Source organism: Paraburkholderia sp., assembly GCF_050742655.1.
GTDB lineage: Bacteria > Pseudomonadota > Gammaproteobacteria > Burkholderiales > Burkholderiaceae > Paraburkholderia.
On sequence record NZ_JBOIGG010000003.1, the window covers coordinates 228659 to 459344 of the forward strand.

The window sequence follows — 230686 nt, forward strand, 5'->3', positions numbered from 1 at the left end:
GCACCGTCGACGATGCGCGCACGTGCGTCGCCGACCGAACGGCTCGCGGCCACACGACAGCCGGCGCGCTCGAGCGATTTGCGCGCGAGCCGCAGGATGCCCTCGTCGTCGTCGACGACCAGCACGTAGGCAGCGGGATGCGTGAAGACTTCTTCGGTCATGCGGGCTCTTCCCGGAGTCGGCCGGTGTCGATTGGAATGGCGGCGCGGCGGGCCTCGCGCCGCGCATCGGGCAGACCGCCACGCCCCCGTTCAACCCGTAGCGTAGCGGAATGCGCCTGGCCTGCGCTTACGGTTTCGAAAGCGGATGACCGGGCGGCAGCTTCACCACCTGGAGGAAAAAGCCGAGCCGGCGCACGGCTTCGATGAACGCGTCATACTCGACGGGCTTCGTGATGTAGACGTTGCATCCCAGTTCGTAGCAGCGTGCAATCTCGCGCGGATCGTCGGTCGTGGTCAGCACGATGACCGGCACCGCGGCGGTCGACGGCGACGTTTTCAGCCGGCGCAGCACCTCGAAGCCATCGACGCGTGGCATCTTCAGATCGAGCAGCACGACGAAATTGGTCAGTTCGGCCGGCGGCGGGCGCGTGTCCGTGTCGCCGTTGGCGGCACCACCGAAAAAATAATCGAGTGCTTCCTGGCCGTCTGAAAAACGCATGAATCCGTTCGATATGCCCGCGCGCCGCAGGTTGCGCTCGACCAGGGTCGCGTGTCCGTCGTCGTCCTCAATCAGGATGATGCCCACTGTTTCCCCGTGTGTCGTTGTCATGTTGTTGCCTCCGTGGCTTTGATCCGTCCGCGCCGCGATAGTAATCGACCAGGTCATGAGAACCGCACTGGTTGTTCGGGCAGCACGACGAAAAACGTCGAGCCCGCCCCTTCCGCCGATTCCACCCAGACCCGCCCGCCGTGCCGTTCGACGATCCGCCGCACCAGCGCGAGGCCGATGCCGTCGCCCTTCGCGATATCGCCGTGCAGCCGCTGGAACGCGCGGAACGTCTTCGACAGATAGGCGGCTGGAATGCCGAGCCCATTATCGCGTACGTAATAGGTGCGCATGCGCGTCACGGCCGGGATGAGCGAGCCTGGTGAGCCGTGCAGGCCCGGCGACGGCGAACCCACAGGCTGTGCGTCGACCGTTTCCGGCTCGAGCGCGCCGACCTCGATCCTACCCGGCCGGCCGGGATCGAGAAAATTCACCGCATTGTCGATCAGCTGGCTGAACACCTGCTCGATCGCCGACGGGTCGCCCCACGCGGGCGGCAGATCGCGCACCGTGACGAGGGCTGAGCGCTCGTGGATCGCGGTCTGCAGCGCATCGACGACCCGCGCGACCGCGCGACCGACGCTCACACGCTGCCACTGATATTCGAGCCGCCCCGCCCGCGAGATGCGCAGCAGCGCATCGATGATCGACGCCGCCCGCGTGACCGCCGTGCGCAAGAACTGCAGCGATTCGCGGATATCGCCGTCGAGCACCCGCGCGAGACGCTTGTGCTCGGGCTCCGGCAGATGCGCCGCTTCGACCACCGTGTTCAGCTCGTCGCACGAGACCTGCAGTTCCTTCGAAAACCCTTGCAGGTTCACGAGCGGCGAGCGCAGATCGTGCGACACGCTATAGATGAACATCTCGTTATCCTGGGTTTCCTGGCGCAGTTCCTCGTTGACGCCGGCCAGCTCGGCGGCCCGCGCTTCGAGCCGGGCCTTGAGCACCGTCTGGTCACGCTCGGCGACCCGCAGCCGCGCGCTGGTCCGGTGCAGCACCGTGTCGAGCGCGGCGATTTCGTCGTTGCCGGACAGCGGCGCGGTCATCGGCTGGCCGCTGCCGAGCCGCTCCGCGTTGTCGGTCAGCACGTCGAGCCGGCGCCCGATATTGCGCGCGAACGCGGCCGCGGTCGCCGCCCAGATCAGCATCGAGCCGACCACTGCGGCGATCAGTGCGTATTGCTGGCGCTCGCGCGTATGCGCCAGCGACGCGCTGCGCTCGGCATCGAGCCGCGATTCCTCGACGATTAGCGCGTTCAGTTCGTCGCTGAACGCCGCGATCTGCGTCGGCATGTCGCGACCCTCGTCGATGGCGAACGGGCCGATGCTGCGGCCTTCGCGCAGCGCCTGGGCGATTTCGGTCGCCTGCTTGCGGTAAGCCTCGATCTCCGCGCGCATCCGCTGCACGCGGGCGACCTGTTGCGGCGTGTCCGCGACCAGTTGCTCCAGATGCGTGAGCCGGTCCGACAGATCGACCCACACCGCATGGCGGTCGATGAACGACGCATCGCCGACGACGATCCCCGTGCGCACGCGCGCCGCCTGGCGCAACAGCGGATCGATCACCGACGATGCCTGATAGAGAATCTGCTTGCTGTTCGTCGACCACTGCGCGGCCTGCGTCGTGCGCTCCTGCGCGTCGAACACGACGCCGAGCAGTGCCAGCTCGACGGCGCTCGGCACCGCGATCAGCAGCAGACCTTTAGTGAAAAGTTTCATGTTCGCCAGGCAGATTTTTGAGCCGCGGCGACGCGCCGAAGGCAAGTCTCAATGCGGGTTGCGTGACGGATTCGTGCGGCTGAATCATCGGATCGAGAGCCATTATCGACGTGATTTTGGGATATTTCAACGTAGACCGGACAAGCGACGACGAACATAAAACAGCGCTTTTTTTACGGTGACGGAAGGCAAGGCGCGATGTGTGAGTCTATTATGAAGACAATGGACTGGGAGCGCGAAGGTACGGTAGGGCCGCTTCGGCATGCTTCGTGCGACCCGCGATTCACGTTGGGTCGCAGCGAAACGTCGAATGACCGTGAATCCGGCATTTTCATATGCTATAAAAGATCGACGTGCGGCGCGCGAAGCCGGGAGTGGTCGCATGAGAACGCTGCGGTTTTTGCAATTCTTTTTCAGGCGAATTTTTATGTCCTTCCCGAAGAAGCGTAGGCGCGCGAAGGCGGACGGAGACGAGTCGTTTCTTGCCGTGCTCAGACATTTCAAGCCGTTCGGCCAGCTCGATGCGAAGATCGCACGGGCCCGCGCGCAGGACGAGCCGGTGCTGTATGCGCACGTGCTGCCGGGGCTCGACGTGCTCCTGTGCAGCGTGCGCGGCGCGCAGCCGCCGTATCCGGCCGGCGCCGAACTGCGGCGGCGCTGTATCGAATCGATTGCGAATGCCCTGGAACAGCCGCTCGACGGGCTCGAGAACGGAGGTTACTGGTACGAAGCCGACGGTTTCGGTTTCCTCGTGTTCGCGAGCCGCGCCCGCGGCCGCATCCTGCCGGAGTTCGGCGCGACCCGCGCGGCCGGCATCGGTGCACGGCGCGGCGTGCGCCGCGATGCCGCTGGCGACGCGACACCGCGCTCGCTGCGCTGACCTGCAGGCAGGTGTAGGTAGGCGCCGGGCGCCTGCGTCTTTGCTGTTCGTTCGAGGGTTGTCGTTGCCCTAGTCGTCAATTCCCGTCGATCCCCCTCGATTCCCTTTCCGCACCGTTATCGAACCGCCCGCCCTGAGGCGGCCGTTCGACAACCTCTCGCGAACGCACGGCCACCCTGGCGTCGGCGCATTGCGTGCCGTTCAACTACCCTTGTATTGAGATGCCTCGGCCGGGGAAAGCGTCCGCGGCACGGCCGGCTTCGCGGATTTTCCCGCAGCGGCGGCCGGCGCCGATGACGGCACCGCGCCCGGCGCCCCCTTCAGCGGCGGCTGCGCCTTTTCCTTCTGACCTGGCGGCGGCGCAGTCGGCCGCGTATTCACCTGGGCCAGCAGCTCATTGCACGGCAGCGGCTGGTTATTGCTCGGCGCGATCAGCGGAATCAGCGCGGCGAACGGATTGAGCAGGCCAAGGCCGAGCATCGCGCCGCCGCGCAGCGCGAGCGCCGCCACATCGACACCGACGTGCGGGTTCGCGAACGTGCCCTTCACGTACAGCGGCGAGCGCAGCGTGAACACGCGGAAACCCTTCGTATGCGGATGCACGGCAAGATCGAGCGACTCGTCGCGCAGATCGACGTGGCCGTCGATATTGATCACCGCGTCGTCGGTATCGAGCGCGAATACGCGCGAATCGAGCACGCCGTTCGTCGCGACGAAGTCCGCGGCCGCGCAGTTGATCCGCACGTCGCGGTTGCCAAACAGCTTCTCGTACACGACGTTCGCGACGTTCAGACCCGCCGCTTCCATCAGCAGACGGCTCACCGTGCCCTGGGTGACGAGCGCCTTTACCTCGCCGTTCGACGTTGCCGCGAGTGCCGCCGGCGAGTTACCGGTCGCGGACAGCGCGGCGTCGCCGTTGATTTCGCCGAGCGCGCTCTGCATCGTCTTGAAGCCGGGGAACAGCTGTTTCAGCTTCAGATGCCGTGCCGAAGCGGACACCCGTCCCTTCAGCGGCGTGCTGCTGCCGTCGAGGTGAATATCCGTCGAGAGCGTGCCACCCGCGACGCCGAAACGCAGCGGCGTCAGCGACAGCATGCCGTTGGTCATCACCACGTGCGTGTAGAGGTCGGTGATCGGCAGGTTGTCGTTTTTCAGGATGCGCTTGCCGGTGAACTCGACGTCCGCGTCGATCGCCTTCCAGCGGTCGGTACGGAATTCCTCGGCCGGCAGCACCTTGCCGGTCGGCTGTTTCACCGTGTCGCCGCGCTTCGCCTTGCTGGCGTTGCTGTCCGCGCCGATGATCGGCGCGAGATCGGCGAACCGCAGCAGATTCGACACGAGCTTGCCCTGCAGCAGCGGCCGCGGCTCGCTCTGCGTATAGGTAAGCGTGCCGTTCAGGTCGCTGCCGCCGACCCGGCCTGTAAAATTTTCATAGCGAAACGTGCTGCCGCCGCGTTTGAAATTGCCGATCAGATGGCCGTCGGTTGCGTACGGCGGCGTGTCGGGCAGCGTCACGCCGGTCAGCGCATACAGATGCGCCATGCTCGTCCCCTGCAGCCACAGGCGCAGGTCGACCGCGGCGAGATGCGCGGGATCGGTCAGCGTGCCGACCAGCGCGACGCGCAGGTCGCCGGCCTTCACGTCGGCCTGCACCGGGAACGGCCGGTCCGCGTCCTGCAGCGCGAGCACGCCGCCCACCTTGCCAGTGCCGGACAGCGGCGTGCGGTTGTAGGTGCCCTTGATGGTCCAGCCGAGCGCATACGCCTGCACGTCGGGCTTCGTCGTGGCGGTAGCGGGGACGCCCGAGGCGCCGGATGCGGCTGAAGCGACGGACACACCGCTTGCTCCCGAAGCACCCGCAACAGTCCCGGCGCTGGCAGCCTCCACAGCCGAAGCGGCCGAAGCGGCCGCAGCAGCCGACGCCGCAGAAGCCTCCGACGCCGCCACCGCCTGCGACTGCGCCGCGAGCCGACGCGCGCCCTGCTTGCCGACCACCTGCGCGGACGCGTTGTGCGACGCCGTCTCCTGCTCCTTCATCACTTCGCCGAGCGGAATCGGCTGGCCGAGCGTGTCGATGCTCACCTGCACGTCGGTCTTCGACTTCTGGTCGGACAGCGCGACATAGCCCTTCGCGAACACGATGTCGTGCAGATCGAGCTTCCATTCGGACGGCCCCGACGACGACGCAAGCTTGAACGTCCAGTTATTGCGGTCATCGACCAGCCGTTCGAGGTCGACCGATGGATTGACGAGATTGATCGCCGGAATCACGATGTCGTGCGCGAGCAGCGGCAGCACCTCGACCTCGAAATCGATTTCGTCGAGCGTCGCGAAGTGCTTCTGCTTCGTCCAGTCGGGATTGGCGACCGTGATACTGGCCGCCGAGAACCGCGGCCAGGGCACCCAGCCGCGCCAGCCGGTCTCGCCGACCGGATGCTGCCAGCCGACCTTCAGATCGCCTTCGATCGCGAACGGCCGGCCGATCGCCTGACTCACCTTGTCGTTGACCCACGGCCGTGCGCGGTTCCAGTCGAACGTCAGAATGAACACCGCAAGCGCGGCGACGATGACGACGATAATCGCGACCAGCCATGCGATGATCTTGCCCATCGTTTTTCCGAGGTTGCGCGACGACGCCATGAACACTCCCTTGTTTTTTTCGTTATTCATACGACAGCACGACACGTGCCCAGTTCGCGCAAAGTTGCGCGGCGCACCGCAAAAGTCGCGCCAGACCCAATGACACCAGCGAACTCCACGACTCCCCAGATCGCCGCCGAGGATATCGCACGGCGCGACCCGCAGCGCGTCCAGTGGCTATTGCAGCCGACGCGCATCGAGGTGCACGGCGGCGAACGGCTATCGATCACCGGACCGTCCGGCTCGGGCAAGAGCGTGTTCCTGCGCGCGCTTGCGCTGCTCGATCCGCTCGACGGCGGTCGGATTCTATGGCGCGGCAACGCGATCGCGCGCGCCGCGATTCCGCGCTACCGGCGCAGCATCGCGTACATCCGGCAGCGTCCGGCGCTCCTCGACGGCACCGTCGAGGACAACCTGCGCTATCCATACACGCTGCGCGCGTATCGCGACGTGCGCTTCAACCGCGACCGTGCCGCGTCGCTCGCCACCCAGGCGGGCCGCTCCAGTGACTTCCTCGACAAGCGCGCAAGCGAGCTGTCCGGCGGCGAGGCGCAGATCGCCGCGCTGATCCGCGTGCTGCAACTCGACCCCGACGTGCTGCTGCTCGACGAACCGACCGCGTCGCTCGATCCCGAATCGTCGCATGAGATCGAAGTGCTCATCGATGCGTGGTTTGCCGCGGACACTGCGAGGCACGCGTCGCTATGGGTCTCGCACGACCCGGCGCAGGCGATGCGGATGGCCTCGCGCCATCTGACGATGCGCGCCGGCGTGCTCAACGAAGCCGCTCCCCTCCCTGCTGTTCGTTCCACCGGCGAGGAACCCATTCAATGACGCTACAGAATCTGAGTCTGTGGGACATCGGTCTTGCCGCGCTGCTGATCGTCGTGAACGGCGCGCTGTCCGTAGTACTGAAGCTCGACCTCGAACGCAAGCTCGCGTGGGCCGCGGCGCGCACCGTCGTGCAGCTGCTCGCAATCGGCTACGTGCTCGGCTGGGTGTTCCGCTACGACCGCTGGTTCGTCGTGCTGCCGCTGATGGCGCTGATGACGCTGATCGCCGGCATCGCTGGGGCGCAGCGCGGTTCGCGGACCTACGCGGGTCAGCGCGTGGACAGCATCGTGTCGATCTGGATCAGTTCGTGGCTCGTCGCCGCGGTGGGTCTGTTCGCTGTGATCCGCATCCACCCGTGGTATGAGCCGCAGTATGCGATTCCGATTCTCGGGATGATCCTCGGCAACACGCTGACCGGCGTGTCGCTCGGCATCGAACGGATGCTCGGCGAACTGACCGCGCGGCGCGATCGCGTCGACATGGCGCTCGCGCTCGGCGCGACGCGCTGGGAGGCGGCACAAGGACCGGCGCGCGAGGCGGTACGCGCGGGGATGATTCCGACGCTGAACCAGATGGCGGTGGTCGGTATCGTGAGCCTGCCCGGCATGATGACGGGCCAGGTGCTGGCCGGCCAGTCACCGCTGCAGGCAGTCCGCTATCAGATCGTCATCATGTTCCTGATCGCCGCGTCGTCGGCGCTCGGCACCGTCGGTGCAGTGCTGATGACGTACCGGCGCGTGTTCTCCGCGGAGCATCGGTTTCTCGCGTCGCGGCTCATCGAACGGGCGGCGCCGGCGCGGCGGTAAAGGTGTGGGCTTGCCGTTACCGCACCGTCATGAAACCGCGCTCGACTACCGCCGCGCGGATATCGCGATCTGCGTGCTGTCCGCGAGCGTCAGCGTCTTCGTGCTGCCGTTGGTCGGCATCGTGAAGCGCGTGATCTGGCTCGTGGTCACGGCGTTCGGACACTTCAGCGTCTTGCCCGACTTCGTCACCGCCCGGGTGCCGTGCGGCGTCTGCGCCTGGAAACTCAGCTGGACGGTCGCCGTGCCATCGCTGGCGACGACCGGTGCGAGACGCACCTGGATCTGGCGGATCATCGCGCCGTTCGCGTCGAGCGCTAACGACGAATAATCGGGACACTGTTCCGGCGCGGCGACGGGACCGCCGGGCGGTACCATCTTCCACGTGTAGTCGTCGGACTCGCCGGAGCGGATCGTGCGGGTGTCCTGCGCATTGCCGAACTGCTTCGACGTGACCTTGACGGTGTAGCGGATCGGCCCGTCGGTGGCGGCCTGGGAAGTGATCTTGATGGGTGGAGCGGCAAGCGCCGCCGAAGGCGCGAGCGCGACGAGCGTAACCAGTGGACAGGCGGCAAGCGAAAACGCAAACGAAGCGGCGATGCGAACGGCGGGCGCGGCGAAAAGTCTGGAGCTGGGGCTCATACTGTCACCTCGTTGTTGTGCCGCCGCGCGGTCCGTGGGTTCACAACGCCGCGCGGCTGTCTCGACCATGATGCCCTGCCAGTCTACCTCCAGGCGATGCGTTGCGCGCCTCGCGCGGATCAGGTGTTACCCCGCTTGCGGCCGTGCGTTTTCCAAGCTTCGCGCTTTCCTTCCCGCGAATGTTGCCGTTCCGCGAAGCGACGAACCTAACGGTTAGAAACCGCTCAACACCAGCTTGCCGATCGCGCGCCCTTCCTCGAGCAGACGATGCGCCCGCCGCACGTTATCCGCGTTGATCGCGCCGAGGTTTTCGCCGACCGTCGTGCGCAGCGTGCCCGCATCGACGAGCCGTGCAACTTCGGTCAGCAGCTTGTGCTGTTCGATCATGTCGGGCGTGCCGAACATCGAACGCGTGAACATGAACTCCCAGTGAAACGCCGCGCTCTTCGCCTTCAGCAGCTCCACCGCGATCGGCTTCGCGTTTTCGACGATCGTGCAGATGCCGCCCTGCGGTTTGACGACGGCAGCCGCCGCCGGAAAGTGCGCGTCGGTGTCGTTGAACATCAGCACGTAGTCGACCTGCTCGATGCCGAGCTGCTTCAACTGCGCGGGCATGTCGCCGAAGTGATCGACGATGTGATCCGCGCCGAGTTCGGTCGCCCATTTCGCCGACTCGGGCCGCGATGCGGTCGCGATCACCTTCAGCTTGCCGAGCTGCTTCGCGAGCTGGATGCCGATCGATCCGACGCCGCCCGCCCCGCCGATGATCAGCACCGAGCACCCTGCGTCGTCGCCCTGCGGCGACACGCCGAGCCGGTCGAACAGCGCTTCCCATGCAGTGATCGCGGTCAGTGGCAACGCGGCCGCGTGCGCGAAATCGAGCGACGCCGGCTTGCGCCCGACGATCCGTTCGTCGACGAGGTGATATTCGCTGTTCGCGCCCGGCCGCGTGATGCTGCCCGCGTAGAACACCGGATCGCCGACCTTGAACAGCGTGACGTCGGGACCCACGGCGGCGACCGTGCCGGCTGCGTCCCAGCCGAGCACACGCGGCACGGACTCGACGGTGTCCTTCGGCGAACGGACCTTGTAGTCGACCGGGTTCACGGAAATCGCCTCGACCTGCACGAGCAGATCTCGACCGCTCGCCTGCGGTTGCGGCAACTCGACATCGAGCAGCGCTTCGGGATGATCGATGGGCAGATAACGATAGAGACCGACGGCTTTCATGATGACTCCTGGTTCGTGATGCGAATAACGGAAACGGATAGGTAGACCTTTGGCTGGCAACAAGTGCGGACACATGCGCCGACCCGATAACTCTTATCGTAGGCCGTCCGTTATTCTTTTAAAACCGTCATAATGACTGAAACATCTTTTTGATTTTCAGAAGAATGACGACTTCTTCCAGTTCTCCGCTTGCCGCTTCGGCCGGCCGCGTCGAGCGCGACCGCCTCGATCTGCTGGACGTTGCGCTGTTCGTGCGCGCAGCGCTGCTCGCGAACGTGTCGGCGGCCGGGCGCGAGTTCGGGCTGTCTGCCGCGGTCGCGAGCGCGCGGATCGCGCAGCTCGAGCGGCTGCTCGGCGCGCGGCTGCTGCACCGGACCACTCGCCGGATCAGTCTCACGCAGGACGGCGAAGTCTTCATGACGCAGGCGCAGACGCTGCTCGACACGGCCGACGCCGCGCGCGCGTCGGTCGGGCGCGGACGGGCCGAGCCACAGGGACGGTTGCGCGTCGCGATGTCGTCGTCGTTCGGACGGCAACACATCTCGCCGGTGATCCCCGAATTCCTGCGGCACCATCCCGGTGTCAGCGTCGATCTGCGCATCACGGATCAACTGGTCGACCTCGTCGATGCGGGCATCGACGTCGCGATCCGGCTCGGCGCGATGAAGGATTCGTCGCTGGTCGCGCGGCGGCTCGCGACGAATCGCCGCGTGATCTGCTGCTCGCCCGCCTACCTCGCCGAACATGGCACGCCGCGCCATCCGTCGGATCTCGCCGGGCACGAATGCATCGTGCTGTCGAACCAGCGCGACTGGTCGTTCGTTACGCCGGCGGGCACGGTCGGCGTGCGTGTGAGCGGCCGGCTCGACGTCGATAACGGCGAAGTGATCCGCGACGCGCTGCTGGCCGGCTTCGGCATCGCGCTCAAATCGACGTGGGACGTCGCGCCGTATTTGCGCAGCGGCGAACTCGTCACGGTACTCGACAGCTATCCGCTCGCGGACACCGTCGCGATCTGGGCGGTCTATCCGAGCCGTGCGTTCGTGCCGCCGAAGACGGTCGCGTTCGTCGATTTCATCGCCGCGCATTTCGGCGATCCGCCGTATTGGGATCGGGAGCCGGTGGGCTGACAGATACTTCGATGGACTGCAGTCGGGTTCATCGACCGCAACGCGCGGTACACCGGGTACGGGTCCGCGTGGAACGACGGGCTCAGATGACGCAGATCGAAATCGCGGGCGAGCGTGCGGTCGTCGCTGTCGTTGTCGTTGTGAGCCTGTGCCGTTCCGGCGGCGGGTTGCGCGGTCATACGTGTCTCCGTCGTTCCAGTAAGCGCTGCGGTTCCGATGCCGCTCGATGCGCCAGTATGAACCGCCCGCGCGGACCACACACAGGGGTAGACCCGGCTTCGGTCTGCCGCGCCGCGCCCGGTACAATAGCCGGATTTTCCGCGCATCCCGCGTCGGGTACCGGCTCTTAGGGCTGGTCGTTCCGGTCTCTTTCTCCTGTTCATGAACCTCGTCATCCAGAGTTCCGCCCCCCTCGCCGACGAACACCGCAGACCGCTCATCGGACTCTCGCGCGGCACCCGCGCCACGACGCTCGATGCGTACGCCGTGCGCATCGAAGGCGCGGACCCGGCGCAGCGCAGCGACCTCGACGTGTACTGCAGCACGCACGATCTGGACTACGCGTTCGTCGAGCCGGGTCGGCAGTTGCGCGACTTCGGCCTCGTCGCGATGGACATGGACTCGACGCTGATCACGATCGAATGCATCGACGAGGTCGCCGATTTCTGCGGGCTGAAAGCGGAAGTCGCGGCGATCACCGAGGCGTCGATGCGCGGCGAGATCAAGGATTTCAACGAGAGTCTGGCGCGCCGCGTAGCGCTGCTTGCGGGGCTCGATGCTTCAGCGCTCGAACGCGTCTACGACGAACGGCTGCAATTGTCGCCGGGCGCCGAAAAAATGCTCGCGGGCGTGCGGGCCGCCGGTTTAAAGACACTGCTCGTATCGGGTGGCTTCACGTTTTTCACCGAGAAACTGCGTGCGCGCCTGAACCTCGACTTCGCCCTCGCGAACACGCTCGAGATCATCGACGGCAAGCTGACTGGCCGCGTGACCGGCGAGATCGTCAATGCGGAAGTGAAGGCGCGTACGCTGCGCGAGACCTGCGCACAACTCGGCATCGAGCCGTCGCGTGCGATCGCGATGGGCGACGGGTCGAACGATCTGAAGATGATGGCCGCGGCGGGTTTGTCAGTTGCGTTCCGCGCGAAGCCGGTGGTGCGCGAGGCGGCGAGCGTCGCGTTCAATCACGTGGGGCTGGATGGATTGCTGCGGTTGTTCTAACGCTAAGGCTAGCCCTCCTTGCAACCTGCGGCGGGCGGCAACGCGAGCGCCATGTTCACGCTCGCGCGCCGCTGTCGTCAAACTGCGCCGTTACCCCAGCGCCGCGAGACACCGCTCGATATCCGCGCGTAGATCCGCTTCAGCCTCCAGACCCACATAGAAACGCACCAGCGTGCCGCGATGCGGCCATTGCGCCTCGGTGCGCATCGACGCGATGTCGTACGGCATCGCGAGGCTCTGTGCACCGCCCCAGCTCCAGCCAAGCGCGAACAGTTCGAGCGACTCGCAGAACGTATCGACCTGCGCGGCACTGTAACGCTCGTTGAACACCACCGAGAACAGCCCGCCCGCGCCGGTGAAATCGCGTTTGAAGTTCTCGTGCCCAGGGCAATCGGGCAGCGCCGGATGCAGCACGGCGGCAATCTCCGGCCGCGTCTTGAGCCATTGCGCGAGCGCGAGCGCGCTGCGGTCGTGCTGTTCGAAACGCACCTTCATCGAAGGCAGGCTGCGCAGCACGAGCGAACAATCGTCCGATGACACGCCGACACCCATGCGCATCCGCGCGAGCTTCAGCTTCAGATAGACCTCGCGGTCGACGGTGATCGTCGCACCCATCAGCACGTCGGCGCCACCCGACTGATATTTCGTCAGCGCCTGCACCGAGATGTCGACGCCGTGCTCGAACGGCCGGAATGCGAGGCCCGCCGACCACGTGTTGTCGATCGCCGTGATGACACCGTGGGCACGCGCGACCGTCGTGATCGCGGGGACGTCGGGCACTTCCATCGTCACCGAGCCCGGCGCCTCGACCCAGATCAGGCGCGTGTTCGGCAGGATCAGGTCGGCGATGCCCGCGCCGATCATCGGGTCGTAGTAGCGAGCGGTGATGCCGAAATCGCGCGCGAGCCAGTCGGCGTGGTCGCGGTTCGGCGAATAGACGTTGTCCGGAATCAGCACGTCGTCGCCGGCCTTGACCAGCCCGAAATAGACGTTCGAGATCGCCGACAACCCCGACGGTTGCAGCAACGCATGCTCGCCGCCTTCGAGCGCGGCGAGGCGCTGCGCGAGTGCCATCGACGTCGGTGTCGCATGCAGGCCGTAGCGCCACGCGGCGTCGTTGCGCCAGTCGAGCGCGCGCTGCGTCGCGAGGTCCGGAAAGACGACCGTCGACGCACGCGCAACCGGCACCGAGAACGATTCGAAGCCCGGCGGCAGATCGTCTTCGGGATGCACGATACGGGTCTGCAGGTCGCGGGGGGAAGAAGGTTTCGTCATGGTGAGTTCAGTATGAAAAATTCCGGGGGACGTGCGTCGCGGGTCGCGCCAGTCAGTCGCCGATAGTCAGATTGCTGACGCCGCCAACCGCATGCCCCGCAGGCGGGGGCGTGGCTGATGCCGGGTTCGCCGCTTTCGCTGCGGCGGCGGTTGGCGTCGAAGCAGAAGCCGATGCAGCCGGCACCGGTTGCCCGGCCGCGAGCGGCCGCAGATCGAACGGCTTCGGATCGGAGTCGTCGACGTTCATCCGGTCGCCCGCGAGCGAGCCGTCCGCCGCGAACTTGCCGACCCAGTTGCCGGTGATGCGGGTACCGTCGTTCGATTCCTCGACTTCGAGGGTGTCGTCCACGCGGTCGCCGGCGATCAGGATCACCTCGCCGGTATCGGTGTATTGATATTCGCCGTGCACGCCCGACGGATCGTCGGTCTTTGGTCCGAGCCGCAGCACGATCTGCCGGCCGCCGAGTGTGCCCGCGTAACGTGGGAACTTCGCAAACTCGGGGCTCGGCTTCAGCGGCAGCTGAATCGGCGCAGGCGCGGCGAGTTCCTTCACCGCGTCGCTCTGCGCGTGAACGGGCGCCGTCGCGAATGCCATGCCCGATGCGATACACAACGCGGCGACGACCCGCATCGCGCCCGCACGATTAGTCGATTTCCAATCCTGCATGCCTTGCTTTCCTCGCTTGCTTCGTTCTTTCATCGCGTACGGTCCCACGTGATTCAGATCCGTTCGAATATCGCCGCGATGCCCTGCCCGCCGCCGATGCACATCGTGACGAGCGCATAGCGTCCGCCGATGCGCTGCAGTTCGTACAGCGCCTTCACGGTGATCAGTGCGCCGGTCGCGCCGATCGGATGACCGAGCGAAATGCCTGAGCCGTTCGGATTGACCTTCGCCGGATCGAGCCCGAGTTCCTGGGTTACCGCACACGCCTGGGCGGCGAACGCCTCGTTCGCTTCGATCACGTCGAGATCGGCAACCGTCAGTCCCGCGCGTTCAAGCACCTTGCGTGTCGCGGGCACCGGACCGATGCCCATGTACGCCGGGTCCACCCCCGCGTGCGCGTACGCGACGAGCCGCGCGAGCGGCCGTACGCCGCGCTGCTCCGCGACACTGCGCTCCATCAGCACGACCGCCGCGGCCGCGTCGTTGATGCCGGACGCGTTGCCGGCCGTCACCGTGCCGTTCTCTTTCGCGAACACCGGCTTGAGCTTCGTGAAGTCGTCGGAGGTTGCGCCGATGCGCACGTGCTCGTCGGTGTCGAACACCGTGTCGCCTTTCTTCGAGGCGATCGTGACCGGCAGGATCTGTTCCTTGAAATAGCCGGCCTTAAGCGCGTGCTCCGCGCGACGATGCGACTCCAGCGCGAGCGCATCCTGCGCGTCGCGGCCGATGCCGTACTGTTTCGCGACGTTCTCGGCCGTGACGCCCATGTGGATCGACTGAAACGGATCGTTCAGCGCGCCGAGCATCATGTCGACGATCTTCGCATCGCCCATGCGCTGTCCGAAACGCGCGGCCGGCATCGTGTACGGCGCACGGCTCATGTTCTCCGCGCCGCCGCCGATCGCGATGTCGGTGTCGCCGAGCAGGATGCCCTGCGCGGCCGACACGATCGCCTGCAGCCCGGAGCCGCACAACCGGTTCACCGTCAACGCGGGCGCGTGCTGCGCGACCCCGCCATTCAGCGCGGCGACGCGCGCGAGGTACATGTCCTTCGGCTCGGTATGCACGACGTTGCCGAACACGACGTGGCCGACCTCGTCGCCGGCAACGTTCGCGCGCGCGAGCACTTCGCGCACGACGCGCGCGCCGAGTTCGGTCGGAGAGAAATCCTTCAGGCTGCCGCCGAAGTCGCCAATCGCGGTGCGGACACCGCTTACCACCACTACTTCACGTTGCATCGCTTTCTCTCCCAATGTGTAGCTCATTCAGGACAGCGCCTGCGTCATACCTGCGTCAGCGCGTCAGTACCTTATCAACCTCTTCGCGCAATGGAATCGGCGCGACCGCGCCGAAGCCACGAGTCGACAGCGCCGCGGCGACGTTCGCATAGCGCGCGGCCGTGAACGGATCATCGCCCGCGACGATCCGCGCAATGAACGCACCGCCGAAGCAATCGCCCGCGCCGGTCGCATCGACCGCGTCCACGGGATAGCCCGGTACCACACGACGCTCGTCCGGCGTCGCGACATAAGCGCCTTCCTTGCCGAGCTTCAGCGCGACGACGCGCGGCCCCTGTGCGAGCAGAAAATCGACGATCTCGTCACGGCCCCTGAGGCCGGTCAATTCGGTCACGTCGTCCCAGCTCGGCAGACAGATGTCCGTCTGGCGCAGCGCCTCGAGCATCACCGCGCGCGCCCGCACGAGCGGCCACAGCTTGAGCCGCAGGTTCGTATCGAAGCTCACGCGCGCGCCGTTCGCACGCGCATGCGCGATCGCGGCAAACGCAGCGTCGCAGGCACTCACGCTGATCGCGAGACTGATGCCCGACAGATGCACGACCTGCGCCGCCGCGAGCGCGTCGAGCGGCAGATCGGCGGGCGCGTAACGGCTAGCCGCAGAGCCCGCGCGCAGATAGTCGAACTGATGCCCGCGCGCGCCGTGCGACACGAAGTAGACGCCGGTCGGCGCCGTCGTGTCGACGCGCACGAACGACGTCCGCACGTGCTCGCGAGTCCACAGATCGAGCAGCAGACGCCCGAACGGATCGGCGCCGACCGCGGACACGAAGCCCGTCGATGCGCCCTGCCGCGACGCGGCGATGCAGAAGTTCGACGTGTCGCCGCCGAAGCCTTGCAGGTAGTTCGGTTCGTCTTTCGACGCCTGGTTGAATTCGATCATCGCCTCGCCGAGCGCGAGGATTTGAGGCAACGCGTCTGCTTGCGGCGCCATCGATCAGACCTCGCCCCACAGATCGTGGCCGTCCGCGCCGGTGATCTTCACCGACACGAAATCGCCGACCTTGTAGCGCTTCGATGCCTTCTTCGCCGGATCGATGTAGACGACGCCGTCGATCTCCGGCGCATCGGCCGCGGTGCGCCCGATGCCGCCGTCCTCGTTGATTTCGTCGACCAGCACCTTCAGCGTGCGGCCGACCTTGCGCGCCATGCGGGCCGCCGACACTTCCTCGGCGACTTCCATGAAGCGCGCGCGGCGATCTTCGCGCACGTCGTCGGGCAATGCGCCATCGAGCTCGTTCGCGCTCGCGCCTTCGACCGGCGAATAAGCAAAGCAGCCGACGCGATCCAGATCCGCCTCGCGGATAAAGTCGAGCAGCGTTTCGAACTGCGCTTCGGTCTCGCCCGGAAAGCCCGCGATGAACGTGCTGCGGATCGTCAGGTCCGGACAGATCTCGCGCCATGCGCGCACGCGCTCAAGCACCTTTTCCGCGTTCGCGGGACGCTTCATCCGCTTCAGCACCTCGGGATGCGCGTGCTGGAACGGCACGTCGAGATACGGCAACACGTGGCCCTTCAGCGGGCCTTCGGCCATCATCGGAATCACTTCGTCGACGCTCGGGTACGGGTACACGTAATGCAGCCGGACCCACGCGCCGTACTGCGCGGCGAGTTCGCCGAGCGCAGCAACAAGGTCGGTCATTCGCGTCTTCAGCGGACGGCCGTTCCAGAAGCCGGTGCGGTACTTCACGTCGACGCCGTACGCGCTCGTGTCCTGCGAAATGACGAGCAGCTCTTTCACGCCGGAGCGGAACAGGTTCTCCGCTTCGAGCATCACTTCCGCGACCGGGCGCGACACGAGGTCGCCGCGCATCGATGGGATGATGCAGAACGTGCAGCGGTGATTGCAGCCTTCGGAAATTTTCAGGTACGCGTAGTGACGCGGCGTGAGCTTGATGCCCGCGGGCGGCACGAGGTCGACGAACGGATCGTGCGGCTTCGGCAGATGGTTGTGCACCGCCAGCATGACCTCGCCGAGCGCGTGCGGGCCGGTGACGGCGAGCACCTTCGGATGCACTTCCTCGATCAGGCCCGTGCCGCTCGCGCTCTTTTTCGCGCCGAGGCAACCGGTGACAATCACCTTGCCGTTCTCGGTCAGCGCTTCGCCGATCGCATCGAGGCTTTCCTGGACGGCTTCGTCGATAAAGCCGCAGGTGTTGACGACGACGAGGTCGGCGCCGTCGTAGGTGCCGGAGATTTCATAGCCTTCGGCGCGCAGCTGGGTGATGATCTGCTCGGAGTCGACCAGGGCTTTCGGGCAGCCGAGGGAGACGAAACCTACTTTCGGCGGGGAAGCGGGTTTGCTATTTGATTCCACTTGGGTTTTCAACGGTCACATCCAGTTCTGTACGGGGGGCCGCGCGGCGAAGCCGGGGGCTTGTGAATTTCCGCTATTTTACCTTCGCGGCGCACAGTGACCCGTCGAATCGGGAAAAGCGTCCTGCCGGTTTCTTCTGGCAGGTCGTGGGCACCTGCGGGGCAGCTGCGCGTAATGTCAAAACCCGTTATCAAACGGAAAGCATAAGGAAACAACGCTGCAGCGCCGTCTCCTTATGTTATGCAGCTTGCTCTACCCTCATCACCACGTGCAGCCCCGCTGCTGCCGCCATATTCACCAATGCATCGAGTCCAAACAGATTGATCTTGCCACGCATCAAATCCGAGACGCGCGGCTGAGTCACGCCGAGCAACTTCGCTGCATCCGACTGGTTGATATCTGCAGCCTCTATCCTCCGCTTCAGAGCGATCATCAGCTCTGAGCGCAGCCTCATGTTCTCTGCCTCGGCTGGCGTGTCCTCGAGAGCATCCCAGATGCTGCCGAATCGTTCGTTGCTCATGGCTTCACCTCAATCACTTTGATCATTTCCCGGCGCAGTTCGCGAAAGCGCTGCGATGCCAGTTCAAGATCCTGCTGTGCAGTCTTTTGCGTTTTCTTCTGGAAGCAATGCAATACGTAAATAGCGCTGTCGAACTTCGCGACATAGACCACACGGAACGCACCGGCTTTTTCGCGAATGCGAATCTCGCGGACCCCCTCCCCGATGGTCGACATCGGCTTCCAGTCGTCCGGCTCGAAGCCGCGCTGTACCTGGTCCAGCTGATGACCTGCCTCGCGACGGGCGTTTTCAGGGAAGGCGCGCAGATCGTCGAGTGACGAACCGGTGAAAACGACAGGCTTAAGTTCGGCCATGCAGCGAATTATACAAAATTTTGTATCAGCGTGACAACCACCTCGTCACGCGTAGGCGGAACGCTTGAATATATATCGGCTACCCCAAGGACAGCCGAAGGAGATGAAATCCACTTACGGCGGGGAAGCGGGCTTGCCATTTGATTCCGCTTGGGTTTTCAACGGTCACATCCAGTTCTGTACGGGGGGCCGCGCGGCGAGGCCGAGGGCTTGTGAAGTTCGGGTACTTTACCTTCGGGGCGCCCTGGGGCCCCGGCAACCGGAAAAGACTTGCAAACTATGCCGTGTGCGAAGAACCAAATGGCAGGAGCCCCGAGGGCATGATTAGATCTTGTTGAAAACATACACCATGAGGCTAATTTCCCCGCCAGTTCCTGTTTCATCCAATTGTTGGATTGGATTTTGTGCTATTTTTACATCATGAGGCTAAATTCACGACATGATGTAATCAAGCGCTTGCAGGCGGAACTCCCCCGCGGGGCTCCGTTCGATCTGGCCATCCTCGATCAGTTGGGTGTCTCCCCCCAGCTCGCGGCGCGATATGCGGAGGGGGGGTGGCTGGTGCGCCTGGCACAGGGCATCTATGCCTTTCCAAACGACGAATTCGGTGTCCATGGCGCCATCCTGTTCCTTCAAAGGCGTGTGCCCGGCCTGCATATCGGCGGGAAAAGCGCGCTCGCCCTGCAGGGGGTAAGGCATAACCTGACCAACCGGGACACGATGGTCCTGTGGGGAGACTCCCGCTTCGTGGTGCCCACGTGGTTCACCTCGCGCTTTCCGGCGCGCTACGTCCATGCGCGGCTGTTTGCATGGCCCGACACCAGCCTCGCGAACAAATCACTGGTCACACCACCCGGCGCAGCCGAAGAATTGCGGGTTTCCATCCCCGAACGCGCTGTGCTCGAACTGCTGTACGACGTCGGCGTCAAGGAGGGGCTCGAGGAAGCCCGCAATCTGTTCGACGGCCTCCGTACACCGCGCAAGGAATGGCTCGGGCAACTCCTTTCCTGCTGCACCAGCGTGAAGGCGGTTCGACTGTTTCTCACGTGGGCCCGCGAGACAAACGTGGTCGACGTCGACGCCTTGCTGGAACAGCATGCGGTTCGCACCGGCAGCACCAAGCGCTGGATGAGCCGGCTCGATGACGGCACGCTATTGAGCCTGAAGCCACATGGATAAGATCTACGCGGACACGGTGCGTTTGCTGCTCGCGGTCGCGCCCGCCGTGTTCGACAACGATATCTTCGCCATGAAAGGCGGCACGGCTATCAACCTGTTCGTACAGGACATGCCGCGTCTGTCCGTCGACATCGACGTGGTGTATCTCCCCCGGCAGATTGCGCGCGACGAAGCAATGAAAGCGATCGACCAGGAATTGGCCGCCATCGCTGAGCGTACAGCACCGCTTGGCGTTCGGACGCGTTCGGTTCGCAGCAAGGATCTCAACGACGACTGGTCGCTGCTGCAATGCCAGCACGCAGCCGAATTACCGGCGTTGCGATGGAAATTGAGCAATCTGGAAACCTTCAGTAAACGCCGGCCCGACGATTTTGCCTCGCAGATATGCGCACTCGAAGCACGTCTGACGGATAGCCACAGCATCGTTCCGTAACCGACCCGCAACATCTTGCCCCCGCCAGCGTCAAGCCATGCCGGCATGGACAACGCACCAGCGATCGTGTCTCGCCATACACGTGCGTGAGCATGGAGTGCCGCGGAGCGTGTGCCCCCCGGGGTCCTCACGCTCCGCTCAAGCCGTCTTCATACTGGCCACGCACAACGCACGAGCCCCGCGCACCTACGGGACAGGCACGAGCAGTACCCCATCACCCCACACCAACCCCCTACTTCTTCTCGGGTTCCGTACTATTCGGCGCGGGCTGCGTGAACGGGAAGTTGCTGAACATATTCTTCGCCTGGCTCTGCATCTGCTCCTGCATCTGCACGAACATGTTCTTCGACTGCTCGATGTAGCTGGTCATCATCCCCTGCATCATCGGCGCCTGCATGTTCATGAACTGCGACCAGACCTCGGGGTTCATCGCCTTGCCTTCGTACATATTCTTCGACTGGTCGGCGAGCTTGGCCTGGATGTCGATGAACGCCTGGATGTTCTTTTCCAGGTACGTGCCCATCATGCCCTGCATCGCGTGCCCGTAGAAACGGATGATCTGCGACAGCATCGACGACGAGAACATCGGCAGGCCGCCGCTCTCTTCTTCGAGAATGATCTGCAGCAGGATCGCGCGCGTCAGGTCCTCGTTGCTCTTCGCATCGATGACCTTGAAGTCTTCCTGGTCAAGCACCAGTTGCTTGACGTCGGCCAGCGTGATGTAGGTGCTCGTCTCAGTGTCATACAGCCGACGGTTCGGATATTTCTTGATGAGTCGTTCGGCCGTCTTCTTTGTAGTAGTCGTCATTTAACGCCCTTGAGCGCCGGTAAAGCGCAATGACGGCGCCCCGCCGCGCACGACCGATCGTCGTGCGCGCGAAACGCCGCCGGAAACATCTGAACCATCCGGCACCCGGTGGGCGCCGCATGGATCAGCCCATGTGCAGGCCGCCGTTCAGCGAGAAATCGGCACCCGTCGAAAACCCCGATTCGTCCGATGCGAGCCACGCGACGATCGACCCGATTTCTTCCGGCTGGCCGAGACGGCGCACCGGAATCGTCGCGACGATCTTCTCGAGCACGTCGGGGCGGATCGACTTCACCATGTCCGTGCCGATATAACCCGGCGACACGGTGTTCACAGTGACCCCCTTCGTTGCCACTTCCTGCGCGAGCGACATCGTGAAGCCGTGAATGCCGGCCTTCGCGGTCGAGTAGTTGGTCTGTCCGAACTGCCCTTTCTGGCCGTTCACCGACGAGATATTGATGACGCGCCCCCAGCCCCGCTCCACCATCCCGTCGATCACCTGCTTCGTCACGTTGAACAGGCTCGTGAGGTTCGTGTCGATCACGGCGGTCCAGTCTTCGCGCGTCATCTTGCGGAACACGACGTCGCGTGTGATGCCCGCGTTGTTGACCAGCACGTCAACCTCGCCGACCTCGGACTTGACCTTGTCGAATGCGTCCTTGGTCGAATCCCAGTCGCCGACGTTGCCTTCCGACGCGACGAAATCGTAACCGAGCGCCTTCTGCTCTTCGATCCACTTCACGCGCCGCGGGCTGTTCGGTCCGCAGCCGGCCACGACCTTGAAGCCCTGTTTGTGCAGGCGCTGGCAGATGCTCGTGCCGATGCCGCCCATGCCGCCGGTTACATACACAACTCGCTGAGACATAAAACACACTCCATTATCGTTTTTCAGGGCGGCCGCCCGGCCGCCCCAGTCCCCGCCTTTACCGCTTCGGCTGCGTCGGCCGGGCCGGTTCCGCTTACCCGGGCCGCCGCCTGCCGGATGAATGCGCCCGAGGCCAGCGGGCGCTCAGCAATTACGCGCGTTCGAGCGCGAGCGCAACACCCATGCCGCCGCCGATGCACAGTGAAGCCAGGCCACGCTTCGCATCGCGCTTCTGCATTTCATGCAGCAGCGTCACGAGAATCCGGCAACCGGATGCGCCGATCGGATGGCCGATTGCGATCGCGCCGCCGTTCACGTTGACCTTCGACGTGTCCCAGCCCATCTGCTGGTGCACGGCGAGCGCCTGCGCGGCGAACGCCTCGTTGATTTCCATCAGGTCGAGATCGCCCGGCGTCCAGCCCGCGCGTTCGAGGCAGCGGCGCGAGGCCGGCACCGGTCCCATGCCCATCACCTTCGGATCGACGCCCGCGCTCGCATACGCCTTGATCCGCGCGAGCGGCGTGAGGCCGAGCGCTTCCGCCTTCTTCGCGGACATCACGACGACCGCCGCCGCGCCGTCGTTGAGGCCCGACGCGTTAGCGGCGGTCACCGTGCCTTCCTTCGAGAACGCCGGCTTCAGGCCCGCGAGCGATTCGGCGGTGACGCCGTGGCGCACGAACTCGTCGGTCGTGAAGCGCAGCGCTTCGCCCTTGCGTTGCGGGATCTCGACCGGCACGATTTCGGCGTCGAAACGGCCCGACTTCTGCGCGGCCTCTGCCTTGTTCTGCGACAGCGCGGCGAACGCATCCTGCTGTTCGCGCGTGATGCCGTATTCCTTCGCGACGTTCTCGGCGGTGACGCCCATGTGGTACTGGTTGTACACGTCCCACAGGCCATCGACGATCATGCTGTCGATCAGCTTCGCGTCGCCCATCCGGAAGCCGTCGCGCGAACCCGGCAGCACGTGCGGCGCCGCGCTCATGTTTTCCTGGCCGCCCGCGATGATGATGTCCGCGTCGCCCGCGATGATCGCGTTTGCCGCGAGCATCACCGCCTTCAGGCCGGAACCGCACACCTTGTTGATCGTCATGCCCGGTACCGCCGCAGGCAGCCCGGCCTTGATCAGCGACTGGCGCGCGGGGTTCTGGCCGGAACCCGCGGTCAGCACCTGACCGAGAATGACTTCGCTGACCTGCTCGGGCTTCAGACCCGCGCGTTCGAGGACTGCACGGATAACCGTGGCGCCGAGTTCGGGTGCGGAAATCTTCGCAAGCGACCCGCCGAATTTGCCGACCGCCGTACGGGCTGCCGATACGATCACTACATCAGTCATTTCCGTTTCCTCCGGATGTCGCGGCCAGTTGCTCCGCCACCCGTCAAGTTAAAAAACCACACTCTGTCACTGCTCTCTCCGCCGTGCAGGTATCACTTACCCGCAGATGCGGTTCATGCGCGGCTCATGCTTCAGTCGCGCTTCAACACATAACGCCCGGGCGCCGGTTCGATCACCGGGTAATCGGCCGAGCCGGGTTCCGCGCGCGGCTTCACTTTCTTGCCGCCGTACTGATCGAGCCAGCGGGTCCACTCGGGCCACCAGCTGCCCGGCACTTCGTCGGCGACGTCGAACCAGCTGTCCGCGGTATCGGGCAGCGCCTTGTGCCCGCCCTTCGCGTTTTCCTTCACAACCCAGTAGCTGCGCTTGTTCTTTGCCGGCGGATTGATCACGCCAGCGATGTGGCCAGACGCACCCAGCACGAACCGCCGCGGTCCGGTGAGCAGCGGCACCGACGCATACGCGGTCTTCCACGGCACGATGTGATCCTCGCGCGATCCGTAGACGAACGTCGGCACATCGATGCTTGCCAGGTTGACCGCTTCGCCGCAGACGGTGAGCGCGCCGGGCACACGCAGCTTGTTCTCGAGATACGTGTTGCGCAGATACCAGACGTACATCGGTCCCGGCAGCCCGGTCGAATCGCTGTTCCAGTACAGCAGATCGAACGGCACCGGCGTGCGGCCCTTCAGATAGTTATCGACGACGTAGTTCCAGACGAGATCGTTCGGGCGCAGGAACGAGAACGTGTTCGCGAATTCGATGCCGCGCATCAAGCCTGGCGACGACCCGTTCTTGCCGCCGATGGTCTGTTCGCGCATCTGCACATGCGACTCGTCGACGAATACGTCGAGCACGCCGGTGTCGCTGAAGTCGAGCATCGCGGTGAGCAGCGTCATCGACGCGGCCGGATGTTCGCCGCGCGCCGCGGCAACCGACAACGCCGTTGCGAGCATCGTGCCGCCGACGCAGAAGCCGAGCGTGTTGATCTGCTCGCGTCCGCTGATGGCGCGCACGGTATCGATCGCAGTGAGCACGCCCTCGTCGACGTAGTCGTCCCATGTCTTGTGCGCGATCGACGCATCCGCGTTGCGCCACGAGATCATGTACACCTGATGGCCCGAATCGAGCCCATGCGCGACGAGCGAATTCTCGGGCTGCAGGTCGAGAATGTAGAACTTGTTGATGCACGGCGGCACGATCAGCAGCGGTCGTTCGCGCACGGTCGCCGTGCGCGGCTTGTACTGGATCAGCTGGATCAGATCATTCTCGAATACGACCGAGCCTTCGGTGTTCGCGAGATTCTTGCCGACGACGAAACGCGATTCGTCGGTCTGCGAGATCTTGCCGCGCTGCAGATCGCCGAGCAGATTCATCACGCCCTGCTTGAGGCTTTCGCCCTGACTCTCGAGCAGCGTTTTCTGCGCCTCCGGATTCAGCGCGAAGAAGTTGCTCGGCGACGAGGCCGCCGTCCATTGCTGCACCGAGAAACGGATGCGTTCGCGGGTCTTCGGATCGGTATCGAGCGCGTCGACCAGTTCGTGCAGATAACGCGCGTTCAGCAGATACCACGCCGCGGTGAATGCATACGCGGGCGTCTCGCTCCACGCCTCTGCGCTGAACCGGCGATCTTTCAGTTCGGGGACCGCGGGCTTCGCTTCCGATGCCTGCTGGATCAGTTGCATCGCTTCGCGCGAATAGTCCTGTTGCAACTGCTGAAGACGTTCAGGCGGAATCGATGCGTCCGGCAGTTTCATACCGGCAAGCGGCTGCGCAAAAGACGGCGCCAGCGATTGCATGAAGGGTTGTGTGAAAGACTGGAATGCTGCGCCTGCGTTCGCTGCACCCGGCGTCGCTGCGAGCGGGGCGGCACCGGCCGGAATAACCGAGCGCCACGCATTCATCCACGCGTCGAACCATTGCTGCGCGCCGGCGGCCGACGCGTTAGCGGGCTGCGCGTCGGGCTCCGTTTGGGGCTCCGTTCGGCGCTCCGTTTGATCTGCACGGGAAGAAGACGGGGATTGTTGTGATGCAGCCATACCTGCTTTTGACCAGTGAGTCCTTGCGGACGGTTGAGAGGCAGGTTTCTTGCGCACGTGGGCGATTGCTCGCGACCTCGTCACGCCCTGTCCCGTGTGTGGGAAACATTCTTGCTCCCCATCGCAAGGCATGTCAATGCTTGTGCCCGATTTTGCCGCAGTGCGATATTTTTATAATTATCGTTTTCCCCATGTGCGGCTCGTGGCGCGGGTTTGCAGGCGATCGAAGGCTCGAAAATGTAAAACCGGAGCGCATGATTCGGGGCGCGAAACGATGCTTCAACGAGGCCCTGTCGGGCGTAATGTAACGATGGGTGACGATGATGCCGTGTCTTTCGATGCGCGTTTTGTGCGGGGGCCCTCGCGTAGCCAGGTGCGTTGCATCGCGCATCGATGCGCGTCGTTCATCGTACTTCGTGCGGGTCGCCTGCATTCACGCTCGCGATCATTCGGTCAGCCAGATCAACGCCGCCATGCGTCCGGTCTCGTGATCGCGCCGATACGAATAGAAATGCTCGCGTTCTGTCACCGTACAACGATCACCGCCCGTGACCTGCGCGATGCCGAGACGTTGCAGCCGCACGCGCGCGAGTGCGGGAAGATCGGCGAGATATTTACCCGTCGATAGCGGATGCTCGACGAAGGCTTGCGCAGTGGCTTCGCGTTCCGTGGATGCGGCTGCATTCATGAACGCGTCACGCACGTCTGCGCCGACCTCGAACGTGCGCGGACCGATCGACGGACCGAGGTACGCGTGCAACGCCGACGTATCGATATGCGCAAGTTCCGCGACGCGCTGCGCAGTGTGCTCGACGACGCCACCCGCGAGCCCGCGCCAGCCCGCATGCGCGGCACCCACCGCGCGGCCATCGGGATCGCACAGCAGCACCGGCATGCAGTCGGCGATCATCACGACGCAAACGGTGCCAGGCGTGGCGGTCACGCTCGCGTCGGCGAGCGTCGATGCACCGTCCGCACGGGTGCGCGCGAGTGCATCGTCCGCGCGCACGACGTCCGCGCCATGCACCTGCTGAAGCCACGCGACGTTTACGATGTCGGCAAAGCGCAGCAGCCGCGCGCGATTCTCCTCGACCGCCGCGAGATCGTCGCCCGAACGCTTGCCGAGGTTCAGGCCACCGGGTCCATCTATACCTTTGCCGCCTTCGTGCCAGCGGCCAAACGGCGGAAGGCTCACGCCGCCGTTACGCGTCGTGACGAGCGCGCGCACGCGCGGCGATACACGCCATCCGGGTTCAAGGACGTCAGCCTTCATCAGGTCGGGAAAAGTCATCCGCGCTTGTCCTTGCGATCGGGTTCGTCGTGTTCGCTATGTTCGTTATGGTTATCGTGACCGGACGCCTCGTCTCCGTCATCGTAGTCGTCCGTGTATTCGCTGTCGTCGAAGTCGTCCATGTCGTCATAGCCACTCGCGTCACCGCCGCCGAAGCCAAGCGCTTCCGACAGCGCCGCGATGTCGTCAGGCACAACTGCGCGCCACTGCATCGTGCGTCCGCTGACCGGGTGGATCAACCCGAGACGCCACGCATGCAGCGCCTGCCGCGCGAAGCCGCCGGGCAGCGGCATCACAGAACGCTTGCCGCGCGCGCGCCCATACACCGGATCACCGAGCAGCGGATGGCCGACATGCGCGCAATGCACGCGGATCTGATGGGTGCGTCCGGTTTCGAGATCGCAATGAATCGCGGATACCGGTTGACGCTCCCACACCGCGGTGTCGACACGTCGGAAATGCGTGCGCGCGGGCTTGCCCGACGCGCCGGTCACGACCGCCATGCGCGTGCGCTCGCGCGGATCGCGGCCGATCGGCGCATCGATCGTGCCCTCCTCGCGCATCGTGCCCCACACGAGCGCAAGATAGCGCCGCTTCACGGTACGCGCCTGCAGCTGCCGCACGAGATCCGTTTGCGCCTCGAGCGTACGCGCGACCACCATCAGACCCGATGTTTCCTTGTCGAGCCGATGCACGATGCCCGCGCGCGGCAGACCGGCGGCCGCTTCGCCGTAACGATGCAGCAGTCCGTTGAGCACCGTGCCGCTCCAGTTGCCGGCCGCCGGATGCACGACCAGACCGGCCGGCTTGTCGATCACGACGAGCGCGTCGTCTTCGTAGACGATCGTCAGCGGGACCGGTTCCGGCGTGAACGCAAGCTGTTCGGGAAGAAGATCGGGGACGAGTTCGATCGTCGCGTCGAGCGGCACCGGCTGGCGGATCTTCGCGGGCACGCCGTCGACACGCACGCGCTGCGCTTCGATCCAGCTTTGCAGCCGGTTGCGTGAAAACTCCGGAAAGACTTTCGCGAGCACCTTGTCGAGCCGTTCGCCGGCCAGTTCAGGCGGCACCCTGACGACCCGCGGCGGCTCCGCGTCCACCGCCGCGCGCACGCGCGACGCGACGTTCGCGGTGGACGGCACGAGCGCGTCACTGGTCAGATCGTCGTCGAGCGAGTCGTTACCTGGATCGCCAGCCGCCAGTTCACCGGCCGTAGCGTCGGCGGCCTCTGTGCTTGGGCTATAATCTTCGTTGCTGTTCCGGACGCCGGCAGCGGCAACCGGAGTATGTGAGCGGGTCATCGAGTCTGGGTCACCTGGACGTAAAGCTAGACTGGGAAATGCGAGCCTTGAACACCATTATGAATACGGGCGTAGAGACAGCGGGCAAAGAAATGGCGGGCGTGGAGATGTCGACCGCACAGCCGGCCATCCGCGAAACGACCGCCCGAAAGACGATCATGAAAGTGGCCCGCTATATCGCGTGCACCGCAGCCGTCGTGCTGATCGCGGCCTGCCACGGTCTGCCGCAGAAGACCGACGAAACCGCCGCGTGGCCGAACGCCAAATTATATACGGAGGCGCAGGACGCGCTGAACGGCAGCGACTGGGGCAAGTGCGCGAAGTACTTCGAAGCGCTCGAAGGCCGCGACCCGTTCGGTCACTTTGCGCAGCAGGCCCAGATCAACGTCGCGTACTGCAACTGGAAAGACAGCGAAACGGCGGCGGCCGACCAGGCGATCGACCGCTTCATCCAGCTGCATCCGGATCATCCGGACATCCCGTACGCGTACTACCTGAAGGGCATGATCCACTTCAACGACGACCTCGGTCTGTTCGGCCGCTTCTCCGGGCAGGACATGAGCGAGCGCGATCCGAAGTCGCTGCGCGAATCGTATGATGCATTCAAGGTGGTCGTCGACAAGTACCCGAGCAGCAAATACGCGCCGGATGCCGCGCAGCGGATGCGCTACATCGTCAATGCGCTCGCTTCGCACGAAGTGCACGCGGCCGACTACTACTACCGGCGCGGCGCGTATGTCGCAGCGATCAACCGTGCGCAGCTCGCGATCAAGGAATACAAGAACGCGCCCGCGATCGAAGACGCGCTGCACATCATGATGCTGTCGTACCAGAAGCTGAACGAACCGCAGCTCGCTGACGACACCCAGCGCGTACTCGTCGGCACCTTCCCGGACAGCCCGTATATCACGGGCCACGCTCGCCCCGGCAAGGAAAAATCGTGGTGGCAGTTCTAGGGCGATACGCTTTTCGCCACGCGATAAAGACGCAGTAAAGAAAAAACGCCACGACATCGTCGTGGCGTTTTTGTTTGTGCGCGTGGTGTGGACGGGGTATTACGCCACGTTACGCGTCAGTCCCGCTCGAACAGCGCGATCGATTCGACATGCGACGTATGCGGGAACATATTCACGACGCCCGCGCCCTTCAGCCGGTAGCCGGCTTCGTGCACGAGCAGTCCCGCGTCGCGCGCGAGTGTCGCCGGGCTGCACGATACGTAGACGATCCGCTTCGGCAAGATGCCCTCACCGTCGCCGCTCTGCGCGATCCCGGCGAGCGCCTTCACGACCGCGAGCGCGCCTTCGCGCGGCGGATCGATCAGGTACTTGTCGAATGCGCCGAGTGCGCGAATGTCGTCGGCGGTCACTTCGAACAGATTGCGGCTGGCGAACGACGTGTGCGCGTCGACGCCGTTTTCCTGCGCGTTCGCGAGCGCACGCGCGGTCAGCACCTCGCTCCCTTCGATCCCGACCACCTCGCGCGCGACACGCGCAAGCGGCAGCGTGAAGTTGCCGATCCCGCAGAACAGATCGAGCACGCGATCCGTGCGCGCCGGCGCGAGCAGCCGCAGCGCGCGGCCCACCAGCACACGGTTGATCTGATGATTGACCTGCGTGAAATCGGTTGGCTTGAACGGCATCCGGATCGCGAATTCCGGCAACGTGTAGTCGAGCACCGCGTCGAGCGGATAGAACGGCACGACCGAATCGGGGCCCTTCGGCTGCAGCCAGAACTGCACGTTGTGCGCATCCGCAAAATCGCGGAGCAATTGCTCGTCGTCGGCATTGATCGGCTCGAGCACGCGCAGCACGAGCGCCGTCACCGATGCGCCCACCGCGAGTTCGATCTGCGGCATGCGGTCGTGAATCGACAGCCCTTCGACCAGCCGGCGCAGCGGCACCAGCATCGCCGACACGTGCGGCGGCAGCACCTCGCAGCTCGTCATGTCGGCGACGTAGCTGCTCTTGCGCGCGTGGAATCCGACCAGCACGCCACCCTTCTCCGCGACGTCGCGCACGGTCAGCCGCGCACGATACCGATACCCCCACGACGGCCCGTGTATCGGCCGGAACATCGTTTCCGCGCGCAGCTTCGCGAGATGCGCGAGGTTGTCTTCGAGCACGCGTTGCTTCACTGCGATCTGTGCACGCACGTCGAGATGCTGCATCGAGCAGCCGCCGCAGGTGCCGTAAAACGCGCACTTCGGTTTCGTGCGGATCACGCTTTCGCGCAACACATCGACGACTTCCGCCTGTTCAAAATTCTGCTTCCTGCGATAACTTAAATAGGTGACGCGCTCGCCGGGCAACGCACCCTCGACGAAGATCACCTTGCCCGGCGCACCGTCCTCGCCGACCGTGCGGCCGACGCCGCGCGCTTCCATATCGAGCGAGTCGATTTCCAGAATGGGGGCCGCACCGTCGGCGGCGACAGAGTGGGAGCGGGGGTTCGCATGAGCCGGCTTTCTTTTGCCTTTGCGCACGCGATGACGAGCAGTTTCGGACACCTGCGGCTTCCTGACAGACTGTGGGGAAAGGCGAGATTGTAGACGAACGGCAAGCCGGGACGTACACGCCCCGCGCCACTTCCCTAAGCGCTTAAGCGCCGAACGCCGCCAGGTACTGCGCCCAGTGCGGCGCGGGCTCGACCGCGAGCGAGTTCTTCACGAGCGCGATCTCGTCGTCGTATTCGGCGGCGGACAGTCCGCCGCGCATCAGCTGGAAGCGGCAGTACAGCAGATACGTGTTGACGACGTCGGTCTCGCAATAATTGCGGATCTCTTCGATGCGCCCTTCCTCGAACGCATGCCAGACCTGGCTGCCGTCCATCCCGAGCTTGCCGGGAAAGCCGCACAGCTTCGCGAGCGCGTCGAGCGGCGCGTTCGCGCGTGCCTGGTACATCGCGAGCACGTCCATCAGATCGGTATGTCGCGAGTGATAGCGGCTGATGTAGTTATTCCACTTGAACTCGCGGTCGTCCTCGCCGAGATCCCAGTAGCGCGACGCGCGCACGCCGTGCAGCAGCGCGCGGTAGTGCAGCACCGGCAGATCGAAGCCGCCGCCATTCCACGATACGAGCTGCGGCGTGTACTTCTCGATCGTCCGGAAGAACGACTGGATCAGCGCGCCCTCGCCGTCTTCCAGCGTGCCGAGCGAACGGACGCGAAAGCCGGTGTTGTCGCGAAACACGCACGAAATCGCCGCGATGCGCTGTAGATGGTGCGGCAAAAAATCGCCGCCGGTTTTCTCGCGCCGCGCGGCGAATGCGTGCTCGGCGACTTCGGCGTCGGTCAGCGTCGCGGGCAGATCGTCGAGGCGGCGAATGCCGGCGACATCGGGAATCGTCTCGATGTCGAATACAAGAATCGGTGTCATCGGTTTTTACAGAACGGCGTCCTTGCGCACGCCGTTGGATGCGAAGAAGCGCTTCAGCCGCACCAGCGCTTCCTGCTGGATCTGCCGCACGCGTTCGCGCGTGAGGCCCATTTCGTCCGCCAGTTCCTCGAGCGTCGCGGGCTCGATGTGATTCAGGCCGAAGCGGCGTTCGATCACGTGGCGGTGCTTGTCGGAAAGCCGCGCGAGCCAGGCGCGCGTCAGCGTTTCCAGCTCGCGGTGCTGCACTTCCGCGTCGGGCGACTGGCTCTGGTCGTCGGATAGTAAATCGAGCAGGCTGCTCGCCGGGTCGAGATCGAGCGGCGCGTCGAGCGACGCGGTGTGCTCGTTCAGCGCGAGGATGTCGGTGACTTCCTCGGTGGTCTTGCCGGTGAGATACGCGATATCGTCGATGCTCGCGTCGCGGCGGTCCGCCGCTTCGCCCGCGTTCATCGAATTCTTTTCGAGATGGCGCTTCGCGCGCAGCACCTGATTCAGCTCGCGGATCACGTGGACCGGCAGCCGGACCGTGCGCGCCTGGTTCATGATCGCGCGCTCGATGCTCTGACGGATCCACCACGTCGCGTAGGTCGAAAAACGAAAGCCGCGCGTCGGATCGAATTTCTCGATCGCGTGCATCAGCCCGAGGTTGCCCTCTTCGATCAGGTCGAGCAGCGGCACGCCGCGATTCAGATAGCCCTTCGCGATGCTGACGACGAGCCGCAGATTGCGCTCGATCATCACCTGGCGCGCCTCGAACTCGCCTGCCTTCGCGAGCCGCGAATAGCGCTGCTCTTCCTCGACGGTGAGGAGCGGCTTGACGCTGATGCGGTTCAAATAATGCTGGATCGTATCGGCCGTGAGCTCGGCTTGCAGCAGCGCGCGGAAATCGTCGGCGTCGGCGGGCGCGGCGCTTGGGCTGCGCGCATCGTCCGCGTCGTCGACGACTGCCGCTGCTTCGTCCGGATCGCGCGCGTCGAGCTCTTCGACGTTCTCTTCATCCGGTTCCGACACGGCGTCGCCCTCCACCGGCACACGCGCTCCGCGGCGGACCTTCTCAGTCTCGGCTTGCTGCGAACGGCGCTTCGGTTTCGGCATGGTCGTATCGATTATCGAGGCGGCAGGTACTTCAGCGGGTCGACAGGTTTGCCCTGCCGGCGAACTTCGAAGTGCAACATCACGCGGTCGGAATCCGTGTTGCCCATTTCGGCGATCTTCTGCCCTTTGGTCACCGCGTCACCCTCTTTTACCATCAAAGCGCGGTTATGTGCATACGCGGTGAGATAAGTCGCGTCATGTTTGATGATAATGAGATTGCCGTATCCGCGCAGCCCGTTTCCGGCATAAACGACACGGCCATCGGCCGATGCCGTCACCGGATCGCCCGCCGCGCCGCCGATATTCACGCCTTTGTTTTTCGCGTCGTCGAACGTGCCGAGGATCGGACCGCGCGCGGGCCATGCAAACGCGATCGGGCCGCCCGCGGCCGCGGTGTCGCTGCCGGCCGCGCCCGTCTGCGGCGGAACCGTCGTCGCGGTCGCGCCCGAGCCGTAGACCGGCGGCGCTGCCATGACACCGGTTGCGGCGCCCGTCGTCGCCACGCCGCTCGAAACGAGCGGCGCGCTCTGCACGCCACCACCTGCGACCGGCGACGTCGCGACGCCCGGCGTCAGCGCCGCGACGTTCGCACCCGGCGGCGCGACGCGCAGCAGCTGGTCGACTTCGATCTGGTTCGGGTTGGTCAGGTTGTTCCACGTCGCAATATCGCGATAATTCTGGCCGTTCTCGAGCGCGATGCGGTAGAGCGTGTCACCTGGTTTGACGCGGTAATAACCGGGTGGCGGCGGACCGAGCGGCACCGGGGGCTGCGCCGCCTGCGTGCCGAGCGTGCCGGAGCGATCGACGACGGGCGCTTGATCGAGCCGTGTCGCACAGGCCGTCAACAGGGAGAGCGCGACCACACACACGCAACGCTGGGCTACGGTCAGGCGGACATCGAGGCGGGTTCTTGTCATCGAGCGCAACATACTCATCGGTATCAAATCACTCCGGATTTTAAGGGTACAAAGAAAACGCGATCAAGCCTCGACTCGCGCCATTGCGCAGGCCCGGTGCGCTCGACGAGCGTCAGCACCTGCGCCTGAGCGTCCTGCGTGCCGACGGGTGCGACGAGCCGCCCGCCGATCGCAAGCTGTTCGAGCAGCGCCTGCGGGACGTCGAGGCCGGCGGCCGCGATCACGATGGCATCGAACGGCGCGGCTGACGGCAGACCGAGCCGTCCGTCGCCGTAATGCAACCGGATATTCGGAATGCGCAGCGGACGCAGATTGATCTTCGCGCGCTCATACAACGGCTTCACACGTTCGATCGAATACACATCGCGCGCGACCTGGCTCAGCACCGCCGCCTGGTAGCCGCAACCCGTGCCGATCTCGAGCACGTTCGCGAGCGCACGGCCGGCCGCGGCCAGCTCGATCATCCGCGCAACCACCGACGGCTTCGAGATGGTCTGGTGATGACCGATCGGCAGCGCCGCATCTTCGTAGGCCTGCGTGGCGAGCCCCGGGTCGATGAACATATGGCGCGACACGACGGACATCGCATGCAGCACGCGTGGATCGGCGACACCGTTCGCACGCAGGCGTTCGACCATCCGTTCGCGCACCCGTTCCGACGTCAGCGCCATCGCGCCGTTCAGCGCGACGTTGGGCGCGCCGCTGCGTTCGGTGGGTTTGACTGTGCCGGCCTTGCCGGCCGTATTCACTGGATGGCGACCGGCGCGATGGCCGGCCGCTTCGCCGCGTGCGGGAGAGGTCGAGGATGCGGTCGTGCGCGCACGCGTGTCCGCATGACCGGACGTGCCCGCCCCGCCAGACACGTTCGCCGCGCGCAACTCGCCGGCCCGGCCGTCGGCCTTGCGCGGCTCGCGTACCAGATCCTCGAGCCCGAGCGGAAAGCGCTTGGCGCGCTCGCCGGTCATGAAGCGCCGCTCCCGGCGCGCGCCCATTCGCGCGCCGCGGGCAGCATATGTGTATGAGTCAGATCGAGTTGCAGCGGCGTGATCGACACGTGACCGTTCGCGACAGCATGGAAATCGGTGCCTTCGCTCGCATCGCGCGCACTCCCCGACGGACCGATCCAGTAGATCGGCTCGCCGCGCGGATTGGTCTGCCGGATCACCGGCTGCGACGGATGACGTTTGCCGAGCCGTGTCACCTGCCAGTCGCGCAGCTGCCCGTACGGCAGATTGGGAATATTGACGTTCAGAAGCGGATGGCCAGCCAGCGGATGCGCGAGATAATGCGCGACGATCTCGGCCGCGACGCGCGTCGCGTCTTCGAGATGCCCCCAGTCCTTGTCGACGAGCGAAAACGCGATGGCCGGCACGCCGAACATGATGCCCTCGGTCGCGGCGGCGACGGTACCTGAATAGAGCGTGTCCTCGCCCATGTTCTGGCCGTTGTTGATGCCCGACACGACGAGGTCCGGCGTGTGGTCCAGCATGCCGGTCAGCGCGACGTGGACGGAGTCGGTGGGCGTGCCGTTCACGTAGTAGAAGCCATTCGACGAGCGCAGCACCGACAGCGGCCGGGACAGCGTCAGCGAATTCGATGCGCCACTGCAATTCTGTTCGGGCGCCATCACGGTGACGTCGGCGAGCGGCTTCAGCGCTTCATAAAGCGCGGCGAGGCCGGGCGCCAGATAACCGTCGTCGTTGCTGAGTAGGATTCGCATCCGACGATTGTAACCGAGGAAGGAAGGCACGCGAACGACACGCCGGGCCGGTCCCTCTTGTCCGTATTTTCACGATGGAACCGTACGGTCGTTCGGCATGTTTTACACTGCGTTGAATGCCTGGCGAAGTGGAGCGCTGCTTCATCCAGGCCATTGCTCCACCGCCCCTCATCTATCTGCGGAGACACCATGCGCGCGATTCGCTGCAATCAATACGGCCCCCCCGAAAGCCTGACCGTCGAGGATCTGCCCGATCTGCAACCGAAGGCCGGCGAAGTCGTGATCGACGTGCGCGCGGCAAGCGTCAATTTCCCGGATGTACTGATCATCGAGAACAAGTACCAGTTCAAGCCGCCGCTGCCGTTCACGCCGGGCTCGGAAGTCGCGGGCGTGGTGCGCGCGGTCGGCGAAGGCGTCACGCAGTTGCAGCCGGGCGCACGCGTCGTCGCGTTCACCGGTTCGGGTGGCTTTGCCGAACAGGTCGCGGCGCCGGTCTCCTCATGCGTGCCGCTCGAGGACGACGTCGACTTCGCGCTCGCGGCGGCGTTCCAGCTCGCATACGGCACGTCGCATCACGCGGTGGTCGATCGCGCGGCGCTGCGGGCCGGCGAAACGATGCTCGTGCTCGGCGCGGCGGGCGGCGTCGGCCTCGCTGCGGTCCAGATCGGCAAGGCGCTCGGCGCGCGCGTGATCGCGGCGGCATCGACCGACGACAAGCTCGCGGTCTGCGTCGAACACGGCGCCGACGCGACGATCAACTACACGCGCGACGATCTGCGCGAGCGCATCAAGACGCTGACCGACGGCCGGGGACCGGACGTGATCTACGACCCGGTCGGCGGTATCTATGCGGAGCCGGCGTTTCGCAGCATCGGCTGGCGCGGGCGCTATCTGGTCGTCGGCTTCGCGAACGGCGAGATTCCGAAGCTGCCACTGAACCTGGCGTTACTTAAAGGCGCGAGCATCGTCGGTGTTTTCTGGGGCGATTTTGCGAAGCGCGAACCGGAGCGCGATGCGGCCGGCTTCAAGGAACTGATGGGCTGGATCAAGCAGGGCAAACTGCGTCCGTACGTGTCGGCACGCTATCCGCTCGCCGATACGGGCCGCGCGCTGCGCGACATGGTCGAGCGGCGCGTGACGGGCAAGATCGTGATCGAGCCTTGATGGTGTTTTATTCGGCGCGTGGGTGGACGACGCGCCCTCACAGCTTCTCGGTGTCGCCGCTCTTCGGCTGCCACTTCATCAGGCGCCGCTCCATCAGCCCAACGAGCGCGTCGAGCACCAGCGCGAACGCGGTCAGCACGAGAATCCCGGCGAACACGGCGTTGATGTCGAAGGTACCTTCGGCCTGCAGGATCAGATAGCCGACGCCGCGCGCGGAACCGAGATACTCGCCGACCACCGAGCCGACGAACGCGAGCCCTACCGACGTATGCAGGCTCGAAAACACCCAGCTCGTCGCGCTCGGCAGGTACACGTGACGCAGCAGCTGTTTGCGGTTCGCGCCGAGCATCCGGGCGTTCGCGAGCACGACGGGGCTCACTTCCTTCACGCCCTGGTACACGTTGAAGAACACGATGAAGAACACCAGCGTCACGCCGAGCGCGACCTTCGACCAGATGCCGAGACCGAACCACACGCCGAAGATCGGCGCGAGAATCACGCGCGGCATCGAGTTGGCTGCCTTGATGTACGGATCGAACAGCGCGCTCGCCATTGGCGACAGCGCGAGCCACAGTCCGATGCCAAGCCCGAGCGCGGTGCCGATGACGAACGCGAGCACCGTCTCGATCAGCGTGACCCACAGGTGCAGATAGATTTCACCGGACGCGAACCATTCCCAGATCTGCACCAGCACCTTCTGCGGCTCGCCGAAGAAGAACGCTGCCTTGTTCGGGTCGTCGAAATAGAACGCCGGCAGCAGCGTGGGGCTTGTCAGCACGTACCAGAGCGCGAAACTCAGTATGAGCAGCAGCCACTGCCAGATCACCAGGTTCGCGCGGTTCGGGCGCATCGTTTTCCACATGGAGTTTGCCTTCTAGCGTCTCTTTGCGTCGACGCGTCGCGTTCACACCGCGGTCAGCTGCTGCTGATAGCCCTTGAGCACTTCGTCGCGCAACACGGCCCAGATCTGCGCGTGCAGTTCGACGAAGCGCGGATGCGCGCGAATTTCGGCAACGTCGCGCGGCCGCGGCAGGTCGATCGGGAATTCGCCGATCGGCCGTGTGCCCGGCCCCGCCGACAGCACGACGACGCGGTCCGACATCGCGATCGCCTCGTCGAGATCGTGCGTGATGAACAGCACCGCCTTGCGCTTCGCGACCCACAGATCGAGCAGCTCGTTCTCCATCAGCTGGCGCGTCTGGATGTCGAGCGCGGAAAACGGCTCATCCATCAGGATGATGTCGGGATCGAGAATCAACGTCTGCGCCATCGCCACCCGCTTGCGCATCCCGCCGGACAACTGATGCGGATAGCGATCGCCGAATCCACCGAGCCCGACGCGCTTCAGCCACTCGTCGCCCCGTGCGCGCGCTTCGTCGCGCGGCACGTTGTGGAACGACAGGCCCGCCGTGACGTTATCGATTGCCGAGCGCCACGGCATCAGCGCGTCCGCCTGGAACATGTAGCCGGCGCGGCGATTCAGTCCGGTGAGCCGTTCGCCGAACACGCTGACGGTGCCCGACGACGGCTGCAACAGCCCCGCGCCGATGTTGAGCAGCGTCGACTTGCCGCAGCCGGTCGGGCCGACGACCGAGACGAATTCGCCGGGCGCGATGCGCAGCGTCGTGTCCTTGACGGCTGTGTAGCGTTGCGTCCGGTCGTCGCGCGACGCGAACGTGCAGGTGATGTTTTCGAGTGCCAGGGCGGCAACGGTCATCGGTCGGCTCCCTTCGGGTAACGGATCGCGGGAGGTCAGGCCTTGACGGTCGCGAGCGCTTTCTTCACGAAGTCGTTGGTCCACGTCTTCGACAGATCGAGCGTTTTGCCCTTCACGTTCTCGTCGAATGCCTGTAGCGTTTTCAGCGACGTTGCGGGGCCGTCGGCGGGCATCAGTCCGTCCGGCGACATCGCTTCCTTCACGTGCTCCCACGCCGCCAGATACAGCGCGCGGTCGCCGAGCAGGTACGACTCGGGCACTGTGTTGATGAGGTCGCTGCCGGTCGCGCCTTGCAGCCATTTGAGCGCGCGCACCATCGCGTTGGTCAGCGCCTGCGTGGTATTCGGATTCTTCGTGATGAACGACTGCGACGCGTACAGGCAGCCGGCCGGCATGTTGCCGCCGAACACCGCGTGCGTGTCGGCGAGCGTGCGCGTGTCGGACACGACGCGGATGTCGCCCGAGCGTTCGAGCTTCGTCATCACCGGATCGAGATTCGCAAGCGCGTCGATCTGCCCGGACTGCAGCGCGGCGATCGCCCCCGCGCCTGCGCCGACGCCGATGAACGCGACGTCCTTCGCGCTCAGGCCGGCTTTCGCGAGTACGAAGCTCGCCATGATCGACGTCGACGAACCCGGCGCCGTCACGCCGATTTTCTTGCCCTTCAGATCGGCGATCGACTTGTAGTTCGGCAGCGTTTTCTTCGACACCGCGAGCACGATCTGCGGCGCGCGTCCCTGCAACACGAATTCGCGGAACGACTGGTTCTTCGCCTGCAGCAGCAGCGTGTGTTCGAACGCACCCGACACGACGTCCGCGCTACCGCCGACCGCGGCCTTCAGCGCCTGCGAGCCGCCCGCGAAATCGGAGATCTCGATGTCGAGTCCTTCGTCCTTGAAGTAATTGCGCCGCTCGGCGATTGTCAGCGGCAGGTAGTAGAACAGGTTCTTGCCGCCCACCGCGATCGCAACCTTCTGCGTTTCGGGTTTGCCCTGCGCAAAGGCGAGCGGCGTACCGGCGAAAGCCGCGCCCGCGACCGCGGCGGTACCGGCGAGAAAGCGTCTGCGTTGCATCGTCGAAGTCTCCTGTCTTTATTGTTCGTGCGCGCGATGAAACCGGCGCGCCGGTGTTTCATGGGCCGGGGCGCAGGTGCCCGCTGCTGCCCGCCGTCGCCGCTATTCAGACGATCTGTTGTTCGTGCAGCCGCGCGATGCGCTCTGCATCATAACCTAGCGATTGCAGGACTTCATCGGTATGTTCACCCAGTTCGGGACCGAGCCAGCGGGTGTCGCCGGGAGTGTCCGAGAGCTTCGGCGTGACCGCGGGTAACGCGATCTCGTGACCGTCCTGCCACTTGAAACGCTGGATCATCTGGCGCGCGAGGTACTGCGGATCGGTGAACATATCCGCAACGCTGTAGATGCTGCCGACCGGCACGTCTGCCGCGTTCAGCACCGCGAGCGCTTCGTCGATCGTGCGGTCGGCGAGCCATGCGGCGATCGCGCCGTCGATCTCCGCGGTGCGCGGCACGCGACCGTCGTTGTGTGCGAGCGATGGATCGTCGGCGAGATCCGAGCGGTCGATCGCGAGCATCAGCCGGCGGAAGATTGGATCGCTGTTGCCGCCGATCACGATGCTGCCGTCCCGGCACGGGTACGTGTTCGACGGCACGATGCCCGGCAGCGATGCGCCGGTGCGCTCGCGCACCATGCCGTACACGCCGTACTCGGGCACCACGCTCTCCATCATGTTGAACACCGCCTCGTACAGCGCGACGTCGACGATCTGACCTTTGCCGCCGTTCGTGTTCTTGTGATGCATCGCCATCAGCGCGCCGATCACGCCGTGCAGCGCGGCGATCGAGTCGCCGATCGAGATGCCGATACGCGGCGGCGGCAGATCCGGATAGCCGGTGATGTGCCGCAGCCCGCCCATCGATTCGGCGATCGCACCGAAGCCGGGCCGGTCGCGATACGGACCGGTCTGGCCGTAGCCCGACAGACGCACCATCACGAGACCGGGGTTGCCGGCCGACAGCACGTCGTAGCCGAGGCCAAGCTTTTCGAGCAGCCCAGGCCGGAAATTCTCGACGACGATATCGGCTTCGCGCGCGAGGCGCCGGACGATCTCCTTGCCCTCGTCGGCTTTCAGATTGACCGTCACCGATTTCTTGTTGCGCGCCTGCACCGCCCACCACAGCGACGTGCCGCCCGCTTCCGGATAGAGCTTGCGCCACTTGCGCAGCGGGTCGCCGCCCTTCGGGTCCTCGATCTTGATCACGTCCGCGCCGAACTCGCCGAGAAAGCGCGCGGCGAACGGGCCCGCGATCAGCGTGCCGAGTTCGAGCACCTTGACGCCCGCGAGCGGGCCGGGCGCCACGGCGGCGGCGGTGGGGGTCGTCGTGTTCATCTGTCTCCTTCGTTCTGATGGGCTGGCCGCGGGCGGCGTGCGACGTGCGGTGTGCGACGCGTTCGCCGTGCCGCTGCCGCTACAGCGAGCGGCGGTCGAGCATCGCGCGGGCGATGGTGCCCGCGTCCACGTATTCGAGTTCGCCGCCGACCGGCACGCCGCGCGCGAGCCGCGTCACCGCGAGACCGCGCGCCTTCAGCGTCTGCCCGAGGTAGTGGGCGGTCGCCTCGCCTTCGTTCGTGAAATTGGTGGCGAGCACGACTTCCTTCACGATCCCGTCCGACGCGCGCTTAACCAGCCGGTCGAAATGGATCTCCTTCGGACCGATGCCGTCGAGCGGACTCAGCCGGCCCATCAGCACGAAGTACAGGCCGCGGTAGGTCATCGTCTGCTCGAGCATGATCTGGTCGGCCGGCGTTTCGACGACGCACAGCAGCGTCGGATCGCGCGCCTCATCGCTGCAGACTTCGCAGATCTGCGCTTCGGTGAAGGTGTTGCACTTCTCGCAGTGCTGCAGATGTTCGGTCGCGAACAGCAGCGAGCGGCCGAGCTTTCCGGCGCCTTCGCGATCGTGCTGCATCAGGTGATACGCCATGCGCTGCGCGGACTTCGGCCCGACACCGGGCAATACGCGCAGCGCCTCGACGAGCGCCGACAGTGCGGACGGTTGTTTCATTCGATGACGGCGACGGCGCTGGAAAGTGGCGAATGGGAAACCAGTGAAGCGGACGACGTCGTGCCCGGCAAAGCCGATGGCGACCCGCCGTCCGGATGCGGGCTCAGAACGGCAGCTTGAAACCCGGCGGCAACGGCAGGCCAGAGGTCATGCCGCCCATCTTTTCCTGCGCGGTGGCTTCGGCCTTGCGCACGGCGTCGTTGAACGCGGCGGCGACGAGATCTTCGAGCATGTCCTTGTCGTCGGCGAGCAGGCTCGGATCGATCGACACGCGACGCACGTCGTTCTTGCAGGTCATCGTCACCTTCACGAGACCGGCGCCGGACTGGCCCTCGACCTCGATCAGCGCGAGCTGTTCCTGCATCTTCTTCATGTTTTCCTGCATCTGCTGCGCCTGCTTCATCAGCCCGGCGAGTTGGCCTTTCATCATGGGAGTGCTCCTTGCCTTGTGGATCGTAATCGTGTGAAAGCGGTGGTGTCTTATGGTGTGGCGCTGCGTTCCTGCTACACGCAGCAGCAGGCGGCAAGCGCTCGATGTCAATGCGCGGACGACGCGCCGTCCTGTGCGACAGGCCGGATCGAACCCGGCACGATGCTCGCGCCGAATTCGCGGATCAGCGACTGCACGAACGGATCGGCGCCGATTTCGCGCTCGGCCTCTTTCTGACGCTGCGCGCGCTCGGCGGCATCGAGCGCGGCGGCCGTGCGGCGCGCGGGGCCGACTTCCACCTGCACGTCGACGTCGCGACCGAGGCGCTCGGCGAGCGCCGCCTTCAGCTTCGCGACCTGCGACGACTCCGCGTATTGCGGCACCGGCACGTTGAGCCGCAGCGTCGCGCCATCGAGCGCCATCAGTTCGCTGTTGAATGCGAGCTGGTACGAAATGCCCTTCAGCGGCAAGCCGGCGGCGAGCGCCGGCCAGTCGCCCTCGAAGCCGAGCGGATCGAGCGGTATCGCCGGCGGCAGCGGACGCGTATCGACGACCGGTGGTGCTTCGGCACGCACGGGTACTGCGCCGTTGAGCCGAACGTCGTCAAGGCCGCTGTCGAAGACCGGCACGAAGCCGTCGTCGGGTGCTGCGAAGAAAGCGTCGTCGCCTGAAACGGGGATGTAGTCGTCGGGCGGCATGTCGTCCCACGGCGGGACCGAGGCGGCGCTTTGTTCGCGCTTGTCCTGAGCGGCGTTCGGGCGGGCTGCCGGGGCGTTTTGCGCGGGACGTGACGCGGGTGCCGATGGTACTGACGGCACCGGGACAACGACGCGTGGCGCAGCGGCCTTAGGCGCGGCCGGCGATGCCGCTCGAGGCGCCGGGCTGATGCGGTCGCGCGTCGACGAAACCTTGAGGCCCGCGTTGCGCAGCACGTCGAGTGCAGCGCTTGCGCCACCACCGGCGCGATGCGATGCGGCTGTTTCTGCTGCAGCCTTGTTTATAGCGGCATCAGCGACGCCGGGGGGGCTGGCGGTTCTTTTCTGTGCGGTTGCGGCGGCTGGCGTGGTTACGATGGCCTCCGGCTCTGCTTTCAGCACTAGCGGCGAGGCCAGTTCCGCGATGTCGGTAACTTGCGCTTCGATGATCTCGGGCAAAGCCACGAGCTGCGGCTCAACGATCGCGTCATCGGACGCACTGGTCTCCGGCGAAGCGTCGGCTTGCGCTTCAACGACCACGTCGACCGATGTACCCGTCCCAGGCGAAGCTGCGGCCGGTGGTTCGACGATCGAGCCATCGGACGTACCTGCTTCGGGAGACGCTGCGACCCGAGCCTCACGCACAGGCACACCATCGTTGGTCTTGCCGACGTGCACATTCGCTTCACCGCTCGCCTGCCGTACAGCGGCGCCCGGTGCCTTCGCTGCAGGCACCGTTGGTGTCTGCGCGGAGTCCGCGGCCTGCACCGGCGCGGACGCTCGCCGTACATCGGCAGACGAAGACGTCGACGGCCGCGCAGCCGGCACCGTCCCTCCGCCGTTGCCGCCACCATTCGGCGCGGGCTCGAATGCGAGCATCCGCAGCAGCGTCATCGTGAAGCCCGCGTATTCGTCCGGCGCGAGACCCAGTTCGCTGCGGCCAATCGTGGCGATCTGATAGTAAAGCTGGACCTGCTCCGGGTTCAGCGCATCGGCGAAGCGGCGCAGATCGGTAGCCTCGGGCCATTCGTCGAGCACCGACGCCGGTGCGAACTGCGCCCATGCGATACGGTGCAGCAGACTCGCAAGATCCTGCAGCGCCGTCGAGAACGACAGGCTGCGCAGCGCCATCTCGTCGGCGACCGCGAGCACCGCGGCACCGTCGCCCGCGGCCAGCGCATCGAGCAGACGCACCAGATAGCTCTGGTCGAGCGCGCCGAGCATGCCGCGCACGGCCTCCTCGGTCACCTGATTGGCCGAATAGGCGATCGCCTGATCGGTCAGCGACAGCGCATCGCGCATCGAGCCGTCGGCGGCACGCGCGAGCAGCCGTAGCGCCTGCGCTTCGAAACTGATCTGCTCGTCGCCGAGAATCCCCTCGAGATGCGACACGATGTGCCCCGCCGGCATCTGCTTCAGATTGAACTGCAGGCAGCGCGACAGCACGGTAACCGGGATTTTCTGCGGATCGGTGGTGGCGAGAATGAACTTGACGTGCGACGGCGGTTCTTCCAGCGTCTTCAGCATCGCGTTGAACGCGTGGTTGGTCAGCATGTGCACTTCGTCGATCATGTAGACCTTGAAGCGCGCATCGACCGGCGCATAGACCGCGCGTTCGAGCAGTGCCGCCATCTCGTCGACGCCGCGGTTGCTCGCCGCGTCCATCTCGACGTAATCGATGAACCGCCCTTCATCGATCTCGCGACACGCCCGGCACACGCCGCACGGTGTCGACGTGATGCCGGTCTCGCAGTTCAGCGCCTTCGCGAAGATACGCGACAGCGTCGTCTTGCCGACGCCGCGCGTGCCGGTAAACAGATAGGCGTGGTGCAGACGGCCGCCGTCGAGGGCGTGCGTGAGCGCGCGCACCACGTGCTCCTGTCCGACGAGCGAAGCGAAATCCTTCGGCCGCCATTTGCGTGCGAGAACTTGGTAGGTCATCCGGAAATTGTATCAGCAACGTTGGTCCGCACAGACGAATCGAAAGCGCCCGACCGGGTGGCAGGAACATGCGTCTGCACGATTGAATTTCGCTGACTGGATGTAGCTGAAATTGGAAAACTGATGTGCTGAAAATGAGCAGCCACTGAACGATGCGGCCCGAAACCAGCGGAAGAACGACACAGAAAAAAGCGGGAGGTGACGAGCCTGACCCTCGGCACTGGCGGAAAACGGCTGTGGCTGCTTCGTTCCCGACCTGACCAGGTTGACCATCCCTCCATGCGAGGAGGCCCGTCACGTTGCATTCTATCATCGGTGCTGCTGCGGCGCGACAGCTAAAGTGAACGGCCGCCGCGTAACGCTTATCCGCAAAGGCACCGCGCAGTTATCAGCCCCTCTTGTGTTTGCTGCGAAAACCACCAGATAAGGGTCGTGGAAATCCCCGCGCGAGGATAAAGCCCCACTGCCCTGATGACTACTATCGCGGCGGGCAACGCATAGCGAATTAAGCTAAACTGGCGGCCAGATGTCCCGCAATACAGGTCCCCTAGCGCCCTTCCGAGACTGCATCCGCAGTTTCTCGAACGGACTCGAACAGGGCTCGGCGTGCGGCTACACGAACAGAAGTTTTTCCGGTTTTGGTGTATCGTGGCGAGCAATTCAGGCCGGCCTCGATCCGAAAGAGGTATTCATACAATGAGCGAACAAATCAAGCATATCAGCGACGCATCGTTCGAAACGGACGTCGTGAAATCCGATAAACCCGTATTGCTCGACTTCTGGGCGGAATGGTGTGGTCCGTGCAAGATGATCGCCCCGATCCTCGACGAAGTCGCGAAGGAATACGACGGTCGCGTGCAGATCGCGAAGATCAACGTGGACGAGCATCAATCGACGCCGGTCAAGTTCGGCGTGCGCGGTATCCCGACGCTGATCCTGTTCAAGAACGGTGCGGTCGCCGCACAAAAGGTGGGCGCGCTGTCGAAGTCGCAGCTGACCGCGTTCCTCGACGGCAACCTGTAAAGAAGCTTCTGTCGCGGCGCAATTCACCGCGAACCGTACCGGGCGTGTTGTCCATCGACAACACGCTCGTTGCTCAGGTGCTCTTCACTCACGTCGGCGGAATCCGGCGTGTGCTATGCTAGAATCTACAAAACGTCGAAAAGACGTGTAAGTCCTTGAGCGGTTCCGCTCAACTCTCCTCCCAGATTCCAATTCGTCGCACCTTCTCCCGCGGGTTCTCCGTATGCATTTATCCGAGCTTAAGACTCAGCACGTGTCTGAATTGATCGAGATGGCCAATGGCCTCGAGATCGAAAGCGCGAACCGCCTGCGCAAGCAGGAACTGATGTTCGCCATTCTCAAAAGACGCGCCAAAACCGGCGAAACGATTTTCGGCGACGGCACGCTCGAAGTATTACCGGATGGTTTCGGTTTCCTGCGCTCGCCGGAAACCTCCTATCTGGCAAGCACGGACGACATCTACATCAGTCCGTCGCAGATCCGCCGCTTCAACCTGCACACCGGCGACACGATCGAAGGCGAAGTGCGCACGCCGAAGGACGGCGAACGCTATTTCGCGCTGGTGAAAGTCGACAAGGTCAACGGCCAGCCGCCGGAGGCGTCGAAGCACAAGATCATGTTCGAAAACCTCACGCCGCTGCACCCGAACAAGGTGCTGCTGCTCGAGCGCGAAATGCGCGGCGAGGAAAACGTGACGGGCCGGATCATCGACATGATCGCGCCGATCGGCAAGGGCCAGCGCGGCCTGCTGGTCGCGTCGCCGAAGTCCGGCAAGACGGTGATGCTGCAGCACATCGCGCACGCCATCAAACAGAACCATCCGGACGTCGTGCTGTTCGTGCTGCTGATCGACGAACGGCCGGAAGAAGTGACGGAAATGCAGCGCTCGGTGGCGGGCGAAGTGATCGCGTCGACCTTCGACGAACCGGCCGCGCGTCACGTGCAGGTCGCCGAAATGGTGATCGAAAAAGCCAAGCGCCTCGTCGAAATGAAGAACGACGTCGTGATCCTGCTCGACTCGATCACGCGCCTCGCGCGTGCGTACAACACCGTCGTCCCGGCCTCGGGCAAGGTGCTGACGGGCGGTGTCGATGCGAACGCACTCCAGCGTCCGAAGCGCTTCTTCGGCGCGGCGCGCAACATCGAGGAAGGCGGTTCGCTGACGATCATCGGTACCGCGCTGATCGAAACCGGCAGCCGCATGGACGACGTGATCTACGAAGAGTTCAAGGGCACCGGCAACATGGAAGTGCACCTCGAGCGCCGTCTCGCGGAAAAGCGCGTCTACCCGTCGATCAACCTGAACAAGTCCGGCACGCGCCGCGAGGAACTGCTGATCAAGCCCGAAGTCCTGCAAAAGATCTGGGTGCTGCGCAAGTTCATTCACGACATGGACGAAGTCGAATCGATGGAATTCCTGCTCGACAAGGTTCGCCAGACCAAGAGCAATTCCGAATTCTTCGACATGATGCGTCGCAGCAGCTGATAAGCCGCACTGCATCGCTCGAACTGCAACACAAACCGTCCGCCTCGTGCGGACGGTTTTTTTTCGCCTGTCGCCAGCGCATCGCATGTCACGCGTCACCCGTTTCCGCCAACATATACGTGAACGTACACGTTGATCTATAATGGCCGCTACCCACACCCGCCTCACCGCGCCATGGCCAAAGGCCCCGACCCGCAACTGCTCACCGTGCAGGACGCCGCGAAGCGCCTGCACGTCACCGCGCGCACGCTCAAGTACTACGAGGAACGCGGCCTCGTCACGCCGACCCGCAGCGAGGGCCGCTACCGGCTCTACGGCAGCGACGATCTCGAACGTTTCGCGCGGATCTTGCGGCTGCGTTCGCTCGGCTTCTCGCTGCAAGGCATTACCGAAATGCTCAAGCGGCCGTTCGACCGGCACGAGGGTGGCCGCAGCCGGCTGTCGGACGCGTCGCTGCGCGAAGTGCGTGACGCGCTGACCCAGCAGATCGACGCACTCGACGCGCGCATCGAATCCGTCAGCCGGGAACTGAAGGAGGCACGGACGCTGCGCGCGGAGCTGAGCCACGATCTCGATTACGTCGCACGCCGCGTGGCCGGCGAAAGCGCCGACACGCTGCTCGAAGAGCGGCGCGATGCACTCGTCCGGAAGCGGACGCCCGCGGCGAAACAAGCGAAGCCCAGAGATCCGTCCGCATGAACGCAACACCGTCCCGCGTCCCGCTTTTCAGCGTCGACAAGCTACGCGGCGACTTCTTCCCGTGGGTGCTGGCGGTCGTCACCGGCCTCGATTACTTCGATAACGCCGTCTTCTCGTTCTTCACCAGCTATATCGCCGGCGGCATCAACGCATCGCCGGACGAACTCGTCTGGTCGTCGAGCGCGTACGCGGTCGCCGCCGTGCTCGGCATCCTGCAGCAGCAATGGTGGGTCGAGCGAATCGGTTACCGGCGCTATGTCGCGGCGTGCATGCTGCTTTACGCGGCCGGCGCGGTCGCGGCCGCGCTCTGCGAAACGTCGGTGGAACTCGCGTTCGCGCGGGGCTTTCAGGGCTATTTCATCGGCCCGATGATGGGCATGTGCCGAATCCTGATCCAGATCAGCTTCACGCCGCAGCAGCGCCCTGCCGCGACGCGCGCATTTCTGATCCTGATCCTTCTCGGCAGCGCACTCGCGCCGCTTGCGGGCGGTCTGCTGGTCGCGCATTTCGACTGGCGCGCGCTCTTCGCGTGCACGGCGCCCGTTGGCGTGCTGTTCGCGATCCTCGCGTTGCTGGCGCTTCCGGATTCCGGCAGCCTGCAGCCGGAAGAGCGCGGCGCCACCCACTTCTGGCCGTACCTGATTTTCGCGTTCGCACAGGGCGCGCTGCAGATCGTGATGCAGCAGGTGCGCTTCAGGCTCTTCACAGCGTCGCCGGAACTGGTCGTGCTGACCGTGTCCGGCATCGGCGCGCTCGTGTGGTTCGTCTACCAGCAGTGGCATCACCCGTCACCACTGGTGCGGCTGCACGCGCTGCGCGAAAAGACCTTCCAGATGGGGCTCGTGCTGTACATGTTCTACTACTACGTGTCGACTGCGTTCAGCTATCTGATTGCGCGGTTTCTCGAAGGTGGGCTCGGCTATCCGGTCGAGAACGCTGGCCGGCTCGTCGGCGTGACGTCGCTGATTTCCGCGAGCGCGCTCTTCATCTACCTGCGCTATGCAAAACTGCTGCCGCGCAAGAAGTGGATCATCGTGCCGGGCTTCGCGATCGCCGCATTCGCGGCTGCATGGATGACGCGGATGTCGCCTGACGTCGGCGAAGCAGCACTGATCGCCCCGCTGCTGCTGCGCGGGCTGCTGTTGCTGTTCATCGTGTTGCCGGTTGCGAATCTGACGTTCAGAATCTTCGCGATCGAGGAATTTACTCACGGCTACCGGCTGAAGAACATCGTGCGTCAGCTGACCATCTCGTTCGCGACGGCGTCTGTCATCATCGTCGAGCAGCATCGTCAGGCGCTGCATCAGGCGCGGCTCGCGGAGTTCGCGAATCCGTTCAATCCCGCGTTCCAGAGTACGATCGCGTCGCTGACGAACGGCTTTGCGGCGACCGGCCAGCTGCCCGCGCAAGCACATGCGCTCGCGACGGTCGAGGTCGCCCGAATCGTCGCGCAGCAGGCGAGCTTCCTCACGTCGCTGGATGGGTTTTATTTCCTGATCGGCGTCGCCGTGTGCGGCGGCATTTTCGCCGCGTGGCAAAAACAGATCGATTGACCGATGCTCTCGAAACTCACTCACTGGTTCGACGCCCGCCGCCGCGACCGCGCGCTGCGCACTCACTCGATTCCCGATGCGCTGTGGCGGACGACGCTCGACGGCCTGCCCTTTCTCGCCCATCTGGACGCGGCGGACCTCGCGCGACTACGCGAAATGACCAGCCTGTTCCTCGCGCAAAAGCAGTTCTCGACCGCGCACGACCTCGAACTCACCGACGAAATGACCGTCGCAATCGCCGCACAGGCGAGCCTGCCCGTGCTGAATCTCGGCCTCGACCTGTATCGCGGCTGGGTCGGCGTGATCGTCTATCCAGGCGAATTCGTGATCCGCAAGACCGTCGAGGACGAAGACGGCGTCGTGCACGAAGTCGAGCACGACGCGAGCGGCGAAGCATGGGAAGGCGGTCCGGTGGTGCTGTCGTGGGAAGACGCGCAGATGACCGACGGCAGCGACGCGTACAACGTCGTGATCCACGAATTCGCGCACAAGATCGACATGCTGAACGGTGAAGCCGACGGCCATCCGCCGCTCTTTCGCCGCTGGCACGCGCCGCTCGATTCGCAGGCGTGGGCCGACGTGTTCGATCACGCCTACGACCGCTTCTGCGCGCGCGTCGACGCGGTGCCGGAGCGCCGCTGGGCGCGCTTCGAACGCGAATCGTTGATCGACCCGTATGCCGCGGACCATCCGTCGGAATTCTTCGCGGTCTGCAGCGAGGCGCTATTCGTCCGGCCGCAGGCGTTCGAGGCCGAATACCCCGAGCTGTACCGCCTGCTGGCCCGCTATTACCGGCAGGACCCCGCGCGCACCGGCTCGCTCGCAGCTGGCACGCGCTGAAAAAGGGGGCGTGGGGGTTGTGAAAGGCCTTGCGAAAAAGTCGCCAACCGACTGATTTTCTGGCATAATTGCCGCTTTTCGACCGTAGGTAAGTGGCTCGCGCCAAAATGCCGTCCGCATGCAGTGTTGCAGCGACGGCACGCGGGTTGGCTACCGCCAGATTAGAGGAACGACCATGAAAGAAGGCATTCACCCCGATTACCGCGAAGTCCTGTTCATCGATATGTCGAACGACTTCAAGTTTGTGACCCGCTCGACCATCCACACCCGCGAGACCGCCGAATTCAACGGCAAGACCTATCCGCTCGCGAAGATCGAAGTGTCGTCGGAATCGCACCCGTTCTACACGGGTCAGCAAAAGATCATGGACACGGCCGGCCGTGTCGAGAAGTTCAACAAGAAGTTCGGCGCACGCGCCAACGGCAAGGCCGTGAAGTAAAAGCCGCGTTGCCGGGGCCTCGATCGATGGCAGCCGGAACGAAGCACGAAGGGCAGCGCAAGCTGCCCTTTTTTATCGCCGGCCGCTTTCGGCGACATCCGCTATCGGCAGTTCCGGCCGATATCCAACGCGATCTCGCCACCCACCGTTCACGCAACACGCGCAACAGCCGTAAGCACCGGCAAGACTCCATGCCATGCGCCACCGTGACGCACGGCGCACGGCCCGTCTACAATGCCGGATGCTCCAGACCGGCCACCGTCCCGGGCATCGTTTCACACGGCCGGCCGCCTCGCCTTTCCGTTATCCAGACATCTGCATGAGACCTGTCGTTCGCCTCACCGCCTCCGCGACCAGCGCACTGCCCCGCTGGCTGCTGCTGACCATCTGTATCGTCTATGCGTCGTTCGGCCTGTTCGGCCGCGACCCATGGAAGAACGAGGACGCAGCCGGTTTCGGCGTGATGTGGACGATGGCGACGGGCCACGTGCACGACTGGTTGCTGCCGAACCTCGTCGGCAAATACATCACATCGGAAGGCCCGCTTGGCTACTGGCTCGGCGCGAGCTCGATCCGTGCGCTCGCGCCATGGGTCGATGCGAGCAACGCGTCGCGCGTGTTCACCGGGCTGTTGTTCTGCGCCGCGTGCGCGTTCGTCTGGTATGCCGCGTATCTGCTCGGCCGCCGCCCTGAAGTTCAGCCGTTCAAATACGCGTTCGGCGGCGAACCGGAACCGCGCGACTTCGGCCGCACGCTCGCTGACGGCGCGCTACTGATCCTGCTCGCGTGCTTCGGCCTCGCCGAGCGCGGTCACGAAACGACGCCGCAGATCATGCAGTTCGTCTGCGTCGCGATGCTCGTCTACGGTCTCGTGCGGATGGTCGACAAGCCCATCCAGGGCGCGCTCGTCTGGGGGTTCGCACTCGGACTCGTCGCGTTGTCGAGCAGTCCGGTGCTGGTCGTTGCGCTGCTGGTCGGTACGCTGGCGATGACCGTGATCGTGCGCGAGACGCGCTCGCGCTGGCTGCTGCTGGCGGGCCTGCCGGTCGCGCTCGCGTTGTCGGTGTCGTGGCCGCTCGTCGCGCTTTCCATGTTCCCCGATGACGCCGTGTGGTTCCTCAATCAGTGGATGAACGGCAGCATCAACTCGTTCGGCGGCTCGCCCGAACCGGTGCTGCGCTACGCGCTGAAGAACCTGCCACTGTTCACGTGGCCGGCATGGCCGCTCGCACTGTGGGCGTTTTTCAGCTGGGCCGGGCTGAGACGCGCGCCGCACGTTGCGATCCCGCTGTCGGTCATCGCGCCGCTGCTGATTCTCGTCGTGCTGCAGAGCCATCAGTCGAACCGGCTCTACATGCTGCTGCTGCCCGCGCTCGCAGTGCTCGCCACGTTCGCGCTGCCGACGTTGAAGCGCGGCGCGATCAACGCGATCGACTGGTTCGCGATGCTGAGCTTCACGATCATCGGCTCGGCCGTGTGGCTGTTCTGGCTTGCGGGCCTGACCGGCTTCCCCGCGCCGCTCGCACGCAACCTCGCGCGCTACGCGCCGGGCTTCACGCCGCAGTTCAAGATCCTGTCGTTCGTCTGCGCGGTCGCCGTCACCCTCTGCTGGTTCGCGCTCGCCCGCTGGCGGCTGTCGCGGCATCCGAAAGTGCTGTGGCGCAGCGTCGTGCTGTCGAGCGCCGGCACAACGCTGATGTGGGTACTGCTGATGACGCTGTGGCTGCCGCTCGTCAACTACAGCCGGACCTACAAGGACGTCGCCGAACAGATCGCGAGCCATCTGCCGGACGACTACAGCTGCATTTCGCCGGTCCGGCTCGGCAATGCGCAGATCGCGACCTTCGCGTATTTCGGCGACATGCACTTCTCGTTCAACGAAGACTGCGACGTGATCCTCCGTCAGGACACGCAGGACTTCGGCGAACCGAGCTCGATGCCGTCGTACATCTGGAAGCTGGTCTGGGAAGGCCGCCGCGTCGCCGACCGCGACGAACGCTTCCGTCTGTACGTCCGCATCGATCGACCAAAGCCGCCCGTCAAGCGCCGTCCGCCGCGCCGTCAACCGGACTGACCATGTTCGCGGACGTGCGGAAAATCGCCGGGCTCGCGTGGCCCGTGCTGATCGGCCAGCTCGCAATCGTCGCCTTCGGTGTGATCGATACGGCGATGGTCGGCCGCTATTCGGCGGTCGATCTGGCCGCGCTCGGCCTCGGTTCGTCGATCTACGTTTCCGTCTACATCAGCCTGACCGGCATCATCACCGCGCTACAACCGATCGCCGCGCAACTGCACGGCGCGCGGCGCTACGAGGAAATCGGCGAAGAGGTGCGTCAGTCGCTGTGGCTCGCGGTCGTGCTCGCGGCGCTCGGCTTCTCGATCCTGTTTTTTCCCGGACCGCTGCTGCGGCTCGCGCACGTGCCCGACACGCTGCGCGAACTGACGGTCTCGTATCTGCGCATCCTGTCGTTCGGGTTGCCCGCGAGTCTCGCGTTTCGCGTCTACAGCTCGCTCACCAATGCAGTCGGCAAACCGCGACTCGTGATGGTCCTGCAGATCGGCGCGCTGCTGATCAAGTTTCCGCTCAACACGTGGCTGATCTTCGGCGGACTCGGCGTGCCGGCGCTCGGCGGTCCCGGCTGCGCGCTCGCGAGCACGCTGATCAACTGGACGCTCGCGGTCGTCGGCATGACCGTGCTGGCAAGGCTCGACGTTTTCCGGCCGTTCGCGATCTTCGCGCGCTTCTGCTGGCCGGTGTGGCAGCGGCAACTCGCCCAGTTGCGACTCGGTATCCCGATGGGGCTGTCGTACCTGATCGAGGTCACGTCGTACACGTTCATGGCGCTTTTCATCGCGCGTTTCGGCACGACGACGCTCGCCGGGCACCAGATCGCGGGGAACGTCGGCGCGGTGCTGTACATGACGCCGCTGTCGATCGGCGTCGCCGCGTCGACACTCGTCGCACAGGCGCTCGGTGCGCATCGCTACGATGCCGCGCGCACGCTGGCGCGGCACGGCATCGCGATGGCTGTCGCGCTCGCATGCGGCTACGGCCTTATCGTGCTCGCGCTGCGGCCGTTCGTCGTCGCCGGCTACACGCCGGACCCGCAGGTGGTCGCCGCCGCGATGCCACTCGTGCTGATCGTGGCGTTCTATCACGTGTTCGATGCGCTACAGGTCACGTCCGCGTTCGTGCTGCGCGCCTACCGGGTCGCGGTGGTGCCAACGGTCATCTACGCGATCGCGCTATGGGGCGTGGGCCTCGGCGGCGGCTATCTGCTTGGCTATAACGTCGGCGGCGGCGTGCCGTCGTGGCTCACCGGCGCGCGCGGCTTCTGGGTCGCGAATACGGCGAGCCTCGCGATCGCCGGCACAGGGCTGCTGCTGTACTGGCGCGTCGTCAGCGCACGCTATAGCGGCCCGCGCGTGACACAACCGGACACTGTGGCCTAAGCACACCGAAGCCCCCCGCATTACCCGATTTGCATCGCCTCTACGCCGCACAATCGCGCACAACCGCTTGTACGCACTGCAAACCGTCAAAGATTTAACCAGTGTTAAATCAGCGCCCCGGTGATTTACTTGCGACAAATCGATCGGTATAAATCGAGGGCCTTTCATAAAAAGGGCGCGCAATTTGTCCTATGCTTAAGCGCAGCGCCTGCTGACTGGATGCGCGATCCGTTCCCGGCTCATTTTTTTGCCCTCAATGGAGTGCCTGCCATGCTGAAAAAGCTGTTGATGCTGTGCGTTGCCCTCGTGCTGTCGGTGTCCGCGGGGTTTGCCTCCGCCGTCGAAGTCAATACCGCCGATCAGGCGTCGCTCGAATCGGTCAAGGGTATCGGCCCGGTCCATGCGAAGGCGATCATCGACGAACGCACGAAAAACGGCCCATTCAAGGACGCCGCCGACCTCGCGACCCGCGTCAAGGGAATCGGCACCAAGTCCGTGACGAATCTCGAGGCCGCCGGGCTGACCGTCAACGGCTCCTCTGCGCCGCCGCCGGCAGGCACCAAGGCCGCGACGAAGTCCACGACGACGGCTGCCGCGCCGGCCGCAACGACCCCGACGCCTGCGCCAGCCGCGACGACGACGGCCACCGCTAGCGCTCCGGCGGATGCATCGGGCGGCAAGGCGACGAAGTCGAAGCGTTCGAAGAAGAGCAAGGCTGCTTCCGATGCAGCCACCGCATCGTCTGCCGCACCGGCTGCGGCAACATCGGACGGCAAGACCACGAAGACGAAGAAGTCGAAGAAGAGCAAGGCTGCTTCCGCCGCAGCGGCTTCGGGCGGCTGACGCATTGCGATTTATCCGTGCCGCGCCCCCGCGCGGCGTTTTCCCCCGCCGGTCCGCGTGTCGCAGCAGCGAAATCCGCAGATCGGCTATCCAGTGAGACCGCCATGAGCCTACTCGACACTCTCGGTTCCCTGCTTGGCAAGTCGCCCGATGGCGGCGGCGGCCAGCAAGCCCTGATCTCCACCGCCCTCGAATTCGTCAACAACCAGCCGGGCGGCCTGAACGGCCTGATCCAGAAATTCCAGGAAAAAGGCGCCGGCGACATCATCAGTTCGTGGGTCGGCAACGGCGAGAATCAGGCAATCTCGCCCGACACGCTGCATAGCGTGCTCGGCTCGGACGTGGTGAGCGGCCTCGCCGCGAAAGTCGGCGTCGATCCGCAGCAGGCCGCCGGCCTGCTGTCGCAGGTGCTACCGCACGTCGTCAACGCCGCGACGCCACAAGGCGAAGTGCCCGCTGGCGGCCAGGTGAACAGCGAAAGCGTGCTCGGCGCGCTGGGCAGCCTCACGTCGCTGCTCGGCAAGGGCGGCGGCACTCCGACCGCGTAACGTTGAAAGAAGGGGGGCGCCTGGCGCTCCCCTGCTTTTCACCTCTTCACGCGCGCCCTCTGCCTCGAGGGCTGTCCTCGCGTCGACCCTCCGCTTCGGCGCCACCGCACCATCTGCTGCACGACCGCGCTCAAGCCCCCGCTACCGACAGCTTGCGTACCATGTCCGCGACGATCGTGTGCCGGATGACCCGCATACACATCGCTTCGCCGCCGAACGTCGCCGCGAGTGCCGGATTCCCGGCAGCGAGCCGGGCGTTCTCCGCTTCGACTTCCGCATAAAGATCGTCGGCCGCGCGACCGATCGCGTTCACCTGCGCATCGAGCAGACGCACGGCGGTGCCGCGCGCGATGCCGATCACGTCGGCGGCACGCAGCATCAGGTCGCGATTCATATCTGCGTAGTAGCGCACGCCGAGCACGTCCCACGCGAACGACACCCGCTCCGGCCAGTCCCGCTTCTGATACGTCGGTGTGCTCCATGCCGCGACGCTCAGCAGGTCGTAGAACGGTGCGAGTTGAACGCCCTCGTGTGACACGAAGAAGCTGAGATTCTTCAGATGCGCATCCGGGTTGCCGACCAGCACGTTGAACACGAGCCACGAAAACAGTCGTGTGCGAGCCGCCGCTCGATTACGGCACGCGTTCGCGATCGCAGCCAGTTGCTCGACGCTGCCTTGCTCGTACTTGAACGTGCGCGCGAGATCGAGCAACTGGCACGCGTCGATCGAATGGCGGCGCTGCCACACGCCGTCGTGCTCGATCCGGTCGAAACGATCCACCAGATACACCGGCGCAGGCACATAGCGGCGATGCACCGGCGGCACATCCAGTTTCAGACGCGCGGCGAGCGTCATCACGAACCACTCGTCGATGACCGAATGCGGATAGTCGCCCTCTTCCTGATGATTCGGCTTGAGGATATGCGTCGACGGTGTTGCGCCCGCCGGCTCGAGCAGCCGGTCGTCCTGCAGTACGACCGCGAGCTTGTGCTGCGCACCGGCCAGCGACATGCGCTTCAACGCATCGTGCGTGAGTGGCACGCGCGGCAGCGCCGCGATCCGCGCGGCGAGATCCGCGTCGGCGAGCGGCCGCAGTCCTTCGCCTTGGGCCGCGCGAGCGTCCGCGAGATCCGGCGGCAGCAGCGTGACCGATCCTGCCGACTCGGCGCCGTAATGCGCGAGCAGCGCGAATGCATCGGCTTCGTTACGGATGTTCGCGTCGCGCGCGAGCAGCGCACGTTGTCCTTCCTCAGGCAGCAGATTGTCGAAATACCATTGCACCGACCGGCGACTGCTGCCGTCGCGCAGCGGTTCGGACTGAAGCGGCAGCGCGGGGCTCAGCGGGTAGCTTTCCGGGCGGGTGAGCCAGTCGGCGGTGTAGGTGAGGCTCCAGATATCGCCGTCGTCGCGCAGCACGCCGACGTCGATGCCGTTGATGCTCGCGACGAGACTGCGCGACGGCGGCACATGCTCCGTCGCGCGTTCTACCGCCGTCATGCCGTATCCCCGGAAGGACGCTGCCGTGCGCGTGCCTCGCGCTTCGCGAGCTTGTCGCGCTCACGCTCGAGCAGCGCGACGGCCGCATCCGGCAAATCGACGCTCACCTTCACGCCGAGCGATTCAAGCACGCGAAAGAGCTTGCCCCAGTGCACGCCTTCCGCACCGTTTTCGACCTTGCCGAGAAAGCTCTCGCTAACGCCGATGCTGCCCGCCGCATCGTCCTGACGCAGACGTTGCGCCTTGCGTGCCGCGCGAATCGCGATGCCGAGATCACGGGGTGTTTCGATGTCCGTTCTCATTCAGAATCCTTGCATTCATACGGATTTTATTATTTTAGCAGATAGGTAGTCAAAAATCCGTACGATCTAAAGGATTTAATGACAAAAGCGAGCGCCGAAACAAAAATCCATGCGATTGAACAGATTCTCAGGCAGAAAAATACAAATCACCTCATTATCCATGCGATCACAAGGTTAAATCCAAAGAAAAAGGGCAACGAATCGCTTCGTTGCCCTTCCCGGTCACACCGGCGCCGACGCGCCGCTCAATGACGCAATACGCTCAATGCACGACGCGCTCGAACACCAGCTTGCCGCCCTGGAGTTCGACCGGAATCACGTCCTTCGGACCGAACTTGCCGGCGAGAATCAGCTTCGCCACCGGATTCTCGATCTCCTGCTGGATCGCGCGCTTCAGCGGCCGCGCACCGAACAGCGGGTCGTAGCCGACCTTGCCGATCTGCTCGAGCGCCGCATCCGAGACGACCAGCTGCATGTCGAGCTTCGCGAGCCGCTCGTGCAACCGTTGCAGCTGGATCTTCGCGATCGACTGGATGTTCGAACGGTCTAGCGCATGGAACACGACGACGTCGTCGATCCGGTTCAGGAATTCCGGCCGGAAGTGCAGCTTGACCTCTTCCCACACGGCATCCTTCACCGCTTCCTGCGGTTCGCCGACCATCGCCTGGATCACCTGCGAGCCGAGGTTCGACGTCATCACGATCACCGTGTTCTTGAAGTCCACGGTGCGCCCCTGACCGTCGGTCATGCGACCGTCGTCGAGCACCTGCAGCAACACGTTGAACACGTCCGGATGCGCTTTCTCGACCTCGTCGAGCAGGATCACGCTATACGGCTTGCGGCGCACGGCTTCCGTCAGGTAGCCGCCTTCCTCGTAGCCGACATAGCCCGGCGGCGCGCCGATCAGCCGCGCGACGCTGTGCTTCTCCATGAACTCGCTCATGTCGATACGGATGAGATGATCTTCCGAATCGAACAGGAACGACGCCAGCGCCTTGCACAGCTCGGTCTTGCCGACGCCCGTCGGCCCGAGGAACAGGAACGAGCCATACGGACGGTTCGGATCCGACAACCCCGCACGCGAACGACGGATCGCATCGGCCACGGCACTGATCGCCTCGTCCTGACCGATCACGCGTTCGTGCAGTTTTTCCTCGATCTGCAGCAGCTTTTCGCGTTCGCCCTGCATCATCCGCGACACCGGAATCCCGGTTGAGCGCGACACGACGTCCGCGATTTCCTCCGCACCGACCTGCGTACGCAGCAGACGCCGACGCGTCGGACTGTTCTGCTCCTGCGCCTCCGCCTGCGCGACCTGCTTCAGTTGCGCCTCGAGCTGCGGCAGCTTGCCGTACTGCAGTTCCGCGACCTTTTCGAGCTTACCTTCGCGCTGCAGCCGCGTGATTTCGGCACGCGTGCGTTCGATGTCTTCCTTCAGTTGCGCGCTGCCCTGCACCGCGGCCTTTTCGGCGGTCCAGATTTCCTCGAGGTCCCCGTACTCGCGATCCAGCCGGTCGATCTCTTCTTCGATCAGTTGCAGCCGCTTCTGCGACGCCTCGTCCTTCTCCTTCTTCACCGCTTCGCGCTCGATCTTCAGCTGGATGCGCCGGCGGTCGAGCCGGTCCATCTCCTCGGGCTTCGAATCGATTTCCATCTTGATCTTCGACGCCGCTTCGTCGATCAGATCGATTGCCTTGTCGGGCAGGAAGCGGTCGGTGATGTAGCGATGCGACAGTTCGGCGGCCGCGACGATCGCCGGGTCGGTGATCTCGACGCCATGGTGCAGTTCGTACTTTTCCTGCAGGCCGCGCAGGATCGCGATCGTCGCCTCGACGGTCGGCTCGTCGACCAGCACTTTCTGGAACCGGCGTTCGAGCGCCGCGTCCTTCTCGATGTACTTGCGGTACTCGTCGAGCGTGGTCGCGCCGACGCAATGCAGCTCGCCGCGCGACAGCGCCGGCTTCAGCATGTTGCCCGCGTCCATCGCGCCTTCGGCCTTGCCCGCGCCGACCATCGTGTGAATCTCGTCGATGAAGACGATGGTCTGGCCTTCGTCCTTCGCGATGTCGTTCAGCACGGCCTTCAGGCGCTCTTCGAACTCGCCGCGATACTTAGCTCCTGCGAGCAGTGCCGCCATGTCAAGCGACAGCACGCGCTTGCCCTTCAGCGTTTCCGGCACCTCACCGTTGACGATCCGCTGTGCGAGCCCTTCGACGATCGCCGTCTTGCCGACGCCAGGCTCGCCGATCAGCACCGGGTTGTTCTTGGTCCGGCGTTGCAGGATCTGGATCGAGCGGCGGATTTCGTCGTCGCGGCCGATCACCGGATCGAGCTTGCCGGCGCGGGCACGTTCGGTCAGGTCGACCGTGTATTTCTTCAATGCTTCGCGCTGACTCTCGGCGTCCTGGCTGTGCACCTGCGAGCCGCCGCGCACCGCGACGATCGCCGCTTCGAGCGACTTGCGCGTGAGGCCGTGCTGACGCGCGACCCGGCCCGCCTCGCCTTTGTCGTCGGCGACAGCGAGCAGGAACATTTCGCTCGCGATGTAGCTGTCGTTGAGCTTCTGCGCTTCCTTGTCGGCCTGGTTCAACAGGCCCGTCAGATCGCGCCCGATCTGCACGTTGCCGTCGGTGCCCTGCACCTGCGGCAAGCGCTCGATCGCGTCGTTCAGCGCCGTCTGCAGCGCCTGCACGTGCACGCCCGAGCGCGACAGCAGCGAACGCGCGGCGCCGTCCTGCTGCGCGACGAGCGCCGCGAGCAGGTGCACCGGTTCGATGTATTGATTGTCGCGGCCGACGGCGAGACTCTGCGCGTCCGCGAGTGCTTCCTGAAATTTGGTGGTGAGTTTGTCGATTCTCATCAAGCAGCTCCGATTTCGAATATCACCAAAATGAGGTGTTTCGTGCGGTTTTCAAGCGCTTTTTTGAGTTTTCAGGCGAATTTTACGACACCGCACGACAGCAGCGCCAGTGGTGCGGCTTCGGCCGGTGCGGCGGTGCGCTTAACCCTCGCCTGGCACGGCCATGACCGGAATGACCCGCGTAATGCCGAGCAGCGCAGCGAGCGGCGCAGCCGGCCGGGCGACTTCTTCGATTGTATGGCGGTCGAGTTCGGCCATGAACGCGTCGCGTGCCGCGCCGAACACGTGCTGCAGCTGGCATTCCGCCTGAATCGCGCAGGTTCGGTGAGTGGCGCTTTCGCCGGAAAAGCAGCCGACCAGCGCGAAGTCGTTTTCGGTGGCGCGCACCACCTGGCCGACCGTCAGCGACCGCGACCGTCCCGCGAGCCGCAAGCCGCCGTTGCGTCCGCGAACCGTGTCGACCCAGCCGAGATCGCCGAGCCGCTGGACGATTTTCATCAGGTGGTTGCGGGAAATGCCGTACGCGTCGGAGATATCCTGGATCGTCGAGAGCCCTTCGCCGCAGACGGCGAGGTACAGCATCACGCGCAACGAGTAGTCGGTGTAGTCGGTCAGTCTCATGACGCAGGGGCTCGCGAAAACGATCGGCGACGCGCGGTCTCTCAATTGACCGCGACGTCGCAAGGGTTGCCGGCCTGGGGTCTGGGCATCTAACATGCAGCGCTTGCGCATGTTTAACCGTTCAGCCGACCGTTATTGTTCAACACTTTACGGCACCCCGGTTTTGCCGCTGTCCGGCGTGCGAAAAGCTGACCATCTATGCGTACCGAATAACAGGATATGCCCGCGGGCCACCTCTGCCCTATCAACGATCGTCGAGCCTCCCGAATGAAACCGCCTGCCCCTCGCCACGCCGAACCGACCGAAGCCAACATCCGTGAACTCGTGTACGCGTTTTACGACCGCGTGCGGGTCGACGCGCTGCTCGGTCCGGTCTTCGAGCAGAAGCTAGCCGGGAAATGGGACGATCATCTGCCGAAGATGTGCGCGTTCTGGGCCGGCATCGTGCTCGGCGCGAAGACGTATCGCGGCAACGTGCAGCAGGCGCACCAGCCGCTGCCCGGCATCGAGCCGAAGCATTTCAGCCACTGGCTGTATCTGTTTCTCGATACCGTGGAGTCGCGCTACGAGCCCGCTGCCGCGGTCCGTTTCATGGAGCCCGCACTGCGGATCGCGCAGAGCCTCCAGTTGAGCCGCTTCGGGTGGGACTACCGGATACCGGCCGAGCAGCAGGCGCTGCTCGCTCGCGTCGCGCCGCGGCGTCGCGAGCGTGGACATGGGCACAAGACCCACGACGAGCATGAGACACATGAGATGAATGACAAGCCGGGCGAGCCGTTTCCGGTCCGGGTTATCGGTCGCTCGGCCGACGCGTGAGCGCGTAGCGCGCTAGGCCTTCGTATCGTCGATAGCGCCGGGTTCGATGCCCCAGCGGGCCAGCGCCGCATCGTCGGTCGTGCGGGCATCGACCCAGCGCTCGCCGTGCGCGGTCTTTTCCTTCTTCCAGAACGGCGCCTGGGTCTTCAGATAGTCCATCACGAATTCGCACGATGCAAATGCGTCGCCGCGATGCGCGGACGTCGTCGCGACGAGCACGATCTGATCGAGCGGAACCAGCTTGCCGACGCGATGCACGATCAGCACGTCGATGCCCGGCCAGCGCTCGCGCGCCACGTCGACGATGTGCTCGAGCGACTTCTCGGTCATACCCGGATAGTGCTCGAGCTCCATCGCGTCGACCGCACTGCCGTCGTTCAGGTCGCGCACCGTGCCGACGAAGCACGCGACCGCGCCAATCTTCGGATCGCGCGCGCGCAACGCGGCGACTTCCGTCGTCAGATCGAAATCGGCGGTTTGCACGCGCACTGTCATTGGTGCCTCCTCAGCCGCCCGTCACCGGCGGAAAGAACGCGACTTCGCAGCCGTCGGTGATCCGCGTGCCGGCGTCGGTCATCACGTGATTGCACGCCATCCGGAGCGCGCGACCCTCGGTCAGCGTCTCGGCCCACACGCCGCCGCGCGCGCGCAACCAGCCGCGCACGTCGCCGACAGTCGCGATGCCGTCGGGCAGATCGACCGACTCGTCCGCGATACCGAGCGCTTCGCGTACGCTCGCAAAATACTTCAACTGGATCTTCATCTCTACGCCCGCCGGAACGTCCGGCTCAATTCAACAATTCGGAAAACGGAATGAAGCGCACGGTCTCACCGGCGCTGATCGCGTGGTTCGGCGGATTGTCGATCAACCCGTCGCCCCACACGGTCGACGTCAGGACCGCGGAACTCTGGTTCGGAAACAGCTCGAGACCGCCCGCCGGATTGACCCGCGCGCGCAGGAATTCGTTGCGCCGGTCGCCCTTCTGCTGCGAGAAATCGGCGCGCAGCGACAGCGCACGCGGTGCGACGTTGCGCACGCCCGCAAGCCGCAGCACGAACGGCCGCACGAACAGCAGAAACGTAACGAAGCTCGACACGGGGTTGCCCGGCAAGCCAATGAAAAACGTCTCACCCTCTGCACTAACCTCCGGACCTCGGCGCACCGTGCCGAACGCGAGCGGCTTGCCCGGCTTCATCGCGATCTGCCACATCGACAGCCGGCCTTCCGCTTCGACCGCCGGCTTCACATGATCTTCCTCGCCGACCGATACGCCGCCGCACGTCAGGATCAGATCGTGTTCGCGGGCCGCTTCGCGCAGCGTCGCGCGCGTCGCGTCGCGCTGGTCGGGCACGATGCCGTAATCGGTAACGTCGCAGCCGAGCTTCTGCAGCAGCGCGCTCAGCGTGAAGCGGTTCGAGTTGTAGATGGCGCCCGGCTTGAGCGGCTCGCCGGGCATCGTGAGTTCGTCGCCGGTGAAGAACACCGCGACCTTCACGCGCCGCACGACGTCGAGCGTCGCGCAGCCGACCGAGGCCGCGAGCCCGAGCGCCTGCGGCGTGAGCCGCGTGCCCGCGGGCAGGACGACCGAATCGCGACGAATGTCCGCGCCCTGCATCGTGATCCATTCGCCGGCCTTCGGCGCATGCAGGATCGTCACTTCGTCACCGGCGGCTTCGGTCTGCTCCTGCATCACGATCGCATCGGCGCCGGGCGGCACCGTCGCGCCGGTGAAAATGCGCGCGGCCGTGCCCTCGGCAAGCGGCTGCGGCGCATGGCCGGCCGGAATGCGCTGCGACACCGGCAGGCGTCGGTCGCCGTGCGACAGATCGGCGATGCGGACCGCGTAGCCGTCCATCGCGCTCGTGTTCATCGGCGGCACGTCGAGCGGCGAAACGACGTCGGTGGCCAGCACGCGGTTGAGTACATTGAGCGTGGGCAGCGATTCAGTGCCCGTAACCGGCGCGGCAGCACCGAGCAGCGTGGCGAGCGCGTCGGCGGTCGAAAGCATCGGCGCACGGGGTGCGGAAGACGGAGGCGTGGACATCGATCGGAGCGGTCTGGGGTGGAAGAACTATTGTAGCGGCCGGACGCGAGCCGCGCGCGTGCACTGCGCTATGGATGTCTTTGGTGAACCGCGGATGGTGCACGCAGCAAGGCAGTCGCGCACGAAGACATTCATGAAAACGGCCGCGACGCGCGTTGCGTCACGGCCGCGAACATCAGGGCACCGCGCTCGTCAATCCGTGGAGTGTTTCGCGACAAAGTCCTTCACGTGCTGCACATCGGCCGGCAACACGTCGAAACGCTGCGGCAGGCTCTCGAGGCCCGCGAACGCCGCGGGCCGCTCCGGCTCGCGCAGCAGGGCCTCGCGGATCGTCTCGCCGAATTTGACCGGCTGCGCGGTCTCCAGCACGATCATCGGGACACCCGGCTGCAGATGTTCGCGCGCGACTTTCAGACCGTCCGCGGTATGCGTATCGATCATCGTGTCGTAGCGCTCGAACACGTCGCGGATCGCATCGACGCGATCCGCATGACTGCTGCGACCCGACACGAAACCGAACTGCTGCACACGCGCAAAATCGCCACTCGCCGCAAGATCGAAACCGCCCTTCTCCTCGACGTCGCGGAATAGCTGCAGCACGCGCGCCGGATCGCGGCCGAGCAGATCGAACACGAAGCGCTCGAAGTTCGATGCCTTCGAAATGTCCATGCTCGGGCTACTCGTGTGATACGTCTCGGCCGCCTTGCGCACGCGATAGATGCCGGTGCGGAAGAACTCGTCGAGCACGTCGTTCTCGTTGGTCGCGACGACCAGCTTCTCGATCGGCAGCCCCATCATCCGCGCGATATGCCCTGCGCAGACATTGCCGAAGTTGCCCGACGGCACCGCGAACGACACGCGCTCGTCGTTCGATTTCGTCGCCGCGAAATAGCCCTTGAAGTAATAGACGACCTGCGCGACGACGCGCGCCCAGTTAATCGAATTGACGGTACCGATCCGGTACTGCGCCTTGAACGCGTGATCGTTCGACACGGCCTTCACGATGTCCTGGCAGTCGTCGAACACGCCTTCGACCGCGAGGTTGAAGATGTTCGGATCCTGCAGGCTGTACATCTGCGCGGTCTGGAACGCGCTCATCTTCTTGTGCGGCGACAGCATGAACACGCGGACGCCGTGCTTGCCGCGCATCGCGTATTCGGCAGCGCTGCCGGTATCGCCCGACGTCGCGCCGAGGATGTTCAGCGTTTCGCCGTGCTTCGCGAGCGCGTACTCGAACAGGTTGCCGAGCAGCTGCATCGCCATGTCCTTGAACGCCAGCGTCGGGCCGTTCGACAGTTCGAGCAGCGACAGCGGCGCGCCGTTCTCGACGCCGAGCGTTTTCAGCGGCGTGATCTGCGCGGCGAGCTGGCCGGATGCGTCGCCATCGTGGACATTGCGGACGTTGCAGTAAGTCTGCGCGGTGTACGTGCGGCGCGTCAGCGCGCGCAGGTCGTCAGCGGGAATGTCGTCGCTGAATTTCGACAGGATCTCGAACGCGAGATCGGCGTACGGCAGCGCGCGCCAGCGTGCGAGTTCGTCCGCCGACACACGCGGATAGTCGGCCGGCAGGTACAGGCCGCCGTCTTTCGCGAGACCGCCCAGCAGGATGTCCGAAAACGTATGCCGTTCGCCGGCACCGGCGCCACGGGTGGAAATGTAGTTCATGAGTCTCGCCTAGTTCAGTGCTTCCATCCGGAGCTTCGTCACCTTCGACACCACCGTCTGCAGCGCCTCGATGCGCTCGATCGCCGCGTTCACGTGCTTCTCGACCGTCTCGTGCGTGATCAGGATGATGTCGGTCTCGCCCTTGTGGGACGCGTCGACCTGCTCCGATTCCTTCTGCAGCAGCGCATCGATCGAGATGCCGCCGTCGGCGAGAATCCGCGTGATGTCGGCGAGCACGCCGGTCACGTCGGCGACGCGCAGCCGCAGGTAGTAGCCGCTCGTCACTTCGTCGATCGGCAGGATCGGCGTGCTCGACAGGCTGTCGGGCTGGAACGCGAGATGCGGGACGCGGTGTTCCGGGTCCGCAGTATGCAGACGGGTCACGTCGACCAGATCGGCGACCACGGCCGATGCCGTCGGCTCCGCGCCCGCGCCCTTGCCGTAGTACAGCGTCGTGCCGACCGCGTCGCCGTGCACGACGACCGCGTTCATCGCGCCCTCGACGTTTGCGAGCAACCGCTTGGCCGGAATCAGCGTGGGATGCACGCGCAGCTCGATGCCCTTGTCGGAGCGCCGCGCGATGCCGAGAAGCTTGATCCGGTAGCCGAGTTCTTCCGCATAGCGGATGTCGATCGCGGCCAGCTTGCTGATCCCTTCCACATAGGCTTTGTCGAACTGCACCGGCACGCCGAACGCGATCGCGCTCATGATCGTCGCCTTGTGCGCGGCGTCGACGCCCTCGACGTCGAAGGTCGGGTCCGCTTCCGCGTAGCCAAGTTCCTGCGCGGCCTTCAGCGCGGTCGCGAAGTCGAGACCGCGGTCGCGCATCTCCGACAGGATGTAGTTGGTCGTGCCGTTGATGATGCCTGCGATGTACTGGATGCGGTTCGCGGTCAGCCCTTCGCGCAGCGCCTTGATGATCGGGATGCCGCCCGCGACCGCGCCTTCGAACGCGACCATCACGCCGTTCGCGCGTGCTGCCTGGAAGATCTCCGTGCCGTGCACCGCGAGCAGCGCCTTGTTCGCCGTCACCACGTGCTTGCGGTTCGCGATCGCGCGCAGCACGAGATCGCGCGCGATGCCCGTTCCGCCGATCATCTCGGCGACGATCGAGATCGACGGATCGTCGACGACCGACTCGAAGCTATCGGTCAGCGCGATGCTGCCCGCGTCGGCGCCGAGCGCCGCCGTGGCCTTTGCGGGATTGCGCACCGCGATCCGCGTGATCTCGATGCCGCGGCCCGCGCGACGTTTGATTTCTTCCTGGTTGCGGCGCAGTACCGTGAAGGTGCCGCTGCCCACCGTGCCGAAGCCCAGCAGTCCAACTTTGATCGGTTCCATGCAGCGTGTGTGTTCGAGTAAGGATTGAGAAACGGGGCCTGCGGGCGGCGACGCCCGCGGACTTCATGCGGTGTGATGCTTGCGGTAGCCGTCGAGGAAGCGCGCGATCCGGTTGATCGAATCGGCAAGATCGTCCACGTTCGGCAGGAACACGACGCGGAAATGGTCCGGCGTCTTCCAGTTGAACCCGGTGCCCTGCACGAGCAGCACGCGCTCGGCGAGCAGCAGATCGAGAATGAACTGCTGGTCGTTCTCGATCGGGTACATCTTCGGATCGAGGCGCGGGAACATGTAGAGCGCCGCTTCCGGCTTCACGCACGTCACGCCGGGAATGGCGGTGAGCATCTCGTACGCGAGTTCGCGCTGCTTGTACAGACGCCCGCTCGGTGCGATCAGTTCGTTGATGCTCTGATAGCCGCCGAGCGCGGTCTGGATCGCGTACTGGCCCGGCACGTTCGGGCACAGGCGCATCGACGCGAGAATGCCGAGCCCTTCGAGGTAGTCATTCGCGCGGCGCCGGTTCTCGCCGGTCAGGCCCGACACGAACATCCAGCCGGCCCGGTAGCCGCATGAGCGGTAGCTCTTCGACAGGCTGTTGAACGTAACGGTCAGCACGTCCTCGGCAAGCGAGCCGATCGCGGTATGCGTCTTGCCGTCGTAGACGATCTTGTCGTACACCTCGTCCGCGAAGATCACGAGGCCGTGTTCGCGCGCGATGGCGATCAGCTCGAGCAGCAGTTCGTCGGAATACAGCGCGCCGGTCGGATTGTTCGGGTTGATCACGACGAGCGCACGCGTGTTCGGCGTGATCTTGCGGCGGATGTCGTCGGTATCGGGCATCCAGCGGTTCGCCTCGTCGCAGATGTAGTGCACCGGCGTGCCGCCCGACAGGCTCACGCCGGCGGTCCACAGCGGATAGTCGGGCGCGGGTAACAGCACTTCGTCGCCGTCGTTCAGCAGACCCTGCAGCGCCATCACGATCAGTTCGGATGCGCCGTTGCCGATGTAGATGTCGTCGAGCTCGACGCCGTTCACGCCCTTCTGCTGCGCGTAATGCATGATCGCCTTGCGCGCGGCGAACACGCCCTTCGAGTCGGAATAGCCCGACGAACCCGGCAGGTTCCGGATCATGTCCTGAATGATCTCGTCGGGCGCGTCGAAACCGAACGGCGCCAGGTTGCCGATGTTCAGCTTGATGATGCGATGGCCCTCTTCCTCAAGCCGCTTCGCATGTTCGAGGACAGGCCCGCGGATGTCGTAGCAGACGTTCAGCAGCTTGTTGGATTTCAGGATCGGTTTCACGGCGGGCACTTCATCCAGGTAAGTAGGCCAGGCACACAGGCCGGGCGGGCCCGAAGGCAGGAAAATGGCGGCCGCGGGGTCAAGCTTCGCCGGTATCGTCCCGGCGCATCGGCACGATAGGGGGTATGCCCGGCGCGGTCGTCATCGTACCGGACGACTCGCATGGCGCCGGCGAGCGGCGGGCCGGCAGGTTGGCCGGCATGCGCATGATTCGCGCGGCTCGTGGCGGCGCGGCAAGCGAGGGGCGCCGCAGGGCGGCTAAAAAGCTATAATTTAGCGGATTTTGGCCGACTTCCGCAATGCACCAACCGCATCGGCGGGCCCTGTCGGCCATGCCCGCGTCCGCTGCGCACGGCTCGCCCCCTGCCCCGATCGTCGTTCCGCGCGTCCGGCGGCACGGCAGGCGCCATGCGCACGACGCGTCAGACGATCTCGGAAATCTCGGAACTGCGATTTGAAATTACACCAGGATGCAAGCGGCGCACTCAACACCGTGACCGGTTACGGCGCCGACTATGTCGAAATCAATCTCGAGCGCCATCTGGGCAGCATCATCGTCATACCGGACACACCGGTCATCGCGTGGCCGGTTTCGTCGTTCGACGCGCTCGCTCCCGAACACTTCGAGCTGCTGGTCGGGCCGGCGCCGGAAGTCGTCGTATTCGGCAGCGGCGGGCGGCTGCGCTTCCCGCATCCACGCCTCATCGCCGCGCTCACTGCGCAGCGCATCGGTGTCGAGACGATGGACTTCAAGGCGGCCTGCCGGACCTACAACATCCTGATGGCCGAGGGCCGCAAGGTCGCAGCCGCGCTGCTGATCGAAAACTGAGCGAGCCGGAACACGCAGGTCGGCTACAGGCGCCGCAGCACGCTGCGCCTGCCTTTCGGGGCAGTGATCAGGCTAAGGTTCGGCTAAGGTCGATAGCGTACACTGCGCGGCGGCGCACGACAGGCATCGTGCACGCGCCGCCGCCTGGCGTGGCAGACTGCGCCGATGCTTTCAACAATCTCCGCACGTCCGCACAGGCGGCGTCGACAAGACAGGTAAATCCATGAACGATACGCCGTCGAGGCTACCGCTCAATCGCACTGCGATCCTGCTGTTCGTGATCGCACTCGCCATCATCTGGTTCGTGCCACTCGGATGGCGTCATCTGGTCCCCAGCGACGAAGGCCGCTACGCCGAAATGGCGCGCGAGATGTTCACGACCGGCGACTGGATCACGCCGCGCTACAACGGCTACAAGTACTTCGAAAAGCCGCCGCTGCAAACGTGGGCCAACGCGCTGACGTTCGCGTGGTTCGGCATCGGCGAATGGCAGGCGCGGCTCTATACCGCGCTCACCGGCTTCGCTGGCGTACTGCTGATCGGTTACACCGGCACCCGTGTCTTCAATGCGGCGACCGGTGTGTTCGCCGCGATCGTACTCGCGAGCGCGCCGTACTGGAACCTGATGGGCCACTTCAACACGCTCGACATGGGCCTGTCGTTCTGGATGGAGCTCACGCTGTGCGCGCTGATGCTCGCGCAGCGCCCTAACCTGCCGGGCTCGCAGGCCCGGCTGTGGATGTGGGTGTGCTGGATCTCGATGGCGCTCGCGGTACTGTCGAAAGGGCTGATCGGCGTGATCCTGCCGGGCGCCGCACTCGTCATCTATACGCTCGTCGCGCGCGACTGGGCACTGTGGAAGCGCCTGTATCTGGTGAGCGGCCTGATCGTGTTCTTCGCGGTCGCCGCGCCGTGGTTCGTGCTCGTGCAGCAGCGCAACCCCGAGTTCTTCAACTTCTTTTTCATCGTCCAGCAGTTCGACCGCTACCTGACGCCCGAACAGAACCGTCCCGGTCCGTTCTACTACTTCGCCGGCGTGATGCTGGTCGGATTCCTGCCGTGGCTCTCGATCGCGGTACAGAGCATCCGCCAGGCGGTACGCATGCCGCGCCAGCCGAACGGCTTCTCGCCGGCGCTGGTGATGCTGGTATGGTCCGCGTTCATCTTCCTGTTCTTCAGTGCATCGCATTCGAAGCTGGTGTCGTACACGCTGCCGATCGCGCCCGCGCTCGCGCTGCTGATCGGCATGTACCTGCCGCTCGTGTCGCGCGATGCACTGCGCCGCCATCTCGCCGGTTATGCGGTGTTCCTCGTGGTCGCCGCGTTCGGCGCGATCTTCCTGCACTGGGTCGGCGATGCACGCAATCCGAATGCGCTGTACCGCGCGTTCCAGATCTGGGTCTATGCGGCTCTCGGCGTCGCGTTCGTACTGACGCTCGCGGCACTCGCAATGTGCCGCCGCAGCAGCAGCAATGAAAACGGCAAGGGCAAGGGCATCGTCGGCGCGATCGTGACGTTCGGCGCGGGCTGGTTGCTGCTAGGCACCATCGCGGGCACCGGGCACGACGTGTTCGGCCGCGTCAGTTCCGGCGTGCTGCTCGCGCCGGCCGTGAAGGCCGCGCTCGCGAAGCTGCCGCCCGACACGCCATTCTATTCGGTCGACGTGCTCGACCACACACTGCCGTTCTACGTCGACCACACGATGATCATGGTCCAGCATGCGGACGAACTGGCGTTCGGCGTGTCGGTCGAACCGCAAAAGTGGGTACCGACCGTCGATGCGTGGATTACGCGCTGGAACGCTGACCGCTACGCACTCGCGCTGATGTCGCCGTCGCGCTATGCCGAACTCGAGAAGCAGCACGTGCCGATGGAAGTCGTTGCACGCGACCAGCGCCGCGTGATCGTCGAAAAGCCGCAGCAGTAAAGCACAGCCGTCAGTCCGACCCGATCCTTTAACCGAACCGTCGATGAACCCGATCTCGCTTTTCTGCATCCTCGCAGGTGTCGCGCTGAACGCCTGCGCGCAACTGCTGCTGAAGGCCGGCACGAATGCCGTTGGACACTTCGAATTCACCCGTGCGAACATTCTGCCCATCGGCTGGCGGCTCGCCACCCAGTTGCCGATCATCGGCGGGCTCGCGTGCTACGTGGTGAGCGTCGGCGTGTGGGTCGTCGGGCTGTCGCGGGTGGACGTGTCGATCGCGTACCCGATGCTGTCGCTCGGCTATGTCGTCAATGCGTTCGCCGCGTGGTATTTATTCGGCGAAGTGCTGTCGATCCAGCGGCTCATCGGCATCGGCATCATTCTGGTCGGCGTGTTCGTGCTGGCGCGCAGCTGAGGCGTCCCACGCAACCGCCCCACGCGACTTAAGCATCCATGTACATTGCAGCCCTTTCTCATTGAGCGAAGCCTTCATGTCCCAGTCATCCGTCCCGTTTTTGCCGTTCGTCCGCCCGGAAATCGATGAAGAAACGATCCAGGGCGTCGCCGACGTGCTGCGCTCCGGCTGGATCACCACCGGCCCGCAGAACCAGCAGTTCGAGGCCGAACTGTCGGCGTTCTGCGGCGGCCGTCCGGTGCGCACGTTCAACTCCGGCACGGCGACCCTCGAGATTGGCCTGCGGATCGCCGGCGTGGGCCCCGGCGACGAAGTGATCACAACCCCTGCTTCGTGGGTCGCGACCAGCAACGTGATCATCGAAACCGGCGCGACGCCAGTGTTCGTCGACATCGATCCGCGCACCCGCAACATCGACCTCGATCTGCTCGAGAAAGCGATCACGCCGCGCACGAAGGCCGTGATCCCGGTCTATCTGGCCGGTATGCCGGTCGATATGGACCGTCTGTACGAGATCGCCCGCGCGCACCGGCTGCGCGTGATCGAAGACGCGGCGCAGGCCTTCGGTTCGACGTGGCACGGCAAGCGCATCGGCGCAATTGGCGACATCGTGTCGTTCAGCTTCCATGCGAACAAGAACTTCACGTCGATCGAAGGCGGCGCGCTCGTGCTGAACAACGAGGACGAAGCGCTGCTCGCGCAGAAGTACCGGCTGCAGGGCATCACGCGCACGGGCTTCGACGGAATGGACTGCGATGTGCTCGGCGGCAAGTACAACCTGACCGACGTCGCCGCGCGCGTCGGCCTCGGTCAGATGAAACATCTCGAACGTTTCCTCGCGCAGCGCAAGGCGCTCGCACAGGCCTATTTCGCCGGCCTCGAAGGCGGTGCGGCGGTGCGGCTCGGCATCGGGCTGCCGGTCGCCGACTTCGAGAATTCGAACTGGCACATGTTCCAGATCACGCTGCCGCTCGACAAGCTCTCGCTCGATCGCGCGGGCTTCATGGCGCAACTGAAGGAGCGCGGCATCGGTTCGGGCGTTCACTACCCGGCGATCCACCTGTTCACGCTGTATCGTGCGCGCGGCTTCAGGGAAGGCATGTTCCCGCATGCGGAGCGCTTCGGCGCGACGACGGTCACGCTACCGCTCTTCACGCTGATGAACGAAGACGACGTCGCGCGCGTGTGCCGCGCGGTCGACGAAATTTGCGAACAATACGGAAAATAAGCGGACATGAGTCAAACCGAACATCGCTCCCGAGCGACGGACACACCGGAAGTCTCGGTCGTCATCCCGGTCTACAACGAGGAAGCCGGGCTCGGCGAACTGTTTGCGAGGCTCTACCCGGCGCTCGACGCGCTCGGCACGACCTACGAGGTGATCTTCATCAACGACGGCAGTCGCGACAGATCCTCCGCGCTGCTCGAGCAACAGTTCCACGTACGGCCCGACACCACGCGCGCGATCCTGCTGAACGGCAACTACGGCCAGCACATGGCGATCCTTGCAGGCTTCGAGCAGTCGCGCGGCGAGATCGTCATCACGCTCGACGCCGATCTGCAGAATCCGCCCGAGGAAATCGCCAAGCTGGTCAACAAGATGCGCGAAGGCTACGACTACGTCGGCACGATCCGCATGCAGCGCCAGGACAGCCTGTGGCGCCGCAAGGCGTCGCAGGCGATGAACCGTCTGCGCGAACGCATCACGCGCATCAAGATGACCGATCAGGGCTGCATGCTGCGCGCGTACAGCCGCCATATCGTCGATACGATCAATCGTTGCGGCGAGATCAACACGTTCATCCCGGCGCTCGCGTACACGTTCTCGCAGAATCCGGTCGAGGTCGATGTCGCGCATGAAGAGCGCTTCGCCGGCGAATCGAAATACTCGTTGTACAGCCTGATCCGGCTGAATTTCGATCTGGTCACGGGCTTTTCGGTCGTACCGTTGCAATGGTTGTCGTTCATCGGCGTGATCCTGTCGATCGGTTCGGCCGCGCTGTTCGTGCTGCTGCTGATCCGCCGCTTCATCATCGGCGCGGAAGTGCAAGGCGTGTTCACACTGTTCGCAATCACGTTCTTCCTGCTCGGCGTGATCATCTTCGCGCTCGGGCTGCTCGGCGAATACATCGGCCGCATCTACCAGCAGGTGCGCGCGCGGCCGCGCTATCTCGTGCAGACGATCCTCGAGGAGCGCAACGGCGAAGCGGTCGCAAGCGCCCCGCGGCAGGCGGTCGTGCAAGGCGTACAGGCGGCCCGCTCGTTCGATCAGCCACTGGACCAGGAGCAGCCGCGATGAAACCGCGCGCGGTCGTGTTCGCCTATCACAACGTTGGCGTGCGCTGCCTGCAGGTGCTGCTCGCGCGCGGTGTCGACGTTGCGCTCGTCGTCACGCACGAGGACAACCCGCACGAAAACATCTGGTTCGGCAGTGTCGCAAAGCTCGCGGCGGAGCACGGCATCGCGACCGTCACACCGACCGATCCTACGAGCGCCGAACTGCGCGCGGCGGTCAGCGCCGCGCGGCCCGATTTCATCTTTTCGTTCTACTACCGCCACATGCTGCCAGTCGATCTGCTCGCGATCGCCGCGCATGGCGCGTACAACATGCACGGCTCGTTGCTGCCGAAATACCGCGGTCGCGTGCCGACCAACTGGGCGGTGCTGAACGGCGAAACCGAAACCGGCGCGACGCTGCACGAGATGGCCGCGAAGCCGGATGCCGGCGCGATCATCGCGCAGACGCCGGTGCCGATCCTGCCCGACGACACCGCCGCACAGGTCTTCGACAAGACCACCGTCGCCGCCGAACAGACGCTGTGGCGCGTGCTGCCCGCGCTGCTCGCGGGCGAAGCGCCACATCTGCCGAACGATCTCGCGCACGGCAGCTACTTCGGCGGACGCAAGCCCGAGGACGGCCGGATCGACTGGACCCAGCCCGCGCAGCGCGTCTACAACCTGATCCGCGCGGTCGCGCCGCCCTATCCCGGCGCGTTCACCGAGATCGCCGGCGAACGCTTCATCGTCGCGCGCGCGCGGCTTGCGCGACCCGGCGCGCTGCAGCTGGATTTGCCCGCCGGCCTGCACGTAAGCGATAATGCGTTCCTCGCGATATGCGGCGACGGCCGGGCAATCGCCGTCCACGAACTCTGGCACGAACGACGCACGCCGCACGACGGCGGCAGCCATGTCGTCTCCCCAGCCGAATTTACGCAGCTCACTCATTCCTCCCGCCATTCATGAAAAAAGTCCTGATTCTGGGTGTCAACGGCTTCATTGGCCATCACCTGTCCAAGCGCATTCTCGAAACGACCGACTGGGAAGTGTTCGGCATGGACATGCAGACCGAACGCCTCGGCGACCTCGTCAACCACGAGCGGATGCATTTCTTCGAAGGCGATATCACGATCAACAAGGAGTGGGTTGAGTATCACGTGAAGAAGTGCGACGTGATCCTGCCGCTCGTCGCGATCGCCACGCCGGCCACGTACGTGAAGCAACCGCTGCGCGTGTTCGAACTCGACTTCGAGGCGAACCTGCCGATCGTCCGTTCGGCCGCGAAGTACGGCAAGCATCTGGTCTTCCCGTCGACGTCCGAGGTGTACGGCATGTGCACCGACGAGCAGTTCGATCCGGAAGAATCGCAGCTGTCGTACGGTCCGATCAACAAGCCGCGATGGATCTACGCGTGCTCGAAGCAGCTGATGGACCGCGTGATCTGGGGCTACGGCATGGAAGGCCTGAACTTCACGCTGTTCCGTCCGTTCAACTGGATCGGCCCGGGCCTCGACTCGATCTACACGCCGAAGGAAGGCAGCTCGCGTGTCGTCACGCAGTTCCTCGGCCATATCGTGCGCGGCGAGAACATCAGCCTCGTCGACGGCGGCGCGCAGAAACGCGCGTTCACCGATATCGACGACGGCATCGACGCGCTGATGAAGATCATCGACAACCGCGACGGTATTGCGTCGGGCAAGATCTACAACATCGGCAATCCGAAGAACAACTTCTCGGTGCGCGAACTCGCGCACAAGATGCTCGCGCTCGCGGCCAGCATCCCGGAATACGCGGATTCCGTGAAGACCGTGCAGCTCGTCGAAACGACGTCGGGTGCGTACTACGGCGCGGGCTACCAGGACGTGCAGAACCGCGTGCCGAAGATCGACAACACGATGCAGGAACTCGGCTGGGCGCCGAAGTCGACCTTCGACGAAGCGCTGCGCAAGATTTTCGAAGCGTATCGCGGCCACGTCGGCGAAGCGCGCGCACTCGTCGAACAATAACCATAGAGCCCACGTTGGCCCGCATCGTTCTGAAGATCGACGTCGACACGCTGCGCGGTACGCGCGAAGGCGTGCCGAATCTCGCGCGTATTTTCGACCGTTTCAAGGCGCGCGCCACTTTCCTGTTCAGCCTCGGGCCCGACCACACCGGCTGGGCGATGCGCCGCGTGCTGCGGCCGGGCTTTCTGCAGAAGGTGTCGCGCACGTCGGTGGTCGAGCACTACGGCGTGCGTCAGCTGATGTACGGCGTGCTGCTGCCCGGTCCGGACATCGGGCGGCGTGCCGCGGCCGATATGCGCGCAATCCACGAAGCGGGCTTCGAATGCGGTATCCACACGTGGGATCACGTGTACTGGCAGGACAACGTGCGCACCCGCGCGCGCGACTGGACCGTCGCGCAGATGCAGCAGAGCCATGCGCGCTTCATCGACATCTTCGGTGCGCCGCCGGCGACGCACGGCGCAGCGGGCTGGCAGATGAACGGGCACGCGTTCGAGCAGATCGACGCGTGGGGCATGCGCTACGCGTCCGACGGGCGCGGCCATACGCCTTACTTTCCGGTGCTCGACGGCAGGACGCTGAACCACGTGCAAATGCCGACCACGCTGCCGACGCTCGATGAAGTGCTGGGTGTCGACGGTATCGATACCGACAACGTCGCTGCATGGATGCTCGAGCGCACCGCGAACAATCCGGGCGACCAGGTCTTCACACTGCACGCGGAACTCGAAGGACAGAAGCTCGCACCGGTCTTCGAACAACTGCTCGCCGGATGGCGCGCGCAGGGTCACACGTTCGCGACGATGGGCGACTATCATGCCGCGCTGGACCGCGACTCGCTGCCATCGTACCCTGTGACGTGGGGCGAAATTCCCGGCCGCTCCGGCGAACTGATCGTCCAGCCTGGTTGATTGTCCTGTCGTTCATTCGTCCGATCGTTCGACCCGTCGGGCCGAACCGACGCCAGCCACGCACCCGCCCCGCTTCGACGCTCAGGTCGCGCACCGCCGCACGAAGGCAGCGGCGCGGGCCATAACAAACGAAATAAACGGAACCAACGGAGAACCTCGTGCCCATCGCAGTCGACCAACCCGTCCCCGACTTCACCGCGCCCGCCACCGGCGGAGATTTCACGCTGTCAGGTCTGAAGGGCAAGAAGGTGGTGCTGTATTTTTATCCGAAGGACAACACGCCGGGCTGCACGACCGAAGGTCTGCAGTTTCGCGATCTGTATCCCAAATTCAAGAAGGCCGGCGCGGAAATCGTCGGCGTGTCGCGGGACAGCGTGCGCTCGCATGAAAATTTCAAGGCGAAGCTCGAATTACCGTTCCCGCTCGTGTCCGATGCGGACGAAGTGCTGTGTTCCCTCTTCAACGTCATCAAAATGAAGAAAATGTATGGCAAAGAGGTACGTGGAATCGAGCGCTCCACGTTTCTGATCGACAGCGGCGGCGTACTGCGCCACGAGTGGCGCGGCGTCAAGGTGCCGGGTCATGTCGATGAAATTCTGGAGGCTGTACAAGCGCTGTGAGGCGCGTTATATTGGGCCGCGATGAGTGCCTGTCCACCCCATTCTTTTCACCGTTGCGCCGGATTTCGCGCTGCCCGCGTCGAGATCGCGAGGCGCACCGTGATAACCGAAGTCGAGCCGCTTGTCCCGGTTGCCGGGACGGCGGCTTTTTTAATTGTGCGCAGCCGTTCTTTCATGCGCCGGCGCACGCTCGTCAAGGAGTCGATCGAAGACCAGGCGAACCGGCATCTCTAAACCGAAGCGCGCCACCGGGCGCAAACTGCGTGCGCATCATGAGCACCGGCAGAATGCGACAGGCGGCGCACGATATGCGACCCGATTTCTTCGAGGGAAACCATGCCTTTGCCTACCCCGCCCAGCAAGCTCGGCAATCTGCTGCCGCCTGAGGAATACAAGGCGAAAGCCCAGCCGGCGAAGTCCGCCAGGAAAGCGGGCAGCGCCGCAGAACAGGCAGCGTCGGCCGAATATGCTCCGGCGAACGTCGCCACTCCGATGACCCACGCGGCCAATGCCGCGACGACGTTGCGCCCCGTTCCGCCGACGGCCGATTCCGCCGGTGCCAACAACGATTCGGCCGCGCCCGCCCGTAGCCGCAAGAGCCGCCAGACCGCGGCGCTGCTGCAGCCGGTACCGTCCGCGCAGCCCGTCACCGCACCTTTTGTCGAACCCGCCGAAGCGCCCGTGGCACGCTCGACGCGGCAGCCTGCCAGCCAGACGGTCACAGCGCCCGCAGCCCGAGCCCCCGCACCACGCGGTGCCGGACAGAAAGGCAGCCGGCAGTCCGGCGTGGTCGAGGTCCGCAAGCTGTTCGTGCTCGACACGAACGTGCTGATGCACGACCCGACCTGCTTGTTCCGCTTCGAAGAGCACGACGTCTATCTGCCGATGATGACGCTCGAAGAGCTCGACAACCACAAGAAAGGGATGTCGGAAGTCGCGCGGAACGCACGCCAGGTGAGCCGCACGCTCGACGCGCTGGTCGCGAACTCGGGGCCGATCTCGGAAGGCATTCCGCTGTCGCGCCTCGGCAGCCGCGAGGCCGCCGGTAATCTGTATTTCCAGACCAAGCTGACGACCATCGAGGCGGTCGAAGGCCTGCCGGAAGGCAAGGCCGACAACCAGATCCTCGGTGTGGTGCGCGCACTGCAGCGCGACCGCGCCGACCGCCAGGTCGTGCTGGTGTCGAAAGACATCAACATGCGGATCAAGGCGCACGCGCTCGGCCTGCCCGCGGAAGACTACTTCAACGACCAGGTCCTCGAAGACAAGGATCTGCTGTACACAGGCATTCGCGCGCTGCCGCAGGACTTCTGGACGAAGCACGCGAAGGGCATGGAGAGCTGGCAGGACACGAAGACCGGCACGACGTACTACCGGGTCACGGGTCCGCTGTGCGCGTCGATGCTCGTCAACGAGTTCGTCTTTCTCGAGCCGCAGAATGGCGAGCCGGCGTTCCACGCGCTGGTGCGTGAGCTGAACGGCAAGACCGCGCTGCTGCAGACGCTGCGCGACTACGGCCATCACAAGAACAACGTGTGGGGTATCACTGCGCGCAATCGCGAGCAGAACTTCGCGCTGAACCTGCTGATGAATCCGGACATCGATTTCGTCACGCTGCTCGGCCAGGCCGGTACCGGCAAGACGCTGGTCGCGCTCGCGGCCGGCCTCGCGCAGGTGCTCGACGAAAAGCGCTACAACGAGATCATCGTCACGCGCGCGACGGTGCCGGTCGGCGAGGACATCGGCTTCCTGCCGGGCACCGAGGAAGAGAAGATGCAGCCGTGGATGGGCGCATTCGACGACAACCTCGAAGTCCTGCAGAAAACCGACGACGCAGCCGGCGAATGGGGCCGCGCCGCGACCCAGGAACTGATCCGCTCGCGCCTGAAGATCAAGAGCATGAACTTCATGCGCGGCCGGACGTTCGTCGACAAGTATCTGATCATCGACGAGGCGCAGAACCTTACGCCGAAGCAGATGAAGACGCTGGTCACGCGCGCGGGTCCGGGCACGAAGATCATCTGTCTCGGCAACATCGCGCAGATCGATACGCCGTACCTGACCGAAGGCAGTTCGGGGTTGACGTACGTCGTCGACCGCTTCAAGGGTTGGGCTCACAGCGGTCACGTGACCCTCGCGCGCGGCGAACGCTCGCGGCTCGCCGACTACGCGTCCGACATCCTGTAGCGTCTCCCGGATCGCGACCGGTTTTGACCGGTCGGCAGTGTCCGCACAAGCGCCCGGCTTTATCGCCGGGCGTTTTTATTTGTCCGGCCCCAATTGAGCGCCCGTACCACAACGTTCCCGTCGAACAACACTTAGCGCTGGAACTTCAAGTAAATTATCAAGAATTCTTGCCCCGGCCCCTATCGACGGGCTACCATCCGGTCATCGTCCGCTTTAAGCGAGCGTTTAGCACGCTCCGGTTTTTCATGCGCCGACTCGCGTTTTCGCTGCTGATCGTCATGCTGCTCGCTGCGTGTTCCAGCGCGCCTCAGCGCAGCACGTCGCGCGGATCCATCAGCGCGCCGGTCGCGGGCAACGCGTACCGCACTGCCCCGCCGGGCTTCCCCCATTTCGTCGATCACAGCGTCGGGCGCGAGGAAATCTCGATCCAGGCGATGAGCCTCGTCGGCGTTCCATACCGCTGGGGCGGCAATACGCCGGAGAGCGGGTTCGATTGCAGCGGGTTCGTTCGCTACGTGGTCGAACGGTCGGCGTCCGTCAATCTGCCGCGCACGACCGCCGACATGAGCGGCCGCGGCGAGTCGATCGACCCGGACGAAGTCGCGCCCGGCGATCTGATCTTCTTCAACACGACCGGCCGGGCTCACTCGCACGTCGGCATCTACGTCGGCAAACTGCGCTTCGTCAATGCACCGTCGACCGGCGGCACCGTGCGGCTCGACTACCTGACGAATCCGTACTGGGCCAAACGCTTCGACGGCATCCGCCGGGTCGCGCCGCCGAAGGCCACGCCGTTCGATACGCCGACCTACGACGCGTCGGTGGCGCCGGATAAGGCTGTTGCTCCGGCAGCGATGGCTGCCGTGGCAGCGCCAGCGATGGCCGCGGCGCCCATGCCGCGGACCGCAGTCATCCAGACTCAGCAGCCGCTCACCGCGAGCGTTGCACCGCCGCCGCAACCGGCAACCGCTGCCGCAGCCGCCGCCGATCCGTTCGAACCGCCGCCGCCCGGCATGAGCGCCGCGCAGATGCAGGCCCGCGCGGCCGGCGCCGTGACGCCCGCGACCGTATCCGCAACCCCCGCACCTTCGCAGCCCGCCAACGTCCCCGCAATAGCCACGACCAGCGAACCGGGCCCGTCGATCGCCACGGCCCGTCCGTCGTCACCCGACCCGATCGACTCGGCCGCCGACGCGTTCGAGCCGCCACCGCCCGCCGCCGTCGCGGCCCGCCAGGCGCAACAGGCACGGCAGGAAGGGGATGCGGAACCGGTGCAGATCATGCGCGCGTCGACCGCTTCGCGTCCGCAGCCCGCCCCCACGCAGACCGGCGACGACCCGATCGCCCGCTTCGCGAACGGTAGTTACTGAACCCGCCTTCACCCCGCTTATGACCGTCGCAATGCGCCGCAGCGCGCGCAACCGGCGCGCGTCTGCTATCGTCGTCGATATCATTCGAACGGAGTAGCGGCGATGGATCTCGGGCTCGAAAACAAGGTTGTTCTGATCACCGGCGGCAGCAAGGGCATCGGCCTCGCGTGCGCCCGCGCATTCGCCGCCGAAGGCGCGAAGGTCGCGATCGTCTCGCGCGATCCGGCCAATCTCGCTCGGGCCCGCGAACAGCTCGCGGCAGAAGGACTGCACGTCCATCTCACCCGCGCGGATCTGCACGATCCGCACAGCGCCGCGGACGTCGTCGAAGAAGCGGCAACGGCACTTGGCCCGATCGACATCCTGATCAACAGCGCCGGCGCCGCGCGCCGCTACGACCCGGAAACGCTCGACGCCGCCGCGTTCAAGGCGACGATGGAAGCAAAATACTTTCCGTATATCTATCCGCAGCAGGAAGTGCTGCGCCGGATGGCCGAGCGCGTGAAGGCCGGTGACGGGTCCGAGCCCGGCACGATCGTCAACATCATCGGTATGGGCGGCAAGTTTGCGAGCGACATCCATATCGCCGGCGGCGCGGCGAACGCGGCGCTGATGCTGGCGACGGTCGGGCTCGCGCACTACTACGCGCGCTACGGGATCCGCATCAACGCGATCAATCCGGGCGCGACGCTCACCGAGCGGGTCGGCGAAGCGCTGAAGCTGGAAGCGGACGCGCAGGGTATCGATACTGCCGAGGCGCAGGCCCGCGGCGAGGCGCGCGTGCCGCTCGGGCGCTACGCGAAGCCGGAGGAAATCGCCGACGTGGCGCTGTTTCTGGCCAGCCGCCGCGCGAGCTATGTAACGGGAGCGCTCGTCCCGATGGACGGCGGTAGCACGCCGCTGATCTGAACGCGGTCTACGCGGGTCACAGAAACCGGTGACCCAGCCACCAGCCCGCCGCAGCCAGCGCGGCCGACGCCGGAATGGTCAGCACCCACGCCCACACGATATTGCCGGCGACACCCCAGCGCACCGCGCTTAGCTTCCGTGTCGCGCCCACGCCGACGATCGCGCCGGTGATCGTGTGCGTCGTCGATACCGGGATGCCGAGCCACGACGCAAGGAACAGCGTGATCGCACCGCCCGCTTCCGCGCAGAACCCGCCGGCCGGCTTCAGCTTCGTGATTTTCTGCCCCATCGTCCGCACGATGCGCCAGCCGCCGAACAGCGTGCCGAGCCCCATCGACAGATAGCACGCGCCGATTACCCAGATCGGCGGTGCGTCGGCGCTGGCCGATGTGTAGCCTGTCGCGATCAGCAGCATCCAGATGATGCCGATGGTCTTCTGCGCATCGTTGCCGCCGTGCCCGAGACTGTAGAGCCCCGCCGACACCAGTTGCAGACGGCGGAAGCGCCCGTTCACCTTGCTTGGCGGCGTGCGGAAATAGATCCACGACACCGCCAGCATGAAGAACGAGCCGAGTACGAAACCGAGCAGCGGCGACAGGAAAATGAATACGACGGTTTTCAACAGGCCATCGACGTTGAGCGCATGCCAGCCCGAACTGGCAAGCGCTGCGCCGACGAGACCCCCGATCAGCGCATGCGACGAGCTCGACGGGATGCCGTAGTACCACGTGACGATGTTCCATCCGATCGCGCCGACCAGTGCGCCGAACACGACGTAGTGATCGACGATGCCCGGATCGATCGTGCCCTTGCCGACCGTCTGCGCGACTTTCAGATGGAAAATGAAATAAGCGATGACGTTGAACGCGGCGGCGAATGCGACCGCCTGTTGCGGCTTCAGCACCCCGGTGGACACGACGGTCGCGATCGAATTGGCCGCGTCGTGGAAGCCGTTCATGAAATCGAATACGAGCGCCACGGCGACGAGCGTGGCCACGGTCCAGATGGCGAGTTGAATCGAATGCATCAGGCGTTTTCCAGCACGATGCCTTCGATGATGTTCGCCACGTCCTCGCATTTGTCGGTGATCGACTCGAGCAGTTCGTAAATCGCCTTGAGCTTGATCAGCGTCTTGACGTCGTCTTCCTCGCGGAACAGCTTCGACATCGCGGACCGCAGCACGCGGTCGGCCTCCGATTCGAGCCGGTCGATCTCCTCGCACGCCTTCAGGATCTGGCTCGCCTGCTTCATGTCGGACAGCATCGCGACGGCCGATTGCACCTGTTCGGACGTGGCCGTGCAGATGTGCGCGAGCTGGCTCGCCTCGGACGTAACGGCCTGCACGTCGTACAGCGACACGGCGGTCGCGACATCCTCCATCAGGTCGAGGATGTCGTCCATCGTGGTAATCAGCTTGTGGATTTCGTCGCGGTCGAGCGGCGTGATGAAGGTCTTGTGCAGCAGGTCGATGGTTTCGTGCGTGAGCTTGTCGGCGGCTTTTTCCGCGGTCTGCACGTTCTGCTTGTGGATTTCGGCGTCCGCGAGGTTGTCGATCAGCAGTTCGAGTTCGTGACTCGCCGAGACGATGTACTTTGCGTGCTGGTTGAAAATCTCAAAGAACTTGCCCTCGGTGGGCATGAATCGACCGAACATGGAAATCCTGGGAAGGGGTCAAAGGCTGTCACAAAACGGCAACATTGTACCGTCGCGAGGCCGTTGCGGCACCCCTTCCTTGACAAGGCCGGTGCGAAAGACGCGACCGGCCGGTTCGTTGCAGACTCGCTGCAGGTTCGTTAATCGCCGCCGTGAAAGTGCTGCGCGCCCGCGAAGTTGTCGAACTTCGTGTACTGGCCGTGGAACGTCAACCGCACGGGGCCGATCGGCCCGTTCCGCTGCTTGCCGATGATGATTTCGGCGGTGCCCTTGTCCTGGCTGTCCGGGTTGTAGACTTCGTCGCGATAGATGAACAGGATGATGTCCGCATCCTGTTCGATGGCGCCCGATTCGCGCAGGTCGGACATGATCGGCCGTTTGTTGGGGCGCTGTTCGAGTCCGCGGTTGAGCTGCGACAGCGCCATGACCGGCACGTCGAGTTCCTTCGCGAGGCTCTTCAGCGAACGCGAGATTTCGGAAATTTCGGTGGCCCGGTTTTCGCCCTGGGACGAAGAACCGGACATCAGTTGCAGGTAGTCGACGATGATGAGCCCGAGCTTGCCGCATTGCCGCGACAGCCGACGTGCGCGTGAGCGCAGTTCCATCGGGTTCAGAGCGCCGGTTTCGTCGATGAAGATCTGCGCCTCGCTCATTTTCTGCACCGCGTGCGTGAGCTTCGGCCAGTCCTCGTCGGTCAGGCGACCTGTACGCATCCGGTGCTGGTCGAGACGCCCGACCGAACCGAGCATCCGCATCGTCAGCTGTGTGCCCGGCATTTCCATCGAGAACACCGCGACCGGCAGCCCATACTCGACCGCGACGTATTCGCCGATGTTCATCGAAAACGCGGTCTTGCCCATCGACGGCCGCCCCGCCACGATGATCAGCTCGCCGCCGTGCATGCCCGACGTCATCCGGTCGAGGTCGACGAAACCGGTGGGCGTGCCCGTGACGTCGCTCGGATTCGCGCTGTGGTACAGCGTGTCGATGCGCTCGACCACCTGGGTCAACAGCGGTCCGATCTCGAGAAAGCCCTGCGTGCCACGCGCGCCGTCTTCCGCGATCGAAAACACCTTCGATTCGGCTTCGTCCAGCAATTGCCGGACTTCCTTGCCTTGCGGGTTGAACGCGTCGGCGGAAATCTCGTCCGCGACCGACACGAGCCTGCGCAGCACCGCCCGGTCGCGCACGATCTCGGCATAGCGCCGGATGTTCGCCGCGCTCGGCGTGTTTTGCGCGAGCGCGTTGAGGTACGCGAGACCGCCGACGTCGTCTGCCTTGCCCGCCGTGCCGAGCGCCTCGTAGACCGTGATCACGTCGGCCGGGCGCGTCGCAGCGATCAGCCGCCCGATGTGCTCGAAGATGATCCGGTGGTCATAGCGGTAGAAATCGCTCTGCGACAGGAAATCCGCGATGCGGTCCCACGCGGCGTTGTCCAGCAGCAAGCCGCCGAGGACCGACTGCTCGGCCTCGATCGAATGTGGCGGGACTTTCAGCGATTCGATTTGGGGATCTTTCGGTGCGTTCATGGAGGGGAATTATCGGGCAAATACCCGCCGCGGGAAATGCCTGTGAAGGATGTCGGACGGGTATCGCGATCATGCCGGCCTGCACATCCCGGTCAGCACATCAAAAGCCACGCGGAGAACAAAAAAGGCAGGGGCCGGTTTCCCGGCCCCTGCCCTGTACTGCCTGTGCTTCACGCTGCGCGCCGGCTCTCGCCGACGCGAGTCGCTTTACACGTGTTCGCCCAGCACCGACACCGTGACGTCGATCAGCACGTCGGTGTGCAGCGAGACCTGCACCGGATGGTCACCGACCAGCTTGAGCGGGCCTTCCGGCAGACGGACCTGCGCCTTTTCGACGGCGAAGCCCTGCTTGCCGAGCGCTGCGGCGATGTCGGCGTTCGTGACCGAACCGAACAGACGGCCGTCGACACCAGCCTTCTGCGCGATCTGGACGGTCAGGCCGGCCAGCTTTTCGCCTTGCGCCTGAGCGGCAGCCAGCTTTTCACCGGCGACCTTTTCGAGTTCCGCACGGCGGACTTCGAATTCGGCGATCGCGGTCTTCGTGGCGCGGCGCGCCTGCTTTTGCGGGATCAGGAAGTTACGTGCGTAACCGTCCTTGACCTTGACGATGTCGCCCAGGTTACCCAGGTTGACGACTTTTTCCAGAAGAATGATCTGCATTCGGATGCTCCTTGTAGCGTCGTCGGGTTAGGCCTTGTGCTGGTCGGTGTACGGCACCAGCGCGAGGAAACGCGCGCGCTTGATAGCCGTATCCAGCTGACGTTGATAGTGGGCCTTGGTACCCGTCAGACGCGCTGGCGTGATCTTGCCGTTTTCGCCGATGAAGTCCTTCAGCGTTTCGATGTCCTTGTAGTCGATCTGATCGACATTGGCAGCCGTGAAACGGCAGAACTTCTTGCGCTTGAAGAGCGGGTTTTGTTGCTGACGACGCTTGTCGAATTTCTTACCAGTCGGGCGGGGCATGATTAGTCCTTTCCTGTGTCCTGCAATTCTGTGATGTGAAACACCAGGGTTCTGGCGTTGCGGCTTTTCTTCGCGAGAAAACCGGTGAAGAGCGTTTCGACGCCCATCGCGCAGTTTTCCAGCTTGCCGCTCGCTTCGCCGGCAGCCACCGCCTGCATCGTCAGTTCGATCTGCCGGGTAATACCGGCTTCGACGACTTCTGCGTGGTGGTGCAACGTACAACTCGCGATCGGAACGCCGGCGGGGGTATACCGCACCGGTTCGCGTTCAACGACGCTCGCCTTAAGCTGCAGCCTGTTCACGTAAGCGACGCGTTTCCCTGATGGCTTGTGTCTTTAAGCCTGCGCTTCGGACGGCTGGGCAGCCGCCTTCTTGGCTTCTTCGCGCTGCACTTCCTTCATCATCGGCGACGGGCCGGTTTCGGCCTTCTTCTGCTTGACGATCAGGTGACGCAGAACGGCGTCGTTGAACTTGAACGCGTGTTCGAGTTCGTCGAGCGTGGCCTGGTCGCATTCGATGTTCATGCAGACGTAGTGAGCCTTCGCGAGTTTCTCGATCATGTAGGCCAGCTGACGGCGGCCCCAGTCTTCGATGCGGTGGATCTGGCCACCGTGCGACGTGATCGTGGTCTTGTAACGCTCGATCATGGCGGGAACCTGCTCGCTCTGATCGGGGTGCACGATGAATACGATTTCATAATGACGCATACACACTCCTTGTGGATTAAAGCCACCCGAGCGTCTAACCGGTGTGGCAAGTGAGAAGCCCGAGATTCTAACCCGGCTGGCCCGTAAAAGGCAACGCTTATCTGGTCCCGGACGCCGGTTTCGGCCGTATTTTCAACGACTTGGCGCGGGCGGGCAGCTCTTGCCCCATTTCAGGCCGCGCTACCCGACGCTGCTCCAGTAGTCAGGCCGCGCGTAGACCTCCTTCAGGTAGTCGATGAAATAACGTACCTTCGCCGGCACGTAGCGCTGCTGCGGGTACACCGCGAGGATGTCGTAGTCCGGCAGCGCGTAGTCGTCGAGCACCGTTTCGAGCTCGCCACGCGCAAGCTGCTGCTGGATCTCCCACGTCGAACGCCAGCCGATCCCGAGCCCCTCGGACACCCAGCGATGCAGCAGCTCGCCGTCGTTGCAGTCGAGCGTTCCGCCGACCCGCACCGTCACCAGCTTGCCGTTGCGCCGGAAGTACCAGCCGCGGTTCTGGCCGCCCTGCAGATTGAACGCGAGGCAGTTGTGCTGCGGCAGATCGTCGAGCGAGCCCGGCTTGCCGTGCTTGCGGAAGTACGCGGGCGTGCCGCACACCACGCGCCGGTTGGTCGCGAGCTTCACCGCGACGAAGTTCGGATCGACCGCGCCGCCGATCCGGATCGACAGGTCGTAGCCTTCGCGCACCAGATCGACGACCCGGTCGGTCAGATTGAACGACACCTGCAAATCCGGTTTGTCGACGAGAAACACGGGTGCAAGCGGCGCGACGTGCTTGCGGCCGAACGCGGCTGGCGCGGACACGATCAGATGGCCACTAACCGCCCGGCGCCCCGCCGTCAGCTCGTTTTCCGCCTGATCCCATTCGGTGAGCAACCCGCGGCAGCGTTCGAGGAACGCCGCGCCTTCCTCGCTCACGACGAGCCGGCGCGTCGAGCGGTACATCAGCTTGACGCCCAGTCGTTTCTCGAGCGCGTCGATACGCCGCCCGAGTATCACCGGCGATACGCCCTCCTCCAGCGCAGCCGCGGCAAGGCTACCCGCATCGGCGACGCGCACGAAGGTTTCGATCTGCTTGAAGCGGTCCATCGTTGTCTCCTGCCGGTGCTGCGCGCCGCGACGGCCGCACCGCAATTCCATACTTTTTGTTTCGAAACAAGCAACCCGCGCTGATCTTATCAAACCTTTGAGTGGCGCCTAAAGTGCGCTCAACAGCCTTTGCAGGCATTTCCCGTATTTGCAACGTAGAGCGATATTTCAGGAGACATTTCCATGACCAGGATGAGAGCCGTCGACGCAGCCGTACTCGTGCTCGAAAAAGAAGGCATCGACACCGCGTTCGGTGTCCCGGGCGCCGCGATCAACCCGCTCTACTCCGCGTTGCGCAAGGGCGGCGGCATCAGCCATGTGCTGGCCCGCCACGTCGAAGGCGCGTCGCACATGGCCGAGGGCTACACGCGGGCCGCGCCCGGCAACATCGGCGTGTGTATCGGTACGTCGGGGCCTGCCGGCACCGACATGATCACGGGCCTCTACTCGGCGCAGGCCGACTCGATCCCGATTCTCGCGATCACCGGTCAGGCGCCGCGCGCGCGGCTCTACAAGGAAGACTTTCAGGCCGTCGACATCGAATCGATCGCGAAGCCGGTGACGAAATGGGCGGTGACCGTGCGCGAACCCGCGCTCGTGCCGCGCGTGTTCCAGCAGGCGTTCCATCTGATGCGCTCGGGCCGTCCGGGGCCAGTGCTGATCGATCTGCCGGTCGACGTACAGGTCGCGGAGATCGAGTTCGACATCGACACGTACGAGCCGCTGCCGGTCTACAAGCCCGCGGCGACCCGCAAGCAGGTCGAGGCCGCGCTGACGATGCTCAACGATTCCGAAAAGCCGCTGATCGTCTCCGGCGGCGGCGTCCTCAATGCTGCGGCCGAGGACCTGCTCGTGAAGTTCGCGGAAACACTCGGCGTGCCAGTGATTCCGACGCTGATGTCGTGGGGTGCGATTCCCGACGACCATCCGCTGATGGCCGGCATGGTCGGTCTGCAGACGTCGCATCGCTACGGCAACGCGACGATGCTCGCATCCGACTTCGTACTCGGCATCGGCAACCGCTGGGCGAACCGTCACACCGGCAGCGTCGAGGTCTATACGAAGGGCCGCAAGTTCGTGCACGTCGATATCGAACCGACGCAGATCGGCCGCGTGTTTGGACCGGACCTCGGCATCGTGTCCGACGCGAAGCTCGCGCTCGAACTGTTCGTGCAGGTCGCGCAGGAATGGAAGCGCGACGGCAAGCTGAAGGACCGCAGCGAATGGGTCGCGGATTGCCAGCAGCGCAAGCGGACATTGCTGCGCAAGACCCACTTCGACAACGAGCCGATCAAGCCGCAGCGCGTGTACGAGGAAATGAACAAGGCGTTCGGCCGCGATACCTGCTACGTGAGCACGATTGGTCTGTCGCAGATCGCCGGCGCGCAGTTCCTGCACGTGTACAAGGCGCGCAACTGGATCAACTGCGGTCAGGCCGGCCCGCTCGGCTGGACGATTCCGGCGGCGCTCGGTGTGCGCGCGGCCGACCCGCAGCGGCCGATCGTCGCGCTGTCGGGCGACTACGACTTCCAGTTCATGATCGAAGAACTCGCAGTTGGCGCGCAGTTCAAGCTGCCGTACGTGCATGTGGTCGTGAACAACTCGTACCTCGGGTTGATCCGCCAGGCGCAACGCGCGTTCGACATGGACTACTGCGTCCAGCTCGCGTTCGAGAACATCAATGCGCCGGAACTGAACGGCTATGGCGTCGATCACGTCGCGGTCGCCGAAGGCCTCGGCTGCAAGGCACTGCGCGTGTTCAAGCCCGAAGAGATCGCACCGGCGCTGAAGAAAGCGCAATCGATGCTGTCGGAGTTCAACGTGCCGGTGGTGGTCGAGGTGATCCTCGAGCGCGTAACCAACATTTCGATGGGCGCCGAGATCGACGCGATCAACGAGTTCGAGGAACTGGCCGAGACGCGCGAAGATGCGCCAACCGCGGTCAGCCTGCCCGACTGAACGACCCTGCAAGTGCATTAACTACTGACCGACCAGAGAGAACCCGCAACATGCCTAAATTTGCTGCCAACCTCACGATGCTGTTCAACGAAGTCCCGTTCCTCGACCGCTTCGCGGCCGCGGCGAACGCCGGCTTCGACGCCGTCGAGTTCCTGTTCCCGTACCCGTTCGCGGCCGCCGAGCTGGCGGAGCGGCTCGAACGGCATAGCCTGAAGCTCGTGCTTCACAACCTGCCCGCGGGCAACTGGGAGGCAGGCGAACGCGGGATCGCCTGCCTGCCATCGCGTGTCACGGAGTTTCAGGAAGGCGTGAGCCGCGCGATCGACTACGCGAAGGCACTGAAGGTGCCGCAGCTGAACTGCCTCGTCGGCATTCCGACCGCCGACGTGACACGCGACGCCGCGCTCAAAACGATCGTCGAAAATCTGCGTTTCGCCGCGCTCGCGCTGAAAAAAGAAAACATCCGGCTGCTCGTCGAGCCGTGCAACGCGTACGACATTCCCGGCTTCGCGCTGAACCGCTCGGCCGAGGGTCTCGACGTGATCCGCGAAGTGGGATCGGACAACCTGTTCCTGCAGTACGACATCTATCACATGCAACGAATGGAAGGCGAACTCGCGGCGACGATCAAAAAGAATCTGCCGCAGATCGCTCACATTCAGCTCGCCGACAACCCGGGACGCAACGAACCGGGCACCGGCGAAATCAACTACCCGTTCCTGTTCGATCTGCTCGATTCGCTGGGCTACGACGGCTACGTCGGCTGCGAATACAAACCGCGCACCACCACTTCCGAGGGCCTCGGCTGGCTGCAGCGCGTTGCAAAACGCGCGCACGCCGCCGCCTGACAGCGCAACGCACCCGCACGCATCGGACACGATCGACACGACCCCACTCTGGAGACTCAACGCATGGCAACCATCGGTTTCATCGGCCTCGGCATCATGGGCGCGCACATGGCGCGTAACCTTCTGAAGGGCGGCCACACGCTGATCGTCAACGGCGCCTACCCGGTGCCCGACGATCTGCAGGCGAGCACCACGGTCGCCGCGAATTCGACCGCGGTCGCGCAGGCCGCCGACATCGTGATCTCGATGGTCCCGGACACGCCCGACGTCGAGAACGTGCTGTTCGCCGACGACGGCGTCGCGAAGGGACTGACGAAAGGCAAGCTCGTGATCGATATGAGCTCGATCTCGCCGCTCGACACCCAGGCCTTTGCGAAGAAGATCAATGCGCTCGGTTGCGACTATCTCGACGCGCCGGTGTCCGGTGGCGAAGTCGGTGCCCGCGAAGCGACGCTCACGATCATGGTCGGCGGCCCGCAAAAATCGTTCGACGTCGCGAAGCCGCTGTTCGACCTGATGGGCAAGAACATCTCGCTGATCGGCGACAACGGCGCGGGTCAGACGTGCAAGGTCGCGAACCAGATCATCGTCGCGCTGAACATCGAAGCGGTCGCGGAAGCATTGCTGTTCGCCGCGCGTTCGGGCGCCGATCCGGAACGCGTGCGTCGCGCGTTGATGGGTGGCTTCGCATCGTCGCGGATTCTCGAAGTGCACGGTGAACGCATGACGAAGCGCACGTTCAATCCAGGCTTTCGCATCGAGTTGCATCAGAAGGATCTGAACCTCGCGCTCGACGGCGCTCGCAAGCTCGGCATCGCGTTGCCGCACACCGCGAGCGCACAGCAGTTGTTTAGCGTGTGCGCGGCGAACGGCGGCAAAGGCTGGGATCACTCGGCGATGATTCGCGCGCTCGAACTGATGGGCAACTTCGAAATCGCCCAGGCGCCGCAGGAAGCGAAGGCGGCCTGAGCAAAGCGTATAGAGGCTAGCGGAGCAATCCGGTAGCTTGCAGGTGGGGCGTCCACTGACAGCATGCGGCACGCATGGCGTCAGTGGACTAATCAAACCGCTCTGGGCTGAGAGCGGTGAGTGGGGTCCGCAGCGGCACCCGGCGACGCCGGGGAAGCCTTGGTCGGTCAGACGTCGTCGTCGGGTGTCCGGCTGTCGGATTTCATCACGCTGCCACAATCTTGACGGGCAGCATCGAGATGTACGTCACCACCGCTGCATCGCGTGCTCGTATCGAGCATATCGCAGATTCGCAACGCGCTATCTAACAAACGTTCACACTATCCGGCTGGACCCTCGCCTACATTCTTCCTACAATCGAACGGCTTCACACCGGCTTTGCGCTGCGCTTCGCGTTGCATATTCGATGCTCGATGAGCGTTGCGCACAAGCCGTATCGGGCCGCAGATTTCCCGAGTCTTTTCAACCTCGTTAGGAGAATGATCGATGGGTATTCTCAGCTTCATCAAGGAAGCCGGCGAAAAACTGTTCGGCGCTGCCGCAGCACCTGCCGCAGACGCCGCCGCGCCAGCCGATCTGGATGCGTTGAACAAGACCGCCGGCGACGCGATCGCCACTTACATCCGTTCGCAAGGTCTCGACGCCGACAACCTGCAGGTCACCTACGACGGCTCGAGTCACGCCGTGACCGTGTCGGGCAACGCAGCGGATCAGGACACGAAGTCGAAGATCCTGGTCGCAGCCGGCAACGTGCAGAACGTCGACAAGGTGGACGACCAGTTGACCGTCACCAACCCCGCACCGGAGCCGCAGTACCACACCGTCGCGTCAGGCGACAATCTGTGGAAGATCGCGGAAAAGTACTACGGCAGCGGCGCGAAGAACGACCTGATCTTCCAGGCCAACACGCCGATGCTGAAGAGCCCGGACAAGATCTACCCGGGTCAGGTGCTGGTCATCCCCGCCGCGCAGTAACGCCGCCAGTCGTTCGTCCCGCATGCAGACGTGCCTTGGGGCACGTGCTGTGTGCGGGACAAGCTCCCCGCTCCCACGTCAGTTCAAATCAATACGTATCGAATGCGCGTTGGAGCGCGGTCGGTCCGCTCGTGCCCATCGCGAGCGTGAGCATCAGCAGTACGCGCGCCTTGTAGGGGTTCAGCGAACCCGCGGCGACGAAGCCGAGCGCATCGTCGGATGCGGCGCCGTTGCGCATCACGTGGCCCGAGCCGACGCGCGAGGCGCGCACGACCGCGACGCCGTGCGCGACCGCATCGACAAGCGCCTGCTGCACGGTCGCGTGAATCGAGCCGTTACCGGTGCCCGCAACGACGATCCCGCGCACACCCGCATCGACCAGCGCGTCGACCGGCACGCGCGACGCGCCCGCATAGCTCGACACGATGTCGACAAGCGGCCAGTTGGCGCCCACCGAGAATTCGCTTGCCACCGTATGCGGCCGCATCGCGCTGCGATGAAAATCGACGCGGCCGTCCTGCACCCAGCCGAGCGCACCGACTTCCGGCGACTGGAACGCGTCGATCGCATAGGTACTCGTCTTCACGACGTCGCGCGCGCTGTGAATCCGGTTGTTGAAGGCGACGAGCACGCCCTGCCCGTGCGCGGCCTGGCTCGCCGCGACCGTCACCGCGTTCAGCAGATTGAGCGGACCGTCGGCGGACAGCGCAGTCGACGGTCGCATCGCGGCCGTCAGCACGACAGGCTTCGTGCTCTTCACCGTCAGGTGCAGCAGGTAGGCGGTTTCTTCGAGCGTGTCGGTGCCGTGCGTTATGACGATGCCGTCGACCGCGTCGGTCGCGAGCAGCACGTTCACGCGTTGCGCGAGCGTGCTCCACAGCTCGAGCGTCATGTCCTTGCTGTCGATGCTCGCGATCTGCTCCGACTGGATCTGCGCGACCGACGACAGCGACGGCACCGCGTCGAGTAGTTCCCCGACGCCGATCACGCCGGCCTGGTAACCCGCGGTGCTGGTCGCATCGGACGACGAACCGGCGATCGTGCCGCCGGTCGCGAGCACGACGATACGCGGCAATGCGGCGGATGCAGAAGCGGAAGAGGAAATCGAAGTATTCATGGCCGCGATTGTAAGCGAAGCGCGGCCATGTCCGGTCAGTGACGCGGCCGCGTCAGGCGACCTCGCGCAGCTGGCTCGCGATTTCAGCTTCGTTCAGATGCGGCGCGAACATTTCGATCAGGCGGTACGCATACGCGCGCAGGAACGCGCCCTTGCGCAGGCCGACGCGCGTCGTGCTCGCCTCGAACAGATGCTGCGTGTCGAGCGCGACGAGTTCGGTGTCGCGCTTCGGATCGTAGGCCATCGCGGCCACCACGCCGATCCCCATGCCGAGCTCGACGTAGGTCTTGATCACGTCGGCGTCGATCGCGGTCAGCACTACGTCCGGCAACGCGCCCACTTTCGCGAACGCCTGATCGATATGCGAGCGCCCTGTGAAGTCCTGGTCGTAGGTGACGATCGGGTACTCGGCGATTTCGTCGAGCGACAGATTTTCCCGGCCGACGAGCGGATGCCCCTTCGGCACGACCACGATGTGATGCCACGAATAGCACGGGAACGTGACGATGTCCGGATAGCGGTCGAGCGCCTCGGTCGAAATGCCGATGTCCGCCTCGCCGTTGATGATCATCTGCGCGATCTGCTGCGGACTGCCCTGGCGCAGCGCGAGATGCACCTTCGGATAGATCTCGGTGAAGCGGCGCACCACCTTCGGCAGCGCGTAGCGCGCCTGCGTGTGCGTCGTCGCGACGACCAGATGGCCGCTGTCCTGATCCGCGTACTGGCGCGCGACGCGCCGCAGGTTCTCCGCGTCGAGCAACATCCGCTCGATCAGTTGATGCACGGCCTTGCCCGGTTCGGTCAACCCGGTGAGGCGCTTGCCGCGTCGAATGAAGATGTCGACGCCGAGTTCGTCCTCGAGGTCCTTGATCTGCTTCGAGACACCCGACTGCGACGTGTACAGCACGTTCGCCACTTCGGTCAGGTTCATGTTCTGGCGCACGGCCTCGCGCACGAAGCGCAATTGCTGAAAGTTCATTTTTATATCTCCGTTTCGGCCAGAGGGTTCGTCAGGTTATCGATGTGTTGCCGCGTCACGGTGCCGGGAACACGCGCAGTGCGCGCGGGACCGCAGTCACGCCGTCGCCGATGCCGAGCTGCAGCTCACGCCACGATTCGCGGTCGAGTTCCGCTTCGAGCACGTTGCCCTCGCGGCCTTCGAGCTCGACGCGCACCGAGCCGCCGAGCGTCACCACGCGCCGCACGCCGACCACGATGCCGTCGCGATGGCCTGCGGCCTGTGGGTACAGCACGAGATCATGCGGACGCACATACGCGAACGCGAGCCCTTCGAACGCGGCCTCGATCGCGATCGGCTTTGCCGCACCGTCGACGACAAAGCCGCCCTGCGCGACGCTGCCTCTCAGCCGGTTCGCCGCGCCGAGGAATTCATAGACGAACGACGTCTGCGGATGATCGTACACGTCCTGCGGACTACCCACCTGCTCGACGTGCCCGTGATTCAGCACGACGATGCGATCCGCGACTTCGAGCGCTTCTTCCTGATCGTGCGTGACGAAGATCGTCGAGATATGCAGGTCGTTGTGCAGACGACGCAGCCAGCCGCGCAATTCCTTGCGCACCTTCGCGTCGAGCGCGCCGAACGGTTCGTCGAGCAGCAGCACTTTCGGTTCGACCGCGAGCGCACGCGCGAGCGCGATCCGCTGCCGCTGACCGCCCGAGAGTTCCGACGGATAGCGCTGCGCGAGCCAGTCGAGTTGCACGAGCTTCAGCAGTTCATGCACCTTCTCACGAATCACCGCTTCCGACGGCCGCTCTTTACGCGGCTTCACGCGCAGCCCGAACGCGACGTTCTCGAACACCGTCATGTGGCGAAACAGCGCGTAATGCTGGAACACAAAGCCGACCTGGCGCTCGCGCGCACCGACCGTCGCGACGTCTTGTCCCTGCAGCACGACCTGGCCCGCGTCCGCGTATTCGAGACCCGCGATCACACGCAGCAGCGTCGTCTTGCCGCAGCCGGACGGCCCCAGCAGCGCGACGAGTTCGCCGGGCGGAAAGTCGAGCGACACGTTGTCCAGCGCGACGAAATCGCCAAAGCGCTTTTGCAGGTTGCGAACGATGATGCCCATGACTTACCACTCCCCTTGAACCGTTTTCCGAACCGCTTGCTGCGACGTATTTGTTGCGGGCGCGGGCCGCGTGGATAAACCCGTCGCCGGCCCCGCATGCGCAGGCACGGCCCGCGCATCGGTGACCTCCGCGGACATATGGCGCTCGGCGAGCAACTTCAGACCGAGCGTCACGAGCGCGAGCAGTGCAAGCACGGAGGCCACCGCGAACGCCGCCGCGAAGTTGTATTCGTTGTAGAGAATCTCGACGTGCAGCGGCATCGTGTCGGTCTGCCCGCGAATATGGCCCGACACCACCGACACCGCGCCGAATTCGCCCATCGCCCGCGCGTTGCACAGGATCACGCCGTACAGCAGCCCCCACTTCACGTTCGGCAGCGTCACGCGACGAAAGATCTGCCAGCCGGACGCGCCGAGCACGTGCGCCGCCTCTTCCTCGTCGTTGCCCTGCGCCTGCATCAGCGGAATCAGCTCGCGCGCGACGAACGGGAACGTAACGAAGATCGTCGCGAGCACGATGCCGGGCACCGCGAAAATGATCTGCACGTTGTGATCCTGCAGCCACGGACCGAACCAGCCCTGCGCACCGAACAGCAACACGTAGACCAGACCCGAGATCACCGGCGACACCGAGAACGGCAGATCGATCAATGTGGTCAGCAATGCCTTGCCGCGGAATTCGAACTTCGCGATCGCCCACGATGCTGCGAGACCGAACACCAGATTCAGCGGCACCGCAATCGCAGCGGTCAGTAGCGTGAGCTTGATCGCCGACACCGCGTCGGGGTCGGCTAACGACTCGAAATAGAAGCCGATGCCCTTGCTCAGCGCTTGCGCAAACACGGCGACGAGCGGCACGACGAGAAACAGCGTGAGAAACAGCAGCGCGATGCCGGTCAGCAGCCAGCGCACCACGCGCGACTCGGTGACGGGATCAGGGCGACGAGCGAGTTCGTGGCTCATTGCGCGCCCCCTGCTGCGGCAACCGTCGTACCCGTGCTCGCGACCGGCAGCGACGGCGCAGTGCGACCGCGTCCGGTGCGGCGCTGCAGATACCACTGCAGCGTGTTGATCAGCAGCAGCATCAGGAACGACACGACCAGCATCACGACCGCGATCGCCGTCGCGCCCGCGTAGTCGTACTGTTCGAGCTTCGTGATGATCAGCAGCGATGTGATCTCGGACTTCATCGGCACGTTGCCCGCGATGAAGATCACCGACCCGTATTCGCCGAGCGCACGTGCGAACGCGAGCGCGAAGCCGGTCAGCAGCGCGGGAAGCACGGCCGGCAGTACGACGCGGCGAAACGTCAGCCAGCGCGACGCGCCGAGGCACGCGGCGGCTTCTTCCTGTTCGCGCTCGAACTCCTCGAGCACCGGCTGCACGGTGCGCACGACGAACGGCAAGCCGATGAAGGTCAGCGCGACCAGCACACCGACCGGCGTGAACGCGATCTTGATGCCGAGCGGCGCGAGGAACTGGCCGATCCAGCCGTTGCCCGCATACACCGCCGCGAGCGAAATGCCCGCGACGGACGTCGGCAGCGCAAACGGCAGGTCCACCACCGCGTCGACGATCCGCTTGCCCGGGAACGAGTAGCGCACCAGCACCCACGCGACCAGAAAGCCGAACACCGCATTGATCAGTGCGCCGCCGAGCGCAGCGGTGAACGTCAGCCGGTACGATGCGAGCACGCGCGGCGAACTCACGGCGCGCATGAACTGCGACCAGTCGAGCGTCGTGGTCTTCAGAAAGGTCGCCGCAAGCGGAATCAGCACCACGAGGCTCAGATACGCCACCGTGATGCCGAGCGTCACGCCAAAACCGGGCAATGCGCTCGGTTTGCGGAAAGTGAACGTCGTCATGCCGATACTCTGTCAGGGTTGGGTGCCGCGGACCCGTCAGGGCCGGTGTCGTACCAGTCGATTCGCGCGATGCATCTGGCCGAAAAGCGCGCCCGGGGGCGCGCTTGCCTGATATCGTCGCGCGAATCGCCGTGTACAAAGCCCGGCTCTCCGCGTTCCGCTTCGTTATGTCCTGCGTGTTACGTATTGCGCGTTTCGTCCTGCTACTGCGGCTGGTAGATCGAGTCGAACACTCCACCGTCCGCGAAGTGCGTCTTCTGCGCATTCGCCCAGCCGCCGAACGTATCGTCGACCGTGTACAGCTTCAGCTTCGGAAACTTGTCGGTCAGCGACGCCGGCACCTTGGTCGAACGCGGGCGATAGAAGTTCTTCGCGGCGATCTCCTGGCCTTCGTCGCTATAGAGGAAGTTCAGATACGCCTCGGCGAGCTTGCGCGTACCGTGCCTGTCGACCACCTTGTCGACGACCGCGACCGGCGGCTCGGCAAGAATGCTCACCGACGGCACGACGATCTCGAACTTGTCTGGACCGAATTCCTTCAGCGACAGGAACGCTTCGTTTTCCCACGCGATCAGCACGTCGCCGATGTCGCGCTGGACGAAGCTCGTCGTCGCCCCGCGCGCGCCCGAATCGAGCACGCCGGCGTTCTTGTACAGCTTCGACACGAATTCCTTCGCCTTCTGTTCATTGCCGCCTGGCTGATGCAGCGCGTACGCCCACGCGGCGAGATAGTTCCAGCGTGCGCCGCCCGAGGTCTTCGGATTCGGCGTCACGATCGACACGCCCGGCTTCGTCAGATCGTCCCAGTCCTTGATGTGTTTCGGGTTGCCTTTGCGCACGAGGAACACGATCGTCGACGTGTACGGCGATGCGTTGTCCGGCAGACGCTTCTGCCAGTTCCTGTCGATGAGCCCCTTGTTCGCGAGCGCATCGATGTCGTAGGCGAGCGCGAGCGTCACGACGTCCGCCTGCAGGCCGTCGAGCACCGAGCGCGCCTGCGCACCCGAGCCGCCGTGCGACTGCTTGAACGTCACGCTTTCACCGGTCTTCGCCTTCCACTCCTTGCCGAATGCCTGGTTGATGTCCTGATAGAGCTCGCGAGTCGGGTCGTACGACACGTTCAGCAACGTCGTGTCGGCATGCGCGTGCGGCACGACGCCGACGACGGCCGCAGCGCCGAGCGCCAGTGCGACGAAGAAATGCTTTGCCCCGTGCGTCGCCCGTTGCCCGAGCCCCGTGATCCGATGAGTCATCCAGTTTCTCCGTTGTGTGGTCTATGCCGGTGCCGTTGTTCTGAGCGTGCCTTGCACCCGTCTATTGCACCCGTCCAGCAGGTCGAAACCAGTCTATCGAAGGGCTTTCATCATTAAAAATAATGTTTCTTCATTCTTTAATACGTAAAAGTGGTAATGACGGCTGGGCGTGGCGTTGCGGCATGAAAACGGATGTTTTGACGGCGGATTCCGGTGCTCGGGCGGCGGCCTGCGGCGACGAACTTAAAGTAACGCTTGATATGCGCCCGATACTGTATAAAAATACAGTCACCTGTCTATCCATACAGTGGCGCCATGACCAAACTCACCGCACGACAGCAAGAAGTTTTCGAGCTCATCCGCCGCGCAATCGAGCGCACCGGCTTCCCGCCCACCCGCGCGGAGATTGCCGCGGAACTCGGCTTCAGTTCGGCCAATTCCGCGGAAGAGCATCTGCGGGCGCTCGCGCGCAAGGGCGTCATCGAGCTGGCGGCGGGCGCGTCGCGCGGCATCCGCCTGATTCCCGGCCCGGACGATCTGCCGCATCAGTTCACGTTGCCCCACACAAGCCTGATGCAGCTGCCGCTGATCGGGCGTGTGGCGGCCGGTAGTCCGATCCTCGCGCAGGAGCACATCTCGCAGCACTACGCATGCGACCCGGCGCTCTTCTCGAGCAAACCGGATTACCTGCTGAAAGTCCGAGGGCTGTCGATGCGCGATGCGGGCATCTTTGACGGCGACCTGCTTGCCGTGCAGAAAAAGAGCGAAGCGAAAGACGGCCAGATCATCGTCGCGCGGATCGGCGACGACGTCACGGTGAAGCGCCTGAAGCGCCGGCCGAACGGCATCGAGCTGATCGCCGAGAACCCCGATTACGAGAACATTTTTGTTGAAGCCGGGAGTGGCGACTTCGCGCTCGAAGGCATCGCGGTAGGGCTGATCCGGCCCACCGAATTCTGAACTGTCGCCTGGAGAGATTCATGGAACGCTTTGCCCGCCTGCTGCCTTTTCGCCAGTTCGGACGTTTGCGTCATCTGCGCGGCGTCGTCCCCTGCGCACCGCTCGAAACGGCTGGCACGCCGTCTCTGTTCGATAGCGCGCCGTCTGGTCAGTCTTCTTTGCCTTCGTCGCTACCGGCCTTTGCGCGCGTCTCGTTGAACGCGTCGCTCAACGCCGAACCGGCGCGCCGTGCACCGGTGCGCGTGTATCACGGGCCGAAGCGGCTCATCATGGTGGGCACCGTCGACGCGGTATGCCGGATGATCGATCGCGCGATCGCCGAGGAGCGCGCGGGCCTGCAGGGCGCGCTGTTCGAGTAACGTTGTGCTTCGTTCGGCGGGACGGTTATCGCAACGAATGTGTGCCGCGTACCTGCCTCGGGATATTTTTCGTCACCGGCGCTGTCCACATCATGTCGGGCCTGTCGTCACGGGCCACCCCGTCGCTTCAAAGGAGAACGTTGCGCAATGGCCGGTTCCGTACGCATGACCCGTCGCTCCGAACGAGGAAGCCTTCGCCGGACGTCGATCATTACGCTCGTCGTGCTCGTGGTGATTGCACTACTCGGGTTCGGCTACGCATCGCCGTATCTTGCGCTCGACCGGCTGAAACGCGCCGCCGATGCACGTGATGCGGCGACGGTCAATCAATACGTCGATTTCCCCGCGTTGCGTGAGAGCCTCAAACAACAGGTCACCGCGCTGCTTACGCGGCGTCTCGATTCGCAGAGCAACGGTAATCCGCTGGCGGCGATTGGAGCGATGATCGGTGTCGCACTGATCGGTCCGCTCGTCGATGCATATGCGACTCCTGACGGCGTCGCGGCACTATTGAATGGCATTCCACCGCGCGGCGAACCGGGCGAGCGTCCGCCCCCGCCTCCGTCACCCCCGCAGTCATCCGATGCAACGCCGCCTGCTCAAGCGCAGCCACAGCAGCCGGCCGCGAAAGATACGCAATCGCCTCAGCAGCCTCCCCAACCGCCGCAGACCACGGCCGGTTATCGCGGCATCAACGAGTTCGTCGTTACATACCAGCACGGTGTCGGCGACACGCGGTACTCAGCCATCCTGCATCGGGACGGCCTGTTTTCGTGGAAGCTGGCTGCCGTCGATCTGAACGCACACTAACGCCGGATATGCGCGGCGCTTCACGCCGCCGCGCGCTGCTCCTCTACCGACGAGCACGCCACCAGAATGCTGCACGACACGCGATCGAGCAGTTGCGTATTGCCCGCGCCCATCCACCAGCGCGACAAACCCGTGCGACATCGATGCCCGACTACGACCAGGTCGACCTGCAGTTCGTTGGCGAGACTCGCGATCTCGTCGATCGGATGGCCGAATGCGAAATGACCTTGTGCACTCACGCCGCGCTCGGTCAACCAGGTGACTCCTTCCTGAAGAATGTCGCGCGCGGTCTTTTCGAAACTGCCGCATGCAACATCCGTCAGCAGGCCGGCGCTCTGCGCGATGCTGGAACGCATATCGACGACAGACAGCAGGTGCGTCTCGGCCTTCAGATCCAGCGCGAGATCCGCGCCGCAACGTAACGCCTTACGACCCTCTCGGGAGCCGTCGTAACACAACAGGATTTTCTGGTAGCTCGCCATGATGATCTCCGTCCGCGCCTATCGCGGGGCTTTGATCCAATCATGGTGCGCCGCAATTCAGGTTGCAAGGGATGGAAAACGCCAGGTATGTCCGGCCCCGATATGGGGCATGCGGCACTGCAGAAGCGCACGTCACACACGCCCCACACTACCCAACGGCCGCCGCGATCGGCACGCCGATGCCCTAGAATGGCAACCCTCGCCGGTCACCTGCTTTCTTGATGCGTTGCACCGGCACATCGTTTGCGGAGTTTTCATTGTCCATGTCGCCCATGTCAGATGCCGCCATCGAGTTTCACGAGATCCGCAAGCATTACGGCGAAAAAACCGTCGTCGACGGCCTGTCGTTTCACGTGCGGACCGGCGAATGCTTCGGCCTGCTCGGCCCGAACGGCGCAGGCAAGACAACCACGTTGCGGATGCTGCTCGGCATCGCCGCACCCGATGCGGGGACGATCCGCCTGTGCGGCGAACCGATTCCCGCACGCGCACGATTCGCGCGGATGCGCATCGGCGTCGTGCCGCAGTTCGATAACCTCGATCCGGATTTCACGGTCAGCGAGAATCTGCTCGTGTTCGGCCGTTACTTCGGTTTGAGCGCTGCGCAGACGCGCGCGCTGGTACCGTCGCTGCTCGAATTCGCTCGGCTCGAGAGCAAGGCTCACGCACGCGTCAGCGAACTGTCGGGCGGCATGCGACGGCGCCTCACGCTCGCCCGCGCGCTCGTCAACGATCCCGACGTGCTGATCATGGACGAGCCCACCACCGGTCTCGATCCGCAGGCGCGTCATATGATCTGGGAGCGTCTGCGTTCGCTGCTCGCGCGCGGCAAGACGATCCTGCTGACCACACACTTCATGGAAGAAGCCGAGCGGCTCTGCAACCGGCTGTGCGTGATCGAGGAAGGACGCAAGATCGCAGAGGGCGCGCCCGCCGACCTGATCGCGTCGGAGATCGGCTGCGACGTGATCGAGATCTACGGCCCGGACCCGCTCGCGCTGCGCGACGAACTCGCGCCACTCGCGGTGCGCACGGAGATCAGCGGCGAGACGCTGTTCTGCTATGTCGAGGACGCACAACCGGTGCACGCGAAGCTCGCGCAGCGCACCGATCTGCGCTACCTGCATCGGCCGGCGAATCTCGAAGACGTGTTCCTGCGCCTGACCGGCCGCGAAATGCAGGACTGACCGAACTCGCCTGCAAGACTCGACACAACAAACGGACGCAATTTACCGCGCCCCACGGAGACGAATCCGCATCATGGACGCAAGCCGTTTCGAAGCATCCGATAACGCACCGACCGGCGCACGTTTCGCTGCCCTGCCCGCGAACGCGGTGAACTGGACCGCGGTATGGCGCCGCAACTATCTCGTGTGGCGCAAGCTCGCGCTCGCGTCGATGTTCGGCAATCTCGCCGATCCGATGATCTATCTGTTCGGGCTCGGCTTCGGCCTGGGATTGATGGTCGGACACGTCGACGGCGTGTCGTACATCGCGTTCCTCGCGGCCGGTACGGTCGCGTCGAGCGTGATGATGTCGGCGAGCTTCGAGGCGACGTATTCGGGATTTTCGCGGATGCACGTGCAGCGCACGTGGGAAGCTATCATGCACACGCCGCTCACGCTCGGCGACATCGTGCTCGGTGAAACGATCTGGGCCGGCAGCAAGGCGGTGTTGTCAGGCGCGGCGATCATGCTGGTCGCGGGCGCGCTCGGCTATGCGAGCTTTCCGTCGATGCTCATCGCGTTGCCGGTCATCGTGCTCGCCGGGTTCGCGTTCGCGAGCGTCGCGATGATCGTCACCGCGCTCGCGCCGTCCTACGATTTCTTCATGTTCTATCAGACGCTCGTGCTCACGCCGATGCTGCTGCTCTCCGGCGTGTTCTTTCCGCTTACGCAGCTGCCGTCCATCGCGCAGCACGTCACGCTGCTGCTGCCGCTTTCGCACGCGATCGAACTGATCCGGCCGGCGATGCTCGGCCGGCCGATCGAGCACGCGGCGCTGCACGTCGCGGTGCTCGTGGCCTATGCGGTCGTGCCGTTCTGCGTGTCAGCGGTGCTGTTCAAACGGCGGATGATGCGCTAGGCGCGACCGATACCGTCATCGTTGCAAGCGTGGTTCAGTCCTCGTCGTCGGTCCACGGAATGTCGACGTCCGAGATGAACGCGACCGTCGCGAACGGGCCGCCTTCCTGACGCCCGATCTTTCCATCGGCGCGCTGCCATTCGACGCGAAACACCGTCGACGGATCGTCGGCCATCAGACGGATCGTGCGCAGTTCGTCCGGGTCCGATTCCTCGACGGTGCCGTCGAGCGACACCAGCAGCGCCTGCGGCCAGAGACCGTCGGCCGGGTCGTAGATGCGATCGCCGTCGTGAATCAGTGTGAATGCTTCGACGCCGATCGTCGCCGATGCCTCGACGATCATCTTGCCCAGCGCGCGCAGTAGTGAGGTAGCCCGCGCCGAGTTCGCCTGGCGGATTGCAAGATCGCCGCGCGTCAGCGCCTGTTCGAGTTTCGGATTGGTTTTTTGTTGGGCCATTCGATATCCTGGAGTCCGATAACGTGATAGCGGCAGCACGCCGGCACAAGTCGCCGGTCGAGCGCAAAGGCGCCGCACGACACGCGCAAAAATGCGTGTCGCGGCTGAATCGTACCATTGCGGCAAGTGCCAGCTCATTAGCCGATGGGCATGAGCAGCACGCCCCTGGCCGTAGCGCCTATCCCAGTTTAGGTCGCGATTGGCGATCCGCGCAGGGAGATTTACCCGCGACGTGCGTAGCGCGCAACAAAGGAGAAGAAAGTCGCATCCGGAGACGGGTGCGACCGTGACGCAGAAGAAGACTGGCATGCGGCCCGAAGCACCGACCGCATGTGGACCGGCACCTCGGGACCGCGCGGTCAAGGCGCCGGATTGGGCTGCAGTTCGTGCAGCGCGTCGATCTCGGCGAGGATCTCGGGCGACAGCTTCACGTCGATGCTCGCGATGTTTTCCTTCAGTTGCTCGAGCGACGTTGCGCCGATCAGATTGCTCGTGACGAACGGCCGGCTGTTCACGAACGCGAGCGCGAACTGCGCGGGCGACAGGCCGTGACGCTTCGCGAGTTCGACATAGCGGCTCGTCGTCTGCACGGTATGCGGCCTGCTATACCGCTGGAACCGTTCGAACAGCGTGATGCGTGCACCCGCCGGTCGCGCGCCGCCTTCGTACTTGCCCGACAACCAGCCGAACGCGAGCGGCGAATAGGCAAGCAACCCCACGTGTTCGCGATGCGTAAATTCCGACAGACCGCTTTCGAACGTGCGGTTCAGCAGGCTGTACGGATTCTGGATCGACACGATGCGCGGCAGACCAGCCTTTTCGGCAGCGCGCAAAAACTGCGCGACGCCCCACGGCGTTTCGTTCGACACGCCGACATGCCGCACCTTCCCTTCCTTCACGAAGTCCGCGAGCACCGCCAGCGTCTCTTCGATCGGCACCGTGTACGCGTCGTCGAGCCAAGGGTACATGCTGCGGCCGAACGTCATCGTGCTGCGGTCCGGCCAGTGCAGTTGGTACAGGTCGACGTAGTCGGTCTGCAGACGCGCGAGGCTGTCGTTCAGTGCCTCGGTGAGATTCTTGCGATCGAACTGGTTGCCCTCGCCCCGGATGTGACGCGGATTGTGCGGCTGACGCGCGGGGCCCGCGATCTTCGTCGCGAGCACGATCCGGTCGCGCGCGCTGCGATGCTGCGCGATCCACGTGCCGATGAAACGCTCGGTCGAGCCCTGCGTTTCGGCGCGCGGCGGCACTGGGTACATCTCCGCGGCGTCGATCAGCGTGACGCCCTGGTCGAGGGCGTAATCGATCTGCGCGTGCGCGTCCTGCTCCGTGTTCTGCTCGCCCCACGTCATGGTGCCGAGTCCGATCAGGCTGACCTGCACGTCCGTATCGCCAAGTCTGCGGTATTCCATCGAACGGTTCCTGTTAGTTGAATAAGCGGAAAGAAGCGGAAAGCGTCGAAGTTACCATGACGGCACGGCGCCTGCAGCGCCGCTAGAATGTGGGGCTTTCCGTCAGCCAGTCTTGCCTTTGGGAGTGTCGTGCCGATGTCAGAATCGTCGTCCGTTGCCGCGCGCCCTGTCGGCTCGTCGCTGATCGTCACGCTCGTCGCGGCCGCGTTCTTCATGGAGAACCTCGACAGCACGATCATCGCCACCGCGTTGCCGCAGATGGCGCGCTCGTTCGGCGTGCATCCGGTCGATCTCAGCATCGGCATCACGTCCTATCTGCTGACGCTTGCCGTGTTTATCCCGATCAGCGGCTGGATCGCCGACCGCTTCGGCGTGCGCACCGTGTTCACCGCGGCGATCGCGGTATTCACGGCCGCATCGATGGTCTGCGGGATCACCGACGGACTCGTCGCGTTCACGGCCGCGCGCATCGTGCAGGGAATAGGCGGCGCGATGATGGTGCCGGTCGGCCGGCTCGCCGTGCTGCGCGCGACGCCGAAAGACAACCTGATGCGCGCGATCTCGATCATCACGTGGCCGGGCCTCGTCGCGCCGGTCATCGGGCCGCCGCTCGGCGGACTGATCACGACGCATGCGTCGTGGCGCTGGATCTTCTATCTGAATGTCCCGCTCGGGTTAATCGGCCTCCTGCTCGCGTGGCGCTTTCTCGACGACGGCAGGGAAACCGAAAGGCGGCCGTTCGACGGCATCGGCTTTGCGCTGTGCGGCGTCGCCGGCACAGCGATCATGTACGCGATGGAACTGACCGGCCGCGCGGATGCCTCGTGGCTTCAAGCGTTCGTGTTTCTTGCTGTGGGTTGCATCGCCGGCGCAGCAGCGTTGTTTCATCTGCGCCGCACGCCACATCCGGTCGTCGATCTGTCCGCATTTCGCGTGAAGACGTTTGCCGTCGCGACTGGCGGCGGACTGCTGTTTCGCGTGTCGATCAGCGCCGTGCCGTTCCTGCTACCGCTGATGTTCCAGCTCGGCTTCGGGATGGACGCGTTTCGCTCCGGGCTGCTGACGCTCGCCGTGTTCGCGGGCAATCTCGCGATGAAGCTCGTCACGACGCCGATCATGCGACGCTTCGGCTTCCGCTCGGTGCTGATCGTGAACGGCGCGTTCGCCGCGATCTCGCTCGCGGCGATGAGCCTGCTCACGCCGGCCACGTCGTACGTGTGGATCGTCGCCGTGCTGTTCGTCAGCGGCCTCGCACGCTCGCTGCAATTCACCGCGATCAACACGCTGAGTTTCGCGGACGTGCCCAAGCCGCAGATGAGCGGCGCGTCGACGCTGTCGAGCACGCTCACGCAGATGACGATGGGGATGGGCGTCGCGGTCGGCGCAATCGCGCTGCGCGCGGCCGCGTGGCTGCACGGACATCCGGCGCAGTCCGTGACGCCCGCCGATTTCAGCATTGCGTTTCTGCTGGTCGCGGCGATCGGCATCGTCGCGATCGTCGACGTGTTCTCACTCGACCGCAACGCCGGCGCGCACGTGAGCGGACACGTGCGACGCAGCGCATGAGGACGGTGATCGATGAACCCTGAACACCTCGAACGGCTCGTCACGTACACGATGCCCTACGGCAAATACAAGGGACGCGTGCTCGCGGATCTACCGGGACACTACCTCAACTGGTTTGCGAAAGTGGGCTTCCCGCCAGGCGAACTCGGACGTCTGCTCGCGCTGATGCACGAGATCGATCACAACGGCCTGAAGGGATTGCTCGGGCCGTTGCGGAGGGGTTGAGTACCGATGTAAAGCCGGCGTTGGCGCGCGTCAGTAAACCACCGTCACGCCACTGCTGGTGTCGCCATGTACGCCGATCCTGACGTGCCCGGCTTCGAGGTCGGTGCGTCGCACGACGAAGTTCGCGCCGCTCGCCAGCATCTTCGGATTGGGAATCCCGGAAGCGCCGGTGAGCGCACTGCTCCACAGCGGATCTTGCGCGGTGCCGCGGTTGTAGTCGATATGCACATCGACGTTGCCTGGACCGAGATTCGTTATCGTCACCGGCGAGTTCACACCGAAGTCGAACGGCAACGTAGTTTCTACGGCAATGTTTTGCTGGGGCATGCTGGGCTCCTCGAGGAACGGGGCATCGGATGCGCGGGGTATCCGCGTGGGTTCGACGTCCGGTGTCTCGAAGGATGCATGCGGGTGCTGTTTGCGGAAATGCACCGTTCGTTATGGGACGGATGGCTGGGGGTTTTAGCGATGCGGATTCGTTGCCTTATCGCGAACCAATCATGCGGACACGATGTGTGCATCGCGCGACGTGCGAACGCGTGGAGAAAATTGCGGTGCGTGGATTTGATGCGGGAGGAAAACCAGGTGGTGCGATGGGGTGGCTGATGGGACTCGAACCCACGACGACAGGAATCACAATCCTGGACTCTACCAACTGAGCTACAGCCACCACTGGAACATCTCTTTGGCTCACCGAGAACTGGCTTGCCGATCAAGAAGCGAGATTATACAAACATGATCCGCGTTTGCCTAGCCCTTTATTCAACCATCTCGGCCGACTCCCGCAGATACTGCCGGGCCTCGTCGAAGATCGACAGATCGGCGGCGGTGAGCTTCTTGTTGTCGGACAACACGCGCCGCCAGGCGCGCGCACCCGCGACGCCGCGATAAAGACCTAGCGCGTGCCGCGTGATCGCGCCGAGGTGCGTGCCGCGCGCGAGTTCGGCCGCGCAATAGTCGATCAGTTTCGCTTCGGCCTCCTCCCGGGTCGGCGCGCAATCCGTTGCGCCATAGAAGCGCGCGTCCACATCCGCGAGCACATACGGGTTGTGATACGCCTCGCGCCCGAGCATCACGCCGTCGATGTGCCGCAAATGCTCGTCGACTTCGTCGAGCGTCTTCACGCCACCGTTGAGGATGATTTCTAGGTGCGGAAAATCGCGCTTCAGCTGATACGCGTAGTCGTATTTGAGCGGCGGAATCTCGCGGTTTTCCTTCGGGCTCAGCCCTTTGAGAATCGCGTTGCGCGCATGCACGATGAAAACCGTGCAGCCCGCTTCCGCGATCGTGCCGACGAAGTCGCGCACAAAACCATACTCCTCCACCGCATCGACGCCGATCCGGTGCTTGACCGTGACCGGCACCGATACTGCGTCGCGCATCGCCTTCACGCAATCGGCGACAAGCTGCGGCTCGTTCATCAGGCATGCGCCGAATGCGCCGCGCTGAACGCGCTCCGACGGACAGCCGCAATTCAGGTTGATCTCGTCGTAACCCCACTGCTCGCCGAGCTTCGCGGAGCGCGCGAGGTCGACTGGTTCACTACCGCCGAGCTGCAACGCGACCGGCGCTTCGTCCGCAGTGAACGCGAGATGGCGCGCAACGTCGCCGTGGATCAGCGCGCCCGTCGTCACCATTTCCGTGTAGAGCCACGTATGGCGCGACAACGCGCGATGAAACCAGCGGCAGTGGCGATCGGTCCAGTCCATCATCGGGGCCACAGAAACGCGGCGGGGGCTTGAATTCATTGGAAAACCGCTTCAGTACCAGGTTCTACGGGCTTTCAGAGCCTGCGTGATTCTCAGTGCTTTCCGGTGGTTTTATGGCATTTTTTTCACAAACTGCTCCGATGTTGCACCGTAAAAGGTCATGTAGCACTGGAGAGTTATGGGCACCATCACACCACGAAAACGTAAGGATGGAAGTATAAGGCACACCGCTCAGATCCGCCTCAAGCAAGGCGGACGGGTCGTTTTCACCGAAGCAAGGACTTTCGACCGTGAGCAGGCGGCGAGCGCACGGTTGAAAAAGCGTGAACTGGAACTGGCACAACCCGGCGCACTCGAGTCGGCAAAAGTGGAAGACCCGCTTCTAAAGGAAGCCATCGGTCAGTACGTAAAGGACTCGAAGCGTAAGTTGGGTCGAACCAAGGAGCAGGTCTTACGGACTATTCAAGAGGCACCGATCGGATCAATGCGATGCAGCGAGGTCGGCAGTCCAGAGATCGTGCAATTTGCCCAAAGTCTGGACGTACTACCACAGACCGCCGGCAACTACATATCTCATCTCGCGACCGTCTTCGCCATCGCACGGCCGGCGTCGGGCTACCCACTCAATCAGCAGGCAATGAGCGACGCCCGCAAGGCAATGAAGCGCCTCGGCACGACCAGCAAGTCGGCGCAGCGCGACCGTCGCCCGACCCTGGATGCACTGGACAAGATCTTCAAGTATTACGTGGAGATGGAAACACGTGAGCGAGCAGAAATCCCCATGCCGAGGACTATCGCCTTCGCGCTCTTCTCCACGCGGCGGCAGGAGCAAATAACCACGATTGCCCGCGAAGACTATCAGCAGGACCAGGTCATGGTTCGCGACATGAAACACCTCGGTCAAAAGAGCGGCAACGACACCTGGTGCGACCTACCACTTGAGGCCGCGCGTGCTCGATTCGATGCCCGGCAAGACCGGGGCGTTCTTTCCGCACCATCACCGATCCATCAGCGCGAGCTTTACCAAAGCCTGCAAATTCCTCGAAACTGAGGATCTACATTTTCATGACCTCCGCCACGAAGGCACGTCCAGGCTATTCGAAATGGGATGGAATATCCCCCACGTCACGGCAGTCACCGGACACCGTAGCTGGACGTCCCTGAAGTGCTACACCCATTTGCGACAGAACGGCGACAAATGGGCTGGATGGAGGTGGCTGGACATGATCGCCCCGCCTGCAGGGCTTACAGACGAGTCGGTGGCTGTTTCTACGTAAGGTACTGCTGATGCAGCAATACCTTCCCCCCGCTAGATAAGGCTTCGCGCCACAGTCTACGCCGACGATCTTTCGCAATTTTCGCTATGGGTCGAACTCGGCCGGCTACGTCGGGTAGTAGTCGGCCGACCAGGAACACCCGGGGCAATCGCCGAAGACGGTGCCGGGGACCGGACTCGAACCCAAAGCCCTGACGGTATTTGGCAAGGTTGTGGGGAATTTACGGGGAGTGCGGAGGAGAAAGGATCTGAGCTGAAGCCGAAACTAGCGAGAGACGGGCGCCCTACTGCAGAGTTGCAACGCTCGGACTACACCGAAAACCTCACCGGCAACGCTATCGAATATTTGATCTGATCGATTGCGTGGCATAGGTGTGTGCGCATGGCACCGCCATGGCACCCCCACTGCGCAGCAGAAACGAGGCCTCCGGCAGCAATCGGCTGCCAACACCGGACAGTCACCCCTATGCGGCAAATCGTGGACAAATGACCCTTTTTGACACTTCGGCCTATTGCTAAAGGGCAAGCCCAGCGTGTGGATGAATTCCGCACCGCCTGACAGGCGGAATGCCAGGGTCCATCTGCTCTATCCTTAGCCGTCGATCGTGCGCTTCCAATTGATCTTTTCTCCTTTGCCTCTCATCGATGCGCCAGTCGCCGTTTTCTGAAGTCGGGTGAGAATGTGCCATTGCAAAATGTTTGATTCAGAGCGAATAACAATATCTGAATTGATCGTTGGCAGTTCATTCCAATGATCGCCTGCTGTTTTCGAGCGCAATGCGATTAAAAAACCAGAGTGTTTAGATTCATTCAACACGTTGCAGATCTGTCGATATGATCATCGCAAAGCCACGTCCCTGCCTGCTGCAAACTGACCACCAGGCACGCTCACGCCGTCGCACAGGCGTCATCAGGCTATCACGCCTGGACGGTGCTCCGGACGTCGGAAGGCGTGCCAGTGAGCGCTGACATGCCCAATGATTGGGTATTGCAATACGCGGGTTTATTCGCGTACTTCATGTGGACAATTTAATAGTCTTGTGTCAAAGTTCTTGCAAGAAATTAACATACTTTTTTGATAGCGATGCCGTGGAAAATACTGCGGTGATCGATAGAAAGGGGTTGCTCAAGTATCGGCAAGACAGGTGTTCTAGAGATTCCCGAGATAAAGAAACCAATGAGCGCCGCGAAGGTATGCGTTGATCTGGCGCGCTGATAGCACTACTGCGCGCAGATGAGTGGGGGCACTAACCATGGACATCGTAAGACGGACAGGCTGGCGGAAAAGTCTGCGGATCGAACCGAATCATCTGCATCAATCCGCCGCTTTGCACGCCATTTCCGCAGGTCCGGAACATCACGACGACTCGTCGTAGCTAGCCGCCCGCTCATCTCGATCTTTGCTGTTGGGAACCCGCGTATAGCGAGACGGGAGAGTTTTGCCCGTGTGTCGCGACCGCGACGTTGCGGACTGCGTGCGTGCATTCATTTTCAAAGCGTTGCGGTCTTCTTTGTGCCATACCTGCGTCACGGGATGTGTTCGCTGTCCGATCGGTCGTGCCAGATCCCGCAATACGACGGCCATTCGTCACGTTGCGTTCATTTGCACGGGTAGCCCCGCCGGACCACGCGTTAGCGATCAAATCGTGCCGCACGGGCCCCAATGAACGGATGGCGCCTATGCGTGTGCTAATTGTTGAAGATGACCCCGTGCATGCCAAAGCGGTGGTGAGAGTCGTTGGGCCATTGGGGCACGACACCATCGAGGTCGGCGACGGCGAGGAAGCTGTTCGTCTTCTCAAGTCGCAGCCGGTGGATCTGGTCGTCATGGACTGGCTGCTTCCCAGGATGAGCGGATTCGAAGTGCTGTACTGGATTCGCCGAAACCTCGGTGACGCGCCCGCAGTGCTTTTTCTGACGAACAAAGTCCTCGACGACGATATCGTTCTGGCGCTGGATGCAGGGGCCGACGACTATCTCGTGAAGCCGTTTCGTGTCGGGGAGCTGACAGCGCGGGTTAACGCGCTGCTCCGGCGGGTCACGCACGACCTGGATTGGACCGACCGCATACGCGTCGGCGACTACACGCTCAACACGCTTAGCCGCACTGTCTCGTTGCGCGACGAGCGCATCGACCTCACACCCAAAGAGTTCGATCTCACTGTGTTTTTCTTCAGCAACTTGGGGAAGCTGCTGTCGCGCAAGGTCGTCAGCATCAGCACGTGGGGGCGCGAGCTCGACCCCGCATCCCGCACGCTCGATACGCACATCTACCGTGTCCGGCAGAAGCTCGTGCTCGCGCCTGAAAACGGTCTGAGGTTGAGTGCCGTCTACACGCACGGATACCGACTGGACGAGGTGCCGTCGAGGTCGTCCCGGAATGCCGTGTCAGGTCGGAGTGATACCCCGGAACTGACCTGTGAATGAGGCCAGGCGTCCGGGTGCTCCACCCTTCGGGCTACCGGCCTGCGACTTCGCAGGCGAACGTTGATGTTGGTTTTCGATTCCGACGCTGGCTATCCTCGCGCGGTGCGGGAATGGCTGGTGTTTGGCATTTTCCTGCTGCTACTGTGCGTCGCATTGGACGCTTCAAGGCTATTGCGCAGAGCAGATCTGTTTTTTTTTGATGCCGTACAACCGCTGCTTCAGCAGCCTTCGCCGAAGAAGATCGTCCTCGTTGCCATAGACGACGCGAGCGTCAATGCGCTAGGCGGATGGCCGGTGAAGCGGAGTGCCTACGCCGAACTCATCGACAGGCTGACCGACGCCGGCGTGTCGGCGATTGGGCTCGACATCGCGATGCCGCATCCCGGCAGAATCGAGCCGGGGGGCGATGACCGGCTCGCGAAGGCGATGATGCGCAATGCGAAAGTCGTGCTGCCGGTTCTGCTTGTCGATACGCCCGAGGGCACGCATGTCGTTCCGCCCGTTGCCGCGATCAGAGAGGCCGCCTTCGCGATCGCTCGAACCGATTTGTACGCGGATGTGGACGGCGCGTCCCGCAGCTTCTATCGGGTCGAACGGTTCACCGGCGCGACGACCTCGATGCATATGAGCGAGGCGCTGCTGAGGGCCGCCGGCTCGACCGCTGTTCGATGCGGGGAATCCCCGAACCCGACACGGGAGGGGGCTGGCGCCTGTCGTCGGTATGTGCCGATCGGACGTGAGCCGTCGCACGCGTCTTTCGCGTTTGTCGATGTATTGCAGGGCCGAGTGGCTGCGTCGATTTTTAAAGGGGCGATCGTCATTGTCGGTCCGACTTCCAGTACGACGGACACGCATTTCATCAACGCGAGCGGCGATCGATCTCCGTTGACCGATGTCGCATTTCTAGCGGAAGCCACTTACGGGATGGCAAGCGGATCGCTGGTCAGCCCGGTATCGCAAACCGGTCAGTTGGTGCTTAGTCTGTGCGTGTTGCCGTTTTTGTGCGCGGGGCTGTTTGTGCTCGGACCGCGCGCCGCATTGTTTGCGTGCGTCACGCTCGCGCTGGCTACGTATGCGGTATCGCTCGTCCTGCTCGCATTCGCGTACGTCTTCTACTTTCCAGGCGCCGCGGCTACCGTATGCCTCGTGGCGTATCCCGTCTGGCTGTGGTGCCGGCAGGGGGTGGCGCTGCGCTGTCTGAGCCGGCAAGCAGGGAGCGTAATGGACGAACTGGCACTCGCATGTGGACCGCCCATTCACCTGAACCCGCACGATCCGCGACAACAGCGCCTCGTACAGAGGCACACAGTCGAACGCCAGCAGGACACCGCACTGCGCTTTTTTTCGCACGACGTTCGCGCTCCACAGGCTGCGATACTCACCTTGATCGAGCAGCGACGCCATGCACCGACGGACATGCCGGAAGCGCGCTTCATCGATCTGGTGGGTCAGTACGCAGAATCGACGCTCGCACTGGTGGATCAGTTCCTGTTACTCGCCCGCGCAGAGAGACGCACGCTGTCACTGACCACGGTCGATCTGGCGTTCCTGCTCCACGACACCATCGATGACTTCTGGCCACATGCCAGTGCGAAACGCACACGGGTCGATCTGATCGCCGAGCCTGGCATCCTGATCGACGCCGATGCGCCGATGCTGCGCCGCGCGTTCGGCAATCTGATCGACAACGCCATCAAGTTTGGACCTGAGGACGCGACTGTCACGGTGAATGCGAGCGAATGCGAGCAATACCAGACGGTTGCGATTGCCGATCAAGGCATTGGCATACCCGCCGATCAAATCCCAAATCTGTTTACCGAGTTCACCCGGATCGATGCTCATAACGATCGTCCCGGCCACGGCCTGGGGCTTGCCTTCGTTAAAAGCGTCATTGATGCGCTCGGCGGCAAAATTCATGTTGAAAGCCGAGTGGGACAAGGATCCGTTTTTACGCTTCTTTTGCCAAAATCATCGACTGCAGGTTGATGATTGTATCGAAAATATAGCTGAAGCGAGCTTGTCGAATTATTCCGCCGACGCGCAATCCGATTCGCGAATCCTCCACCAGATGATTAATAGGATAGCTTGTGTGGATCGGTTTTCGCGCTAGTTACAAATTCTAAATCTGTTTGCCAATTCGACCTGATCTGGTACTGCAGAGCAGTCTATTTTTTAACATTGTGAACTGCCGCGTGGCGCTCAATCGCCTGTTGGATGGGCGTGTGTGTTTTCATTTGTCACTTTTCCGTGACAATTGTTCAAAATTATTCGTTCCATTTTTCTGCTTTCCATCCATTACTCTACGATTCAGCACATTCTTGCCTGGACCACATGGGTAATTTGAATGGAAATGCGTAGTGAATAAATTAAATTAAGTTATTTCGACTGAGGAAGTTCATTGGGTTCCTCAATGGATGCGTGCGTCCGATGCATAAGAATTCATTTTCCGAATTCCGCGTGTATTTGCATGCCAGAAAAATATTTGTGCTGAAGTTTTTTATCCGGAAACAAGCTCGCGTTAATTGAGGGAGACGCGAGACAGGCCCGCACGCTTGTTGGCAGACGGTCGCCAGCGGGCAGGTGCATTGAATAGAACACGTCGACTACAGCCTGGCAGGAAAAAACATGAACAAGGTATATCGCTCGATCTGGAACAGCGCGCGCGGCGCTTTTGTCGCCGTATCCGAGATAGACACCGCAGCGGGAAAAGGAAAGTCGAGATCGTCGTCCGGCACGGTCGACCCACGCGGAGGGCCGACCAGCAGCGTAGATCGGCGACGAGCTATCGCTGTCGGAATTATGTTGATGTCTGCGGGAGGCGTCTTGATTCCGGGGGCTGCGGTGGCGCAGGCAGTCGCTGGCGGCTCGGCCGGCGGCGCGAACTCGGTGGCAGTCGGGTCAGGCGCAAATGCGGCGGGAAACCTGGGGGTTGCGGTAGGGCAAAATGCAGCGGCAACCGGGCTTGACACGACTTCTCTAGGCACCAATAGCCAGGCAGTTGGCAATTTCTCCACGGCGGTCGGCACAGGTGCCGATGCGTCGGATGAGTTCGCGACGTCGGTAGGTTACCTTTCTACTGCGGCATCAGGCGCAACAGCACTTGGCGCATACGCGTCAGCAACCGGTGGGTTTGCGATAGCATACGGCGAGCATTCGAGCGCGTCGGGTTCGTTCGGCGTTGCGATGGGTGGTGGTGCCGCGGCAGCGGGTAATTTTGCCGTGGCAGTCGGCGGAAGTACTGTGGCGTCGGGTCCCAATGCTACCGCACTGGGATACACCGCTACAGCATCGGGGCAGCAATCCACCGCACTGGGTAACCAGTCAACTGCCGTGGGCGTGAGCGGGGTTGCAGTAGGTAATCAGGCACAGGTGCTGACAGCCGCTGCTGGCGGCCTGGCTGTCGGTAGTGGTGCGTCCTCGGGCGGTCCTTCGGCGGTTGCGATCGGTACCAATACGGGTTCCACGGGGACGAGTTCAATCGCCATCGGCGCAGGCGGTGGCACGGCCGGTGTGCCGGGCTCGGGTACAAAGGCGACGGCCGACGAGGCAACAGCTATCGGTTTCAACAGTATCGCCAGCACGATATACGCGCAGGCATTCGGTCCCGCGGCAACGGCCAGCGGAACGGGTTCGATTGCCATGGGCCCTACCGCCATCGCATCAGGGTATTTCAGCGTCGCCATCGGCGATCTGGCCTTGGCTACTTCCACGTCCTCAGTCGCACTGGGCCCAGGCGCTACCGCAGGCGCTAATAATTCAGTTGCCCTTGGTATCAATTCCGTTGCATCCGGCGTTTCCGGCACGGCTTTGGGCGCTGGCAGTTCAGCCGTGAACAATGCATCGGCCCTTGGTGTCAACGCGATCGCGTCCGGTACGCGGAGCACGGCGCTCGGCGAACAGACGACAGCGAGCGGCATCAATGCACTGGCCACCGGCGCTCAGGCGGTTGCCTCGGCCGATAGGGCCACCGCGTTCGGTACAAATTCACAGGCACTTGCCGTGTCGACTGTTGCCTTCGGCGATACCAGCACGGTGGCTGCGGCCGCAGGCACCGGCTCCATCGCGGGTGGCCACAACTCGCAGGTCACGAGTGGCACCGGCGCCGTCGCCCTCGGCGAAGGTCAAACGGCAAGCGGCAACGGTGCGGTGGCGATCGGCGATCCGAATACGGCCACCGGTAACGGCGCCGTTGCGATGGGTGCGACCAATACCGCCAACGGCAATGGCGCGGTCGCATTGGGCAACACGAACGTGGCGACTGGGCAAGGGTCGGTCGCGCTCGGCAATGCATCGCAGGCGAATATCGCGGGTTCGATAGCGATCGGCGACACCGCGGTTGTGCAGGCCGCTGCGACGAGCGGCGTCGCGCTCGGGTCGGGCGCGACAACGAGCGTTGCAAACAGCGTGGCGCTCGGCGCGAATTCGACGACCACTGCGGGCGTATCGACACCCAGTGCGGTGATCGGTGGCGTCACCTATAACTTTGCGGGCGCGGCGGTTGGCGGCGTGGTCAGCGTCGGTGCAGCCGGGCTAGACCGGCAGATCCAGAACGTCGCCGCCGGACAGTTGAGCACAGCCAGTACCGACGCCGTGAACGGCTCGCAGCTGTTCGCGACCAACCAGCAGGTGACGGCCAACACGACCGCGATATCGAATATCAACAACGGCGGCGGCATCAAGTACTTCCACGCGAATTCGACCGATCCTGACTCGACGGCGAGCGGCGCCGATGCGGTGGCGATCGGCGGCAACGCACAGGCGACGCAGGCGAATTCCGTTGCGCTCGGCGCGAATACGACGACGACGGCGGGCGTATCGACTGCCAGTGCGGTGATCGGTGGTGTCACCTATAACTTCGCGGGTGCGACAGTTGCCGGCGTGGTGAGCGTCGGCGCAGCTGGGGCAGACCGGCAGATCCAGAACGTCGCTGCAGGACAGTTGAGCACAGCCAGTACCGACGCCGTGAATGGCTCGCAACTGTTCGCGACCAACCAGCAGGTGGATGCAAATACGACCGCCATCTCGAACATCAACAACGGTTCGGGCATCAAGTACTTCCACGCGGACTCCACGCTGGCAGATAGCCAGGCAACAGGTACGGACAGCATCGCCGTCGGTCCGCAGGCGGTCGCGAGCGCCACGGACAGCTTCGCGGCCGGCACCGGCGCGCAGGCGACAACGGCCAATGCCATGGCACTCGGCGCGCAGACGACGGCTTCGATAGCCGGCAGTGTCGCGATCGGTTCGGGTTCGGTCTCGGACCGTACCACCGCAGCGGGAAGCGGCACCATTCCGGCCGGTACCCATACGGTTCCGTTCAACACGTCGGACGAGACCCTGCTCGGCGCCGTGTCGTTCGGCAGCACGACCGGCAACACGTACAGGCAGCTCATTAACGTTGCGGACGGCACCAACGCACACGATGCGGTGACAGTCAGGCAATTGACCGGTGCGCTCGCGTCGTTCTCCGTGACACCGACGCTGTACTTCCACGCCAATTCGACGGCCGCCGATTCCCTGGCGGTGGGATCGCAGTCGATCGCCGTGGGTCCGACGACGGTTGTCAATGGCGATAACGGAATCGGAATCGGCAACGGTGCGATCGTTCAGCAAACAGCGCCAGGCGGCGTAGCCATCGGTCAGGCTGCGAATTCCGGGCAGGCCGATGCAATCGCACTGGGTAGCGGAGCGAATGCAACCGGTCCTCAATCGATCGCTCAGGGCGCCAACGCTGTCTCCAGTGCGGCGGGTGGCGTGGCGCTCGGCTCGGGTGCGAACAGCAGTGCCGCCGATGCCCTCGCGCTAGGCTCCGGTGCGAGCGCAAGCTTTGCGAACAGCGTGGCGATCGGCGCCGGGTCGGTCACCACCGTTGGCGCACAGTCGAACTACATTGCGTACGGCCTGAGCAGCCCGCAGTCATCGGTGGGTGAAGTCAACATCGGTAACCGCAAGATCACCAGCGTTGCAGCCGGCTCTGCCGGTACCGACGCCGTCAACGTCAGCCAGCTTCAGGCCGTCGACCAGAGTCTCACCGCCCAGATCCAGAACATCGTTAACAACAACGGCGGCAACGGCGGTTTCCCGTCGACGCCTGGCAGCACGACACCGCCTGCGTCCACCGGTTCGAACTCGTCGGCGGGTGGTAACGGTGCGGTCGCCTCCGGTTCGGGCAGTACGGCAGTGGGTAACGGTTCGACTGCATCCGGTAGCAACTCGGTGGCGCTCGGTGCGGGAAGCAACGACGGTGGACGCAGCAACGTCGTCTCGATCGGCACGGCGGACTCGCCGCGGCAGATCACGAACGTCGCTGCAGGCACAGCACCCACCGATGGTGTCAACGTCGGGCAGTTGAACGCCGCACTCGGCAGCGCGAACGCCTACACCGACAGCCAGATTCAGGGCTTGCGTCGCGACGCGGATGGGGGCACGGCGAGCGCCATGGCCGTTGCAGGCCTGCCGCAACCGTCCGGGCCGGGCAAGAGCATGGTCTCGATCGCGGGCAGTATCTATCGAAGCCAGTCGGGCCAGGCAATCGGCATCTCCACGATCTCGGAGAACAATCACTGGATCTACAAGGCCGCTGTCACGACGAATACGCGAAGCGACTACGGCGCCGTGATCGGTGCGGGCTATCAATGGTAAGCAGGGCGGCTGCGCCTGAGCGGTCTTGCGCACTGCCTTTCTCACTTTGGAAAACGGGTACACCATGAAAATTCAATCGATTGCGGTTTTATCCATCAGTGTGCTGGCGACCCTGCTCATTCAGGGCTGTGCGGCACCCCAGTCTCCGCCAGTGTTTCCCAACCCGCAGGCGGCTTCCCCTGCGGGCGGCACGTTCGTCAATATCGACAATCTGCGCAACGTCGCGGTGGGCCTGAACAAGGACCAGCTGTACGACCTGATCGGGCCGCCGCAATTTCACGAATGGTTCATCGGCAACCATGTGTGGAACTACCTGTTCGACTTCCGTCGCGGCAACGAAGTGGTCTCCTGCCAGTACCAGGTGCAGTTCGACAGGCACATGAAGGTCAGCGGTACCTACTGGCGCGATCCTTCATGTGCGGATTTACTGAAAGCGGCGCCTGCGCAGGCTACGGTCGTCGAAGATATGTCGAAACCCGTCCCGCTGGATCAGTTCTCGGTACAGAGCGAGGCGCTGTTTCCATTCGGCAAATCCAGCCTGGCCTCAATGTTGCCCAAAGGCCGTGCCGAGCTGGACGCCGTAGTCGGAAAGATCCGGGCGCGAGACGGCGTGACGCGGATCGACGTGGTGGGCCATACCGACCGGATCGGTTCGGACGCGGTCAACCGTCCGCTTTCGATCGCGCGCGCGGACACTGTGCGAGAGTATCTGGCGGCACACGGACTGGATGCGCAACTGATTCACGCGGAAGGTGTCGGGTCTAGCCAACCGGTTACGCATTGCCCGGGCGGTGAATCTGCGGCGGTCATCGCGTGTCTGCAGCCGGACCGGCGCGTCGAGATTACGGTGTACGGGCAACGTCCGGCGTCGGGTTCGTAGGCGATTCAGGCTGTCATGCGATGCTCAGCATCAGTACACGTGGCTCAAATTGTCCTTTTGCGCGCCAGGCGTAGAAGGACGAGCCTCCTGCGATAGCCGCGAACGACAACTGTCGCTAAATGCTTCAACGTGGCGCCTCGCAGCGGCCGGCGGATCACACGACGAATAGAGCGCGTCCAAACGGCCGGGGCGGCACGGGCCGCGTAAATCAAACCGCGTTTTTACCGCAAGCCGTCCCGTCGCCCGTTGGCCGTCGCCCTGCCCGCCGAGGGCGCCAGGCCCCGTCCACAGTCGCTCCCTGCATTGTTCCGATTTAGAGAAAAGTAATTTCGAATTATCGGCATAGATTTTTGATAGTAAGGGAATACACTAGCTCCATCGACGTTGCAACCAGATCGAAATCCTGCGGCAGCGTCTTTCTGAACGAACCGAATGGAGTTACATCATGAAGACCAAGCTTATTGCTGCAGCACTGATCGCCGCTTCCGCCGCCATCGCCGCTCCTGCTTTCGCCAGCGGCTACGGCCCGGCACCGTTCTACCGTCCGTCGGTTGGCGCTCCGGCTTCGCAACAAGGACAGAACTCGCAAACCCTCGCCGCCGATGCGCGTCAAGCCGCTTCGAACTCGGCAAACTCGTACGGTGGCGTGAGCGACACGTCGTCGCAAGCCGGTAGCCGTGCAACCGTGTCGACGGGCCCGGGCTCGGTGTTCTTCGGCCATTAATCGGTAGCCAGTCGATAGCCGACAGCTGGCCGAAGCAGGCCGGTAGGTGTAAAGCAGAAAAAAAGCCGGGTGTTCATCGCGAACACCCGGCTTTGTCGTTTCCGGAGCGCCGCAACCGGAAGCTCCTCCGGCACCGAATTTTTAACGGGGCACGCGGTCTATCCGTTGAAGACGGCCATCCGCGGCCGTACAGGAGGACCCGATGACACTGCGCACACCCAATCGCACGATCGTCTCATGCGCCGCAAAAGCGGCTGCCGTCGCGTCGATTCTCGTTGCTGCCGGTAACGGCAGCGCGTTCGCACAATCAGCCAGTTCACCTGCGGCACCCAGGCAGGACAGCGCGTCGATGCTCAAACGGCCACAGGCGACATCGGACGGCACGAACCCGGACAATCCGGACAACATGCCGATCATGCGGCCGCGCAAGCCGACCAACGAGAAGATGATGCGCACGCCGCCCGCCAGCGCCGCCAACGCGAACTAACGGCGCCGCCGCGCGGCATCCCAACGCTCAGAGCCGCGCGATCGACACCTCCGTCGACTTCACGAGCGCGACGACCTCCGCGCCGACCTTAAGTTCGAGCTCATCGATCGAGCGCGTCGTGATCACCGACGTCACGACACCGAACGGCGTATCGACGTCGACTTCCGAGACCACCGGGCCGCGGATGATCTCCTTGACCTTGCCGCGGAACTGATTGCGTACATTGATTGCGGAAATGCTCATAGCGAGTGGCTCCAGTGGATCGATAAAAAATCGGGCGGACGAGCACGTCCGCCTAACGTCAAATAGCCCAGCGCACTTCGGTCGGCCGCGCGACGCGTTCGTGGTGCTCGCGGAACGGCTGTACGTCGTCGTTCGGCGCAGTCTTCAACACGCGTTGCAGCACGTGATCTTCCAATGCAGCGAAACCCGCAGACGCACGCGCACGCGGCCGCGCAAGCGGCACCGGCTGATCGAGCGCGATACGCCCTTCTTCGATCAGTAGAATGCGATCGCCGAGCGCGACGGCTTCGTGTACGTCGTGTGTGACGAGCAGTGCGGTGAAGCGGTGTTCGTGCCACAGGCGCTCGATCAGCGCGTGCATCTCGATGCGCGTCAGTGCGTCGAGCGCGCCGAGCGGCTCGTCGAGCAGCAGTAACTGCGGCCGATGCACCAGCGCCCGCGCCAGCGCGACCCGCTGCCGCTGACCGCCCGACAGCTGCGCAGGCCAGTCGTTCGCGCGCGCTTCGAGGCCGACTTCCGCGAGCACCGCGCGCGCATCGTCACGCGCACCGCGGCCGAGGCCCAGCATCACGTTCTGCAGCACCGTCTTCCACGGCAGCAGACGCGCGTCCTGAAACATGATCCGCGTATCTAGCGGCGCGCCGTCCGTGCCGCGCTTTTCGAGCTTGCCGGCGCTCGTTGTCTCGAGGCCCGCGACGAGTCGCAGCAACGTCGATTTCCCGCAGCCGCTGCGTCCCACGATCGCGACAAAACTACCGCGTTCGATCGATAGGTCGAAATTCTCGAGCACGGTGCGCTCGCCGTAGCGCTTGCCGACGCCACGCAGTTCAACGGCATGGTCGTCAGGAGCGTCAGGCCGCACCGCATCGCGCGCAAGCGGCGCGGCACCCGGCACGCGGCTCACATCGGTCGAGCCGTCGTCGCGTTCGAATGCGGCCGCTTCTTCCGCGTCGCGGTCGTGCGTGCGCGGCTGCACCAGTTCGGCTTCCAGATCGCTGCCCGCGATGCCGCTCCACGAAGCCGCCAGTGTCGTCGCGCTCATGTCTTCGCTCCTCGTTGATAGGCGGGATGCCAGCGCAGCGTGACGCGTTCGAGCGCCTTCGCGAGCATGTCCGCGAGTTTGCCGAGCGCGGCGTACAGCAGGATGCCGACCACCACCACATCGGTTTGCAGGAATTCGCGCGCATTCATCGTCATGTAGCCGATGCCCGATTGCGCCGAGATCGTTTCGGCGACGATCAGCGTGACCCACATCAGGCCGAACGCGAAACGCACGCCGACGAGAATCGACGGCAGCGCGCCCGGCAAGATCACGTCGCGATACAGCGCGAGTCCCTTGACGCCATAACTGCGCGCCATCTCGATCAGGTTCGCGTCGACCGAGCGGATCCCGTGGAACGTATTCACGTAGATCGGGAAGAACACGCCGAGCGCGACGAGGAACACCTTCGCCTCTTCTTCGATGCCAAACCACAGGATCACGAGTGGGATCATCGCGAGCGCGGGGATGTTGCGGATCATCTGCACGGTCGAATCGAGCGCGACTTCGGCGGGCCTGAAAAGACCGGTCGCGAGGCCGAGCACGAGGCCAATGCTGCCGCCGACCGCGAAGCCGGACACGGCGCGCCACGTGCTCACCTTCACGTCGGCCCACATTTCGCCGGACTGGATCAACGACCACGCGGCCTTCACGACCGCAAGCGGCTCGGGCAGCACACGCGTCGACAGCACGCCGCTGCGCGCGGCGAACTCCCACGCGAGCAGGATCGCGAGCGGCGCGATCCACGGCGCCAGGTGCGCGGCAAGCTGGCGCGCCGCGCCTTGTTTCAGGTTGAATGTGGCCATGACTGGCTGCTCCTGTTTGCCAATGTCGTTGCGTATCGGTATCGCTACACCCGGAAAGCTCAGCTCTGGCTCGCCTTCGGCAGATAGTTGTTGCCGACGATCTCGCCGAACGGTCCCGACAGCGGACCGGTCGCGCTCGCGCGCTGGCGGTTCGGCAACAGCGGGAACACGAGTTCGGCGAAGCGATACGACTCTTCGAGATGTGGGTAACCGGACAGGATGAACGTGTCGATGCCGAGGTCCGCGTACTCCTTCATTCGCGCCGCGACCTGCTGCGGATTGCCGACGAGCGCAGTACCCGCGCCGCCGCGCACGAGGCCGACGCCTGCCCACACGTTCGGATAGACCTCAAGCTGTTCGCGGCCGCCGCGCTTGCCGCCGTGCAGCGCAGCCATGCGGCGCTGGCCTTCGGAATCCATCTTCGCGAACGATGCCTGCGCGCGCGCGATCGTCTCGTCGTCGAGCCGGCTGATCAGACGATCGGCGGCGGCCCATGCTTCGTCTTCGGTTTCACGCACGATCACGTGCAGACGGATGCCGAACTTGATCTCGCGACCGTGAGCCTTCGCCCGCGCGCGGATGTCGGTGATCTTCTTCGCGACTGCTTCGGGCGGCTCGCCCCACGTCAGATAGGTATCGATGTGCTGACCGGCCATCTCGTGCGCCGCCGGCGACGAACCGCCGAACCACAGCGGCGGATGCGGATGCTGCACCGGCGGGTACAGCACCTTGCCGCCCTTCGACTGCAACTGCTCGCCTTCGAAATCGATCCCTTCGTTGGTATGCGATGCAGCCAGCAGTTCACGCCAGATATGCAGGAAGTCGTCGGTGATCTTGTAGCGCGTGTCGTGATCGGCAAAGAGCCCATCGCCTTCGAGTTCCGCCTGGTCGCCGCCGGTCACGACGTTGATCAGCAACCGGCCGTTCGACAGCCGGTCGAACGTCGACGCCATCCGTGCCGACAGTCCCGGCGATGCGATGCCCGGCCGGATCGCGACGAGAAACTTCAACCGCTTCGTGACCGGAATCAGACTCGACGCGACCACCCACGCGTCCTCGCACGAACGTCCGGTGGGCAGCAGCACGCCCTCGTAGCCGAGCGTATCGGCTGCGACGGCGATCTGCTGGAAGTAGTCGTAGCCAGCTGCACGCGCGCCTTCGGTGGTCCCGAGATAACGGCTGTCGCCGTGAGTCGGAATGAACCAGAACACATTCATTTGCTGCTCCTGCTTGTTCGAGACTGATGGATCGGGCGGCCCGGTGCGCGGTTCGCTGTATCGCGTCGTGCCCCGTCGTTGCCGACACCCATGCGACAACACACACGCACGGCGACGTCGCGCAACCGTTGACGGGTCGCGCGTCGAACGATGGATCGGCAGCGCGTCTGTGGAACGACGGTGCGCGCGCAGCGTGGCATCGCGCCCAACGAACGGCGACGGCAATGCCGTCTACATGGGGAAACAGTCTATGGACGGGCCCTAAGCTTTTGAACGATTTTTTTGAGCTTAGGTTTTCCACTTTCGTGATTAGCCTGACGCTTTAGCATACGGTCCGCTCGATCCGCATAGCGCGTGCCCCGGCGCGGCCCGTCTATATAATGGCGCACGCTTTCCGATAACCCGGTGCGGGCGGCAGGTGCGCCGCGTCCGTGCCTCTGGCGATGCAATGCATGCAAAAGTTGATCTTGCCGTTCGTGTCCGGTTTTCTTGCTTCGCTGTTCTTTCGTGAAGCGACGCTCGCGTTGCTACACGCCGCCGCCCTGATCGACGCGAGCGGATTTTCGACGGCACCGTTCCTGCCGCTCGGGATGCCCGAGTTCATCGTGAATGCGATCTGGAGCGCGGTGTGGGCGATATTGATGGCGTGGCTGCTGCGGGTCGCACCGGAGCGCGCGGCGCCGTGGGTTCAGGCGTTCGTGTTCGGCGGCATCGTACTGACCGCGGCAAGCGTATTCGTGATCGATCCGTTGCGCGGCATCTGGCCGAGCGGCAACATGCTGCCGCGCCTCGCGGTCGGATTCGCGGCCAATGCAATGTGGGGCTGGGGTGCGCTGGTCTTCATGCGCGCGTTCATGACCGACGACACCGAAGACTGAACGCGCCGGGCCTGTGCGTGCTTCTGCGTGCTTCTTTCTGCGCTATCCCGCGCTAGTCCTGCAGGTCGCGTAGCGGGTGTTCCGCTGCGGACCACGGGCTCTCGAACATCCGCGCCACTTCGGCGGGCGGCACGTCCTCGAGGCGTGCGAAGCGCCACATCGGGCGGTTGTCCTTGTCGATGATGCGCGCGCGTATCCCTTCCATTACATCGCCGTGCCCGAACGTCGACCGCGTGAGGTCGAGGTCGCGTCGCAGGCAATCCGCCATCGTCCCTTCCGAACGCGCGACGAGTTCGAGCGACATCGCCATCGACAGCGGCGAGCGATCGCGAAGCATGCCAACCGTCTGCTCGGCCCACTCCGCGCCCTCGCAGTCGCCTTCCGCATCGAGTGACGCGACGATGTCGGTCATCGTCGGCTTCGCAAAATGCCGGTCGATCAACGCACGGGCGTCCGCGAGCAACGACGTGTCCGGCGTCGGCACGACGTTGTGCCGCACGGCTTCTTCGACGATGCGCGTCACGACGTCCGCGCCGCGCTCGAACGGGTCGTGCCGCAGCGACTCGAGCAGCGACGGCAAAGCCGCTTCGTCGATGAAGACATCGGCGAGACCCGCATACAGCGCGTCGGCGGCGCCGATCGTCGCGCCGGTCACCGCGAGATAGCGGCCGAGCGCGCCCGGCGTACGCGCGAGGAACCAGCCGACGCCGACGTCCGGGAAGAGCCCGATGCGCGTTTCCGGCATCGCCATCTTCGTCGATGCCGTCACGACCCGCAGACCGCCGGTGCGGTGCGCGCCCTGAGAAATGCCCATGCCGCCGCCCATCACGACGCCGTTCATCAGCGCGATATACGGTTTCGGATAGGTGAAGATCGCGTTATTGAGCCGGTACTCTTCGATGAAGAACGTATCGAGCGCGTCGCGGTCGCCGCGTTGTGCCGCGTCGTACAGAAAACGGATGTCGCCGCCCGCGCAGAACGCGCGCTCGTGCGGGCTGTGCACCACGACCGCGAGCACGTCGGGATCTTCGCGCCAGCGTTCGAGTGCCGCATGGATCGCGCGGATCATACCGGTCGACAGCGCGTTCAGCGCCTTCGGACGATTGAGTTCGATGAAGCCGATGTGATTCGCGACAGTGGCGAGGACTTCGCCGCTGGCGAGGTCGGTGGCAACGGTGGACATGGCGGAAAGAAGCGGATGACCGGCGAACGGCGGAAGCTGAACGGTATCACGCCGGCGCGGTTTTCGGCTTCGCGGGCGCCCGCTTCGATGCTACGCGTTTCGCGGTTTTTGCCGTGGTTGCCGGGTTTGCTTCGACGGTTGCGACGATTTCCGCAGTGTTGTCGGTGGTCGCCGGCTCCGCGGCTGGCGGGCTGCCGAACCATGCGTCGAGCGCGGCATCGACCACCGTGTCGAGCGGCGTGTGCGGAAACACCGGACACGTGAGCCGCAATGCGACGATGCCGTGCAACGTCGCCCAGAACGCTTCGGTCCACACGGCTGCATCCACGGATGCCGGCAAGCGCCCCGCCGCTTTCATCTGCTCGATCGAATCGACCATCAACCGCAGCGCGGCGTCGCCGGACTCGGCGTCCGCTGCGACGCCGACGAACGCGGCGTCCGTGTACGACGGATCCTCCATGAAGATCAGCCGGTAGGTTTCCGGATGCGCGACGCCGAACGCGACGTATGCGCGGCCGATCGCCTTCAGGCGTTCGCCGGGATCGACCACGTCGGCGAGCGGCGCGACGCTTTGCAGCATCTGCGCATAACCCTCGGCACACAACGTGCGCGCGATTTCGTCGCGGCTGTCGAAATGCAGATACAGCGTGGCGGGCGAGTACTCGATCGCGTCGGCAATCTTGCGCATCGACAGCGCGGAGAAGCCGTCGCGCATCACGATGCGGCGCGACGCCTCGAGGATGCGTTCGCGCAGTGCCTGCTTCTCGCGGGTTTTTCGTTCGGTAATTCCCATGCCCTGCATTTTCCGGTTGACAAACTGAAAAGTCAAATTAAACTGAACACCGTTTACTGAACGGTGTTCATAAATTATCTGTCACTCAATCAGCAGGCCCTCACCCTACTTTTGAATCAGGAGAAACGACATGGAAGCAATCGGCAAAACAGGTCTGTTCGGCGCCGCGGGCGCGGCCGGCCAAAGCATCGCCGCGGCGCTCGGCGCGGTGGGCCGCGACTATCGGGTGATCGGCCGGTCGCGTGCACCGCTCGAGGCCGCATACGGTCGCGATCCGCACGCGGAGATCGCGACGTGGAATCCGGACGACCCCGCGTCGATCGCCGCGGCGGCAGCCGGACTGCAGACGGCGGTGTATCTCGTCGGCGTGCCGTACGACCAGTTCGCGTCGCATCCGCCGTTGATGGAAAAGACGCTCGCCGGCCTGATCGCCGCAGGCGTGCAACGACTGATCCTGATCGGCACGGTCTATCCGTATGGCCGCGCGCAAAGCCGCCCGGTCACCGAGGATCATCCGCGCGAACCGCACACGTTCAAAGGGCGGATGCGGCTCGAACAGGAGAACCTGGTGCTCGATGCGCATCGCCGCGGCGATCTCGACACACTCGTGCTGCGGCTGCCGGATTTCTACGGCCCCGGTGTCGAACGTAGCCTCCTGCACGGCACGTTCGAAGGCGCCGTGCGCGGAACACGTGCGCAGATGGTCGGTCCGATCGACGTGCCGCACGAATTCGTTTTCATGCCGGACGTCGGCCCCGTCGTCGAGAAATTGACGCGCACACCGGAGGCGTTCGGTCGCGTGCTGCATCTCGCGGGCGTAGGCCCGATCACTCAACGCGAGATCGCGACGCGCGCCTATGCGCTCGCCGGCCGCAAACCGAAGCTGATGGTCGCGGGCAAATCGATGCTGCGCATGCTGGGGCTATTCGATCCGATCCCGCGGGAACTGGTCGAGATGCACTACCTGCTGACCGACCCGATCATGCTCGACGACTCCGCGCTGCGCGCGCTGATCGGGCCGATCGCGAAGACACCCTACGACGAAGGCATCCGGCTGTCGTTCGAAGCGGCGCAGCGAAACCAGACCGCGGCGGCTTGAGCGTGCATCAGGCGAGCACGCTGACCGCGTTCACGTCGTGCCTTCGTCGATCACTGACCGAACCACCGCATCGCACTTGTGCGCGCGATCGCGGTCGAACCGACGAAGCCCGGCGCCGCAGCGCCGTGGCCCGGCAACCGTATGAATTACCTGAGATCGTGATATGGGAAAATACTTCGTCGGGGACCGTGCCGTCCCCGAACCGCAAGCCGCGAACCAATGGTTCGACTACGCCGGAAATCACGGCATCGATATTCCGAAAGCCATCAGCATCTGGGAAGACGCTGCAACCGAAGCCGGTGACGAGAGTCGCCGCATCGTCGGCCGTGCGGGCATCCGCATCGAAACCGGTGTCGATTGATGCCGGCCGGCCTCGCACCTCGAGAGGACACGCCATGAAGTACCTTACGCGGCGCTTGCGCCCGTCTGGCCCCTTGCCAGCCGCCACGCTGCGCGTCGTAGCGCTCGCCGCCGTGTCGGCCGCGGCGCTCGCGGGCTGTGCATCGTCGAACACGACATCGCTGATCAATCTGCCGAACGGCGAGACCGGCTTCGCGGTGAACTGCAGCGGCGCCGACGCCGGATCGAGCTGGGCCTCGTGCTACGTGCAGGCCGGCAACGCGTGCGGCGCGAGCGGCTACGACATCGTGTCGAAGGACGGCGACGAAGGCGGTGCCGCAGGCGGCGGTGTCACGAACGTCGTGTCGGCCAATGTGAAGAACCGGTCGATGGTGGTGCGCTGCAAGTAGCGCACCAGTAACACCCAGCCAACACCGTCAATGCGCCTGCATTTTCGAGAACAGGTTCAGCACGACGACGCCCGCGACGATCAGCGCGAGCCCGATGATTGCAGGCAGATCCGGCACCTGTCGGTACATCACGATCGCGACCAGCGTGATCAGCACGATGCCGACGCCCGACCAGATCGCGTAGACGATACCGACCGGCAAACTGCGCAGCGTCAGCGAGAGGCAGTAGAACGAAATGCCATAGCCGATCACGACGACGACCGCGGGCACGAGCCGGCTGAATCCTTCCGACGCGCGCAGGGCGGACGTCGCGATTACTTCAGCGACGATCGCGATGGCAAGCAATGTATAGGGCGGCAGACGCAGCATCGGCTCAGACCTTTGCAAGCGCGAGCTTGCCGTAGTCGAGACCGAGATGCGTGCACAGCGCCTCGACCACCAGTTCGTGATCGCCCCGCTGCGGCAGACCCGACACGGTCACCGAACCGATCACGCCCGCGTGGCTCACGATCAGCGGAAACGCGCCGCCATGCGCCGCGTAGTCAGCCGATGCGAGACCGTGCTTGTCCGCGAGCGTCGAAGCCGACTGCTGCAAGCGCAGACCGACCGCGTACGAACTGCGGCGAAACTGCGCGACGACGTTGCCCTTTCGACGCGCCCAGTCGACGTTGTCGGGCGTCGCGCCGTCGAGCGCGCTGAGGAACAGCGGCTGACCGAACGTACGAATGTCGACGACGAGCGCGAGGCTACGCGCCTTCGCGATTTCATGCAGAGACCCACCGACCTGCCATGCACGGTCGGCGTCGAAATGAGGGAACACAAGCGCTTTTTCCTGCGCGGCGATCGCCTGCAGGTCGTGAACGATATCCATAGGCACCGGAAGACAGATAGAGAGCAAGCGCCACGATCGAACGATGTCGCCGTCCAGTCGCGCGTGAGCCCGCGTGACAATAGGGAACCGCGATTCTAGCGCAGGCTCCGTTCGTGCCCTGCATATCGACTGCATCCGGCGCGTCTCCGCGTGCGCGATTCGTTCGAACGTCGAAAGTGTTGCGTCGACTTACGATTTCCCCTATAATCTTTTCTTCGACGGACGCGGGGTGGAGCAGTCTGGCAGCTCGTCGGGCTCATAACCCGAAGGTCGTAGGTTCAAATCCTACCCCCGCAACCAAAGCGCTCATGTAGTACACGTCGAACCGCAATCAAGGCTTGCCATACGGGCAGGCCTTTTTTGTTTGTGCTCCCCCTTCCTGCTGCCGTGCTCGCATGCCAGACCGGAAGACATCGCGAATCGCGGCCACAAAAAAATCAAAAATAAAATCGCCGCCGAGACTCGTAGTTATCCTGAACTGAATGCGACTGCGCGCGAATCTTCACCGCCTTCGCCTGCGTCCTGACGCAGAACCCCGCCCCGCTTATCGTCGACCATCGCCCGGTGATACACTCGCCTTCACCCATCCGAGTCGCCTTCCTATGAAATTCTGTTCCGTCTGCGGCCACACGGTCAGTCTGAGCATTCCGCCCGGCGACAACCGCGAGCGCTTCGTCTGCGCCCAATGCGGCACCGTGCATTATCAGAATCCGCGCAACGTGGTCGGCACCGTTCCGGTATGGGAAGACAAGGTGCTCTTGTGTCGTCGCGCGATCGAACCGCGCTACGGCTACTGGACGCTCCCCGCCGGCTTCATGGAAATGGGCGAGACGACGTCGGAAGCGGCCTCGCGCGAAACGCTCGAGGAAGCCGGCGCGCGCGTCGAGGTGCAAAGCCTGTTTTCGCTGCTGAACGTGCCGCACGTGCATCAGGTGCATCTGTTCTATCTCGCGCGGTTGCTCGACATCGACATCGAGGCCGGCGAAGAAAGCCTCGAAGTGCAGCTCTTCGACGAAGCCGAAATTCCGTGGGACGACATCGCGTTCCCGACGGTCGGCCAGACGCTGCGTTTCTTCTTTGCCGACCGCTCGGCCGGCACCTTTGGCCTGCACACCGGCGACATCTTCCGCTCACTGCGCGAAGGCTGAGCGGCACCCGCGCATGGTCCCCTGGCTCGGCCCCGACGATCCGTTTCCGTCCGTCGAACGCGCGCTCGGTGCGACGAGCGGCGCGCCCGGCCTGCTCGCCGCGAGCGCGGACCTGCTGCCGTCGCGGCTCATCGACGCGTACCGGCGCGGCATCTTCCCGTGGTATTCGGACGGCCAGCCGGTGTTGTGGTGGAGCCCCGATCCGCGGATGGTCCTGCGTCCGCAGGAATTCAGGATCTCGCCATCGCTCAAAAAGACGCTGCGCCGGGTGCTGCGCGAGGACACGTGGGAAATCCGCGTCGATCACGACTTCGCCTCGGTGATGCGTGCGTGCGCGCAAACGCCGCGGCGCGATCAGCGCGGCACGTGGATCACCGCCGACGTGATCGATGCATATTCGTCGCTGCATCGGCGCGGCGACGCGCACAGCATCGAAACATGGCGCGACGGCAAGCGGATCGGCGGGTTGTACGGTGTGTCGTTCGGGCGAATGTTCTTCGGCGAATCGATGTTCGCGGAGGTCACCGACGCGTCGAAAATCGCGCTCTCCGCGCTTGTTGCACACTTGCGACGTCACGATATAGAAATGATAGACTGCCAGCAGAACACGTCGCATCTGGCGTCGCTGGGCGGTCGCGAGATAGCGCGCAAGGCGTTCGTCGCACATGTTCGCGCGTCTGTCGATGCCGCGCCGATCCCCTGGCGCTTTGACAAGACCGTGCTGTTCGACGTCGTCGCGTCCGCGGCGTGATGGACGGATCCGCACAGGCGCGTCGATCAGTTTGCCGGAGCGCCTGCGATAACGGATTCGCGACGGGTATGCGGCGGGTCTGCCGCGGGCCGGCAACGGGTCTGCCAAATACCGAGACGCTTCGAGAGCTGCCAACGTGACTCACCCCAATGAGCTGCCGCTTTCACCGCTTTCCGCGCTGCAATTCTATGCAACGGCGCCCTACCCCTGCAGTTATCTGGAGGGGCGCATCGCCCGCTCGCAGGTCGCGACCCCGAGCCACCTGATCAACTCCGACGTCTATACCGATCTCGTCAAGGCCGGCTTCCGGCGCTCTGGCGTTTTCACCTATCGCCCGTATTGCGACGGTTGCCGCGCGTGCGTGCCGGTGCGCGTGCCGGTCGATGCGTTCGAGCCGAACCGCACGCAGCGCCGCGTGTGGAAAAAACACGGCGAGCTTGTCGCGACCGTGTCGCCGCTCCACTACGACGAAGAGCACTATGCGCTTTACATGCGCTACCAGTCCGCCCGGCATGCGGGCGGCGGAATGGACCGCGACAGCCGCGACCAGTACGAGCAGTTCCTGCTGCAGAGCCGGATCAACTCGCGGCTCGTCGAATTCCGCGAGCCTGTCGACGAACATCCGGACCTGCCCGGCATCCTGCGGATGATCAGCATGATCGACATCCTCGGCGACGGACTCTCGTCGGTCTACACGTTCTTCGAGCCCGATGCGCCGCATACCAGCTTCGGCACTTACAACATCCTCTGGCAGATCGAACAGGCGCGCAGCCTGAAGCTGCCGTACGTGTACCTCGGCTACTGGATCCGCGAGAGTCCGAAGATGGCGTACAAGGCGAATTTCCGGCCGCTCGAAGGCTTGTTCGACAGCACGTGGAAAACGCTCGACACCACGCACACCGATCTGCCGCCCGTCGACGCGGTCCTGCAAGGAAGGCGCGGCCCGGTGCGTTTCTAACGCGCGGTTCGTTCTCCAATCCACCCGCACGCCGGTCCGCTCCGCCGATGCCGGTAAAATAGCGGGTTTTCATTTTCCGGCCGCCCGCCTCCACCCCGTGTTCAGTTCCCTCTACCCGCTCGTACGCGCCCAACTCTTTCGCATGGATGCGGAAGACGCTCATCACCTCACGCTCAAGCTGCTCGGCGCGGTCGGCCGCACGGGTCTCGCCGGCACGCTGGCGCCGCGGGTGCCCGATGCGCCGCGCACCGTGATGGGTCTCACGTTCCGCAATCCGGTCGGTCTCGCGGCGGGGCTCGACAAGGATGGCGCGTGCACCGACGGCCTCGCGGCGCTTGGCTTCGGTTTCATCGAGGTCGGTACGGTGACGCCGCGCGCGCAGCCCGGCAATCCGCGTCCGCGGATGTTCCGTCTGCCGCAGGCCAACGCGCTGATCAACCGGATGGGCTTCAACAACGCGGGCGTCGACCAGTTCGTGCAGAACGTGCAGGCGGCCCGCTATCGCGGCGTGCTGGGCCTGAACATCGGCAAGAATGCCGACACGCCGATCGAGCGCGCCGCCGAAGACTATCTGTACTGTCTCGAGCGCGTGTACCCGTTCGCGAGCTACGTGACGATCAACATCTCGTCGCCGAACACGAAGAACCTGCGGCAATTGCAGAGCGCAGGCGAACTCGATGCGTTGCTCGCCGCGCTGAAGGACAAGCAGCAACGGCTCGCGGATCTGCACGGCAAGCTCGTGCCGCTCGCGCTGAAGATCGCGCCCGACCTCGACGACGAACAGATCAAGGCAATCGCCGACACGCTGCTGCGGCATCGGATCGAAGGCGTGATCGCGACCAATACGACGCTCGCGCGCGCAGCGGTCTCAGGATTGCCGCACGCCGACGAAGCCGGCGGTCTGTCGGGCCGGCCGGTGTTCGACGCGTCGAACGAGGTGATCCGCAAGCTGCGTAGCGAGGTCGGAGAGACGGTGCCGATCATCGGCGTGGGTGGGATTTTTTCAGGTGCCGACGCGCGCGCGAAGCTGGCCGCGGGCGCGGCGCTGGTGCAGCTTTATACGGGCTTCATCTACCGCGGGCCGGCGCTCATCGCGGAATGCGCGCAGGCGCTGGGCAAACAGCAGCAGGCATAGCGGGCCGGCGGTACAGCGATACGATTGCCAGGAGGCTGTTTCACCGAGGTTGTTCCGATGAACCCGTGCTTTCGATTCACTAACGCAATGACGCCTGGTGAATTGAGAAACCCTTTTACGTAACAAAGTAAAATTCATAAGGTTTCCTTAAGCATTTTGTGATCCCGAGCAATAACGGGAAAACATCGGACCTGCAGATCAGTCATTCTGGTTTACACCGAAGTCGTTGCAATCAAGTTTTCATCAAGTGTCGCTACGGTGAACTGGTTTTACCCGCTATTCCGTCTGCGAAAAAATCCCCTATTGATCCGGAGACTAACGATGAAAACGACTTCCGTTCGCAAGATGACTCACCGCTCCGCGTTTATCCCGCGAGCTACGACAGTCGCACTGGCACTCGGCGCAGCCAGCTTGAGCGCGTATGCCCAGCAATCAGAATTTCGCGGCGACAGCCAGTTCTTCCCAGGTTTGCTGGTCGTCAGTCGAAGTGTGTACGACAATCTGTCAAGCAACGTTCAGGCGGGCAGCGTATTACCTCCGGATTGCGCCAGCACACAGGGGGGCTGCTCCCCAGCTACCGGCGCGCCCAGCGATGGCACCTATCCCTATGTATGGAACAACGACGCCTATGACGGCAGCTTCGGTATCACGTCGCGGATTTTTCTGGACCAGGTTACGCCATCCGGCGAGCGCGTGAGTTCGCTCGAGGTGCCCAACAGCCTGCAGGGTCAATCCGGAGAGGATCAGCTCGTCACCAGCTTCAGCTCCAAATCGGAACTCGGTCTCCACCTTTCGACCGACGGCCGATACCTGACATTCATGGGCTACGTCGCGCCGGTCAATACATTGGACGTCTCGAATTCGAATACCCCGGGTGCCGTGGATCCGACCAATCCGGTGGGGCAGAGTTTTTATCGCGCGGTGGCCCGCGTCGATCGCAATGGTCACTTCCGCTTTACCGAAACCAATGCGTATAGCGGCAATAATGGACGCTCCGCGATTCTGAACAATCGCAACGGGCAGGACATCGTCTACACCGCTGGCAATGCAGGCAACGGTTCCAATCCGCAGCCCAACGGTGTCATCCTCGGTGCCGGCGCACAGTTCATCGATGCGACGAAACAGCGCGAGTCGCGGCAAAACCCGGGGACGCCGACACCTGTCGCCAGTTTTTCAGTGACTGAACTTGGCGCATCAGCGGACAAGATAGGCAAGGACGATAATTTCCGCGGCATGACCGCATTCAACAACGTGCTGTATTTTTCGAAGGGCAGTGGCAGCAACGGTGTGAACACGGTTTACTTCGTGGATACGACCGGCAAAGCCTGTCCGTCGGGTGTGGGTGTGCCGGCCGCCAATGCAGCGTTGCCCAGCACGCCGCTGGCTTACAACCCCGCTTCGCTTCAGACCAGCGGATTGCCGGGCAATATGTGTGTGCTGGCTGGCTTTCCCTCGACGCCAAACAAGAAAGCCACCACGCTGTCTTATCCCTTTGGCCTCTGGTTCGCTAACGCCAACACGCTCTATGTCGCCGACGAGGGAGACGGATATACCGGCGGCGCCGACCTGTTCACGCATGCAACCGCGCAGACGGGTGCCGGCCTGCAAAAGTGGGTGTACAACGCCGGCGCGAAGAAGTGGACGCTGGCGTACACGCTTCAAGCGGGTCTGAACCTGGGCCAGCAGTACGCGGTGCCGGGCTATCCCACCGGATCCAATGCGGCGACCGGACTGCCATGGGCACCCGCGACCGATGGGCTTCGTAACCTGATCGGCCGCGTCGAGAACGACGGCACGGTCACCATCTGGGCGATTAGCTCGACCGTCAGCGGCAATGGCGATGTGGGCGCCGATCCGAATCGACTGGTCGTAGTGCGGGACATTCTCGCGAATACGACTGCATCCGGCGCCGCACGCGAGAAATTCGCGACGTTGCGTCAAGCGGGATTCGCAGAGGTCCTGCGTGGCGTTTCCTTCACGCCTGGCACAGAACGAGACCATCGCTTCTGATTAGCCGCTGCCCTTCTGGATAAGCGCCACAGAGCGTCCAGGCAGTCATTCGGGGACTCTAGCCGGTTTGCCCGTGGGTTTGCCTGATCAATCGGGCAAACCGGTCGATGATTAATCACGCGCCCCCTCAGATCGCGCCGCTTAACCGCCCCTCACCGCGACGCGAGCGGCGTGCTCACCGCCGCCGCATCGAGCGCGACACCGAAGCGATCGAAGCGCGGCCGGTAGAAGTGATCCGGATCGAGCGAGAACGCGACGCGCCGTGTGCGGCCCATCAGCTCGCTGCGCGGAAAGAAACCGAAGTAGCGCGAATCCGCGCTGTCGTCGCGGTTGTCGCCGAGCATCAGATATTCGCCCGGCGGCACGGTCACCGGGCCGAACGAACGGCGCGGGCTCGGCGCGTATTCGGACAGCCGCACCGCATGCGTGACGCCGCCGAAGCGCTCGACGTAATAGTCGCCGGGCGATCCCGTGTCGTCTGCCAGCGGGCCGACCGTCAGCGGCTGATAATTCGCCCGCGCACCGTTCACAAAGAGCACGTTGTCGCGCAGTGCGATGCGGTCGCCGGGCAGGCCGATCAGACGCTTGACGATCAGATCGTGCGCCGCCGATGAATCGATCGTCACGATGTCGCCGCGATGCGGATCGTGCAGATGCGCGATCGCGATGTGCGTCAACGGCACGCGCAGATCGTAGGCCATCTTGTCGACGAAGATGCGATCGCCCTCGCGAATGGTCGGCAGCATCGAGCCGCTCGGCACGACGTTCCAGTCGGCCACCGCACTGCGAAACAGCACCATCAGGACGAGAAAGGCGACGAGACTCCGGTACTCGCGCCACAGTCGGGCCAGCATGCGCATCGGGAACAGCTCCTGCAAAAAACGGGTAGCAGCCGATATCACTCCGGCGGGCCGCCCTGAAGGTCGAAAACCAGGCAAAAGCCAGGCGACAGCCGCGTCACGCGCGGCTGCCCGCGCAAATCGTATCACTGCCGGGGGAAAGGTCGCGCCGTCGCGGGCATGGGCCGCGTCGCAGCACGCGAAGGACCCTACACCCCCTCCTCCTCATCCGCCGCAAACCGAACCCCGAGCGCCGCACGCGCCGCATCGGCCATTTCGATCATCTGCAGCGACACCGCGTGCGTCATCACCAGGCTTTCGTTTGCGCCCGCGCGGATCAGCTCGCAGAAGTGCGCCGTTTCGTAGTTGAGGCCGCCGCCCTCAAACGGCGCATCGAGTTCGACGACGCGACCATCCGCATAACGGACCGTCGCGCGCGCCGGGTTCCACCAGTTCTCGTGGATCGTCACGTGGCCGCCGGGCGCCATGATCAGCGCGTCGCCGCGGCCGTGCAGATCGAGCCCGCAGAACAGCTGCGCGATGCCGTGTTCGTGCCGGCAGTTCAGGCTCGCGAACGTATCGACGCCGGTCGCGCCGACGCGGCCGAAGGTCTGCACGTCGAGCGGCGCACCCAGCCAGTCGACCGCGAGAAACATCTCATAGACACCGATATCGAGCAGCGCGCCGCCGGCATGATCGAACGACAGCGACGGATGATCCGCCGGCACGCCCGGCACCGAGCAGCCCGCGCGCACGAGGCCGGGCACGCCGATCGGATCGCGGAGGAGATGCTCGCGCAGTTGCCGGTACAGCGGATAGAACGGCGGCTTCATCGCCTCCATGAACAGGCGGCCGGTGCGGCGCGCGGTCGCGACGACGCGTTCGAGCTGCGCGCGGTTAACCGTCGCGGGTTTCTCGCACAGCACGTGGCAGCCCGCTTCGAGCGCGGCGATCGCATAGGCCGCGTGGCTGTCCTGCATGGTCGCGATGTAGACGGCGTCGATGCCGCTCGCGAGCAACGCCGCGAAGCTCTCGCAGGCCGCGCCGCCGGACGCTTCGGCGAAGGCGGTCGCGGATTCGGCGCGGCGCGACCACACGGAGACGAGCCGTGCGTGCGGCACGTGCGCGAGGCCGTCGGCAAACCGGCGCGCAATGCGCCCGGCGCCGACGATCCCCCAGCGGATGACGGTCGTATCGGTCATGAAGGGTTCGGGTCCTGGTCCAGTGAATGACAGGCCCGTATTGTCGCCGATACACGCCGATACACGCCGCAGCGCGATCGGCGATCAGGACAGACGCTCAGCGATGCGGCGGATCGACCGCGAACGCGTTGCCCACTTCGTCGACGGTGTAGTCGATCAGCGCGAGCGATGCCGCTTCGGCCTCTTTCGGATCACGCCGCTCGATCGCTTCGACGACGCGCCCGTGCGTGCGCATCACAGACTCCCACACGCCGGCCTTCTGGTTGACGATCGGGTTGACCGCCGCCAGCGCGCCGCGAATGATCGCCGCCATCTGCTGGAAAAACTGGTTGCCGCTCGCCATCACGATGCGCGTATGCAGCAGCTCGTCGGCGGCCTGGTAGCCGGGCTCGCCGGGCCGGATCGCGCAGAGGGTGTCGAACGCGTCGCGGATCGCCGCGATATCCGCCGCAGTGCCGCGCGCCGCCGCCTGCGCGGACGCGCGCGGCTCGATCAGGATGCGAAACTCGATCACGTCGCGCAGGAACAGCGGGTCCGGCTTCGCGCGAAAGCGCCAGTTGACCACGTCCTCGTCGATCATCCGCCAGTCGTGCATCGGCCGGATGCGCGTGCCGATCTTCGGCCGCACGTCGAGCATGTCGCGCGCGAGCAGCATCGACAACGCCTCGCGCATCACCGTGCGGCTCACGTCGAAGTCCTTCGACAGCACGTCCTGAGGCGGCAGTATCGCACCGTACTTTTCCTCGACGATGCCGGTGACGAGACCGTCCATCACCTTGCTGACCAGTGATCGATCCTTGTTGCCCTGTTCCATGACCCTCTCCCCGATGCGGCCTGGCCGCCCGCATTCTGTTAATAATCCGCGCCCTCGTTGCGTCGTATCGCTTCGTCGTCTGGCCCCGCCGTATGGCCCCTCCGTATGACCCTTTTCGCTACGTTGCTTGCTCCAATACGGTTGCGCCAGTTGGGAAACGTCCTGACAGGGTTATCCCTCTGATGAATTGTTTCGTACTTGAAACGTCTGTCGAGAAACAGACCGCCAGGCTTGCGCGCAAGGCGCGTCGCCGCGGAAAAGTTGCACCGCGCGACGTCCTGGGCGTCGCATCCGCGCCACGCCGGCTCCGTGGCCTGGGCCAACTGGGCCGCCGGAAAGATCCTGCCGGTTCCGCTACGCGACCGACGCGTAGCGGCCGCCGAAAAACACCAGCGGCGCGCGCTCGTCGAGCGCGAACATCCGCACCTCGCCGACGAACAGCGTATGGTCGCCGCACGGATGCCGATCGACGAGCCGCGCGGCGAAGCGCGCGACCGCATGTTCGAGCAGCGCCACATCGGGCATCCCGTCGACAGTCGCAAAGCGCGGCGCGAGATGCGGCGCAAAGCGCGTCTGCAATTCACCGGCGAAATGACGGCTGTGCGGTTCCTGCGCGTGCGACAGCACGCTCACGCCGAAGCTCGCCGCGCGCATCAACCGCTCGTGCATCCGCGCGCGATGACCGACCGACACGACGATCAGCGGCGGCTTCAGCGAGCCGGACATGAACGCGTTCGCGGTCATCGCGTGCAGCGTGTCGCCGCTGCCCGCCGAAATCACGACGACGCCGGTCGCGAAGCGGCCGAGCGCGTGGCGGAAGCGGCGTTCGTCGAAGGCTGAAGTGTCGACCGCAGCCGCGGCCCCTACGAACACACCTGCCGAGCCCGCACCCGCGGCCCCCTGCGCATCACTTGCCGTCGCCGCCCGTGCGTCCATCGTCGGTCTCCTTCACACGGCCGTACTGATCGTCGAAGCGCACGATGTCGTCCTCGCCGAGGTAGCTGCCCGATTGCACTTCGATGATTTCGAGCGGCGTCTTGCCCGGATTTTCGAGCCGGTGCGTGACGCCGAGCGGAATATAGGTGGACTGGTTCTCGGTGAGCAGGAACGCTTCGTCACCGCGCGTGACGCGCGCGGTGCCGCGCACCACGACCCAGTGCTCCGCGCGATGATGATGCATCTGCAGCGACAGCCGGCCGCCTGGCTTCACGACGATGCGCTTCACCTGGAAGCGCTCCCCGTTCTCGAGCGAATCGTAATAGCCCCACGGCCGCCGGACCTTGCGATGGTCCTGCGCCTCGGGCCGCTGCTCGGCCTTCAACCGGCTGACGATCGCTTTCACGTCCTGCACGCGATCGCGCGCGGCGACGAGCACCGCATCCGCGGTCTCGACCACCACCACGCCCGCGACGCCGACACACGCGACGAGCCGTCCGTCCGAATGCACGAAGCTGTCGGTCGCGCCTTCGAACAGCACCGGGCCGCGCGCGACGTTGCCCGCCGCGTCCTTCGCCGACACCTGCCACACGGCGTCCCATGCGCCGACGTCGGACCAGCCCGCGACGAGCGGCACGACCACGCCCTGAAGCCCCTCCAGTCCGTCGCCGCCGATGCGCTCCATCACCGCATAGTCGATCGAATCGGATGGGCATCCAGCGAACGCCGCGCGATCCAGGTGAACGGTACCGTCGCGGTCTGCGCGTGCTGCGTTGAACGCAACCTCACACGCGCTGGCAATCGCGGGCCGGCACTGAGCGATCGCCTCGAGCCACACCGACGCGCGCACGACGAACACGCCGCTGTTCCACCAGTAGTCGCCCGATGCGACGTAGCGCCCGGCCAGTTCGGCATCCGGCTTTTCGACGAAACCACCGATCCGACGCGCGTCGTGCATGCCCTGCGTACCGTCCTCGCCGATCGGCTCGCCGGTGCGGATGTAGCCATAGCCGGTTTCGGCGTGCGTCGGCGGCACACCGAGCGCGACGATCGCACCGCGTGCCGCGTGCGCGACTGCCTGCGCGAGCGCGGCGCCGAACGCGGCGGTATCGGCGATGAGATGATCCGCGGGCATCGCGATCAGCACGGGATCGTCGGCATCCGCGGTGCCGTCGACCGCACGTGCGGCGAGCGCGGCCACCGTCAGCGCCGGCGCGGTGTTGCGCGGCGCCGGTTCGAGCACGATCTGCGCGCACGCGCCGCAGAACGCCAGACGCTCGGCGGTCAGCAGATGCAGGTCTTCGCTGCAGATCACGAGCGGTGCACGCAGCATGGGCGCAGCGTCAGCCGGCGTGCTGTCGGCAACGGACGCACCCGGCGCAAACCCGGAAGCAAACGCGCTACGCACACGCACCACCGTCGCTTCGAGCAGCGACTCTTCGTCGAGCAGACCGATCAGCTGCTTCGGGCTGCGTTCGCGCGACAGCGGCCACAGCCGCGTGCCTGAGCCGCCCGCGAGGATCACGGGCTGCACGACGACCGGTGCCGCTGCGGACAGCGCAGCGGTCGCGGGGAGACTGGGTTCGGCGATCCGGTTCATCGAGGATTCCATCGTGAGGAGGTAAAGGAGACGGTGCTTATGGACTGACGCGATCGAACCACGACACCGCGGCCGCGGACACGTCCGACGCCACCGACACAGTCGCAAGCGCAGACACCGCCAGCGCTTCGCGCAGCCCGCGCGCCGGCACGCTGGATGGATCGCCCATCAGTTCGTCGAACAGCCAGCGCTCCGCGTCGGCCATCGCCACTTCGCGCGCGGGCCGCGTGAATAGCGCGTGATCGAGCTTCGGCAGCGTCGCCGCGCGCACCCGCGTGTAGCGGCGTAGCGCACCGAGCTGCGGGCCGAACTGCACGCGCGCCTCGTCGAGCCCGACGTCGTAGGCGCCGTACACGAGACGCAGCTGCACGCCTTTCGCGTGAATCGTGCGGATCAGCGCGCGAACCTCGTTGACGATCAGATGCCGGCCGGTGCGCTGCTCGATCCAGCCGGTCGCGCCGAGCCACGCGCTCGCGACGGCACGCCGCGCGAGCACCGCCGCAATCCGCAGCGGATGGCTGTGGCCGCGCAGCGCACGCAGCCACTTGCGCGGCATCCATGCGGCACGCCAATACACCTTCGACGACGCGAACTGATGCTCGCCCGGTTCGCGCGCAGCGCCGTCCCAGACGAACTTCTGCAGATTCACGCAGTACGCGCCGACGATCCGCGGCTGCATCGCGCTCGCATGCAGACCGACGTACGCGCCACCGCACACACCGAACGTCGCGACGCTCGCATGCCCACGCGCGACCAGCCAGTCGGCACCTGCCGCCGCGTCGCGACATGCGCGCTCCGAATAGATCGTGTCGAGCGTCACGGTGTCCGCTGTTGGCGTCGCATCGCCGAGACCGCTCAGGTCCATCCGCAGCGACGTGACGCCGAGCGCCGCGAGCCGCCGCGCGAACAACACGAAAATGCGCCCGTCGCCGATGTGATGGCTCGCGCCGGTATTGAAGAACAGCACCGCGGGCGCGTCGGCGCGCGGCACGGCCGGCTCGCAGTAGATGCCGAAGTACGGACCGAACGCGACCGGTTGCTCGAGCGCAGCTGCAGCCGGCAGATCGAGCACCGGCTCGTCGGACGGCGGGTGGGCTTTATCCACGCTGTCGATCGAATCGCGCGCGTGCGCACTTTCAGCCGGCGCCGCCGCGCCGTTCGCGAGCCAGGCGGTCAGGCGCGCGAACGCGTCGGCGGGCTCCTCGCTGTAGAGTGCCTCGACCATGAAGCGGTCGTATTCGTCGAAGGTCTGCCGATCCACCGCGACGCCGTGCGCCGCGTAATGCGCGGCGAGCGCGCCGTTGCGGCTGCGGTCGTTCGCCTCGAACAGCAGCACGCGCGTGGCCGGCGCCGACGTGTCGCTGCGCAGATCGATTTCGGCGAGCCGCGCGATGTCGTCGCCATACAACCCGAAGCCAAACGCCTCGACATAACCGTCCTGCTCGCTGATTGGATCGGCGTTCATCCCGGCCGGTGTGCTGAGCCAGCTCTGCCGATGCGCGCGCAGTTCGCGCACGTAGTGGCGTCCGACGATTGTCGGCGCGAGCAGCACCAACCCGTCGATATCGCCGATGCGCTGCGCGGCGAGCGTCGCGAGCGTCGCGCCGAGCCGCAGCCCGACGAGCGACACCCGCCGCACGCCGGTCCATTCGCGCAGGCGGCGCACGGCTGCGGCGATGCTGTCGAGCCACGCGTCGATACGCTGCGGGTCGTCTTCGAAGCCCGCCGAATCGCCTGTGCCCGGATAGTCGAAGCGCAGCACCGGCATGCCGGTCGCCGCGATCCGCTCCGCCAGCCGGCGCCAGCTGCGATGCGTGCACAGCGCGTCATAGCCGAACGGATTGCACAGGACGACGCCCTGTTCCCCATCCCCTGGGTGCAGCCACCCAAAGCAGTCGTCGAAGACGACAGGTTTCATTCTTTTGCCCCCCACAAACCCTCGTTGGTCTCGACGCACGCCTCCACGCCGGTATTGACCGCATTAAATCAACGCGCGTGGTACGTATCTGTACGGGCCCGCACACAGTCAAAACGCGTCGCGATGCACCATGGGTCATCGTCGAAACGCGCCGTGCGACGTCCGTCGTGTCCTTCGCTGCCGTACCCGAGTCTGTGTCCGCATCGCGGACCTCATCCCGGACCCACGCGGCTGCGTGCGTCGCCCTCTCTCTGGCCTCTCATGGAAAAACGGATCGTCAAGAACATCGCCATCAACTTCGTCGGCTCGGTCGTGCCGGTCTTCATTTCGCTCGCGACCGTCCCCGCATACCTGCACTCGTTGGGTGTCGAACGCTACGGTGTGCTCAACCTGGTGTGGGCGCTGATCGGCTATTTCAGCGTGCTCGAACTCGGCACCAGCATCGCCACCGAAAACTCGATTGCCCGCGTGCGCGACGCCACCGACGATTCCGTCGAACGCATCTTCTGGAGCGCGTGCTCGCTGAACTTCGTGAGCGGCGTGATCGGCGGCGCGATCATCTATTTCGCCGCGTACCTGTACGTGACGCACGGCACGAAGGTCGATCCGCAGTTCCAGCGCGAAGTGATCGCGAGCCTGCCGTGGATCGCGGCCGCGGTGCCGCTCGCGAACGTCACGTGGGTGTTCGCCGGTGCGATCGCCGCGGTCGAGCGCTTCGCGAGCTTCAGCACCAGCCAGACGATCGGCACGCTGCTATTCCAGCTCGTGCCACTCGGCGCGATCTGGTGCTTCTCGCCGTCGTTAGCGGTGGTGATTCCGGCCGCGGTTTGCGCGCGGATCCTCGCGGGTGTGGTGCTCGGCATCGCGACGTTCCGCGCGCTGCGGATCCGCCGCGTGCGCAAGCCCGACTGGCCGACGGTCGTCGCGCTGTTCCGCTACGGCCGCTGGCAACTGCTCTTCAGCGGCGCGGGGATGATCGCGCAGACGCTGGATCGCGTGCTCATCGGCGCACTGCTCGGTGCGCGCTTCGTCGCGTACTACGTGACGCCGCAGAACCTCGTGACGCGGCTGAATATCCTGCCTGGCGCAATGCTGCGCACGCTGTTTCCGCGGCTGTCCGCATCGACGCGCGAAGATGCCGACGAACTCGCACGCAGCGCGCTCGCGCTGCTGAACGGCGTGTTTACGCCGTGCGTGATCGTCGCGGTATTCGCGTTGCAACCGTTCCTGCACGTGTGGCTCGGCGAACATATGGCGACGATGTCGGCGCCGTTCGGCCGCGTGCTGATTGTCGGCGTGTGGCTCGCGGGGCAATCGAGCATCCTCGGCATCCTGATCCAGGCGCAGTCGCATCCGGCACAGGTCGCGCGCGTCAGCTGGATTCAGCTGCCGTTCTTCGCCGGCGGGTTGTGGCTCGGGATTCACCTGTTCGGTGTGATGGGCGCGGCCGTGGTGGTCGTGATCAAGTCGCTGTGCGATTACGCCGCGTTCCTCTATTTCGCACAGCTGCATCTGCGCACGATCGCGGGCAACATGCTCGCGCACATCGCGTTCCTCGGCGTGGCGGTCGCGCTCGCGAGCGAGCTGTCGCGCGTGCCTTCGATGATCGCTGCCGCGTGGCTGCTGGTCGCCGCGAATCTCGCGTGGTCGCTGTATGAGTCGGCGATGCTGCGGGATCTGCTGCGGCGGGTGTGGGGAAGGCTTGCGTTGCGGGCTGGCTGATAGGGCCGAAGGGTTGTCTGCACTTGCCGTTGGCTCGGGTGGTCTGTCGCCTCTGGAACTGTGCGGTCAACCGGAAGCCGACCGTCATGCGGGCGGTCGGAAATGCGGACGGCTTGTAGACTGGGGGGCCGGCGAAGAGGTCATAGGCGACCGCACCGACGCGGGTCGAAGCATTGCCCTGCAGGCCGACAACCGTCCCCGCCAGTTGCGTACCGACGAGGTTGATTACATTCGGCCCACACACGCGGCCATAATCAAGGGCGGCGTAAAAGGTCTGCCCCTTGTGCGGGGCGGCACCTACTTTCTTTCTTCCTTCGGGCGTAGTGGCCGGAGCACCCCCGCGCTCGTCCAGTAATGCATGGTTGTGGAGGAGTATGGGTATGCTCCAGTCAGCATCGCGTCATCACTTCGTCAGGCGCACCACGTACAATCCGGGGTCCTGTGCGTTCGCGGCCAGACTATAGTTCGGCCGGGCCGAATACGCAGCCCCCTGGATCAACGGCTTATAGGTCACGGTTCCGCCCGACACCTCCGCCAGTTCAATGACCGGCGGGCTCTGTGTGGGAACGACATTCGTCGTGAAGTTCAAGGTCAGCGTCGATGACACCATACTTCGAAGATTTCCTTGAGCCTTCACTTCGTAGACGTAATCCGCCTTCACACCGGCAGGCACCGGATTGGGCTTGCCCAGACACACGGTCAGATCGCTGGTAGTGACACTTGCGGGCGTCTTGATCGTCAGCGTTGCTACACCATCATCCGAAACCATCGACAGATTCGCGTTCGGGATCGAGCTACCCGTGATTTGTAGCTTCTTATAGTCGGCTGGGCACGAGAACGCTTCCGATTGCGCAGCGGGGTCCGACTGTTCGGGCGTTCCTGTCGCGCTTCCCTTGCCATTGTTGCCACCGCCACCACATCCCGCCAGCAGGACCGCCGAAGCAATCAGACTCGCCGGAAACAATTGGAATCTATGTATTACCTACCCCTTAAATGTCAAGTATTACTAACCAGTTATCAGAATCAGAAACTGCCAGTCTCTCACTACACAAACCCCCTGCTTAAAACTGCGTGGTTACCTGAAAGCCGACCATCACGCGAGCGGTCGGGAATCCGTCCGGCTTGTAGACGGGCGTGCCGGCAAAGAGGTCATACGCGACCGCACTGAGGCGCGTGGACGCGTTGAGCAAACTACCAAGCACCGAACTGGTGGCCGCGCCCATCGCACCCGCCCCGCAGCTCTGGCTGCTCGCTGCCGCGCCTGCGCAACCGACGATCGCATGGAGCGCAGCGCGCGCCGTCTCGTCCTTCAGACCGTCAGCAATCTGCTTGACGCCATTCGCGCTCAACTCCTGCAGGTACGCAACCGTCGCGTTCTGCGCTAGCTGACCCGCGCCGCCCGTCACATTACCGCCAGCGGCTACCGACAACGCCGTCAACACCTGGCGATAGGTTCCGCTGGGACCCCACTGCTCATTCAGCTGGTCGGCCTGCTGCTGCGCAGCTGCACGCTGTTCCGGTGTCAGGTCCGGATTGTTCGCTGCCTTCTTTGCAGCATCCGCTTCCGCCGCACGGTTCGTTACAAACGTACCCAGCTGATTGACGAACTGACTCGCGATATCGAACCCGGCCTGAATCTTGTCCTCGTCAAAAATCGGCGCGAGCGCGCCGCCCGTGTTCGACGTATCCCGGTTGACACTAGCGACCGTCTCATCAGCCGTCTTGCCGGTAAGCTGCTGCTGCCCGGTCTGATCGGTGATCCTGATTGCGCCGCCACTGATACCACTGCGGGTACCCGCCTTGACGACGGCCTGTCCCTTGGTGACGATGGTTCCCGACGCATTGTTCAGCGCGCTGGCCCCTGCACCCGGCGTAATCGTCAGCGTACCCGTGCCGCTATGGGTAATCGTGCCGCCGGCATTATTCAATTCGGCGGGCGTGAGCGTCAGGTCCGTGCTGTTCGTTTGAAGGACACCGCCGCCCGAGTTGTCGAGCGTGCCGCTCACATTGACCGCGATTGGCGATACGCCATATTGCGTGATCGTGCCGGCGTGGTTCGTCAGGTCCGTGGCCGTCAGCGCAAGCTGGTTCGCTTCGATCTTGCCGCCACTGTTGTCGAGCGTGCGGGCAATCGTCGCCGTCAGGTTCGGCGCGACAATCGAACCACCGCGGTTCGTCAGCGAGCCGCTGTGGATCGTCGCGTTCGAAATCGCGCTGATCGAACCGCCATCATTCTTCAACGAGCCGCTGGTCAGGCTGAGCGCCGTGTCCGACGACAGCCTGCCATTCGAATTATTCAGTACACCGCTTGCCGTCGCAGTCAGACCGGTCTTGCCGGAAATCGCACCGCCCGTGTTATCGACAGCGCCGGTATGGATAACCGTTTGTCCGTTGCTAACGATCTTGCCGTGAATATCTGAAATCGATCCGGTACCGGAGCCGAGCGTCAGCGTGCCGTTGCCCGCATGCGTGATCGTGCCGCCATTGTTCAGGAGCGTAGCGGAGGTGAGCGCGAGGTCCGTGCTTTTTGTCTCGAGCGTGCCGCCGCTGGAGTTGTCGAGCGTGCCGCTGACGTTCACGGCCATCACATCGGTCCCGGTCTGCGTGATCGTCCCGCCGTGATTGATCAGGTCGGTCCCGTTCAGCGACAGCTGGTCCGCCTGCACGGTCCCTGAACTGTTGTCGAGCATCGTTCCGTTCACGGTCGCCGTGTGGCCGACGATCGTGCCGCCCGCATTGGCGAGGCGTGCGCCCGCATCGATCGTCGCATTCTGCGCGGCCTTGAGCGATCCGCCGCCGTTGTCGACCGATTGCCCGGTCACGTGCAGATTCGCTTTGGCGTCGACCATCCCGCGATTGACGACGGTCCCGCTGTGCACGGTCACGTCACCGTTGCCGGCGATCAGGCCGCCCTGCGCACCGTTGGCCGTCGTGCCGGCCGCATTGGTGAGCTGGCCGTCCGTCGTGACCGACAGGCCGTCACGATTAAGCGACGTAACGCGACCGCCCGAGTTGTCCAGCGACGCACCGGTGACAGTCATCTTCGCGGCGCTCTGAATCGTGCCCTGCTGATTGAGGATCGCGCCGCCGTGTATTTCCGTCGTACCCTGCGACACCAGTTCGCCACCCTGATTGGCGATCTGACCGGATGACTTCACGAACAACGGGCCTTGCGCCGAAATCTCTCCGCCCTGGTTCGAGACACGGCCGACCTCCAGCGTCACGCCACTGCCGCCCGACAGCTTGCCGTGATCGTTGATGACCGCACCCGAGGCGCCGGCTTTCACGGCTCCGTGCGCACTCGTGGTCGCACTGGAAAGATTCAGATCGCCCGTGTTCGCGTTCAGCGTGAGGGCGCCGGTCGCCGCCGTCGTGCTGCCCGCGAGATTGACGCTGCCGCCCGAAATCGCCGCGTTGCTGCCCGCGACATTACGCCCTGTCGCCACAAGCTGGCCCGCTGCCGTGACGTTCAGGTCGCCACTCTCGGTGACGACACCATCGTTGTTCACCCCTGCGCCGAACGAGCCGGTCGAATTCACCGCGCCAGCATGCACGTCGAGATTCTGCTGGGCTGAGAACGTACTGCTGTTCGTCAGCGTACCGCGGGTACTGGCGGACACCGATTGCTGCGCATACGTTGTACCGCTGTTCTCGATGCCATCGCGTGCATCGATGGCGATGTTGCCGCTCGCGTTCGTCCTGCCGGTCAGGATCAGTTTGCCCTGGGTGGTCAGCGTCAGGCCCGCTGCCTCCGCGCCGATGGTGCCCGCGTTCGAGACACCCACACCGTTCTCGGTGCCGAGCAGCACAATACGGTTCGCGTACATGCCGCCCAGCTGCGCCACGTCGATCGACACGCCCGGCGCGGGACCATCACCCTGAATCACCTGCGTGGCAAGCGTGTCGTGGTTGACCTGATTCGCGCCGGTCACGACGTTGAGGTTCTTCGCGTGAATCGCCGCGTTCGCCTGTACCGCGCGCGCGACCAGGTCGACCTGGTCGATGTCGGACGCCTTCAGTCCCGCGCCCTGCACGGCGATGTTGCCGCCTGTGACGTTGAAGCCCGTAAGCGATCCGTCCGCGCCATAGAGGGGACGACCCGTCGTCAAAATTCCGCGCGACGTGTTGATAAAGCCGCCGCCGTCCACCACGATGCCGGACGAGTTGGCGATCACGACTTCGGCACGATTGCCTGCCACCTCGACGTAACCGCGCAACTGGCTCGGCGAGCTGCTGTTAACCTGGTTGAGAATGATCCGCGCCGACTGGCCTGGATCGAAATTCCGATTGCCGTTGATCTGCCCGGCCTGTTTCGTGCCGACGAGGGTGGGCGAATTGTTGAGGATCGCGCCCGCCTTCGTTACATCGAACTGGTTGTACGTATTCACGGATACGCCAGCACCCGACGGCTTCGTGATGTCAACCTGTGGCGTGCCATTCCGCGTCTGGATGACTGACGGCGCATGCGCGCCCGCGCCTGTGATCTGCGCAAGCGACAACGTCGGTACCGTTCCCGCCAGCATCGCAGCAGCCAGCGCGATGCCCCGCCACGAGAACAGGAAAATGCACGCATGCGCACGTACCCCCGTGCGCGCGACCGATTCACCGCTATGCGATTTTCCTGTCGCAGTTGCTGTTTCCTGAACCGCGACGACCATACCCCGGAGCTTCGAATACACCAGTCGAAAGCAGCGTGTGTTCATTTATGTTTATATGAGTCGAAGACGACAACTCACACGCTATGGCAATTCAGCACTGGCACATTTAAGAAATGCAAACTCGGTGAACAGCAATTACATCGATTTGACGATTGGTGATTCACTGCATAGCATTTCGGGCATCGAAGCGTTGAAGAGATGCACCGGCAACCGCCGCTGCATCTCTTCCATGCTCAAGCTACTGCGCCAGCGACTCACGTTGACTCGACCAACCTCAGCGCCCCACCCCATCCGCCACCACGTCCGTCGCCGGCCGTGCTTTCACGCTGCCTGGGCGCACCGTCTCGAGCGCCTGTTCATAGATCGCCATATACGCCTCGCACACGTGCCGCACGTGGAACGTGCCGATACCGTGCCGCGCGCGTGCGACGAGCGCCGCGCGTGCCGCGCGATCGGTCAGCAGCAGTTCGATCGCATCGGCGAGCGCCTCGGGGTTCGCGGGCGGCACGAGCAGACCGGCCTCGCCGTCGTCGAGCATCTCGGGGTTGCCGTCGACCCGCGTCGCGACGATCGCGCAACCGGCCTCGCGTGCCTCGCACAGCACCAGGCCACCGGGCTCGCGATGCGACGCGAGCACGAACACGTCGCACTCGGCCAGATGCGCGCGTGGATTCGCGACGAAACCGGTGAAACGCGTCCGCGCCGCAATGCCCAGCTCCTGCGCGAGCGTTTCCATTTCCGCGCGGTCGGGCCCGTCGCCGACCAGATACAGCACCGCGTCGGGAAACCGTCCGGTGAGCCGCGCAAACGCGCGCAGCAGATCCTGAATGCCCTTGCGGCGATACATGCCCGCCACCGTGACGATAGCCGGATGCGCAAGCTGCGGCGAAACTGCCGAGGCCAGCGGCAGGTCCGCGAAACGCGGCGTGCCGATCGTGCCGTTGCGCACCACCGCGAGCCGTTCGCGCGGCACGCCGCGTTTCGCCATCGAGTCGGCCACTGCGCGGCTCACCGCGACCACGCGATCGCCAAAGCGCATCAGCGACGCGCTGCGCTGAAACTCGTTGTGAACCGTCGTGATCAGCGCATAGCGGCGGCGCAGCGTGCCGAAGCGCGCGATCAACGCACCCGTCATCATGTGCGCGTGCACGACGTCGGGGTCGCACTGCGAGAGCAGCCGGTTGAAGCCCGCGATCATCGACGGCAGCTTCACGACGCTGCGCGACTGCGCCAGTCGCATGTGGCACACGCCGTATCGCGCGAGCAGCATTTCGAATGCGCCGCCCGACGTCGCGACCGTCACGTCGTGGCCGGCCTGCGCCTGCGTGCACGCGAGATCGACCATCATGTTGACGATGCCGTTGCCGGCGTTGTTCACTTCATTGGCGAGGTGGACGATTTTCATGGTGGCACGCTGAATTCAGTGGAAAGCTCGATCGGATAGAAGAGAGGCCACCGCGAGCGGACGCGCGGGCGGCGTGAAGCGGTACATCAGCGCCTTGCCGTGCCAGTCCTCTTCGACGAACACGAGGATCTCGCCATCCGGCAGACGGTGCGCGGTGATCGGCATCGACTCGTCGATCATGCCGCTCGCGTCGCCGACTTCCGGACCCGGCGCGAGGCGTCCGACGTCGTGGCCCGTGTCGCGGTCGTAGACGCGCACGATGCCGGTCATCGTTTCGACGGCGAACAGATAGTCGCCGGCTGCGGCAATGCCGTTGATGCCCTGCACGTCGGGCGGCCCGTGGTCCGGCAGGTCGATCGTGTAGCGCAGCGCGGGTTTGCCGGACAGCCAGTGGTCGTAGCGCGCGAGCGTCGAACTCGCGCTGTTCCAGTTGTGCTCGATGAACGGCCGCGCGGCAGTGGAGCCCGCGACGAACATCGTGTCCGCCGACGCGTCGTAGATGAGCCGCGTGATGCGCGTGAACGGCGCGGGCATCGCGAAGCGCTGCATCGATGCGTAGCGGTACACCGGGTTGCCGCTCGCGTCGAAACCCTGCAGCGGAAAACGCCGGATACCTTCCGCGACCGTGCCCTGCCACACGTCGCCGCGCGTATCGACCCACCAGCCGGTCAGGTGCGGACCCTCCGCGCCGCTGTCGGGTTGATTGAAATCACTGGCGGCGAAGCGGCCCTTGCCCGCCGTGTCGCGCCAGATCCATTCGCCGCGCGTCGGCTGGTTCGGCGGCCACGCGCCGTCGATGTGCGATGGCGCGAACAGACCCGACGGAATCGCCGTCTCGCTGTGCGCGGCAAAGCGATAGATGCGTAGATATGACGACACCATGTCGAGCGTGAACATCAGCCGGTGCCCGTCGACGTCGCGCACGATCGGCGTGCCGCGCTGCCCCTGCTTCAGATGCAGGAACGGGTCGTACGGATAGCGGAAACGGTCGACGGTATAGCCCGCGTACGACCATTCACTGCCTGGAGCACGCGACAGGTCGAGCGCGAAGCGTTTGCTGCCGCTGTACACGGACGGTGGATCGCCATCGACGAACTGCGCACCGTCGACGAACAGCAGTCCCTGCAGACTGAAGCGCTGCCGCCCGTCGGGCGTGTAGCTCTCGAGCACCGCGCCGTCGCCGTTGCCGGGACCCGGACTGCCCGCGCGGGCTCGCGGCCCGATGCCGTTCATCGACACGTAGACGTTGCCCGCGCGATCGACGCCGACACCGGTCAGCCCGTTGAAGCGCAGCGGCCCTGTCGCTCCTCGGCGGCCCGCATAGAGGCCACCGGATTCGCCAAGCGTCGCGGTCAGCTGCATCGATGCGGTCATGTCGTCGCGGCTCGGATTGGGATTGCGGTTGAGACTAACGTTGGCGTCGGACGTGGACGAAGTTGGCGCACCCGCGCTAAAAATCAGCACCTGCTGACGCGGGCCGTTGTCGGCCACCAGCAGACGGCCGCGGGCATCGAGCGTGACGTCGACCGGCACCGCATCCGCGGGCAGAGTGAGTTCGGCGAGACGCCTTCCGTTGCGCGCATGGTGGACGACGCTGCGCGCACCGTCTGTGCGGCCGCGCTCGATGATCCACAGCGAGCCGTCCGGCGCGAGCGCGAGCTTGCCCGGGTCGCGCACCGCGAAGCCGCCGGCCGGTTGCATCGACTCCGCATCGAAGATCTCGACGCGGTTCGCGAGCGGGTTCGACACGAACAGGTTGCGGTTGTCCGCGGCGAGACCGCGGATCGCGCCGTCCTCGCGATCCGGCGACTGCGCGATCAACCGGAACGCGAGCGACGTGCCCGGCCAGAACATCGCGCCGACGAACGGCACACCCTGCGTGAAGTCCTCGCGGCTGCGGCGTGTCACGCCATACCAGCGCACGCCCTCGGGCGGCAGGTTCTTCACCGCCGCGAGCGCAGTGCCGATGCTCTCGACGACCTGTGCGGCGAACACGTAGCGGTCGTTGACCGCGATCGCATCGCCGCCGAGCATCCCCCAACCGTGCGAGCCGCCGCCGTAGCCGAGCAGCTGACCGTCGCAGTAGTGGCCAAGTTCGCCGCCGCCCTCGTCCCACAGCGCGTTGGTGAACACGTCGCCGGATGGCGCGACGGCGATCGCTTCGACGTCGATCTGCATCCAGCGACGGTTCGCATAGCCCCACGTATTGCCGACCCACGACGTGCGGTACGACAGCGCGGACCGCGGCGACAACGCGACGGGTTGCGCGGCAGGGAGTGCCTGCGCGGCGCGGGCAGCAGTGTCGGTCCGTGCCTCGGTCCGCACCACCGTCTGCGGCACGACCGTGACGCCTGGATCGAGTGCGACGAGCGCGGCCGCGACCGGCAGCATCAGCACCGCCGCAACGACGAGCCACTCGAAGAGCCGGCGTGTGCGCGAACGGGGCAGCATGATCGTCGTCCGGAACGTGTGCGTTAGAACGCGGCTATCGCTTCGCGATAGACCTCGGCGACCTGCGCGGCGACGACAGGATGATCGAAATGCGCGCGCGCATACGCGCGGCACGCAGCGGACGAAGGCAGCGCGCGCCGGCCGAGCAGCGCATCGGCAATCCCGCCGCCGAGCGCGTGAAACCCGCCCGACGGCAGCACGAGGTCCTCGGACAGCGGCGCCACGGCCTCGGGCAGTCCGCCGACCGGTGTCACGAGCACCGGTGTGCCGGCCGCGAGCGATTCGATCGTCGTGAGACCGAAGCCTTCGAGCGAGACGGTCGGCACTACGGTGACGTCGGCGGCCGCGTACCACAGCGGCAGCGCGTCGTCGGGCACGAAGCCCGCGAGCCGCACGTGCGCGTCGAGCCCGCGTGCAACGATGCGCGCCTGCAGCTGCGCTTCGAGCGGCCCCTTGCCGGCGATCACGAGCAGCACGTCGGGCACCGCGCGGCGCACGACGAAGAGCGCATCGATCAGATCCTCGAGCCCCATCCGCGACACGAGACGGCGCACGCAGAACAGCAGCGGCCGGTCCTGCGGCGCGCCAAGCCGCTTGCGCGCGCTGCGCTTCGATACGCCGCGATCGAAGCGGTCCACGTCGACACAACCCGGCACGATGCGGATCCGCCCTTCATCGACGCCATACTGCGTGTGCAGGATCTCCGCGAATGCATGCGACAGCACGATGTGGCGCGTGCCGCCGCGATACACGAAGCGCTCGAGCGAGCGACGCATCATCCGCGACAGTGCGCCGCGCCCCTCCGCGCCAGACTCGTCGGCCCACGGACCATGAAAATGCACGACCCGCGGCACGCCGCCGAACACGCCCGTGGTCGACGCGGCATATAACGCGAAATGCGTCGCGACGACGTCCGGCACGCGCGCCTGCTTCAACTCCTGTGAGCGGACACGCGCCTGCCACAACCGCGTGCCGAGCCGCTCCTGGGCCGCCGCGAACGGATGCACGAGGCCGCCCGACGCTTCGAGCACACCGGGGCTGCCGGCAACCATGCCGCGCACGTTGACGCCCTGAGCGGGCAGCGAATCGACGAGCGCCTTGAACATGCGGTCGAGCCCGCCCGGCTTCTCGCCGAACCAGTGCATGCCGATCTGCAATGAATCGATCGTGCCGCTCATGATTCTGCCGCCGCGGTGTCGTGCGCTGTTGTGCGCGCTGCATCGTTTGCAGCGACGCTATGCCCGGCTGCACCTGCATCCGCCTCCGCCGAAGCACCGGTGCCGGCACGAGCACGACGCCGCGCCGCGACCTGCGCATACAGCGCGAGATAGCGCCCGGCCATCGTCTGCCAGCTAAGCGTGCGTGCGAGCTCGCGCGCCGCGGCGCCCATCCTGAGCGCACGTGCCGGATCGTCGGCGAGTCCGCGGATCGCCGCGGCGAGCGCGACGTCGTCGTCCGGATGATCGAGCACCACGCCGCAGTCGGGGCCGATCACTTCCGCGCCGCCCGCAGTGCGCGCGGTGACGACTGGTAACGCCGCCGCGAGCGCTTCGAGCAGCACGAGGCTCATCGCTTCATAGCGAGACGGAAACACGAACGCGTCGACCGCGCGCATCAGCGCTGGCATGTCCTTCACGAGATCGGTGAAATGCACGCGCTCCGCGAGCCCGAGCGACGCCGCGAGCGCCGGGTACGGGCTATTGCGCAGAATGCCCGCGACGACCAGATGCACGTGCGGCGGCGTCAGCATCAACGCGCGCAATACCGTGTCGAGGTTCTTGCGCGACACGCGCAGATCGCCTGCGAACAGCAGCAGGAACCGCCCCTCCGGCAGACCAAAGCGCGCTCGCTGTGCCTGACCTGATGCTCCGAATTCGCCAGGCGCGAATTCATCGACGTCGACGCCGTTATGGATCACGCGCAGTCGCGCACGATCGATGCCGAGCGCGCGTACTTCCTGCGCGACCTTCTCCGAGACCGGCACGATCGTGTCCGCGCGACGGAACGCCCAGCGTTCGCACCACGCGTTCAGCTGTGTGTAGATCACCTGGTAGGCGTCGTACGGGCCGCGCAGCAGACGGAACGGATAGAAGCCGCAGCGATACCAGCCGTCGTGGACGAAGTGCACCGCGTTGACGTCGGCGCGCGCCCACGCGATGAAGCCGTTCACGTGCACGACGTCGAATTCGTCGCGATGCGCACGGATCCACGCACCGCTGCGCGCGGCGAACAGTTGATACTGCACAAGGCGCGTCGGCAGCCGGCTCGGTTCGATCGGCACGAAACGCGCGAGCGGATGTGCGACGAGTTCAGGCGCGGCCTTCGATGCGAGCAACGTCACGCGATGCCCAGCCGCGAGCGCGGCCCGTGCGATCTCGTAGTTGACGCGCCCCTGACCATCGTTGTTCGTGACGACGTGCGTGACGATCAGGATGCGCAGCGGCGCGTTAGCGGATGAATCGACTGATGGAGTCATCGGTGCGTTCATCGTCGCACCTCCCGCATTGCACGCATCGCTGGCACGCCACTCGCAGGCGAGACCTCTGCGCCAGAGACTGTCGCCACCCGCTGACGCTGCTGTGCTGCGCGCATCTCGCGCGCGTAACGCTGACCGATCGCCGGCATGATCACTCCGATAAAGAAAAACATGCCGGGCAGCGCGACCAGCGTATTGACGAACACCATCATCGCGAAGATCGCGAGCGCGACGCCGACGCCGGAAATCGCGAAGCGGTCTCTCGAACGCGACAGGCTCGCGCGAAACGCGCGCCACATCAGCATCAGGATGCCGGTCGTATAGAGCAGCGTGCCGGGCCAGCCCATCACGAACGGCACTTCCATCAGGCCACTGTCGAACACGACGTTCAGCTGCGCCGAGTTGTCCGCGAGCTTCGTGCCGAGGCCGGTCGTGCCGAGTCCCTGGCCTGCGATGTCGGTCAGCGCGACCGACAGGAAGTTGCGGTAGAACTGCGCGCGCACCTGGTAGCTGTCGTCCTTGCCGAGGTTCGACAGCGAATCGAAGCGTTGCATGATCTTGTCGGACACGTCGCCGATCATCGCGACCGGCGCGCACAGCATCGCGAAGCCGAGCAGCCCCGCGATCATCCGCATCCGGCTGCGGCCGTCGAGCATCGCGAGCGGGTACAGCAATCCGACGACAAAACCGCCCCACGCGCCGCGCACCGACGTGAACAGCAACGACGGAATCGCAACGAGCCCGGTCAGCATTTTCGTTTTGCCGGGCGCGGCAAGCAGCATCAGCAGCACGACCATGATCGTCGTCGCGTACGCGCCCGACGAATTCATCGTGCTGCTCACGCGCATCGCGAACGGCACCGGGTGTCCTTCCGATTCCATCTGCGACGCGAGCAGCCAGAACGCATCCCACGGCGGCGGCGACACGTACTGGATCACGCCGTACGCGCCCATCACGAAGCCGCCGTACGTGAAGGTTTTCAGCAGCACGCGGTGATACAGCGGATAGTCGCGCCACGTCACGACGAGACGGAACCCGATCAGCACCGGAAACAGCCAGTTGACGAGCGTGAACGTCGCGGCCGCGGGACCCGCGCGCGTCATCCCGACGATGTACGCATAGAACAGCGCGAGCACGATCAGCACGAGCGGCGCCGCACGACGCTGGCCCAGCACGTGGGCGTGCTTGATCAGCGACAGGCCCGACAGCGCGACCGCGAGCATCGACGCGATCATCACCGGGCTTTGCGGGTTGAACGAGCCGTTCATGAAGTCCGCGAGACGCCGCACCTCCGGCGACAGAAAAAACAGCCAGCACACGAAGCCGAGGTAATGCGCGGGCGAACGCCAGTAGAACCACGCGGCGATCGCGAACGCGCCGACCGGATAGAACATTTCGATCACGCGGCCCTGATGCGCGAGGATCAGCAGCATCGTCACGCCGAAGAACGCGAGCGGCAGACGCAGCGGGTGCCGCAGACCGGACGACGTGGCACGTCGTGCGGGCCGTGCGGCGATGGGTGCCTGATGCGGCGCAGGCATGCCAGACACGCGAGCCTCGTGCGGAGAACGAAGCGCGGAGGACGGCGCAGCAGATGAGCGTGGCAAAGGCCCGTGCAGCCAGGTGGAAGGCGTATTCATCGTCGGTCGGGTCCGGGCGGGATGCGAACGGCGGCCGTGCCGCTACGCACGCAATGGCGTATGCGGCAAGCAGCAGACGCCGTCACAGTAGTTCGAAGGTACTGACGAGCGTTGCTCCGGCTGCGTCGCGCTCGCGGCGCAGGCCGGCAAAGCGCGGCTGCGCGCCGTGTGGATGGCGCGTAAGTCCGATGAACGGTACGCCGTGCTCGAGGAACGGGCCTTCGCTCTTGCGAAAGCCGAACTGCTCGTAGAAACCGCGTAGTCCCACCGGCGCCGACACGCGCGCAACGCGCCCCGGCCAGCACTCGGCGATCGCATGCAGCACGCGTTCGATCAGCATTTCTGCGGTGCCGTCGCCGCGTCGCATCGGACTCGTCAGCACCTTGTCGATCATCACTTCGGGATCTTCGGCGTCGCCGGGCTTGATGCGCGCGTAGGCAAGCACGGGCATCGGACGCGACATGTCGTCGACCGCGAACACGTGCAGCGCAGTGTCGTCGTGCCCGTCCGCGTCGAGGCAGACGTGCGACTGTTCGACCACGAACACCGCGCTGCGCGCCCGCAGGATCAGGTACATCTCCCGCGCGGTGAGTTGATCGAACTCCAGTGTTTTCCAGTTCATTGCCCCTTCTCCCAGCATGCTTGCGACGGACCAGGTCCGTTCGATGGCCACACGTTACGTCGCCAACCCGCATGTTTCCGTGCGGAATCGCACTGACGCTAGTGCCTCGCAATTCGTTAAATACGGTCAACCTGCACGATGCGCGGCGCAAGACACTGCCGGGACGCAGGCGACGGGGCCAACTTCGAGAGCACAAACAACAGGGGCGACATTTCATGAAAACAGCATTGCGACGCATTCTTTCCGAATCGGCACGTCTCGACGTGCCGCCGGACACGCTGGCCGACGACGCCGATCTTTACGCGGCAGGACTGTCGTCGCTGGCGACGGTGCATCTGATGCTCGCGATCGAAGACGAATTCGGCATCGAGATTCCGGACCGCATGCTCACGCGCCGGCTCTTCTCGAGCATCGATTCGCTCGCTGCCGCGGTGACCGAACTGCAACAGGCGCAGGCGGCAGCATGAACGCGCCGATGCCGCACGGCGCCGCCGTGCCCGGCGGGTCGCCCGCCGCCCCCGCAACCCCTGCCGAGGCTCCGATGCTCGCCGCAGTCGAACCCGAGCCCAGCTGGCGTGCGGCCGCGCTGCGGGCCGCACAGGTCGCCGTGCAATACGCAGACGCAGTCGACCGCGACGCGCGCTTTCCGACAGAGGCTTTCGACGCGCTGCGACGCGAACGTTTGCTATCCGCGTTCGTGCCGGTCGAATACGGCGGCGCCGGGCTGTCGCTCGCTGATCTCGCCGCAATCTGCGAAATACTCGCGCAGGCCTGTGCATCGACGGCGATGGTGTATGCGATGCACCAGATCCAGGTGGCCTGTATCGAAGCGCACGGCAGCGCCTCGCCGTGGCAGCGCGCACTGCTTCGTGACCTGGTCGAACACCAGTGGCTGCTCGCGTCGGCGACGTCGGAGGAAACTATCGGCGGCAATATGCGCACCAGCGCGTGCGCAGTCGAGATCACCGACGGAGACTTCCGCATCGAGAAGCTCGCGCCGACCATCTCGTACGGCGCGCACGCGGACGGCATTCTCGTCACCGCCCGGCGTACCGCCGAATCGGCGGCGGCCGATCAGGTGCTTATCGTCGCGTTACGCGAACATACGCAGCTGGAAAAACGCGGCGGCTGGGATTCGATGGGAATGCGCGGCACCTGCAGCGAAGGCTTTCGCCTCGTTGCGACCGGCAGCGCCGAGCAGATTCTTGAAACTCCATTCGCCGAAATCGCCGACCAGACCATGCTGCCCGTGTCGCACACGCTGTGGGCGGCCGTGTGGACCGGCATCGCGACCGACGCAGTGAATCGCGCGAAGGCGTTCTTCCGCGCACAGGCGCGCGCGAAGCCCGGCTCGGTGCCACCCTCGGGATTGCGCCTCGCTGAAGCGGTCGGTCTGCTGCAGATGATGCAGGCACGGCTCGCGGTCGCGCTCGACGCTGCACGTGCCGCGCATCTCGCGAAACGCGGCTGTCTCGCCGATGCGCCGCTCGCCGCGATGCTCGGCTTCGCATCGGACATGAACACGCTGAAAACCAGCATTTCGTCGACCGCGCTGCTGGTCGTGCAGGAAGTACTGATGATCTGCGGGATGGCGGGCTACAAAAATGGCACGGAATACAGCGTCGGACGCCATCTGCGCGACCTGTACTCCGCGCCGCTGATGATCAATAACGACCGCATCGCGCAAAACACGGCCAGCCTGCTGCTCGCACAGCGTCCGGCCGCTCCGGGGAGAGCCTGAGATGAACACGATGACCGATACCGCCGCGCTCGCAAACGTGCCCGACGCAGGCGCAGCCGGTAATGCGCCCACTTTCCGTGACGAACTGCTCGCGCAGGGTCTACTGATCGACACCGGCGAGAACGGCCTGTATGGGCGCAGCCAGGTGTTCGAAGACGTGATCGACCGGTTGAACGTCGCGATCACGCATCTCGGCGCCGACCAGGCGCCCGAGGTACTGCGCTTTCCGCCTGCGATGCGCCGCACCGACTTCGAAGATAGCGAATATCTGAACAGCTTTCCGAATCTCGCTGGCACGATCCATTCGTTCTGCGGCAACGACATGGGGCATCAGCGCCTGCTGCGCTGCCTCGACGACGCGATGACCGAACGTGACGACGACCGCAGCGACGCGTGGATGGAACAGCAGAAGCCGACCCGCGTCGTGCTGACGCCGGCCGCGTGCTATCCGATCTATCCGGTGATGGCGCGGCGCGGCCCGCTGCCCACCGACGGACGCACGATCGACGTGCTGTCGTACTGCTTCCGTCACGAGCCGTCGCTCGACCCCGCGCGCATGCAGATGTTCCGCCAGCGCGAATACGTGCGGCTCGGCACGCCCGACCAGGTGATGGCGTTTCGTCAGATGTGGATCGAGCGCGGTTCGCTGCTGGTCGCGCTGCTCGATCTGCCGGTCGACGTCGATCTCGCGAACGATCCGTTCTTCGGCCGCGGCGGCAAGATCATCGCCGACAGCCAGCGCGCGCAGGCGCTCAAGTTCGAACTGCTGATCCCCGTCGCGAACCCGGACAGCAAGACCGCGTGCCTGTCGTTCAACTATCACATGGATCACTTCGGCGCGATCTGGAAGATCGAGTGCGAGGACGGCAGCGTTGCGCATACGGGCTGCGTCGGCTTCGGGATGGAGCGGATCACGCTTGCGCTGTTCCGGCATCATGGACTCGACGTGAACGCGTGGCCCGACGGTGTGCGCGCGCTGCTGTGGGGCGATACGCAGGGGCGGGTCGAGCAGGCGCTGGCGAATGGCACACACGGAGAAACCGCATGAATCCCCCGCTCACGACGGTCTGGAGCCGCTCAAGCGACGCCCCTGCGGCGGCAGGCGCCCTGCCCACAACCGCCGTGGTGACATCGCTGTTCGCGCCGGTGCATACCCGGCTCGATACCCGGCGCGAGCACGTGCCATACGTACCGCACGCGTTGCATCAGGGCGAGCGCGTGTGGCAGGAGACCAACTGCTACGTCGACCTGTGGATCGAACTGCTGCACGGCTTCGGGCTCGACCCGCGCGCGGCGCTCGCGTTCACGGTGACGCAGGATTTCGAAGGCGATCAGTTCACGTTTTTCAAGTTTCCGCTCGAAGACCTCGACCGCCTGTACGGCACCCAGGTCCAGGAGCTCGCGATCTACGATTCGCTCGAAGACCGCGTGCACGCGCAGACGCAGCGAGGCCACACGGTGCTCGTCGAAGTGGACGGCTACTACCTGCCGAACACGCGTGCAACGTCGTATCGCCGCGAGCATCCGAAGACCACGGTTGGCATCGACTTCATCGATCCCGACGCACGCAAGCTCGGTTATTTTCACAACACCGGCTATCACCGGCTCGACGGCGACGACTACGAGGGCATGTTCCGCAAGCTGCCGCAGTTCGCGGACCGGCCGGAACTGCTGTTTCCGTATGTCGAATTCGCGAAGCAGTCGCGACCGGCACTGGAAGGCACCGCACTCGCGGATACGTCGGCTGAACTGCTGTGCGCGCATCTCGAGCGACGGCCGCTGCGCAATCCGGTCACGCAGTGGCGCGCGGCGTTCCCCGAGCATCTCGACACGCTGTTCGCGCGCGGCGAACCGTTCTTTCATCCGTATTCGTTCAATCTGATGCGGCAGCTCGGCGCGAACTTCGAGTTTCTGTCGAAATACCTGCTGTGGCTCCATGCGCAAGGCTTCGACATTCCCGCATCGATTCCCGCCGCCGCGCAGACGATCGCCTCCGAAGCGATGGTGATGCAGTTCCGTCTCGTGCGCGCGATCGCACGCGGCCGGCGCGATCCGTGCGACGACTGCTTCGACGTGCTCGAAGCCGCCTACGACGACACGATCACACCGCTCGCCGCGCTCGTGCTGTGACCGCTGCTGTGACCGCGCGTCCAGCGGGCATCGCTGCGGTGTCGCTGGATGACGTGCTTGCCGCAGATGACGATGCACGCGATTTCTGGCCGCTGCGCCTCGATACCGGCTGGCAGTGCGTGAGCACGCCGGCCGGTGCGTGCGCATCGCCTGCCCGGTTGCCCTCAGACGGCTGGCTCGATGCAGCCGTGCCGGGCACTGTCGCGTCCGCGTGGCGCGCGGCCGGCCGGCTCGACCCCGAGCATCCGCCGCCCTTCGCATTCGACGATCACTGGTATCGCCTGCCGCTCAGCGGTTTCGGCCGTCGCAAGCTCCGGCTGCATGGCCTCGCGACCATCGCGGAGGTTTGGCTCGACGATACGAAGCTGCTCGATTCGACGTCGATGTTCGCCGTGTACGACATCGAACTCGATCTGCACGGCACGGCGACACTTGCACTGTGCTTCCGCTCGCTCGCGCCCGCCCTCGCCGTGCGCCGCTCGCGGGCGCGCTGGCGGCCACGTCTCGTGTCGCCGGCGACGTTGCGCAACGTCCGCACTACCCTGCTCGGACACATGCCCGGCTGGTGTCCCCCGCTGCAGGCGGTCGGTCCATGGCGGCCTGTGGAACTGCTCGGCGCTTCGCAAGATGCGTTCGATACCGTCGATCTGCGCAGCACGCTCGACGGCGACGATGGTCTCGTGCATCTGACGCTGACTTTCGTTGTGCCGCGGACACCCGAGCGGATGCGCGACGGTGTGGCGTCGCTCGTTTGCGGCGACGCGCGTGCAGCGCTTGTATGGCGCGACGCGCACACGCTCGCCGGTACCGTGCGCGTGCCACGCGCCGAACGCTGGTGGCCGCATACACACGGCACGCCCACGCTTCATGCAGTCGCGCTCGAACTCGACGGCGTGCGCTGCGAACTCGGCCGAATCGGGTTCCGCTCGATCGACGTCGAGCGCGGTGATGATGGTCACGGCTTCGCGTTGCGCATCAACGGCACGCCGGTTTTTTGCCGCGGTGCATGCTGGACGAGTGCCGATCTCGCGACGCTCGCAGGCACGCCCGCGCAGCTCGAGCACGCGCTCTCGCTCGCGCGCGACGCGGGGATGAACATGCTGCGCGTCGGCGGTACGATGGTCTACGAATCCGACGCGTTCTACGCGCTCGCGGACGCGTACGGCCTCCTCGTCTGGCAGGATTTCGCGTTCGCCAATTTCGACTATCCGACCGATGCTGATTTCGCCGCGTGGATCGCGCTCGAGGCAACGCAGTTTCTCGCGCGCACACGCCGTTTCGCATCGCTCGCGGTGTTGTGCGGGGGGAGCGAGATCGAACAGCAGTCGGCCATGCTTGGGCTGCCGCCGGCGCTGCGCGCGCAACCATGGTTTACCGAACGGCTACCCGCGATCGTCGCGGCCGAACGGCCCGACGTTCCATACGTGCCGCATTCGCCGGGCGATACTTCGTTGCCGGGTTCAGGCGACTCTTCGCAGAACGCGAACACGTGGCCCTTCTCGACGCGTACCGGCATCACCCACTACTACGGCGTCGGCGCGTACCAGCGTCCGCTCGACGACGTACGACGCGCACAGGTCCGCTTTGCTGCCGAATGCCTCGCGTTCGCGAACGTGCCCGACGACGCCACGCTGCACGAAGCCGTCGGTACCGTGCACGCACACGATCCCCGCTGGAAGGTGGCCGTGCCACGCGATCCGGGCGCTGGCTGGGATTTCGACGATGTCCGCGACCACTATCTGCAGACACTGTACGGTGTCGATCCGGCGCGTCTGCGCTACGAGGACAACGCGCGCTATCTGGATCTGTCGCGCGCGGTCGTCGCGGAACTGATGACCGACACGTTCGCCGAGTGGCGCAGCACGCATTCAACCTGCGGCGGTGCGCTCGTGTGGCAGTTCCAGGATCTGCGCGCCGGCGCGGGCTGGGGTCTAGTCGATGCGCTGGGGCGACCGAAAAGCGCATGGCACGCGCTTGCCGGCGCGTTGCGTTCCGTGCAGGTCGCGATCACCGACGAAGGGCTGAACGGTCTCGATCTGCACATGATCAACGAGACCGCTGCGCCGTTGTCCGGACGACTGGAACTGGTCTGTCTGCGCGACGGCGCGGTGAAGGTCGCATCGGGCAGCTGCCCGGTCGAGCTGGCGCCGCGCAGCCGGCAGCGCATCGAAGCGGCGGCCTGCCTCGGCCAGTTCTTCGATCTGACTTATGCATACCGCTTCGGTCCTCGCGCGCACGACGTGACGATCGCAACGCTGCGCGACGCCACGACTGGCGAGATCTGGTCGGAGGCATTCCACCTGCCCGACCGGACCGTACACGAGCGCCACGACCTCGGCCTCGTCGCGACGCCCGAGCGCACCGCGTCGGGCTGGCAACTGGTGATTGAAACGCAGCGCTTCGCGCGCTTCGTGCATGTCGCGGACACCCGTTACCGCGCAACGCTGGACTGGTTCCATCTCGCTCCGAACCGGCGCGTGGTCGTGCCACTCGTACCGCTCGTGCCACTCACGCCACTGGCTGTACACGATCCCGCATACGCGTGTTCGAACGCGAACGATACAACTCCTGCACCCTCCGGCGAAGTGCGCGCGATCAATGCACGCGCATCTATCTTCTACGACTGATCGATTCCGTTCCTTCCCGTTTCACTTCGCAACCCGCGTAAAGCCACGCGCTGAATGGCGCGCGACGCCGTATGCACACGGCGTCGCGGGGCAACGCGCGGGCGTTCGCGAGATTCGCAAAATGCCTTCCGTTCGCGAGCACACGCAACCCGGTGAACACATCTGAATCATTTCAGCAACACGGGCACAGCGTTGTCGCACCAGTGTTTACGCGATCGTTTCAAACCGGACGCACCATCGAAAGGCGCTTCGCAAAACGCCGCTTCCCCAATCTGATCAAGGACTTGAGTCGAATAAAAAAGGCCTTTCAGCGATTTTTCAAATCCTGACCTTGTGTACAGATTTGAAACAAAAACACACGTTTTGCCGCGTACTGAGACATCAGCCACTTCGCTGCACCGCACCAGTACTGGCTTCCCGGCCATTTGGCACGGTCCTCGCTAAATGAATGCCGCGACATAAGCGCCCGGCACAAAACCACAACCGCCGACGCGCACAGGCCATACGAGGCCGGTACTGCATCACGTCGCCGCTCGCCAGGCGGCACATTACGACGGATGCGGGACCGGGGGTTAAAAAACGGCGTCGTTCAATACGGCGCCTTCGAGGACCGATCATCATGTTGATGCTTCAATCCGACCTGCACGGCAATCATTTGCTCGGTGCACTGCCTTCCCATGAATGGCAGGCTCTTGCCCCCCACCTGGAACTGGTTCACCTGCGCACCGAGCAGTTGCTGTGCGATGCCGGCCAGCGCATCCATCACGTGTACTTCCCCACCACCGCGATCATCTCGATGCTATCGACGATGGAAGACGGCGGCTCGGTCGAGATCGCCGCGATCGGGCGCGAAGGGATGACCGGTGTGCCCGTGCTGACCGGCGGCGAAACGATGCCGAACCGCGTGCAGGTGCAATGCGCGGGCTTCGCGTACCGGATGAGCGCACAGGCGCTGAAGCAGCAGTTCGCGCGCTCGGATTTCCTGCGCCGCCTGATGCTGCTCTACATGCACGCGCTTCTCACGCAGGTCGCGCAGACCGCCGCGTGCAACCGCCATCACTCGCTGAACAAGCAGCTATGCCGCTGGCTGCTGATCGAGATCGACCGGGTCGCGTCGAACGAACTGACGGTCACGCAGCAACTGATCGCCGACATGCTCGGCGTGCGCCGCGAGGGCATCACCGAAGCCGCCGGCAAGCTGCATGACGAAGGCCTGATCCATCACAGCCGCGGCCACATCAAGGTGCTCGACCGTCAGCGGCTCGAAGCCCGCGCGTGCGAATGCTACGGCCTCGTCAAGCGCGAATTCGACCGGCTGCTCCCGCGCCTGCACCAGTCGGAAACCGTCAACTGAACGGCACACCGCCGCTACGGTAACCAGAGGTAAAGACATGTTCCGCCATACCGCGCGTTGCCTCGACGCCCTGTTCGTCATTGCAGGCGCGCTGATCGCCCACTGGATGCGCTTCGGCCAGCCGCTCACGCTCGGCGACGACGAGAAGCTGCTGATCGCGTTCAACTGCGTACTCGTGCTGCTGCTGTTCCCGATCTTCGGCGTGTACGACACGTGGCGCGGCAAGCCGCTGCCCGCGATGCTCGCGCGCGTCGCGACCGCATGGTTCGTGGTCGTCGCGACCGGCCTCGTGCTGGTGTTCACACTGCACCGGATGGACGCGCTATCGCGGCTGTGGTTCGGCTGGGCAACGCTCGCGTCGGGCGCGCTGATTGTCGCGACCAAGCTGATCGCGCATCTGCTGCTCGGTGTCGCGCGGCGTCGCGGGATGAACTTCCGCACGGTGGCGATTGTCGGTGCGCCGGGTTTTGCGCGCACGTTGCTCGCGCATCTCGAGCACGCGCCGCAGGCTGGCTTCCGGCCCGTGTGCGTGTTCGACACGGGCGCCGAAGCCGCGCATCTGCCGGCCGCGCCGATGCGTCGCATGCCGGTGTTCACCGACATCGATGCCTTCGCGGCAAAGGTCCGCACGGAGCAGATCAACGAAGTCTGGCTCGCGCTGCCGTTGTCCGAAGAACACACGCTGTACCGCTTCACGCGCACGTTCCGCAACGACTTCGTGAACCTGCGCTTCATGCCCGATGTGCGCAGCCTGTCGCTGTTCAATCACACGCTCGTCGACGTGCTCGGTCTGCCGACGATCAACCTCACCGCGCCGTCCGTTTCGCCGGTGCAGATGTGGCCGAAGCTGATCTTCGACCGGTTCTTCGCGCTCGTCGCGTTGACGCTGCTCGCACCGATGTTCGCGGTGCTCGCGATCGCGATCAAGGCAACATCGCGCGGGCCGGTGTTTTTCACGCAGGTGCGCAAAGGCGTCGATGGGCGGCCGTTCCGCATCTACAAGTTCCGCTCGATGACCGTACATCGCGAAGCGCACGGCCAGATCACCCAGGCGTCGCGTCACGACGCACGCGTGACGAAGCTCGGCGCGTTCCTGCGCCGCACGAGCCTCGACGAGCTGCCGCAATTCGTCAACGTGTTGCTGGGCCAGATGTCGGTCGTGGGACCGCGTCCGCATGCGCTCGAACACGACGATCTGTACAAGGACCAGGTGTACGGCTACATGCACCGCTATCGCATCAAGCCCGGCATTACCGGCTGGGCGCAGGTCAACGGCTATCGCGGCGCGACGACGAAGATCGAGAAGATGGAAACGCGCGTGAAGTTCGATCTGTTCTACATCCATAACTGGTCGTTCGGCTTCGACATGCGGATCGTGCTGATCACGATCTTCAAGGGTTTTGTCAGCCGCAACGCGTATTGAACACGCTGATTTTCGGGGACTCACTGTGAAAGTGTCCGTGATCGTGCCGACCTGGCGGCGCACCGCCGACCTCGCCCGTTGCATCGTTGCGCTCGACGCGCAGCGCCGGCTCGCGGACGAAGTGATCGTGGTCGCGCGCGCAGAAGACGGCGCAACGCTCGAATGGCTGCGCGCACGTGAAGCCGAGCGGCCCGACGCGCGCCTCACGATCGCGCTCGTCGAACGGCCGGGCGTCGTCGCCGCGTACAACCGCGGGCTCGACTGCGCGACCGGCGATGTCGTCTGCTTCACCGACGACGACGCCGCTCCGCACGACGACTGGATCGAACGCATCGCCCGCGCATTCGAAGACGATCCGGCATTGGGCGGACTCGGCGGCCGCGACATCGTGCATCAACACAACCGCATCCTGCAGGGCGAGAAGCCCATCGTCGGGCTCGTGCGCTGGTATGGCCGCACGATCGGCAACCATCACATCGGCCACGGCGCGCCGCGCGAAGTGAACATCCTGAAGGGCGTGAACATGACGTTCCGCCGCGACGCGATCGGCACGCTGCGCTTCGATTCGCGGCTGCGCGGCAGCGGCGCGCAGGTGCATTGCGAAATGGCGTTCAGCCTCGACGTCGGACGGCGTGGCTGGACCCTCGTGTACGACCCGTCGCTGCTCGTCGAGCACTACCCGGCGCCGCGCGGCGACGAAGACCAGCGTTTCACGTTCAACGACACGGCGTTCTACAACGCGTCGTTCAACCTCCGACTCATCATGTGCGAACACCTGTCGCCACCAGGCCGATGGGCGTTCGTCGCGTATTCCGCGTTGATCGGCGACCGCGCCGATCCCGGACTCGCACGTGCCCTGTCGCTCGCATTACGCGGCGACGGACCGGGGCTCGCGCTGCGCAAATGGTGGGTCGGTCTACGTGCGATGCACGGAGCCTGGCAGGAGGCTATCCGCTAGCAACGATCGGAAGCAACCGGCTGGAAACAATCGGCGTGAGCAATCACGCGGGGGACTATAAACATGAATACCAGGAAACTTGCCATCCTGCTTGCGGCGACCTCGCTCAGTGCGTGCTCGCTCGCCCCGGGACCGTATCTGGACAACGACCGGCTCGACCAGACGACGATCCCGCAACGTACCGCGGAGCGTTACGTCGTGCGACCGATCGACGTCGCGTACTTCCGCCAGGAACGCGCGGCGTACAAGCCCGCGGTGTGCGCGCTCACGTGCCTCACGCCGCAGGCGCGCAAACAGTACGAGTATCACCTCGGCATCGGCGACCAGCTGACGATCATCGTCTGGGACCATCCCGAGCTGACCGGTACCGGCTTTTCGAGCCCGGTGTCACTGCCGCCGCTGCCGTCGGTCGGCCAGAGCGCCGGCGCCGGTGGCGTGTCGAGCGCGGGTGAGGGCGGCACCACCGGCCCGTCGTCAAACGGCGCGAGCGGCTCGGGTAACGGCGGTGCCGAAGGCGGTTTGACCGTGCGCGTCGCGGGCAACGGCACGATCTTTTTTCCGCGTGTCGGCCGCCTTCACGTGACCGGCAAGACCGTGCAGCAGATCCAGGAGACGCTCACGCGCTCGCTCGCGCGGACGATCCGCAATCCGCAGATCGACGTGCGCGTGTCCGGCTTCAACAGCCAGACCGTGCAGGTCACCGGCAACCTGCGCAACCCGACGCTCGAATCGATCACCGATTCGCCGCTTACCGTGCTCGACGCGATCAATCGCGCGGGCGGCGCGCAACCGGATGCGGATCTGCAGAACGTCGGCGTCACCCGCAACGGCAAGCGCTACACGATCGACGTCGCGGCGCTGCTCGAAACCGGCGATACGCAGCAGAACGTGCTGCTGCAGGACGCCGACATCATCGACGTGCCGGACCGCTCGAACAGCCGCGTGTTCGTGCTCGGCGAAGTGGTGAAACCCACCTCGCTGCCGATGAACCGCGGCCGCCTGACGCTCGCCGACGCGATGACCGGCGCAGGTAGCCTCGACCCGAAAACCGGCGATCCACGTTACGTGTACGTGATCCGTGGCGCGGACAAGACGTTGAACCCCGACGTCTACCGCCTCGACATGACCCAGGTCGACGCGCTGATGCTGATGACCAAGTTCGAACTGCAACCGAAGGACGTCGTGTACGTGCAGGTCGCGAGCGGGGCGCGCTTCAACCGTGCACTCGAACAGATTTCGCCGACGCTCGAAACGCTCTTCTTCACCAGACAGTTGACCCGCTAAGTCTTCGCTACCGGATGGAGTAACACGATGGGTACCTATGACATGCTCGAGCACGCTCCCGCGGCGAGCGACGACGAAGACGCAGTGACGCGCGACCTGCTGCGGATGATCGTCGACCAGATAGGCTGGGTGATCGGGATCGCCGCGTGCGTGATCCTCGCGTCGGTCGTCTACACGAAGATCGCGACGCCGATCTATTCCGCCGACGTGCTGATCCAGGTCGAGTCGCAGACCGGCAACGGCGGCGGCTCGACGTCGCAGGCACTGGCCGCGCTGGTGCCGTCGGCGGGCGCGATGCATACCGACGCGGAGATCGAGATCATCAAGAGCCGCGCGGTGGTCGAACCGGTGGTCGAGCAGTTCAAGCTGAACATCGGCGCGTCCGCGCATACGATGCCGATCCTCGGCAAGCTCACCGCGATGTTCGCGCATCCGGGCAGGCCATTGCCCGCGCTGTTCGGCATGCGCTCGTATGCATGGGGCGGCGAGCAGTTCGAACTCGATGCGCTGACGGTGCCCAAGTCCCTGCAGGGCGCGCGGCTCACGGTGCGCGCGCTCGGCGACGGACACTACGAACTGCTCGATGCCTATGGGCAGACGCTGCTGACAGGCGTCACCGGTTTCGCGGCGAGCGGCAACGGGATCACGATCCGCGTGGACAAGCTGGTCGCGCGGGCGGGCACCGAGTTCTACGTCACGCGGCTGAATCAGCTCGATGCGGTCGCGCAGCTGTCGTCGGGGTTGCAGGTCGCGGAGAAAGGCCGCGAAACGGGCGTCGTTCAGTTGTCGTACATGGGCACCGACCCGCATGCGATCACCGCGATCGCGAATGCCGTTGCCGCGTCGTATCTGCAGCAGCGTACCGAACGCGCGCAGGAGGAAGCGAGCCGCATGCTGTCGTTCCTGAACAGCGAACTGCCGCGCCTGCGCGCGGAAGTACATCAGGCGGAAACGGCCTTATCCGAGTACCAGTCGCGCGTCGGTTCGTTCCAGCCGACGCAGGAAGCGTCGGTGTATCTGACGGGTGGGCTCGATTACGAGAAGCAGATCGCGTCGCTGCGCATTGCGCGCGCACAGCTGATGCAACGTTTCACCGCCGAAAGCCCCGAGGTCAAAGCCGTCGACTCGCAGCTCGCCGCAATGACCGACGAGAAGAACCGCTTCGAAGACCACTTCAAGACACTACCGAGTTCCGAGCGCGACGCCGTGGCACTGCAGCGTAACGCGAAGGTCGCCGAAGAAATCTACGTCGCGCTGCTTAACAAGACCCAGGAGCTGTCGATCTCGCGGGCCGGCACGATCGGCAACGTGCACATCGTCGATGAAGCACTGCTGCCGGCCGCACCGGTGCGCCCGAAGGCCGCGCTGATCATCTCCGCGGGCACCGTGCTCGGCATCATCGCTGGCATCCTGTTCGCGTTCTGCCGGCGCACGTTCTTCACCGGGATCGCCGATCCGGAATTCATCGAACGACGCTTCCAGATGCCGATCTTCGGCTCGATTCCGCTCAGCTCGGAACAGGTACATCTCGACCGGCTCGTCGCGAGTGCGCGCGCGCTGCTGCCCGGCGCACCCGCGCGCAGCACTGGCCTGCCGGCACTGCCGGGCGCGCTCGCGCGCCTGGTGCGTCCGCGCGCCGAGCTCGCGGCACGGCCAACACCGGTGCGCGTCAAGACCGGCGCGCAGTCCGTCATGCCGCGCGCGAACCCGCCGGCGCGCTCGCTGCTCGCGACGACGCGGCCGTTCGACATCTCCGTCGAAGGGCTGCGTGGCCTGCGTGCGACGCTGCAGTTCGGGCTGATCGATGCGCCTAACCGGATCGTCGCGATCACGAGCCCGGCGCCGTCCGACGGCAAGAGCTTCCTGTGTGCGAACCTTGCTGCGCTGCTCGCGGAATCGGGCAAGCGCGTGCTGCTGATCGACGCCGATCTGCGCCGCGGTCGTCTCGCGCAATACCTCGGACGTTCGCCGCACGGCGGCCTCACGGAACTGCTGACGGGCCAGGCGGACATCGAGGTCGTCACGCGGCCGACCGGCGTCGAGGGGCTGCACTTCATCGCCGCGGGCGCGTATCCGCCGAACCCGTCGGAGATCTTGACGTCGTCACGTTTCGGCGAAATCCTGGCGCGCTTCGAGCAACAGTTCGACATCGTGCTCGTCGATACCCCGCCGCTGCTCGCTGTGGCGGACGCAGCGATCATCGCGCACATCGCGGGCTCGACAGTGATGGTGATGCGCGCAGGCGCGCATACCGAACGCCATATCGCCGAGTCGCTTAAAAAATTGCGGCGTGCGCGGGCGCGGTTGATCGGCGGGGTGATGAATGCGGTGCCGTTGAAGAGCGGTGGGCGGTATGGGACTTATGATTATGCTTACGCGTACACGTATACGTCGAATGATCCGGGTTCGGGGGATGTTTCCAGGTGAGTGAGGGGAGTTGCTGCTTGTGTGGTATGGGCGCTTGCAGATTCGCTTGCCTGCACTGGCGATATGGTCGTCATCGCCGTGGCGATCAAGATGACAGCGAAGGTTTGGCGCGGCATTTCTTGCTCAGTACGGTCGCACGCCCACGCGCGAATGCAGGCTGGCATAGATAAGGCAGAAGGCCAGAAACAGGTACAAACCGCACATTGCAAATCGCATGATCTTTGCCACCCGATCGAAGTCGGCGAGTAACGCACCGCCGACCAGAAGCACTCCAACACCGGTAAAAAACATGCTCGCAATGCTTCCATTGCCGCCAACCTCCATACCGTCCGCAATGCTGGTGTAGTTGAAACTGATGAGTTGCCGAAACTGCTCTGCAGAACGCAGGTCCATCAAGGTTCCGAAGCTCAAGATGGACCCCGCGAGCAATAGCACACCGGAAAGCAATGCCAGTCCGATCCGAAAGAGTTTTCTCATGCGTCATCCTATAGCGTAGTCGGCCTGCGTTTCCGCGTAGGCCAGAATGAACAGAACTACTACCGCGAGCACCGTTAAGCGCAAAATCCCGACCCACGAGGTTCGTTGACGTGATGTGGACCGGGCGCAATAGACGCAAAATCCGGCGAACAGCAACACATAGAAACGGCTCGCCAGTACCTCAGTCTCTGGCAATGCACGATCCGCGTAATTGGCCCAATGCCACGTTAGCGCTTTAAGCGCAAGAGCATTCATCAGTACAGTGGGCCTGATCAACAGTGCAGGAGGTGGTGAGCCCGCTCCCACGTAACAGAGCACCAATGCCACTGCTACGATAGCCGCGGTGATCAAAGGTGATTGAAGTCGAGAAAATTCCATCTCACGTGCCCTGACATGGTTGGCCATACGTCACTATCCCAATCATGGTAATTTCCATATTGCCGCTGATAAAGCCACTGACCACCGTGATTCTCGTAGATCGCGGTCTGCACGGGAACGCCTAGATAGATTGGACTTTCCCTGTCATACGCAGAGAGACGATGGGCAAATTTTTTGAGAATCCACCCGATAGCTCTGCGAATGTTCGAATCAAGGCCAGGGAAATTACCCTGCATTATTTCAATTCGATTTTTTGATATGGATGTGAGTACCTGTACGTGCTCCTTGTTCCATTTTAGGAAGAGATCTCCACGTTCAAGATCACTATCTGCGATAGAACGGACATTCCTCGCGATATCGTGAGCACCTGTGACTGCGGCAAGGTCGGCCGCGAACCCCGCTGGAGTTAGCGGAGCTGTCTTATAACCGGACTTGTAATCGGGATCGACATTCTTAAATACCGCGGCCCCTGTAACGATCTTCAGTGGAAGCTTATTTCGCGATGCGAACTCTACAAGAATTTCAAATGCGAAATCCTCACAGGTAAACCGATTCGTGTCCGTGCCCGTTGCCTTCGATCCATCGACAGGCTCGTTTTCCACGTCGGACATATGCACTTTGCGGGCTGCAATTTCTCGGGCCAATCCTGGAACAGCCGCATGGTAACGAGAGATCCAGGAATCGCTCCAAATTCGCGTATGAACCCAATAGACCTTGCACTGCACCGTCACCGGTCGCTTGTCATTCACAGGCGTCATGAGTGCACTTGCTAACTGCATTGCTCTACCCTCTGCTAACGTGTAAGAGACGTTGAATCTGATCAGCACTCTCTGCCGAAGAGATATTAATGAGGCTACCTGCGGGAATCGTGTCACTGCTACTCTGCCCGTTTGCCCCTCTCCGTACGTGAGGAAGTCTCTCCAGGTAGCTATCGTCGCTGTCGAGAATGCGGAAGTGCTGAGCGCGGCCGACGTGCGAGGACATTTCGTTGCTACTCCGAAACATGCGACAAAAGGCGGACCTGACGGATCTGGTCAGCGGATACCCGTTGCGTCAAGCCCTTTGCCGACGTCAAGCCTTTAACGATTTGCCCATCCGACGCCTCAAGCCTGTACGGAAGTCCGACTACCGGAGTACCGTCACTGTTGACGATCCTGAAGTGTTGATCTACCGCACTAGCCGACGTATCAACTGGCGTCACAGAGCCGGCAAAACCACGAACCTCCGTAGCACCCAAACCCTCATCGCATTCAAGAAAAATGCCGGGATTACTACCAACAATGACCCGGTTCTTCTTGCACGGACACAGGACGAGATCACCATCGACAACGACACATCGCCCCTTGCCGAACATCCCTTTGCCAGTGCCATATATCTTCCAAACACCCTTGCAGTTGCCACATGTCACGTCATCGCCGCTCAGAGCAACTTTCTTCCCGTTGTCGTGAATCGTGGACGACAACGCGATGACGAAACCGCGCGTTGTCGTCGGATCACCATGGCGTACGGCTGCTTTACGCATCGACAGCATCTCCGTTATCGCCAGGCCAAAATCCCCGGCACTCGAAGCCACGGTATCGACGATCCACTCGGCTGTCCAAGCACGTATCGAATCCGACGTTTCCGCGAACCTTATCGGTCCAGCTCGCTGCGAAACGCAGGCTGAAAACAAAACAAGGCTGGCGGTCCGCGCAAATCCTGCGCACACCGCCAGCCTTGTTTTACGCCGCCGTTTCCCTCAGCCGCACTAGCCCATCAGAAAAACCCGCTCAAAGAAACCGGCTCACATCCGTATGAAACCGCACGGCCAGCGCCTTCGCGACATTCTTGCTGATCGCACGGCGCCCCGCGAGGATGTCGCTGATGACGGTCGGCGACGCGATGTCTGACAGATCCTTCTGCCGCAGCTTGTGCATCTGCAGCAGGTAGCGCAGCACGTCGCGCGGCGTCGCTTCCGGCAGCGTCAGCAGCGCCGCCTGTTTCGCCTCCCACGCGGCGATCAGCGTCGTCGCGATCTCGAGCAGATCGGCGAGCGGCGCGGGCGCGGCGCCCTGCAGATGAGCGGTCAGGTCCTTCGCGAACTGCCTGAGTGTCTCGTAGTCCTTCTCGCTGCGAACCGGGGTCAGCGGTACCTGATTCTGCAACGCAGCCCAGGCCTCGGCGATGGCGGGAAACGATCCCGCGATGCGATCGGCGTTCATATTTTCTGGTTCTTCCTCGTGCTCGCGCCGTGCGCCGTCCGCATGCATCTCGCGGACGAACGACGGCTGTCTGTTGGTATCGGTATGGGTCGAAAAATCGGCGGGTGGTGTCACGTTCATACGCTCATCGTCCCCACATGCTGCTTTGCGCGGAGTCACGTGGCCACGCGGGATCGAGCGCCTGTACCGGGCGACGACCGCGCGCGCCGGCAGCCGCGACCGCGCGCGTGACCTCGACCATGAACGCGCGCCGGAACGTCGCAGCGGAAAACTGCTCCGCGTTCGCGCGGCACACGGCCGGCAGGATCGCCGCGCGATTGCGCTCGAAGCGATCGACCGCATCGAGCAGCGACGACACGCTCTGCTGCGTGAAGTGCACGCCGGTCGGTTGCGGTTCGCCAAACGGCACGACGGTTTCGAGCGCCCCGCCCTTGCCGTAAGCGATCACCGGTGTGCCGCACGCCTGCGCTTCGACGACCGCGATGCCGAAGTCCTCCTCGGCGGCAAACACGAACGCTTTCGCGCGCTGCATGTGGTCCTTCAGCACGGAGAACGGCTGATACCCCATGATCTCGACGTTCGGGCCGGCCTTCGCGCGGATCTTCTGCATCTCGGGACCGTCGCCGATCACGACAAGCTTGCGTTGCGGCATCGCGGTGAACGCGTCGACGATCAGATCCATCCGTTTGTACGGCACCATCCGCGATGCGGTCAGGTAGAAGTCGTCCTTCTGCTCGTGGACGTCGAAGTGATGCACGTCGACGGGCGGCGCGATCACCGAAGCCTCGCGCCGATAGGTCTTCAACATGCGGCGCGCAACGAAATGCGAATTCGCGATCAGGCAGTCGACGCCATTCGCGGAGCGCGCGTCCCAGCCGCGCAGATAGTGCAGCAGCGCGCGCGTCGCCCACGAGCGCGGGCCGCGTGTCAGATGCGCTTCGCGGAGATACTGGTGCTGCAGGTCCCACGCATAGCGCATCGGCGAATGCACGTAGCTCACGTGGACCTGGTCCGGACCGACCAGCACACCCTTTGCAACCGCATACGAACTCGTGACGATCAGGTCGTAGCCCGACAGATCGAACTGCTCGACCGCGAGCGGCATCAACGGCAGATACGCGCGATAGCGCCGCCGGGCGAACGGCAGGCGCTGGATGAACGAGGTCGTCACGGGTTTGCCGCGGACCGGCGCGCGATCTTCGAGAAAATCGACGAGGCTGAACAGATCAGCATCGGGAAAACACTGGACGATCTGCTCCAGTACTTTCTCCGCACCGCCTGGCGCCACGAGCCAGTCGTGCACGATCGCCACTTTCATGATCTCGCTACCTGTAGAAAGGCGCATGGACGTCCCCATCGCCACGCAGTCGAGTGTACGAGCCGAGTCTCGCGCCGTGCGTGCGCACGGCCACACTGCGCGCGCGACAGTGCGCGAATAATTGAATCTCGCGATCCTTGTCTCGATATTCCGCCGACTTGTTTCGTTATTCGATGCGTTGTTTGCCGCGCTGTTTACCGTTTTATTTGTATCTCGATTTGTTTCCTTACTCGTCTCTTTATTCGCACCGCGCCGATGAACGCTCCCCGCCTCGCTCCGTCACTTCCGCTCGCTCCCGCCGATCCACGCGACAACACCGCGGTCGCGCGTGCGCCCACCGTGCTGTTCGTCGACCAGAGCGGACAACTAGGCGGCGCCGAATTCACGTTGCTGCCGCTCGCCGGGCTGTGTGCGCCGCGCAGCGAAGTCGTGCTCCTGTCGGATGGCCCTTTCCGCACGCGGCTCGAAGCGCTCGGCGTACGCGTGCGTGTGATCGGCGATGTGCGCGTGTCGCGCATCAGGCGGCAGTCGCTGCCCTTTGGCTGGCTGCGCGCGCTACCCGCAATCGTGCGCCAGGCATGCGCCCTTGCGCGCGAAGCGAAACGCTTCGACGTGCTGTTCCTGAACACGCAGAAGGCGCTCGTGCTCGGTGCGCTCGGTAAGCCGCTGCATCGTCGGCCGGTGATCTGGCATCTGCACGACATCATGTCGCCGGAACACTTCGGGACGGCGCAGCGCGTGGTCGTCAAATGGCTCGTGCGCCATGCGGTCGATCACGTGGTCGCAAACTCACACGCTTCCGCACAATCGCTTGCGGCGTTGACGGGACGCGCATCCGACACGCCGCCGGTCGTGTACAACGGCATCGACACGCATGCATTCGACACGCCCGTCGCCGAACATCCTGACGACGTCGCCGCATTGCGCCGGCGTCTCGGGCTGCCGGAGCATGCGTGGCTCGCGGGACTATTCGGGCGGCTCGCGCCATGGAAAGGTCAGCACATCGCGATCGATGCACTCGCGCGACTACCCGATGTGCAACTGGTGCTGGTCGGCGCGGCGCTGTTCGGTGAGGACGCGTACGCGCAGCAGTTGCGCGAGCAGGCCAGGCGGCTCGGCGTTGCGGATCGGGTGCATTTCGCGGGCTTTCGCGACGACATGCCCGCATGGATGAAAGCGATGGACGTGGTGCTGCATACGTCGACGGATGCGGAGCCGTTCGGCCGCGTAATCGTCGAAGGAATGGCGGCCGGACGGCCGGTGATCGCGACAGCCGCGGGCGGTGTCACCGAGATCGTGCGGCACCGGCAGAACGGCTGGCTCGTCGAGCCGGGCGACGACGTCGCGCTCGCCGACGCGATCCGCACGCTGCACGCGTCGCCTGAGCTCGCACAGCGTCTTGCCAGGCAGGCGCTCGTCGACGTGCGGCGCGATTTTTCGCTCGACGGCTTTCTGCGCCGGATGACGCAGGCCATCGCCGACACAGCGAAATAAACGACGTCATGCCGCTACCGGTAGAAGCCACGACGCAACGCCTATAATCGCCGCAGACCAACCTGCGGCGAACATAACAATGAATCGGCATGCACGGACAAGCGTACGGGCGGTAAGCGGACTCGCAGCAATGGTGATCGTCGCTCTCGTTACTGGGTGCGCGAACGGTGACCTGTGGCAAGCAGGACCTTCGCGGGAGGAAGTCGCGCAGGCGTGCCTCACGCAACTCGGCACCCCCGCACCGTCGCTCGATCAACTCGACCGCAAGCAGTGGTCGCGCTATGCCGGGTGCACGATCGGCCGCAATCTGCGCACCCGTCAAGGCGAAATCGAAGGTTATCCGGAGTCCGTCGTGTCGGTGCGCTTTGCGCCGGACGGCGCCTTCGCATCGGCGAGTCTGCTACAGAGCAGCGGCAATGCCGCGTGGGACACAGCCACCGAACGCGCGATCGCCGCCGCATCGCCGCTACCTCACGCACCGGCGGGGACGTCGGTCACACGCATCGATCTGCACTTCCGGCCGAACATTCAGGTCGGCCTGTCCGACCAGAGCAACTGGTCCGTCAAGCATTGCACGATGGCTGGCACCGCAAAGACCTGCGAATGAGATCGGGCAGCAACGAACGTCCTACTTGCCGTATTCGATCGTCTCGACGCCGTGCTCCGCGCCGATCAGGCACAGGTTCGCGCCGCGCGCGGCGAACAGACCCACGGTGACGACGCCGGGCCAGCCGTTGATCAGCGCTTCGAGCGCACGTGGATCGTCGATCCGCAGACCCTTCACGTCGATGATCTCGTTACCGTTATCGGTGATGAACGGCGTGCCGTCCTTCGTCACGCGCACCACCGGCACGCCGCCGAGTGCCGCGATGCGGCGGCCGATCGCGATGCGCGCCATCGGCACGACCTCGACGGGCAGCGGGAACTGGCCAAGCACCGCGACGCGCTTCGACGCATCGGCGATGCAGACGAACACCTCCGCCACCGACGCGACGATTTTCTCGCGTGTCAGCGCCCCGCCGCCGCCCTTGATCATCGCGCCGCTGGCGTCGATCTCATCGGCGCCGTCGACGTACACCGGCAGCGTGTCGATCTCGTTCAGATCGAACACCTTGAAGCCATGCGACTGCAGACGCGCGGTCGTCGCGACCGAACTCGACACTGCGCCACGATAGCGCGACCGGCTCGCGGCGAGCGCATCGATGAAACAGTTCGCGGTCGAGCCGGTACCGACACCGATCACGGCGCCTTCGGGTACGTGCGCGTTCACGTAGTCGGCGGCGGCGCGGCCGACCAGTTGCTTGAGTTCGTCTTGAGTCATGGCAAGAAGAGCGGGAGGCGGGAAAGACTGGAGTTTACCGGAGTCGCGAGGCTGGCCGGATTCACGGTCCAGGTTGCGCATCCGGTGTTGCTGGTGCTGTAGATGTGGCGGGCAGATACTTGTCGAGCAGTGCCTGCGCGATCGCGTCGGTCTCGGCATCGGCGTGGCCGCTATAGTCGGCGGGTCGGAAGTGCATCTGGAACGCCGCGAATACGCGGCGTGTACGTTCGTCGAGCACGCCGTCGGTCGCGACGTCGTAGCCGTAGCGCGCGAGCTTCTGCTGCAGCGACTGCACGTCGGCGGGCGCGTGCGGATCGCGTCCGGCCAGATCGCGATCGACCGTCGCCGCATCGGGCCACGCGCCCACACCTGCGTCATAGAGCTGCTTCCACGGAAACAACGGGCCTGGATCGATCTTGCGTTGCGGCGCGATGTCACTATGACCGACGACGCGCGTCGGTGCAATCGCGTAGCGCGTGACGATGTCCTTCGACAGGCGGATCAGCGCATCGACCTGCGCCGGCGGGTACGGTTGCCAGCCACGGCCCTGCGGTGTATCGATGGGCCCGAGGTTGACGTTCTCGATGCCGATCGACGCTGCATTCAGCTCAGTGGTTCCCTGCCAGGCACTCGCGCCCGCGTGCCACGCGCGCTGCGACTCCGGTACCAGTTGCCACACGACCGGCTCGCCGTTGCGGATCTGCGGCGCATCTGGCACGACGTAGTGCGCGCTGACGCCCTCGGTGGTCAGCACCTGCAGCGAACGCTGCTCGTCGATTTCGGTGTAATGCATCACGAGAAAGCGCACGCGAGAATCGACGTTCTGCGCGTGGTAGCGCGTATCGGCGACGTAGGTGCCGCGATCGATCGACGTAGTCGAGCATGCGGCGAGCAGCAATGCTAGCGACGCGAACGCGACGACTTTTGGTACGACACGTGTGTAGCGATGGTTCCGCGCAGACATGGTTAAACCTGCGCGTTACGCGTTGCCCTTCACCGCCCGCTGCCGCACCGCCTCGAACAGACACACGCCGCTCGCAACCGACACGTTCAGGCTCTCGACCGTGCCTGCCATCGGAATCTGCATGACCTGATCGCAGGTTTCGCGCGTGAGCCGGCGCATGCCCTCGCCTTCGGCGCCCATCACGATCGCGACGGGGCCGTCGAGCTTCGTGGCGTAGAGGCTCGCGGTCGCGTCGCCCGACGTGCCGACGATCCACACGCCCGCCTCTTTCAACTCGCGCAATGCGCGGGCGAGATTCGTCACAGTGATGTACGGCACGGTGTCCGCAGCGCCGCTCGCGACTTTCGCGGCGGTTGCGTTCAGCCCCACTGCACGGTCGCGCGGCACGATCACCGCGTGCGCGCCGGCCGCATCGGCGACGCGCAGACACGCGCCGAGGTTGTGCGGATCGGTGACGCCGTCGAGCACCAGCAGCAGCGGCGAACCTTCCACACCGTCGAGCAGCTCCGCGAGATTCTGCGCGAGCGGCAGGTCGCCCGCGCGCGCGACGACGCCTTGATGACGCTCGGTTCGCGCGAGACCCCACAGGCGCGTTTCGTCGGCGGCGATCAGACGAACGCCCGCGTCTTTCGCGACGCTCAGGAACTCTTGCATCCGGCGATCGCGCCGCGTCGCGTCGTAGTAGACGTCTTCGACCGTCGAAGCATCGTGCCGCATACGTGCGGTCACCGCGTGAAACCCGTAGAGAATCTTGAGACGTGACATGACTGAACAACCTTTGTAGATGCGTTTTCTTCGATGCGCGGCCGGCGAGCAATCAACGGCCGGCCCGGGATCGGACGACCCATGCAAAACGCGCGCAGCGCGGCGAACCTGCCCGCTGCTGCGCGCGCCCGGACCCGATGCGGCGTACGCCGCGCAAGGTCAGCGTTTTTTACGTGCCTGCGGCTTCGCAGCCGGCCGGGGTGCAGACTTCGGCGCGGCGCCCCGTTTCTTCGCGGCACCGCGCGCGGCCCGCGCCTCCTTCACGGCGACCGTCTGCGCAGGCGCCGCCTTCTTGCGGCGACCGCTTTCGGCCGGCGGCAGCGAACGCACACGCGGACCACCGACGTCGAGTGCAGCCTTGTCGACGTGCGTCGGGCGCGCGGTCGGCGGCTTCACGGGCGCATCGCGCACGAGCCTGAAATCGATCTTGCGCGCGTCGAGATCGACGCGGCTCACCTGCACGCGCACGCGATCCGACAAGCGGTAACGGATGCCCGTACGCTCGCCGCGCAGTTCGTTCTTGATCTCGTCGTACTGGAAGTAGTCGGAGCCCAGTTCGGTGACGTGCACGAGCCCTTCGATGAACAGCGCATCGAGCTGCACGAAGATGCCGAACGACGTGACGCCGCTCACCATCCCGCCGTATTCCTCGCCGAGCTTGTCGCGCACGAAGTAGCACTTGAGCCATGCTTCGACGTCGCGCGACGCTTCGTCCGCACGCCGTTCGTTCGACGAGCAGTGCAGCCCGAGTTCTTCCCAGATCGCGGTGTTTTCCCGGCTGCGGGCGCGCTTCTGGTCGTCGGCCTGCTGCATCGCGCGGGCACGCGGCGACAGCGCGGTATTCAGTTCGACGCCTGCCGGCGCTTCCGGATGGTATTTCTTGCCCTGCAGGATCGCGTAGATCGCGCGGTGCGTGAGCAGATCGGGGTAGCGGCGGATCGGACTCGTGAAGTGCGCGTACGCCTCGTACGCGAGCCCGAAGTGACCGATGTTGTCCGGGCTGTAGACGGCCTGCTGCATCGAGCGCAGCAGCATCGTCTGCAGCATCTGCGCGTCGGGGCGATCGCGGATGTGCGCCATCAGCGCCGCGTAGTCGCTCGCATGCGGCGACTCGCCGCCGCCGAGCGCGAGCCCCATTCCGCGCAGGAACGTGCGCAGGTTTTCGAGGCGCTCTGCGGTCGGTCCCGCGTGTATGCGATACAGGCCAGGGTGCTTGTTGCGCTTCATGAAGTCGGCCGCACAGACATTCGCGGCCAGCATGCATTCTTCGATCAGCTTGTGCGCGTCGTTGCGCGTGCGCGGCACGATCTGCTCGATCTTGCCCTGCGCGTTGCAGACGATGTACGTCTCGGTCGTGTCGAAATCGATCGCGCCGCGTTTCTGGCGCGCCGCGAACAGCGCTTTGTACACGCCGTTCAGATTCTGCAGATGCGGCAGCAACGCGGCCCGCTTCGTCGCCTCGGGTCCCTTCGTGTTCTTCAGCACCGCGGCGACTTCGGTGTACGTAAGCCGCGCGGCCGAATGCATGACGCCGGGATAGAACTGATACCCCTTGATCTCGCCGCGCGCGGTGACGATCATGTCACACACCAGCACGCAACGATCGACGTGCGGATTGAGCGAGCACAGCCCGTTCGACAGCTTCTCGGGCAGCATCGGGATCACGCGACGCGGGAAATACACCGACGTGCTGCGCTCGATCGCATCGGCGTCGAGGCCACCCTTCGGTTGCACGTAGTGCGACACGTCCGCGATCGCGACGATCAGCCGGAAGCCGTCGCCGCGGCCGACCGACGTCGGCTCGCAATACACGGCATCGTCGAAGTCGCGGGCGTCTTCGCCGTCGATCGTGACGAGCGGCACGTCGCGCAGATCGACGCGATGGCGCAGATCGACCGGGCGAACTTCGTCGGGCAGCTTCGCGGCTTCGTCGAGCGCGGCGCGGCCGAACTCGTACGGCACGCCGTACTTGCGCACCGCGATTTCGATTTCCATGCCGGGGTCGTCGATGTCGCCGAGCACTTCGGCCACGCGGCCAAGCGGCTGCGAATGACGACTCGGGAAATCCGTCAGCTCGACGACCACCACCTGGCCGACCTTCGCCTTCTTGGTGTTCTGCGTGACGAGGATGTCGTGGCCGATGCGCTTGTCTTCCGGCGCGACGATCATTGCGCCGTTCTCGTTCAGCAGCCGGCCGATCACGCGACGGTTCGCGCGGTCGGTCACCTCGACGATATGGCCTTCGGGCCGCCCGCGCCGGTCATAGCCGACGATGCGCGCAAGCACACGGTCGTTGTGCATGACCTTCTGCATTTCGCCGGTCGGCAGGAACAGATCGTCCTGGCCGTCGTCGCGCACGAGGAACCCGAAGCCGTCGCGATGCCCCTGCACACGGCCGGCGACGAAATTGGACGGATGGGTCAGCTGGTAATGGCCGCGCTGATCGAGCCGGATCTGGCCGTCGCGCTCCATCGCCCCCAGGCGCTTGAAAAATCCTTCGCGCTCCTGGCGCTTGATCGACAGCGCTTCGGCGATGTCGTTCGCGGCAAGCGGCGTTTCGCTCGTGCGCAGCACGCCGAGGATTTCCTCGCGGCTCGGAATCGGGTACGGATATTTGCTCAAGGGCTTGTCGATGATTTGTTCTCGTTGCGTGAACGTCGTGGCGAGATGACGCGGTGCATGACCGGACTCACCTGACCGGGGACCCTCCCCGCCGGTTTGCCGGAGCCGCGGACCCGAGAGGTGCTCGCGAGCCAGTCCGGAAGGACTTCTGCGGGGCATTCTAACACCCGTCCCAGGCAGCAAGCGGCACCTTGCGTCGCAGCGAACAGGTGACGAGTGCAACGCGTCGCACCGGGCTCGAAACCCGCGCGAAACGCTTGACAGCATTCGATCGGCCTATATAATTGCGTTCTTTCCTGCAGGCCGCGCTGGAAACAACCGGCGAGCATGCAAAAAAGCAGTAAAGACACCTGCCCAGGTGGCGAAATTGGTAGACGCACTAGGTTCAGGTCCTAGCGGTGGCAACACTGTGGAGGTTCGAGTCCTCTCTTGGGCACCAGACATTCTGGAAAGCCGCCTTCGGGCGGCTTTTCTTTTTGGCGATTTCGTTTCAGCGATGGCTGATGATGGCCTCCTGGCCTCGTCGTGAAAGGCCCGGCGCCCCCAACTTTCAATTGACACATTGCATCATCCCGCTAAAATAGGGAACTAGCCTGAAACATGCCCAGGTGGCGGAATTGGTAGACGCACTAGGTTCAGGTCCTAGCGGTGGCAACACCGTGGAGGTTCGAGTCCTCTCCTGGGCACCATCAGTAGTTCCGGTGTAAGCCGGAGAAGTCCGAGAAACCCCGTAAGATCAACGTCTTACGGGGTTTTTTGTTCTCTACAGATCCCTTGCGTTCCACTGACATCGACGATTTTTGCGTATACTATTGCGTATACCAGATCCGGGGGCAAAGCCATGCCCAGACGCGTCGAACCGAAGTCAGAGTTGGTGTTCCGTGCCGCCAAAGCGCGCGCTCGTTCCTACCTTCTCGCGGATGGAAACGGGCTCGCCCTGAGGGTCCAGCCGAACGGCACCAAGACCTGGCTGTTCCGCTACCGACGACCAAGCACGGGCAAGGAGAACTTCCTCAGCCTCGGCCCCTACCCCGATATCACGCTCGTTGACGCGCGACGGTCGGCCACTACCGCGCGCAATCTTGTACACGAAGGCACCGATCCGGTCGAACATCGCCGGGCGGAGTCCACGGCCCGCAAACGCGCAGCCGAAGGCGCCTTCCATCTCGTCGCCCAGCGCTGGCTCGACTTCAAACGCAAGGAATGGGCAGATGAAACCTACCGGAAGGCAGAGTTTGTTGTCCGCGAATATCTAAATCCCGCGCTCCGCAACAAGCCCATCTCGACGCTTGCGACGCCAGAGGTCAAGCCGGTACTCGAAGCCATCGCCTCTCACGCGCCCAACCTTGCTACCAAAGCACGGCAGTATGTCGGCGGCATCGTGACGTATGCCGTCCAGAACGGACTGCGCGAAGATGGCGCCGCCTTGACACTCCGCGGCGTTGTGCCACGCCACAAGAAAGGCCATATACCAGCGATTACCAAACCTGCGGATATAGCTCCGCTCGCTCTTGCTATCGATGCCTACAAGTCGCCCATTACCCGCGCCGCCCTCAAGCTCACCATGTTGACTGGCCTTCGCCCCGGCGTAGTAGCCGCAGTGCCGTGGGACGAAGTGAACCTTAAGACTGCTGAATGGCATGTTGCAGCCGAGCGGATGAAAATGCGGCACGATCACATCGTGCCATTACCCAAACAGGCGATCGCCGTCCTCAACGAGTTGCAGTCACATACTGGCAAGGGGCACTATGTCTTCCCATCTCCTGCCCGCCAGAAGACTCCACACTTGCATCGAGACGCGTTAAGCAAAGCCCTGCGTGATATGGGCTTCAAAGGAAAGCACGCCACGCACGGATTTCGTGGAATGTTACGAACCGTTGGCAGGGAGCGGCTTGGCATCGACATCGATGTTCTCGAAGCGCAACTCGCACACGCGAAACGAGGCGACGTACAGAAGGCCTATGACAGAACAACTTTCGACGATGATCGTCGCCGCGTGATGCAGGTGTGGGCTGACTACATCGACAAGCTGTGTAAAACGACGCCGACAGATAATCCGGCTGCTTGAACCTGCGTGCAAAAACAAGCTCCGAGCATAGACACCTTCAAAAAACGCCAACCCGCAGAACAGCGACGACACGGATCATCGATTCCGCCACCTCGATCTCGTTCCGACGCGCCGACGTCGCCCGTTCCGACGATCCGTCCCATGAGAAAATTGCGGCGATAATCAACGCAAGGGCACTTTATGAGTAACGGGAAAACAAAACAGGCGGTGACTAGGTTTGGCGTCGCGAAGTTCATCACCAACTACGTTGAGGAACTTGATGCTGCGTATCATCTAACCGATAGCAGCTCTCTAACAGAGGACTCCGATGCGCAAAAAGCGTTGGGATTGGGTTCGACTGGACTGATCGTTGCGGCCGCCCGGCGATCATTCTTTCGTCAAGAGGCACTCGCCAAGATCTTCCGTCTCTTGCCACGCGAAAGCAAAGTTCTATTAGTCTGTAATGGTTCAGCCTTCGACCTGGTTGCGCACATCCTTGCCGTCGTATCTGGAATACCAGCGCCTAGAATACACAAGCAATTGATCACAGATAACGACTGGCCAAAACTGCCGCCGGCAATCGAGGAGTTGTGTGATGCTGACTATGAGAATGTGCAAGTCTGTGAGAGTACCTCAACGCTCGACGCCGTTTGCGATGAAATTAAGTCCGTACCGCGCGGCACCTTTGTATTCATCGACAACATCCATTTGATTTCGAGCAGTTTGCCCCCGATCGCCGTGTATCAGAGATTACGGGAAACTGCGCAGGCGCTTCATGTGACGGTGATCGTCGGCGTAGGGTTGTCGCACTGGGTTGAAGTTAGGCACGACAAGCGAGCAACATTAAGGGACCTTGCGGAACACTGCAGCGGGGTAGAGCACGTGGCGGATCGAATTATTATCATGGACGTGCAAACAGATCCCCAAATCCAGGTGACGACCTATCAAGCCACCGTATATGATTGCAAGTCGATGGACGGTACTTCAGTGTCACTTGAGTCCCAAAAGCGAATCAGTGGCGCGCGCTCGAAAAAATCGGTTGACGACTTCGCCCCCACTTGAGGCCCCCCTTTCCGTGCGCTCACCGTTCTGTATCGATCACCCCCACTCGATTGTCAATCTGCGGCCGGAACCCTTGTGGGACGGCGGCTCCATCAGTTCGCGTGGCGACGATACCGCCAGTGATACCGAAAAATCCTGCCAGCACTAAGCGGCTCTCTGTGCATCGCAACGGAGGATCAATGCGCCTTCTTCAATTTATCATCGAGGCGGGCTGTCTAAAAGCGACTTGTGGAAAATGATACCGTCGTTAGTACCGTCAGGCGCTTTCCAACGCCGTCCGATCAAAGCCCATTGATGCCGCTACCATCAACGCGGCCAATTGCCGCGGACGCCTAATCGGAGGTACTCAAGTTGCGCGCGCTCGGGCCTGACGCGCTGGCGTCCCCGTCGGTAAAGCAACGCTGATTCTGGATCTCGGATGGCATCGGCTATATCCGATCCGCATCACACGTATCGACAACCACCGCTTTAAGGTTAAATCTGAGTCGCTCTCAACGATTGTCGAAATTTCAGACGTCGGGGGACGATATCGGATAAGGCCGTCCGAGGGGAATGCCTCCGTACCGTCAGCGATCTTGATAACGCCTCTTATTGAGCGCCAATTCCCAACAGTGTTGCGCCGACAGCTCTAGCCGATAGATCAGCCGAGAGCATCAGCGTATCCAGTTGACGTATTTTCAGCGCACGCACATTCGGCGGCTGCAGACTGCGACAATTGTCGTGCTCCGTCTTCGTTAGTTGAGGTTGAAGGACGATCACTCGTTTGGGATGGTTGGGGGCAAGCTGTCCGGCACGTGCGATGATGCCCGTCCGGTCCGCTTGCCTGACTCCGTTGTACCAGACTGCTTTCGCCATTTGATTCAACTTGCCCTTCTCGAGCTGGGCCACAAGGGTCGTGCTCATCAAGTGACGCAGATTTTTCACTGCCTGACCAACCACAACCTCATACCTTGAAACCGAAATTTGTCGTTGCGGGTCAGCGCCTTTGGCGGCCTTCGCATGGATAAGCGTCACTTCGCCTGTGCGATCGCCGATGTGCACGAAGTCCGCCAGTTCCATCGAACCATCGTCACAAGCGAGCCAACCATTGGGGAAAAGCTGCATCAGGATAAAGCCAAATAGTGAGTTGTCGTTGCCTCCCCCGCCATGCTTTGGTTCTCCAATGCTCTCAGCGAGTGTTTTAGTGGGCAAGACCTTTGGCTTTTCAGCCGTGACGTCGTATCCGATCATGGACTGGAAGGTCCATTCAAACTGTTGATCTTGATAAGAAGATATGAAAAGCCGGCCATATGCAAGAGTATGCGCACTCTCGTAGTAAACCTTAAGCCATTTCGGCTCCATCAAAAACTGTTCGCACTCCTTTCGCCTTAGACTTTGGTCTTTTGGCATGACAGTCCACTTCACAGAGACATCTATATGCGGAGCGTTCGCTTTGAGCGCGAGTTCGAAACGGCCAATATGTATGCCGGCGAGATGCACGTCGCTGATCAGATTGGCTCCGCTGGTCGACACAATGTCAAATTGCGCGTTGTATGCCCACTGCATCGCAAGTTCACGTGTTTGCCCATCCACCTCTTCGTCTGACAGAAGTTCTGGCGGCACAAGCGCGATGTCATAGGCATCCTTGACATTGACCAGATCCGATACGGCTTGCGCGAGTGCCTGAAAGCGACGCGTAGTCGGCGGTGACGGGGGGCTCGCTACAATGTCCAAAATCTGTTCAACTTTTGCAGCAAATTCGTTCCAGTCTCCTGGCCGATTTACCCAGATGTGGCCTGCGTCAGGCGAAGCACCTACAAGCGTCTCAAGACTGCTACCCGTCGATGGCGACAGGCTTACATGACTTCGCACCGCCGAGTAGTAAAAGCTCTGGTCACCGAGCGGATCGAGAGTATGTTCAAGCGCCTGCCCCATCAAGGTTTTTGCCGTGGGTTTCCAGTCCGTTTGAGGATGGATGCCGTTCAGCCACATCGCCCTTGCGCGCACGCCGACAAACGACCGCTCCAGAATCTCACGGCTAACTGGTCTGGCCGCCTTTAGACTCTTCGCCAACCGCCCACGAAACGGCGTGTCCGACACACATATGGCCACATGACTTCCCTTGATCGCAACAACGACGACATGATGGTTGACGTCGCAATAACTGCTATTGAGTGCCCAGCTCGGGGAACTCTCCTCTACATATTCGATTACACCGACTAGCAAGTTACCCGGGCTGTCATAGCGGGACTGGCCAATAATCGATCGGCTGGCGTTCAAGCCGCTGCTGATCGCCGTTTCGATTTCCTTCCGCAAGTCCTTCATCAACGCCTCAGAGGTGCCCGGCTGAACCCTCTTCAGCAAAAGCGGCGCGAGATAAGGTCTGAGGCTAGCAATCGCTGGTTTTTTTTCGCCATTTTGACAGTTACTTTTGGTAGAGGCGTGATCCCCGAACGATCTCTATAGGAGTTGAAACCGTCACTTTTAATCCTATCAGATAAGTGGCGAAGAACAGTGCTCTTCGTCCGCTGCGACCTTGCCGGCGCCGATGATGATCCAATGCTCGGCGTCACGAAGACAGCTAGCTCATAGGGTGAGTGTGCGACAGCTGCCCACTGCGCGACTGAACGCGCTTCTTGTGGTGATGACGAGACTCAAGCTTTCCGCGACAAACATCAGTAGCAAAATAGCGATTCCAAAGCGCCCTAGTACCGCGACTGGTAAAGATGATTTACTCGTCCCTTATAATAGGAAACCGCCATCGTCCGGGTGATACGGACCACAGCGACCGTGTCAAAACGCCTGCTGTCCGCGTGAGCACCCGTCCCTTCAATATATCGTTCCAGCCTAACGAGCAGAACAAGGTCAGCATTGTTCCTGGCCAGCACGTTTGAGAGCAACCTGGTGCTGCAGCGCAGCCTGACTCCTGACGCGCCCGTCTCTCCTCTTTTGTCGTCGCGTCCCCATGCGTCTGCTCGTGCAAGCACCCGACCCCGTGAATTCCGCCATTCCCGATTGAATGCATCGCCGCAATGGAGCCCCTCTGCGTCTCTGAAGCGCTTCGCGATCCTCGGACGGCGAGCGGCCACAACTGATGCTAGCGGATCGTCAGCGTCCAGCCTGGCTTCGCCAGACGGCGTGACGATCCACGGGATGCAATGTGGATGTTCGCTCCGTTCGTAGTCATCGTCGCCATCATCGCCCTCTCCGCACTCGGGTAACCAGACAAGCACTGGCTCCTCGGCGATCAGTTCCTTTGCGAGCGGCCCAGCTTTCCCACAAGGCGCCAGTACTGACGAGATTCGAACATCGACACCGTCGGCAGACTTCCAGTAACCCGAAACAGTAATATCCCCGTCGCCAGACTTTGGTAGGTCAACCAAGGCGAGCAGCGTTTCCTTGTTGCCGGTCAACACAAGACCGTCGCCCCCCTCTTCAAGCAAAATTCCGTTCAAATCCAATGGCACGTCATCGACGCCGTCCGACAGCCATAACCCGTCTCGGCGAGTAAGGTCGTAACGACGAATCCAGTCGAGCCACGGGTCATCATCAGCCAACCGCCCTTCCACTTCCATAACCGGAAATTTTGCGAGAAGTTCACCTGCCGCGAGCTGCAACGCGTGCCATCCGAGCTGTTCTCCGTAGGTGTGCTCGCTCGACGACATTCCGGACGACCGGTAGGAAGACATCGGGCTACGGCCACCCCTGTCCCACATTGATTGCACCTTCGGATCTATGCGTCTCGCTATTTCAGATATTCGATCTTCGACCTTACACCCAGGTAGGTCAAACACTCGCGCCAAGCTCTGCACGTCATATTTGTGAAAGTCATAGTCCAGCCGGAACTCCGATTTTTGCTTCGGCGCGTCCTTGGGCCTTCCCTGATAGAAGTCATTCCCGCTTCGGCGCTTCCCCGTTAGCCGCGGCATCGCAGACGTATTGGCCCGCCTCACCTGTTGCTCGATATCAGGCGCCACCCTAAGCCCACCATGGTCCATGCAGTTGATCAGTGCTCTCGATGCAAATTCCCGCATCAGCACGTGCGGCCCGAATCTTCCGGTAACGACGGACAACAAGACATCAGAGTGGTCCACGAGCGCTTGCGGACTATCGATGGAGATCCGCGCGAGCGCGATCAGCAGCCACAGGCGTGCATGTAGGTAATAGAAAGACAGCTCTGGCGCCTGGAACGGAGCGGCATCCTCCCTGTCAATCTGTGCAACGATCGCAGCGACCAAATCCCATCGGCCAAACCGTGACATTCGCCGCATGCTATGCGCCGCTTGCCATCGGTCCGCGGCATAGGGTGAACCCAACATTCGCCACGTGAGTCCCGCTACCACCTCAACAGGGGCGCCGGATGGATCGAAGCGCCTATCCCAAATGCCGTCTGCAGCGGCCGATGACAGCTTCGCCGCATCGCTGTTCAGCAGCCGTTTGAGTGCGGCCTGTCCCACACCCGCCTGCGCCTGCTCACACAAAAAGCTGGCAAGGCTAAGCCAAGCGGACGATCCGACGTCAGCTTCGGGGCCCGTGAATACCTTTACCAGTTCGATCGCTAGCGTTGCGATGGGCACGCCGCACAGATCAGAAATCTCCTTTAGCCGATAGCCAGAAAGTCGTCCGCCCGTAAGCATGTCGTCGCAATGAATTTGCATCAGTGGGGCCGCCAGGCCCCTGAAAGCCCGCTGAATTGCGCTTGATGAACCTGCCCATAAGGTCTTGCATCGCTCAAACTCCTCTATCTTGGAATAGAAATCGAGATTCTCTAGACGCAGAAGAACTTGAAGATAAGCAGTCATGTCGCCGAGCTGAACCTTCTTGCGGATCTGCTCGAAAAATAGGCCTCTCAATCGATAAAAATCTCCAAGCGCCTGGATCAAAGATACCGCTTCCTGCATGGACCGTTCGTCGATTGGATTGGCCTTTCGGCATATACGCGCCAGTCCAGGCACGTAGCCCGGACGCTCAGCGTTGGTCAAGGACCGCGCCTTGCGTCCGTGATAATTCAGATGTGCATTGCGGACATCGCGTGTACGTACAATCCGCGGAAATGCCTGTTCGAGCCGGGCGGTGATATCGGCCCTCGCGCCAAGTACTCGCCGGGAGATAGCCGCGAGTGTCTCGACTGTCCCCGCCATGAGACTTCCTGGATTGTTCTCGTTGAATTGATCGATCGTCTCGCGAATGACAGGCGCCTCCTCTGTTCGCGATGGCGCGGCGATGAATTTTGCAAAAGCCTCCGTGCCGCACACATAAAGCTCCTCGGGAGCGGCGAGCCGATTCAGGAAGAGCGCCTCATCTGCACCGATCTTGTCATCCTCGACCAAAGCGGTCAGATACGGCAGCAGCGTGTAACGAAGCGGTGCCTTCGCGCGATCGTCCCATCGCGCCAGCTTGGCAAGCCCACGACATCCCGATATGCGCGACATGGCCTTGCTGAACGCGTACCACGTGAACTTCTCCGGCTCGTCAGTGAGATTCAGTTCGCAAATATTGGTAAGAGTGTGAACGTCATGCCCATCCATCTCGTCACCTCTAACAGACGACGTAAAGACAAGCAGTTCATTGACGAACTCGTAGTCGCCGGATCCGATGGCATCCATCTGTTCGAGCCCGATCCGGAAATACGCGACTGCCTCGTCTTGACTGGCTGGCAGGATCGCCCTGGCAAGATGCGCATGCAGCGATGCTCTTGAGGCGACGTCGCTTTCGGCCTCAATCATTGCGCGAACTCTGAGCGCCTCTTCGCCAGCAAGCATTCGTAGGGGTTTTCGCTTCGCAAGAATCGCGATGATTCCGATCGCCTCCTCCGTCGCGAGGAACTGCTGCTCCCTAAGCCGTTCACAAAACGCCCGCACGGAGGCAAGCTTAAGGTCGCTTCGAGCCCACAGGACAAACATCGCTGTCTGACGAGCCAACCGCTCGAAGAACGGAGAGCGCTTTTGCAAACCGTATCGGTCTCCACGCCGCTCCACATCCGCCCATGTGCTCAACAAGACGAGATACGACTTGTCCGCACGACCCGCTGTTGCCTTGAGCACCGCAACAAGGGCATTGGCCAGTTCGAGCACGGGGTCAAGTCGCTTATCCAGGTACTCCTCTGCCTCCCGTTTGGTCTCGTATGAAAACGTCTTGCCGCCACTGTCTGTGTTACTGTCGCGTGCCTGCCATCGCTTTTCCAGTCTTCTTTTCAACTCGTTCCGAAAATCCGTCCCGCTCAGCCCGCTTTTCATACCCCGGCAAAACGTCATCAGCTCGGCAGGGACAACATCCTTTTCATGTAGGTCGGTGCCCTTCAACGCCGCGGTCAGTGAGACGTCGAACAGAAAGGGAAATACGAACGAGCCACCAAAATGATCCCGGAACGACCATAGGTCCGGCCGTTTGTACGTCGCACGCCTGGCAATCGCAGCCGCCTCGCGCTGCATGCCGTATGACGCAGCGATCGCCGACGCCTTGCGCAATCCGTCGTCTAATCTGTAACCAGTGTCGCGCCCGTATTCCAGTTTGATATCAAACTTCGCCCGCGCGCAAATGCGTGCCAGCGCGCCAACCAGCTCTTTCCGCGTGGCCGGGGCTAACTCGACAAACGACAAAGCGGCTGCCATGCAGCCCGCCTTCTTCGTGAGACCCGCCAGAAATGCCCGCATCATGGCGTTGGAGCCTGTGGAAACGTCTCTTTGACGAACGAAAGAAAAAAGATACTTGCCGATTTCAAATGCGTACGGGGCTTTCCAGCTTCCCATGTAGCGGCGTGCCTGGTCATGTTTCCCCCGTGCGATCATGTACAGGGGGATGGCCGCGTGATCGATGATGCGCGGCCCCTCTCGTCGGAAACCATTGCCCTCGTCCTGCTGCCACTCGTGACGAAGCCAGTCCTCCGTGCGAATCGCGTGTCGCGACGCCTCGTCAAGATCACCCGCAAGGGTGTTTGCAATGGCAAGCCGCGCGTGCCGCGCCCCCGGCCATGACGTGCGGGTTTCGAAAAGGCGCCGCGTCGCATCTACGTCTGCCGCTGCGACAACTAGGTCAGGTGCCGCCAGAATATAGTCGGCGCCCCGGCGATCGACGGCTGCGACGGTTGATAACTCGACAAGCAAACGCACGAGCTGGTCGAAATCCTCTCTGTCGGCAGCGTATCGAATGGCCGCCTGGAGTCGTGCGTAACGGATGTTGCGTCGTCCGACCGTGCTCGTGATCGTCGAAGGAAACCTCTCGTCAAATGCCAGCGCGAACAGTTGCTGCCCGTCGCCGAGCTTTTGCAGCAGACCGGGTAACGCGCGAGAGGCATAAACGGAATGTTCCTGGCACGCCAGGAGATTGGAAGCGACCTTTCGTAGCGGCTCGATCAGCGAGCCGTATTTTTCCCGCACAAGGGTCTCTGTCGGTTCATCGCGAAACATCAGCCCATGACGCGTGCGCTCCAGCAGTGGCCACAGATCCGCAACGAAGCTCTCGATCTCACTCAGATGCAGCCCGTGTGCCGCCGCATACTCTTCAAGCGGCACCGGCGGCGGCAGAACCGAAAGCCCCGCCAGGAAAGCACTGGCATCGGACGATTTGTAACCCCGGCTGATCGCGCCAGCGAGCGCGCTATCGAGCCGTTGCTGTATCAGGTCAGTCAGTTCGATCTTGCTGTCAATGTCCGAAGTGTCCAGTAATCCAGTTCCAGCACTCACGAGATAGGCGAGTACGCGAGGGTTCCCGTCTGACCTTGCCTGCGCGACCCGTATCTCGAGTTCAGTGACCTTCGGCATGCGAGCGCGCAAATACGTCGCTGTTTCCGCAGGGCCAAACGGTCGCAGCTCAAAATCGCAATAAGGCAAATGCGCTATCGGAATGCGATGAGATCTCGAAGATACGACAAACTTCACACCTGCAACCGGGGTTTGCTGCAAGCTTTCCAGAAGGCGCACAGGAAAGCACTCTTCGTGCACATCTCTTGCGTGCTCGGCCGCGTTGTCGATCGCGTCGATAAAAATCAACAGCCCCTTTTGTGGAGCCACGGTTGCCAGCGTGCTCACGGACTGTTCCAGCCTGCGGCGGAAAGTTTTTAGCAGACCTTGCAGGTCATCCGCACCGGGAATGACCGGATCGCATAGACCGCGGCAGGCCAGTGAGTTTGCAATGTGGACTAGGCCTTGTTTAGGCAGATGCCGCGCATCCTCTGGTGATCGGTATGCGCCGCCTCCGAAGCAATCGAAGAATATCGTCTCGAATCGCACTTCAAGCGTCTTCGCCAGGCTTTCCATGAAAACGGTTTTCCCAACACCGCCTGCTGCATGCACCAGCATTGGAATCTTCAAGGTCGGAATCAGAGCGGCTGCCGATTCCAGTTGCGCCCGTGGAACAACGTCTAACACGGTCGTTAAACTCGACCGACAAGGTAGCAGTGCGTCGCGATCTGGAATCTGCAGCGCAGCAAGAACATCCGTGTCACGAATGACGTTACGGTCCGTGCCGATATAGCCCGCTTTGGTACGAACCATGTCTCGTATCGCACCGACGAGCGCAGCTGCTCTTAAATCGGTACTCGCAGACCAGTCGGCCAAGAGCATGGATAAATCGCTCTTCGTCGCGACCAGGCTTCCGCGACTGCCAACAACAACCAGCCTCTTCAGGAACGAGGAGAGCGTACGCCCGTCGAGGGCAGCAGCAGCCTTCAACTGAGCCGCCTGAGCTTTTGCCTCCCCCGAAAGTCGCGTCCCCTTTGCTAGTCCGTCGATCGCCGTCGCTAGTGGCGGATAGATAGGGCGGTTCGTCAAAAGTTCAAAGCGCAGCTTCACTTCTGCCTCTGCGAACCCATACTGTGAAATGAAATCTTCGAATGCAACAGCAAATTTTCTAACCGTTTTCTTCGCGTCGCTGGCACGGAAATCCGTGTTCGCTCGCGTTGGGGAATATTTAAATTGGACGATCGCGACGGTATGCGAGCGCTCAAACCCCGGCGCATTCCCGAAATACAGTGTGAGATCGGCGATTTCGACGACCTCTGCACGAGCGACGGCCTGGTCTCCAGCCTCCAGGCCTTCCACTGCAATGCCCACAAGTCCGTCATCGGGAAGCAGTAACTGCATCGCCATACGGGCGGCCCACGCCTCGTGGTACTCATGTCCGTCACGTGATGCTCGGACTGCATCGGCTTTTCGCGGAACGTTACCCATCATCGGTTAAGTTTTTTATCTATTTTCTTGAAGAACAAGTCCGGTCGTTCATGCGAAGAAGGCACGCAGTAAGACGACGTATAGCGGGTCAATGGGCCACAATGATTTCGTAACGCATCGCATCACACAACTCTTGCGACACTCGTTCGCGTTATTTCCAATTCGTGCATCATATCGTTACCCGCTCGCACTGGATCGGCCTAGAAATTTCGTTTGATTCATTCAACGCTATCGCTTCGAGATTCGATAATCGCCGTCATACGAATCGTCGCCGATACTGAGTTTGCGAATCATATTTCGTTGCTTCTTTGGAATTTGGAATCTATGAATCCCTATTTGATGCCCTTTCTCCGGAAATATCATCGCAAACATCCGTCCGTCGCCAGCACCAATGTCTGCTATCGCCGCACCAGAAAACACTGAATCATTTAGCGCATTTTTAAGAATCATAAAATCAAGCGAGATAATTTGGCTTCGCCATTGCAAAAAACCAGAAATCGTCACTTCATCAATCGGAGACACGCTCCTATCCGGCAATTTCAGATAGACACCATCCTGCGAAGTATCTATCGTGTGACTACTTGACCACTCGCGACCGAACTGCAGCTCGGTTTGCGTAGAATTTAGTCTTTGAGAGAATTCCTTGAATGCTGCTTGCGCGGGTTCTTGTATACACAAAATCCCCGTGGAGCGAACTAGCAATTCCCGCTGATAGTCGACCAAGGTACGCCATTGAGAGTGATATTTACCATTTTTACTTAATATCCGCGTCGCTGGGTCTAAGATTAAAAACTGCTTGGTTTTCGATGAGGCATAGGTACACCGAAATTTATCCCAAAATAGCAAATTACTTCGAAATAGCAAATATTCATCCGGAGTTCCGACACCAGAGAAATCGGGGAAATCCTTATCGATGGACCTTTCCCATCGTTGGAGTGTGTACAGATCCACACCTCGTTTCGCTGCCTTCAAACATGCGGTATCTGTATAGCCCGACGTAGAAAATATCGCCCGGTGCGTCACCTTCGGCATATCGGTCAATTTCGCGATAAGTTGCTCCACCTTTGCGACATCTAGCGGCTGTCCTTCGTGCTTCACTTCCGCCGCCTTAAATGCGGTAACTACACCATCCTCGTCGGCAATGGTTACCGTCACATCGACATCTCGCTCCTTTTCCGCAGCCTCATCAAAGACCATATCCCCTACAATGATCTCGATTGCCTGCAGTTCACGTCGGAAGCAGCAGAGCCCTACAAGGTACTGCACCATCATGGGTGTGACCATGCGCTCGCCCTCGATTCACCATCAGGAAAATTGCTCGACCGTTCATACTTCTACCATTCTTTCTCGTTTAGTTGGGCAAGATCTACTGAATGATCGGCAAGATGTCTAAACCTCACAGCGCGCGGGCTACGACCACCGACATCACCATATCAGGAGGTAGTAGATTCGGACTATATCCGCCTCCCTGTACCCATGCATCGACCATACCCGGCAGGAAGATACTGCGCAAGCGCGTCCACCAAGCGCCTCAGGCACCCGCATCGGCGCGATCTAGTCCACGTCATTGATGTTGCTGCATCGACATTTGATACCTCGCTTTACTATACGACCATCGCGAAGCACCGCATCGGGAACCTCGCGCGATTCACGCGGCAGTTCTGGACGCTCTGACACACGTTTGGTTGAATCCGCAGTTGAACTCTGTGGAAATTGTCGGTTGGCGATCGAGTCGGTGTCCTACCTAAGCCAAATCAAGCAAAGTCTCGATTAGCGAGCGGTGCTCCTCTTCGAGCCGCGCTACGGATACGCCCAAACGCTCAGCATAGCGCGCGCTCATCCCCTCAAAAGTCGATCTGACTGTGTCGCTCAGCAGTTCCGTCGGCAGCAACTGGGTATAGCGGTACAGGTCCTCCGCGATGTCCTTCCCGCCGGTCAGCGGGGCAATCGAATCGTCACGCTCATTGGTCGCTACCCGGGTCGCGCAGATTGCCCAGTAGCACGTTGCCCAACACTCAAGCACGTCTATGGGCAAGCCGCCGTCGCCATCGATACCCAGAACGACGCTGCTGATCAGAGGCTTTCGCACTCCCCCGTGATTTCTAAAAAAATCGAACAGCAGGTTACCCACTAGGTGTCGCCAGCTTTCATCGCCACTGATCGGCAGGACGCCCTGCAGGCCTGAGGCGTCTAAGCCCGTTGGGAGGGGATCTGCTTTCCTGCTGCCCGCGCCGAGCACGACGACAAGCAGCACGCGCAGCCGCAGAAGATCAACCACGCCAAGCGGACGCTCAGCGGCTTCCTGTTGGAAGATAGCCTGACGGGTTCTCACTGCCTTGACGATATCCTCGAACAGCTCATCGGCGCCGGCGTGCAAGTCTCGCTGATCGGAGATCCCAATCAGGGCATTTACGAATTTGCCGGAGCGAACGGGAAGTTCCTGGCTCAGTATGGCGAGCGTATCGGCGTCACAGATCTGGGCATGACCCGAAACTATCGATCTGTCCCGCCAATCGTCGACTTGGCCAACAAGCTGTCGACCCGCAATGATGTGGCCGACCGCAAGGCGCCCGAGACCACACATGGCGCGTTCTTCATTCCGTACAAGACGACTGACCGCGACAAAGTTGTAACCGCCTTCCAGGCCGCGGTGCTCGCAGCCGAATTGAAGGTCGAACGGTCCGCCGTGCTATGTCGTGGCCGCGACCTTGCCGACAAATTGGCAGGCAACGATTCACCGGCTGGCCAGGGAACTGTGAAAGGTTTTGCTCAAGCAGCCATTGCACGCGATAAAAAGCAGGACTACATGGGCGCCTTCAAAGGAGCCGCCACATGTATTGCCGGTCTTCTCGCAGATCCGCCAAAGGGGCTGGTGGCCTCAATCACTCAACCCACTCGATACCCAGAGGCCCATAGCCTGCGGCGCCTAATTTGGCGCTTTACGCGCAATCCCGATACAGGCCTGCCTTCCGCGACTCTTTTGGCTGACACGGAGTGGCATCCACAACTGCTTGTCAGGGTAAAGACATTGCTCGCTACCCTGCAAAGCGACCATGGTCTGAAGACTACCGATAACCTCGGCATGAGGCTGGCGAAAAAAAGCCTGCCCAATGCCCCGCTTGTAGCTGCCGCAGATCTCGCCGCACCAAGCACCGCCCGAATCCGAGTTGATACGGTTCACCAGGCGAAGGGAGAGAGTTTGGACGCTGTGCTCTATATGGCGACCAAAGAACACGTTTCCGCATTGTTGAGCGGCATCGATTCGGAGGTTGGACGTATTGGATATGTCGCCGTTACTCGAGCCAGAAACCTCCTATGGCTAGGCGTTCCCGCCAATGCACTAAACGAACTGCGCCCGAAGCTGATTGCATTCGGTTTTCACGAGGCGGGCAGCCGGGTTCCTTCAGGAAGTCGGTCGTGTAGCATCAAGGCGGTGCACATTCCTATGGTCGAGACCACATCCAAGTGGCTAGGTTCGTCGGCACCAAGGGAAATACACCTCGGGATCGCAACATCGATCGTCCAACTGGCGGCATTCAGCTTCGCGTGCAAGGATTTAAGCAACAGCGATGAATTCAGCGAGACGGAAACGGCAACAAAGTTCGTTGCGGCTTTAATGAGCCTCACAGGCACGATAGTTGAAGCGATGTGCGGCACCGTGGCCAAAAGCGCGACGCACCCGCTATCTGCATTCATCATGAAGGCGTGGAACCTCGGTGAAGAATCTGCAGAGTCGTGGGCGCGCGCCGGGAGAATCTTTGGTGCTGCAGGCGGGGCTGTCGCGGCGTTTTATGACCTGGCCTTCAACCTTCCGGAGGCATTGCACGACAAGAATAAACTCCTGGCTGGCCTGTATTTCACAAGCGGAGCACTGGGTCTATACATTGCTATCGCAACCGCCTTCTTCCCCGCCGCAGTGCTTTTCTGGCCGGCGATAGTTGCTTCGTTCGTGATTGCACTGGCCATCGCGATCGTCAATTCGTCCGCGATGCACAACTGGATATCCCGATGCTACTTTGGAACAGGCGAACACTATGAGGACATCAACGCGGAACTGAAGGCCTATAACAAAGCGGCAGGAGTGTAAGCATGGATGAGTCAACCATCCCACTGCAGGTCGGCAAACCCGTCCCGGACTGGGATTTAAAGCACCGTCTTCCGATCGACACGCCGGTCGGCCCGGATTTGTGGGATGGTGGAACAATTTTTCGGATCAACTCCACCTATATGGACGTGACCGAACAACCGTTCATGGAGCGTCAGTGGGCAGCACTCGGTGCTTTCTTCGCGTTGTGTGGCGTGGCAGCAGGATTCTGGCTTTATTACCTCACTCACGTTCGCTATCCAGACATGGCCGGGGTGATCTTCGATCTGATGGCACTGATCACGCTAGCTATTTTTGGATGGCTCGCCGTTAAAGCAGGTCGAACGGTTTTTTGGGGATTAAAGAACCGCCCCATCCGTTTTAACCGCCTGGAAAAAAAGCTTTTCGCCATACGTAGGCGGCGCTACTTTCGGAAACCGGGTCAGGGTGACGTCACAGCCGAAGCCGCATGGAGTAAAGATGCCTGCTTCTGCATCCACCGCGAGACGACAAATTTTGGCCGTATCTACCATATCCGGCACTACCAGCTAGACAGTCAGGGCAATGTCATTGACGCGTTCTCCATCGGCCGGGAGTGGGTAGGTGACCGTAACGTGCGGACCTTACTTGCTCAGTGGAACTACTGGTGCCGCTACATGAACGAAGGTCCTGCAACGCTTCCGAAACCGATGCTGTTTCCTGCGACGCACGAAACGATCACCGAAAGTTTTTTCTACGCGATGTATACCTTCGGTTTGACGGCAAGCGGAGCATGGCGAGTGACGACAATGCCATTCACCATTCTGTTCACTTTGTTGCGCGCATTGTCACTCGCGACCTGCCGGGATCCCGTCTGGCCGACAGTCATCGACGAGGTGAGTCGCGTTGCACCGAATGACGTATACATGGCGCCGTCGGAATCTACTCCGGTGGGCTGGGCTCAGACTATTCGCGCACAGCAGCGGCGCGAATATCCGGACGCGCCCAAGGGGGACGTTCAGAACTGGAGTGGTGAAGCAAATGGCGTCGAGAACGCGAAATTATGGGTAACGGATCAACCGCCCATGAAGCGCGCCGGCGCGTGAGGCATATCGAGCGATGAAAGATGAACACGGCCGCGGCGTGATCCGCCTGAACGACAAAACAACGCACGGGGGGCACGTGATTACCGCGAGCGACGACATCAAGGCGCTGGGCGTCCCGGTCGCTCTGGAGGGACACCTGACGTGGTGCCCCAAGTGCAACGGCAAGTTCGCGATCCTTCCACAAAACAGTACGCGCAAGCATCATGGCAGAGCCGTCGCGTTCGACAATGATCCGACCGAATGCGGCGCTCGATTGATTTCGTCGCTTTGAGCAGCCGCGAACCAGCGGAGACAAAAATGACTGACAGCGTTGGAACGAAGTGGCCGGCGCAGCTGCCCAGCTCCCTGTCATCCGTCGCACACACGCTAACGTTCCTGAAGAAACTTACTCAATGCTCAGATTAGGTCGCCCTCGCCCAATCCACTTCGGCATCGCGCTGCTGGCAGCCGCAGCATATTTTCTGCCGATTCTGAAGGGTTCGAACGATTGGGGTGGCACAACACTGCCAGACAGACCGCTGAGCACAGCCCCCGTCGAGGGTGGCATTGCTGAAGTGACAGGCGTCGATATGCATGGCGAATGCACCTCGATGAAACGAACGCAGCATGCCACGTGGCTGGTGACGTATAAGCAAAGCACAGAGGCGACTCCGACATGGAAGATGGGTGCATCGACCGTTGTACTGGACTCGCTTTTACCGGCGAAACAAACGACCGATCAAAAGAAGAAGGATGAGCTTGACGCCTCAGCGAACGGGCTGTCCAGTTTGACCGGTCATTGGTCCACCCTGGTTTCGAAGCTTGACAGCTCAGGCGTGTTCCAGCCGGTCGCCACGGTATCAGACCTCGCATGTCTGCGAACCACGCCGGATGGCGCGATCACATATCTGCAAACGGACCTTGACGTTCGCTCGCGAAGCGACAGCAACGATTCGGGCGCTCGTCCTATGCAGACTGCAGTATTCCGGTCCGATGATCAGGGGAAAAGCTGGAGGTGGTTGAAGGACGGCTTTTTCCCGGATGCATCCTCCAGCGCGGACCATGTGCGCCCATCCTTTTTTAACAACCAGGAAGTGTGGGCGTGGAGTGACTATCAAAGTTCGGCAGTACCGGCTGATGCTTACCAGAACGGAGGTGACGCTCTCCAGTCGGCCATGCATCTGTTTTATTCGCCCGACGCAGGCGAGAGCGTGCAACAGATAAAGGCGACTGGGCCATTGCTGATGTCCCGGGACGAAGCGGTCAAGCACTTTCCTGCTGAAGCCACTCGGACCGATAGCACTGGCAATGACGACATGAAGGGATTTGTTGTACAGCTGAGCGACAGCCATGCGCTTGCATGGATATCGCAGTCATTCTTTTACGGTACCGAGGACGACCATCTGGCGCACCTTTACCCGGTTCTCACACAGGTCGATCTACAGCGTAACGGGAATACATGGATTATCGGGTCGGTAAAGCGCACAGAGGGTGTCAATCTTGAAAGGGTGAGACAGACTCCCAGCGGCCAGATTTACGCTGTCATGGCGCAATCGAGAGCCGACAATGTTGTCGCGCGTTTCGATATGCCTTCCCTCTCCTGGAAGCCGCTGACCTCGACGCCAAACCAGTTTTCGCCACTACCAGCACGCGCCGATATCACAAATCTTTGGGTGAGCGAAAAGCGCCTTGTGATTGACGTCTCGTCGCAGTACACCGTTCCGCGTTTTTTCTATCCGTTCGGTTACGACCGAGCCACGTTCAATGGTAGCGCCTCTTTCTATTCGGATGACCAGGGACAACACTGGATTCACCTGAAGACCACTGGCAACTTGCTGACCCTGGACCCGGGCACCGACGAACTCATGACAGCACCATATGACCGGTCGCTAGCGGAGGATTCCACTGCGCCTGTTCGTGCGTACCGGCTTCGCAACTAGCCGTGGTTAGCACGTGGGGTTTATCCGTCACGACAACTATAGGGTTCAAGTCGCCGGCATGCATCCCTCAACGGACAGCATGCATGCGGTTAGCCAGGCGACGCAGGACGCACAACAGCCAATGACGGGATATCGAAAAGACAGCGCGGCAACAGATCACTGTGCATCGCGGGACCGCGACGTACACGTCGCACCTCGTCTTGTGAAAATCCAGACGGTCGACGTCAATTCCCTACGATTTCATGAAGGCACGCACGTTGTCCTGTCCGACGGGGCGACGCTGGGTACCAGTCACCTGTTCGAAATCCTCATGATGGCCTCGATGGCGCTGGCAGGAAAACCGGTCCGGTGCGCTGGCATTCTGCCCGGCGTCACGATGTGGGCGACGACGGGCGCGCTCCGGGTTCTGGATGGCGAAGAACCTGAACTGCTGACCGCCGATATCTGGAGCAAGGTCCGCCCCAAACTGGTCAACTGGCTGACGATGCCGGCTTCGCCGCCGGGTATCACGATGGCGCTCGGCACGGAGATTCGACTGGAATTCGGCTGGGACGACCGGCATCGTGTTCGCGAAGGCGCGATCGGCATCGATGTCGCGCACGACAGCGCCGCCGTTGCACGTTATGCCAAGCGGCGCAGGCAAGCCCCTCTTGCTGATGGGCGACCGGTGGCCGCGAGACAAGGCGCGACTTCACGAAGGGATGACCTGCGCGCCGATATCCGCCAACGGCTTGTGCAAGCCTTGCTGCGCTCGGGAGACGCGGCAACCGATCCTAGGCTCGCCCGTCTGCCGGGACCAGTCCGCTATCGGGTCACAGGCGCGCTCGCGGCATGGGATGCGGTGCGCGAAGCTGTTGATCGCGTGATGTCACCTACGCTGACGGAGATACTGAAGTCCAATAGCATCCTGTCGATGACCCGATACCTTGACCAGTTCACTCGCGACCTGCTGCCGCATGGTGTCGATGGTCGCCCAGCCGACATGATGGCAATGGTCGCCCAGTACAGCACGATCTGGCTAGCCTTTGAGGCCAGGCACGGTGTGTTCTACGAGCCGACACCGCCGCTGCACCGGTTGCTCGATGCTTCGTACATCGCCGACGATGTGCCGATCGGCATGGTCAGGCTGCCGGCAGACACACTGTGCATCATTCCCGAGCCCACACGCTGGAAGCGAGCGGGTGATATCGAGGCAATCGCGATCTTCAGGACGGAGCACTCGCTGGGATTTGCGACGTGGCTTAGTGTAGAGAGCGCGACTGATAGTGCGGCGATGGACTCGATTACCCTCCCGCTGGACGAGCCGGACAGGACAATCCGCGAGCTGGTCGATGAAGTGTTCAAGGCACCGCCATCCGCGCATCGACAGTCGGCAACCGACGACGTCGACGAGCGGGAGTGGTGGCGCAACGCTCTCAACTACGCGATCAAGATGCTGCTGTACCTGAATGCGCGAGATGCCCAGGTCGTGGATGATCGCGGCTATTCGAACGCACAGCGTCATTTCAACGGCCTTGGCAAGCGCAGGCGCGCAGAGCGGCTCACGGAGATCGAGCAGCTATACGATCGGCATATCGTCGGTCCGGCGATTCTCGACATGCAAGCCGCGAGGTCTGTGCCGACGGATGGCGAGCCCCATGAAGTCCGGGGTCACTACCGGCGACCGCATTTCCGGATGCAGCCGTACGGCCCGCAGGCATCGCTGCGCAAGCTGGTCTTCATCGGTCCCACCATCGTGCGGGCTGACCGGCTGGGGCTCCAATGAGATGAATGTGGATGACCTGCTACCCCATTACGAGTACGAACTCGGGCTGTTCGTGCGGGCACTGACGGAATTCGCCGTACGCTACCCGAAGATCGCGACGCGGCTCGGTATCGAGAGCGGGCGCACCGACGACATGCATGTGGAAAGGCTGATCCAGACCTTCGCTTTCGTTCTCGCCCGCATCGACTCGAAGGTCGCGGACGACTATCCGGAATTTACCGAAGCGTTGCTGGAGATTGTCTACCCCCACTATCTGCGGGCGGTGCCGTCGTGCGCGATGGTTCAGTTCGACCCCAAGGGACTTCTAGGACAATTGACGGCGCCCTTTGCCGTGCCGCGCGGCACGATGCTGAACGCGCGCACCGCGCCGTGCCGGTTCCGGTCTGTCTACGATGTAACGCTCAGTCCGTTGCGGATTCATTCGGCGCGATACGCGCCGACCACGCTGGCCCCGTCGAAAGTGAACCTCCCCCCTGATGCGACGGGGCTCGTGTCGATCACCTTCGCCTCGGCAGCCGGCCGGTTCACCTCAGCTGTGCCAGACGGCCCGGTCCGGATTCATCTTTCCGGCGAAAGGCCGTTTGTCGCAACCCTCCTTGACACGCTGCAACTGCGTTCGCTCGCTGCGTATGTAGAAGTTGACGACGATGGACGATGGCATGCGCTGTCGACGATCCCGATTGAGGTCGTCGGTCTGGCTGATGACGAGCGTTTGCTGCCACAAAGTCAGCACACTAACGCGACAGCGTTCAGTTATCTGCTGGAGTATTTCGCGTTTCCCGAGATGTTCGACTTCGTGGATATCGACCTGGGCCGGATTCGCCGCGCAGCGCGCGCACCCGATGCCCGGATGCTGACGTTACACGTAGCAGTGCGCGACACGCCTGTCGACTCGCCTGCTGCAGCGATGTTGGGCTCGCTTGACGAACGTGCATTCAGGTTGTTCTGCACGCCCATCGTCAACCTCTTCAGGCGCACTGCCAGGTCGATCGTCCTGACCGGACAGGAAGCGCACCCCATCCATCCGGAGCCGCTCGCCGCACGTTCTCCGATCCATGTGTATTCCATTGATGCGGTGCACCTTGGCGCAAAGACCGACAGCAAGGAGAAGGATCGGTCCTCTGCCACTGACGGGCCGCGCCGTGCGGTGCCACCATACCGTGCATTTGGCCATGGACATTCGCCTGAGGCGTCGGACATTTACTGGGTCGCCTTCCGCGACGTAGGGAAAGCTGGCTTAAAGCACTCCCGCTCCCTGCTGATGTTCTCACTGGTAGGGCTGGACGGCCATCCGACCCGGCCTGCACAACCTCAGGTCGATATCGAGACCACCGCCACCAACGGCGATCTGCCGTCGCATCTCCCGATCGGCAATCCGCTCGGCGACCTGCTGCACGAGGGCGGAGCCCTGGCATGCCCGGTTACGTTGTTGACCCGACCGACGTTGCCGGCCGAACTGCCCCGCGGAAATGGTGCGTTGTGGCGCGTCCTTTCGACGTTGTCGAGGCACCCTATCGATCTGACGCGCAACGGGCTATCTGCCTTGAAGGAGCTCCTGCGACTCCACGCGGCGCGCACCACTCCGCTCGCACAAAGCTGTGTCGACGCGATCACTGATCTGAACTACAGATCTTCGATGAGATGGATGTCTCTCGATAGTCAGTTTCCATCATTCGTAAGGGGCATTGAGATTGTCCTGTCGTTTGACGAGGGCTCACAGCGAGACGTCAATCTGGGCGTATTCGCAAAAGTACTGGAGCGGTTCTTCGCCCCGTACGGGTCGACGAACAGCTTCGTGCAGCTGGTCATCTGCTCAACGCGAACCGGCAAGGAGCTGGTACGTGGCGCGGCCTTTGCCGGCACGCAGTCCCTGATCTAACCGTAGACAGATCGAGCAAGACCCTAAACGTGGGTTGGCCGGGATGAAGCCTTATGCGCCGCAGCGCATAAGGCTGAACCTTGTTCGCCCCCTAGGGCGCGGACTGTTCGAGTGAGTGTCGCCGCAACGATGAGGATCGTCAGAGCGCGTGGCAACGGCAAGACAACGCCGGGGTGCGGGGAGATATGACTTCCTTGTTACACTGCCCGGGACCATTTGCCCTCAAAGCCACGCGATGAAAGTCCTGATTATCGAAGACGATGTAGCCATCGCGACCAACCTCTACGATTATCTGGAGAGCGCCGGCTACGAAGTGGACATCGCGTCGGACGGCGTGCAGGGACTGCGTCTGGCCACGACCCAGCATTGGGATGCGGTTCTGCTCGACCTGTCGCTGCCGGGCATGGACGGGTTGACAATTTGCCGCAAGCTGCGCGAAGAGGCGCATCGGGACACGCCGGTGTTGATGCTCACCGCAAAAGACACGCTCGAGGACAAGCTGCACGGGTTCGGGCAAGGCGCGGACGACTACCTCGTCAAGCCGTTTTCGCTCAAGGAAGTGGGCGCGCGGCTCGGCGCGCTGATCAAGCGCTACAACGGCCAGGTGACGCAGGCCGAGCTACGGTGCGCGGATCTGCGTTTCGATCTGGCCACGCTCACCGTCGAACGTGCCGGACGACCGGTCAGGCTGCCGCCGAAGTGCCTGCATCTGCTGCGCATCCTGATGCAGTCTCCCAACCGTGTGTTCGGTCGCGCCGAGCTCGAAACACAAATCTGGGGCGAGCAGTTGCCGGACAGCGATACGTTGCGCGCGCATGTCTATACGCTGCGCCGGGCGCTCACCACGCACGGCGAGGACGATCTGATCGATACAGTCCACGGTCTGGGCTACCGTCTCGTGGTGAGCGATGCAAACACGCCGTAGCCTGCGCTTCAAGGTCGCGCTGGTTTTCTCAGCCCTGACGATCCTGCTGCTCGTCGCGCAGGCGCTCGGCGTGAAGGCGCTCGCCGAGGCGCAGGAAGAGCGGCTTATCGGCGCGCTGATCGAAGACGACACGGCCAGCCTGTTGCAGAGCTACCGGACGAACCCTGCCCTCGTGCCGCCATTCAATCCGCAGCTCGGCGGTCACGTTGCCCCGGCCGGCGCTGCGCACATCGCTCTACCTGCATCGGTCAAGGATCTGCGCAACGGCACGCATGAAATCATCCTCGACGGCCGCGAGATCCACGTCGCGATCGTGCCGTTCGGCGATGCGAGGATCTATCGGGTCTACGACTTCAGTGCGTACGAACAGCGTTTCAAGGAGGTCATCAATGCGCTGATGGTCGGCACGGGCATCTTCGCGCTGCTTGCGTTCTGGCTCGCATTCGGCCTGTCGGGTCTGCTGGTGCGGCAGGTGGCCGGATTCGCCCGCGAGGTCCGTGCGTTGAGACACGGTTCCGCCACGGCAGTGAATCCCGCCCGGTACGACGAAGCAGAGGTCATCGAACTTGCTGAAGTATTCAACGACTACCACCGGCGTATGGCGGAGATGATCGAGCGGGAAAAGGAGTTCACCGGCAACGTCAGCCACGAACTGCGCACGCCGCTCACGGCGATCAAGACCAGTTGCGAGCTCCTCGATCAGGACACGGCCATTGGCGCGAAGTCCAGAACGCGGCTGCAACAGATCGATCGCGCGGCCGACAACATGATCGGACTGGTCAACGCGTTGCTGCTGCTCGCACGGGAAGCGTCGCCAGCGGATGTCGGTCCGGTACGCCTCGTCAGCGCCGTCGAGGACGCGCTGGACCCATTTGCCGAGGTTCTGGTTGCCAAAGGTATCGACCCGGTTGTTGACGTCGACAGCGGCTTCATTGTCGAGGTCAACCGCCCGGCGCTTGCGATCGTCCTGTCTAATCTGATCGACAACGCTGTCCGGTACACCGACCGAGGTAGCGTCCGTTTCACCTATACGGATGGCTGGTTGCGGATCGAAGATACGGGCCGCGGCATATCTGCGGAATCCTTGCCCCATGTATTTGAGCGGTTCTATCAGGCGAGGCCTGCACGGGTAGCGAGTCGCGGCTTCGGCATCGGTCTGTCGATCGTGAAGAAGATCTGTGATCGCTATCAATGGTCGATCAAGCTCGACAGTGAATCCGGCAAGGGCACGCGCGTCTCTCTGCATTTGCCGCCAGTCGAACGAAAATTTCCCGACTTCACCTGAACTTGACGTCTTCTTGACGAAAACTTCACACCCCGGCGAGTAGCATCCTCGTCTGTTGTTGCATCGATCCGATGCGACGTCCGCCCGCGCACCCGAATCAGGCGCGCGCGAGACCACTGGATGCCGACATGCGCCGACCGTTGCTCCTTGCCTGTGTCGTCCTGGCAGGGTGCGCGACCTACCATCCCGCACCCCTCGCGCCGACGCAGCTCACGCAAGCCTTTGAGGAGCGTTCGCTCACGAGTGACGCGCTGCACGTGTGGCTCGCGCACGAACTGGCGCACGACATCGAATGGCCGATGCCCCGCTGGAACCGCGAGATGCTCACGCTCGCGGCGTACTACTACAGCCCGGCGCTCGATATCGCGCGTGCCCAATGGGGCACCGCGAAGGCAGGCATCGACGTCGCTGGCGCAATACCTAATCCGGTACTGCAACTGCCGTTCCAGTACGCGACGCCGAACCCCGGACCGGGTGGACCCTACGTCACCGGCCCCTCACTCGACATTCCAATCGAGACGGCACACAAGCGCGGCTACCGCATCGACCAGGCGTCGCACCTGTCGGATGTGGCGCGCCTGAACATGGGCAATGAGGCGTGGAAGGTGCGCGCCCAGGTACGCAATGCGCTGCTATCCCTCTACGCCGCGCGGCAGCGTGTGACGTTCCTGTCGCGCAAGGCCGACGCGCAGCAGCAGATTGTCGGCATGGTGACGAAGCGCCGCACGGTTGGCGAGAACGCCGGCCCGGATGTCGATGCGGTCGTGCTGGCGTCGACCCAGGCGCAGGCAGACCTCGCCGGGGCACGCAGTGCCGGGCAGGATGCGCGGGCGCAGCTCGCCGCAGCGATCGGCGTGCCGGTCACGGCGCTCGATGCAGTCCAGTTCGATTTCGGCGCAATGGACGACGGACCGCCGGCGCCACCCATTGCTGACGCGCAGCGCGAGGCGATCCTCCATCGCGCCGATCTGCTCGCGTCGCTGGCCGAGTACGCAGGCGCGGAATCCGCGTTGCAGCTCGAAGTCGCGAAGCAATATCCGGACATCCATCTAGGCCCGGGCTACACATACGACACGGGCACCCACAAGATCGGGTTCGGGCTCGCCGGCATCACGCTGCCGGTCTTCGACCAGAACCAGGGGGGCATCGCGCAGGCCGAGGCGAAGCGCAAGGAGGCGGCCGTCCGCACCGCTGCGCTGCAGGACACGATCCTCGGCGACCTCGACCACGCGCGTACGCATTACCAGGCGAGCCTCTCTGCAGTCCAGCTGTCTGCAGCGCATCGAGCGGCTGCACGCAGGCAGCTGAACAGCCAGGCCGCCAGCTTCGCCGCCGGCAACACGGACCGTCTCGCACTCACGCAAGCCAGGGCGGATTACCAGGCGAGCGAGATCGCTCATCTGGATGCCCTCGTGGTTGCACGGCAGGCAGCCGGCGCACTCGAAGACGCGATGCAGCAGCCTCTCAAACCAGAGGCGGCAAATGAAACCGTGACCGAACAAGAGATACGGCGATGAAACGCCGGCTATTTCTATTTTGCGCCTTCACGCTGGCATTGGTTGCCGGCGCGTGCTGGTACATCTATCAGACGCTCTACGCGAGTCCGCCTGCCAGAAGCACGCCAGCGCAGGTGGCGCCCCAGCCAACCGTGCAGACCGTGAACGGCGAAACGGTGGTGGTGGTCGGCACCAACGCGCAGCGTGCGAGCGACATCGACGTCGCACCGCTTGTGGTCGTGCCGGTGTTGCCCGAAAGCAGCGCGTACGCGACGGTGATCGACCTGCAGCCGCTCTTCGACCTGCGCAACCGGCTGGCCGCGGCGCTCGCGGATCGTGACAGCGCACGCGAGCAGGCGGCAGCAGCGCGCGCCCAATATGACCGCAGCCGCGTGCTGTTTGCGGACGACCGCAACATCTCGCAGAAGAGCCTGCAGGACGCACAGGCGGTCATGCAGGCTGCCCAGTCGAAGCTGCAGTCAGCTGACGCGGCGCAGAGCGCGCTGGCCGCGACGCTGCGGCAGCAATTCGGCGATGCACTGACGAGCGCCGCGATGGCGCACGAGTCCGGGCTGTTCCAGCGCCTTCTGGCTGGCCGGACCGTCGTGTTGCGCGTCACGCTGCCTGCCGACTCCAACGAAGACGCGCCCGCGAGAATCACAGTCGATGGGCCGGACGGCCAGCCGGTGGCGGCGCAGAGGCTCTCAGCCTCGCCACAGGGGGACCCGGCGGTGCAAGGCTACCCCTGGTTCTATGCGGCCGGGCGCGCGCTGCCCGTCGGCACGCGGACAAGCGCACATGTGCCGTCATCGAACCCGGGGACGTCCGCGCTCGTGATTCCCGAGCGTGCCGTCGTCTGGTACGGCGGACAGCCGTGGGCCTACGTGCGCACCGCGCCCGATCGCTTCACGCGGCGCTATGTGTCCGCCGCTTCCGAAGGCGATCAGGGTTTCGTCGTGACCAGCGGCTTTCATGCGGGCGACGCTGTCGTGACGCACGGCGCGCAACTGCTGCTCTCCGAGGAACTGCGGCCGCAGGGTATTGCGACGGCTTGCAAGGATCCACCCGAATGCGATGACTGACCAGGGATTGCGCCCCGCACAACACGAACCCAACCACTGCTCATGCTCAACGCGATCATCCGGTTCTCGCTGCGCTTTCGCGGCGTCATTTACGCGCTGGCCGTACTTCTCGCCGGCTACGGTCTCTATACGCTGACGCGTGCGAAGCTCGATGTTTTTCCCGAGTTCGCGCCACCGATGAGCATCGTCCAGACGGAGGCGCCGGGCCTGACCAGCGAGCAGGTCGAGACGCTCGTCACGCAGCCGGTCGAAAACGCGCTCGGTGGCATGGTCGGGTTGCAGTCGATGCGCTCGAAGTCGCTGCACGGCCTATCCGCGGTCACGCTGGTATTCGACGCGCACGCCGATGTTTTGCAGGTCCGGCAGCTGGTGTCCGAGCGCGTGGACGCGCTGGCCGCGACCCTGCCGGCGGGTGTGCAGCCGCCAGGGCTGCTGCCGCTCACGACCACGACCAGTGTCGTGCGCATCATCGGCCTGACGTCGAAGACCCGCTCGCCGATGGATCTGTACGACGTCGCGCGCTGGACGGTCAGGCCGCAGTTGCTGAGCGTGCCGGGCGTGGCCGATGCGATCGTGTTTGGCGGCGAAACGCGCCAGTTGCAGATTCAGGCCGATCCGGCGAAGCTGATGCGCTATGGCCTGTCGATCCTGGACGTGATCGCCGCCGCGCGCCTCTCGACCGGCGTGCGTGGCGCGGGTTTCGTCGAGAACGCGAACCAGCGCATCGCGGTCAACGTCGATGGCCAGATCACGACGCCTGACAAGCTTGCCGGCGTCGTGCTGCGCTGGAGCAACGGCGCGGCCGTGCGGCTCGGCGACGTCGCGACTGTTACCTGGGGCAGTGCGCCGGCGGTTGGCGCTGCATCGATCATGGGCCAGCCCGGCGTGATGCTGGTCATGGAAAGCCAGTACGGCACCAACACGCTTGCCGTCACGAAGGACATCGAGAAGACGCTCACCGCGCTCAGGCCGGTACTGGCCCAGCAAGGCGTCGACCTGAACGCGGACGTGTTCCGGCCGGCAAACTTCATCGACGTAGCGGTCGGCCACCTGCGCACGGCGCTGCTGGTGGGCGCGGTGCTGGTGATCGCCGTGCTGTTCCTGTTCCTGCTCAATGTGCGCACTGCCGTCATTTCGGCGGTTGCGATTCCGCTGTCGCTTCTGATCGCGATCATCGTGCTGACTGCGTTCGGTGTGAGCCTGAACACGATGACGCTCGGCGGCCTCGCAATCGCGCTCGGCGAAGTCGTCGACGATGCGATCATCGATGTCGAGAACATCTACCGCCGGCTGCGCGAGAACCGCAATCTGCACGTACCCCTGCCTGCATTCCGTGTCGTGCTGCGCGCGTCGCTCGAGGTGCGCAGTGCGGTCGTGTTCGCCACCTTCATCGTGATGCTGATCTTCCTGCCGGTGCTCACGCTTTCGGGCGTGGGCGGCAAGCTGTTTGCGCCGCTCGGCGTGGCATACATCCTTGCGGTACTGGCGTCGCTCGGCGTCGCGCTCACGCTCACGCCCGCGATGGCGCTCGCGCTGCTCGCGCGAGGGCCGCTGCCGGCGCACGAGCCCCGCTTCCTCACGTGGCTGAAAACGCGCTATGCCGCCGTGCTGCTGAAGGTCGAGCAGCGCGTGAAAACCGTCATGGTGGCTGTTGCGCTGATGTGCGTCGCGGCACTGGCCTCGCTGCCGTTCATGAGCGGCAACTTCATCCCGGAGCTGCGCGAGGGCCACTACATCGTGCATATGGGGCTGGCGCCAGGGACGTCGCTTGCCGAGTCGATGCGCATCGGCACGCAGGTCTCGCAGGCGTTGATGCACGTGCCGGGCGTGCGTCTCGTCGCGCAGCGCGCCGGCCGCGCCAACGAGGTCGTCGATCCCGTCGGTGTGCAGCTGAGCGAATTCGAGGTCGATCTCAAGCCGATGAACGCGTCGAGGCAGAGCACGACCCTTCGCCACATCCAGGACACGCTCTCGCGCTTCCCGGGGCTGACCACGTCGGTCAACACGTTTCTTGTCGAGCGCATCGACGAAACCATTTCGGGTGTGACGGCGCCCGTCGTCGTCAACGTGTTCGGCGACAACCTCGACGTGATCGACCGCAAGGCACAGGACATCGCCCGCCTGCTCGGGACGATCCGCGGCGCGGCGAGCGTGCGGGTGGAATCGCCCCCCGGCATTCCCGAACTCGACGTGAAGCTCAAACCCGATCAGTTGAGCCGCTGGGGCTTTCGTCCGGTCGAAGTGCTCGATGCGATTCAAGACGCCTATCAGGGCGCCACGGTCGCGCAAGCCTATGAAGGCAGCCGCACCTACGATGTCACCGTGATCCTGGCACCCGGGGCGCGCAAGACCCTCGGCGACATCGGTTCGCTGATGCTGCGCAATCCGGATGGCCTGGCCGTTCCGTTGCGCGAGCTGGCCACCATCGGCCAGGTCTCCGGCCGGTATCAGATCACCCACGACGGCGGGCGACGCATGCAGAGCGTCTCCGTGAATCTGGGCAGCCGCGCAGTGAGCGACTTTGTGGCGGAGGCGCAGGCACGCGTGAATCGCGAGATCGCGATGCCCAGGGGCACCTACGCGGTGTTCTCGGGAGAAAGCGAGGCGCGCACGCAGTCGCAGCGCGACCTGCTCGCGTACGGCGCCATGTCCATCGTTGGCATCGCGCTGCTGCTGTTCCTCGCGATGAAGAGCCGACGCGGTGTCGTGCTGGTGATGGTGAATCTGCCGTTCGCGCTGGTGGGCGGAGTGCTGGGCGTGGTGCTGACTGGCGGCAACCTGTCGCTGGGCGGTATGGTGGGCTTCGTGACGCTGTTCGGCATTTCGCTGCGCAACTCGATCATGCTGATCAGCCACTACGAACACCTGGTGCATGTCGACGGGATGTCCTGGGGCGTCGACACCGCGGTGCGTGGTGCGTCCGAGCGACTGATACCGATCCTGATGACCGCGCTCGTGACCGGGTTGGCGCTGCTGCCGCTTGCGGCGACGAGCGGCGCGGCCGGCAATGAGATCGAGGGGCCGATGGCGATCGTGATTCTGGGCGGGTTGATTACTTCTACCGTGCTGAACCTGATCGTGCTGCCCACGCTTGCACTGCGTTATGGCAACTTCGAGCGCGATACGCTGGCCGAGCCGCAGGCCGCGTCGTCGAACCGATAGGAACCGGGACTGCACATGCACGCATGGCTCACCAGCATCAGCACCCATCCGCATCTTGTGCTCGCGATCGTCTTCGCCGTCGCTTGCGCAGAGTCTCTCGCGGTCGTGGGTACATTTGTACCGGCAGGCATCGTGATGTTTGTCGCAGGCGCATTGATCGGGGCCGGCACGCTCAATGGCTGGGTCACGCTGGGTGTGGCCGCGCTCGGCGCGGTGGCCGGCGACGGAATCAGCTACGAGCTCGGCCGCCGATATCACCGCGAGGTGCGGACATGGTGGGTGGCGAAGGGACACGAGGCGGTCTACGAACGTGGCGAGCGTTTTGTTCAACGGCACGGCGGGAAAAGTATCGTGCTGGCCCGCTTCTTCGCGCCGGTACGCGCTATCGTGCCGCTGGTCGTCGGTGCGACACGCATGCCGCGGCGCACGTTTTACCCGATCAACACGGGCTCCGCACTGCTCTGGTCGCCCGCTCACATTGGCCCGGGCATCCTGTTCGGCGCATCGGCGCAACTGGCCGAAGCGGTCAGTGGCCGCCTCGCCGCAATGCTACTCCTGCTGGCGGCATTGCTCTGGGCTGTCGTGCAGCTGACTCACCTGGGAATCCGGCACGGCATGCCGCTGGCCAAAGCCGCATCGGAACGGGCGATACAGCGCCTACGTCACCGGCATCCGCGCCTAGCGAGCCGGTTGTCGGGCGTCCTCGATCCCGGCAAGCCGGAGTCCCAGACACTCCTCGTGATGGCACTGCTCTTCGTCGGCAGTGTGTGGCTATTCCTGGGCATCCTGCAGGATGTGACCGCACATGACCCACTGGTTCGGGCCGACACGGCACTGTACGGCTTCCTGCAAACCTTGAGGACTACGCCAACCGATTACGTGATGGCAACGATTGCCGGGTTCAGTCGCTATGGCGCGGGTCTGTTCGTGGCCGCTGGTGTTCTGATATGGCTGATCGCGCGGCGATGCTGGTACACGGCGGCCTGGTGGGTTGCGACGGTCGGTATCGCGGCAGCATTGAGTCCCGTGATCTCACCCGGGAGCGGCTATGTGCGCCCGTTCATGTGGCAAGCGGGCGCTGAACATACTCCGTTGCCCAGCGGCAATGCGACATTCAACCTGCTCGTGTACGGGTCTCTTGGCTGGCTGCTGGCCCGCCGGCAATCGCCCCTCTGGCGAAGCACGGTCCTCGCTGTCGTCACGCTCTGGATACTGATGACCGGGTTCGCGCGCCTGTATCTCGGAGAAAACTGGCTCGCGGACGTGCTGGGCGGCTGGAGCCTGGGACTTGCGTGGTTTGCGGTGCTAGCCGGGACCTACACGGCCCAGCGGGTTCGCGATGACGTGCAGCCAAGGATTCTCGCCTTCATTGTTATCGGGTTACTCGCGATCTTCGGCACCTGGACGAGCCCTGAGCGTTTGCAGACCGATCTCGCCCGGTACAGCCCCCGAACACAGGAAACCGCACTCACGCTCGAGCAATGGACCGACGCGGGCTGGCGCGGGCTGCCGGAAAGGCGCATCGAGTTAAGCGGCGATCAGGAAGAACCCTTCCCGTTGCAATGGGCCGCAGGTCCCGACGCGATCGCACACAGCCTCGAACCGGCTGGCTGGCGAGTCGCCCCCGCGTGGTCTGCCCGGTCCGTCTTGTTGTGGCTCTCGCCAGCGACATCGGTGGCGGCCTTGCCGGTGCTGCCGAAACTGGCACAAGGCGAACGCGCTGATCTGACGTTCGTGAAGTTCGATCCGCACCGGCCGATGACCCGGCTGGTGCTGCGACTCTGGCGATCCCGTTACCGGGTGACGACCGTTAACATGGCAGGCCGCGTGAGCGATGCGCCGGTCTGGTACGGTGCGCTGTATCAGGAGACGTTTCGCCAGCCGTGGCATCTGATCACGATCGGCGCGGGCACGGTCTGGCCGGAAGCGTCTGCCATCCCCAGCCTGCTGCTCGCGGACATGCGACTGTCGAACCAGTCGGCGATTGAAGACGGGGCGGTTCGACGTGCAGTGCTGGTTTTGCCAGCCGTTCCCGAGGTGCCGCCTCAATCCAGCGCTGAACCACGAACGGTCATGACGCAATGCGCTGCGTGGCGGGTCTGGATGGCTACCGCATCTGAATCTCGCGAGGCCAATAGCGTCCCGGTCGATCTACTTCCATCGATGACAACCTATGACCCCTGACACACCTACCGTCACCAGGATCGCCATTCCGCGCACGGTCTGGGCGCTTGGTTTCGTGAGCCCGTTCATGGACCTGTCGTCCGAACTCGTGCACGCGTTGCTGCCGATTTTCCTCGTCACCACGATGGGCATGAGCGTGACCGCGCTAGGCGTGCTCGAAGGCGCGGCGGAGGCGACCGCGATGATCGTCAAGGTGTTCTCAGGGCCGGTCAGCGACTGGCTGGGACGGCGCAAGGGCCTGCTGTTGCTCGGCTACGGACTGGCTGCATTCACCAAGCCGCTGTTTCCGCTCGCGACCACGCCCGCGATGGTGGTGACAGCCCGCCTGCTCGATCGCGTCGGTAAGGGTATTCGTGGCGCCCCGCGCGATGCGCTGATGGCCGACGTGGCGCCGCCGGAAATCTGCGGCGCGTGCTTCGGGTTGCGCCAGTCAATGGACACGATAGGCGCCTTTGTCGGGCCATTGCTCGCGATCGGGCTGATGCTCTGGTTCAGGGATCACATCCGGACCGTCATGTGGTTCGCGGTCGTGCCGGCCTTCATCGCGATAGCCCTGATCGCATTCGGTGTCGAAGAACCGGGGCACGCCCCGGCGCAGCGTCGCTTCGTGTTCCCGCTACACTGGCGCGCGCTGCGAGAATTCCCGGCGCGCTACTGGTTCATCGTCGCGATCGGCGCGACCTTTACGCTGGCGCGATTCAGTGAAGCGTTCCTGGTTTTGCGCGCCCAGCAGACCGGGCTGGACATCGCGTGGATTCCCGGTGTGATGGTGGTGATGAGCCTCGCGTATTCGCTGTCGGCGTATCCAGCAGGGATACTTTCCGACCGCCTGGACCGGCGCGTGCTGCTGGCGCTCGGTCTCGCGTTGCTGATCGCGGTGTGCAAGTCCAGGTTGGTTATCGCGCAGAGCACGCACACATCCCACCTCTTTCAGACCACCGGTCTTACAGATGAGACTTGAATCGACGGACAAAGAGCGACGCGGCCAAAGCTATGCACGCGGTACCTGTCAGTACCAGCGCAGGCGCCTCCAACGAACCACCTCTGTGCAACAAGAGCAGCGTCGCAGCAATCGGTGTCACTCCCTGGAATAGCGCCAACCCGATGTTGTAGCAGAATGCGATGCCTGTGAAACGCACGTGGGTCGGGAAAAGTTTCGCAAGCATGGCGACAAACGAGCTGTGTGTCATTCCGCCAAAGAGGCCATACAGCCCGAATAGAACACTCAGACTCATGCTATGCGTCGCGAGCGCATGGAACATCGGCCATGCTCCAACGGCCATACACAACGCTCCTAGCCTGAACATCCATTTTCTGGACGTAATGTCGGCGAGAGCACCTAATCCAATTGCAAAGACTGCGAGCGACGTAATACCGACACCAAGTGCTGCCGCGGCTTCTGTACCCGAGTAATGAAGAACGCGAATTAAATACGCCGGCAAGTAAGCCAGCAAGAACGCGTTATAGGTTCCGACGACGCACATCATCGAGAGCGCGAGCACGATCTGCGGCTTGTAGTCTCGGATGACTTCCGCAAATGGCGCCGTGACACGCACGGCCTTGGCTTTCTCGAATGCAGCCGATTCGCGCAGGTAACGCCGCGCCCATAAAAAGATAAACCCAAGTACCCCACCTGCCACGAAAGCGAAGCGCCACGCGTAGTCTTCGGCAAGACGCGTTGGCAGCAGGGTATGAAGCAGCACGTTGACGGTAGACGCGAACACTGAACCGGCGCAGCCGATCCCAAACAGGACTCCGCACGCCAGACCGAGGCGTTTGCCGGCCGACTCTGCGGCATAGGTAATAGCGCCGGCAACCTCACCGCCCACGCCAAACCCTTGAACGAGCCGCAAAAGAACGAAGCTGATTGTCGCTACGATCCCCGCACTCGCATAAGAAGGCATCAGCCCCATCCCGATGGTAGCCATCGATACCACCAGCATCGAAACAAGGAATATTTTTCGTCGTCCAAATTTATCGCCGAAATGTCCCATCACGATGCCGCCAATCGGGCGGATGAAATAGCCGCTGGCATATACAGCAAACGTACTGGCCAGCGACGTCGCCGCATTGCCCGTTGGGAAGAACGCCGCGGAGATGTAAGAGGCAAACAGCCCGTATAGCAGATATTCATAGCCTTCGAGCGCTCCCCCGAGGCTGGCGAGCAAGATAACGCGCAGCGATCCACTCGAGCTGTGCTGCTGTTGGGCTTCGATGCCGGTGGCGGGAAGTGCCCCCGTCAATTTGCTCATGTCTCCCCCATATTTCGGTCCACCGATTGGATTCAGTGACCATCACATATTGCCCGACGATTTTATACTTAATCGTAGGACGTAAAATTCGGGTAAACCGCAGACTAGCAGCATCTCCATGAGCATCAGTCAGCCCGGGAATGACCAATAATAGCCGGAGAAAACCATGTAGATCGGTCAGTGCCCAACGGGCACGACGTCAACCAATACGCACCGACTCATCGCAAGGAACACAAACTTTCTCTTGAAATTGTCCGACACTTTTACTAATATCGTCCAATACCAATAGTATTCGGTCCACGATATTGCCTCGCCTGTTATGTCGCTACTGGCGCGCTCGATCCGATACATCAGGAGAAAACGCATGAAAATCACGCAGGCACACGAAGCTGAATGGACAACCGTGTCGAATCATCGCGGCGGCCGCATCGAATTCAAGACGCTGCTGATTGGCACTGAGGGCGCGCCGGACAACTACTACCTGAGCCTTTACAAAGCCTTTGCCGACTTCGTCGCACCGGCGCACCGCCACAACTTCGATCAGATCCGGATAGGCCTGAGCGGCAAGCTCAATTACGGCAAGCACAAGGACATTCTGCCGGGCGAGATCGGATATTTCCCGGAAGGGCAGCACTATGGACCACAGGCGCAGGAGCCGAATAGCGACTGTGTGGGATTGGTCGTCCAGTTCGGCGGCGCAAGTGGCCACGGTTTCATGAGCCAGCGCCAGTTGCGTGAAGGCTTTCACGCACTTTGCCAGGTCGGCACATTCGTCGATGGTGTTTTTCGTACATCCGGCGATACGCCCCCTACAGGAGTGACAAAAAACCGTGACGGTTACGAAGCGATCTGGGAAGCGGTCAACGGAAGGCCGATCGAATACGTGCAGCCACGCTACGGTGCACCAATCCACCTCCATCCGCATGGCTTTGCGTGGCAGGAAATCAACGACGACGACCGTGTCCTTATAAAGCCGCTAGGCACCTTTACTGAGCGCTCGATAGAACTGAGTCAGGTCAAACTGGCTAGCGGCGCGATCTACGAGTTTCCGCTTCGCGCAGGCATTCGCCTTGTGTACGCGCTGGAAGGCGAAGGCGGCTGCAACGGCAGAACATGGACAAAGGGGACTGCGATCGAAATAGCAGCTGACGAATGCGCACGATTTGTTGCCACTCGTGAGTCGCTGCTGTTTGTCCACGGCTTGCCAATTTTTGCATCGCACGATGTTGCAGACCCTGCGGCGCACCGCGAAGCCCTCGCCTGACGCGAAGAAATCCCAAACGAAGGGATGATCGCATCGGTCATGGCACGGATTCCCTCACACCCAGCCACTCTCGCGAGACATAAAAATAATTAAGGAGACCAGAACTGATGACCAGAAAACTGCTCTTTTTCGCGGTGCTGTCTTGCGGTTCGACGGCAGCCTGGGCTCAATCGAGCGTTACGCTCTATGGCCTGCTGGACAACGGCGTGACATATGTCACCAACGCGGGCGGCAGCCACCAGGTTCTCGAGCAGTCAACAATCATGCGCGGCAACCGCTGGGGCGTCGTCGGGCAGGAGGCCCTCGGGGGTGGCATCGCCGCGATTTTCAGGCTGGAAAGCGGCTTTGGCGTCGAAAACGGTACGCTCGCTCAAGGCGGACGGGAATTTGGCCGCCAGGCTTATGTCGGCATGACCAGTCCGTACGGCACGATCACGCTCGGCCGCCAATACGACTTCGTCGTCGACTACGTCGGCGTCGTCGGTTCGTCGGCGTTGTTCAACACCGCATACGCATTTCATATCGGCGATATCGATCGCATTTCCGGCGGGCGCTCGGATAGCGCAGTCAAGTACGTCACCCCGGATTATCACGGTTTGACACTGGGCGCGATGTACGCGTTCGGAGATCTGAACACGCCCGGCGCGACGGGGCGGACAGTGAGCTTCGGAGCGCGCTACCAACGGGGAAATTTCACCGCAGGCGCCGTTTATACGGCGGTCTACGAACAGGTCATGCCGCTTGCAGCCTATTTCGGCACCACGACGCTGTTTGGTCGCAGCATCGGCACAGTCAATCCGAAGACAGGCGCAATCGTCGCGGCTAACGTCAATGTCGATCGTACGCAGACAGTGGCGGTCGGGGCCAACTATCGCTGGCAGAAGTTCGGGCTATACGGAATGGTGACAGGCACCAACATCCAGGTCGGCGGCAACTCGGGCAACTTCATGACGTATGAAATGACGGGCCAGTACAGCCCCACTCCCTGGCTCTCTTTTTCCGCTGGTTACGAGTACGAGACCTTCCAGGGAATGAAATATGGTCTCGCGGCCGCGACGGTCGACTATCGCTTCTCGAAAGCAACCGACGTGTATCTAAGCATGATCAACATGCATGCGTACAGCGGCGCCTACGCCGACATCCTGGGACTGGCAACGTCGACCTCCAGCATGCAGTCGACGATTCGCGTGGGAGTAATGCATCTCTTCTAGCGCTCCACGGCCTTTATGAACAAGCAAAGCACCTACCGTCGCCTGACCGATCAGCGGCGATTCAACTACCACATCAGTCGACCGATCGACACAGCTTGAGGAATTTAGCCATGAGTGCAGCAAAAGTCTTGAGGCAACGATTGGCGGAGCCCACGACCCATTTCGTGCCAGCCTGCTACGACGCGATGTCAGCGCGGATGATTCGCGATGCCGGTTATCCGCTCACGTTCCTGAGCGGATATCAGGTGTCTGCTACCCGCCTCGGCTTGCCCGATACGGGCTATCTGACCTTGACCGAAATGACCTCACAGGTTCGAGACGTGACGACCCGGTTGCCAGGTTTCCCCGTTATCGTCGATGCCGACACGGGTTATGGCAATGCGATGAACGTGCGACGCACGGTCCTGGAACTCGGCAAGGCCGGGGCCGCAGGGCTGCTGATCGAAGACCAGGTGATGCCCAAGCGCTGCGGCCATATTGGCGCCAAAGCCGTGATTTCACGCCCGGAAGCAGTGGCAAAAATTCGCGCCGCCGCGGACGCACGCGAAGAGTCGGGCGACGACATCGTGATTCTGGCCCGCACCGACTCTCGCCGGTTGCTGGGCTTTGACGAGGCAATGCAGCGTTGCCGCGAGTTTCAGGCAGTCGGCGCCGATATCGTGTTCATGGAGGCGCTACAGGACGTCGACGAAATGAAGGCATTCGTCAGCGCCATGGATGTCCCGACACTGGGTAACAACTCGCGTGGCAGCGAAACCTATATGCGCTATCTAGACCGGCAGATATTGCGTGAGATCGGCTTTCGTATCGTCATCGACCCCTCGCTTCTTTACAGCGTAGCTTCCGCCATCCGGACGCACCTGACCGCTCACAAGGCCGACGAGGAATCGGCCTACCCGCCACAAGTTTCGTTTTCCGAATTGAATGAGATAGTCGGCCTTCCCGCATTGAACGACATCGAGCGGCGCTATAGCGAGTGAGTGTAGTGGAACGCACTTGCGGTTTGACACGGCACGCGACCTCGACAAGGTCGTACCCACTTTGACACGAGTTCAATCATGACAGACATTGCACCGGTAATCACGCCAGAAGCATCGCACCAGGTACCGCTACGGCAGGCGCTTAGCGCCTTTTCGACCGGTGTCACCGTAGTGTCCACCGTGTCTGGCACGGGCGCCCCGGTCGGCTTGACGGCCAATTCGTTCAACGTGCTGTCGCTCGAGCCACCTCTTGTACTCTGGTCTTTGCGCACGAACAGCAGTTGTGTCGAGGCGTTTCAGTCAGCCTCACATTTCACGATCAATATCCTGTCGGAGCAACAGCTTGAGCTTTCGCGCCGTTTCGCACGGCCCGGCGACGATCGCTTCGACGGGGTAACCTGGCGCTTCGGCCCCGGCGCGGTACCTCGCATCCAGGGCTGTGCAGCCATATTCGAATGTCGGACTGTTTCGCGGCAGATCTACGGCGATCACGTTCTGATCATCGGTCGGGTCGAGGACTATCGCTATCAGGCAAAGCGTCCGCTTATCTTTCACCACGGTCGATATCACGCACTAGGCGAGCCGCTCTGATCACGAGTGACGCAAGGTGTCGAGTTGTTCGCGCATCGACGCTTTTCGCACAGGCGGGAAGGCAAAACGTCCAGCCTGCCGACACGACTTCAGTTCATACAACTTAACCTCTATACAGGAGCCAGCATGAGACAACGTTGCATCTCGGGAGATTCGCACATCGATCTGGGGTGGTTGCCACCGGATCTCTTCGTCGCAAACGCATCGTCGCACTTTCGCGATCGCATGCCCTATGTCGAGGACACCCCGAAAGGGCCACGCTGGACGACACGCAATGGACTTCATCTCGGCTTCGCCTGTGGACTCGGTGCATCCGGCCGTCCATATGAACCTGGCAAGCAGGCACGTGCCGACAGGATGGCTGCAGAAGGTCTGTTCGCAGATGGCATGCGTGGGGTCCGCCGGATATCTGAACCCCACCTGCGCGTCAAGGATCAGCAGCGCGATGGTGTGGATGGGGAGATTCTTTACGGTATTCTGGGAATGTCGGACCGGCTCAAGGACGAGGAAGCATCGGTTGAAATGCTTCGTATCTACAACGACTGGCTCCGCTCATTTTGTTCTCACTACCCAGATCGCCTGCTCGGCCTCGCCAATATTCCCTGTCATACGCCCGAGATGGCGCTCGAAGAAGCCCATCGCACCGTCAAGATCGGCGGTCTTCGAGGCCTCGACATGGCAGCCGCCTCGCCTGTCGCAAAACCTTATTACCATCCGGACTGGGATCTGTTCTGGGCCTTCGCGAGCGAAGCCGGCATGCCAGTGCACTTTCATACCTTCGGCCCGGAGTTTCCAGCTCAATGGGACACATGGGACCCGATGACGAAGGAAGGCGCACGGGGAGCGGCGTTCGCTTGCGGCCAGTTCTTCCGTGCGGCGCGCGTGCTAACGGGACTGGTGATGGGCGGCGTCCTCGACCGCTTTCCGAAGGTGAAGATCGTGTTCGCCGAATCGGGCATAGGCTGGATCCCCTATATTCTCGATCGCATGAACTGGTCATGGGACGAAGAATTCAGGCATACGCTTAAGCTGTCGTTACGGCCTTCGGAATACTGGCACCGGCAGTGCTTCGCGTCTTTTCAGACTGAGGAATCCGCTCTGCCAGTGCTTGAGTTCGTCGGCCTCGACAACATCCTTTGGGCTTCGGATTTCCCACACCCGGATGGTATCTGGCCGGACTCACAGACTTACATCGAGAAGCTCTTCGGCCACCTCAGCGCGGATGATCGTGACAAGGTTGCTTTCCGCAACGCAGCTGGTCTGTACGGTTTGCCAGTCTGAAACGCAGGCAATGGAGGAAGTGGTGTGTTCCTCGCGGAAAGCGCTCACTATGCAGGTGTGCGCCTGAAGAAACACAGCCCGCGCGCATTCGCACAACCACTAGCCACACCTGCCAGGTCCAGGAGCAAGCAAATCCGCGGCCCCCTGGAGCGCACGGTCGAAGCAATGACCATGCGTTCCAGAACGTCGGGGGAAAGGTCTTCGTTGAGTCGTTCCCGCGCTAGAATGGAGGCGTTATCTCGCGCTCGGAAAACGCCAAAACCATGGCAATAGAGCAACAGGGTGCTGATGTTTCGATCGTCGAATTTGTCATGTCGCACATTCGTGAAGAGATTCGCAGCGGCAAATTCGCGGTGGGCAACCGAATCATCGAAGCGGAATTGCGAAGGAATCTAGGCGTAAGCCGAGGTTCGATCCGCGAAGCGGTATCGCGCCTGGTGGCTGAGGGCCTTCTGGAGGCCAACCTCCACAAGGGCGCTTCCGTTCGAGCGCTGTCACCCAAAGAAATCGGGGACCTCCTCGAAATCCGTGAGGTCGTTGAAGGTCTGGCGGCGCGCAAAGCTGCTTCCCGCATCGACATGACCGACTACGCCGAGAGGCTGAGGCTCGCGCAGAAACGTCTCGACGCAGCGGAAGATAATGCGGATGACCCGGACGCGTATTTCCAGGCTAACACTGACTACCACAGCCTGTTGCTCGAAATCGGTGGGAACACCCGGCTTCCGGCCATACTCCATCACCTCTATACAACATTCTTTCGGGCTCAGGCCGGCAGGCTGATGAGTCACGCCAGCGTGCGCCGGTCCAACGATGATCACCGGCGGATTACGGATGCCATCCTGCGCGGCGACACGGGTTTGGCTGAAATGTTGATGCGCTCTCATCTTCAACGTACGGCATACAGCCTGGCGCAGCGCCCCCAAGATAGGTAGCGTTGTCTGGCTGGATCAAGGCGTGGACCGGTCTGGTGCAGTGCTTCCACACGCCTCGCGTATCACCGACCATTCGAAAAACCAGAAATGAGTTCGTTGACGCGCTCGGGTGCCTCCAACATCGTAAAGTGGCCGACCCCTTCGATCAGGACGATGCGGGCGCCCGGAACGTTCTCGCGAATGGCCTTCATCCAGGGCGTCTCCACGCCGGGTGCGATTGGAACGCGTTTCAGATTCGCATCCACAGTCGTGGACTGGATCGCCAGCACCGGTACCTTGAGGCTACGTAGCGCCTCAACTGAGTGCATGGCGTCCCATACCAGGATGTCAGTGAACAGCCGCGAATGGAAAGCCGGGTCAACGGAGCTTCGCCGCGCATAAACATACTCGCGCACCGCAAGCGAGGATGACTCGACGAAGAAATCTTTATACAACCCATCAAGCATCTGGTCGAATCCGAAACGAGCAATGCGCTCCTCCATTTGCGTGACAATTGCCGTGGAGTCGCCCAGGAAAATGCTACCGTCCACATAGACTTGACCACTAACGAGTTCGGGTGCCTGTCGGTATACCTCGGATTGCACGCGGCAGCCCATGCTGCTGCCTACCAGCACCGCTTGATGCACATCTGCGGCCTTGAGCGTGTTGACGACCGAAGTGGCCATGGCCTCGATGGTCGGCTCCCCGGACCTGGGTGACTTGCCGTGGCCAGGCAGATCGACTGCGATGCAGCGAACCGATTTCGACAGTGTGCGCACCTGGACATCCCAGTCCGAGAGGCTGCAGCTGAAACCGTGAATGAAAACAATGGCAGGTTCGCCCTTGCCTGTATCAACGTGGTTCAACCTTGCGGTGGCGCCAGTGGCCAGCCCCCAAGCGGCGTCGATAGATGTTATCGCTTGAGTCTGCTGGAGTGGTTCGCTGAGTGGGTTAGCGCTCATGATGGGGTTCCTGTATCGGTATGCTCGCAGCCTTCAGACTTTCAGATCACGGGGAAGTCCGACAGGCTCCTAGGGTTCGCGCGGTCCGCTGAGCGGAGCAGCAAGCGAGATCGGGCCGCACCATTGCGTGAGCGCAAGGCGTAGCGCCGAAACATCCGCCGGTCCGTCACACGCCCAGGCGACATGACCGTCCGGACGGATGAGCACCGCAGCCGGCGCGACGATCGCGGCCCGCCCGGGAATCCGCCATTCGCGCGTCATGGCATTGCCGCGAACGGTGTCTACCCGGCCGGCCCACTCCGTAATGTTTGCCCCAAGGTCGACCGGCGGCAGACCGAAGGGAACCGTGGTCGCATTGGACCGGGTGGAGGTCGTGCCAGCCAGGTCGAGCAGTACGAATCTGGCGCTGCGCAGCAGCTCGTGGACGCGGCGCAGCCCGGTATCGGTCATGATGTCGGCATCGGGCACCCGATACCCGATCAGCGGGTGAGCGCCCGGCAGGTGATAGCGGATCCCGAGACCGGACAGCATCGCACTCAGCCGATCGTTTACCTCGGGCAAACTGACCAGATCAGTCATCACGTCGACCAGCTCGACCACCCGATCTCCGGGGTCGCAGAGCAGGGATTGCGCGCGTACCAGCTTCAGAATCTCACCATCGCTGGTGTGACGCTCGGCATGGTAAGAATCGAGCAGGGTTTCGGGAGCCTCTCCGCGGATGACAGCGGCGAGTTTCCAGCCGAGATTGAAGGCGTCCTGCATGCCCATACTCATGCCCTGGCCACTGGCGGGCAGGTGGATGTGTGCTGCGTCACCGGCTAGGAAGACCCGACCGACGCGATACTGGTCCGCCTGCCGATTCGCGTCGGTGAACGACGAGAGCCACCGCGGACCGTGCATCCCGAAGTCGGTACCCGCAATCTTGTTCACCGTGGTCCGAAGTTCCTCGAACGTTAGCGGACTGCCCGGTTCGGCGAGCCGCTCCCGCACGGTCAGGACGAGCCGGAACCAGCCGCGCTGGAGCTGGAGCACGGTAACGAGTCCGGCCTCGTGCCGTTCGAGTCGTACCGGTCGCCTGGGTGGATCATCGAGTTCGACGTCGGCAAGCAGATTCACCATCGACGCGTCCACACCCGGGAACCCGACACCGAGGAGCTTGCGAATCGTGCTGCGACCGCCATCGCAGGCGACAAGGTAGCTTCCGGTGAGTGTTGCTTTGCCATTTGGTCCGCTAACTGTTACTTCGACGCCGCTTGCATCCTGGCTGACGTCGGTGACTTCCGTCGCCCAGCGGACCGGCGCGCCAGCTTCGGTCACGAGTTGGTCGAGGATCTCCTCGGTTCTCGCCTGCAGAATGTTGATAGCCGGGAAGCGGCTCGGCATCCGTGAGTAGTCGAGCGGGATGCCACCAAAGTTGGTGAGGCGACTCGGGGACCCCTCGGTTAAAAAATGTTCGGCCACCCCGCGCTGGTCGAGAATTTCCACGGTGCGCGGCTGCATGCCCGCAGCGCGGGAACCGTCAATTTTCCGATCTGCCCGCCGATCCACCAGTAACACGTCAACGCCGCCACGTCGCAGTTCGTAGGCGAGCATGAGCCCGGTCGGACCCGCACCAGCGATAATCACCGGTTTAGCGTCTCGGCGTGGCTGTGTCATGGGATGATCCATTCGATATCTCCATCTTTGTTAGAGGTTGCACTTATGGTGTTGGGGTTTGGAGGCGAGGCGCGATGGCAGAAAAGTTGAATCCCGAGGTGATCGCACGGACCGCGCTGCGATTGCTGGGCGAGAAAGGTGTCGACGGTCTCACCATGAGGGCGCTCGCGGCCCAACTTGACGTGCAGGCTGCCACTCTCTACTGGCACGTGGCGTCCAAGGAGCAGTTGTTTCGGGCGATGGCTTCCATCATGAACACAGATGCCGCGGCCCTGATGACCGCAGCAGACCGGCGCGCACCCGGCCGGGAATGCATCCGTCGCTGGGCCCGGGCGCTGCGTGACACGATGTTGAGCCACCGCGACGGCGCCCGGGTGTTCGCTGGAGTTCACTCGGTGGACCCAGTTGGGTTCGAGGTCATCGAGGCGGTGTTGGACGCCTGGCGTGACACCGGACTCTCGGCCGCCGAAGCCGCGCAACGCACCGCGTTGTTGCGGAGTTTCATCGTCGGGTTCTGCATCGAGGCCCAAGGCATTGCCGATCTGCGTGACCATACTGAATCCGGCCGAATGGACGAGTTCTTGACGGCGGTTAATCCGAAGCGCTTCCCGCTGGTAGCCCAGGCGCTGCCCATCCTCCTTGGCACCACCGCAGCGGAGCACTTCGAGCTTGGACTCACGCTGATGCTCGGCGGGCCTACCTCTGCGGACTGACTCTGGCCGCCACGCGGAAGAAATCCGGGCCATTCGACCTGACCAGCCAACTCGCGGCGCCCGCACAGAGGTCATGCAATCGAGGCAATCCAGTCGCCCACCGTGACGACGTCCGCTTGAATCGGGAAGACCTTTTCCGTCAGCACCCGGTGCGTCTCTTCGTAAATATCCAGACAGCCGTCGGAGAGGACTGTGATCTCGAAGTCGAGGTCCGCGGCCTCTCTGACGGTCGAGAGCACGGCGCCACTGGTGGCGATACCGGCGACGACGATGCGCTCGATTCCGCCCGCGCGAAGGAGCAGTTCGAGATCGGTGCCGCGGAATCCACCGAGGCGCGCCCGTTTCACGAGCAGGTCGGAGGATTGAGGATCGAGTCCGGGGTGGACGTCGGCACCCTCATCGTCCGGCGTGAGTCCGATTCCGCCCCTCATCCGGAGGATACCGAGCATCTTGTTGTGCGGGCTGTCCTCGGGATGACCGGCCCGGAACCGGGCGACAACGTGGATGACCGGCATTCCCGCGCCGCGGGCTGCATGCACCGCCCGGCGCACACGTTCGAGATACTCGTTGTTTTCACCAAAGGCGGTGACGGTCTTTCGCTGCACATCCAGTGTGAGCAGAGCACTGCTGGCCATGGGTTCGTCCTTTCAGGAGTGGTCGGTTGGGTTGTCGGCATAGAGCACCAGGGCGGGACCGCCCGGCACCGGTGTGGTCATTACGGTCCCGCGCCCGACTAACACATCCGAGTGCGCGATACCGAGTACATCGAAATGGGCCAGCCACCGCTCCAGTTCGGCCCGGTCAGCCACCTCGAATGCCAGGTCGCTCATAGCGGGGATATCGACCGAGTGACGCAGAAGGATCACCGGTGCCACGCCGGGAACCCGCACAACGGCACCGAAGCGGTCACCGCAGCGGTCGAGATGGTCGAGTTCAGTCAGATGTGTCGCGCCGAATGCGGACTGAAACCAGGCGATCGCATCATTCAGATCTTGTACTGGCAGGCTTACGTGATGCAGCCCAGACAAACGCGGCTGGGTCACGGTCACTCCCTCCCAGCGCTCGCGTCGCTACGAGTCGAGGCATCGACAAGATCGGACTTTGTCCTATTCGCAGAACCGAACCACTGTTCCAGCGCCGACAGCAAACCGGCCTCAGCCACTGCTGTCGAAGTACCCGCTGCGGTGAGCCAGCAGACGTAGCCGTCCGGGCGGACGAGTACCGCGTCGGCCGCTACGCCTGGAAGTTCGGGAACCACCGTTGCGGTGACGCGCGGTAGCCACGCTTCTGCCATGATCGCGTGACGTCGGTCGACGGTGACCAGCGCCGCGCGACCTTCATGCAGGAGCGAACTCAGCCAACGTGGCTTGCCGGCCACCTGCAGCTCGATATCGGGCATCCGGGCGCCGAGCAACGGATGTTCGGCGCCCGCCATCGGGTAACGGATGGCGAGCCCCGATACCTCACCCGCCATGTAGCGTGTAACCGCCGGGATCGCCAGCATATCGGTTACGACGTGCCGGATCGGCTCTTTGGCCGGATCGGGGAACATCAAATGAACTTGTGCCTGCACGTTGTCGAGCGCGCGAGCGGCGACCGGTTGTTGCTCGGTGAAGTAGCTATCGAGCAGTCCGGTCGGGGCGTGACCCTGCAGGTGCGCCGCAAGTTTCCAGCCGAGGTTCGTGGCGTCCAGCAGACCAAGGTTCATGCCCTGCCCGTTGGCCGCAAAGGCGATGTGGGCGGCGTCGCCGGCGAGGAGCACCCGTCCCGACCGGTATTCGGATGCCTGCCGGGTTGCATCATTGAACCGGCCGGCCCAGAGCAGTTCGTCGACCTCGATCTCGTTGTTGAAACTCTTGCTCACGAGGTCATTGATCTCTTCCAGCGTAACCGGGACGTCCAGACTCCGTGGGCCATTCACAAAGTCAACTGCCCCGAGCCGATGGTGACCGCCAGGCTGCGGGATGAGGACTGCAAAGCGTTCGGTGCTTTTGTTCTGGTGGAACAGTTGGTGCACGGATTGCCATTCGTCGGCTACCCAATCCGCCCTCCGACCGACACGCACTTGCGCGCTGATGGCGTCGATGGTGCCGTCCGTCCCCGGAAAATCAATGCCTGCCAGCTGACGAACGGCGCTCTGGCCGCCATCGCAACCGACGACGTAGCATGCGCGGATAGAAAGTTCGCCGTCCGGGCCATCGACAACTGCGGTCACGCCATCCGCATCCTGCGACAGCGAGATGAGCGTCAAACCGCGTCGAATAGTGATATCGAAGCGCTCGGCCAGATTGGCCGTTATCACCTCCACCAGCGCGAGGTGGGCAATTCCGAGGGCGTAGGGCCGCCGGGCCTGCCACCCCGCATATGGCAGCGATACCGGCAATTGCCCGAAATGCGCGTCGTTGAGCAGATTGGTCGACCGCTCGGCGACCGCGTCATAAAGGCCCCGTTGCTCAAGGATCTCGATGGAGCGGACCGGGATGCCCACCTCTCGGGAGTATTCCGGGATGCTCTGGAGCCGATCGATGATCGTCACGTCGACACCCAGCAATGCCAGGTCCCAAGCCAACATCGCTCCAGTTGGACCGCTGCCAACTACAAGCACTTCGGTCTGGATGGACTCCATTTTGTGTCCCCTCATGGATGGATACCGTGGAAACCGTACATCGATCAAGATACATCTAACAACGTTAGAGATCAATGGTGCGGGAGCAGGACCGCTATTCAGGAAATCGTGAATAACCAGTCCTGCAAAAATCCGGTAAATCGCCTCCTGCAGTCTTATCAGACTCGGTTATTTAAAAGCCTTGGTAAAACCTAAATACACCAGAGTATTTGCAACCGAATTCCGGGCATAGACAGGTATCAAGACTTTCAGCTTTACAGAGCCTTTGATTTCAGGGATATCGAAGCCGACAACCGGGCCCATTGACATCGCGGCAAAACGTTTTCCTCCGGGGACCCTCACGCCATTGATCTCATCGTCCGCCATCTCGTTAGCGTAAAAGCCGGTAACACCAAATTGCCACCGAGCAAGCCTTTCACTGATCGCCCAGTCAACATCGAAAACAGGACCGTTATGGTAGTGCGTGGCATTATTAGTTCCAG

200 protein-coding genes, 4 tRNA genes, 1 other RNA gene and 2 pseudogenes (2 of these 207 cut by a window edge) are annotated in these 230686 nt (G+C 63.4%); 99 read left to right on the plus strand and 108 right to left on the minus strand.

Features of this window, described 5'->3' with window-relative positions:
* The 3 genes from ACREXZ_RS06170 to ACREXZ_RS06180 all read right to left on the minus strand — a co-directional run.
* Positions 1-161, minus strand: the 5' portion of a protein-coding gene (locus ACREXZ_RS06170; RefSeq protein WP_431763157.1) for a response regulator. It extends 1825 nt beyond the left edge of the window; the window shows 161 of its 1986 coding nt (coding positions 1-161); the start codon lies at positions 159-161; its stop codon lies beyond the left edge, outside the window.
* 127 nt (positions 162-288) lie between these two features.
* Positions 289-771, minus strand: a complete 483-nt coding sequence (locus ACREXZ_RS06175; RefSeq protein WP_431763158.1) for a response regulator — start codon at positions 769-771, stop codon at positions 289-291.
* A gap of 53 nt (positions 772-824) precedes the next feature.
* Positions 825-2486, minus strand: coding sequence for a sensor histidine kinase (locus ACREXZ_RS06180; RefSeq protein WP_431763159.1), 1662 nt, complete (start codon positions 2484-2486; stop codon positions 825-827).
* A 382-nt stretch (positions 2487-2868) separates the two neighbouring features.
* On the opposite strand from ACREXZ_RS06180, the gene ACREXZ_RS06185 reads away from it, so the two are divergent.
* On the plus strand, positions 2869-3366 hold the full coding sequence (locus tag ACREXZ_RS06185; RefSeq protein WP_431763160.1) for a hypothetical protein: 498 nt from the start codon (positions 2869-2871) through the stop codon (positions 3364-3366).
* Between the two features lie 201 nt (positions 3367-3567).
* Here ACREXZ_RS06185 and ACREXZ_RS06190 read toward each other — a convergent pair whose 3' ends face one another.
* Complete coding sequence (locus ACREXZ_RS06190) at positions 3568-6006, minus strand: AsmA family protein (protein WP_431763356.1); 2439 nt, start codon at positions 6004-6006, stop codon at positions 3568-3570.
* A gap of 99 nt (positions 6007-6105) precedes the next feature.
* Between ACREXZ_RS06190 and ACREXZ_RS06195 the strand changes: the two genes are divergently transcribed.
* Both ACREXZ_RS06195 and ACREXZ_RS06200 read left to right on the plus strand, forming a co-directional pair.
* Complete coding sequence (locus ACREXZ_RS06195; protein WP_431763161.1) at positions 6106-6840, plus strand: ABC transporter ATP-binding protein; 735 nt, start codon at positions 6106-6108, stop codon at positions 6838-6840.
* Entirely contained in the window at positions 6837-7646 is an 810-nt protein-coding gene (locus tag ACREXZ_RS06200; RefSeq protein WP_431763162.1) for an ABC transporter permease, read from the plus strand. The genes ACREXZ_RS06195 and ACREXZ_RS06200 overlap by 4 nt, the downstream gene beginning before the upstream one ends.
* A gap of 45 nt (positions 7647-7691) precedes the next feature.
* Here the strand turns inward: ACREXZ_RS06200 and ACREXZ_RS06205 are convergent, their stop codons facing one another.
* A complete protein-coding gene (locus ACREXZ_RS06205; protein ID WP_431763163.1) occupies positions 7692-8285 on the minus strand; it encodes a DUF6013 family protein in 594 nt (197 codons plus the stop codon).
* 213 nt (positions 8286-8498) lie between these two features.
* The gene (locus ACREXZ_RS06210; RefSeq protein WP_431763164.1) at positions 8499-9515 is read right to left on the minus strand and encodes a zinc-binding alcohol dehydrogenase family protein; all 1017 of its coding nucleotides are present in this window, start codon (positions 9513-9515) and stop codon (positions 8499-8501) included.
* Between the two features lie 164 nt (positions 9516-9679).
* On the opposite strand from ACREXZ_RS06210, the gene ACREXZ_RS06215 reads away from it, so the two are divergent.
* Both ACREXZ_RS06215 and serB read left to right on the plus strand, forming a co-directional pair.
* A complete protein-coding gene (locus tag ACREXZ_RS06215; RefSeq protein ID WP_431763165.1) occupies positions 9680-10645 on the plus strand; it encodes a LysR substrate-binding domain-containing protein in 966 nt (321 codons plus the stop codon).
* A 381-nt stretch (positions 10646-11026) separates the two neighbouring features.
* The gene (gene serB / locus ACREXZ_RS06220; RefSeq protein ID WP_431763166.1) at positions 11027-11866 is read left to right on the plus strand and encodes a phosphoserine phosphatase SerB; all 840 of its coding nucleotides are present in this window, start codon (positions 11027-11029) and stop codon (positions 11864-11866) included.
* Between the two features lie 90 nt (positions 11867-11956).
* Here serB and ACREXZ_RS06225 read toward each other — a convergent pair whose 3' ends face one another.
* The 7 genes from ACREXZ_RS06225 to ACREXZ_RS06255 all read right to left on the minus strand — a co-directional run bounded on the left by ACREXZ_RS06225 (position 11957) and on the right by ACREXZ_RS06255 (position 18293).
* Positions 11957-13141 (minus strand): cystathionine beta-lyase, encoded by a 1185-nt coding sequence (locus ACREXZ_RS06225; protein WP_431763167.1) that lies wholly within the window; start codon positions 13139-13141, stop codon positions 11957-11959.
* 52 nt (positions 13142-13193) lie between these two features.
* Positions 13194-13808 carry a hypothetical protein gene (locus ACREXZ_RS06230; protein WP_431763168.1) on the minus strand — a complete coding sequence of 205 codons (615 nt, stop codon included), beginning with the start codon at positions 13806-13808 and terminating at the stop codon, positions 13194-13196.
* Positions 13809-13861: 53 nt separating this feature from the next.
* Positions 13862-15046, minus strand: a complete 1185-nt coding sequence (bktB, locus tag ACREXZ_RS06235) for a beta-ketothiolase BktB (RefSeq protein ID WP_431763357.1) — start codon at positions 15044-15046, stop codon at positions 13862-13864.
* A 55-nt stretch (positions 15047-15101) separates the two neighbouring features.
* Positions 15102-16037 carry a sugar kinase gene (locus ACREXZ_RS06240; RefSeq protein WP_431763169.1) on the minus strand — a complete coding sequence of 312 codons (936 nt, stop codon included), beginning with the start codon at positions 16035-16037 and terminating at the stop codon, positions 15102-15104.
* 3 nt (positions 16038-16040) lie between these two features.
* Positions 16041-17432, minus strand: coding sequence for a 30S ribosomal protein S12 methylthiotransferase RimO (gene rimO / locus ACREXZ_RS06245; RefSeq protein ID WP_431763170.1), 1392 nt, complete (start codon positions 17430-17432; stop codon positions 16041-16043).
* A 226-nt stretch (positions 17433-17658) separates the two neighbouring features.
* Positions 17659-17940 carry a helix-turn-helix domain-containing protein gene (locus ACREXZ_RS06250; RefSeq protein ID WP_431763171.1) on the minus strand — a complete coding sequence of 94 codons (282 nt, stop codon included), beginning with the start codon at positions 17938-17940 and terminating at the stop codon, positions 17659-17661.
* Positions 17937-18293 carry a type II toxin-antitoxin system RelE/ParE family toxin gene (locus ACREXZ_RS06255; protein ID WP_431763172.1) on the minus strand — a complete coding sequence of 119 codons (357 nt, stop codon included), beginning with the start codon at positions 18291-18293 and terminating at the stop codon, positions 17937-17939. Before ACREXZ_RS06255 ends, ACREXZ_RS06250 begins: the two co-directional genes overlap by 4 nt.
* 420 nt (positions 18294-18713) lie before the next feature.
* Here ACREXZ_RS06255 and ACREXZ_RS06260 point away from each other — a divergent pair, with 420 nt between their 5' ends.
* Positions 18714-19472 (plus strand): type IV toxin-antitoxin system AbiEi family antitoxin domain-containing protein, encoded by a 759-nt coding sequence (locus ACREXZ_RS06260; protein ID WP_431763358.1) that lies wholly within the window; start codon positions 18714-18716, stop codon positions 19470-19472.
* Positions 19465-19905, plus strand: a complete 441-nt coding sequence (locus ACREXZ_RS06265) for a nucleotidyl transferase AbiEii/AbiGii toxin family protein (protein WP_431763173.1) — start codon at positions 19465-19467, stop codon at positions 19903-19905. Before ACREXZ_RS06260 ends, ACREXZ_RS06265 begins: the two co-directional genes overlap by 8 nt.
* A 232-nt stretch (positions 19906-20137) precedes the next feature.
* Here the strand turns inward: ACREXZ_RS06265 and phaR are convergent, their stop codons facing one another.
* The 6 genes from phaR to ACREXZ_RS06295 all read right to left on the minus strand — a co-directional run bounded on the left by phaR (position 20138) and on the right by ACREXZ_RS06295 (position 27542).
* A complete protein-coding gene (gene phaR / locus ACREXZ_RS06270; RefSeq protein WP_431763174.1) occupies positions 20138-20713 on the minus strand; it encodes a polyhydroxyalkanoate synthesis repressor PhaR in 576 nt (191 codons plus the stop codon).
* 124 nt (positions 20714-20837) lie between these two features.
* A complete protein-coding gene (locus ACREXZ_RS06275) occupies positions 20838-21578 on the minus strand; it encodes a 3-ketoacyl-ACP reductase (RefSeq protein ID WP_431763175.1) in 741 nt (246 codons plus the stop codon).
* Positions 21579-21729: 151 nt separating this feature from the next.
* Complete coding sequence (locus ACREXZ_RS06280; protein ID WP_431763176.1) at positions 21730-22911, minus strand: acetyl-CoA C-acetyltransferase; 1182 nt, start codon at positions 22909-22911, stop codon at positions 21730-21732.
* Positions 22912-23042: 131 nt separating this feature from the next.
* A complete protein-coding gene (gene phaC / locus ACREXZ_RS06285; protein WP_431763177.1) occupies positions 23043-24950 on the minus strand; it encodes a class I poly(R)-hydroxyalkanoic acid synthase in 1908 nt (635 codons plus the stop codon).
* Positions 24951-25395: 445 nt separating this feature from the next.
* Positions 25396-26241: a peptidoglycan editing factor PgeF gene (pgeF, locus tag ACREXZ_RS06290; RefSeq protein WP_431763178.1), complete on the minus strand. Its 846-nt coding sequence runs from the start codon at positions 26239-26241 to the stop codon at positions 25396-25398.
* Positions 26238-27542, minus strand: coding sequence for an RluA family pseudouridine synthase (locus ACREXZ_RS06295; RefSeq protein WP_431763179.1), 1305 nt, complete (start codon positions 27540-27542; stop codon positions 26238-26240). Before ACREXZ_RS06295 ends, pgeF begins: the two co-directional genes overlap by 4 nt.
* 158 nt (positions 27543-27700) lie before the next feature.
* Here ACREXZ_RS06295 and ACREXZ_RS06300 point away from each other — a divergent pair, with 158 nt between their 5' ends.
* Entirely contained in the window at positions 27701-28498 is a 798-nt protein-coding gene (locus ACREXZ_RS06300; protein ID WP_431763359.1) for an outer membrane protein assembly factor BamD, read from the plus strand.
* Positions 28499-28614: 116 nt separating this feature from the next.
* Here ACREXZ_RS06300 and rlmD read toward each other — a convergent pair whose 3' ends face one another.
* From rlmD to surE, 6 genes are all read right to left on the minus strand, one after another.
* A complete protein-coding gene (gene rlmD, locus ACREXZ_RS06305; RefSeq protein ID WP_431763360.1) occupies positions 28615-30024 on the minus strand; it encodes a 23S rRNA (uracil(1939)-C(5))-methyltransferase RlmD in 1410 nt (469 codons plus the stop codon).
* Between the two features lie 115 nt (positions 30025-30139).
* Positions 30140-30916, minus strand: a complete 777-nt coding sequence (locus ACREXZ_RS06310) for a 3'-5' exonuclease (RefSeq protein WP_431763180.1) — start codon at positions 30914-30916, stop codon at positions 30140-30142.
* A 6-nt stretch (positions 30917-30922) separates the two neighbouring features.
* Positions 30923-32011 (minus strand): RNA polymerase sigma factor RpoS, encoded by a 1089-nt coding sequence (gene rpoS, locus ACREXZ_RS06315; RefSeq protein WP_431763181.1) that lies wholly within the window; start codon positions 32009-32011, stop codon positions 30923-30925.
* Positions 32012-32022: 11 nt separating this feature from the next.
* The gene (locus tag ACREXZ_RS06320; RefSeq protein ID WP_431763182.1) at positions 32023-32946 is read right to left on the minus strand and encodes a peptidoglycan DD-metalloendopeptidase family protein; all 924 of its coding nucleotides are present in this window, start codon (positions 32944-32946) and stop codon (positions 32023-32025) included.
* Positions 32947-32951: 5 nt separating this feature from the next.
* Entirely contained in the window at positions 32952-33893 is a 942-nt protein-coding gene (locus ACREXZ_RS06325) for a protein-L-isoaspartate(D-aspartate) O-methyltransferase (RefSeq protein ID WP_431763183.1), read from the minus strand.
* A complete protein-coding gene (gene surE, locus ACREXZ_RS06330) occupies positions 33890-34648 on the minus strand; it encodes a 5'/3'-nucleotidase SurE (protein ID WP_431763184.1) in 759 nt (252 codons plus the stop codon). The genes ACREXZ_RS06325 and surE overlap by 4 nt, the downstream gene beginning before the upstream one ends.
* 189 nt (positions 34649-34837) lie before the next feature.
* Between surE and ACREXZ_RS06335 the strand changes: the two genes are divergently transcribed.
* The gene (locus tag ACREXZ_RS06335; protein ID WP_431763185.1) at positions 34838-35812 is read left to right on the plus strand and encodes an NADPH:quinone oxidoreductase family protein; all 975 of its coding nucleotides are present in this window, start codon (positions 34838-34840) and stop codon (positions 35810-35812) included.
* 37 nt (positions 35813-35849) lie between these two features.
* Here ACREXZ_RS06335 and ACREXZ_RS06340 read toward each other — a convergent pair whose 3' ends face one another.
* From ACREXZ_RS06340 to ffs, 8 genes are all read right to left on the minus strand, one after another.
* Positions 35850-36674 carry an ABC transporter permease gene (locus ACREXZ_RS06340; RefSeq protein WP_431763186.1) on the minus strand — a complete coding sequence of 275 codons (825 nt, stop codon included), beginning with the start codon at positions 36672-36674 and terminating at the stop codon, positions 35850-35852.
* Between the two features lie 42 nt (positions 36675-36716).
* Positions 36717-37529 carry an ABC transporter ATP-binding protein gene (locus tag ACREXZ_RS06345; RefSeq protein WP_431763187.1) on the minus strand — a complete coding sequence of 271 codons (813 nt, stop codon included), beginning with the start codon at positions 37527-37529 and terminating at the stop codon, positions 36717-36719.
* 35 nt (positions 37530-37564) lie between these two features.
* Positions 37565-38602 (minus strand): ABC transporter substrate-binding protein, encoded by a 1038-nt coding sequence (locus ACREXZ_RS06350; RefSeq protein ID WP_431763188.1) that lies wholly within the window; start codon positions 38600-38602, stop codon positions 37565-37567.
* Between the two features lie 106 nt (positions 38603-38708).
* Positions 38709-39938, minus strand: a complete 1230-nt coding sequence (locus ACREXZ_RS06355; protein ID WP_431763189.1) for a CaiB/BaiF CoA transferase family protein — start codon at positions 39936-39938, stop codon at positions 38709-38711.
* A 79-nt stretch (positions 39939-40017) separates the two neighbouring features.
* Positions 40018-40614 (minus strand): recombination mediator RecR, encoded by a 597-nt coding sequence (gene recR, locus ACREXZ_RS06360; RefSeq protein WP_431763190.1) that lies wholly within the window; start codon positions 40612-40614, stop codon positions 40018-40020.
* A gap of 103 nt (positions 40615-40717) precedes the next feature.
* Positions 40718-41044 carry a YbaB/EbfC family nucleoid-associated protein gene (locus ACREXZ_RS06365; RefSeq protein WP_007182071.1) on the minus strand — a complete coding sequence of 109 codons (327 nt, stop codon included), beginning with the start codon at positions 41042-41044 and terminating at the stop codon, positions 40718-40720.
* Between the two features lie 107 nt (positions 41045-41151).
* Positions 41152-43680, minus strand: coding sequence for a DNA polymerase III subunit gamma/tau (locus ACREXZ_RS06370; RefSeq protein ID WP_431763191.1), 2529 nt, complete (start codon positions 43678-43680; stop codon positions 41152-41154).
* Between the two features lie 197 nt (positions 43681-43877).
* Positions 43878-43976: signal recognition particle sRNA small type (ffs, locus tag ACREXZ_RS06375), an RNA gene on the minus strand.
* 400 nt (positions 43977-44376) lie between these two features.
* On the opposite strand from ffs, the gene trxA reads away from it, so the two are divergent.
* The 10 genes from trxA (at position 44377) to ACREXZ_RS06425 (ending at position 54564) form a co-directional block, all read left to right on the plus strand.
* Positions 44377-44703, plus strand: coding sequence for a thioredoxin TrxA (gene trxA, locus ACREXZ_RS06380; RefSeq protein WP_133648936.1), 327 nt, complete (start codon positions 44377-44379; stop codon positions 44701-44703).
* A 223-nt stretch (positions 44704-44926) separates the two neighbouring features.
* On the plus strand, positions 44927-46189 hold the full coding sequence (rho, locus tag ACREXZ_RS06385; protein WP_431763192.1) for a transcription termination factor Rho: 1263 nt from the start codon (positions 44927-44929) through the stop codon (positions 46187-46189).
* A gap of 174 nt (positions 46190-46363) precedes the next feature.
* Positions 46364-46888: a MerR family transcriptional regulator gene (locus tag ACREXZ_RS06390; protein ID WP_431763193.1), complete on the plus strand. Its 525-nt coding sequence runs from the start codon at positions 46364-46366 to the stop codon at positions 46886-46888.
* Positions 46885-48441: an MFS transporter gene (locus ACREXZ_RS06395; RefSeq protein WP_431763194.1), complete on the plus strand. Its 1557-nt coding sequence runs from the start codon at positions 46885-46887 to the stop codon at positions 48439-48441. Before ACREXZ_RS06390 ends, ACREXZ_RS06395 begins: the two co-directional genes overlap by 4 nt.
* Positions 48442-48444: 3 nt before the next feature.
* On the plus strand, positions 48445-49281 hold the full coding sequence (locus ACREXZ_RS06400) for a zinc-dependent peptidase (RefSeq protein WP_431763195.1): 837 nt from the start codon (positions 48445-48447) through the stop codon (positions 49279-49281).
* 175 nt (positions 49282-49456) lie between these two features.
* On the plus strand, positions 49457-49720 hold the full coding sequence (locus ACREXZ_RS06405; protein ID WP_431763196.1) for a type B 50S ribosomal protein L31: 264 nt from the start codon (positions 49457-49459) through the stop codon (positions 49718-49720).
* Positions 49721-50039: 319 nt separating this feature from the next.
* Positions 50040-51794, plus strand: a complete 1755-nt coding sequence (locus ACREXZ_RS06410; protein WP_431763197.1) for an ArnT family glycosyltransferase — start codon at positions 50040-50042, stop codon at positions 51792-51794.
* Between the two features lie 2 nt (positions 51795-51796).
* Entirely contained in the window at positions 51797-53173 is a 1377-nt protein-coding gene (locus tag ACREXZ_RS06415) for an MATE family efflux transporter (protein ID WP_431763198.1), read from the plus strand.
* Positions 53174-53443: 270 nt separating this feature from the next.
* Positions 53444-54016, plus strand: a complete 573-nt coding sequence (locus tag ACREXZ_RS06420; RefSeq protein WP_431763199.1) for a ComEA family DNA-binding protein — start codon at positions 53444-53446, stop codon at positions 54014-54016.
* A gap of 104 nt (positions 54017-54120) precedes the next feature.
* Complete coding sequence (locus ACREXZ_RS06425) at positions 54121-54564, plus strand: YidB family protein (protein ID WP_431763200.1); 444 nt, start codon at positions 54121-54123, stop codon at positions 54562-54564.
* A gap of 130 nt (positions 54565-54694) precedes the next feature.
* Here the strand turns inward: ACREXZ_RS06425 and ACREXZ_RS06430 are convergent, their stop codons facing one another.
* The 4 genes from ACREXZ_RS06430 to ACREXZ_RS06445 form a co-directional block, all read right to left on the minus strand.
* A complete protein-coding gene (locus ACREXZ_RS06430) occupies positions 54695-56062 on the minus strand; it encodes a HipA domain-containing protein (protein ID WP_431763201.1) in 1368 nt (455 codons plus the stop codon).
* On the minus strand, positions 56059-56364 hold the full coding sequence (locus ACREXZ_RS06435) for a helix-turn-helix domain-containing protein (RefSeq protein ID WP_431763202.1): 306 nt from the start codon (positions 56362-56364) through the stop codon (positions 56059-56061). Before ACREXZ_RS06435 ends, ACREXZ_RS06430 begins: the two co-directional genes overlap by 4 nt.
* Before the next feature lie 262 nt (positions 56365-56626).
* On the minus strand, positions 56627-59224 hold the full coding sequence (clpB, locus tag ACREXZ_RS06440) for an ATP-dependent chaperone ClpB (protein ID WP_431763203.1): 2598 nt from the start codon (positions 59222-59224) through the stop codon (positions 56627-56629).
* Positions 59225-59365: 141 nt separating this feature from the next.
* The gene (locus tag ACREXZ_RS06445) at positions 59366-59845 is read right to left on the minus strand and encodes an RrF2 family transcriptional regulator (protein WP_431763204.1); all 480 of its coding nucleotides are present in this window, start codon (positions 59843-59845) and stop codon (positions 59366-59368) included.
* Between the two features lie 267 nt (positions 59846-60112).
* On the opposite strand from ACREXZ_RS06445, the gene ACREXZ_RS06450 reads away from it, so the two are divergent.
* A complete protein-coding gene (locus tag ACREXZ_RS06450) occupies positions 60113-60661 on the plus strand; it encodes a group III truncated hemoglobin (RefSeq protein WP_431763205.1) in 549 nt (182 codons plus the stop codon).
* A 12-nt stretch (positions 60662-60673) separates the two neighbouring features.
* Here ACREXZ_RS06450 and moaE read toward each other — a convergent pair whose 3' ends face one another.
* The 6 genes from moaE to ACREXZ_RS06480 all read right to left on the minus strand — a co-directional run bounded on the left by moaE (position 60674) and on the right by ACREXZ_RS06480 (position 67023).
* Positions 60674-61156, minus strand: a complete 483-nt coding sequence (moaE, locus tag ACREXZ_RS06455) for a molybdopterin synthase catalytic subunit MoaE (protein ID WP_431763206.1) — start codon at positions 61154-61156, stop codon at positions 60674-60676.
* Positions 61157-61166: 10 nt separating this feature from the next.
* Positions 61167-61424, minus strand: coding sequence for a molybdopterin converting factor subunit 1 (moaD, locus tag ACREXZ_RS06460; protein ID WP_431763207.1), 258 nt, complete (start codon positions 61422-61424; stop codon positions 61167-61169).
* 25 nt (positions 61425-61449) lie between these two features.
* Positions 61450-62706 carry a molybdopterin molybdotransferase MoeA gene (locus ACREXZ_RS06465; protein ID WP_431763208.1) on the minus strand — a complete coding sequence of 419 codons (1257 nt, stop codon included), beginning with the start codon at positions 62704-62706 and terminating at the stop codon, positions 61450-61452.
* A 192-nt stretch (positions 62707-62898) separates the two neighbouring features.
* Positions 62899-64371 (minus strand): threonine synthase, encoded by a 1473-nt coding sequence (gene thrC / locus ACREXZ_RS06470; protein ID WP_431763209.1) that lies wholly within the window; start codon positions 64369-64371, stop codon positions 62899-62901.
* A 9-nt stretch (positions 64372-64380) separates the two neighbouring features.
* Positions 64381-65712, minus strand: coding sequence for a homoserine dehydrogenase (locus ACREXZ_RS06475; RefSeq protein WP_431763210.1), 1332 nt, complete (start codon positions 65710-65712; stop codon positions 64381-64383).
* Between the two features lie 63 nt (positions 65713-65775).
* Positions 65776-67023, minus strand: coding sequence for a pyridoxal phosphate-dependent aminotransferase (locus ACREXZ_RS06480; RefSeq protein ID WP_431763211.1), 1248 nt, complete (start codon positions 67021-67023; stop codon positions 65776-65778).
* A 445-nt stretch (positions 67024-67468) separates the two neighbouring features.
* Here ACREXZ_RS06480 and ACREXZ_RS06485 point away from each other — a divergent pair, with 445 nt between their 5' ends.
* The 13 genes from ACREXZ_RS06485 (at position 67469) to ACREXZ_RS06545 (ending at position 80465) form a co-directional block, all read left to right on the plus strand.
* Entirely contained in the window at positions 67469-67843 is a 375-nt protein-coding gene (locus ACREXZ_RS06485) for an Mth938-like domain-containing protein (RefSeq protein WP_431763212.1), read from the plus strand.
* 223 nt (positions 67844-68066) lie between these two features.
* Positions 68067-69770: a glycosyltransferase family 39 protein gene (locus tag ACREXZ_RS06490; RefSeq protein WP_431763213.1), complete on the plus strand. Its 1704-nt coding sequence runs from the start codon at positions 68067-68069 to the stop codon at positions 69768-69770.
* Between the two features lie 43 nt (positions 69771-69813).
* Complete coding sequence (locus tag ACREXZ_RS06495; RefSeq protein WP_431763214.1) at positions 69814-70185, plus strand: EamA family transporter; 372 nt, start codon at positions 69814-69816, stop codon at positions 70183-70185.
* Positions 70186-70261: 76 nt separating this feature from the next.
* Positions 70262-71413 (plus strand): DegT/DnrJ/EryC1/StrS family aminotransferase, encoded by a 1152-nt coding sequence (locus tag ACREXZ_RS06500; RefSeq protein WP_431763215.1) that lies wholly within the window; start codon positions 70262-70264, stop codon positions 71411-71413.
* 6 nt (positions 71414-71419) lie between these two features.
* Positions 71420-72484: a glycosyltransferase gene (locus ACREXZ_RS06505; protein WP_431763216.1), complete on the plus strand. Its 1065-nt coding sequence runs from the start codon at positions 71420-71422 to the stop codon at positions 72482-72484.
* Entirely contained in the window at positions 72481-73428 is a 948-nt protein-coding gene (locus ACREXZ_RS06510) for a formyltransferase (protein WP_431763217.1), read from the plus strand. Before ACREXZ_RS06505 ends, ACREXZ_RS06510 begins: the two co-directional genes overlap by 4 nt.
* A complete protein-coding gene (locus ACREXZ_RS06515; RefSeq protein ID WP_431763218.1) occupies positions 73425-74468 on the plus strand; it encodes a bifunctional UDP-4-keto-pentose/UDP-xylose synthase in 1044 nt (347 codons plus the stop codon). The genes ACREXZ_RS06510 and ACREXZ_RS06515 overlap by 4 nt, the downstream gene beginning before the upstream one ends.
* Positions 74469-74482: 14 nt before the next feature.
* Positions 74483-75379, plus strand: coding sequence for a 4-deoxy-4-formamido-L-arabinose-phosphoundecaprenol deformylase (locus tag ACREXZ_RS06520; RefSeq protein WP_431763219.1), 897 nt, complete (start codon positions 74483-74485; stop codon positions 75377-75379).
* Between the two features lie 158 nt (positions 75380-75537).
* Entirely contained in the window at positions 75538-75999 is a 462-nt protein-coding gene (locus tag ACREXZ_RS06525; protein WP_431763220.1) for a peroxiredoxin, read from the plus strand.
* A gap of 99 nt (positions 76000-76098) precedes the next feature.
* The gene (locus tag ACREXZ_RS06530; protein WP_431763221.1) at positions 76099-76233 is read left to right on the plus strand and encodes a hypothetical protein; all 135 of its coding nucleotides are present in this window, start codon (positions 76099-76101) and stop codon (positions 76231-76233) included.
* Positions 76234-76335: 102 nt separating this feature from the next.
* A complete protein-coding gene (locus tag ACREXZ_RS06535; protein WP_431763222.1) occupies positions 76336-78186 on the plus strand; it encodes a PhoH family protein in 1851 nt (616 codons plus the stop codon).
* A 245-nt stretch (positions 78187-78431) separates the two neighbouring features.
* Positions 78432-79556, plus strand: a complete 1125-nt coding sequence (locus ACREXZ_RS06540; RefSeq protein ID WP_431763223.1) for an NlpC/P60 family protein — start codon at positions 78432-78434, stop codon at positions 79554-79556.
* Positions 79557-79658: 102 nt separating this feature from the next.
* Positions 79659-80465, plus strand: a complete 807-nt coding sequence (locus ACREXZ_RS06545; RefSeq protein ID WP_431763224.1) for an SDR family NAD(P)-dependent oxidoreductase — start codon at positions 79659-79661, stop codon at positions 80463-80465.
* A 16-nt stretch (positions 80466-80481) separates the two neighbouring features.
* Here the strand turns inward: ACREXZ_RS06545 and ACREXZ_RS06550 are convergent, their stop codons facing one another.
* The 8 genes from ACREXZ_RS06550 to ACREXZ_RS06585 form a co-directional block, all read right to left on the minus strand.
* Positions 80482-81492 carry an inorganic phosphate transporter gene (locus ACREXZ_RS06550; RefSeq protein WP_431763225.1) on the minus strand — a complete coding sequence of 337 codons (1011 nt, stop codon included), beginning with the start codon at positions 81490-81492 and terminating at the stop codon, positions 80482-80484.
* The gene (locus ACREXZ_RS06555; protein WP_431763226.1) at positions 81492-82118 is read right to left on the minus strand and encodes a DUF47 domain-containing protein; all 627 of its coding nucleotides are present in this window, start codon (positions 82116-82118) and stop codon (positions 81492-81494) included. Before ACREXZ_RS06555 ends, ACREXZ_RS06550 begins: the two co-directional genes overlap by 1 nt.
* Before the next feature lie 140 nt (positions 82119-82258).
* Positions 82259-83647 carry a replicative DNA helicase gene (locus ACREXZ_RS06560; protein WP_431763227.1) on the minus strand — a complete coding sequence of 463 codons (1389 nt, stop codon included), beginning with the start codon at positions 83645-83647 and terminating at the stop codon, positions 82259-82261.
* Between the two features lie 207 nt (positions 83648-83854).
* Positions 83855-84307 carry a 50S ribosomal protein L9 gene (gene rplI, locus ACREXZ_RS06565; RefSeq protein ID WP_431763228.1) on the minus strand — a complete coding sequence of 151 codons (453 nt, stop codon included), beginning with the start codon at positions 84305-84307 and terminating at the stop codon, positions 83855-83857.
* A 27-nt stretch (positions 84308-84334) separates the two neighbouring features.
* On the minus strand, positions 84335-84610 hold the full coding sequence (gene rpsR / locus ACREXZ_RS06570) for a 30S ribosomal protein S18 (RefSeq protein ID WP_431763229.1): 276 nt from the start codon (positions 84608-84610) through the stop codon (positions 84335-84337).
* A gap of 2 nt (positions 84611-84612) precedes the next feature.
* Positions 84613-84912 (minus strand): primosomal replication protein N, encoded by a 300-nt coding sequence (gene priB, locus ACREXZ_RS06575; protein WP_431763230.1) that lies wholly within the window; start codon positions 84910-84912, stop codon positions 84613-84615.
* A gap of 33 nt (positions 84913-84945) precedes the next feature.
* Positions 84946-85317, minus strand: a complete 372-nt coding sequence (rpsF, locus tag ACREXZ_RS06580; RefSeq protein ID WP_431763231.1) for a 30S ribosomal protein S6 — start codon at positions 85315-85317, stop codon at positions 84946-84948.
* Between the two features lie 180 nt (positions 85318-85497).
* Positions 85498-86409: a LysR family transcriptional regulator gene (locus ACREXZ_RS06585; RefSeq protein ID WP_431763232.1), complete on the minus strand. Its 912-nt coding sequence runs from the start codon at positions 86407-86409 to the stop codon at positions 85498-85500.
* A gap of 183 nt (positions 86410-86592) precedes the next feature.
* Between ACREXZ_RS06585 and gcl the strand changes: the two genes are divergently transcribed.
* The 4 genes from gcl (at position 86593) to lysM (ending at position 91160) form a co-directional block, all read left to right on the plus strand.
* Positions 86593-88368 (plus strand): glyoxylate carboligase, encoded by a 1776-nt coding sequence (gene gcl / locus ACREXZ_RS06590; protein ID WP_431763233.1) that lies wholly within the window; start codon positions 86593-86595, stop codon positions 88366-88368.
* Positions 88369-88418: 50 nt separating this feature from the next.
* Positions 88419-89216, plus strand: coding sequence for a hydroxypyruvate isomerase (hyi, locus tag ACREXZ_RS06595; protein ID WP_431763234.1), 798 nt, complete (start codon positions 88419-88421; stop codon positions 89214-89216).
* Positions 89217-89264: 48 nt separating this feature from the next.
* Entirely contained in the window at positions 89265-90185 is a 921-nt protein-coding gene (locus tag ACREXZ_RS06600) for a 2-hydroxy-3-oxopropionate reductase (RefSeq protein ID WP_431763361.1), read from the plus strand.
* A 486-nt stretch (positions 90186-90671) separates the two neighbouring features.
* Positions 90672-91160 (plus strand): peptidoglycan-binding protein LysM, encoded by a 489-nt coding sequence (gene lysM / locus ACREXZ_RS06605; protein WP_431763235.1) that lies wholly within the window; start codon positions 90672-90674, stop codon positions 91158-91160.
* An 88-nt stretch (positions 91161-91248) separates the two neighbouring features.
* Here lysM and ACREXZ_RS06610 read toward each other — a convergent pair whose 3' ends face one another.
* The 6 genes from ACREXZ_RS06610 to ACREXZ_RS06635 form a co-directional block, all read right to left on the minus strand.
* On the minus strand, positions 91249-92277 hold the full coding sequence (locus tag ACREXZ_RS06610; protein WP_431763236.1) for an asparaginase: 1029 nt from the start codon (positions 92275-92277) through the stop codon (positions 91249-91251).
* Positions 92278-92329: 52 nt separating this feature from the next.
* Positions 92330-93256: a CysB family HTH-type transcriptional regulator gene (locus ACREXZ_RS06615; protein ID WP_431763237.1), complete on the minus strand. Its 927-nt coding sequence runs from the start codon at positions 93254-93256 to the stop codon at positions 92330-92332.
* A gap of 55 nt (positions 93257-93311) precedes the next feature.
* Positions 93312-94370 carry a sulfate/molybdate ABC transporter ATP-binding protein gene (locus ACREXZ_RS06620; RefSeq protein WP_431763238.1) on the minus strand — a complete coding sequence of 353 codons (1059 nt, stop codon included), beginning with the start codon at positions 94368-94370 and terminating at the stop codon, positions 93312-93314.
* A 3-nt stretch (positions 94371-94373) separates the two neighbouring features.
* Complete coding sequence (gene cysW / locus ACREXZ_RS06625) at positions 94374-95333, minus strand: sulfate ABC transporter permease subunit CysW (protein WP_431763239.1); 960 nt, start codon at positions 95331-95333, stop codon at positions 94374-94376.
* On the minus strand, positions 95330-96235 hold the full coding sequence (gene cysT, locus ACREXZ_RS06630; protein ID WP_431763240.1) for a sulfate ABC transporter permease subunit CysT: 906 nt from the start codon (positions 96233-96235) through the stop codon (positions 95330-95332). The genes cysW and cysT overlap by 4 nt, the downstream gene beginning before the upstream one ends.
* Positions 96236-96438: 203 nt before the next feature.
* Positions 96439-97488: a sulfate ABC transporter substrate-binding protein gene (locus ACREXZ_RS06635; RefSeq protein WP_431763241.1), complete on the minus strand. Its 1050-nt coding sequence runs from the start codon at positions 97486-97488 to the stop codon at positions 96439-96441.
* A gap of 315 nt (positions 97489-97803) precedes the next feature.
* On the opposite strand from ACREXZ_RS06635, the gene lexA reads away from it, so the two are divergent.
* From lexA to ACREXZ_RS06650, 3 genes are all read left to right on the plus strand, one after another.
* A complete protein-coding gene (gene lexA / locus ACREXZ_RS06640; RefSeq protein ID WP_431763242.1) occupies positions 97804-98448 on the plus strand; it encodes a transcriptional repressor LexA in 645 nt (214 codons plus the stop codon).
* A 20-nt stretch (positions 98449-98468) separates the two neighbouring features.
* Positions 98469-98807: a hypothetical protein gene (locus ACREXZ_RS06645; RefSeq protein WP_431763243.1), complete on the plus strand. Its 339-nt coding sequence runs from the start codon at positions 98469-98471 to the stop codon at positions 98805-98807.
* A 165-nt stretch (positions 98808-98972) separates the two neighbouring features.
* Positions 98973-99617, plus strand: coding sequence for a DUF2939 domain-containing protein (locus ACREXZ_RS06650; protein ID WP_431763244.1), 645 nt, complete (start codon positions 98973-98975; stop codon positions 99615-99617).
* 20 nt (positions 99618-99637) lie between these two features.
* Here ACREXZ_RS06650 and ACREXZ_RS06655 read toward each other — a convergent pair whose 3' ends face one another.
* Entirely contained in the window at positions 99638-100099 is a 462-nt protein-coding gene (locus tag ACREXZ_RS06655; RefSeq protein ID WP_431763245.1) for a universal stress protein, read from the minus strand.
* Positions 100100-100371: 272 nt separating this feature from the next.
* Between ACREXZ_RS06655 and nodI the strand changes: the two genes are divergently transcribed.
* Together nodI and ACREXZ_RS06665 are read left to right on the plus strand one after the other, a co-directional pair.
* Positions 100372-101286 carry a nodulation factor ABC transporter ATP-binding protein NodI gene (nodI, locus tag ACREXZ_RS06660; RefSeq protein ID WP_431763362.1) on the plus strand — a complete coding sequence of 305 codons (915 nt, stop codon included), beginning with the start codon at positions 100372-100374 and terminating at the stop codon, positions 101284-101286.
* Between the two features lie 73 nt (positions 101287-101359).
* The gene (locus ACREXZ_RS06665; RefSeq protein WP_431763246.1) at positions 101360-102184 is read left to right on the plus strand and encodes an ABC transporter permease; all 825 of its coding nucleotides are present in this window, start codon (positions 101360-101362) and stop codon (positions 102182-102184) included.
* Positions 102185-102218: 34 nt separating this feature from the next.
* On the opposite strand, the gene ACREXZ_RS06670 is transcribed toward ACREXZ_RS06665, so the two are convergent.
* On the minus strand, positions 102219-102641 hold the full coding sequence (locus ACREXZ_RS06670) for a hypothetical protein (RefSeq protein WP_431763247.1): 423 nt from the start codon (positions 102639-102641) through the stop codon (positions 102219-102221).
* A 359-nt stretch (positions 102642-103000) separates the two neighbouring features.
* Positions 103001-104053, minus strand: coding sequence for an NADP(H)-dependent aldo-keto reductase (locus ACREXZ_RS06675; protein WP_431763248.1), 1053 nt, complete (start codon positions 104051-104053; stop codon positions 103001-103003).
* 135 nt (positions 104054-104188) lie between these two features.
* Between ACREXZ_RS06675 and ACREXZ_RS06680 the strand changes: the two genes are divergently transcribed.
* A complete protein-coding gene (locus tag ACREXZ_RS06680; RefSeq protein WP_431763249.1) occupies positions 104189-105619 on the plus strand; it encodes a DHA2 family efflux MFS transporter permease subunit in 1431 nt (476 codons plus the stop codon).
* 12 nt (positions 105620-105631) lie between these two features.
* Positions 105632-105844 (plus strand): DUF3820 family protein, encoded by a 213-nt coding sequence (locus ACREXZ_RS06685; protein WP_431763250.1) that lies wholly within the window; start codon positions 105632-105634, stop codon positions 105842-105844.
* Between the two features lie 30 nt (positions 105845-105874).
* Here ACREXZ_RS06685 and ACREXZ_RS06690 read toward each other — a convergent pair whose 3' ends face one another.
* The 3 genes from ACREXZ_RS06690 to dusA all read right to left on the minus strand — a co-directional run bounded on the left by ACREXZ_RS06690 (position 105875) and on the right by dusA (position 107592).
* The gene (locus ACREXZ_RS06690) at positions 105875-106171 is read right to left on the minus strand and encodes a hypothetical protein (protein ID WP_431763251.1); all 297 of its coding nucleotides are present in this window, start codon (positions 106169-106171) and stop codon (positions 105875-105877) included.
* A gap of 267 nt (positions 106172-106438) precedes the next feature.
* Positions 106439-106514: transfer RNA gene (locus ACREXZ_RS06695), tRNA-His, on the minus strand.
* Positions 106515-106602: 88 nt separating this feature from the next.
* Complete coding sequence (gene dusA / locus ACREXZ_RS06700; RefSeq protein ID WP_431763252.1) at positions 106603-107592, minus strand: tRNA dihydrouridine(20/20a) synthase DusA; 990 nt, start codon at positions 107590-107592, stop codon at positions 106603-106605.
* Positions 107593-107731: 139 nt separating this feature from the next.
* Between dusA and ACREXZ_RS06705 the strand changes: the two genes are divergently transcribed.
* A complete protein-coding gene (locus ACREXZ_RS06705) occupies positions 107732-108604 on the plus strand; it encodes a site-specific integrase (RefSeq protein ID WP_431763253.1) in 873 nt (290 codons plus the stop codon).
* Positions 108516-108830 carry a tyrosine-type recombinase/integrase gene (locus ACREXZ_RS06710; protein ID WP_431763254.1) on the plus strand — a complete coding sequence of 105 codons (315 nt, stop codon included), beginning with the start codon at positions 108516-108518 and terminating at the stop codon, positions 108828-108830. The genes ACREXZ_RS06705 and ACREXZ_RS06710 overlap by 89 nt, the downstream gene beginning before the upstream one ends.
* A gap of 591 nt (positions 108831-109421) precedes the next feature.
* Here ACREXZ_RS06710 and ACREXZ_RS06715 read toward each other — a convergent pair.
* Positions 109422-109646, minus strand: a complete 225-nt coding sequence (locus ACREXZ_RS06715; protein ID WP_431763255.1) for a hypothetical protein — start codon at positions 109644-109646, stop codon at positions 109422-109424.
* Between the two features lie 863 nt (positions 109647-110509).
* Between ACREXZ_RS06715 and ACREXZ_RS06720 the strand changes: the two genes are divergently transcribed.
* The 6 genes from ACREXZ_RS06720 (at position 110510) to ACREXZ_RS06745 (ending at position 119989) form a co-directional block, all read left to right on the plus strand.
* The gene (locus tag ACREXZ_RS06720) at positions 110510-111256 is read left to right on the plus strand and encodes a response regulator transcription factor (protein ID WP_431763256.1); all 747 of its coding nucleotides are present in this window, start codon (positions 110510-110512) and stop codon (positions 111254-111256) included.
* Between the two features lie 63 nt (positions 111257-111319).
* Positions 111320-113242, plus strand: a complete 1923-nt coding sequence (locus tag ACREXZ_RS06725) for a CHASE2 domain-containing protein (RefSeq protein WP_431763257.1) — start codon at positions 111320-111322, stop codon at positions 113240-113242.
* Positions 113243-113881: 639 nt separating this feature from the next.
* Positions 113882-117898, plus strand: coding sequence for a YadA-like family protein (locus ACREXZ_RS06730; RefSeq protein WP_431763258.1), 4017 nt, complete (start codon positions 113882-113884; stop codon positions 117896-117898).
* Positions 117899-117962: 64 nt separating this feature from the next.
* The gene (locus tag ACREXZ_RS06735) at positions 117963-118778 is read left to right on the plus strand and encodes an OmpA family protein (protein ID WP_431763259.1); all 816 of its coding nucleotides are present in this window, start codon (positions 117963-117965) and stop codon (positions 118776-118778) included.
* Between the two features lie 445 nt (positions 118779-119223).
* Complete coding sequence (locus tag ACREXZ_RS06740) at positions 119224-119502, plus strand: hypothetical protein (RefSeq protein ID WP_431763260.1); 279 nt, start codon at positions 119224-119226, stop codon at positions 119500-119502.
* 202 nt (positions 119503-119704) lie between these two features.
* On the plus strand, positions 119705-119989 hold the full coding sequence (locus ACREXZ_RS06745) for a hypothetical protein (RefSeq protein WP_431763261.1): 285 nt from the start codon (positions 119705-119707) through the stop codon (positions 119987-119989).
* Between the two features lie 27 nt (positions 119990-120016).
* Here the strand turns inward: ACREXZ_RS06745 and ACREXZ_RS06750 are convergent, their stop codons facing one another.
* Genes ACREXZ_RS06750 through ssuD form a run of 4 tightly spaced genes read right to left on the minus strand, consistent with a single transcriptional unit; the run spans position 120017 to position 123294 of the window.
* Complete coding sequence (locus ACREXZ_RS06750) at positions 120017-120232, minus strand: TOBE domain-containing protein (RefSeq protein ID WP_133648999.1); 216 nt, start codon at positions 120230-120232, stop codon at positions 120017-120019.
* Between the two features lie 58 nt (positions 120233-120290).
* Complete coding sequence (locus ACREXZ_RS06755; RefSeq protein WP_431763262.1) at positions 120291-121274, minus strand: ATP-binding cassette domain-containing protein; 984 nt, start codon at positions 121272-121274, stop codon at positions 120291-120293.
* Positions 121271-122077 (minus strand): aliphatic sulfonate ABC transporter permease SsuC, encoded by an 807-nt coding sequence (gene ssuC, locus ACREXZ_RS06760; RefSeq protein ID WP_431763263.1) that lies wholly within the window; start codon positions 122075-122077, stop codon positions 121271-121273. The genes ACREXZ_RS06755 and ssuC overlap by 4 nt, the downstream gene beginning before the upstream one ends.
* Before the next feature lie 59 nt (positions 122078-122136).
* The gene (ssuD, locus tag ACREXZ_RS06765) at positions 122137-123294 is read right to left on the minus strand and encodes an FMNH2-dependent alkanesulfonate monooxygenase (RefSeq protein WP_431763264.1); all 1158 of its coding nucleotides are present in this window, start codon (positions 123292-123294) and stop codon (positions 122137-122139) included.
* A gap of 452 nt (positions 123295-123746) precedes the next feature.
* Between ssuD and ACREXZ_RS06770 the strand changes: the two genes are divergently transcribed.
* Positions 123747-124172 carry a hypothetical protein gene (locus ACREXZ_RS06770; protein ID WP_431763265.1) on the plus strand — a complete coding sequence of 142 codons (426 nt, stop codon included), beginning with the start codon at positions 123747-123749 and terminating at the stop codon, positions 124170-124172.
* A gap of 52 nt (positions 124173-124224) precedes the next feature.
* Here ACREXZ_RS06770 and ACREXZ_RS06775 read toward each other — a convergent pair whose 3' ends face one another.
* Together ACREXZ_RS06775 and ACREXZ_RS06780 are read right to left on the minus strand one after the other, a co-directional pair.
* On the minus strand, positions 124225-125355 hold the full coding sequence (locus ACREXZ_RS06775) for an enoyl-CoA hydratase/isomerase family protein (RefSeq protein WP_431763266.1): 1131 nt from the start codon (positions 125353-125355) through the stop codon (positions 124225-124227).
* A gap of 46 nt (positions 125356-125401) precedes the next feature.
* A complete protein-coding gene (locus tag ACREXZ_RS06780) occupies positions 125402-126148 on the minus strand; it encodes a TetR/AcrR family transcriptional regulator (protein ID WP_431763267.1) in 747 nt (248 codons plus the stop codon).
* Between the two features lie 130 nt (positions 126149-126278).
* Here ACREXZ_RS06780 and ACREXZ_RS06785 point away from each other — a divergent pair, with 130 nt between their 5' ends.
* The 3 genes from ACREXZ_RS06785 (at position 126279) to ACREXZ_RS06795 (ending at position 127996) form a co-directional block, all read left to right on the plus strand.
* Positions 126279-127247, plus strand: coding sequence for an NAD-dependent epimerase/dehydratase family protein (locus tag ACREXZ_RS06785; protein ID WP_431763268.1), 969 nt, complete (start codon positions 126279-126281; stop codon positions 127245-127247).
* Between the two features lie 163 nt (positions 127248-127410).
* A complete protein-coding gene (locus ACREXZ_RS06790; protein ID WP_431763269.1) occupies positions 127411-127608 on the plus strand; it encodes a hypothetical protein in 198 nt (65 codons plus the stop codon).
* Positions 127609-127642: 34 nt separating this feature from the next.
* Positions 127643-127996 carry a hypothetical protein gene (locus ACREXZ_RS06795; protein WP_431763270.1) on the plus strand — a complete coding sequence of 118 codons (354 nt, stop codon included), beginning with the start codon at positions 127643-127645 and terminating at the stop codon, positions 127994-127996.
* 27 nt (positions 127997-128023) lie between these two features.
* Here ACREXZ_RS06795 and ACREXZ_RS06800 read toward each other — a convergent pair whose 3' ends face one another.
* Positions 128024-128365, minus strand: a complete 342-nt coding sequence (locus ACREXZ_RS06800) for a DMT family transporter (protein ID WP_431763271.1) — start codon at positions 128363-128365, stop codon at positions 128024-128026.
* A gap of 4 nt (positions 128366-128369) precedes the next feature.
* On the minus strand, positions 128370-128867 hold the full coding sequence (locus ACREXZ_RS06805; RefSeq protein WP_431763272.1) for a heme-degrading domain-containing protein: 498 nt from the start codon (positions 128865-128867) through the stop codon (positions 128370-128372).
* Positions 128868-129090: 223 nt separating this feature from the next.
* Here ACREXZ_RS06805 and ACREXZ_RS06810 point away from each other — a divergent pair.
* The 6 genes from ACREXZ_RS06810 (at position 129091) to ACREXZ_RS06835 (ending at position 134869) form a co-directional block, all read left to right on the plus strand.
* A tRNA-Met gene (locus ACREXZ_RS06810) sits at positions 129091-129167 on the plus strand.
* Between the two features lie 302 nt (positions 129168-129469).
* Positions 129470-130015, plus strand: coding sequence for an NUDIX hydrolase (locus ACREXZ_RS06815; protein ID WP_431763273.1), 546 nt, complete (start codon positions 129470-129472; stop codon positions 130013-130015).
* Positions 130016-130028: 13 nt separating this feature from the next.
* Positions 130029-130766: a leucyl/phenylalanyl-tRNA--protein transferase gene (gene aat, locus ACREXZ_RS06820; RefSeq protein WP_431763274.1), complete on the plus strand. Its 738-nt coding sequence runs from the start codon at positions 130029-130031 to the stop codon at positions 130764-130766.
* A gap of 136 nt (positions 130767-130902) precedes the next feature.
* Positions 130903-131724 (plus strand): arginyltransferase, encoded by an 822-nt coding sequence (locus ACREXZ_RS06825; RefSeq protein ID WP_431763275.1) that lies wholly within the window; start codon positions 130903-130905, stop codon positions 131722-131724.
* Between the two features lie 97 nt (positions 131725-131821).
* On the plus strand, positions 131822-132859 hold the full coding sequence (locus tag ACREXZ_RS06830; RefSeq protein WP_431763276.1) for a quinone-dependent dihydroorotate dehydrogenase: 1038 nt from the start codon (positions 131822-131824) through the stop codon (positions 132857-132859).
* A gap of 321 nt (positions 132860-133180) precedes the next feature.
* Positions 133181-134869: a hypothetical protein gene (locus ACREXZ_RS06835; protein WP_431763277.1), complete on the plus strand. Its 1689-nt coding sequence runs from the start codon at positions 133181-133183 to the stop codon at positions 134867-134869.
* A 152-nt stretch (positions 134870-135021) separates the two neighbouring features.
* Here ACREXZ_RS06835 and lepB read toward each other — a convergent pair whose 3' ends face one another.
* From lepB to ACREXZ_RS06865, 6 genes are all read right to left on the minus strand, one after another.
* Entirely contained in the window at positions 135022-135729 is a 708-nt protein-coding gene (gene lepB / locus ACREXZ_RS06840) for a signal peptidase I (RefSeq protein ID WP_431763278.1), read from the minus strand.
* Positions 135730-135917: 188 nt separating this feature from the next.
* The gene (locus ACREXZ_RS06845) at positions 135918-136910 is read right to left on the minus strand and encodes a Gfo/Idh/MocA family protein (RefSeq protein ID WP_431763279.1); all 993 of its coding nucleotides are present in this window, start codon (positions 136908-136910) and stop codon (positions 135918-135920) included.
* A 97-nt stretch (positions 136911-137007) separates the two neighbouring features.
* Positions 137008-137724, minus strand: coding sequence for a FadR/GntR family transcriptional regulator (locus ACREXZ_RS06850; RefSeq protein ID WP_431763280.1), 717 nt, complete (start codon positions 137722-137724; stop codon positions 137008-137010).
* Positions 137725-138078: 354 nt separating this feature from the next.
* The gene (locus ACREXZ_RS06855) at positions 138079-138660 is read right to left on the minus strand and encodes a flavin reductase family protein (protein ID WP_431763281.1); all 582 of its coding nucleotides are present in this window, start codon (positions 138658-138660) and stop codon (positions 138079-138081) included.
* Positions 138632-140260 carry a mannose-1-phosphate guanylyltransferase/mannose-6-phosphate isomerase gene (locus tag ACREXZ_RS06860; RefSeq protein ID WP_431763282.1) on the minus strand — a complete coding sequence of 543 codons (1629 nt, stop codon included), beginning with the start codon at positions 140258-140260 and terminating at the stop codon, positions 138632-138634. The genes ACREXZ_RS06855 and ACREXZ_RS06860 overlap by 29 nt, the downstream gene beginning before the upstream one ends.
* 37 nt (positions 140261-140297) lie before the next feature.
* Positions 140298-142178, minus strand: a complete 1881-nt coding sequence (locus tag ACREXZ_RS06865) for an alpha/beta fold hydrolase (RefSeq protein ID WP_431763283.1) — start codon at positions 142176-142178, stop codon at positions 140298-140300.
* A gap of 261 nt (positions 142179-142439) precedes the next feature.
* On the opposite strand from ACREXZ_RS06865, the gene ACREXZ_RS06870 reads away from it, so the two are divergent.
* Positions 142440-143900 carry an oligosaccharide flippase family protein gene (locus ACREXZ_RS06870; protein ID WP_431763284.1) on the plus strand — a complete coding sequence of 487 codons (1461 nt, stop codon included), beginning with the start codon at positions 142440-142442 and terminating at the stop codon, positions 143898-143900.
* Positions 143901-143955: 55 nt separating this feature from the next.
* On the opposite strand, the pseudogene ACREXZ_RS06875 reads toward ACREXZ_RS06870, so the two are convergent.
* The 9 genes and pseudogenes from ACREXZ_RS06875 to ACREXZ_RS06915 form a co-directional block, all read right to left on the minus strand.
* Positions 143956-144180, minus strand: a pseudogene (locus tag ACREXZ_RS06875) (ShlB/FhaC/HecB family hemolysin secretion/activation protein); the annotation flags it as partial.
* A 123-nt stretch (positions 144181-144303) separates the two neighbouring features.
* Entirely contained in the window at positions 144304-144864 is a 561-nt protein-coding gene (locus tag ACREXZ_RS06880) for a hypothetical protein (RefSeq protein WP_431763285.1), read from the minus strand.
* Positions 144865-144961: 97 nt separating this feature from the next.
* On the minus strand, positions 144962-148603 hold the full coding sequence (locus ACREXZ_RS06885; protein WP_431763286.1) for a filamentous hemagglutinin N-terminal domain-containing protein: 3642 nt from the start codon (positions 148601-148603) through the stop codon (positions 144962-144964).
* Between the two features lie 229 nt (positions 148604-148832).
* Complete coding sequence (locus tag ACREXZ_RS06890; protein ID WP_431763287.1) at positions 148833-149963, minus strand: glycosyltransferase family 4 protein; 1131 nt, start codon at positions 149961-149963, stop codon at positions 148833-148835.
* Between the two features lie 15 nt (positions 149964-149978).
* Positions 149979-152414: a hypothetical protein gene (locus ACREXZ_RS06895; RefSeq protein ID WP_431763288.1), complete on the minus strand. Its 2436-nt coding sequence runs from the start codon at positions 152412-152414 to the stop codon at positions 149979-149981.
* 23 nt (positions 152415-152437) lie between these two features.
* Entirely contained in the window at positions 152438-153592 is a 1155-nt protein-coding gene (locus ACREXZ_RS06900) for a glycosyltransferase family 4 protein (protein WP_431763289.1), read from the minus strand.
* A complete protein-coding gene (locus tag ACREXZ_RS06905; protein WP_431763363.1) occupies positions 153589-154854 on the minus strand; it encodes a glycosyltransferase family 4 protein in 1266 nt (421 codons plus the stop codon). The genes ACREXZ_RS06900 and ACREXZ_RS06905 overlap by 4 nt, the downstream gene beginning before the upstream one ends.
* Positions 154855-154898: 44 nt before the next feature.
* Complete coding sequence (locus tag ACREXZ_RS06910) at positions 154899-156431, minus strand: hypothetical protein (RefSeq protein WP_431763364.1); 1533 nt, start codon at positions 156429-156431, stop codon at positions 154899-154901.
* 181 nt (positions 156432-156612) lie between these two features.
* The gene (locus ACREXZ_RS06915; RefSeq protein WP_431763290.1) at positions 156613-157152 is read right to left on the minus strand and encodes a GNAT family N-acetyltransferase; all 540 of its coding nucleotides are present in this window, start codon (positions 157150-157152) and stop codon (positions 156613-156615) included.
* A 215-nt stretch (positions 157153-157367) separates the two neighbouring features.
* Between ACREXZ_RS06915 and ACREXZ_RS06920 the strand changes: the two genes are divergently transcribed.
* From ACREXZ_RS06920 to ACREXZ_RS06940, 5 genes are read left to right on the plus strand one after another with little or no spacing between them, the layout of a single operon-like run.
* The gene (locus ACREXZ_RS06920) at positions 157368-157619 is read left to right on the plus strand and encodes an acyl carrier protein (RefSeq protein ID WP_431763291.1); all 252 of its coding nucleotides are present in this window, start codon (positions 157368-157370) and stop codon (positions 157617-157619) included.
* Complete coding sequence (locus ACREXZ_RS06925; RefSeq protein WP_431763292.1) at positions 157616-158893, plus strand: acyl-CoA dehydrogenase family protein; 1278 nt, start codon at positions 157616-157618, stop codon at positions 158891-158893. The genes ACREXZ_RS06920 and ACREXZ_RS06925 overlap by 4 nt, the downstream gene beginning before the upstream one ends.
* Before the next feature lies 1 nt (position 158894).
* Entirely contained in the window at positions 158895-159941 is a 1047-nt protein-coding gene (locus ACREXZ_RS06930; protein ID WP_431763293.1) for an amino acid--[acyl-carrier-protein] ligase, read from the plus strand.
* The gene (locus ACREXZ_RS06935) at positions 159938-161023 is read left to right on the plus strand and encodes a DUF1839 family protein (protein WP_431763294.1); all 1086 of its coding nucleotides are present in this window, start codon (positions 159938-159940) and stop codon (positions 161021-161023) included. Before ACREXZ_RS06930 ends, ACREXZ_RS06935 begins: the two co-directional genes overlap by 4 nt.
* Positions 161020-163650 carry a glycosyl hydrolase 2 galactose-binding domain-containing protein gene (locus ACREXZ_RS06940; RefSeq protein WP_431763295.1) on the plus strand — a complete coding sequence of 877 codons (2631 nt, stop codon included), beginning with the start codon at positions 161020-161022 and terminating at the stop codon, positions 163648-163650. The genes ACREXZ_RS06935 and ACREXZ_RS06940 overlap by 4 nt, the downstream gene beginning before the upstream one ends.
* Positions 163651-163817: 167 nt before the next feature.
* Here the strand turns inward: ACREXZ_RS06940 and ACREXZ_RS06945 are convergent, their stop codons facing one another.
* Positions 163818-164075: a hypothetical protein gene (locus ACREXZ_RS06945; RefSeq protein ID WP_431763296.1), complete on the minus strand. Its 258-nt coding sequence runs from the start codon at positions 164073-164075 to the stop codon at positions 163818-163820.
* 194 nt (positions 164076-164269) lie between these two features.
* Between ACREXZ_RS06945 and ACREXZ_RS06950 the strand changes: the two genes are divergently transcribed.
* The 5 genes from ACREXZ_RS06950 (at position 164270) to ACREXZ_RS06970 (ending at position 171096) form a co-directional block, all read left to right on the plus strand.
* Positions 164270-165004, plus strand: coding sequence for a Crp/Fnr family transcriptional regulator (locus ACREXZ_RS06950; RefSeq protein ID WP_431763297.1), 735 nt, complete (start codon positions 164270-164272; stop codon positions 165002-165004).
* 37 nt (positions 165005-165041) lie between these two features.
* Entirely contained in the window at positions 165042-166427 is a 1386-nt protein-coding gene (locus ACREXZ_RS06955; RefSeq protein WP_431763298.1) for an undecaprenyl-phosphate glucose phosphotransferase, read from the plus strand.
* A gap of 25 nt (positions 166428-166452) precedes the next feature.
* Positions 166453-167385, plus strand: coding sequence for a glycosyltransferase family 2 protein (locus ACREXZ_RS06960; protein ID WP_431763299.1), 933 nt, complete (start codon positions 166453-166455; stop codon positions 167383-167385).
* A 63-nt stretch (positions 167386-167448) separates the two neighbouring features.
* Positions 167449-168669 (plus strand): polysaccharide biosynthesis/export family protein, encoded by a 1221-nt coding sequence (locus ACREXZ_RS06965; RefSeq protein ID WP_431763300.1) that lies wholly within the window; start codon positions 167449-167451, stop codon positions 168667-168669.
* Positions 168670-168696: 27 nt separating this feature from the next.
* Positions 168697-171096 (plus strand): polysaccharide biosynthesis tyrosine autokinase, encoded by a 2400-nt coding sequence (locus ACREXZ_RS06970; protein WP_431763301.1) that lies wholly within the window; start codon positions 168697-168699, stop codon positions 171094-171096.
* A 123-nt stretch (positions 171097-171219) separates the two neighbouring features.
* Here the strand turns inward: ACREXZ_RS06970 and ACREXZ_RS06975 are convergent, their stop codons facing one another.
* The 5 genes from ACREXZ_RS06975 to ACREXZ_RS06995 all read right to left on the minus strand — a co-directional run bounded on the left by ACREXZ_RS06975 (position 171220) and on the right by ACREXZ_RS06995 (position 175509).
* Entirely contained in the window at positions 171220-171573 is a 354-nt protein-coding gene (locus ACREXZ_RS06975; RefSeq protein WP_431763302.1) for a hypothetical protein, read from the minus strand.
* A gap of 347 nt (positions 171574-171920) precedes the next feature.
* Entirely contained in the window at positions 171921-172709 is a 789-nt protein-coding gene (locus ACREXZ_RS06980) for a hypothetical protein (protein ID WP_431763303.1), read from the minus strand.
* A 233-nt stretch (positions 172710-172942) separates the two neighbouring features.
* Positions 172943-173524, minus strand: coding sequence for a PAAR domain-containing protein (locus ACREXZ_RS06985; protein ID WP_431763304.1), 582 nt, complete (start codon positions 173522-173524; stop codon positions 172943-172945).
* A 196-nt stretch (positions 173525-173720) separates the two neighbouring features.
* Complete coding sequence (locus ACREXZ_RS06990; protein WP_431763365.1) at positions 173721-174152, minus strand: helix-turn-helix domain-containing protein; 432 nt, start codon at positions 174150-174152, stop codon at positions 173721-173723.
* 124 nt (positions 174153-174276) lie between these two features.
* Positions 174277-175509, minus strand: a complete 1233-nt coding sequence (locus tag ACREXZ_RS06995; RefSeq protein ID WP_431763305.1) for a glycosyltransferase family 4 protein — start codon at positions 175507-175509, stop codon at positions 174277-174279.
* A 216-nt stretch (positions 175510-175725) separates the two neighbouring features.
* Between ACREXZ_RS06995 and ACREXZ_RS07000 the strand changes: the two genes are divergently transcribed.
* Both ACREXZ_RS07000 and ACREXZ_RS07005 read left to right on the plus strand, forming a co-directional pair.
* On the plus strand, positions 175726-176964 hold the full coding sequence (locus ACREXZ_RS07000) for a glycosyltransferase family 4 protein (protein WP_431763306.1): 1239 nt from the start codon (positions 175726-175728) through the stop codon (positions 176962-176964).
* Between the two features lie 130 nt (positions 176965-177094).
* Positions 177095-177571, plus strand: coding sequence for an energy transducer TonB (locus ACREXZ_RS07005; RefSeq protein WP_431763307.1), 477 nt, complete (start codon positions 177095-177097; stop codon positions 177569-177571).
* Positions 177572-177592: 21 nt separating this feature from the next.
* Here ACREXZ_RS07005 and rpiA read toward each other — a convergent pair whose 3' ends face one another.
* From rpiA to rnr, 4 genes are all read right to left on the minus strand, one after another.
* The gene (gene rpiA / locus ACREXZ_RS07010; RefSeq protein WP_431763308.1) at positions 177593-178285 is read right to left on the minus strand and encodes a ribose-5-phosphate isomerase RpiA; all 693 of its coding nucleotides are present in this window, start codon (positions 178283-178285) and stop codon (positions 177593-177595) included.
* Positions 178286-178346: 61 nt separating this feature from the next.
* Positions 178347-179249 (minus strand): N-acetylmuramoyl-L-alanine amidase, encoded by a 903-nt coding sequence (locus ACREXZ_RS07015; protein WP_431763309.1) that lies wholly within the window; start codon positions 179247-179249, stop codon positions 178347-178349.
* 15 nt (positions 179250-179264) lie between these two features.
* A complete protein-coding gene (gene rlmB / locus ACREXZ_RS07020) occupies positions 179265-180014 on the minus strand; it encodes a 23S rRNA (guanosine(2251)-2'-O)-methyltransferase RlmB (RefSeq protein ID WP_431763310.1) in 750 nt (249 codons plus the stop codon).
* Positions 180015-180173: 159 nt separating this feature from the next.
* Positions 180174-182636, minus strand: coding sequence for a ribonuclease R (gene rnr / locus ACREXZ_RS07025; protein WP_431763311.1), 2463 nt, complete (start codon positions 182634-182636; stop codon positions 180174-180176).
* Between the two features lie 352 nt (positions 182637-182988).
* Here rnr and ACREXZ_RS07030 point away from each other — a divergent pair.
* The 4 genes from ACREXZ_RS07030 (at position 182989) to ACREXZ_RS07045 (ending at position 185745) form a co-directional block, all read left to right on the plus strand.
* Positions 182989-183075 (plus strand) — tRNA-Leu (locus ACREXZ_RS07030).
* Positions 183076-183238: 163 nt separating this feature from the next.
* Positions 183239-183325, plus strand: a tRNA-Leu gene (locus tag ACREXZ_RS07035).
* 152 nt (positions 183326-183477) lie between these two features.
* Positions 183478-184704: a tyrosine-type recombinase/integrase gene (locus ACREXZ_RS07040; protein ID WP_431763312.1), complete on the plus strand. Its 1227-nt coding sequence runs from the start codon at positions 183478-183480 to the stop codon at positions 184702-184704.
* Between the two features lie 180 nt (positions 184705-184884).
* On the plus strand, positions 184885-185745 hold the full coding sequence (locus tag ACREXZ_RS07045) for a DnaB-like helicase C-terminal domain-containing protein (RefSeq protein ID WP_431763313.1): 861 nt from the start codon (positions 184885-184887) through the stop codon (positions 185743-185745).
* A gap of 588 nt (positions 185746-186333) precedes the next feature.
* Here ACREXZ_RS07045 and ACREXZ_RS07050 read toward each other — a convergent pair.
* The 4 genes from ACREXZ_RS07050 to ACREXZ_RS07065 form a co-directional block, all read right to left on the minus strand.
* Positions 186334-188049 (minus strand): hypothetical protein, encoded by a 1716-nt coding sequence (locus ACREXZ_RS07050; RefSeq protein WP_431763314.1) that lies wholly within the window; start codon positions 188047-188049, stop codon positions 186334-186336.
* 380 nt (positions 188050-188429) lie between these two features.
* The gene (locus tag ACREXZ_RS07055; RefSeq protein ID WP_431763315.1) at positions 188430-194804 is read right to left on the minus strand and encodes a hypothetical protein; all 6375 of its coding nucleotides are present in this window, start codon (positions 194802-194804) and stop codon (positions 188430-188432) included.
* 315 nt (positions 194805-195119) lie between these two features.
* The gene (locus ACREXZ_RS07060) at positions 195120-196175 is read right to left on the minus strand and encodes a hypothetical protein (protein WP_431763316.1); all 1056 of its coding nucleotides are present in this window, start codon (positions 196173-196175) and stop codon (positions 195120-195122) included.
* Positions 196176-196635: 460 nt separating this feature from the next.
* On the minus strand, positions 196636-197268 hold the full coding sequence (locus tag ACREXZ_RS07065; protein ID WP_431763317.1) for a hypothetical protein: 633 nt from the start codon (positions 197266-197268) through the stop codon (positions 196636-196638).
* On the opposite strand from ACREXZ_RS07065, the gene ACREXZ_RS07070 reads away from it, so the two are divergent.
* The 13 genes and pseudogenes from ACREXZ_RS07070 to ACREXZ_RS07130 all read left to right on the plus strand — a co-directional run.
* On the plus strand, positions 197263-198978 hold the full coding sequence (locus ACREXZ_RS07070) for a hypothetical protein (protein ID WP_431763318.1): 1716 nt from the start codon (positions 197263-197265) through the stop codon (positions 198976-198978). The genes ACREXZ_RS07065 and ACREXZ_RS07070 overlap by 6 nt on opposite strands.
* A 2-nt stretch (positions 198979-198980) precedes the next feature.
* Positions 198981-200060, plus strand: a complete 1080-nt coding sequence (locus ACREXZ_RS07075) for a DUF6708 domain-containing protein (RefSeq protein WP_431763319.1) — start codon at positions 198981-198983, stop codon at positions 200058-200060.
* A 13-nt stretch (positions 200061-200073) separates the two neighbouring features.
* The gene (locus tag ACREXZ_RS07080) at positions 200074-200331 is read left to right on the plus strand and encodes a PAAR domain-containing protein (protein ID WP_431763320.1); all 258 of its coding nucleotides are present in this window, start codon (positions 200074-200076) and stop codon (positions 200329-200331) included.
* A 121-nt stretch (positions 200332-200452) separates the two neighbouring features.
* Positions 200453-201979, plus strand: coding sequence for a hypothetical protein (locus ACREXZ_RS07085; protein ID WP_431763321.1), 1527 nt, complete (start codon positions 200453-200455; stop codon positions 201977-201979).
* A 79-nt stretch (positions 201980-202058) separates the two neighbouring features.
* Complete coding sequence (locus tag ACREXZ_RS07090) at positions 202059-203744, plus strand: hypothetical protein (RefSeq protein WP_431763322.1); 1686 nt, start codon at positions 202059-202061, stop codon at positions 203742-203744.
* 1 nt (position 203745) lies between these two features.
* A complete protein-coding gene (tssF, locus tag ACREXZ_RS07095; protein WP_431763323.1) occupies positions 203746-205623 on the plus strand; it encodes a type VI secretion system baseplate subunit TssF in 1878 nt (625 codons plus the stop codon).
* Between the two features lie 235 nt (positions 205624-205858).
* Positions 205859-206548, plus strand: coding sequence for a response regulator transcription factor (locus tag ACREXZ_RS07100; protein WP_431763324.1), 690 nt, complete (start codon positions 205859-205861; stop codon positions 206546-206548).
* Complete coding sequence (locus ACREXZ_RS07105) at positions 206532-207833, plus strand: sensor histidine kinase (RefSeq protein ID WP_431763325.1); 1302 nt, start codon at positions 206532-206534, stop codon at positions 207831-207833. The genes ACREXZ_RS07100 and ACREXZ_RS07105 overlap by 17 nt, the downstream gene beginning before the upstream one ends.
* Positions 207834-207961: 128 nt before the next feature.
* Positions 207962-209350 (plus strand): TolC family protein, encoded by a 1389-nt coding sequence (locus ACREXZ_RS07110; RefSeq protein ID WP_431763326.1) that lies wholly within the window; start codon positions 207962-207964, stop codon positions 209348-209350.
* Positions 209347-210411: an efflux RND transporter periplasmic adaptor subunit gene (locus tag ACREXZ_RS07115; protein ID WP_431763327.1), complete on the plus strand. Its 1065-nt coding sequence runs from the start codon at positions 209347-209349 to the stop codon at positions 210409-210411. The genes ACREXZ_RS07110 and ACREXZ_RS07115 overlap by 4 nt, the downstream gene beginning before the upstream one ends.
* A 42-nt stretch (positions 210412-210453) precedes the next feature.
* On the plus strand, positions 210454-213573 hold the full coding sequence (locus ACREXZ_RS07120; protein ID WP_431763328.1) for an efflux RND transporter permease subunit: 3120 nt from the start codon (positions 210454-210456) through the stop codon (positions 213571-213573).
* A gap of 15 nt (positions 213574-213588) precedes the next feature.
* Complete coding sequence (locus tag ACREXZ_RS07125; RefSeq protein ID WP_431763329.1) at positions 213589-215757, plus strand: VTT domain-containing protein; 2169 nt, start codon at positions 213589-213591, stop codon at positions 215755-215757.
* Positions 215747-216688 (plus strand): annotated as a pseudogene (locus ACREXZ_RS07130) (MFS transporter); the annotation flags it as partial. The gene ACREXZ_RS07125 and the pseudogene ACREXZ_RS07130, both read left to right, overlap by 11 nt.
* A gap of 13 nt (positions 216689-216701) precedes the next feature.
* Here ACREXZ_RS07130 and ACREXZ_RS07135 read toward each other — a convergent pair.
* Positions 216702-218009, minus strand: coding sequence for an MFS transporter (locus tag ACREXZ_RS07135; protein WP_431763330.1), 1308 nt, complete (start codon positions 218007-218009; stop codon positions 216702-216704).
* Between the two features lie 364 nt (positions 218010-218373).
* Between ACREXZ_RS07135 and ACREXZ_RS07140 the strand changes: the two genes are divergently transcribed.
* From ACREXZ_RS07140 to ACREXZ_RS07165, 6 genes are all read left to right on the plus strand, one after another.
* A complete protein-coding gene (locus tag ACREXZ_RS07140) occupies positions 218374-219273 on the plus strand; it encodes a hypothetical protein (protein ID WP_431763331.1) in 900 nt (299 codons plus the stop codon).
* A gap of 107 nt (positions 219274-219380) precedes the next feature.
* Positions 219381-220484, plus strand: coding sequence for a porin (locus ACREXZ_RS07145; protein ID WP_431763332.1), 1104 nt, complete (start codon positions 219381-219383; stop codon positions 220482-220484).
* A 110-nt stretch (positions 220485-220594) separates the two neighbouring features.
* Positions 220595-221464: an isocitrate lyase/PEP mutase family protein gene (locus ACREXZ_RS07150; protein WP_431763333.1), complete on the plus strand. Its 870-nt coding sequence runs from the start codon at positions 220595-220597 to the stop codon at positions 221462-221464.
* Positions 221465-221542: 78 nt separating this feature from the next.
* Positions 221543-222055, plus strand: a complete 513-nt coding sequence (locus ACREXZ_RS07155) for a flavin reductase family protein (protein WP_431763334.1) — start codon at positions 221543-221545, stop codon at positions 222053-222055.
* 126 nt (positions 222056-222181) lie between these two features.
* Positions 222182-223336 carry an amidohydrolase family protein gene (locus ACREXZ_RS07160; RefSeq protein WP_431763335.1) on the plus strand — a complete coding sequence of 385 codons (1155 nt, stop codon included), beginning with the start codon at positions 222182-222184 and terminating at the stop codon, positions 223334-223336.
* 263 nt (positions 223337-223599) lie between these two features.
* On the plus strand, positions 223600-224268 hold the full coding sequence (locus ACREXZ_RS07165) for a GntR family transcriptional regulator (protein ID WP_431763336.1): 669 nt from the start codon (positions 223600-223602) through the stop codon (positions 224266-224268).
* A 62-nt stretch (positions 224269-224330) separates the two neighbouring features.
* Here ACREXZ_RS07165 and ACREXZ_RS07170 read toward each other — a convergent pair whose 3' ends face one another.
* Positions 224331-225209, minus strand: coding sequence for an alpha/beta fold hydrolase (locus ACREXZ_RS07170; RefSeq protein WP_431763337.1), 879 nt, complete (start codon positions 225207-225209; stop codon positions 224331-224333).
* Positions 225210-225278: 69 nt separating this feature from the next.
* Positions 225279-226877, minus strand: coding sequence for an FAD-dependent monooxygenase (locus ACREXZ_RS07175; RefSeq protein WP_431763338.1), 1599 nt, complete (start codon positions 226875-226877; stop codon positions 225279-225281).
* Positions 226878-226939: 62 nt separating this feature from the next.
* Here ACREXZ_RS07175 and ACREXZ_RS07180 point away from each other — a divergent pair, with 62 nt between their 5' ends.
* Complete coding sequence (locus ACREXZ_RS07180; protein WP_431763339.1) at positions 226940-227578, plus strand: TetR/AcrR family transcriptional regulator; 639 nt, start codon at positions 226940-226942, stop codon at positions 227576-227578.
* A gap of 71 nt (positions 227579-227649) precedes the next feature.
* On the opposite strand, the gene ACREXZ_RS07185 is transcribed toward ACREXZ_RS07180, so the two are convergent.
* The 4 genes from ACREXZ_RS07185 to ACREXZ_RS07200 all read right to left on the minus strand — a co-directional run.
* Entirely contained in the window at positions 227650-228213 is a 564-nt protein-coding gene (locus tag ACREXZ_RS07185) for a cysteine hydrolase family protein (protein ID WP_431763340.1), read from the minus strand.
* Between the two features lie 12 nt (positions 228214-228225).
* Positions 228226-228621, minus strand: a complete 396-nt coding sequence (locus ACREXZ_RS07190) for a VOC family protein (protein WP_431763341.1) — start codon at positions 228619-228621, stop codon at positions 228226-228228.
* 2 nt (positions 228622-228623) lie between these two features.
* Positions 228624-230204 (minus strand): FAD-dependent monooxygenase, encoded by a 1581-nt coding sequence (locus ACREXZ_RS07195; RefSeq protein ID WP_431763342.1) that lies wholly within the window; start codon positions 230202-230204, stop codon positions 228624-228626.
* A 168-nt stretch (positions 230205-230372) separates the two neighbouring features.
* On the minus strand, positions 230373-230686 hold the final stretch of the coding sequence (locus ACREXZ_RS07200; protein ID WP_431763343.1) for a SphA family protein. It continues 631 nt past the right edge of the window; only the last 314 of its 945 coding nucleotides appear in the window; its start codon lies beyond the right edge, outside the window; its stop codon occupies positions 230373-230375.

Bases quoted from the DNA above. Each gene is read 5' to 3' on its own strand.
- ACREXZ_RS06355 (WP_431763189.1), bottom strand. From the start codon at position 39,938: ATGAACACGACGACCCCCACCGCCGCCGCCGTGGCGCCCGGCCCGCTC.
- ACREXZ_RS06325 (WP_431763183.1), bottom strand. From the start codon at position 33,893: ATGACCGGCGAGCGCGCCAAGCGCTTTCCGCTCGGGCTCGAGGATCTG.
- ACREXZ_RS07075 (WP_431763319.1), top strand. From the start codon at position 198,981: ATGGATGAGTCAACCATCCCACTGCAGGTCGGCAAACCCGTCCCGGAC.
- ACREXZ_RS06785 (WP_431763268.1), top strand. From the start codon at position 126,279: ATGGAAGCAATCGGCAAAACAGGTCTGTTCGGCGCCGCGGGCGCGGCC.
- rlmB (WP_431763310.1), bottom strand. From the start codon at position 180,014: ATGTCACGTCTCAAGATTCTCTACGGGTTTCACGCGGTGACCGCACGT.
- ACREXZ_RS06585 (WP_431763232.1), bottom strand. From the start codon at position 86,409: ATGGACCGCTTCAAGCAGATCGAAACCTTCGTGCGCGTCGCCGATGCG.
- ACREXZ_RS06805 (WP_431763272.1), bottom strand. From the start codon at position 128,867: ATGGATATCGTTCACGACCTGCAGGCGATCGCCGCGCAGGAAAAAGCG.
- ACREXZ_RS06995 (WP_431763305.1), bottom strand. From the start codon at position 175,509: ATGGGGACGTCCATGCGCCTTTCTACAGGTAGCGAGATCATGAAAGTG.
- ACREXZ_RS06920 (WP_431763291.1), top strand. From the start codon at position 157,368: ATGAAAACAGCATTGCGACGCATTCTTTCCGAATCGGCACGTCTCGAC.
- ACREXZ_RS06900 (WP_431763289.1), bottom strand. From the start codon at position 153,592: ATGAGCGGCACGATCGATTCATTGCAGATCGGCATGCACTGGTTCGGC.
- surE (WP_431763184.1), bottom strand. From the start codon at position 34,648: ATGCGAATCCTACTCAGCAACGACGACGGTTATCTGGCGCCCGGCCTC.
- clpB (WP_431763203.1), bottom strand. From the start codon at position 59,224: ATGAGAATCGACAAACTCACCACCAAATTTCAGGAAGCACTCGCGGAC.
- ACREXZ_RS06950 (WP_431763297.1), top strand. From the start codon at position 164,270: ATGTTGATGCTTCAATCCGACCTGCACGGCAATCATTTGCTCGGTGCA.
- ACREXZ_RS06540 (WP_431763223.1), top strand. From the start codon at position 78,432: ATGCGCCGACTCGCGTTTTCGCTGCTGATCGTCATGCTGCTCGCTGCG.
- ACREXZ_RS06350 (WP_431763188.1), bottom strand. From the start codon at position 38,602: ATGCAACGCAGACGCTTTCTCGCCGGTACCGCCGCGGTCGCGGGCGCG.
- ACREXZ_RS06790 (WP_431763269.1), top strand. From the start codon at position 127,411: ATGGGAAAATACTTCGTCGGGGACCGTGCCGTCCCCGAACCGCAAGCC.
- ACREXZ_RS06215 (WP_431763165.1), top strand. From the start codon at position 9,680: ATGACGACTTCTTCCAGTTCTCCGCTTGCCGCTTCGGCCGGCCGCGTC.
- ACREXZ_RS06410 (WP_431763197.1), top strand. From the start codon at position 50,040: ATGAGACCTGTCGTTCGCCTCACCGCCTCCGCGACCAGCGCACTGCCC.
- ACREXZ_RS06365 (WP_007182071.1), bottom strand. From the start codon at position 41,044: ATGATGAAAGGCCAACTCGCCGGGCTGATGAAGCAGGCGCAGCAGATG.
- ACREXZ_RS06300 (WP_431763359.1), top strand. From the start codon at position 27,701: ATGAAAGTGGCCCGCTATATCGCGTGCACCGCAGCCGTCGTGCTGATC.
- ACREXZ_RS07045 (WP_431763313.1), top strand. From the start codon at position 184,885: ATGAGTAACGGGAAAACAAAACAGGCGGTGACTAGGTTTGGCGTCGCG.
- ACREXZ_RS06395 (WP_431763194.1), top strand. From the start codon at position 46,885: ATGAACGCAACACCGTCCCGCGTCCCGCTTTTCAGCGTCGACAAGCTA.
- ACREXZ_RS07000 (WP_431763306.1), top strand. From the start codon at position 175,726: ATGAACGCTCCCCGCCTCGCTCCGTCACTTCCGCTCGCTCCCGCCGAT.
- ACREXZ_RS06210 (WP_431763164.1), bottom strand. From the start codon at position 9,515: ATGAAAGCCGTCGGTCTCTATCGTTATCTGCCCATCGATCATCCCGAA.
- ACREXZ_RS07155 (WP_431763334.1), top strand. From the start codon at position 221,543: ATGACAGACATTGCACCGGTAATCACGCCAGAAGCATCGCACCAGGTA.
- rpsF (WP_431763231.1), bottom strand. From the start codon at position 85,317: ATGCGTCATTATGAAATCGTATTCATCGTGCACCCCGATCAGAGCGAG.
- ACREXZ_RS06345 (WP_431763187.1), bottom strand. From the start codon at position 37,529: ATGACCGTTGCCGCCCTGGCACTCGAAAACATCACCTGCACGTTCGCG.
- ACREXZ_RS06260 (WP_431763358.1), top strand. From the start codon at position 18,714: ATGAGGCTAAATTCACGACATGATGTAATCAAGCGCTTGCAGGCGGAA.
- ACREXZ_RS06740 (WP_431763260.1), top strand. From the start codon at position 119,224: ATGAAGACCAAGCTTATTGCTGCAGCACTGATCGCCGCTTCCGCCGCC.
- ACREXZ_RS07125 (WP_431763329.1), top strand. From the start codon at position 213,589: ATGCACGCATGGCTCACCAGCATCAGCACCCATCCGCATCTTGTGCTC.
- cysT (WP_431763240.1), bottom strand. From the start codon at position 96,235: ATGACGACGTTCACTTTCCGCAAACCGAGCGCATTGCCCGGTTTTGGC.
- ACREXZ_RS07050 (WP_431763314.1), bottom strand. From the start codon at position 188,049: ATGAAGGACTTGCGGAAGGAAATCGAAACGGCGATCAGCAGCGGCTTG.
- ACREXZ_RS06780 (WP_431763267.1), bottom strand. From the start codon at position 126,148: ATGGGAATTACCGAACGAAAAACCCGCGAGAAGCAGGCACTGCGCGAA.
- ACREXZ_RS07180 (WP_431763339.1), top strand. From the start codon at position 226,940: ATGGCAGAAAAGTTGAATCCCGAGGTGATCGCACGGACCGCGCTGCGA.
- ACREXZ_RS06815 (WP_431763273.1), top strand. From the start codon at position 129,470: ATGAAATTCTGTTCCGTCTGCGGCCACACGGTCAGTCTGAGCATTCCG.
- ACREXZ_RS06510 (WP_431763217.1), top strand. From the start codon at position 72,481: ATGAAACCGCGCGCGGTCGTGTTCGCCTATCACAACGTTGGCGTGCGC.
- ACREXZ_RS06560 (WP_431763227.1), bottom strand. From the start codon at position 83,647: ATGAACGCACCGAAAGATCCCCAAATCGAATCGCTGAAAGTCCCGCCA.
- rho (WP_431763192.1), top strand. From the start codon at position 44,927: ATGCATTTATCCGAGCTTAAGACTCAGCACGTGTCTGAATTGATCGAG.
- ACREXZ_RS06845 (WP_431763279.1), bottom strand. From the start codon at position 136,910: ATGACCGATACGACCGTCATCCGCTGGGGGATCGTCGGCGCCGGGCGC.
- ACREXZ_RS06390 (WP_431763193.1), top strand. From the start codon at position 46,364: ATGGCCAAAGGCCCCGACCCGCAACTGCTCACCGTGCAGGACGCCGCG.
- moaE (WP_431763206.1), bottom strand. From the start codon at position 61,156: ATGACAGTGCGCGTGCAAACCGCCGATTTCGATCTGACGACGGAAGTC.
- ACREXZ_RS06855 (WP_431763281.1), bottom strand. From the start codon at position 138,660: ATGGACGCACGGGCGGCGACGGCAAGTGATGCGCAGGGGGCCGCGGGT.
- ACREXZ_RS07175 (WP_431763338.1), bottom strand. From the start codon at position 226,877: ATGGATCATCCCATGACACAGCCACGCCGAGACGCTAAACCGGTGATT.
- ACREXZ_RS07185 (WP_431763340.1), bottom strand. From the start codon at position 228,213: ATGGCCAGCAGTGCTCTGCTCACACTGGATGTGCAGCGAAAGACCGTC.
- lepB (WP_431763278.1), bottom strand. From the start codon at position 135,729: ATGCGCATGCTGGCCCGACTGTGGCGCGAGTACCGGAGTCTCGTCGCC.
- ACREXZ_RS07015 (WP_431763309.1), bottom strand. From the start codon at position 179,249: ATGTCTGCGCGGAACCATCGCTACACACGTGTCGTACCAAAAGTCGTC.
- ACREXZ_RS06420 (WP_431763199.1), top strand. From the start codon at position 53,444: ATGCTGAAAAAGCTGTTGATGCTGTGCGTTGCCCTCGTGCTGTCGGTG.
- ACREXZ_RS06970 (WP_431763301.1), top strand. From the start codon at position 168,697: ATGGGTACCTATGACATGCTCGAGCACGCTCCCGCGGCGAGCGACGAC.
- ACREXZ_RS06975 (WP_431763302.1), bottom strand. From the start codon at position 171,573: ATGAGAAAACTCTTTCGGATCGGACTGGCATTGCTTTCCGGTGTGCTA.
- ACREXZ_RS06865 (WP_431763283.1), bottom strand. From the start codon at position 142,178: ATGAAACCTGTCGTCTTCGACGACTGCTTTGGGTGGCTGCACCCAGGG.
- ACREXZ_RS06185 (WP_431763160.1), top strand. From the start codon at position 2,869: ATGAGAACGCTGCGGTTTTTGCAATTCTTTTTCAGGCGAATTTTTATG.
- ACREXZ_RS06705 (WP_431763253.1), top strand. From the start codon at position 107,732: ATGGGCACCATCACACCACGAAAACGTAAGGATGGAAGTATAAGGCAC.
- ACREXZ_RS06475 (WP_431763210.1), bottom strand. From the start codon at position 65,712: ATGGAACCGATCAAAGTTGGACTGCTGGGCTTCGGCACGGTGGGCAGC.
- ACREXZ_RS06255 (WP_431763172.1), bottom strand. From the start codon at position 18,293: ATGGCCGAACTTAAGCCTGTCGTTTTCACCGGTTCGTCACTCGACGAT.
- ACREXZ_RS06910 (WP_431763364.1), bottom strand. From the start codon at position 156,431: ATGCCTGCGCCGCATCAGGCACCCATCGCCGCACGGCCCGCACGACGT.
- cysW (WP_431763239.1), bottom strand. From the start codon at position 95,333: ATGAGCCACGAACTCGCTCGTCGCCCTGATCCCGTCACCGAGTCGCGC.
- ACREXZ_RS06415 (WP_431763198.1), top strand. From the start codon at position 51,797: ATGTTCGCGGACGTGCGGAAAATCGCCGGGCTCGCGTGGCCCGTGCTG.
- ACREXZ_RS06770 (WP_431763265.1), top strand. From the start codon at position 123,747: ATGCAAAAGTTGATCTTGCCGTTCGTGTCCGGTTTTCTTGCTTCGCTG.
- ACREXZ_RS06710 (WP_431763254.1), top strand. From the start codon at position 108,516: ATGCCCGGCAAGACCGGGGCGTTCTTTCCGCACCATCACCGATCCATC.
- ACREXZ_RS06635 (WP_431763241.1), bottom strand. From the start codon at position 97,488: ATGACTCATCGGATCACGGGGCTCGGGCAACGGGCGACGCACGGGGCA.
- nodI (WP_431763362.1), top strand. From the start codon at position 100,372: ATGTCAGATGCCGCCATCGAGTTTCACGAGATCCGCAAGCATTACGGC.
- ACREXZ_RS06225 (WP_431763167.1), bottom strand. From the start codon at position 13,141: ATGACGAAACCTTCTTCCCCCCGCGACCTGCAGACCCGTATCGTGCAT.
- ACREXZ_RS06465 (WP_431763208.1), bottom strand. From the start codon at position 62,706: ATGTCCACGCCTCCGTCTTCCGCACCCCGTGCGCCGATGCTTTCGACC.
- ACREXZ_RS06745 (WP_431763261.1), top strand. From the start codon at position 119,705: ATGACACTGCGCACACCCAATCGCACGATCGTCTCATGCGCCGCAAAA.
- ACREXZ_RS06295 (WP_431763179.1), bottom strand. From the start codon at position 27,542: ATGACCCGCTCACATACTCCGGTTGCCGCTGCCGGCGTCCGGAACAGC.
- lexA (WP_431763242.1), top strand. From the start codon at position 97,804: ATGACCAAACTCACCGCACGACAGCAAGAAGTTTTCGAGCTCATCCGC.
- ACREXZ_RS06645 (WP_431763243.1), top strand. From the start codon at position 98,469: ATGGAACGCTTTGCCCGCCTGCTGCCTTTTCGCCAGTTCGGACGTTTG.
- gcl (WP_431763233.1), top strand. From the start codon at position 86,593: ATGACCAGGATGAGAGCCGTCGACGCAGCCGTACTCGTGCTCGAAAAA.
- ACREXZ_RS06240 (WP_431763169.1), bottom strand. From the start codon at position 16,037: ATGGCGCCGCAAGCAGACGCGTTGCCTCAAATCCTCGCGCTCGGCGAG.
- ACREXZ_RS06620 (WP_431763238.1), bottom strand. From the start codon at position 94,370: ATGGGCATCATCGTTCGCAACCTGCAAAAGCGCTTTGGCGATTTCGTC.
- ACREXZ_RS06610 (WP_431763236.1), bottom strand. From the start codon at position 92,277: ATGAATACTTCGATTTCCTCTTCCGCTTCTGCATCCGCCGCATTGCCG.
- ACREXZ_RS07120 (WP_431763328.1), top strand. From the start codon at position 210,454: ATGCTCAACGCGATCATCCGGTTCTCGCTGCGCTTTCGCGGCGTCATT.
- ACREXZ_RS07005 (WP_431763307.1), top strand. From the start codon at position 177,095: ATGGTGATCGTCGCTCTCGTTACTGGGTGCGCGAACGGTGACCTGTGG.
- ACREXZ_RS07100 (WP_431763324.1), top strand. From the start codon at position 205,859: ATGAAAGTCCTGATTATCGAAGACGATGTAGCCATCGCGACCAACCTC.
- ACREXZ_RS06405 (WP_431763196.1), top strand. From the start codon at position 49,457: ATGAAAGAAGGCATTCACCCCGATTACCGCGAAGTCCTGTTCATCGAT.
- aat (WP_431763274.1), top strand. From the start codon at position 130,029: ATGGTCCCCTGGCTCGGCCCCGACGATCCGTTTCCGTCCGTCGAACGC.
- ACREXZ_RS06340 (WP_431763186.1), bottom strand. From the start codon at position 36,674: ATGTGGAAAACGATGCGCCCGAACCGCGCGAACCTGGTGATCTGGCAG.
- ACREXZ_RS07150 (WP_431763333.1), top strand. From the start codon at position 220,595: ATGAGTGCAGCAAAAGTCTTGAGGCAACGATTGGCGGAGCCCACGACC.
- rplI (WP_431763228.1), bottom strand. From the start codon at position 84,307: ATGCAGATCATTCTTCTGGAAAAAGTCGTCAACCTGGGTAACCTGGGC.
- ACREXZ_RS07090 (WP_431763322.1), top strand. From the start codon at position 202,059: ATGCATGCGGTTAGCCAGGCGACGCAGGACGCACAACAGCCAATGACG.
- ACREXZ_RS06515 (WP_431763218.1), top strand. From the start codon at position 73,425: ATGAAAAAAGTCCTGATTCTGGGTGTCAACGGCTTCATTGGCCATCAC.
- ACREXZ_RS07085 (WP_431763321.1), top strand. From the start codon at position 200,453: ATGCTCAGATTAGGTCGCCCTCGCCCAATCCACTTCGGCATCGCGCTG.
- ACREXZ_RS06775 (WP_431763266.1), bottom strand. From the start codon at position 125,355: ATGTCCACCGTTGCCACCGACCTCGCCAGCGGCGAAGTCCTCGCCACT.
- ACREXZ_RS07145 (WP_431763332.1), top strand. From the start codon at position 219,381: ATGACCAGAAAACTGCTCTTTTTCGCGGTGCTGTCTTGCGGTTCGACG.
- ACREXZ_RS07080 (WP_431763320.1), top strand. From the start codon at position 200,074: ATGAAAGATGAACACGGCCGCGGCGTGATCCGCCTGAACGACAAAACA.
- lysM (WP_431763235.1), top strand. From the start codon at position 90,672: ATGGGTATTCTCAGCTTCATCAAGGAAGCCGGCGAAAAACTGTTCGGC.
- ACREXZ_RS06655 (WP_431763245.1), bottom strand. From the start codon at position 100,099: ATGGCGAGCTACCAGAAAATCCTGTTGTGTTACGACGGCTCCCGAGAG.
- rpiA (WP_431763308.1), bottom strand. From the start codon at position 178,285: ATGACTCAAGACGAACTCAAGCAACTGGTCGGCCGCGCCGCCGCCGAC.
- ACREXZ_RS06930 (WP_431763293.1), top strand. From the start codon at position 158,895: ATGAACACGATGACCGATACCGCCGCGCTCGCAAACGTGCCCGACGCA.
- ACREXZ_RS07055 (WP_431763315.1), bottom strand. From the start codon at position 194,804: ATGCAGTTACTGCTTCCCGATGACGGACTTGTGGGCATTGCAGTGGAA.
- ACREXZ_RS06725 (WP_431763257.1), top strand. From the start codon at position 111,320: ATGTTGGTTTTCGATTCCGACGCTGGCTATCCTCGCGCGGTGCGGGAA.
- ACREXZ_RS06925 (WP_431763292.1), top strand. From the start codon at position 157,616: ATGAACGCGCCGATGCCGCACGGCGCCGCCGTGCCCGGCGGGTCGCCC.
- trxA (WP_133648936.1), top strand. From the start codon at position 44,377: ATGAGCGAACAAATCAAGCATATCAGCGACGCATCGTTCGAAACGGAC.
- ACREXZ_RS07040 (WP_431763312.1), top strand. From the start codon at position 183,478: ATGCCCAGACGCGTCGAACCGAAGTCAGAGTTGGTGTTCCGTGCCGCC.
- ACREXZ_RS06735 (WP_431763259.1), top strand. From the start codon at position 117,963: ATGAAAATTCAATCGATTGCGGTTTTATCCATCAGTGTGCTGGCGACC.
- ACREXZ_RS06795 (WP_431763270.1), top strand. From the start codon at position 127,643: ATGAAGTACCTTACGCGGCGCTTGCGCCCGTCTGGCCCCTTGCCAGCC.
- ACREXZ_RS06915 (WP_431763290.1), bottom strand. From the start codon at position 157,152: ATGAACTGGAAAACACTGGAGTTCGATCAACTCACCGCGCGGGAGATG.
- ACREXZ_RS06545 (WP_431763224.1), top strand. From the start codon at position 79,659: ATGGATCTCGGGCTCGAAAACAAGGTTGTTCTGATCACCGGCGGCAGC.
- ACREXZ_RS06720 (WP_431763256.1), top strand. From the start codon at position 110,510: ATGCGTGTGCTAATTGTTGAAGATGACCCCGTGCATGCCAAAGCGGTG.
- ACREXZ_RS06230 (WP_431763168.1), bottom strand. From the start codon at position 13,808: ATGCAGGATTGGAAATCGACTAATCGTGCGGGCGCGATGCGGGTCGTC.
- ACREXZ_RS06495 (WP_431763214.1), top strand. From the start codon at position 69,814: ATGAACCCGATCTCGCTTTTCTGCATCCTCGCAGGTGTCGCGCTGAAC.
- ACREXZ_RS07105 (WP_431763325.1), top strand. From the start codon at position 206,532: ATGCAAACACGCCGTAGCCTGCGCTTCAAGGTCGCGCTGGTTTTCTCA.
- ACREXZ_RS07165 (WP_431763336.1), top strand. From the start codon at position 223,600: ATGGCAATAGAGCAACAGGGTGCTGATGTTTCGATCGTCGAATTTGTC.
- ACREXZ_RS06800 (WP_431763271.1), bottom strand. From the start codon at position 128,365: ATGCTGCGTCTGCCGCCCTATACATTGCTTGCCATCGCGATCGTCGCT.
- ACREXZ_RS06870 (WP_431763284.1), top strand. From the start codon at position 142,440: ATGGAAAAACGGATCGTCAAGAACATCGCCATCAACTTCGTCGGCTCG.
- ssuD (WP_431763264.1), bottom strand. From the start codon at position 123,294: ATGAATGTGTTCTGGTTCATTCCGACTCACGGCGACAGCCGTTATCTC.
- ACREXZ_RS06990 (WP_431763365.1), bottom strand. From the start codon at position 174,152: ATGAACGCCGATCGCATCGCGGGATCGTTTCCCGCCATCGCCGAGGCC.
- phaC (WP_431763177.1), bottom strand. From the start codon at position 24,950: ATGGCTGCATCACAACAATCCCCGTCTTCTTCCCGTGCAGATCAAACG.
- ACREXZ_RS06730 (WP_431763258.1), top strand. From the start codon at position 113,882: ATGAACAAGGTATATCGCTCGATCTGGAACAGCGCGCGCGGCGCTTTT.
- ACREXZ_RS06370 (WP_431763191.1), bottom strand. From the start codon at position 43,680: ATGACCTACCAAGTTCTCGCACGCAAATGGCGGCCGAAGGATTTCGCT.
- ACREXZ_RS06335 (WP_431763185.1), top strand. From the start codon at position 34,838: ATGCGCGCGATTCGCTGCAATCAATACGGCCCCCCCGAAAGCCTGACC.
- ACREXZ_RS07195 (WP_431763342.1), bottom strand. From the start codon at position 230,204: ATGGAGTCCATCCAGACCGAAGTGCTTGTAGTTGGCAGCGGTCCAACT.
- ACREXZ_RS06670 (WP_431763247.1), bottom strand. From the start codon at position 102,641: ATGGCCCAACAAAAAACCAATCCGAAACTCGAACAGGCGCTGACGCGC.
- ACREXZ_RS06320 (WP_431763182.1), bottom strand. From the start codon at position 32,946: ATGAGTATGTTGCGCTCGATGACAAGAACCCGCCTCGATGTCCGCCTG.
- ACREXZ_RS06935 (WP_431763294.1), top strand. From the start codon at position 159,938: ATGAATCCCCCGCTCACGACGGTCTGGAGCCGCTCAAGCGACGCCCCT.
- ACREXZ_RS06205 (WP_431763163.1), bottom strand. From the start codon at position 8,285: ATGAGCCCCAGCTCCAGACTTTTCGCCGCGCCCGCCGTTCGCATCGCC.
- pgeF (WP_431763178.1), bottom strand. From the start codon at position 26,241: ATGACTTTTCCCGACCTGATGAAGGCTGACGTCCTTGAACCCGGATGG.
- rpoS (WP_431763181.1), bottom strand. From the start codon at position 32,011: ATGCCGAAACCGAAGCGCCGTTCGCAGCAAGCCGAGACTGAGAAGGTC.
- ACREXZ_RS06965 (WP_431763300.1), top strand. From the start codon at position 167,449: ATGAATACCAGGAAACTTGCCATCCTGCTTGCGGCGACCTCGCTCAGT.
- ACREXZ_RS06680 (WP_431763249.1), top strand. From the start codon at position 104,189: ATGTCAGAATCGTCGTCCGTTGCCGCGCGCCCTGTCGGCTCGTCGCTG.
- ACREXZ_RS06190 (WP_431763356.1), bottom strand. From the start codon at position 6,006: ATGGCGTCGTCGCGCAACCTCGGAAAAACGATGGGCAAGATCATCGCA.
- ACREXZ_RS06675 (WP_431763248.1), bottom strand. From the start codon at position 104,053: ATGGAATACCGCAGACTTGGCGATACGGACGTGCAGGTCAGCCTGATC.
- ACREXZ_RS06835 (WP_431763277.1), top strand. From the start codon at position 133,181: ATGAAAACGACTTCCGTTCGCAAGATGACTCACCGCTCCGCGTTTATC.
- ACREXZ_RS06860 (WP_431763282.1), bottom strand. From the start codon at position 140,260: ATGAACCGGATCGCCGAACCCAGTCTCCCCGCGACCGCTGCGCTGTCC.
- ACREXZ_RS06450 (WP_431763205.1), top strand. From the start codon at position 60,113: ATGAAACCGCCTGCCCCTCGCCACGCCGAACCGACCGAAGCCAACATC.
- ACREXZ_RS06195 (WP_431763161.1), top strand. From the start codon at position 6,106: ATGACACCAGCGAACTCCACGACTCCCCAGATCGCCGCCGAGGATATC.
- ACREXZ_RS06275 (WP_431763175.1), bottom strand. From the start codon at position 21,578: ATGTCTCAGCGAGTTGTGTATGTAACCGGCGGCATGGGCGGCATCGGC.
- recR (WP_431763190.1), bottom strand. From the start codon at position 40,614: ATGAAACAACCGTCCGCACTGTCGGCGCTCGTCGAGGCGCTGCGCGTA.
- thrC (WP_431763209.1), bottom strand. From the start codon at position 64,371: ATGAACTACATTTCCACCCGTGGCGCCGGTGCCGGCGAACGGCATACG.
- ACREXZ_RS06890 (WP_431763287.1), bottom strand. From the start codon at position 149,963: ATGAAAATCGTCCACCTCGCCAATGAAGTGAACAACGCCGGCAACGGC.
- ACREXZ_RS06490 (WP_431763213.1), top strand. From the start codon at position 68,067: ATGAACGATACGCCGTCGAGGCTACCGCTCAATCGCACTGCGATCCTG.
- ACREXZ_RS06430 (WP_431763201.1), bottom strand. From the start codon at position 56,062: ATGACGGCGGTAGAACGCGCGACGGAGCATGTGCCGCCGTCGCGCAGT.
- ACREXZ_RS06425 (WP_431763200.1), top strand. From the start codon at position 54,121: ATGAGCCTACTCGACACTCTCGGTTCCCTGCTTGGCAAGTCGCCCGAT.
- ACREXZ_RS06505 (WP_431763216.1), top strand. From the start codon at position 71,420: ATGAGTCAAACCGAACATCGCTCCCGAGCGACGGACACACCGGAAGTC.
- serB (WP_431763166.1), top strand. From the start codon at position 11,027: ATGAACCTCGTCATCCAGAGTTCCGCCCCCCTCGCCGACGAACACCGC.
- dusA (WP_431763252.1), bottom strand. From the start codon at position 107,592: ATGAATTCAAGCCCCCGCCGCGTTTCTGTGGCCCCGATGATGGACTGG.
- ACREXZ_RS07115 (WP_431763327.1), top strand. From the start codon at position 209,347: ATGAAACGCCGGCTATTTCTATTTTGCGCCTTCACGCTGGCATTGGTT.
- ACREXZ_RS06955 (WP_431763298.1), top strand. From the start codon at position 165,042: ATGTTCCGCCATACCGCGCGTTGCCTCGACGCCCTGTTCGTCATTGCA.
- ACREXZ_RS06550 (WP_431763225.1), bottom strand. From the start codon at position 81,492: ATGCATTCGATTCAACTCGCCATCTGGACCGTGGCCACGCTCGTCGCC.
- ACREXZ_RS06690 (WP_431763251.1), bottom strand. From the start codon at position 106,171: ATGCCCCAGCAAAACATTGCCGTAGAAACTACGTTGCCGTTCGACTTC.
- ACREXZ_RS06945 (WP_431763296.1), bottom strand. From the start codon at position 164,075: ATGGCCGGGAAGCCAGTACTGGTGCGGTGCAGCGAAGTGGCTGATGTC.
- bktB (WP_431763357.1), bottom strand. From the start codon at position 15,046: ATGCAACGTGAAGTAGTGGTGGTAAGCGGTGTCCGCACCGCGATTGGC.
- ACREXZ_RS06310 (WP_431763180.1), bottom strand. From the start codon at position 30,916: ATGACACCGATTCTTGTATTCGACATCGAGACGATTCCCGATGTCGCC.
- ACREXZ_RS07160 (WP_431763335.1), top strand. From the start codon at position 222,182: ATGAGACAACGTTGCATCTCGGGAGATTCGCACATCGATCTGGGGTGG.
- ACREXZ_RS06280 (WP_431763176.1), bottom strand. From the start codon at position 22,911: ATGACTGATGTAGTGATCGTATCGGCAGCCCGTACGGCGGTCGGCAAA.
- ACREXZ_RS07110 (WP_431763326.1), top strand. From the start codon at position 207,962: ATGCGCCGACCGTTGCTCCTTGCCTGTGTCGTCCTGGCAGGGTGCGCG.
- ACREXZ_RS06180 (WP_431763159.1), bottom strand. From the start codon at position 2,486: ATGAAACTTTTCACTAAAGGTCTGCTGCTGATCGCGGTGCCGAGCGCC.
- ACREXZ_RS06850 (WP_431763280.1), bottom strand. From the start codon at position 137,724: ATGGAACAGGGCAACAAGGATCGATCACTGGTCAGCAAGGTGATGGAC.
- ACREXZ_RS06755 (WP_431763262.1), bottom strand. From the start codon at position 121,274: ATGAGCGCGACGACACTGGCGGCTTCGTGGAGCGGCATCGCGGGCAGC.
- ACREXZ_RS06665 (WP_431763246.1), top strand. From the start codon at position 101,360: ATGGACGCAAGCCGTTTCGAAGCATCCGATAACGCACCGACCGGCGCA.
- ACREXZ_RS06615 (WP_431763237.1), bottom strand. From the start codon at position 93,256: ATGAACTTTCAGCAATTGCGCTTCGTGCGCGAGGCCGTGCGCCAGAAC.
- ACREXZ_RS06265 (WP_431763173.1), top strand. From the start codon at position 19,465: ATGGATAAGATCTACGCGGACACGGTGCGTTTGCTGCTCGCGGTCGCG.
- ACREXZ_RS06555 (WP_431763226.1), bottom strand. From the start codon at position 82,118: ATGTTCGGTCGATTCATGCCCACCGAGGGCAAGTTCTTTGAGATTTTC.
- ACREXZ_RS06685 (WP_431763250.1), top strand. From the start codon at position 105,632: ATGAACCCTGAACACCTCGAACGGCTCGTCACGTACACGATGCCCTAC.
- ACREXZ_RS07170 (WP_431763337.1), bottom strand. From the start codon at position 225,209: ATGAGCGCTAACCCACTCAGCGAACCACTCCAGCAGACTCAAGCGATA.
- rpsR (WP_431763229.1), bottom strand. From the start codon at position 84,610: ATGCCCCGCCCGACTGGTAAGAAATTCGACAAGCGTCGTCAGCAACAA.
- ACREXZ_RS06250 (WP_431763171.1), bottom strand. From the start codon at position 17,940: ATGAGCAACGAACGATTCGGCAGCATCTGGGATGCTCTCGAGGACACG.
- ACREXZ_RS07135 (WP_431763330.1), bottom strand. From the start codon at position 218,009: ATGAGCAAATTGACGGGGGCACTTCCCGCCACCGGCATCGAAGCCCAA.
- ACREXZ_RS07060 (WP_431763316.1), bottom strand. From the start codon at position 196,175: ATGGTCACACCCATGATGGTGCAGTACCTTGTAGGGCTCTGCTGCTTC.
- ACREXZ_RS06200 (WP_431763162.1), top strand. From the start codon at position 6,837: ATGACGCTACAGAATCTGAGTCTGTGGGACATCGGTCTTGCCGCGCTG.
- ACREXZ_RS06885 (WP_431763286.1), bottom strand. From the start codon at position 148,603: ATGAACACACGCTGCTTTCGACTGGTGTATTCGAAGCTCCGGGGTATG.
- ACREXZ_RS06750 (WP_133648999.1), bottom strand. From the start codon at position 120,232: ATGAGCATTTCCGCAATCAATGTACGCAATCAGTTCCGCGGCAAGGTC.
- tssF (WP_431763323.1), top strand. From the start codon at position 203,746: ATGAATGTGGATGACCTGCTACCCCATTACGAGTACGAACTCGGGCTG.
- ACREXZ_RS06435 (WP_431763202.1), bottom strand. From the start codon at position 56,364: ATGAGAACGGACATCGAAACACCCCGTGATCTCGGCATCGCGATTCGC.
- moaD (WP_431763207.1), bottom strand. From the start codon at position 61,424: ATGAAGATCCAGTTGAAGTATTTTGCGAGCGTACGCGAAGCGCTCGGT.
- ACREXZ_RS06400 (WP_431763195.1), top strand. From the start codon at position 48,445: ATGCTCTCGAAACTCACTCACTGGTTCGACGCCCGCCGCCGCGACCGC.
- ACREXZ_RS06445 (WP_431763204.1), bottom strand. From the start codon at position 59,845: ATGAGACTGACCGACTACACCGACTACTCGTTGCGCGTGATGCTGTAC.
- ACREXZ_RS06535 (WP_431763222.1), top strand. From the start codon at position 76,336: ATGCCTTTGCCTACCCCGCCCAGCAAGCTCGGCAATCTGCTGCCGCCT.
- ACREXZ_RS06500 (WP_431763215.1), top strand. From the start codon at position 70,262: ATGTCCCAGTCATCCGTCCCGTTTTTGCCGTTCGTCCGCCCGGAAATC.
- ACREXZ_RS07140 (WP_431763331.1), top strand. From the start codon at position 218,374: ATGAAAATCACGCAGGCACACGAAGCTGAATGGACAACCGTGTCGAAT.
- ACREXZ_RS06650 (WP_431763244.1), top strand. From the start codon at position 98,973: ATGACCCGTCGCTCCGAACGAGGAAGCCTTCGCCGGACGTCGATCATT.
- ACREXZ_RS06175 (WP_431763158.1), bottom strand. From the start codon at position 771: ATGACAACGACACACGGGGAAACAGTGGGCATCATCCTGATTGAGGAC.
- ACREXZ_RS06895 (WP_431763288.1), bottom strand. From the start codon at position 152,414: ATGCTGCCCCGTTCGCGCACACGCCGGCTCTTCGAGTGGCTCGTCGTT.
- ssuC (WP_431763263.1), bottom strand. From the start codon at position 122,077: ATGGCCACATTCAACCTGAAACAAGGCGCGGCGCGCCAGCTTGCCGCG.
- phaR (WP_431763174.1), bottom strand. From the start codon at position 20,713: ATGACGACTACTACAAAGAAGACGGCCGAACGACTCATCAAGAAATAT.
- hyi (WP_431763234.1), top strand. From the start codon at position 88,419: ATGCCTAAATTTGCTGCCAACCTCACGATGCTGTTCAACGAAGTCCCG.
- ACREXZ_RS06980 (WP_431763303.1), bottom strand. From the start codon at position 172,709: ATGACGCCTGTGAATGACAAGCGACCGGTGACGGTGCAGTGCAAGGTC.